This window comes from Streptomyces sp. 4N509B (genome assembly GCF_052245655.1).
In the GTDB taxonomy this organism is placed as follows: Bacteria; Actinomycetota; Actinomycetes; order Streptomycetales; family Streptomycetaceae; genus Streptomyces.
This window is the reverse complement of sequence record NZ_JBQQBZ010000003.1, coordinates 165,132-373,792: the sequence shown is the minus strand read 5'-3', so window position 1 is coordinate 373,792 and position 208,661 is coordinate 165,132. Positions and strand designations below refer to the sequence as shown.

The 208,661-nt window shown below is 74.4% G+C and carries 179 protein-coding genes, 2 tRNA genes and 3 pseudogenes (1 of these 184 only partly in view); 84 read left to right on the top strand and 100 right to left on the bottom strand.

Annotated elements, in window-relative coordinates:
• Window positions 1–146: 146 nt before the first annotated feature.
• The 3 genes from ACTWP5_RS06000 to ACTWP5_RS05990 form a co-directional block, all read right to left on the bottom strand.
• On the bottom strand, window positions 147–1,007 hold the full coding sequence (locus tag ACTWP5_RS06000) for a choice-of-anchor K domain-containing protein (protein ID WP_443219677.1): 861 nt from the start codon (window positions 1,005–1,007) through the stop codon (window positions 147–149).
• A gap of 221 nt (window positions 1,008–1,228) precedes the next feature.
• Window positions 1,229–1,438 carry a DUF397 domain-containing protein gene (locus ACTWP5_RS05995; protein ID WP_443219676.1) on the bottom strand — a complete coding sequence of 70 codons (210 nt, stop codon included), beginning with the start codon at window positions 1,436–1,438 and terminating at the stop codon, window positions 1,229–1,231.
• Window positions 1,422–2,225 carry a helix-turn-helix domain-containing protein gene (locus tag ACTWP5_RS05990; protein ID WP_443219675.1) on the bottom strand — a complete coding sequence of 268 codons (804 nt, stop codon included), beginning with the start codon at window positions 2,223–2,225 and terminating at the stop codon, window positions 1,422–1,424. Before ACTWP5_RS05990 ends, ACTWP5_RS05995 begins: the two co-directional genes overlap by 17 nt.
• 270 nt (window positions 2,226–2,495) lie before the next feature.
• Here ACTWP5_RS05990 and ACTWP5_RS05985 point away from each other — a divergent pair, with 270 nt between their 5' ends.
• From ACTWP5_RS05985 to ACTWP5_RS05965, 5 genes are all read left to right on the top strand, one after another.
• Entirely contained in the window at window positions 2,496–2,663 is a 168-nt protein-coding gene (locus ACTWP5_RS05985) for a hypothetical protein (protein WP_443219674.1), read from the top strand.
• Window positions 2,660–3,130: a DUF7848 domain-containing protein gene (locus ACTWP5_RS05980; protein ID WP_443219673.1), complete on the top strand. Its 471-nt coding sequence runs from the start codon at window positions 2,660–2,662 to the stop codon at window positions 3,128–3,130. Before ACTWP5_RS05985 ends, ACTWP5_RS05980 begins: the two co-directional genes overlap by 4 nt.
• Window positions 3,131–3,293: 163 nt before the next feature.
• Window positions 3,294–4,760 carry a rifampin monooxygenase gene (rox, locus tag ACTWP5_RS05975; protein ID WP_443219672.1) on the top strand — a complete coding sequence of 489 codons (1,467 nt, stop codon included), beginning with the start codon at window positions 3,294–3,296 and terminating at the stop codon, window positions 4,758–4,760.
• Between the two features lie 125 nt (window positions 4,761–4,885).
• Window positions 4,886–6,346: an ATP-binding protein gene (locus ACTWP5_RS05970; RefSeq protein ID WP_443219671.1), complete on the top strand. Its 1,461-nt coding sequence runs from the start codon at window positions 4,886–4,888 to the stop codon at window positions 6,344–6,346.
• 60 nt (window positions 6,347–6,406) lie between these two features.
• Entirely contained in the window at window positions 6,407–6,814 is a 408-nt protein-coding gene (locus ACTWP5_RS05965) for a VOC family protein (RefSeq protein ID WP_443219670.1), read from the top strand.
• A gap of 126 nt (window positions 6,815–6,940) precedes the next feature.
• Here ACTWP5_RS05965 and ACTWP5_RS05960 read toward each other — a convergent pair whose 3' ends face one another.
• Genes ACTWP5_RS05960 through ACTWP5_RS05945 form a run of 4 tightly spaced genes read right to left on the bottom strand, consistent with a single transcriptional unit; the run spans window position 6,941 to window position 11,849 of the window.
• Window positions 6,941–7,903, bottom strand: coding sequence for a carbohydrate ABC transporter permease (locus tag ACTWP5_RS05960; RefSeq protein ID WP_443219669.1), 963 nt, complete (start codon window positions 7,901–7,903; stop codon window positions 6,941–6,943).
• Window positions 7,900–8,811, bottom strand: coding sequence for a carbohydrate ABC transporter permease (locus ACTWP5_RS05955; protein ID WP_443219668.1), 912 nt, complete (start codon window positions 8,809–8,811; stop codon window positions 7,900–7,902). The genes ACTWP5_RS05960 and ACTWP5_RS05955 overlap by 4 nt, the downstream gene beginning before the upstream one ends.
• Entirely contained in the window at window positions 8,808–10,172 is a 1,365-nt protein-coding gene (locus tag ACTWP5_RS05950) for an extracellular solute-binding protein (protein ID WP_443219667.1), read from the bottom strand. Before ACTWP5_RS05950 ends, ACTWP5_RS05955 begins: the two co-directional genes overlap by 4 nt.
• A gap of 21 nt (window positions 10,173–10,193) precedes the next feature.
• Window positions 10,194–11,849 (bottom strand): SLC13 family permease, encoded by a 1,656-nt coding sequence (locus tag ACTWP5_RS05945; RefSeq protein WP_443219666.1) that lies wholly within the window; start codon window positions 11,847–11,849, stop codon window positions 10,194–10,196.
• A 265-nt stretch (window positions 11,850–12,114) separates the two neighbouring features.
• Here ACTWP5_RS05945 and ACTWP5_RS05940 point away from each other — a divergent pair, with 265 nt between their 5' ends.
• The gene (locus ACTWP5_RS05940; RefSeq protein WP_443219665.1) at window positions 12,115–13,176 is read left to right on the top strand and encodes a hypothetical protein; all 1,062 of its coding nucleotides are present in this window, start codon (window positions 12,115–12,117) and stop codon (window positions 13,174–13,176) included.
• Window positions 13,177–13,514: 338 nt separating this feature from the next.
• On the opposite strand, the gene ACTWP5_RS05935 is transcribed toward ACTWP5_RS05940, so the two are convergent.
• Window positions 13,515–13,781, bottom strand: coding sequence for a hypothetical protein (locus ACTWP5_RS05935; protein ID WP_443219664.1), 267 nt, complete (start codon window positions 13,779–13,781; stop codon window positions 13,515–13,517).
• Between the two features lie 101 nt (window positions 13,782–13,882).
• Here ACTWP5_RS05935 and ACTWP5_RS05930 point away from each other — a divergent pair, with 101 nt between their 5' ends.
• Complete coding sequence (locus ACTWP5_RS05930) at window positions 13,883–15,751, top strand: pyridoxal phosphate-dependent aminotransferase (RefSeq protein WP_443219663.1); 1,869 nt, start codon at window positions 13,883–13,885, stop codon at window positions 15,749–15,751.
• Here ACTWP5_RS05930 and ACTWP5_RS05925 read toward each other — a convergent pair.
• Window positions 15,732–16,793 (bottom strand): LacI family DNA-binding transcriptional regulator, encoded by a 1,062-nt coding sequence (locus tag ACTWP5_RS05925; RefSeq protein ID WP_443219662.1) that lies wholly within the window; start codon window positions 16,791–16,793, stop codon window positions 15,732–15,734. The two genes, ACTWP5_RS05930 and ACTWP5_RS05925, sit on opposite strands and share 20 nt — an antisense overlap.
• 233 nt (window positions 16,794–17,026) lie before the next feature.
• Here ACTWP5_RS05925 and ACTWP5_RS05920 point away from each other — a divergent pair, with 233 nt between their 5' ends.
• On the top strand, window positions 17,027–18,058 hold the full coding sequence (locus ACTWP5_RS05920) for a glycoside hydrolase family 16 protein (RefSeq protein ID WP_443219661.1): 1,032 nt from the start codon (window positions 17,027–17,029) through the stop codon (window positions 18,056–18,058).
• Between the two features lie 159 nt (window positions 18,059–18,217).
• On the opposite strand, the gene ACTWP5_RS05915 is transcribed toward ACTWP5_RS05920, so the two are convergent.
• Window positions 18,218–19,159, bottom strand: a complete 942-nt coding sequence (locus ACTWP5_RS05915) for an AEC family transporter (protein WP_443219660.1) — start codon at window positions 19,157–19,159, stop codon at window positions 18,218–18,220.
• Between the two features lie 167 nt (window positions 19,160–19,326).
• Between ACTWP5_RS05915 and ACTWP5_RS05910 the strand changes: the two genes are divergently transcribed.
• Together ACTWP5_RS05910 and ACTWP5_RS05905 are read left to right on the top strand one after the other, a co-directional pair.
• Entirely contained in the window at window positions 19,327–19,623 is a 297-nt protein-coding gene (locus ACTWP5_RS05910; protein ID WP_443219659.1) for a type II toxin-antitoxin system VapB family antitoxin, read from the top strand.
• A gap of 92 nt (window positions 19,624–19,715) precedes the next feature.
• Entirely contained in the window at window positions 19,716–20,438 is a 723-nt protein-coding gene (locus ACTWP5_RS05905; RefSeq protein WP_443219658.1) for a LytR C-terminal domain-containing protein, read from the top strand.
• Window positions 20,439–20,561: 123 nt separating this feature from the next.
• On the opposite strand, the gene upp is transcribed toward ACTWP5_RS05905, so the two are convergent.
• Window positions 20,562–21,194 carry a uracil phosphoribosyltransferase gene (upp, locus tag ACTWP5_RS05900; protein WP_443219657.1) on the bottom strand — a complete coding sequence of 211 codons (633 nt, stop codon included), beginning with the start codon at window positions 21,192–21,194 and terminating at the stop codon, window positions 20,562–20,564.
• 370 nt (window positions 21,195–21,564) lie between these two features.
• On the opposite strand from upp, the gene ACTWP5_RS05895 reads away from it, so the two are divergent.
• The 8 genes from ACTWP5_RS05895 to ACTWP5_RS05860 all read left to right on the top strand — a co-directional run bounded on the left by ACTWP5_RS05895 (window position 21,565) and on the right by ACTWP5_RS05860 (window position 26,457).
• On the top strand, window positions 21,565–22,089 hold the full coding sequence (locus tag ACTWP5_RS05895; protein WP_443219656.1) for a tRNA adenosine deaminase-associated protein: 525 nt from the start codon (window positions 21,565–21,567) through the stop codon (window positions 22,087–22,089).
• A 118-nt stretch (window positions 22,090–22,207) separates the two neighbouring features.
• Window positions 22,208–22,645, top strand: a complete 438-nt coding sequence (gene tadA, locus ACTWP5_RS05890; RefSeq protein ID WP_443219684.1) for a tRNA adenosine(34) deaminase TadA — start codon at window positions 22,208–22,210, stop codon at window positions 22,643–22,645.
• A 28-nt stretch (window positions 22,646–22,673) separates the two neighbouring features.
• Window positions 22,674–22,760 (top strand) — tRNA-Ser (locus ACTWP5_RS05885).
• 122 nt (window positions 22,761–22,882) lie between these two features.
• Window positions 22,883–23,554 (top strand): UTRA domain-containing protein, encoded by a 672-nt coding sequence (locus ACTWP5_RS05880; RefSeq protein ID WP_443219655.1) that lies wholly within the window; start codon window positions 22,883–22,885, stop codon window positions 23,552–23,554.
• A gap of 74 nt (window positions 23,555–23,628) precedes the next feature.
• Window positions 23,629–24,207, top strand: coding sequence for a DinB family protein (locus ACTWP5_RS05875; RefSeq protein WP_443219654.1), 579 nt, complete (start codon window positions 23,629–23,631; stop codon window positions 24,205–24,207).
• Entirely contained in the window at window positions 24,204–24,377 is a 174-nt protein-coding gene (locus ACTWP5_RS05870; RefSeq protein WP_443219653.1) for a hypothetical protein, read from the top strand. The genes ACTWP5_RS05875 and ACTWP5_RS05870 overlap by 4 nt, the downstream gene beginning before the upstream one ends.
• 199 nt (window positions 24,378–24,576) lie before the next feature.
• Window positions 24,577–25,356, top strand: a complete 780-nt coding sequence (locus tag ACTWP5_RS05865; RefSeq protein ID WP_443219652.1) for an RNA polymerase sigma factor SigF — start codon at window positions 24,577–24,579, stop codon at window positions 25,354–25,356.
• 219 nt (window positions 25,357–25,575) lie between these two features.
• A complete protein-coding gene (locus ACTWP5_RS05860) occupies window positions 25,576–26,457 on the top strand; it encodes an RNA polymerase sigma factor SigF (protein ID WP_443219651.1) in 882 nt (293 codons plus the stop codon).
• Window positions 26,458–26,588: 131 nt separating this feature from the next.
• Here ACTWP5_RS05860 and ACTWP5_RS05855 read toward each other — a convergent pair whose 3' ends face one another.
• The 4 genes from ACTWP5_RS05855 to ACTWP5_RS05840 are packed head-to-tail and all read right to left on the bottom strand — an operon-like array spanning window position 26,589 to window position 28,678.
• Window positions 26,589–26,816: a hypothetical protein gene (locus ACTWP5_RS05855; protein ID WP_443219650.1), complete on the bottom strand. Its 228-nt coding sequence runs from the start codon at window positions 26,814–26,816 to the stop codon at window positions 26,589–26,591.
• A 43-nt stretch (window positions 26,817–26,859) separates the two neighbouring features.
• Complete coding sequence (locus ACTWP5_RS05850; RefSeq protein ID WP_443219649.1) at window positions 26,860–27,645, bottom strand: anti-sigma factor family protein; 786 nt, start codon at window positions 27,643–27,645, stop codon at window positions 26,860–26,862.
• Window positions 27,642–28,157 carry a sigma-70 family RNA polymerase sigma factor gene (locus ACTWP5_RS05845; protein ID WP_443219648.1) on the bottom strand — a complete coding sequence of 172 codons (516 nt, stop codon included), beginning with the start codon at window positions 28,155–28,157 and terminating at the stop codon, window positions 27,642–27,644. Before ACTWP5_RS05845 ends, ACTWP5_RS05850 begins: the two co-directional genes overlap by 4 nt.
• On the bottom strand, window positions 28,154–28,678 hold the full coding sequence (locus tag ACTWP5_RS05840; protein WP_443219647.1) for a hypothetical protein: 525 nt from the start codon (window positions 28,676–28,678) through the stop codon (window positions 28,154–28,156). The genes ACTWP5_RS05845 and ACTWP5_RS05840 overlap by 4 nt, the downstream gene beginning before the upstream one ends.
• Before the next feature lie 150 nt (window positions 28,679–28,828).
• Here ACTWP5_RS05840 and ACTWP5_RS05835 point away from each other — a divergent pair, with 150 nt between their 5' ends.
• The 3 genes from ACTWP5_RS05835 (at window position 28,829) to ACTWP5_RS05825 (ending at window position 31,718) form a co-directional block, all read left to right on the top strand.
• Window positions 28,829–29,311 (top strand): ubiquinol-cytochrome c reductase iron-sulfur subunit, encoded by a 483-nt coding sequence (locus ACTWP5_RS05835; protein ID WP_443219646.1) that lies wholly within the window; start codon window positions 28,829–28,831, stop codon window positions 29,309–29,311.
• A gap of 119 nt (window positions 29,312–29,430) precedes the next feature.
• The gene (locus tag ACTWP5_RS05830) at window positions 29,431–30,126 is read left to right on the top strand and encodes a small secreted protein (RefSeq protein ID WP_443219645.1); all 696 of its coding nucleotides are present in this window, start codon (window positions 29,431–29,433) and stop codon (window positions 30,124–30,126) included.
• Window positions 30,123–31,718, top strand: a complete 1,596-nt coding sequence (locus tag ACTWP5_RS05825; protein ID WP_443219644.1) for a DUF7059 domain-containing protein — start codon at window positions 30,123–30,125, stop codon at window positions 31,716–31,718. Before ACTWP5_RS05830 ends, ACTWP5_RS05825 begins: the two co-directional genes overlap by 4 nt.
• 19 nt (window positions 31,719–31,737) lie before the next feature.
• Here ACTWP5_RS05825 and ACTWP5_RS05820 read toward each other — a convergent pair whose 3' ends face one another.
• The 3 genes from ACTWP5_RS05820 to ACTWP5_RS05810 all read right to left on the bottom strand — a co-directional run bounded on the left by ACTWP5_RS05820 (window position 31,738) and on the right by ACTWP5_RS05810 (window position 33,396).
• Complete coding sequence (locus ACTWP5_RS05820; RefSeq protein WP_443219643.1) at window positions 31,738–32,160, bottom strand: DUF2752 domain-containing protein; 423 nt, start codon at window positions 32,158–32,160, stop codon at window positions 31,738–31,740.
• A gap of 134 nt (window positions 32,161–32,294) precedes the next feature.
• A complete protein-coding gene (locus ACTWP5_RS05815) occupies window positions 32,295–32,714 on the bottom strand; it encodes a TM2 domain-containing protein (protein ID WP_443219642.1) in 420 nt (139 codons plus the stop codon).
• 214 nt (window positions 32,715–32,928) lie between these two features.
• Entirely contained in the window at window positions 32,929–33,396 is a 468-nt protein-coding gene (locus tag ACTWP5_RS05810; RefSeq protein ID WP_443219641.1) for a TM2 domain-containing protein, read from the bottom strand.
• Window positions 33,397–33,680: 284 nt separating this feature from the next.
• On the opposite strand from ACTWP5_RS05810, the gene topA reads away from it, so the two are divergent.
• From topA to ACTWP5_RS05775, 7 genes are all read left to right on the top strand, one after another.
• Window positions 33,681–36,650 carry a type I DNA topoisomerase gene (gene topA / locus ACTWP5_RS05805; protein WP_443219640.1) on the top strand — a complete coding sequence of 990 codons (2,970 nt, stop codon included), beginning with the start codon at window positions 33,681–33,683 and terminating at the stop codon, window positions 36,648–36,650.
• Between the two features lie 194 nt (window positions 36,651–36,844).
• Window positions 36,845–39,787 (top strand): dTMP kinase, encoded by a 2,943-nt coding sequence (gene tmk, locus ACTWP5_RS05800; RefSeq protein ID WP_443219639.1) that lies wholly within the window; start codon window positions 36,845–36,847, stop codon window positions 39,785–39,787.
• Between the two features lie 341 nt (window positions 39,788–40,128).
• Complete coding sequence (locus ACTWP5_RS05795; protein WP_443219638.1) at window positions 40,129–41,346, top strand: DNA polymerase III subunit delta'; 1,218 nt, start codon at window positions 40,129–40,131, stop codon at window positions 41,344–41,346.
• Between the two features lie 218 nt (window positions 41,347–41,564).
• Window positions 41,565–43,232, top strand: a complete 1,668-nt coding sequence (locus tag ACTWP5_RS05790) for an alpha/beta hydrolase (RefSeq protein ID WP_443219637.1) — start codon at window positions 41,565–41,567, stop codon at window positions 43,230–43,232.
• Window positions 43,233–43,308: 76 nt separating this feature from the next.
• Window positions 43,309–44,214, top strand: coding sequence for an alpha/beta fold hydrolase (locus ACTWP5_RS05785; protein WP_443219636.1), 906 nt, complete (start codon window positions 43,309–43,311; stop codon window positions 44,212–44,214).
• Between the two features lie 6 nt (window positions 44,215–44,220).
• A tRNA-Thr gene (locus ACTWP5_RS05780) sits at window positions 44,221–44,294 on the top strand.
• Window positions 44,295–44,659: 365 nt separating this feature from the next.
• Window positions 44,660–45,532, top strand: coding sequence for a sulfotransferase family protein (locus ACTWP5_RS05775; protein WP_443219635.1), 873 nt, complete (start codon window positions 44,660–44,662; stop codon window positions 45,530–45,532).
• Window positions 45,533–45,619: 87 nt separating this feature from the next.
• Here the strand turns inward: ACTWP5_RS05775 and ACTWP5_RS05770 are convergent, their stop codons facing one another.
• Window positions 45,620–46,207 carry a maltokinase N-terminal cap-like domain-containing protein gene (locus ACTWP5_RS05770; RefSeq protein WP_443219634.1) on the bottom strand — a complete coding sequence of 196 codons (588 nt, stop codon included), beginning with the start codon at window positions 46,205–46,207 and terminating at the stop codon, window positions 45,620–45,622.
• Between the two features lie 90 nt (window positions 46,208–46,297).
• Window positions 46,298–47,260 carry an SMP-30/gluconolactonase/LRE family protein gene (locus ACTWP5_RS05765; protein ID WP_443219633.1) on the bottom strand — a complete coding sequence of 321 codons (963 nt, stop codon included), beginning with the start codon at window positions 47,258–47,260 and terminating at the stop codon, window positions 46,298–46,300.
• Window positions 47,261–47,367: 107 nt separating this feature from the next.
• On the opposite strand from ACTWP5_RS05765, the gene ACTWP5_RS05760 reads away from it, so the two are divergent.
• The gene (locus ACTWP5_RS05760) at window positions 47,368–47,820 is read left to right on the top strand and encodes an Lrp/AsnC family transcriptional regulator (protein WP_443219632.1); all 453 of its coding nucleotides are present in this window, start codon (window positions 47,368–47,370) and stop codon (window positions 47,818–47,820) included.
• Between the two features lie 29 nt (window positions 47,821–47,849).
• Here ACTWP5_RS05760 and ACTWP5_RS05755 read toward each other — a convergent pair whose 3' ends face one another.
• Genes ACTWP5_RS05755 through ACTWP5_RS05735 form a run of 5 tightly spaced genes read right to left on the bottom strand, consistent with a single transcriptional unit; the run spans window position 47,850 to window position 57,223 of the window.
• Window positions 47,850–50,516 carry an MATE family efflux transporter gene (locus ACTWP5_RS05755; RefSeq protein ID WP_443219631.1) on the bottom strand — a complete coding sequence of 889 codons (2,667 nt, stop codon included), beginning with the start codon at window positions 50,514–50,516 and terminating at the stop codon, window positions 47,850–47,852.
• A gap of 1 nt (window position 50,517) precedes the next feature.
• Window positions 50,518–54,252 carry an SDR family NAD(P)-dependent oxidoreductase gene (locus tag ACTWP5_RS05750; RefSeq protein WP_443219630.1) on the bottom strand — a complete coding sequence of 1,245 codons (3,735 nt, stop codon included), beginning with the start codon at window positions 54,250–54,252 and terminating at the stop codon, window positions 50,518–50,520.
• Window positions 54,249–55,103 carry an ACP S-malonyltransferase gene (locus tag ACTWP5_RS05745; RefSeq protein ID WP_443219629.1) on the bottom strand — a complete coding sequence of 285 codons (855 nt, stop codon included), beginning with the start codon at window positions 55,101–55,103 and terminating at the stop codon, window positions 54,249–54,251. Before ACTWP5_RS05745 ends, ACTWP5_RS05750 begins: the two co-directional genes overlap by 4 nt.
• A gap of 15 nt (window positions 55,104–55,118) precedes the next feature.
• Window positions 55,119–56,174, bottom strand: coding sequence for a hypothetical protein (locus tag ACTWP5_RS05740; protein WP_443219628.1), 1,056 nt, complete (start codon window positions 56,172–56,174; stop codon window positions 55,119–55,121).
• A 20-nt stretch (window positions 56,175–56,194) separates the two neighbouring features.
• Window positions 56,195–57,223 carry a hypothetical protein gene (locus ACTWP5_RS05735; RefSeq protein WP_443219627.1) on the bottom strand — a complete coding sequence of 343 codons (1,029 nt, stop codon included), beginning with the start codon at window positions 57,221–57,223 and terminating at the stop codon, window positions 56,195–56,197.
• Between the two features lie 541 nt (window positions 57,224–57,764).
• Here ACTWP5_RS05735 and ACTWP5_RS05730 point away from each other — a divergent pair.
• Window positions 57,765–58,958 (top strand): glycoside hydrolase family 43 protein, encoded by a 1,194-nt coding sequence (locus ACTWP5_RS05730; protein ID WP_443219626.1) that lies wholly within the window; start codon window positions 57,765–57,767, stop codon window positions 58,956–58,958.
• 144 nt (window positions 58,959–59,102) lie between these two features.
• On the opposite strand, the gene ACTWP5_RS05725 is transcribed toward ACTWP5_RS05730, so the two are convergent.
• Entirely contained in the window at window positions 59,103–59,840 is a 738-nt protein-coding gene (locus ACTWP5_RS05725) for a VOC family protein (protein WP_443219625.1), read from the bottom strand.
• Between the two features lie 812 nt (window positions 59,841–60,652).
• On the opposite strand from ACTWP5_RS05725, the gene ACTWP5_RS05720 reads away from it, so the two are divergent.
• Window positions 60,653–61,258, top strand: coding sequence for a LuxR C-terminal-related transcriptional regulator (locus ACTWP5_RS05720; protein ID WP_443219624.1), 606 nt, complete (start codon window positions 60,653–60,655; stop codon window positions 61,256–61,258).
• Between the two features lie 219 nt (window positions 61,259–61,477).
• Here the strand turns inward: ACTWP5_RS05720 and ACTWP5_RS05715 are convergent.
• From ACTWP5_RS05715 to ACTWP5_RS05640, 16 genes and pseudogenes are all read right to left on the bottom strand, one after another.
• Window positions 61,478–63,127: pseudogene (locus ACTWP5_RS05715) on the bottom strand (ATP-binding cassette domain-containing protein); the annotation flags it as partial.
• Window positions 63,124–64,926 carry an ABC transporter ATP-binding protein gene (locus tag ACTWP5_RS05710; RefSeq protein ID WP_443219623.1) on the bottom strand — a complete coding sequence of 601 codons (1,803 nt, stop codon included), beginning with the start codon at window positions 64,924–64,926 and terminating at the stop codon, window positions 63,124–63,126. The pseudogene ACTWP5_RS05715 and the gene ACTWP5_RS05710, both read right to left, overlap by 4 nt.
• Window positions 64,927–65,028: 102 nt before the next feature.
• Window positions 65,029–65,157 (bottom strand): SapB/AmfS family lanthipeptide, encoded by a 129-nt coding sequence (locus ACTWP5_RS05705; protein ID WP_443219622.1) that lies wholly within the window; start codon window positions 65,155–65,157, stop codon window positions 65,029–65,031.
• 27 nt (window positions 65,158–65,184) lie between these two features.
• Window positions 65,185–67,983 (bottom strand): class III lanthionine synthetase LanKC, encoded by a 2,799-nt coding sequence (lanKC, locus tag ACTWP5_RS05700; protein ID WP_443219621.1) that lies wholly within the window; start codon window positions 67,981–67,983, stop codon window positions 65,185–65,187.
• 151 nt (window positions 67,984–68,134) lie between these two features.
• The gene (locus ACTWP5_RS05695) at window positions 68,135–68,725 is read right to left on the bottom strand and encodes a hemerythrin domain-containing protein (protein ID WP_443219620.1); all 591 of its coding nucleotides are present in this window, start codon (window positions 68,723–68,725) and stop codon (window positions 68,135–68,137) included.
• Between the two features lie 89 nt (window positions 68,726–68,814).
• Complete coding sequence (locus ACTWP5_RS05690) at window positions 68,815–70,017, bottom strand: hypothetical protein (protein WP_443219619.1); 1,203 nt, start codon at window positions 70,015–70,017, stop codon at window positions 68,815–68,817.
• Between the two features lie 299 nt (window positions 70,018–70,316).
• On the bottom strand, window positions 70,317–70,694 hold the full coding sequence (locus tag ACTWP5_RS05685; RefSeq protein ID WP_443219618.1) for a hypothetical protein: 378 nt from the start codon (window positions 70,692–70,694) through the stop codon (window positions 70,317–70,319).
• Window positions 70,691–71,293 (bottom strand): hypothetical protein, encoded by a 603-nt coding sequence (locus ACTWP5_RS05680; protein WP_443219617.1) that lies wholly within the window; start codon window positions 71,291–71,293, stop codon window positions 70,691–70,693. The genes ACTWP5_RS05685 and ACTWP5_RS05680 overlap by 4 nt, the downstream gene beginning before the upstream one ends.
• A gap of 120 nt (window positions 71,294–71,413) precedes the next feature.
• The gene (locus ACTWP5_RS05675) at window positions 71,414–73,306 is read right to left on the bottom strand and encodes a sulfatase-like hydrolase/transferase (protein WP_443219616.1); all 1,893 of its coding nucleotides are present in this window, start codon (window positions 73,304–73,306) and stop codon (window positions 71,414–71,416) included.
• A 61-nt stretch (window positions 73,307–73,367) separates the two neighbouring features.
• Entirely contained in the window at window positions 73,368–75,449 is a 2,082-nt protein-coding gene (locus tag ACTWP5_RS05670) for a sulfatase (RefSeq protein WP_443219615.1), read from the bottom strand.
• A 186-nt stretch (window positions 75,450–75,635) separates the two neighbouring features.
• Entirely contained in the window at window positions 75,636–77,441 is a 1,806-nt protein-coding gene (locus ACTWP5_RS05665; protein ID WP_443219614.1) for a sulfatase, read from the bottom strand.
• Window positions 77,442–77,537: 96 nt separating this feature from the next.
• Window positions 77,538–78,548 carry a formylglycine-generating enzyme family protein gene (locus ACTWP5_RS05660; RefSeq protein WP_443219613.1) on the bottom strand — a complete coding sequence of 337 codons (1,011 nt, stop codon included), beginning with the start codon at window positions 78,546–78,548 and terminating at the stop codon, window positions 77,538–77,540.
• Window positions 78,549–79,236: 688 nt separating this feature from the next.
• Complete coding sequence (locus tag ACTWP5_RS05655; protein ID WP_443219612.1) at window positions 79,237–79,683, bottom strand: SSI family serine proteinase inhibitor; 447 nt, start codon at window positions 79,681–79,683, stop codon at window positions 79,237–79,239.
• Between the two features lie 108 nt (window positions 79,684–79,791).
• Window positions 79,792–80,232, bottom strand: coding sequence for an SSI family serine proteinase inhibitor (locus tag ACTWP5_RS05650; RefSeq protein ID WP_443219611.1), 441 nt, complete (start codon window positions 80,230–80,232; stop codon window positions 79,792–79,794).
• A gap of 397 nt (window positions 80,233–80,629) precedes the next feature.
• Window positions 80,630–80,758, bottom strand: a complete 129-nt coding sequence (locus ACTWP5_RS05645) for a hypothetical protein (protein ID WP_443219610.1) — start codon at window positions 80,756–80,758, stop codon at window positions 80,630–80,632.
• Complete coding sequence (locus ACTWP5_RS05640; protein ID WP_443219609.1) at window positions 80,755–81,501, bottom strand: phosphotransferase family protein; 747 nt, start codon at window positions 81,499–81,501, stop codon at window positions 80,755–80,757. Before ACTWP5_RS05640 ends, ACTWP5_RS05645 begins: the two co-directional genes overlap by 4 nt.
• A gap of 227 nt (window positions 81,502–81,728) precedes the next feature.
• Between ACTWP5_RS05640 and ACTWP5_RS05635 the strand changes: the two genes are divergently transcribed.
• Window positions 81,729–83,273, top strand: coding sequence for a DUF6882 domain-containing protein (locus ACTWP5_RS05635; protein ID WP_443219608.1), 1,545 nt, complete (start codon window positions 81,729–81,731; stop codon window positions 83,271–83,273).
• A gap of 567 nt (window positions 83,274–83,840) precedes the next feature.
• On the opposite strand, the gene ACTWP5_RS05630 is transcribed toward ACTWP5_RS05635, so the two are convergent.
• Complete coding sequence (locus tag ACTWP5_RS05630; protein ID WP_443219607.1) at window positions 83,841–84,452, bottom strand: hypothetical protein; 612 nt, start codon at window positions 84,450–84,452, stop codon at window positions 83,841–83,843.
• A 511-nt stretch (window positions 84,453–84,963) separates the two neighbouring features.
• Between ACTWP5_RS05630 and ACTWP5_RS05625 the strand changes: the two genes are divergently transcribed.
• The 4 genes from ACTWP5_RS05625 (at window position 84,964) to ACTWP5_RS05610 (ending at window position 87,754) form a co-directional block, all read left to right on the top strand.
• The gene (locus tag ACTWP5_RS05625) at window positions 84,964–86,205 is read left to right on the top strand and encodes a helix-turn-helix domain-containing protein (RefSeq protein WP_443219606.1); all 1,242 of its coding nucleotides are present in this window, start codon (window positions 84,964–84,966) and stop codon (window positions 86,203–86,205) included.
• A 251-nt stretch (window positions 86,206–86,456) separates the two neighbouring features.
• On the top strand, window positions 86,457–86,750 hold the full coding sequence (locus tag ACTWP5_RS05620; RefSeq protein WP_443219605.1) for a hypothetical protein: 294 nt from the start codon (window positions 86,457–86,459) through the stop codon (window positions 86,748–86,750).
• Window positions 86,747–87,010: a hypothetical protein gene (locus ACTWP5_RS05615; RefSeq protein WP_443219604.1), complete on the top strand. Its 264-nt coding sequence runs from the start codon at window positions 86,747–86,749 to the stop codon at window positions 87,008–87,010. Before ACTWP5_RS05620 ends, ACTWP5_RS05615 begins: the two co-directional genes overlap by 4 nt.
• A 348-nt stretch (window positions 87,011–87,358) precedes the next feature.
• On the top strand, window positions 87,359–87,754 hold the full coding sequence (locus ACTWP5_RS05610; protein WP_443219603.1) for a hypothetical protein: 396 nt from the start codon (window positions 87,359–87,361) through the stop codon (window positions 87,752–87,754).
• Window positions 87,755–87,794: 40 nt separating this feature from the next.
• Here ACTWP5_RS05610 and ACTWP5_RS05605 read toward each other — a convergent pair whose 3' ends face one another.
• The 3 genes from ACTWP5_RS05605 to ACTWP5_RS05595 all read right to left on the bottom strand — a co-directional run bounded on the left by ACTWP5_RS05605 (window position 87,795) and on the right by ACTWP5_RS05595 (window position 89,479).
• Complete coding sequence (locus tag ACTWP5_RS05605; protein ID WP_443219602.1) at window positions 87,795–88,217, bottom strand: hypothetical protein; 423 nt, start codon at window positions 88,215–88,217, stop codon at window positions 87,795–87,797.
• 285 nt (window positions 88,218–88,502) lie between these two features.
• The gene (locus ACTWP5_RS05600; protein ID WP_443219601.1) at window positions 88,503–89,006 is read right to left on the bottom strand and encodes a potassium channel family protein; all 504 of its coding nucleotides are present in this window, start codon (window positions 89,004–89,006) and stop codon (window positions 88,503–88,505) included.
• A 71-nt stretch (window positions 89,007–89,077) separates the two neighbouring features.
• Entirely contained in the window at window positions 89,078–89,479 is a 402-nt protein-coding gene (locus ACTWP5_RS05595) for a DUF7144 family membrane protein (protein ID WP_443219600.1), read from the bottom strand.
• A gap of 252 nt (window positions 89,480–89,731) precedes the next feature.
• Between ACTWP5_RS05595 and ACTWP5_RS05590 the strand changes: the two genes are divergently transcribed.
• On the top strand, window positions 89,732–90,970 hold the full coding sequence (locus tag ACTWP5_RS05590; RefSeq protein ID WP_443219599.1) for a cation:proton antiporter: 1,239 nt from the start codon (window positions 89,732–89,734) through the stop codon (window positions 90,968–90,970).
• 59 nt (window positions 90,971–91,029) lie between these two features.
• On the opposite strand, the gene ACTWP5_RS05585 is transcribed toward ACTWP5_RS05590, so the two are convergent.
• The 5 genes from ACTWP5_RS05585 to ACTWP5_RS05565 all read right to left on the bottom strand — a co-directional run bounded on the left by ACTWP5_RS05585 (window position 91,030) and on the right by ACTWP5_RS05565 (window position 97,044).
• On the bottom strand, window positions 91,030–92,055 hold the full coding sequence (locus tag ACTWP5_RS05585) for an LLM class flavin-dependent oxidoreductase (protein ID WP_443219598.1): 1,026 nt from the start codon (window positions 92,053–92,055) through the stop codon (window positions 91,030–91,032).
• Between the two features lie 75 nt (window positions 92,056–92,130).
• Complete coding sequence (locus ACTWP5_RS05580) at window positions 92,131–93,435, bottom strand: MFS transporter (RefSeq protein WP_443219597.1); 1,305 nt, start codon at window positions 93,433–93,435, stop codon at window positions 92,131–92,133.
• Window positions 93,432–96,275, bottom strand: coding sequence for a class III lanthionine synthetase LanKC (gene lanKC / locus ACTWP5_RS05575; RefSeq protein ID WP_443219596.1), 2,844 nt, complete (start codon window positions 96,273–96,275; stop codon window positions 93,432–93,434). The genes ACTWP5_RS05580 and lanKC (ACTWP5_RS05575) overlap by 4 nt, the downstream gene beginning before the upstream one ends.
• A 148-nt stretch (window positions 96,276–96,423) precedes the next feature.
• Window positions 96,424–96,618, bottom strand: coding sequence for a hypothetical protein (locus ACTWP5_RS05570; protein WP_443219595.1), 195 nt, complete (start codon window positions 96,616–96,618; stop codon window positions 96,424–96,426).
• Between the two features lie 204 nt (window positions 96,619–96,822).
• The gene (locus ACTWP5_RS05565) at window positions 96,823–97,044 is read right to left on the bottom strand and encodes a hypothetical protein (RefSeq protein WP_443219594.1); all 222 of its coding nucleotides are present in this window, start codon (window positions 97,042–97,044) and stop codon (window positions 96,823–96,825) included.
• Between the two features lie 305 nt (window positions 97,045–97,349).
• Here ACTWP5_RS05565 and ACTWP5_RS05560 point away from each other — a divergent pair, with 305 nt between their 5' ends.
• The 6 genes from ACTWP5_RS05560 (at window position 97,350) to ACTWP5_RS05535 (ending at window position 104,511) form a co-directional block, all read left to right on the top strand.
• Window positions 97,350–98,588, top strand: coding sequence for a radical SAM protein (locus ACTWP5_RS05560; RefSeq protein WP_443219593.1), 1,239 nt, complete (start codon window positions 97,350–97,352; stop codon window positions 98,586–98,588).
• Window positions 98,585–99,322 (top strand): iron-containing redox enzyme family protein, encoded by a 738-nt coding sequence (locus ACTWP5_RS05555; RefSeq protein ID WP_443219592.1) that lies wholly within the window; start codon window positions 98,585–98,587, stop codon window positions 99,320–99,322. Before ACTWP5_RS05560 ends, ACTWP5_RS05555 begins: the two co-directional genes overlap by 4 nt.
• A gap of 1 nt (window position 99,323) precedes the next feature.
• On the top strand, window positions 99,324–99,560 hold the full coding sequence (locus tag ACTWP5_RS05550; RefSeq protein ID WP_443219591.1) for an aroma-sacti cluster domain-containing protein: 237 nt from the start codon (window positions 99,324–99,326) through the stop codon (window positions 99,558–99,560).
• 115 nt (window positions 99,561–99,675) lie between these two features.
• The gene (locus ACTWP5_RS05545; protein WP_443219590.1) at window positions 99,676–103,008 is read left to right on the top strand and encodes an adenylate/guanylate cyclase domain-containing protein; all 3,333 of its coding nucleotides are present in this window, start codon (window positions 99,676–99,678) and stop codon (window positions 103,006–103,008) included.
• Window positions 103,005–103,925, top strand: coding sequence for a S8 family peptidase (locus tag ACTWP5_RS05540; protein ID WP_443219589.1), 921 nt, complete (start codon window positions 103,005–103,007; stop codon window positions 103,923–103,925). Before ACTWP5_RS05545 ends, ACTWP5_RS05540 begins: the two co-directional genes overlap by 4 nt.
• Window positions 103,926–103,941: 16 nt before the next feature.
• Window positions 103,942–104,511, top strand: a complete 570-nt coding sequence (locus ACTWP5_RS05535; protein ID WP_443219588.1) for a GAF domain-containing protein — start codon at window positions 103,942–103,944, stop codon at window positions 104,509–104,511.
• Here ACTWP5_RS05535 and ACTWP5_RS05530 read toward each other — a convergent pair.
• Window positions 104,498–106,552, bottom strand: a complete 2,055-nt coding sequence (locus tag ACTWP5_RS05530; protein ID WP_443219587.1) for a BTAD domain-containing putative transcriptional regulator — start codon at window positions 106,550–106,552, stop codon at window positions 104,498–104,500. The two genes, ACTWP5_RS05535 and ACTWP5_RS05530, sit on opposite strands and share 14 nt — an antisense overlap.
• A gap of 146 nt (window positions 106,553–106,698) precedes the next feature.
• Between ACTWP5_RS05530 and ACTWP5_RS05525 the strand changes: the two genes are divergently transcribed.
• Window positions 106,699–109,884 carry a type 2 lanthipeptide synthetase LanM family protein gene (locus tag ACTWP5_RS05525; protein ID WP_443219586.1) on the top strand — a complete coding sequence of 1,062 codons (3,186 nt, stop codon included), beginning with the start codon at window positions 106,699–106,701 and terminating at the stop codon, window positions 109,882–109,884.
• Between the two features lie 305 nt (window positions 109,885–110,189).
• On the opposite strand, the gene ACTWP5_RS05520 is transcribed toward ACTWP5_RS05525, so the two are convergent.
• Window positions 110,190–113,375 (bottom strand): helix-turn-helix transcriptional regulator, encoded by a 3,186-nt coding sequence (locus tag ACTWP5_RS05520; protein ID WP_443219585.1) that lies wholly within the window; start codon window positions 113,373–113,375, stop codon window positions 110,190–110,192.
• A gap of 315 nt (window positions 113,376–113,690) precedes the next feature.
• Between ACTWP5_RS05520 and ACTWP5_RS05515 the strand changes: the two genes are divergently transcribed.
• Window positions 113,691–116,270 carry an FG-GAP-like repeat-containing protein gene (locus tag ACTWP5_RS05515; protein WP_443219584.1) on the top strand — a complete coding sequence of 860 codons (2,580 nt, stop codon included), beginning with the start codon at window positions 113,691–113,693 and terminating at the stop codon, window positions 116,268–116,270.
• Between the two features lie 142 nt (window positions 116,271–116,412).
• Window positions 116,413–116,769, top strand: coding sequence for a hypothetical protein (locus tag ACTWP5_RS05510; protein ID WP_443219583.1), 357 nt, complete (start codon window positions 116,413–116,415; stop codon window positions 116,767–116,769).
• A gap of 107 nt (window positions 116,770–116,876) precedes the next feature.
• On the opposite strand, the gene ACTWP5_RS05505 is transcribed toward ACTWP5_RS05510, so the two are convergent.
• Window positions 116,877–117,548 carry an enoyl-CoA hydratase-related protein gene (locus ACTWP5_RS05505; RefSeq protein ID WP_443219582.1) on the bottom strand — a complete coding sequence of 224 codons (672 nt, stop codon included), beginning with the start codon at window positions 117,546–117,548 and terminating at the stop codon, window positions 116,877–116,879.
• 98 nt (window positions 117,549–117,646) lie between these two features.
• Window positions 117,647–118,915, bottom strand: coding sequence for an MFS transporter (locus tag ACTWP5_RS05500; RefSeq protein ID WP_443219581.1), 1,269 nt, complete (start codon window positions 118,913–118,915; stop codon window positions 117,647–117,649).
• Between the two features lie 224 nt (window positions 118,916–119,139).
• On the opposite strand from ACTWP5_RS05500, the gene ACTWP5_RS05495 reads away from it, so the two are divergent.
• Entirely contained in the window at window positions 119,140–120,789 is a 1,650-nt protein-coding gene (locus ACTWP5_RS05495) for an MFS transporter (RefSeq protein WP_443219580.1), read from the top strand.
• Window positions 120,790–120,815: 26 nt separating this feature from the next.
• Here the strand turns inward: ACTWP5_RS05495 and ACTWP5_RS05490 are convergent, their stop codons facing one another.
• Complete coding sequence (locus ACTWP5_RS05490) at window positions 120,816–121,343, bottom strand: ATP-binding protein (RefSeq protein WP_443219579.1); 528 nt, start codon at window positions 121,341–121,343, stop codon at window positions 120,816–120,818.
• Between the two features lie 177 nt (window positions 121,344–121,520).
• On the opposite strand from ACTWP5_RS05490, the gene ACTWP5_RS05485 reads away from it, so the two are divergent.
• Both ACTWP5_RS05485 and ACTWP5_RS05480 read left to right on the top strand, forming a co-directional pair.
• A complete protein-coding gene (locus ACTWP5_RS05485) occupies window positions 121,521–122,372 on the top strand; it encodes a helix-turn-helix domain-containing protein (protein ID WP_443219578.1) in 852 nt (283 codons plus the stop codon).
• A gap of 30 nt (window positions 122,373–122,402) precedes the next feature.
• The gene (locus ACTWP5_RS05480) at window positions 122,403–122,585 is read left to right on the top strand and encodes a DUF397 domain-containing protein (RefSeq protein WP_443219577.1); all 183 of its coding nucleotides are present in this window, start codon (window positions 122,403–122,405) and stop codon (window positions 122,583–122,585) included.
• A gap of 67 nt (window positions 122,586–122,652) precedes the next feature.
• Here ACTWP5_RS05480 and ACTWP5_RS05475 read toward each other — a convergent pair whose 3' ends face one another.
• From ACTWP5_RS05475 to ACTWP5_RS05460, 4 genes are all read right to left on the bottom strand, one after another.
• Entirely contained in the window at window positions 122,653–124,983 is a 2,331-nt protein-coding gene (locus ACTWP5_RS05475; protein WP_443219576.1) for a beta-L-arabinofuranosidase domain-containing protein, read from the bottom strand.
• A gap of 396 nt (window positions 124,984–125,379) precedes the next feature.
• A complete protein-coding gene (locus ACTWP5_RS05470) occupies window positions 125,380–125,958 on the bottom strand; it encodes a hypothetical protein (protein WP_443219575.1) in 579 nt (192 codons plus the stop codon).
• A gap of 100 nt (window positions 125,959–126,058) precedes the next feature.
• On the bottom strand, window positions 126,059–126,661 hold the full coding sequence (locus ACTWP5_RS05465; protein ID WP_443219574.1) for a DinB family protein: 603 nt from the start codon (window positions 126,659–126,661) through the stop codon (window positions 126,059–126,061).
• A gap of 186 nt (window positions 126,662–126,847) precedes the next feature.
• Complete coding sequence (locus tag ACTWP5_RS05460; protein ID WP_443219573.1) at window positions 126,848–127,840, bottom strand: NAD(P)H-dependent flavin oxidoreductase; 993 nt, start codon at window positions 127,838–127,840, stop codon at window positions 126,848–126,850.
• On the opposite strand from ACTWP5_RS05460, the pseudogene ACTWP5_RS05455 reads away from it, so the two are divergent.
• Window positions 127,796–128,136 (top strand): annotated as a pseudogene (locus ACTWP5_RS05455) (gas vesicle protein K); the annotation flags it as partial. The gene ACTWP5_RS05460 and the pseudogene ACTWP5_RS05455 sit on opposite strands and share 45 nt — an antisense overlap.
• A 365-nt stretch (window positions 128,137–128,501) precedes the next feature.
• Here the strand turns inward: ACTWP5_RS05455 and ACTWP5_RS05450 are convergent.
• Both ACTWP5_RS05450 and ACTWP5_RS05445 read right to left on the bottom strand, forming a co-directional pair.
• Window positions 128,502–130,037, bottom strand: a complete 1,536-nt coding sequence (locus tag ACTWP5_RS05450) for a hypothetical protein (RefSeq protein WP_443219572.1) — start codon at window positions 130,035–130,037, stop codon at window positions 128,502–128,504.
• A gap of 58 nt (window positions 130,038–130,095) precedes the next feature.
• Window positions 130,096–132,060: a hypothetical protein gene (locus ACTWP5_RS05445; RefSeq protein WP_443219571.1), complete on the bottom strand. Its 1,965-nt coding sequence runs from the start codon at window positions 132,058–132,060 to the stop codon at window positions 130,096–130,098.
• 218 nt (window positions 132,061–132,278) lie between these two features.
• On the opposite strand from ACTWP5_RS05445, the gene ACTWP5_RS05440 reads away from it, so the two are divergent.
• The 3 genes from ACTWP5_RS05440 to ACTWP5_RS05430 are packed head-to-tail and all read left to right on the top strand — an operon-like array spanning window position 132,279 to window position 137,956.
• The gene (locus ACTWP5_RS05440; RefSeq protein WP_443219570.1) at window positions 132,279–133,541 is read left to right on the top strand and encodes an exonuclease SbcCD subunit D; all 1,263 of its coding nucleotides are present in this window, start codon (window positions 132,279–132,281) and stop codon (window positions 133,539–133,541) included.
• A 4-nt stretch (window positions 133,542–133,545) separates the two neighbouring features.
• Entirely contained in the window at window positions 133,546–137,097 is a 3,552-nt protein-coding gene (locus tag ACTWP5_RS05435) for an AAA family ATPase (RefSeq protein WP_443219569.1), read from the top strand.
• A gap of 34 nt (window positions 137,098–137,131) precedes the next feature.
• Window positions 137,132–137,956 carry an SDR family oxidoreductase gene (locus ACTWP5_RS05430; protein ID WP_443219568.1) on the top strand — a complete coding sequence of 275 codons (825 nt, stop codon included), beginning with the start codon at window positions 137,132–137,134 and terminating at the stop codon, window positions 137,954–137,956.
• A 5-nt stretch (window positions 137,957–137,961) separates the two neighbouring features.
• Here ACTWP5_RS05430 and ACTWP5_RS05425 read toward each other — a convergent pair whose 3' ends face one another.
• The 5 genes from ACTWP5_RS05425 to ACTWP5_RS05405 are packed head-to-tail and all read right to left on the bottom strand — an operon-like array spanning window position 137,962 to window position 142,522.
• Window positions 137,962–138,639, bottom strand: a complete 678-nt coding sequence (locus tag ACTWP5_RS05425; RefSeq protein ID WP_443219567.1) for a zinc finger protein — start codon at window positions 138,637–138,639, stop codon at window positions 137,962–137,964.
• A 4-nt stretch (window positions 138,640–138,643) separates the two neighbouring features.
• Window positions 138,644–139,096: a hypothetical protein gene (locus tag ACTWP5_RS05420; protein WP_443219566.1), complete on the bottom strand. Its 453-nt coding sequence runs from the start codon at window positions 139,094–139,096 to the stop codon at window positions 138,644–138,646.
• Entirely contained in the window at window positions 139,093–139,803 is a 711-nt protein-coding gene (locus ACTWP5_RS05415) for a vWA domain-containing protein (protein ID WP_443219565.1), read from the bottom strand. The genes ACTWP5_RS05420 and ACTWP5_RS05415 overlap by 4 nt, the downstream gene beginning before the upstream one ends.
• Before the next feature lie 59 nt (window positions 139,804–139,862).
• A complete protein-coding gene (locus ACTWP5_RS05410; RefSeq protein WP_443219564.1) occupies window positions 139,863–141,164 on the bottom strand; it encodes a protein kinase domain-containing protein in 1,302 nt (433 codons plus the stop codon).
• Window positions 141,161–142,522 carry a serine/threonine protein phosphatase gene (locus ACTWP5_RS05405; RefSeq protein ID WP_443219563.1) on the bottom strand — a complete coding sequence of 454 codons (1,362 nt, stop codon included), beginning with the start codon at window positions 142,520–142,522 and terminating at the stop codon, window positions 141,161–141,163. Before ACTWP5_RS05405 ends, ACTWP5_RS05410 begins: the two co-directional genes overlap by 4 nt.
• A gap of 199 nt (window positions 142,523–142,721) precedes the next feature.
• On the opposite strand from ACTWP5_RS05405, the gene ACTWP5_RS05400 reads away from it, so the two are divergent.
• Window positions 142,722–143,993 carry an aminotransferase class I/II-fold pyridoxal phosphate-dependent enzyme gene (locus ACTWP5_RS05400; protein ID WP_443219562.1) on the top strand — a complete coding sequence of 424 codons (1,272 nt, stop codon included), beginning with the start codon at window positions 142,722–142,724 and terminating at the stop codon, window positions 143,991–143,993.
• A gap of 10 nt (window positions 143,994–144,003) precedes the next feature.
• Window positions 144,004–144,789 carry a zinc finger protein gene (locus tag ACTWP5_RS05395; RefSeq protein WP_443219561.1) on the top strand — a complete coding sequence of 262 codons (786 nt, stop codon included), beginning with the start codon at window positions 144,004–144,006 and terminating at the stop codon, window positions 144,787–144,789.
• Between the two features lie 34 nt (window positions 144,790–144,823).
• On the opposite strand, the gene ACTWP5_RS05390 is transcribed toward ACTWP5_RS05395, so the two are convergent.
• Window positions 144,824–145,780 carry an endonuclease/exonuclease/phosphatase family protein gene (locus tag ACTWP5_RS05390; RefSeq protein WP_443219560.1) on the bottom strand — a complete coding sequence of 319 codons (957 nt, stop codon included), beginning with the start codon at window positions 145,778–145,780 and terminating at the stop codon, window positions 144,824–144,826.
• 288 nt (window positions 145,781–146,068) lie between these two features.
• Here ACTWP5_RS05390 and ACTWP5_RS05385 point away from each other — a divergent pair, with 288 nt between their 5' ends.
• Window positions 146,069–147,049, top strand: a complete 981-nt coding sequence (locus ACTWP5_RS05385) for a chitinase (RefSeq protein ID WP_443219683.1) — start codon at window positions 146,069–146,071, stop codon at window positions 147,047–147,049.
• Window positions 147,050–147,092: 43 nt separating this feature from the next.
• Here ACTWP5_RS05385 and ACTWP5_RS05380 read toward each other — a convergent pair whose 3' ends face one another.
• The 7 genes from ACTWP5_RS05380 to ACTWP5_RS05350 all read right to left on the bottom strand — a co-directional run bounded on the left by ACTWP5_RS05380 (window position 147,093) and on the right by ACTWP5_RS05350 (window position 155,539).
• Window positions 147,093–147,905, bottom strand: a complete 813-nt coding sequence (locus tag ACTWP5_RS05380) for a creatininase family protein (protein WP_443219559.1) — start codon at window positions 147,903–147,905, stop codon at window positions 147,093–147,095.
• Window positions 147,906–147,922: 17 nt separating this feature from the next.
• On the bottom strand, window positions 147,923–149,437 hold the full coding sequence (locus ACTWP5_RS05375) for an FAD-binding oxidoreductase (protein WP_443219558.1): 1,515 nt from the start codon (window positions 149,435–149,437) through the stop codon (window positions 147,923–147,925).
• A 204-nt stretch (window positions 149,438–149,641) separates the two neighbouring features.
• On the bottom strand, window positions 149,642–150,826 hold the full coding sequence (locus ACTWP5_RS05370) for a hypothetical protein (protein ID WP_443219557.1): 1,185 nt from the start codon (window positions 150,824–150,826) through the stop codon (window positions 149,642–149,644).
• Between the two features lie 167 nt (window positions 150,827–150,993).
• A complete protein-coding gene (locus ACTWP5_RS05365; RefSeq protein ID WP_443219556.1) occupies window positions 150,994–151,812 on the bottom strand; it encodes an ABC transporter permease in 819 nt (272 codons plus the stop codon).
• A 179-nt stretch (window positions 151,813–151,991) separates the two neighbouring features.
• Window positions 151,992–153,056, bottom strand: a complete 1,065-nt coding sequence (locus tag ACTWP5_RS05360) for an ATP-binding cassette domain-containing protein (protein WP_443219555.1) — start codon at window positions 153,054–153,056, stop codon at window positions 151,992–151,994.
• Between the two features lie 190 nt (window positions 153,057–153,246).
• Window positions 153,247–154,479, bottom strand: coding sequence for an amidohydrolase family protein (locus ACTWP5_RS05355; protein ID WP_443219554.1), 1,233 nt, complete (start codon window positions 154,477–154,479; stop codon window positions 153,247–153,249).
• Window positions 154,466–155,539 carry an MBL fold metallo-hydrolase gene (locus tag ACTWP5_RS05350; protein ID WP_443219553.1) on the bottom strand — a complete coding sequence of 358 codons (1,074 nt, stop codon included), beginning with the start codon at window positions 155,537–155,539 and terminating at the stop codon, window positions 154,466–154,468. Before ACTWP5_RS05350 ends, ACTWP5_RS05355 begins: the two co-directional genes overlap by 14 nt.
• A gap of 326 nt (window positions 155,540–155,865) precedes the next feature.
• Here ACTWP5_RS05350 and ACTWP5_RS05345 point away from each other — a divergent pair, with 326 nt between their 5' ends.
• Together ACTWP5_RS05345 and ACTWP5_RS05340 are read left to right on the top strand one after the other, a co-directional pair.
• Entirely contained in the window at window positions 155,866–156,519 is a 654-nt protein-coding gene (locus ACTWP5_RS05345; RefSeq protein ID WP_443219552.1) for a helix-turn-helix domain-containing protein, read from the top strand.
• A 79-nt stretch (window positions 156,520–156,598) separates the two neighbouring features.
• Window positions 156,599–157,417, top strand: a complete 819-nt coding sequence (locus tag ACTWP5_RS05340) for an alpha/beta fold hydrolase (RefSeq protein WP_443219551.1) — start codon at window positions 156,599–156,601, stop codon at window positions 157,415–157,417.
• Between the two features lie 62 nt (window positions 157,418–157,479).
• On the opposite strand, the gene ACTWP5_RS05335 is transcribed toward ACTWP5_RS05340, so the two are convergent.
• On the bottom strand, window positions 157,480–158,490 hold the full coding sequence (locus ACTWP5_RS05335; protein WP_443219550.1) for a GlxA family transcriptional regulator: 1,011 nt from the start codon (window positions 158,488–158,490) through the stop codon (window positions 157,480–157,482).
• A 71-nt stretch (window positions 158,491–158,561) separates the two neighbouring features.
• On the opposite strand from ACTWP5_RS05335, the gene ACTWP5_RS05330 reads away from it, so the two are divergent.
• Window positions 158,562–159,365 carry a DJ-1/PfpI family protein gene (locus ACTWP5_RS05330; protein ID WP_443219549.1) on the top strand — a complete coding sequence of 268 codons (804 nt, stop codon included), beginning with the start codon at window positions 158,562–158,564 and terminating at the stop codon, window positions 159,363–159,365.
• Window positions 159,366–159,533: 168 nt separating this feature from the next.
• Complete coding sequence (locus ACTWP5_RS05325) at window positions 159,534–160,139, top strand: dihydrofolate reductase family protein (RefSeq protein ID WP_443219548.1); 606 nt, start codon at window positions 159,534–159,536, stop codon at window positions 160,137–160,139.
• A 104-nt stretch (window positions 160,140–160,243) separates the two neighbouring features.
• Here the strand turns inward: ACTWP5_RS05325 and ACTWP5_RS05320 are convergent, their stop codons facing one another.
• Window positions 160,244–160,972 carry a phosphotransferase gene (locus ACTWP5_RS05320; RefSeq protein WP_443219547.1) on the bottom strand — a complete coding sequence of 243 codons (729 nt, stop codon included), beginning with the start codon at window positions 160,970–160,972 and terminating at the stop codon, window positions 160,244–160,246.
• 577 nt (window positions 160,973–161,549) lie between these two features.
• Between ACTWP5_RS05320 and ACTWP5_RS05315 the strand changes: the two genes are divergently transcribed.
• A complete protein-coding gene (locus ACTWP5_RS05315; RefSeq protein ID WP_443219546.1) occupies window positions 161,550–162,023 on the top strand; it encodes a carboxymuconolactone decarboxylase family protein in 474 nt (157 codons plus the stop codon).
• A 73-nt stretch (window positions 162,024–162,096) separates the two neighbouring features.
• Here the strand turns inward: ACTWP5_RS05315 and ACTWP5_RS05310 are convergent, their stop codons facing one another.
• From ACTWP5_RS05310 to ACTWP5_RS05295, 4 genes are all read right to left on the bottom strand, one after another.
• Window positions 162,097–163,452 carry a cytochrome P450 family protein gene (locus ACTWP5_RS05310; RefSeq protein WP_443219545.1) on the bottom strand — a complete coding sequence of 452 codons (1,356 nt, stop codon included), beginning with the start codon at window positions 163,450–163,452 and terminating at the stop codon, window positions 162,097–162,099.
• 236 nt (window positions 163,453–163,688) lie between these two features.
• A complete protein-coding gene (locus ACTWP5_RS05305; RefSeq protein ID WP_443219544.1) occupies window positions 163,689–164,066 on the bottom strand; it encodes a nuclear transport factor 2 family protein in 378 nt (125 codons plus the stop codon).
• 109 nt (window positions 164,067–164,175) lie between these two features.
• A complete protein-coding gene (locus ACTWP5_RS05300) occupies window positions 164,176–165,354 on the bottom strand; it encodes a hypothetical protein (RefSeq protein ID WP_443219682.1) in 1,179 nt (392 codons plus the stop codon).
• 165 nt (window positions 165,355–165,519) lie between these two features.
• Window positions 165,520–166,539: a helix-turn-helix transcriptional regulator gene (locus tag ACTWP5_RS05295; RefSeq protein ID WP_443219543.1), complete on the bottom strand. Its 1,020-nt coding sequence runs from the start codon at window positions 166,537–166,539 to the stop codon at window positions 165,520–165,522.
• A 62-nt stretch (window positions 166,540–166,601) separates the two neighbouring features.
• On the opposite strand from ACTWP5_RS05295, the gene ACTWP5_RS05290 reads away from it, so the two are divergent.
• From ACTWP5_RS05290 to ACTWP5_RS05275, 4 genes are all read left to right on the top strand, one after another.
• Complete coding sequence (locus tag ACTWP5_RS05290; protein ID WP_443219542.1) at window positions 166,602–168,215, top strand: MFS transporter; 1,614 nt, start codon at window positions 166,602–166,604, stop codon at window positions 168,213–168,215.
• A gap of 74 nt (window positions 168,216–168,289) precedes the next feature.
• Window positions 168,290–168,832, top strand: coding sequence for a GNAT family N-acetyltransferase (locus ACTWP5_RS05285; protein WP_443219541.1), 543 nt, complete (start codon window positions 168,290–168,292; stop codon window positions 168,830–168,832).
• A gap of 131 nt (window positions 168,833–168,963) precedes the next feature.
• Entirely contained in the window at window positions 168,964–169,572 is a 609-nt protein-coding gene (locus ACTWP5_RS05280) for a GNAT family N-acetyltransferase (protein WP_443219540.1), read from the top strand.
• 58 nt (window positions 169,573–169,630) lie between these two features.
• Window positions 169,631–170,728 carry a phosphotransferase gene (locus tag ACTWP5_RS05275; protein WP_443219539.1) on the top strand — a complete coding sequence of 366 codons (1,098 nt, stop codon included), beginning with the start codon at window positions 169,631–169,633 and terminating at the stop codon, window positions 170,726–170,728.
• A 396-nt stretch (window positions 170,729–171,124) separates the two neighbouring features.
• Here ACTWP5_RS05275 and ACTWP5_RS05270 read toward each other — a convergent pair whose 3' ends face one another.
• From ACTWP5_RS05270 to ACTWP5_RS05255, 4 genes are all read right to left on the bottom strand, one after another.
• Entirely contained in the window at window positions 171,125–171,388 is a 264-nt protein-coding gene (locus ACTWP5_RS05270; protein WP_443219538.1) for a hypothetical protein, read from the bottom strand.
• Between the two features lie 41 nt (window positions 171,389–171,429).
• Window positions 171,430–171,642 (bottom strand): hypothetical protein, encoded by a 213-nt coding sequence (locus ACTWP5_RS05265; RefSeq protein WP_443219537.1) that lies wholly within the window; start codon window positions 171,640–171,642, stop codon window positions 171,430–171,432.
• Window positions 171,639–171,983, bottom strand: a complete 345-nt coding sequence (locus ACTWP5_RS05260) for a hypothetical protein (protein ID WP_443219536.1) — start codon at window positions 171,981–171,983, stop codon at window positions 171,639–171,641. The genes ACTWP5_RS05265 and ACTWP5_RS05260 overlap by 4 nt, the downstream gene beginning before the upstream one ends.
• 192 nt (window positions 171,984–172,175) lie before the next feature.
• Complete coding sequence (locus ACTWP5_RS05255; protein WP_443219535.1) at window positions 172,176–173,354, bottom strand: helix-turn-helix domain-containing protein; 1,179 nt, start codon at window positions 173,352–173,354, stop codon at window positions 172,176–172,178.
• A gap of 89 nt (window positions 173,355–173,443) precedes the next feature.
• On the opposite strand from ACTWP5_RS05255, the gene ACTWP5_RS05250 reads away from it, so the two are divergent.
• The 3 genes from ACTWP5_RS05250 (at window position 173,444) to ACTWP5_RS05240 (ending at window position 177,515) form a co-directional block, all read left to right on the top strand.
• The gene (locus ACTWP5_RS05250; protein WP_443219534.1) at window positions 173,444–173,965 is read left to right on the top strand and encodes a flavoprotein; all 522 of its coding nucleotides are present in this window, start codon (window positions 173,444–173,446) and stop codon (window positions 173,963–173,965) included.
• A gap of 388 nt (window positions 173,966–174,353) precedes the next feature.
• Window positions 174,354–175,106, top strand: a complete 753-nt coding sequence (locus ACTWP5_RS05245) for a glucose 1-dehydrogenase (protein WP_443219533.1) — start codon at window positions 174,354–174,356, stop codon at window positions 175,104–175,106.
• A 75-nt stretch (window positions 175,107–175,181) separates the two neighbouring features.
• Window positions 175,182–177,515, top strand: a complete 2,334-nt coding sequence (locus tag ACTWP5_RS05240; RefSeq protein ID WP_443219532.1) for an outer membrane protein assembly factor BamB family protein — start codon at window positions 175,182–175,184, stop codon at window positions 177,513–177,515.
• Between the two features lie 68 nt (window positions 177,516–177,583).
• On the opposite strand, the gene ACTWP5_RS05235 is transcribed toward ACTWP5_RS05240, so the two are convergent.
• Window positions 177,584–178,108 carry an Lrp/AsnC family transcriptional regulator gene (locus ACTWP5_RS05235; protein WP_443219531.1) on the bottom strand — a complete coding sequence of 175 codons (525 nt, stop codon included), beginning with the start codon at window positions 178,106–178,108 and terminating at the stop codon, window positions 177,584–177,586.
• Window positions 178,109–178,187: 79 nt separating this feature from the next.
• Between ACTWP5_RS05235 and ACTWP5_RS05230 the strand changes: the two genes are divergently transcribed.
• Window positions 178,188–178,970, top strand: coding sequence for a class I SAM-dependent methyltransferase (locus ACTWP5_RS05230; protein ID WP_443219530.1), 783 nt, complete (start codon window positions 178,188–178,190; stop codon window positions 178,968–178,970).
• A gap of 22 nt (window positions 178,971–178,992) precedes the next feature.
• Here ACTWP5_RS05230 and ACTWP5_RS05225 read toward each other — a convergent pair whose 3' ends face one another.
• Window positions 178,993–182,262, bottom strand: a complete 3,270-nt coding sequence (locus tag ACTWP5_RS05225) for a protein kinase domain-containing protein (RefSeq protein ID WP_443219529.1) — start codon at window positions 182,260–182,262, stop codon at window positions 178,993–178,995.
• A gap of 440 nt (window positions 182,263–182,702) precedes the next feature.
• Here ACTWP5_RS05225 and ACTWP5_RS05220 point away from each other — a divergent pair, with 440 nt between their 5' ends.
• The 4 genes from ACTWP5_RS05220 to ACTWP5_RS05205 all read left to right on the top strand — a co-directional run bounded on the left by ACTWP5_RS05220 (window position 182,703) and on the right by ACTWP5_RS05205 (window position 186,408).
• Window positions 182,703–183,509 (top strand): VOC family protein, encoded by an 807-nt coding sequence (locus ACTWP5_RS05220; RefSeq protein WP_443219528.1) that lies wholly within the window; start codon window positions 182,703–182,705, stop codon window positions 183,507–183,509.
• 142 nt (window positions 183,510–183,651) lie between these two features.
• Entirely contained in the window at window positions 183,652–184,995 is a 1,344-nt protein-coding gene (locus ACTWP5_RS05215; protein ID WP_443219527.1) for an MFS transporter, read from the top strand.
• 11 nt (window positions 184,996–185,006) lie between these two features.
• Complete coding sequence (locus ACTWP5_RS05210; protein ID WP_443219526.1) at window positions 185,007–185,867, top strand: fumarylacetoacetate hydrolase family protein; 861 nt, start codon at window positions 185,007–185,009, stop codon at window positions 185,865–185,867.
• Window positions 185,868–186,009: 142 nt separating this feature from the next.
• Window positions 186,010–186,408 (top strand): hypothetical protein, encoded by a 399-nt coding sequence (locus ACTWP5_RS05205; protein WP_443219525.1) that lies wholly within the window; start codon window positions 186,010–186,012, stop codon window positions 186,406–186,408.
• Window positions 186,409–186,427: 19 nt separating this feature from the next.
• On the opposite strand, the gene ACTWP5_RS05200 is transcribed toward ACTWP5_RS05205, so the two are convergent.
• Window positions 186,428–187,309, bottom strand: a complete 882-nt coding sequence (locus tag ACTWP5_RS05200; protein WP_443219524.1) for a phosphatidylinositol-specific phospholipase C/glycerophosphodiester phosphodiesterase family protein — start codon at window positions 187,307–187,309, stop codon at window positions 186,428–186,430.
• Window positions 187,310–187,374: 65 nt separating this feature from the next.
• On the opposite strand from ACTWP5_RS05200, the gene ACTWP5_RS05195 reads away from it, so the two are divergent.
• Together ACTWP5_RS05195 and ACTWP5_RS05190 are read left to right on the top strand one after the other, a co-directional pair.
• Complete coding sequence (locus ACTWP5_RS05195) at window positions 187,375–188,184, top strand: histone deacetylase (protein WP_443219523.1); 810 nt, start codon at window positions 187,375–187,377, stop codon at window positions 188,182–188,184.
• Between the two features lie 132 nt (window positions 188,185–188,316).
• Window positions 188,317–188,904 carry a dihydrofolate reductase family protein gene (locus tag ACTWP5_RS05190; protein WP_443219522.1) on the top strand — a complete coding sequence of 196 codons (588 nt, stop codon included), beginning with the start codon at window positions 188,317–188,319 and terminating at the stop codon, window positions 188,902–188,904.
• 96 nt (window positions 188,905–189,000) lie between these two features.
• Here the strand turns inward: ACTWP5_RS05190 and ACTWP5_RS05185 are convergent, their stop codons facing one another.
• Window positions 189,001–190,146, bottom strand: a complete 1,146-nt coding sequence (locus ACTWP5_RS05185) for a MarP family serine protease (protein ID WP_443219521.1) — start codon at window positions 190,144–190,146, stop codon at window positions 189,001–189,003.
• 142 nt (window positions 190,147–190,288) lie between these two features.
• Complete coding sequence (locus ACTWP5_RS05180; RefSeq protein ID WP_443219520.1) at window positions 190,289–190,708, bottom strand: DoxX family protein; 420 nt, start codon at window positions 190,706–190,708, stop codon at window positions 190,289–190,291.
• A gap of 243 nt (window positions 190,709–190,951) precedes the next feature.
• Between ACTWP5_RS05180 and ACTWP5_RS05175 the strand changes: the two genes are divergently transcribed.
• Window positions 190,952–191,920, top strand: coding sequence for a SigB/SigF/SigG family RNA polymerase sigma factor (locus ACTWP5_RS05175; RefSeq protein ID WP_443219519.1), 969 nt, complete (start codon window positions 190,952–190,954; stop codon window positions 191,918–191,920).
• A gap of 142 nt (window positions 191,921–192,062) precedes the next feature.
• On the opposite strand, the gene ACTWP5_RS05170 is transcribed toward ACTWP5_RS05175, so the two are convergent.
• From ACTWP5_RS05170 to ACTWP5_RS05150, 5 genes and pseudogenes are all read right to left on the bottom strand, one after another.
• Complete coding sequence (locus tag ACTWP5_RS05170; protein WP_443219518.1) at window positions 192,063–193,154, bottom strand: alpha/beta hydrolase; 1,092 nt, start codon at window positions 193,152–193,154, stop codon at window positions 192,063–192,065.
• Window positions 193,155–193,172: 18 nt separating this feature from the next.
• The gene (locus ACTWP5_RS05165) at window positions 193,173–193,943 is read right to left on the bottom strand and encodes an ABC transporter permease (RefSeq protein ID WP_443219517.1); all 771 of its coding nucleotides are present in this window, start codon (window positions 193,941–193,943) and stop codon (window positions 193,173–193,175) included.
• 41 nt (window positions 193,944–193,984) lie between these two features.
• Window positions 193,985–195,025: an ATP-binding cassette domain-containing protein gene (locus ACTWP5_RS05160; RefSeq protein ID WP_443219516.1), complete on the bottom strand. Its 1,041-nt coding sequence runs from the start codon at window positions 195,023–195,025 to the stop codon at window positions 193,985–193,987.
• A gap of 252 nt (window positions 195,026–195,277) precedes the next feature.
• Window positions 195,278–195,592: pseudogene (locus tag ACTWP5_RS05155) on the bottom strand (STAS domain-containing protein); the annotation flags it as partial.
• 320 nt (window positions 195,593–195,912) lie between these two features.
• Window positions 195,913–196,905 carry an LLM class F420-dependent oxidoreductase gene (locus ACTWP5_RS05150; protein ID WP_443219515.1) on the bottom strand — a complete coding sequence of 331 codons (993 nt, stop codon included), beginning with the start codon at window positions 196,903–196,905 and terminating at the stop codon, window positions 195,913–195,915.
• Window positions 196,906–197,147: 242 nt separating this feature from the next.
• On the opposite strand from ACTWP5_RS05150, the gene ACTWP5_RS05145 reads away from it, so the two are divergent.
• Together ACTWP5_RS05145 and ACTWP5_RS05140 are read left to right on the top strand one after the other, a co-directional pair.
• Window positions 197,148–197,471 carry a hypothetical protein gene (locus ACTWP5_RS05145; RefSeq protein ID WP_443219514.1) on the top strand — a complete coding sequence of 108 codons (324 nt, stop codon included), beginning with the start codon at window positions 197,148–197,150 and terminating at the stop codon, window positions 197,469–197,471.
• On the top strand, window positions 197,468–197,881 hold the full coding sequence (locus ACTWP5_RS05140) for a hypothetical protein (RefSeq protein ID WP_443219513.1): 414 nt from the start codon (window positions 197,468–197,470) through the stop codon (window positions 197,879–197,881). The genes ACTWP5_RS05145 and ACTWP5_RS05140 overlap by 4 nt, the downstream gene beginning before the upstream one ends.
• Before the next feature lie 75 nt (window positions 197,882–197,956).
• On the opposite strand, the gene ACTWP5_RS05135 is transcribed toward ACTWP5_RS05140, so the two are convergent.
• The 4 genes from ACTWP5_RS05135 to ACTWP5_RS05120 all read right to left on the bottom strand — a co-directional run bounded on the left by ACTWP5_RS05135 (window position 197,957) and on the right by ACTWP5_RS05120 (window position 201,462).
• Window positions 197,957–198,661, bottom strand: coding sequence for a response regulator transcription factor (locus tag ACTWP5_RS05135; RefSeq protein WP_443219512.1), 705 nt, complete (start codon window positions 198,659–198,661; stop codon window positions 197,957–197,959).
• A gap of 172 nt (window positions 198,662–198,833) precedes the next feature.
• Complete coding sequence (locus ACTWP5_RS05130; RefSeq protein WP_443219511.1) at window positions 198,834–199,382, bottom strand: hypothetical protein; 549 nt, start codon at window positions 199,380–199,382, stop codon at window positions 198,834–198,836.
• 209 nt (window positions 199,383–199,591) lie between these two features.
• On the bottom strand, window positions 199,592–200,857 hold the full coding sequence (locus ACTWP5_RS05125; RefSeq protein WP_443219510.1) for a sensor histidine kinase: 1,266 nt from the start codon (window positions 200,855–200,857) through the stop codon (window positions 199,592–199,594).
• 146 nt (window positions 200,858–201,003) lie between these two features.
• Window positions 201,004–201,462: a pyridoxamine 5'-phosphate oxidase family protein gene (locus ACTWP5_RS05120; protein WP_443219509.1), complete on the bottom strand. Its 459-nt coding sequence runs from the start codon at window positions 201,460–201,462 to the stop codon at window positions 201,004–201,006.
• A 590-nt stretch (window positions 201,463–202,052) separates the two neighbouring features.
• Here ACTWP5_RS05120 and ACTWP5_RS05115 point away from each other — a divergent pair.
• The 5 genes from ACTWP5_RS05115 to ACTWP5_RS05095 all read left to right on the top strand — a co-directional run bounded on the left by ACTWP5_RS05115 (window position 202,053) and on the right by ACTWP5_RS05095 (window position 207,187).
• Entirely contained in the window at window positions 202,053–202,682 is a 630-nt protein-coding gene (locus ACTWP5_RS05115; protein ID WP_443219508.1) for a DUF4956 domain-containing protein, read from the top strand.
• The gene (locus ACTWP5_RS05110) at window positions 202,679–203,545 is read left to right on the top strand and encodes a polyphosphate polymerase domain-containing protein (protein ID WP_443219507.1); all 867 of its coding nucleotides are present in this window, start codon (window positions 202,679–202,681) and stop codon (window positions 203,543–203,545) included. Before ACTWP5_RS05115 ends, ACTWP5_RS05110 begins: the two co-directional genes overlap by 4 nt.
• A 327-nt stretch (window positions 203,546–203,872) precedes the next feature.
• The gene (locus ACTWP5_RS05105; protein WP_443219506.1) at window positions 203,873–205,594 is read left to right on the top strand and encodes a CotH kinase family protein; all 1,722 of its coding nucleotides are present in this window, start codon (window positions 203,873–203,875) and stop codon (window positions 205,592–205,594) included.
• Window positions 205,595–205,850: 256 nt separating this feature from the next.
• Window positions 205,851–206,078 (top strand): hypothetical protein, encoded by a 228-nt coding sequence (locus ACTWP5_RS05100; RefSeq protein ID WP_443219505.1) that lies wholly within the window; start codon window positions 205,851–205,853, stop codon window positions 206,076–206,078.
• 113 nt (window positions 206,079–206,191) lie between these two features.
• Window positions 206,192–207,187 carry an aldo/keto reductase gene (locus ACTWP5_RS05095; protein ID WP_443219504.1) on the top strand — a complete coding sequence of 332 codons (996 nt, stop codon included), beginning with the start codon at window positions 206,192–206,194 and terminating at the stop codon, window positions 207,185–207,187.
• Window positions 207,188–207,238: 51 nt separating this feature from the next.
• Here the strand turns inward: ACTWP5_RS05095 and ACTWP5_RS05090 are convergent, their stop codons facing one another.
• On the bottom strand, window positions 207,239–208,183 hold the full coding sequence (locus tag ACTWP5_RS05090) for a helix-turn-helix domain-containing protein (protein WP_443219503.1): 945 nt from the start codon (window positions 208,181–208,183) through the stop codon (window positions 207,239–207,241).
• A gap of 188 nt (window positions 208,184–208,371) precedes the next feature.
• On the opposite strand from ACTWP5_RS05090, the gene ACTWP5_RS05085 reads away from it, so the two are divergent.
• A protein-coding gene (locus tag ACTWP5_RS05085; protein WP_443219502.1) for a saccharopine dehydrogenase family protein crosses the window boundary here: on the top strand, window positions 208,372–208,661 show its 5' portion. 787 nt of this gene lie beyond the right edge of the window; 290 of the gene's 1,077 nt are visible here — the first part of the coding sequence; the start codon lies at window positions 208,372–208,374; its stop codon lies off the right edge, out of view.

Genomic DNA, 208,661 nt, shown 5'->3' with positions numbered 1-208,661 from the left:
CGGAACGGAAGATAAGCAGGTGGTCCATGGGAAGGAAGCGGCGCTGGCCCCACCGCGTTGAGTGCCTGATCAGGCGGTCATGGGCGTCGCTCGCCGGCGGCACGGCGGAGCCGTGGTCGGCGTCGGTCGGACGGGGACGCGTGCGGTCAGGGGGTGGGCACCTTCTTCTCGCCGTAGGGGAAGTCGGAGACGGTCTCGCCGTTCGTGTTCTGGAGCAGGGCGGTGTCACCCTTGTTGTTCCAGATCGGCCGGTTGACGCCGTAGGAGAAGCCGCCGGACTCGGGGTGCGTCTCGTTGGTGTACACCCGGATCCGCTGCCCCGGCTGGAGCACGGTGCCGGCGGGGAAGTGGAAGTCCTGCCCGGAGTCGTCGGCGCCGAGGTACCAGCCGGAGATGTCGGCGGGCTCGCTGCCGCGGTTCATGATCTCGACGTACTCGTCGGCCTGTTTCGGCGCCGTGCCCCTGAAGTGCACGTGGGTGATGACGACGTCCGGCTCGCCGGCACGCGCGAACAGCGCGACGACGTCGGCGCTGTTCGCGCTGCCCTCCTGGCTGACGAACCGCCGGACGATCTGCCCGTTCTGCTTGAAGCCGCTGATGACGACCTGGTACTTCTCCCCGTCGACGGTGACCTCCTCCGGCGAGACGAACGTCGGCAGGTCCACCAGGTCCTCGGGCGCGGGCCCGTCGTTCGGCGTCTCGTTGTGGTGGAAACGGAAGCTGAAGTCGCTCGTGGTGCCGTCCTCGAACGTGACGTTCACGGCGAGGTCGACGTCGAACTCGCGCTGGGGCAGGGCCGGGATCGGGAAGTTCTCGTGGGTGAAGGTGCCGAGCGTGAACTCGGTTCCGTCGAGCTTCACCTCGACGGAACCGCCCCGGAAGACATAGCCGCTCTTCGAACCGTCCGCCGCGTTGCCCCATCGGACGTGGTCCGTGGCGAGTCCGGTGAAGGTCGAGGTGTCCGCGGTGGTCGACGGCCATGATCCGGACGTGGTCGCTGTGCTCATGCGCGGTGGCTCCCATGTGTCGGAGGTAGCTGCCACGGGGCTACCCGGGAGATTTCGTGACCATCCGGCCGAGGGCTTGGGGTCATCCGTTCGGGGCGCGTTCCGGGGATCTCCGTTTCCGAAGGTCCGATGGTGCCTGTCGCCGATGCCGTACGTACGAGCCCTGCTGCCAGGACTCAAAGAGGCGGACTCCTTACCGATCGGCTCCGGCCGTGCCGTCGTCAGGCGCCCGTGATCGTCCTGAGAAACGCGGTCCAGGCGGGGGTGGCGAAGGTGAGGGCCGGGCCGTGGGGGTCCTTGGAGTCGCGGACGGGGACGGCGCCGGTCGTCGTGGCGACGGCGGGCGCCCATTCGACGCAGCCGCCGCCGTTGTTGTTGCTGTAGCTGGACTTGACCCACGCCATGCTGGAGGGGTCAGGAATGGTCCTCATCGGGGAGTGCCTCCATGACGCGATTGAGGAACGCCGCCGTCTCGCGGGGCGAGAGCGCGTGCGCACTCAGTAGATCGTATGCGCGCTGGCGGGCACTGACCCGTTCCCGGTCTTCCATCAGGGTGCCGGAGTCGATGCTCTCCTCGTAGGAGACCACCGTCCCGTCAGCGACGGTCATCAGCGTCAACGTGCCTCCTGACAGGGCGTGTTCCCCGTGTGCGAACGGGATGAGCTGGACGACGCCGTTGGGGCGCTCAACCTGATCGATGAGGAAGGCGAGTTGCGCACGCATCGTGGCGTTCCCACCCACCGGGCGTCGGATCGCCGCCTCGTCGAGGATCGCTGAGTAGTAGAGCGGGTTCGGCCCGAGCAGCCGTTGCTGTCGGTTCAGTCGGGCATCGACCAGCCGTTGGACCTCGCTCTCGCTCCGCTGGGGGTCGCCGACGCGGAAGCAGGCCCGGGCATAGTCCTCGGTCTGGAGCAGGCCGGGGACGATCATCCCGGCGTACTCCACGATGGTGTGGGCGCGGGCTTCCCACTCCATGCGGTGGCGGTACTGGTTGGGGTGGATCTCCAGCCTGAGTAGCTCGTAGAGCTCGGTGAACCAGCCGCCGGTCTGGAAGACGCGGTCGGCGATCTCGCTGAAGCCCTCCTGGGGGAGGGTCTCGGCGAGTTCGAGGCGGGAGAGGGTGCTCTTGCTGACGTGGAGCTTCGTGGCCGCCGCGTCCAGGGGCCACTCCTCGCGGTTGCGGAAGAAGCGCAGGCGGGAGCCGTAGAAGTGCCTCACGGAGGCATAGGGGTCCAGCTGTCGTGATTCGAAGGTCACTTTCACCCCATTTGTCTGTCTCAAGATGACGATGGGACAGTGATGGCCTGTCAGCTCGCCGCATCGCTGAGCGACGGTCGCCATACTCAAGGTAGTTCACCCCTGTCCCATCAGGGGCGAACTTCTCGTGATTCATGGGGACTTCTGGCGACTCGCGACAGCAGGAACCCCCGCGGCCGACGCAACCGGCCCGGGGGCGTGGTCGCCAACCACTCGAACGGAGCTGACGACATGGCTCACAGTAACCCGGCCCTGGCCGACGACGAAGAGCCGCAGGTCGAGGCGGCCGATGCCGCGCCTGGGCCCGACCTCACGGCCACCGACGATCTGCTGGAGCGCGCCCGGCGGCTCGACGACGAGGTGCGGCGGCACCTGGCGGCGAAGGGGGTGACGTTGTGACCAGCGGAAACGTCGTGCTGCGCGGGGCGGAGTTCGCGTTGTGCGCCGAGCGTCGGCTCGACGCGCCCGCTGCCACCTACGTCGCCACGTGCCTGCTGTGCCGGGCCGCGTCGGGGGTCGGCGAGTACGACCGGAAGCCGGCCGCCGTCTGGTCGATCGAGCACACACGGCGGAACGGGCTGGCGCACAGCCAGTTCGAGCTCACCACGCGGCGCCACTGGCGTGTCGACCCGGTGGCCGGGCCGGCGCCGCCGGTCCGGGCGGAGATCCCCGTCCGAGCCCACGTTCCGGAACCCACGGCGCGGCGACACCGACGTGCCCGGCCCGCGGTGGCGTCCGCGTCGGCGTCGTGGCCGGTCGCCGTCACCGCCGTCGCCGTCGCGCTCCTTCTCGGCTGTGCCTGGTTGCTCCTGGGGCCGCACGACGTCACCGGCACGGGCGCCGGCGCTCTCTGGCCGCGTCCCTGACGTCACGGCGGGGCGGAAACAGGGCGCCAAAAGACAAAGGCAAGGAGCTCGACAACTCCTTGCCACTCTCAACGTATAGCGCACGGGGGGCCTTGCGGCAAGGCCCCCCTCGTGCCGCACAATCGCCGCCCGAAGCCAGGACCTGCGGAAATGGGGGGCTGTGATGATCGACGTGATCGTGGTCGGCGGTGGGCCGACCGGAATGATGCTGGCGGGCGAGCTGCGGCTGCACGGCGTGCGCGTGGTCGTGCTGGAGAAGGAGACGGAGCCGACGCCGTTCGTCCGCGCGATGGGCCTGCACGTGCGGAGCATCGAGGTGATGGACCAGCGCGGGCTGCTGGAGCGCTTCCTCCCGCTGGGCCAGCGGTACCCGGTCGGCGGGTTCTTCGCCGGCATCGCGAAGCCCTCGCCCGAGCTGGACAGCGCGCACGCCTACGTCCTCGGCATGCCGCAGCCCGTCATCGACCGGCTGCTGGCCGAGCGCGCCGCCGAAGTCGGCGCCGACGTCCGGCGCGGCTGCGAGCTGGTCGGGCTGAGCCAGGACGAGGACGGCGTGACCGCCGAGCTGGCCGGCGACGGGGGGCGGCTGCGTGCGCGCTACCTCGTCGGCTGCGACGGTGGCCGCAGCACGGTGCGCAGGCTGCTGCGCGTCGGCTTCCCCGGCGAGCCCTCCCGGGTCGAGACGCTGCTCGGCGAGATGAGGCTGACCGTGTCGCCGGAGGAGCTGACCGCCGTGGTGACCGAGGTCCGCAGGACCCAGCTGCGGTTCGGCGCCATGCCCCTGGGCGACGGGTTCTACCGCGTCGGCGTGCCCGCCGAGGGCGTCACCGAGGACCGGACGGCGCCGCCGCCGACGATCGAGGAGTTCAGGCGCCAGCTGCGGGCGGTGGCCGACACCGACTTCGGCGCGCACGCGCCACGGTGGCTCTCCCGCTTCGGCGACGCGACCCGGCAGGCCGAGCGCTACCGGGTCGGCCGGGTGCTGCTGGCCGGCGACGCGGCGCACATCCACGCGCCGGTGGGCGGGCAGGGCCTCAACCTCGGCGTCCAGGACGCGTTCAACCTCGGCTGGAAGCTGGCCGCCGAGGTCGCCGGCTGGGCCCCGGAGGGACTGTTGGACAGCTACCACGCCGAGCGGCACCCCGTGGCCGCCGACGTGCTCGTCAACACCCGCGCGCAGATGCAGCTGATGTCCACCGAGCCGGGGCCCCGGGCGGTGCGCCGGCTGCTGTCGGAGCTGATGGACTTCGAGGAGGTGAACCGGCACCTGACGGAGAAGATCACCGCGACCGGAATCCGCTACGACGTCGGCGGGGGCGACGAGGGCGGCCACGAGCTGCTCGGCCGGCGGATGCGGGACGTCCGCCTGAAGGGGGGACGCCGCCTGTACGAGCTGACGCGGGACGGTCGCGGCCTGCTGCTCGACCAGACGGGACGGCTCTCGGTGGCGGGCTGGGAGGACCGGGTCGACCACGTCGTGGACGTCGTCGACGACGAGGAGGTCGGCGACCGGCTGAACGCGCCCGCGCTGCTGCTGCGGCCGGACGGCCACGTGGCGTGGGTCGGCGACGACCAGTCCGCACTGCTCGACCGCCTGCCCCGCTGGTTCGGCGCCGCCCACGCGTCCTAGCCGTGGTGTGCCGGGGCGTCGGCGTCGCAGCCACGCGGGCCAGAGACTATCCTCGTGGATAGTATCGCTAGCGATAGTATTGTCAGCGATACTATCGGGCGCACAGCTATCGGAGGGTGTGGGCGATGCATCGCTTCGTTGGACGGCAGCGTGAGCTGCGCGTTCTCCGCGAGACGCTCGACGAGGTCCGTTCCGCCACGGGGCCGCGCGGCAGGCCGGGGCAGTGCCTCCTCATCCGAGGGCGGCGACGGGTGGGGAAGTCGAGCCTCGTGGAGGAGTTCCTCCAGCGGATCGACGCGCCCAGCGTCTTCTTCACGGCCGCGGGGCAGCCGGCTGAGCGGGAGCTGGCGGAGTTCGCCGACGCCGTGGAGGGCTCGACGCTGCCCGAGGAGGCGCGGGAGCTGTTCACCCAGGAGGCCCCGACGCAGTGGAACGCCGCCTTCCGGCTGCTGGCGGAGGCCCTTCCCGACGACACGCCCAGCGTGGTCGTGATCGACGAGGTGCCGTACCTCATGCGCCGAGTCGACGCGTTCGAGGGGATGCTGCAACGCGCCTGGGACCGGCAGCTCAGCCGCAAGCCGGTCCTGCTGCTGCTCATCGGCTCCGACCTGTCGATGATGGAGGCGCTCAACAGCTACGAGCGCCCCTTCCACCAGCGCGGACGGGAGATGGTCGTCGGTCCGCTCAACCCCGCCGACCTCGCGGAGATGCTCGACCTCCCGCCGGCAGCCGCGTTCGACGCCGCGCTCGTCACCGGCGGGCTGCCGCTGCTGTGCCGGGAGTGGCGGCCGGGTGAGGGGCTGTGGGACTACCTCGGGCGGTCCCTCGACAATCCCGTCTCCGCCCTTCTCGTCTCGGCGGAGCGCTCGCTCGCGGCGGAGTTTCCGCGCCAGGCGTTGGGCAGGGAGGTGCTGGCCGCCATCGGCGCGGGCGAGCGCACGTTCACGAACATCGCGCGCGCCGCGGGCGGGATCTCCCACACCACCCTCACCAGGGCGACCGAGCTGTTGACCGCCAAGGGAGTCGTCGCGGGCGAACTGCCTGTCTCGACACGTCCCTCCAAGGAACGCCGATACCGCGTCACCGACCCGTACCTTCGCTTCTGGCTGGCGTTCCTCCGGCCGCGCATGGCGGAGATCGAACGCATGCGGGGCGACCTGACGCTGGCACGGATCCGGGAGGGCTGGGCGAGCTGGCGCGGGCGGGCCGTGGAGTCGTTGGTCCGCGCATCGCTCGCGCGCCTGCTGCCGGACCCGGACGGCGAGCTGCCGGCGGCGCCGGTCGTCGGCGGGTACTGGACCCGTGGGAACGCCGTCGAGATCGACATCGTGGGCGCCGACCGGCAGCCCGTCGCGAAGCGGCTGCTCTTCCTCGGGTCGATCAAGTGGCTGGAGAACGCGGCCTTCGACGCCCACGACCTGGCCGCGTTGCACAAGCACCGGGCGGCGGTCACGGACGAGCCCGTGCCGCTCGTCGCCGTCTCGCGCGGAGGCGTGAGCAGCGAGGTCGGCGGCCTCGGGGGCCTGGCGGCGGCGTACGGCCCCGGGGAACTGCTGGCGGCCTGGCGGGGCACGCCAGCGCTCTGACCGTGACGGTTCGCCGGGTGGGGATGGTGCGCCCGTGCGGCTTGCAGGCAGGATCGCCTGATGACTCATCTCGGACTGGTGACCGTGGTCGTGCGTGACTACGACAAGGCCATCGCCTTCTACCGGGACGTCGTCGGGTTCGAGCTCCTGGAAGACACCCGGATCGACGAGGACAAGCGGTGGGTGGTGGTCGCTCCGCCGGGCGCGCGGGAGACGGCTGTACTCCTGGCCAGGGCCGTGACCGACGGGCAGGAGGCTCGTGTCGGAGACCAGACCGGCGGCCGGGTCGGTTGGTTCCTGAACACCGACACGTTCGAAAGCGACTACGAGCGGATGCGGGCGGCCGGGGTCGTGTTCGAAGAAGCTCCCCGGCAGGAGCCCTACGGCACGGTTGCCGTCTTCCGAGACCTGTACGGGAACCGCTGGGACCTGATCCAGCCGCGCCGGCCCGGTGGCACCGGGCGGTAGACGGGTCTGGGGCGTCGGCGATGCCGCTCGCGGCGACCTGCCACCCCAGCGGATGCCCGTCCGGCTGCGGATGCGGGCACGATCCTTGCGCTCGACGGCCATGACGGACCGTGAGTGCGGGGCTTCTCACCCCTTCACCGCGCCCTCCGTCAGGCCCGACAGGACCGTGCGGCGGAAGATCAGGACCAGGAGGGCGATGGGGACGGTCGCGGCCATCGCGGCGGCGAAGATCGTGCCGTAGGGGACCTGGTACCGGTCGCCGAAGACGGCGATGCCGACGGGGATGGTGCGCAGGTCGTTCTCGCTGTTGAGGGTGAGTGCCATCAGGAACTCCGTCCAGCAGGCCGTGAACGTGAAGACGCCGGCGGTGAAGAGGGCCGGGCCGGCCTGCGGGAGGACCACGGAGAAGAGGGTGCGGTTGGCGCTGGCGCCGTCGATCGTCGCGGACTCCTCCAGCTCGGTCGGGAGGTCCAGCAGCGAGTTGCGCAGCAGCCAGATCGCGAACGGCAGGTGGAACGCGACGTACGGGATGATCAGGCCGGGGTAGGAGTTGAGCAGGCCGAGCTGCCGTTCGACGAGGTAGAGCGGGGTGACGACGGCGATCATCGGGAAGACGGAGATCACCAGCAGGCCGACCATGACCGGCGTCCGGCCGCGCAGCGGCAGGCGGGCGAGGGCGTAGCCGGCGAAGAGCGCGAGGCCCAGCACGACGGCGGTGGCGCTGACGCAGACGATGACGCTGTTCAGCAGGTAGCGGCCCATGTCGGCGGTGACGAGGGCCGCGTGGTAGGTGTCGAGGGTGGGGTCCTCAGGCAGGAGGGTCGGGGGTGAGGCGCCGGCCTCGACGGGCGTCTTGAACGACGTGAGCGCCATCCACAGCAGCGGCGCCGCCGTGACGGCGACGACGGCGAGGCCGCCGAGGGTGACGGGGTTGGCGTAGCGGCGGACGCCCGTCCTGCGGCGGACGCCCGTTCCGTGGCGGACGCCCGTTCCGTGGCGGGCACCCGTGCGGTGGTGGGCACCCGTTTCGTGGCGGGCACCCCTTCGCCGGCGGACGCCGGCCGCGCCGCGGCTCCCCGGCCGGTTCACAGCGTGCCGCCTCCCTGTTCGACCTGGGAGCGGAAGAGACGCAGGAAGAGCAGGCAGGCGGCCAGGACCAGCAGCCCCGTGGAGGTGGCGACGGCCGCGCCCATGCCCCAGTCGAGGTCCTGGAAGAGGGACTTGTACCCGAGGATCGCCAGCGACTGCGTCGCCGTTCCCGGGCCGCCCTGCGTGAGGACGAACGGCAGGTCGAAGATGCCGAACGCCTGGAGGATGCGGAAGAGGACGGCGACGGCGATCACGGGCCGCAGCGCGGGCAGCACGACGTTGAGGAAGGTGGTCCACGCCCCCGCGCCGTCGACCGCGGCGGCCTCGTAGCGGTCGCGCGGGATGCGGACGAGGCCGGCGAGGACGATGACGGCGACGAACGGCGTCGTCTTCCAGACGTCGGCGACGGCCATGGCGGTGATCGCGGGCGCGGGGGTGCCGAGGATGACGGGCGGCTCGGCCTGCACCAGGTCGAGCAGCCACGTCACGGCGCCGTAGGAGGCGTTGTAGAGGTAGCCCCACAGCTGGGCGGAGACGACGGTGATCATCGACCAGGGGATGAGGAGCAGCGCCAGCAGCCAGCCGCGGCCGATCTCCAGGTGGTCCAGCAGGACGGCGACGGCGATGCCGAGGGCCAGTTCGACGGCGACGGTGGCGACGGTGTACCCGACGGTGAAGAGCAGGGCGTCCGGCCAGGCGGGGGACGTCAGCATGGTGGTGTAGTTGCTGATCGTCCAGTGCTCGATCTCCATGCCGCCGTAGGTGAGCCGGACCTCGGCGAAACCCATGGCGACGGAGTACGCGACGGGGAAGAGCGTGACGGCGGCGACGACGACCAGGGCGGGCGCGGTGTAGTACCAGCCGGTGCGGGCGCGGCGCTGCCGCAGACTCCGGGGCGCGCGCGTCACAGGTACGTCCCTTCCAGCGCGTCCGCCATGTCCGCGCGGGCGGCGGTCAGGGCCGCGCCCGCCGTCCGGCCGCCGTTGAGCACCGGGTTCACGTTCGTGTACACGGCCTTGCTGACCTGCGGGTACCGGGGCGTCTGGGTGGGGCGGGCGACGAGCGTCACGCGGTCGGCGAGGGCGAGCGTCGGGGTGTCGCTGCGGCGCGCCTCCGCGCTGGCCGTGGCGGAGGCGAGGGCCGGCAGGTAGGCCGAGCGGCGCATCATCAGGGTCTGCGCCTCCTCCTCGGCGCAGAAGCGGGCGAGGGCGACGGCGGCGCCGAGGTGTGCCGAGTGCGGGTTGACGATGTTGCACCAGCCGCCGAGGCAGCCGTGGCCGCGCCGGGGCAGGCCGGCGAAGCCGGGGCGGGGCGCGACGCCGACGCGTCCGCGCACGGGGGAGTCGGGGGCGTTCACCACGTCCCACACGTAGGCCCAGTTCCGCAGGAACGCGGCCTCGCCGGCGGTGAACGCGTCGGTGGTGTCCTGCTCGCGGAAGGTGGCCGTGGCCGAGGGCACGACGCCCCGGGCCACGGCCTCGTCGAGGAAGGCCAGGGCGCGGCGCCCCGGCTCGCCGCCGAGGGTGACGCGGCGGCCGGCGGGGTCGAGGAGGGTGCCGCCCGCGTCGGCGACGAACTCCGCGACGTTGCAGGTCAGGCCCTCGTACACGGCGCCCTGGAGGGCGAGGCCGACCTCGGCGTCGCCCGCGTCCACGATCCGCTCGGCGGCGTCGGCGAGCTCCTCCCAGGTGGTGGGGGCGGGCAGGCCGTGCCGGTCGAGGAGGTCGGTGCGGTAGTAGAGGTACGGCTGGTCGGCGTAGAAGGGGAAGGCGTGCGGCTCGCCCTCGTAGGACAGGGCGCGCACGAGGGCGGCGGGGTAGCGCTGCCAGAACGCGGGCGGGGCGAGGGTGCCCAGCGGCAGTGTGAGGGCGTTGTACGCGAACTGCGCCGGCCAGATCACGTCGCCCATGTACAGGTCGGGGGTGGCGGCGCCGCTGGCGACGACGGTGGAGATGGTCGAGCGGGTGATGTCGGTGTTGGCGGGGGCCTCGACCAACTCGACCGCGATGTGGGGGTGGCGGGCGCGGAAGGCGTCGACGAGGAGCGGGCGCAGGTCGCCGCCGTCGTTGGTGGCCAGGCGGAAGGACCACCAGCGCAGCCGCGTCGGCCGCGTCGGGACCCTGGCGGCGGCGTCGAGGTCGGGCGCACCGCCGCCCGGCCCCGCGCAGCCGCTCACGCAGCCGCCCGCGAACGCCGCGAACGCCGCGACGGCCGGCGCCGTGGTGGCGCCGGCCGTCGCGGTGAGCAGCCGCCTGCGGGTCAGCGGCACGGGACCTCCTGAGACGTGGGATCAGCCGAAACCAACCACGTCGATCATGACCGGGAGGAAGAGAATGATCAGGATTGCGCCGACGATGTCGAAAGTGATGCCCGAACGGATCATGCGTGTGATGGAGACCAGCCCCGATCCGTAGGCGATCGCGTTCTGCGGCGTGGAGACCGGCAGCATGAAGCCGAACGACGCCGCGAAGGTCGCCGCCAGCGCCGCCTGGAACGGATCGACGCCCGCCGCCATCGCGATGGGCAGGATGATCGGCACCACCACCGAGGCGGACGCCGTGTTGCTCGTGGTCTCGGAGACGAGGATGGCCAGCACGGCGGCGAACGCCGTGATGGCGAGGGCGTCGGTGAGGCCGAGCCAGTCCGAGGCGGACTCGCCGATCGTCTCGGCCAGGCCCGTGGAGGCCAGCAGCGAACCGAAGACGATGCCGGTGCCGAACAGCACGATCGTGCCCCAGTCGATGCGGGCGGCGTCGCTCCAGTTGAGGGTGGCCTGCCGGCGGCGCCAGTCCACCGGGAGGACGAACAGCAGCGCGGCGCCCAGCACCGCGACGATGCCCTCGTCGAGCCGGTTCGAGACCGTCTCGTAGACCGAGGAGTCGGTGCCGGCGAAGAGCGCGACGATGCCCGGCGTGACCCACAGCGTCACGGTGATGCCGAAGGCGAGGAGCGTGTTCTTCTCCGCCCGCGACATCCGGCCGAGCTCCGCCCGCTGGCCGTGGACGTACGCCTCCACGCCCTCCAGCTTCCTGATCTCCGGCCGGTTGACCAGCAGCAGGATCGCGGCGAGGGCGACGAACATCAGGGCGCAGATCGGCAGCGCCATCGCCGTCCAGTCGAGGAAGGAGATCTTCTCGCCGGTCTGCTCCTCGATGTGCTCGCGGCCGATGAGGTTCGGCGGCGAGCCGATCGGGGTCAGCAGGCCGCCGACGCTCGCGCCGTAGGCCAGCATCAGGATCAGCGCCGCGCCGAGCCGCAGCCGCAGCGGGTCGAAGTCGGCGGCGACGACGCCGCGGTCCTGCATCAGCTTGGCCATCACCGAGAGCATGCCGAGCGCCGTCGGCAGCAGCATCGCGACGGTGGCGGTGTTCGAGACGACCGCGGACAGCAGGCAGGTGATGACGCCGAAGGCGACGATCACGCGGGTGGTGGAGCGGCCCACGCCCGGCAGGGAGAGGATGCGGAACGCGAAGCGGCGGGCCAGCCCGCTCTGGAGCATCGACTGGGCGAGGATGAACGCCCCGATGAAGGTGAAGAGCGTGCTCGACCCGAAGGGCGCCAACGCCTCGTCGGCCGGCACCACGTCGAGGACCACGATGGCGCCGACGCCGATGAGGCCGCCGACGGGGATCGGCACGGGCTCGGTGACCCACAGCACGATCACGCCGAGGAGCACGGCGGCCAGCTGCTGCTCCTGGACGGGCATGTCGAGGGGGAGGAAGAGGAACACGACGGTGACCAGCGGTGCGAGCCACAGGCCGGTGGTCTGGCGTGCCTTCTCGAAGCGCTCCTCGGCGGGGGTGAGGCGCTGCTCGCCGAGGCTGCGGTAGGTGGAGTGGCCCAGCAGGGCCTTGTCCACGTCGGTGCGGGGTGGAGCGGTGGTCTCGGTGGTCTCGGATCTCTTCTGCTGTGACCGGTCGGTCTGATCCGGCTGGTCTGACGTCATCGGCAGCCCCCTGGCCTGAAACGGGAACGAAGCGGAAGCGGATGTGGGGAGAGGAGCGGGCTCGGGAACGGGAACGGGAACGGGCTCGGGCTCGGGAAACGGGCTCGAGAACGGTGTATGAAACACCTGTTCGTGGTGGTGCGTGTTTCACATCTGCCCCAGGAGTGCGCCTTCGATGCGCCCGGGCACGGCCCGGGAACGGCAGGGCAGCCCACGGCGTCTCAGCCCTCGACGAGGACGTCGTGGGGCAGGGGGGATGAACACGATGACCACATCGGTGAGTTACGTCGACCGATCATGGAACCCGCTGGTCAGCACCATCGAGCTGACCGGCGAAGGGCTGAGGGTCGGCACGCGGCGCATGCCGCTCACGGAGCTCAACCTGCCGGCGATGGCGGACGCCTACCTGCGCGGCTGCTGGCTGGGCGGGGGCGGCGGCGAACGGCCGCTGACCGCGATACCCGAGGACAGGGGCCGCGTCCCCGTCATCCGCCTGACCGGTTCCTCCCTGCCGGTGGTGACGCGGCGCGCCGCCGCGTTCGCGCGGGCGCTGGGGGAGCTGTCGGTGCGGCTGTCCGGTGGGCCGGACGCGGTGAGGGCGGCGGCGGAGCAGGCGCGGCGCGAAGGCGTTCCGCTGTGGATCCTCCGCCGTCGCGCGCGGGGGCCGGCCGGGCTGGTCGACGTCGCGGTGGACCGGCGGCTGGTGCGCGCCGACGTGTGGGGCCCCGACGCCCCCGCCGTGCGGCTGCGCGGTCCGCACGGCCTGGTGCCGGGGCCGCAGGCCTACCGCCAGCTGTGGGTGAGGGTCGGCGAGGAGCAGGCCGGCCTCGACGTCGTGGCGGCGAGGTGGCGGCGGCGCGAGGTGGTGCTGCGGACGTCGTTGGGGACCTGGCGGCTGGCCCGCGAGGACCGCCGCCGCTCCGCGCTGCTGCGCGACGGCCGGCCGGTCGCGACGGTCAAGGCCCCCTCGCCCGCCGCTCGGCGGCGCGCGACGGTGGTGCTGCCGCTGGCGGAGGTACGGCTGACCAGCGGCGACCCGCTCGACGCCGTGATGGCGCACTTCTTCGGCGTCTGCTTCGGCCTGGGCGACGGCACGGGCTCGGTCCGCTTCGGCACCCGCCGCCGGCTGCCGGATCCCGAGCTTCCGGAGGTCTGGGAGCAGCCGTGGTTCAGCGGGCTCGGACCCGGCCGCGACGACTCGGGGCCGGGGGCCGGTGGGGACGGCTGGGGCTCGGGCGGGGACGGTGGCGGAGACGGCGGTGGCGGCGGAGACGGAGGAGGCGGCGGAGACGGGGGCGGTGGGGGCGGTGGCGGCGGAGGCGAGTGAGCCACGACCAGGCGGCGACCGCCCAGCCGACGTAGGGGAGGGCCCTGGCGGCGCGCCGCACGGCGGCCCGTCCCGCGGCCCGCCCGGCGAGCCGTCCCGTGGCCCGTCCCGCGCGTCGGGCGGTCCTCGTGCCGGGGACCCTCACGCCGACCAGCGCCGTTTCGCTCCGAGCGCGCGCCTCGCCCCTCCGGACGCGCCTCCTGCTCCCGCACGTGCGTCCCGCGCCGTCCTGAGCGCACCTCGCTCCCCTCGGGTGCTCCCGGTGCTTCCGGTGCTTCCGGTGTTCACGGCGCTCCGGTCCCCTTCCCGGTCCCCGTCCCCGTTCCGGTCCCGGGGGCTCACTCCGACCACAGCCCGCGGGCCAGCAGGAGCTCGCGGGCCAGCCGGGCGCCGCGCGCGGCACGGTCGTCGGCCGGGTCCTGGAGAGGACCGCGTTCCAGCCCGTCGATCAGGGCGTGCACCGCCTGGGTCAGGGAGTCCACCTGGGCCTCAAGCTGCATGACCCGGTCCTCGGCGGAGTGCCATCGCCCCTCCTGCCGCTCCAGGTACTCCTGCTGTGCCGCCTGTGCCTGCTCGCGTGCCTGCTCGCGTGCCTGGTCCGTCATGGCCGGGAACCTTCCGACGTTCACCCGTTTGGTCGGATATGACCAGCGTGTCACCCTGGCTCGATCGAGGCAACGGCTCGCGGCGCTGCGATGATCGATGTGTGGAGCACGTGACCCCAGCCCGCCCGCCCGTGCGCCCACGCGTGCCGGGGCTGTCAGCGACACTCGCCGTCAACGAGGCGCTGCGCGCCCGCCGCGCCGCGGGCCTGCCCGTGCTGAACCTCGGCTTCGGCGAGGCCGGCCTGCCCGTGCCCGACGGCCTCGCCACGGTGCTGGCGCGCGCCGCCCGCCTGAACGGCTACGCGCCGGTCGCGGGCACGCCCGAGGCGCGCGAGGCGGCGGCCGGCTGGTTCGCCCGGCGCGGCCTGCCGACCCACCCGGAACAACTCGTTCTCGCGCCCGGCAGCAAACCGTTGCTCTACGCGTTGCTCGCCGCCCTGCCCGGCGACGTCGTGCTGCCGCGCCCCGCGTGGGTCAGCTACGCGGCACAGGCCGCCCTCGCGGGCCGACGCGTCATCTCCGTGCCCGTGCCCGCCGAGGCCGGCGGCGTCCCCGACCCCGACCTCCTCCAGCCCGCACTCGCGAACGCGCGCGCCGCGGGCGCCGAGCCGGGCGTGCTGGTCCTCACCGTTCCGGACAACCCGACGGGCACGGTCGCGAGCGCCGACCACGTCCGTCGGGTGTGCGACATCGCGGAACGGCATGGGCTGGCCCTGATCGCCGACGAGATCTACGCGGAACTCGTCCACGACCACCTCCCCGACCAGCCCCATCCCGCCCTGCCACGCGCCGTCACGCACCTGCCGGACCGGACCGTGATCACCACGGGGCTCAGCAAGTCCCTCGCGCTCGGCGGCTGGCGCGTCGGCTTCGCGCGCCTGCCGCGCGGACCGTGGGGGCGGCGCCTGACGGACGGGCTCCTCGGGGTGGCGAGCGAGCTCTGGTCGGCGCTGGCCACGCCCCTCCAGGCGGTGGCCGCGCACGTGCTGGCGGACCCGCCGGAGATCGTCGACCACGTCGCGGCGGGACGCGCCCTGCACGCGGCCGTCGCGCGCGCCGTCCACGCCGAGTTCCTGGCCGTCGACGCCCGCTGCCGCCCGCCGCGGGCGGGCTTCTACCTCTATCCCGAGCTGCCCTGGGACGGCGCGGGAGCCGACGCGAGCGCCGACGCGGGCGGCGGCGCCGCGCTCGCCGCCGCGCTGCTGGAACGCCACGGGGTGGGCGTGCTGCCGGGGGAGGCGTTCGGCGACGATCCCGCCACGCCGCGCGTCCGCGTCGCGACCGGCCTGCTCTACGGCGAGACCGACGAGCAGCGGTGGCAGGCGCTGCGCGCTGCCGACCCACTCGCGCTCCCCTGGATCGCCGACGCCCTCGCCCACCTGCGCCGAGCACTCCGCGCCGTCACGTCGACCACGCCGGAAACGTCGGCCGTCACGGCCGTCTCGGCAACGTCGGAGACATCGACCACGTCGTTCACCCCGGCGTTGACCCCGCCCGCCGTGTCCGGGACGCCCGCGTCGCTCGCCGCGCCCGGATCGCCGGCCGCGCCTGAGGCTCCTGCGTCGCCTGGGCCGCCCGGGACACCGGCCTCGCCCGGGACGCCCACTTCGCCCGGCTCGCCCGCCGCGTCCACCGCATCCGGAGTGCCGGCCTCGCCCGCCGCGCCCGGGGCGCCCGCGTCGTCCACCACGTCCGGAGTGCCGGCCTCGCCCCTCGCGTCCGGGGCGCCCGCGTCGCTCGTCGCACCTGGGACGCCTGCGTCGTCCGTCGCGTCTGGGGCGCTCGGGTCGCCCACCGCGTCCGCCGTGCCCGAGCCGCCCGAGCCGCCCGAGGTGCGGGCGGCGAGGGCGGAAGGCGAGGGAGGCGAGAAGGGCGAGAGAAACGAGGCAGGCGAGGCAGACGAGGGAGGGGAGGGAGGGGAGCCGCGTCCGTCGGGGGCGCCGCCTCCCGTCACGCCGACTGGCGTATGACCAGCTGCGCCGGCGTCACGACGGGCGCCAGCCGGTGCTCCGCGCCCGGCGACCCGGATGGACGCGTGCCGCCGCGCCCGAGCCGCCTCAGCAGCAGCCCCGCCATCAGCTCCCCCATCCGCCGCACGTCCTGGCGCACCGTGGTCAGCGGCGGGTCGGCCCAGCCGGCCGGCTCCAGGTCGTCGTACCCCACGACCGCCACGTCCTCCGGCACGCGACGGCCGGCGGCGCGCAGCGCCCGCAGCGCGCCGGTGGCCATCAGGTCGTTGCCGGTGAAGACCGCGTCGAGGTCGGGGCGGCGCGCCAGCAGGTCCGCCATGGCGTGTTGACCGCTGTCGGGCGTGAAGTCCCCGTGGGCGAGCAGCGAGCCGTCGGCCCGCCTCGGGCCGAGCGCGTCCCGGTAGCCGGCGAGCCGGTCCTGGGCCGCGGTCTGGTCGAGCGGGCCGGTGATCGTGGCGATGGTCCTGCGGCCCTGTCCCAGCAGGTACGTGACGGCCTGTCGGGCGCCGTCGCGGTTGTCGGTGTCGACGTAGAGCAGCTCCGGGTCGTCGCTCGCGCCGGGCCAGCCGGGTCGGCCGCCGTAGACCGTCGGGAGGCCGGAGGCGCGGGCGATCGTCGGGAGCGGGTCCTTGTCGTGCAGCGAGAACATCAGCGCGCCGTCGACGTGCCGGGCGGTGAGGTAGCGGGCGATGCGTTCGTAGTCCGAGGGGCGTTCGACGAGGAGCAGCAGCAGTTGGACGTCGCGGCTGGAGAGTTCGCGGCTGATGCCGCGCAGCTGCTGCGAGAAGAACGGGTCGGCGAACACCCTCGTCTCGGGCTCGGCGATGACCACGGCCACCGCGCCCGTGCGGCGGGTGACCAGGCTCCTGGCCGCCTTGTTGGGTACGTAGCCGAGGGCCGCGACCGAGCGTTGGACCCGTTCCCTGAGCTCGGCCCGGACGCCCGGGGTGCCGTTGACGACGCGGGAGACCGTGGCGCGGGAGACGCCGGCGTGCGCCGCGACGGCCTCCAGGGTGGGGGCGGTGAGGGGGGATCCTTGCACGTTCAAATCCTCTTGTCTCACGGGCTCTTGACGGTACCGTCCGGGATCGGCATCGTGCAGGGGCAAGACCTGAGAGCGCTCTCAGGCCGCTGTGCGAGCTTCGCTGAGAGCGCTCTCACGCTACACCCCCCACAGGTGTGCACGGTCGAGCGTCACATCCCCCACACGTCGAGCACCGCTCCCCCACACATCGAAAGGTGCGACACACGATGAACCTCATGATCAATGATGTCATGAGCACGAAAAGGCGGCCAGGGCGTCCCGACCGGCGGCGTCGCCGCGGGCGCGCCGGACTGGCCGCCGTCCTCGCGGCGTTCGCCGCGGTGACCACCTGGGCCACCATGGCGCCGCAGACGGCCGGAGCCGCCGACGCCGCAGCCGCCGACGCCGCAGCCTCGGCGAGCGGCGCCGCCGAGGTCCGGCAGGAGACCCGAGACGCGAAGGAGCCCGCCGTGCTCGCCGAGATCTGGCGCGATGACTTCGACGGCGCCGCCGGCTCGTCGCCCTCCAGCGAGAACTGGATCATCGACACCGGCACCGGCTACCCCGGCGGCCCCGCCAACTGGGGCACGGGCGAGATCCAGACGTACACCGCCGACCCCGCCAACCTGCAACTCGACGGCGAGGGCCACCTGCGCATCACGGCTCTGAAGAACGGCGACACCTGGACCTCGGCGCGGATCGAGACCCAGCGCACCGACTTCGCCGCACCCGCCGGCGGCCTGATGCGCATCGAGGCCGGCCTGCGGCTGCCCGACATCACCGGGGACGCCGCGCTCGGCTACTGGCCGGCGTTCTGGACCCTCGGCGACGCGTACCGGGGCAACTACTGGAACTGGCCCGGCATCGGCGAGATCGACATCATGGAGAACGTCAACGGCGTCGACCAGACGTGGAACGTCCTCCACTGCGGCGTCAACCACGGCGGTCCGTGCAACGAGACCAACGGCCTCGGCGCCAGCACGCCGTGCACCGACTGCCGCGCCGGCTTCCACACCTACGCGGTGGAGCTGGACCGCACCGGTTCGACGGAGTACCTGCGCTGGTACCGCGACGGGCAGCTGACGCACACGATCAGCTCGGCCGGCGCGGGCATGGACGCCCAGACCTGGTCCAACGCCATGCACCACGGGCACTTCATCCTGCTGAACCTCGCCATGGGCGGGGCGTTCCCGAACGGCGTCGCCGGCCAGTCCACGCCGACCGCGGCCACCCAGCCGGGCGCCTCGCTGCTCGTGGACTACGTCTCGGTCGCCGTCTCCTGACCCGACCGGCCTCACGCACCACCGCACCACCGCACGACCGCCCCTCCGCTCCACCCCCTGCCCCGCCGCACCGGCCCGAGCCGGCGCGGCGGGGCGCTCCGCGCGCCCTCGCCCGCCCCTTCACCTCGCCTGCCTCGCGCCCGCCCGCTCGCCGCTGTCTCAGCCCAGCAGGAGCGTGACCACGGTCAGCGCCGGGACCGTCATCACGGTGGAGATCAGGATCGACTCGCGGGCCAGGCGCGTGGCGATGTCGTAGTGGGCCGCGTAGGTGTAGAGGTTCTGGGCGGCCGGCAGCGTCGCGACCGCCACGACCTGGAACTGGGTGGTCGGGTCGAGCCGGAAGATCCCCGCGCTCACCGCCCAGGCCACCACCGGATGGACGACGGACTTCAGCGTCACCGACAGCAGCACCGGCCACCGGTCGTCCCCGCGCAGCGGGCGGCTGGCGCCGTGGAGCGACACGCCGAAGGCGATCAGCACGCCCGGCACCGCCATCGCCCCGAGCTGGCCGGCGGGCTGCATCACCGCCTCGGGGAGCGTCACGCCGCTCGCCGCGACCGCGACGCCGGCGAGCGTCCCGATCACGATGGGGTTGCGCACCGGCGCCGTCACCGTCCGCCAGACCCGGGCGCCCCACGACGCCGGGGCCTTCCCGGAACCCGGCTCGCTCCCGTCCAGCAGGACCAGCGCCAGCGGGCTGAGCAGCAGCTGCTGGAAGAGGAGGAGCGGCGCGACGAGGGTGGTGTCGTCGAGGACGTGGACGGCGACGGGGATGCCGAGGTTGGCGGCGTTGACGTAGGAGGCGCAGAGCGCGCCGATCGTGGTGCGGCCCAGGCCCCAACGGCGCACCGCGCCCACCACGGCGAAGACGGCGGCGACGGCGACGGTCGCGACGCCCGTGGCCAGGAGCGCGGGGGAGAAGATCGTCGCCAGGTCGGCGTCCGCGAGGGTGGTGAACAGCAGCGCCGGGGTCGCGACGTGGAAGGTGAGCCGGACCAGCACCTGCCGGCCGTCCTCACCCAGCGTGCCGCGCCAGCCCAGCAGGTACCCGACGCCGATGATGCTCGCGATGACCGCGAAACCGGTGATCAGACCGTCCACGACGTCCTGGCCTGGTGGTCGGCCCGCCCTTCACCGAACACCGGATCCCTCATCGCGCGCATGCCCGAAATACTCCGTCGCGCGCCCGCGCCGGGTCAAAACGTTCCCGCGTGCCGGTTGCCTCGACGAGGCTGCGGACCGACCTTCCTGACCGGTAGGCTCTCCGTGTGATCTTCAAGCGCATCGGCAACGGACGACCGTACCCCGACCACGGCCGGGACAACACCCGGCAGTGGGCGGACGTCGCGCCGCGCCCCGTGCGTCTTGACCAGCTGATCACCACCAAGGGCCAGCTCGACCTGGAGACCCTGCTCGCCGAGGACTCCACCTTCTACGGGGACCTCTTCGCGCACGTCGTGAAGTGGCGCGGGGACCTGTACCTGGAGGACGGGCTGCACCGGGCGGTGCGGGCGGCGCTCCAGCAGCGTCAGGTGCTGCACGCCCGGGTGCTTGAGCTGGAGTGATCCTCGGCGTGTCGTTGCCCCGTTCAGGGCGAGCACGATCCTTCGGCTGATCATGTGTAGGCACTGGCCATGGGGCTGACTACGCTGCGTCCATGAGCATGCTGACTCCGCCGGGTATGCGAGGCCGGAAGTACCGCGTCACCGGGAACCGCTATCCCCGGATGCGTTCCCGCACGCGCCGCCGCAGGAAGGTGCTCGTGACGATCGCGGCCGTCGCCCTCGTCGGCGTGTTGGGGTACGGAACGACGGAGCTCGTCGGCATCTTCACGGCGGAGGACGAGGGCGGTGGCAGCGCCTCCGGCGCCGGGGCCGGCGCATCCCAGCAGAACGGGCCCGGCTGCCCACCGACCGACGGGCGCGGCGGCGAGGACGCGGGGCCGACGCTGCCGGCCGTGCTCCCCGAGCCCGAGGCCATCACGGTCAACGTCTACAACGCCACCACCCGCACCGGCCTCGCGCAGGACACCGCCGACCTCCTCGCCGAGCGCGGCTTCGTCGTCGGCGAGGTGGCCAACGCGCCCGCCCGGCTCGACGGCAGGGTCAAGCAGTCGGCGCTGCTGCTCGGCACGGCGGGCGCGCGGAGCTCGGGCGCGCTCGCCGTCGTGGGCAGCCAGCTGGAGGGGGCGGAGACCGGGGACCCGAAGGCGGCGGGCGGGGCGCGGGAGGTGGACCTCGTGATCGGCAGGGGCTTCACCGAGCTGCTGACGCCCCGCGCGGCGGAGCGCCAGCTGGCGGCCCTGGTCAACGCCGACGCCTCGCCGGAGCCGAGCCCGGGGGCCGGGCCACGTCCGTCCGGCAGCCCGGAGAGCTGCTGACACGGCACGGTGGACGACGCGCCGGACGCCACGGTGGACGACGCGCCGAGCGCCACGGTGGCCGGCACCCGGCCGGCCCGCCCGGCACGTCGTTCGTCGCGCCGTCCAGCCGGCCGTGCGCCGTCAGGCCTGGCCGTACATCCGGTCCCCGGCGTCACCCAGGCCGGGGACGATGAAGCCCTGCTCGTTGAGCCGCTCGTCCAGCGCCCCGGTCACCACCGTCACCGGGGCCCCCGACAGCTCGGCCTCCATGCGCTCCACGCCCTCGGGCGCCGCCAGCAGGCAGATGGCCGTCACGTCCTCCGCGCCTCTCGCTATCAGCTCCCGGATCGCGGCCACGAGCGTCCCGCCCGTGGCCAGCATCGGGTCGAGCACATAGACCTGGCGCCCGGTCAGGCGCTCCGGCATGCGGTTGGCGTACGTGGACGCCTCCAGGGTGGACTCGTCGCGGATCATGCCGAGAAAGCCCACCTCGGCGGTGGGGAGGAGGCGCACCATGCCGTCGAGCATCCCGAGCCCGGCCCGTATGATCGGCACGACCATCGGACGCGGGTGGGAGAGCCGAACACCCGTGGTGGCCGCCACCGGCGTCGTGATGTCGACGAGCTCCGTGCGGACGTCGCGGGTCGCCTCGTAGGCCAGGAGGGTGACCAGCTCGTCGGCGAGCCGCCGGAACGTCGGGGAGTCGGTGCGCGCGTCGCGCAGCGTGGTCAGCTTGTGCGCCACCAGCGGGTGGTCAACGACATGGGTCCGCATGGACTGCACAGTAGCGAACGGCACGGACAGGCGGCCTGGGCCGGGAGCCGTCGGGAGTCGTCCGGCGCCGTCCAAAGGGCGTCCGGAGGCTGTCCGGGGCCGTCCGGCGCCGGCCGGGACGAGTGACGAGGGTATCGAGGTGGACAGCGCGGGGACCGGTGTGGAGAGTTGTCCCTGCAAGGACGAGTGAGACATGGACGCATGCTGTGGGATGTGACGGACGTGCAGGCATCCGTGCCGAGCCCAGGGGTCGGGCAGCCGGGAAGAGTACGCGGGGACATCCCGTTGGCGAAGTGTCGAGTTACCCGACAGCACACCCCTTTTCTGCCACGATGCAGGTGGCACGCCGAACCGAGTGGGGAGAGACACGGTGTACTTCACCGCACTGCTCGCGCGGACCGATGACGGTTGGGAAGCGAGCGACACAGAGCTCGATGACGTGGAGAGTCTCGACGAGCTGGCCGAGTTGGCCCGCGAGAGCTCTCCCGATGACGAGACCGTTCTCGTCTGCATCGAGCAGGAGGGATCCTGGTTCGGCATCGTCCGGGTGGACGGCGAGGACGACCCCAGGGTGTTCGTCTCCGACGCCGCACGGGCGATGCGCAGCGCCTACGGCGAGATCCTGCTGACCGACGAGTTGCTGGGCCGCGAGCCGGAGGACCCGAGCGTCCTGGACCAGCTGGTCGACCTCGACGGCACCGAGGACGGCCTGGAGGACGAGGAGGACGACGAGCCGCTGGGCTCGGAGGTTCCGCGTGGGCCGCTGGGCGACGTGGGCCTCCTGGCCGACCTGGGCATCGACGCCGGCACCGTGCTGAAGCTCACGCCGGACGACGCGCTGAGCTCGATCGCCGACGCCCTGGGGTGCTCGGAGGTGCTGGAGGCGGTCAGGTGAGGCCGGGACCGCACCGGGGACGTCGGGTGCGTCGGGCGTGACGGGACCGTCGGGCGCGACGGGGGCCTCGGGCGTGACGGGCTCGGGGGACCCGCTGCGTGACCCGTGGCGGCCCGCGATGCGCCGGGCGCTGGAGGAGGCGGGCGCGGCCCGGGCGACGGGAGACGTGCCGGTCGGCGCCGTGCTCCTGGGCCCCGGCGGCCCCGACGGCGAGGTCCTCGGCCACGGACGCAACGAGCGCGAGGCCACCGGCGACCCGACGGCGCACGCCGAGGTGCTCGCGCTGCGCTCCGCCGCCACCCGCCTGGGAAGGTGGCGGCTGGCCGGCTGCACCCTCGTCGTCACGCTGGAGCCGTGCACGATGTGTGCGGGCGCGAGCGTGCTGGCCCGCGTCGACAGGGTCGTCTACGGCGCGGTGGACGAGAAGGCGGGCGCGGCCGGCTCGCTCTGGGACGTCGTGCGTGACCGTCGCCTCAACCACCGTCCCGAGGTGGTCGGTGGGGTGCTGGCGGAGGAGTGCGGCCGGCTGTTGACGGACTTCTTCCGGGCACGATGACCTCTGGTCGGCTGATAGGCTTCCTCTCGGTAGCGTGTCCGAGCGGCCTAAGGAGCTCGCCTCGAAAGCGAGTGTGGGGGCAACTCCACCGAGGGTTCAAATCCCTCCGCTACCGCTCAGAAGCAGTACGTGTGAGGGGCGGACCCGGTGGCGGGTCCGCCCCTCACACGTGTTCCGCCGCGTCGTGGCCGTGTCGTGCGGGCGGGAGGCGGCACGGGCGGGTGAGGATGTGCCGGCATGAAGAACGATGATCGGACGGACGCCGCGAGCCCGGACCCCGGCGGCTCCCCGCGCCGGATGCGGCGGAGCAACGAGCGGCACCAGTGGGAGAAGGACCGGGCGCGGCGGCCGTTGCGCGAGCGGCTGCGGACGGGGGCGAAGGAGCGGGACAACCGGCTGGATCCCAGCGACCTCGACTTCACCATCGGCTACCGCACCACCGAGGCCGACGAGGAGCTGGCCGCCGACTTCGGAGTGCCGCCCGGGACCCCGCTGCTCCAGCGGCGTTACGAGACCCGCCAACGGCACGAGCGGGCCGCGTTCGAGATCTCCCACTCGTGGCTCGTCCGTGACCACATCGCCGCCAACCCGGCGCTGCTCGACGAGACGAACGAGCCCTGGCCCGGCGGCACGCCGCACCAGCTGTGGACGGTCGGGATCGAGGTGGCGCGGATCGTCGAGCGGGTCACCCGGGTGCGCCCGCCGAGTCCCGAGGAGGCGCGGGTGCTCGGGATGGCGCCGGACGCGGCCGTGATCGTGCTGCGCAAGACGTGCGAGGACGCCGCCGGCCGGGTGGTGGAGGTGGCGGAGGTGGTGCTGCCGGGGGACAGGACGGAGCTCGTCTTCGTCACCCCGCTCGCCCCGTGGGACGCGGAGGACGCGGAGGACGCGGAGCGGTCCTCCGGCTGAGCCGGGAGGGCCGGGCGGACCGGAGCGGGCGAAGACCGGTACGACTGTCGGTGCGGCGGTCTAGGGTGGCGTCCATGAGCGATGTGGAGATCGTGTGGCGGGACGAGCTGCTGGAGCAGCTCGACGCGCACTGGCACAGGCAGCTCCGCCCACGCCTCGACGGCCTGACCGACGAGGAGTATCTGTGGGAGCCCGTGCCTGGCTGCTGGAGCGTGCGCCCCGACGGCACGGGCGGCTTCACGCGGGACGACATCCGCGAGGGGGAGCCCGAGCCGGAGCCGCAGCCGGTCACCACGATCGCCTGGCGGATGGGCCACCTCGTCACCGACATCCTGGGCGGGCGGGCCGCCCGGCACTTCGAGGGCCGGGCGCCGACACCCTGGGACGCCTTCCCGTACGCCGGGACGGCGAAGGGCGCGCTGGCCCAGCTCGACGAGGCGTACGAGCGGTGGGTGGCGGGGGTGCGGGGCCTGGGGGCGGCGGAGCTCGCCCGGCGGTGTGGCCCGTCCGAGCCGTACTTCGCGGACGCCCCGCTCGCCGCTCTCGTCCTCCACATCCATCGCGAGGTCATCCACCACGGCGCCGAGATATCCCTGCTGCGGGACCTGTACCCGTGGCGTCGCGTGGCGGGCCCCGAGGGGGAGGGGACGTGACCAACGTGGCGTACGCCCGGCGGGCCGCGCTCTACGTGCTGGCCGTCCTCCTGATCTACGCGGTCATCTCGTTCCCCGACCGGTCCACCGAGTTCGTCGGGCTCGGCTTCCGGGCGGTGTCGCTGGCGGCGGAGGGGCTGGGGGACCTGCTCGCCGACGCGGTCAGCTGAGGCGTTCGGCGGGACGGGTCCGAGGCGGGGCCCGAGGCGGGCGGCGGGGGCGGGCGGCCGACGCGTCGGGGGAGTGATCCCGCGAGTGATCGGGTGAGGTGTCGCCTCGGCGTCGGATGAAGCTTGCGCCTAACAGACAAGTCTTGTGATGCTATGACGGCTTTTGCACCAGTTTGGGCGCGAAAGGGGTGACGGGCAGGTGGCGGCGGAAGAGGGACGGGGCGTCGGGGCGCGTGCGCTCACCCAGGCGCTCTTCGAGCGGCTGGGGGCGCTGGAGCCGGGCACCGCCGAGCACGCCCGGGTCCGTGACGCGCTCGTCGAGGCGAACCTCCCCCTCGTGCGGTACGTCGCCCGAAGATTTCGCAGTCGCAACGAACCGATGGAGGACGTGGTCCAGGTCGGCACGATCGGTCTGATCCACGCCATCGACCGCTTCGACCCCGGGCGCGGCGTGCAGTTCCCCACCTTCGCCATGCCCACCATCGTCGGCGAGATCCGACGGTACTTCAGGGACAACGTGCGCAGCGTCCACGTCCCCCGGCGGCTCCACGAGCGCTGGGCGCAGGTGCGGGCCGCCAGCGAGGAGCTGACAGCGGCTCTGGGGCGGCAGCCCACCCTCGCGGAGATCGCCGAGCGCCTGCGGATCCCGGAGGAGGACGTCGCGGCCAGCGTCGAGGCCGGCAGGGCGTACCGGGTCTCCTCCCTCGACGCCGCCGCCGAACGCGAGGACGCGCCGGGCCTCGGCGAGCGGCTGGGGTACGAGGACCCGGGCCTGGTGGGCGTGGAGCACCGCGCCCTGGTGCGCCACCTCCTGGTGCAACTGCCCGAGCGGGAGCGGCGCATCCTGCTGCTGCGCTTCTACAGGAACCTGACGCAGTCGCAGATCAGCGCCGAGTTGGGGGTCTCGCAGATGCACGTCTCCCGGCTGCTCGCCCGCAGCGTCACCCGTCTGCGCTCCGGAAATTCGAGCGAAACCTAAGTCGAACGTGGGAACCATCTCCGGGAACTCCCACACCAACCGTGCCGTTTTATCGACAAGAAGCTACATCGTGTTGACGACCTGTGACATTCTGCCAGAACCGCGTTTGCCGCGGCGGCAGCTCCGGTATCCACGAGAGGGCGCCTCCTCTCGTGGGGGCTCACACGAGTCCACCCAGGGCGCGCCGTCGCGACCCGTCCACGACCTCAAGGGGGTGGCATGTCCGTAGAACTGGGCAGCTCCAAGGTGCTCACCGAACCCGGCACGCCGCACGTACCCGAGCAGCACACACCCGCGCTGCTCCCCGATGCTCCCGCTGCTCCCGCGGAGACCGACAACCTCGACACCCGCACGCTCTCCCGTTCCCTCTTCCAGCGGCTGGCCGCCCTCGACCCGGACAGCCCGGAGCGGGGGTACGTCAGGGACACCCTGATCGAGCTGAACCTTCCGCTCGTGCGGTACGCGGCGGCCAGGTTCCGCAGCCGGAACGAGCCCATGGAGGACATCGTCCAGGTCGGCACGATCGGCCTCATCAAGGCCATCGATCGTTTCGACTGCGAACGAGGCGTTGAGTTCCCGACGTTCGCCATGCCGACCGTGGTCGGCGAGATCAAGCGCTTCTTCCGCGACACCTCGTGGTCGGTGCGCGTGCCGCGTCGCCTCCAGGAGCTGCGGCTGGCCCTCACCAAGGCGAGCGACGAGCTCTCCCAGCGGCTCGACCGTTCCCCCACGGTGGCCGAGCTCGCGACGGCCCTCGGCGTCTCGGAGGAGGAGGTCGTCGACGGTCTCGCGGTGGGAAACGCCTACACGGCCAGCTCCCTCGACTCCCCCTCACCGGAGGAGGACGGCGGCGAGGGCTCCCTGGCCGACCGCCTCGGGTACGAGGACACCGCGCTGGAGGGCGTGGAGTACCGGGAGTCGCTCAAGCCCCTGCTGGCGCGGCTGCCCGCCCGCGAGCGGCGCATCATCATGCTCAGGTTCTTCGGAAACATGACCCAGTCCCAGATCGGCGAGGAGGTCGGCATCTCCCAGATGCACGTCTCCCGCCTGCTCACCCGCACCCTCGCGCAGCTGCGCGACGGTCTCACGGCAGAGGAGTGACGCGGCCCCCTCGGCCAGCCGGTCCAGTCGACCTCACCGACGGGTTGCGCCCGTCAGAGCAGGCTGGCACTGGCCGAGGGGCGTGGAAGAACCCCGGGTGAGTCCGTACGCGGCGGGCCGGCGGCGAGGCGTCAGCCAAGCGCCAGCACGGCCACGGCGGCCAGCCCGGCGACCACCAGGACGGCGGCCAGGGTCAGGGCGATCCTCTTTCCCGAGCCGGAGTTCGTCCGAGGCGCTCCCGAGGGCGGGGCGCCCTCTCCGCCATGGACGAACGCCTGGAACATCTGCGTGCTGCCCGCGGGGTCCGGCTCCTGCGGCTGGTGCGGCTGCTGCTGTGGGTGGGGGTGGTTGTACGCCATGCCGCTCGACCCTAGCGGACCGGTCCGGTCGGTGGGGCAGGGGTCAGCGCCGCTCCGTGAGATCCACCCGAAGCACCGCGTAGCCGCTGGTGGAACGCACCTCCAGCGTCCCGATGTCGTCGCGCCGCAGCGCCGTGCCCAGACTCATCGACACGGTGACGTCCGGCACCGCGACCCAGCGCGACAGCTCCCGTTCCCTCCCGTCCGGCGTGATCGCCACCAGCACGTACTCGTTGGACCGCTCCCAGCCGTAGCGGCAGTCCATGTCGACCCGCGTGCCCCAGTCGGTGTCCGCCAGCGCCACGTTGGCCTCCACGGGGTAGTCCACCAGCGGGGTCATCGCGATCGCGGCCGGCCGCTGACCGCCGCCGCCGTCACCGCTGCCGTCACCGCCTCCACCGTCGCCGCCGGGCAGCACGAGCACCGCCAGCAGCGCCGCGCACGCCGCGAGCGCCAGCCCCAGGGCCGCCGGCAGCAGTCGGCGACGCCACGCGGAGCGGCGCCGTTCCGCCGCCACCCGCCGCAGCAGGGCGGGCAGCATCCCCTCGGGCGTCTCCCCGGGCCGCCGCACGGCCGGCTCCGCCCGGCCCGCCAGGACCGCGTCCCGGTCCGTGTGCTCCCCGTCCGCGCTGGTCGCCCACTCCGTGAGCCCCGGCACGGTCGCCCCCGCCTGCCCCAGCAGGCCCGGCAACCCGGCCAGCTCCCGCACCGAGCGCGCGCACTCCGCGCACTCCGCCAGGTGGGCCTCGTACGCCGCCCGTTCCCGTGGCGAGAGCGCGCCCAGCACGTACGCCGCGTCGTGTCTCGCGAACGCGTCCGGCTCGTTCATCGCGTGACGCCCTTCTCTTCCAGCACCAGGCGCAACGAACGGAGTGCGTAGTGCGTGCGGGACTTGACGGTGCCCTCGGCCACCCCGAGCCGGGCGGCGGCCTCGGCGACCGAGAGCCCGTGGAAGTAACAGAGGGTGAGGACCTCACGGTGGCGCGGGGAGAGTTCGGCGAGCGCGTCCGCCACCAGCCAGCCCTGGACCGCGCGTTCGATCTCGTCGGGCGCGACCAGTTCGGGCGGCTGGTCCGTGGTGATCTCCGAACGCGCCGCCGCGGAGCGCCAGCCGTCGATGACGATGCGGCGGGCGACCGTGAAGAGCCAGGAGCGGGCCGAGCGCGTGGACTGGTCGAGCACGCCCGGGTGGCGCCAGGCGCGCAGGAGCGTCTCCTGGGCGACGTCCTCGGCGCGCGCCCGGTCCCCACCCGTGAGGCGCAGGGCGAACGACCACAGCGCGGCGGCGTGCTCGTCGTGCAGCGCCCGCATCAGCTGGTCCTCCGCCGGGCCATCGCTCATGCCGCCTGTCCCTGCCCCTGTCCCCGCTCCTGCCGCTGTTCCTGCCCCTGTCCCCGCTCCTGATGCTGCCACCGGCGCCGTTCCCGTGCCTGGCGCGCGTCCGGCCGCCCCTCGCGGTGCCGCTGCGGCCGTGCCTCCCGCCATCGGAGGAGGAGCAGCACAGCTCCGAGGACGACGCAGCCGGCCTCGGTCACCACGCCCCAGACCTCCTCCTCCGTCCTGAACTGCTCCCTGATGCCGAAGAACCCGACCGTCAGCGAGAGGAGGTACCCGCCGAGGGTCGCGGCGCCGAAGCCGACGGCGGCCGCCTCGGGCAGCCAGTGGGAGTGCCAGCCGAGCACGGCGAGCGCGATGACGGGCCCGGCCACGTAGTTGACGACGAAGAGCGGGCCGACCACGTCGTCGAAGCGGGCCCAGTCCCGCCAGACGACCCAGTGCACCCAGGCCGAGCCCAGCAGGCCCAGCACCACCAGTAAGCGCAACGTCCAGCGGAACGTCCAGTGCGACGTCAGTCCGGTCATGCCCTCCACACGACGGCGGCGGGCGGGTGGTTCAAATTGAAATGAGCCACCCGGATGAACTCGGGCAGCGGCTGTCTCGTTGGGACAGTCATGACAGCCACTCCACGTAGGACGACAGCACGCCGGACCACCTCCCCCACCCGGCGGACCGTGCTCGCCACCACCGCGGGCGCGGCCGGCGCCCTCGCGCTGACCGCGTGCGGCAGCGAGGAGGACGACGGCGGCACCGAGGGCTCGGGCGAAACGGGCGGTGCCGGTGACGAGACCAGCGAGTCACCGGGCGGCGACGGTGCCGACGGCGGCAACGGCGGAGACGGCGGCGGAGACGGCGGGGCGGCCGGCGCGATCGCCGGCCTCGACGAGGTGCCCGTCGGCGAGGCGGCCGGCCCGTTCGAGACACCCGACGGCGAACAGGCGATGCTCTTCCGCCCCGACGAGACCACCGTCGCCTGCTTCAGCGCGATCTGCACCCACCAGGGCTGCCCGGTCCAGCCCGACGGTGAGCGGTTCCACTGCCCCTGCCACCAGTCGGTCTTCGACGCGGCCACCGGCGAGGTCCTCGACGGCCCCGCGCCGGTGCCGTTGCCAGCCATTCCCGCGCGGATCGAGGGAGACCAGATCGTCGCTGGTTGAGCCGTCGTCCTCACGGTCGAACACTCGAATATTCGGCCGACAGGCGCCCGGATCACTCGGACGACGGAGGGCCGGCCGTGTAAGTTCCCGCCGTAGCGGTACGAAAGGACGGGACACGGGTGAAGACGAAGCTCTCGGTGGCGTCGGTGGGTTGCGGGGTGCTGCTCGCGCTCACGGCGTGCGGCGGCGGGGACGACGGCGGCGAGGAGCGGGAGGCGTGGGCCCGTGAGATCTGTGCCCAGCTCCAGCCCCAGGTCGAACGGATCCAGTCGGCCAGCGCGGCGATCACAGAGGTGAGCGAGGGCGACGCGCCGCCCAGGGAGATCAAGGAGACCGACTCCACGGCCTTCCAGGAGATCTCCGAGGCGTACGGTGCCCTCGCCACCGTGGTCCAGCGCGCCGGCGACCCGCCGGTGGAGAACGGCCCCGCGCTGCGGCGGGACGCCGTCGAGGAGCTGAACGGCATCTCGGACTCCTACGCCGAGCTGAAGGACACCATGGACGGCCTGGAGACCTCCGACCGGGCCGCGTTCGCCGAGGGGCTCAGCGGCATCGCCGAGCAGCTCGGCGACCTCAGCGAGAGCGGCAACGACGCGCTCACCGCGCTGGAGGAGGGCGAGCTGGGCGAGGCCATGGCCGAGCAGCGCGGCTGCCAGTCGCCGCCCGCCCAGCCCGGGGGAGGCGACAGCGGGAACGGGGGCGACGACGGGGGCGACGGCGGCGATTCCGGCCCTGACCCCGAGGCCGAACCGTCCGGGAACGGCGGCGGCGACGGTGACAGCGGCGGCGACGGTAACGGGGACGGGCAGGAGTGACCCTCACCGCACCGCCGACCCCGGGCCCCGGCACCGCGCGCCTGCGCGAGACCCTGGCGTCCGCCGACTTCACCGCCGACGGCCTGCTGGAGCTCCTCGGCGCGCCCGCGTACGCCGCACTCGCCCGAGGCGAGGCCGTCCCCGCCCTGCGGGCCACCCGTGAGGCGGCGGCGGACGGCGGCGCGTTGCCCGTGCTCGTGCGCCTCTTCCTGCTTCAACGCGCCGTGCGGCTCGACGTGGCGCGCAAGGTGCTGCCGCAGGAGGCCTTCGACGACGGCTGGCTCGTGCCGCACCGCGACGGGAACGGCGACGACACGGTCCGCGCCCGCGTGGACATCCGCCCGTACGCGGGCGAGGGCGGCCAGGACTGGTGGATCGTCTCCGACCCCGGCCGCGCCCTCCCGAGCAGCACCGGCCCCACCGACGCCTCGACCGACGCCCCGACCGAGGCGACGGACGCGACGGACGCGAGGGACGTCGTGCTCGGCGTGGGCGGCGCCTCCACGACCCTGGCCCAGCTCACCGTCCGCCACCCCGTCGGCCGCGCCCTCGACCTCGGCACAGGCTCCGGCATCCAGGCCCTCCACGCGGCCCAGCACGCCGGCCACGTCACCGCCACCGACGTCAACCCCCGCGCCCTGCGCATGGCAGCCCTCACCCTCGCCCTCTCCGGCGCGCCCCCGGCGGAGCTGCGCCAGGGCTCGCTCTACGAGCCGCTGCGCGACGCGGAGCCGTTCGACCTGATCGTGGCCAACCCGCCCTTCGTGATCTCGCCCAGCACCACGCCCGAGGCGCAGCGCCTCACCTACCGCGACGCGGGCCTCGGCGGCGACGCGTTCTGCCGCGCCCTCGTCGCCGGCGCCGCCGACCACCTCGCCGACGGCGGCTACTGCCACCTGCTGGCCAACTGGGAGGAGCCCGAGGGCGAGGACTGGCGCGAACGGCTGGCGTCCTGGGTGCCGCCCGGCTGCGACGCGTGGATCATCCGCCGCGAGGAGCAGGACGTCACGGAGTACACGGAGCTGTGGCTGCGTGACGCGGGTGTACCACGCCTCGGACGTCAGGCGTACGAGAAGCGCTACGACGAATGGCTCGCGGACTTCGCCACCCGGCGCGTCCGCGCCGTGGGCCTGGGCTGGATCACGCTGCGGCGCACGGGTGGCTCGGGCGGCACGGGCACGGCGTCCGTCACCGTCGAGGACTGGCCCCACGCCGTCGAGCAGCCCCTGGGAGACACGATCCGCGACCACTTCGCCCGGCAGCTCGTCCTGCGGGGACGCGCCGGCACCGACGAGGGGCTGCTCGCGAGCCGCCTCGTGGTGGCCGACGGGGTGGTGCAGGAACAGCTCGGGGAGCCGGGCGCGGAGGACCCGGAGCACCTGGTGCTGCGGCAGCGGCACGGCCTGATGCGGGCCCGCGCCGTCGACACCGCGAGCGCCGGGCTGGTGGGCGCCTGCGACGGCACGCTGCCGGCGGGGGCGATCGTCGACGCCATCGCCGATCTCCTCGGCCAGGAGGCCGACGCGCTGCGGCAACGGCTCGCCCCCGAGATCCGCTCCCTCGTCGAGCAGGGCTTCCTCGTCCCCGCCTGAGGGCAGTGCGGGAGCGCCGCTACCCCACGGCGTTGCGCAGCAGCACCCACGCCACCGCGACGGCGAGGATCGCGGCGACCGCCGGCCGGCGGAAACGCGGCCGGTACCGTCGCCCGCGCAGCCCCTCGGAGAGCCAGCGCCCGCCCAGCCATGCGGCCAGCGGCACGCCGAGCAGCAGCAGGACGGCGTTGTCGTGGAAGGCGGCGACGAGGTCGCCGTGCATCGCGTCGTACGTCATGCGCGTGCCGCCGCAGGCCGGGCAGAGCAGCCCCGTGGCCCAGTGGAACGGGCAGGGCGGCAGCAGCTGCCCGTCCTCGTGCGGGTTGGTCCGCCACAGGTACGCGGCGCCCGCGAGGCCGGCGCCGAGGGTGGCGAGCGGCGCCACCGAGGGGTGTGCCAGCCAGGCCGTGCGGGACCGCCCGGGTGTTCCGGCGACCGTCATGCGCCGCCACCTCCGTTCGCCGTCACGCCCGAATCCGTCACGCCCGGGTCAGCGGCGTCCGCGTCCGTCGGGTCCGTTTCCGTCGGGTCCGCGTCCGTCGTGCCCGGGTCCGTCCTGCCTGCGCCCATTGTGGCTCAGCCTCGCAGCGGGCGGCCGTGCGGATCGGTGCTGTCGGTCGCGAGCAGGATGATGCCGTCGATGAGCGCCCAGACGCCGCAGCCGCCGCAGGTCAGCAGCTGGGCGACGGCGATGCCGGTGTGGCCCGTGTAGAAGCGGCCGACGCCGAAGTAGCCGACGGTGAGCTGGAGGAGTCCGGCCGCGATCTTGGACTTGTCCGAGTACGGGCGCCCGTAGGGGTCGTAGCCGTGGGGCGCGGGGTACGGACCGTGGCCCGGATACCCGCCGTAGCCGTAGCCGTAGCCGTAGCCGTAGTCGTGGCCATGGCTGTACCCGTAGCCGTAGCCATGGCCGTAGCCCCCGGGCGGTGGCGGCGGGGGTCCGTAGGACCCGGGCGGCCCGTCCTGGAAGGGAGAGGAGTTGCTGGGATCCGCCATGGTCCCCCCGTGAGCGGAGTGCGGTGCCGGGATCGGCTGGAATCAGCCGAGATCGGTAAGAATCGGCCAAGGTGGCGCGCGACCGCCCGAGGCGGGAGGCGCTCGGCCGACGGCCGAGAGCACGCGACGGACGCGGCCCGGGGTGGTGCGGCCCGCCGTCAGGCCGCTTCGTGCCAGCCTGCCGGCGTACCGGTCACCCCGGGACCCGCGTGCGTCAGCTGCGCAGCGGGAGACCCTGCGCGTCGGTGCGGTCGTCCTTGACCAGGAAGAGAATGCCGTCGATGAGCGCCCAGATGCCCAGGCCACCGCAGGTCAGCAGCTGGGCGATGGCCATGCCCGTGTGACCGGTGTAGAACCGGCCGGCGCCCAGGCCACCCACCAGGAGCTGCAACACACCGGCGATGATCTTCGACTTGCGGGAGTACGGGCGTCCGTCCGGCGCGTAGCCGTAGGGCGCGTTCGGGTCGCCGCCGTACATCGGGCCGCCGGGAACGGGCGCGCCGGGGTAGGGCTGGCTCTGCTGCGGGTATCCGCCCGGGGCGCCGGGCGGGGCACCCGGGGCTCCGGCGGGCGGGCCAGGGTAGCCGTATCCGGGCTGGCCGGCGGCGGGCGGCGGACCGTAGGGGCCGGGCGCGCCCGGCTGTCCCTGCGGCGGCTGCTGGTACGGGTTGGAATCTGACATCTTCCCCCCTTGTTTTGATGAGCGGTGGGTTGTGACTGCTTCTGGTGTTCGTCGGACGGAGCGATGAACGCCGTCGTCGCGACATCCTGCCAGAGCTTCGGTCGGCGAGAGCATGGGCTTCGGGTTACGGTTCCCTCGGTCCCCGTGAGCATTCCCGTTTGACACGGAGCCGGGAGGAGCCGTCACACTCCGCACCAGGGACCGGTGCGCGAGGGCTCCGACCCACCATCGCTCCAGCAGACCGCAGGACGATCGGACCACCGGAGAGAGAAGAGCGAGAAGAAGTGTCGCCGACCAGCGAGACCGCGCACGGCGGACGCCGACTCGTGATCGTCGAGTCGCCCGCCAAGGCGAAGACGATCAAGAGCTACCTCGGCCCCGGCTACGTGGTCGAGGCCAGCGTCGGTCACATCCGCGACCTCCCCAACGGCGCGGCCGAGGTCCCGGCGAAGTACAAGGGCCAGCCCTGGGCACGTCTCGGCGTCAACGTCGACGAGGGCTTCCAGCCGCTGTACGTCGTCAACAGCGACAAGAAGGATCAGGTCAGGAAGCTGAAGGAGCTGCTGGCCGACTCCGACGAGCTCTATCTCGCCACGGACGAGGACCGCGAGGGCGAGGCCATCGCCTGGCACCTCAAGGAGGTGCTCAAGCCCAAGGTCCCCGTCCGCCGCATGGTCTTCCACGAGATCACCCGCGAGGCCATCCGCGAGGCGGTCAACAACCCCCGCGAGCTGAACCAGCTCCTCGTCGACGCCCAGGAGACCCGCCGCATCCTCGACCGGCTCTACGGCTACGAGGTCTCCCCCGTGCTGTGGAAGAAGGTCATGCCGCGGCTGTCCGCCGGCCGCGTGCAGTCCGTCGCGACGCGGCTGGTCGTGGAGCGGGAGCGGGAGCGCATCGCGTTCCGCTCCGCCGAGTACTGGGACCTGACCGCCACCTTCGCCACCCTGCCCGAGGGCCCCGACAGCGGCGCGTTCGACGCCCGCCTGGCCTCGGTCGACGGGCGGCGCGTCGCGCAGGGTCGCGACTTCGGGCCCGACGGGCAGCTGAGGAACCCCGGCCAGGTCGAGCACCTCGGCGAGGAGGCGGCCCGCGCCCTGGCCGCCGCCCTGACGGACACCGCGTTCGCCGTCCGCTCGGTCGAGTCCAAGCCGTACCGCCGCTCCCCGTACGCGCCCTTCCGCACCACGACGCTCCAGCAGGAGGCGTCGCGCAAGCTCGGCATGGGCGCCAAGGTCACCATGCAGGTGGCGCAGCGGCTGTACGAGAACGGCTTCATCACCTACATGAGGACCGACTCCACCACCCTGTCGAACACCGCCGTCGCCGCCGCCCGCGCCCAGGTCACCCAGCTCTACGGCGCCGACTACCTGCCCGACCAGCCCCGCACCTACGCGAGCAGGGTGAAGAACGCGCAGGAGGCGCACGAGGCGATCCGCCCCTCCGGCGACCGCTTCCGCACCCCGGCCGAGACCGGCCTCACCGGCGAGCAGTTCCGCCTGTACGAGCTGATCTGGAAGCGGACCGTCGCCTCCCAGATGAAGGACGCGGTCGGCCAGTCCGTCGCCGTGCGGGTCGGGGGTGTGAGCTCCGACGGGCGCGACTGCGAGTTCAGCGCCACCGGCAAGGTCATCACGTTCCACGGCTTCCTCAAGGCGTACGTGGAGAGCGTCGACGAGCCGGGCGCCGAGCTCGACGACCGGGAGCGGCGGCTGCCGCCGGTCTCCGAGGGCGACCCGCTCGCCTCGCGCGACCTCGCCGCCGACGGGCACGCCACCAAGCCACCCGCCCGGTACACCGAGGCCACGCTCGTCAAGGAGCTGGAGGAGCGGGAGATCGGCCGGCCGTCGACGTACGCGACGATCATCGGCACGATCCTCGACCGCGGCTACGTCTTCAAGAAGGGCACCGCGCTCGTCCCCTCCTTCCTCTCCTTCGCCGTCATCAACCTGCTGGAACAGCACTTCGGGCGGCTGGTGGACTACGACTTCACCGCGCGGATGGAGGACGACCTCGACCGCATCGCCACCGGGGACGCGCAGGCCGTGCCGTGGCTGCGCCGCTTCTACTTCGGCGACGGCGAGGACGAGGACGGCGACCACCTCGCGGGCCTGAAGGACCTGGTCACCGACCTGGGCGCCATCGACGCCCGCGAGATCTCGTCGTTCCCGGTCGGCGAGGGCATCGTGCTGCGCGTGGGCCGGTACGGGCCCTACGTGGAGGGGCCGGCCGAGCCGTCCGGCGAGGCGGGCGAGAGCAAGCGGGCCGGAGCGGCCGGGAAGACCGGCGAGGCGGGCGAGACCGGGAAGGCCGGGGAGGCGGGCGAGACCGGCGCGGCGGGCGAGAGCAAGCGGGCCGACGTGCCGGGTGACCTGCCGCCGGACGAGCTCACGGTCGAGCTGGCCAGGGAGCTGCTGGCCAAGCCCACCGGCGACATCGCGCTGGGCACCGACCCCGACACCGGTCACACGATCGTCGCCCGCGACGGGCGGTACGGCCCCTACGTCACCGAGGTGCTGCCGGAGCCGGAGGCGGAGGCGGGCGGCGGCGCGAGGAAGCGGACGAAGTCCGCCGCGCCGAAGCCGCGCACGGCGTCCCTGCTGCGCTCGATGTCGCTGGACACCGTCACCCTCGAGGACGCGCTGCGGCTGCTGTCGCTGCCGCGCGTCGTCGGCACCGACCCCGCCTCGGGCGAGGAGATCACCGCGCAGAACGGGCGGTACGGCCCGTACCTGAAGAAGGGCACCGACTCGCGCTCGCTGGAGAGCGAGGAACAGCTCTTCACCGTCACGCTGGAGCAGGCGCTGGCGCTCTACGCCCAGCCGAAGACGCGGGGCAGGGCGGCGGCCAAGCCGCCGTTGAAGGAGCTGGGCGAGGACCCGACCAGCGGCAGGCCCGTCGTCGTCAAGGACGGCCGCTTCGGCCCGTACGTCACGGACGGCGAGGTCAACGCGACGCTGCGGCGTGACGACGACCCGGAGACGATCACCTCCGAGCGGGCCTTCGAGCTGCTGGCCGAGAAGCGCGCCAAGGGCCCGGCGAAGAAGACGGCCAAGAAGGCGGCGAAGAAGGCGCCGGCCAAGAAGACCGCGGCCAAGAAGACCACGGCGAAGACGGCGGCCAAGAAGTCCACGACCAAGACCACGGCCAAGAAGTCCGCCACGAAGACGGCCACCAAGACCGCCACGAAGAAGTCGACCTCCTCGAAGAGCGCCTCGAACGGCCCGGCGAAGAAGACGACGTCCAGGAAGTAGGCGCAGGTCGGCGGGGCGGTGGCGCGGGCCGGCGGCCTTCGTACCCCGACGAACGCCCGGCGGCGGAGCGGACCGTCCGTTCGCTCCGGTGACCACCTCGGCCGGGCGGCACACGGGCCCGCGTCGGCGTGTCCACGCCGACGGCACCTCGGGTGGGTCGCCGCGCTGTCGGACGCGAACGTTACGCTGGCCCCGTGACGCGAACAGAGCAACCCAAGGTCGTTGACCCCGCGGGCGGCGCCACCGACGAGGCCCTCGCCGCGGACTCCCGCGTGCGCGCCCGCCGGGCGCTTCTCCAGGTCCCCGAGCTGCGGCGGCTCTGGGAGGCCCAGTTCACCAGCGGCGTCGGGGACATCCTCGCCAGCCTGGTGCTGATCCTCCTCGCCGTGCAGGCGGCACTCCACGTCCAGCCCGACGGCGACCAGCTCTTCGGCGGCGAGTACCGGGGCGTGGCCCTGGCCGTCACGGTCGCCATAGCCGTCAGGCTGCTGGCCACGCTGCTCGCCGGCGCCGTGCTGCTCGGCCCGATCACCGGACTGCTCGCGCCCTCCGGGCCGTTGGACCGCCGCTGGACGATGATCGGCGCCGACGCGGTGCGCGCGGCGCTCATGATCGTCGCCCCGCTGTGGATCGACTGGGTCCCCGAAAGCGCGTACGTATACCTGCTGCTCACCATGGCGCTCACGGGCGTCGCGGACCGGGTGTGGGTCGCCGCGCGGGACAGCGTCGCGCCCGCGCTGCTGCCCCCGCCGCCGCCCGAGGGCGCCGCGGTCCGGCCGCTGCCCGACCACCACGAGGCACTGCGCCGCCTGTGGCAGCGCGGCGCCTTCCTGGTGGTGCCCGCCGCCGCGGCCGCGCTCGTCGGCGCCACGCTGGTGAGCAACCTGCTGGCCACGGGCCTGGACTGGTTCGGCGAGCACCGCGCCGCGTTCGCCTCGTACGTCGCCGCCGGCTGCTTCGCCGCCGCCATCTCCGTGCTGTACGCCGTCAAGCTGCCGTCCACGGAGTCCCGCCGCCCCGTGTCGCCGCTGGAGGGCCTGCGCCGCCCCGCCGCCGGCACCGCGCCCGAGAAGGGCCGCACCGGCGCCATCTCCGCGCTGGTGCTGGGCTGCGTGGCGGTGGCCGCCGGGATCGCCGCCGCGGCGGCCGTCGCCGTGCTGCACGCGGGCGACCTCGGCGGCGGGCCGGTCACGTTCGGGCTGCTGCTGCTGGGCCTGACCGGCGGCGTGGCCCTCGGCGTCCGGCTGGCGCCACGCGTGCTGCCCGCGCTGTCGCGGCGGCGGCTGTTCGCGTTGGCCATCGCGCTGACGGGCCTGGGGATCTTCGGCGTCGGCCTCGTCTCCGACGCGGCCACCGTGCAGCTGACCGCGCTGGCCACGGGCGTCGTCGCCGGCGTCGCCTCGCACACCGGGCACGTGCTGCTGGACCAGGAGACCGAGGAGTTCCGCAGGCCCCGGCTCACCCAGCACCTGCACGCCCTCGTGCGGGTCGCCGTCGCCCTCGCGGTCGTCGTGGCACCGCTGGCCGCCGCGTTGATCGGCCCGCACCGCGTCGAGCGCGGGGACTTCACGATCCATCACGGCGGTGCCGGCTTCACCCTCATGATCACCGGAGCGCTGCTGCTGCCCGTCGCCGCGTACGTCCTCGGCCGCACCGACGACCGCCGCGGCGTGCCGCTGCGGCAGGACCTCACGGAGGCGGTGCGCGCCGACGAGCCCGCCCTCGCGCCGAGCGCGTCGGGCTTCTTCATCGTCGTCGAGGGCGGCGACGGCGCCGGCAAGACCACGCAGGTCGAGGCGTTGGCCGAGTGGATCCGCGGCAAGGGCCACGAGGTGGTCGTCACCCGCGAGCCCGGCGCCACGCCCATCGGCCAGCGGCTGCGCGCCATACTCCTGGACGTGGCCAACGGCGGCCTCGACCACCACGCCGAGGCGCTGCTCTACGCGGCCGACCGCGCCGAGCACGTCCACTCCGTCATCCGGCCCGCCCTGGAGCGCGGCGCCGTCGTCATCTCCGACCGGTACACCGACTCCTCCGTGGCGTACCAGGGCGCCGGCCGCGAGCTGTCGGCCGTCGAGGTGGCGCGCATCTCGCGGTGGGCCACGGGCGGCCTCGTACCGCACCTGACCGTGCTGCTCGACGTCTCGCCCGAGACGGCGCGGGAGCGCTTCACGGAGGCGCCGGACCGGCTGGAGTCGGAGCCGAGCGAGTTCCACCAGCGGGTGCGCGCCGGCTTCCTGGCGCTGGCCGCCGCCGACCCCTCCCGTTACCTCGTGATCGACGCCGGCCAGGACACCGAGTCCGTCACCACCGCCGCCCGGCACCGCCTGGACCAGATGCTGCCGCTCTCCGAGGCCGAACTGGCCGCCAGGGAGGAGGCGCGGAAGCGGGCCGAGGAGGAGGCCAGGCGCCGCGCCGAGGAGGAGCGTAAGCGCCGCGAGGAGGAGGAGCGCCTCGAACGCGAGCGCCAGGCCGAGCTGGCGCGGCTGCGCGCGGAGGAAGAGGAGCGCAGGCGCGCCGAGGAGGAGGAGCGCCGCCGCGTCGAGGAGGCCCGCCGCGCCGAGGAGGCACGGCTGCGCGCGGAGGACGCGAGGCGCCGCGCCGAGGCGGAGCGGCAGCGTCGCGAGGCCGAGGAGCGCAGGCGGCGCGAGGAGCAGATCGCGGCCGACCGGCGGCGCCGGGAGGAGGCGCGGCTGCGCGAGGAGGCCGAGGAGCGGCGGCGCGAGAAGCAGCGGCTGGCCGAGGAGGCGCTGCTGCGGGCCGAACAGGCGCGGGTCGCGGACATCCCCGACCACACCGAGACGGTGCAGCTGCCCAAGGTCGGACCGGAGGACGGGCCCGCGGGCGGGCCGGCCGCCGACGAGACCACGGAGCTGCCGCTGGCGCGGCCGGCGCAGGGCTCGGACGAGGTGGGGGAGACCAGGCCACTGCCGCGCATCGAGGACGACCGGGGCGACGTCGGCGGGGGAGACTCCGGCAGCCGGCGGCGGCGCGACTGGGCCGAGGAGACGCCGCTGGACGACGTGCCGACCCTCGCCGACGAGCTGCTGGGCCCGCGGGACGACGACGGGTACGCCGAGGGCGACGACGGCGGCGAGGGCCGCCGGGGGCGCGGGGGACGCGGCGGACGCCGTTGAGTGGCCACCGTTGAGCGCGGGCCGTTGCCGGGTGTCGTCGAGCGGGACGCCCGACGGGGGCCGTTGAGCCGGGACCGCACCGACCAGGTCGGTGCGGTCCTTCCGTTCCACGCCGTCCCGTGTCGCGCCCCGCCGCTCCGTGCGCTGCCATCCCGCTCCCGCTCCCGCTCCCGCTGCCGTCCCGTTCCCGCTCCTGTGCCCGTGCTCGTCCGGCCCTCCGCGCCGTTGTCAGTGCCGTGCCCCACAATGGGCACGGCTGCCCGGTCGCGGCAGCCGGGCAACGCGAAGGCGCCGGGCGCCGGCCGGCGCCGCGCGGCGGCACGAAGGAGCGAGGAGCACCGATGGCGGTCTGGGACGACCTCGTGGGCCAGGAGCGGGTGGTGGCGCAGCTGACCGCCGCCGCGCGGGACGCCGACACGTTCGTCACCGCCGCCACACGGCCGGAGTCCGGTGGCTCCGCCGCCACCGCGTTGTCCGGCTCCGCCATGACCCACGCCTGGCTGTTCACGGGGCCGCCCGGCTCCGGCCGCTCCACGGCGGCGCGGGCGTTCGCCGCCGCGCTCCAGTGCGTCAGCCCGGACCGCGCGTTGGGCGGCGAGCCCGGCTGCGGCTTCTGCGACGGGTGCCACACCGCGCTCGTCGGCACCCACGCCGACGTCGAGGTCGTCCGCACCGAGCTGCTCACCATCGGCGTCAAGGAGACCCGCGAGCTCGTGCGCGGAGCCCAGCTCTCGCCCGCAGGCGGGCGGTGGCAGGCCATCGTCATGGAGGACGCCGACCGCCTCACCGAGGGCGCGGGGAACGTGCTGCTGAAGGCCATCGAGGAGCCCGCCCCCCGCACCGTGTGGCTGCTGTGCGCGCCCTCCGTGGAGGACGTCCTGCCCACGATCCGCTCCCGCTGCCGCCACCTGACGCTGCGCACCCCGCCCGTCGCCGCCGTGGCGGACGTGCTGATGCGGCGGGACGGCATCGAGCCCGAGGTGGCGCACGCCGCCGCCCGCGCCACCCAGGGCCACATAGGACGCGCCCGGCGGCTGGCCACCGACGAGCGGGCGCGGGCGCGCCGCGCCACCGTGCTGCGCCTGCCCGAGCGGCTCGGCGACATCGGCGGCTGCCTGCGCGCCGCGCAGGAGCTGGTCGACGCCGCCGCCGAGGACGCCAAGCAGCTCGCCGAGGAGCTCGACGCCAAGGAGACCGAGGAGCTGCGCGCCGCCCTCGGCGCGGCCGAGGGCAAGCGGCTGCCGCGCGGCACGGCCGGCGCCATGCGGGACCTGGAGGACCGGCAGAAGCGCCGCGCCACCCGCACCCAGCGGGACACGCTCGACCTGGCCCTCACCGACCTCACCGCCTTCTACCGCGACGTGCTGGCACGCCAGTTCGGCTCGGGCCTCGCCACGTCCGGTGGCGAGAGCGAGGCGGCGGTGGAGCGGATCGCGCACTCCTCCCGGCCCGAGCAGACGCTGCGGCGCATCGAGGCCGTCCTCGCCTGCCGCCAGGCGCTCGACCGGAACGTGGCGCCCCTGCTGGCCGTCGAGGCCATGACGATGGCCCTCCGCTGACGCACGCGCCGCCCGATCCCACCCCGCCCTCCCCATCCCCCTCCTCCTCGCCCCCTCCTCCTCGCCCGTCTCCCCGAACTCTCCACGGAACGCTGGGTGAGGCTCTGCGGTGCAGCCCCCACCGAGCCGTTAGGCTCCGTTTGACCTCATATCCAGCCCCGACCCCGACACCACCCCCCGACACCATCCCCCACGACGCGACGACGGGACCGAAGACCATGCGCATCGCCCGCCCCGCCGGAACCGCCTCCCCGGCGGCCCCCACCGCGCGCCGGCGCCTGACCGTCGCCGCCGTCGCGGCGGCCCTCCTCGTGGCCGCTTCCGGCTGTTCCTCCTCCGACGACGACCGCCCCACCGACCGGGCCACCTCGGACGAGGCGTCCGCCCCCGACGGCGAGCAGGACGGCGACCGCGCCGTCCCCGACGCCCCGATCCTCGACCCCCTCCCCGAGGAGATCCCCGCCAACCTCCAGTCGTACTACGACCAGGAGCTGAGCTGGGAGAGCTGCCAGGGCGCGGGCGGCCGGGCCGGCTTCGAGTGCGCGATGCTCACCGTCCCCCTGGACTACGCCCACCCCGACCCGGCCACCGACATCCAGGTCGCCGTCACCCGCCAGGCCGCCAACGACCCCGGCACCCGCATCGGCGCCCTGCTGATGAACCCGGGCGGTCCCGGCTCCTCGGCCGTCGAGTTCGCCCAGACCCAGTCGACGTACATCTTCCCGGCCGAGGTCAGGGCCCGGTACGACATGGTCGGCTTCGATCCCCGCGGCACCGGCGGCACCGAGCCCGTCGAGTGCCTGCCCGGCGAGCGGATGGACGACCACACCGCCACCGACCGCACCCCGGACGACGCCGCCGAGATCGACGCGCTCATCGCGACGATGGAGGACTTCGGCGAGGGCTGCCAGGAGCGCACCGGCGAGCTGCTGGAACACCTCTCCACCATCGAGACCGCCCGCGACATGGACGTGCTCCGCTCCGCCCTCGGCGACGAGCAGCTGCACTACGTGGGCTTCTCCTACGGCACCAAGCTCGGCGCCACCTACGCGGGGCTCTTCCCCCACCGCGTCGGCCGGCTCGTCCTCGACGCCGCCGTCGACCCGCGGCTGCCCACCCTCGACACCGACCGCGAGCAGGCCGGCGGCTTCGAGACCGCGTTCCGCTCCTTCGCGTCGGACTGCGCCGAGCTGGACGACTGCCCGCTGGGCACGGGCGACGCCGACGCCGCCTCACAGCGGCTGCTGGACTTCTTCGCCGACATCGACGCCAACCCGCTGCCGACCGACGACCCCGAGCGGCCCCTGACCGAGTCCCTGGCCACGACGGGCGTCGCCCTCGCGATGTACGCCCCGTCGCTGTGGCCCGTGCTGCGCGACGCCCTGACCGCCGCGTTCGACGAGGGCGACGGCGCGCCCCTGCTGGACCTGGCCGACTCGTACTACGAGCGCGAGGGCGACGGCAGCTACGACACCAGCTCCTTCGCGTTCCACGCCATCGGCTGCCTCGACAGCCCGGCCGGCTCCCAGAACCCGGACGAGGTGCGCGAGCTGCTCGCCTCGTACGAGGAGGCGTCCCCGACGTTCGGCGCGGACTTCGCCTGGGCGACGCTCCAGTGCGGCCTGTGGCCCGTGGAGCCCAGCGGCCACCCGGTCTCCATCCCGGCCGCCGGCGCGGCGGACATCCTCGTCCTCGGCACCACCCGCGACCCGGCCACCCCCTACGCCTGGGCTGAGGGCCTCGCCGAGCAGCTGGAGTCCGGCATCCTCATCTCGTACGACGGAGACGGCCACGGCGCCTACGCCGTCGGCAGCGACTGCGTGGACGAGGCGGTCAACGCCTACCTCCTGGACGACGTCAGCCCGGAGAACGGCACGACCTGCTGACGCGGGGGGTCGGTCCGTCGCTCTGCTGAGAGCCGATCGACCCCCGACGCCCCGTCCCGCCCCGTACCGTCGTGGCATGGCGAGGGTGCGGTGCGACGGCGTCGAGTTCGGCTACGACGAGGCGGGCAGCGGCCCCGTGGTGGTCCTCCTCCACGGGGCGATGACCGACCGCCACGTGTGGGACCACCAGTTCGCGGCCCTCGCCGAGGACCACCGGGTGATCCGGTACGACGCGCGCGGCACCGGGGAGTCCGGGTCCGGCGCGGGGGAGTTCGCCCACCACGAGGACCTGCTGGCCCTGCTCGACGCGCTGGACGTGGCGTCCGCCACCCTCGTCGGCACCTCCATGGGCGGCGCCCGCGCCCTCGACGCGACCCTGGCCGCGCCCGACCGCGTCACCGCCCTGGCCCTGATCTCCTCGGGCCTCTCCGGCCACAGCTGGCCGGCGGAGATGGCGGCGCAGGCCAGGGAACGGGTCCACAGCGCCGTGGACCCGGCCCGGCTGGCGCGGTACCGCGAGGGGACGGCGCTGCCGGAGCTGGCGGCCTTCCTTCCCCACGACGCCGAGGCGTTCGCGGCGGCCCACGTGCGCTGGATGGTCCCCGACACCGCCGCCCCAGGGGTCGTCGAGCGGCTCACGGCGATGATGCGCGAGGTGATGACGCGGGCGTGGAACGGCACGGGTCCGCCCGCCGAGGAGCGCACGGCGGCGACCTCGCTCGCCGACCTGTCCCGCATCCGGGTGCCGACCCTGGTGGTCAACGGCCTGGCCGACCTGCCATGGATCCAGCAGCTCTCGACCCAGCTGGCCACCACCATCCCCGGCGCCCACCACGTCGACCTCCCCCAGACCGGCCACCTCGCACCCACGGAACGCCCGGCCGAGGTCACGGCCCTGCTGCGCGAGCTGCTGGTGAGCACCCGCCCGGCGGGCGGGGCAGAGCCCATCACGAAGCCATGTAGACTGGGCGCGGCCCTTTGAGGCCCCGCCGCCTTAGCTCAGTCGGCCAGAGCGACGCACTCGTAATGCGTAGGTCAAGGGTTCGATTCCCTTAGGCGGCTCCGCCAGAAGCCCAGGTCATGTGGACCGTGACCTGGGCTTGTTCTTGTCCGTTGGCCCTGCCTGGGCGGGGAGTCTGGTGCCGGGTCACTGACAGGCCTGCGTGCGGGCTCGCACGGTGGTTCTTGTCAGTGGTCTCGCCGCGCAGCTTCTCAGGAACGCGTTCACGACGTGCTCGAAGCCGTCGATCACCGTCTCGTCCAGGGCGGATGTGGCACCGCGGACTCGTGGAGTCGACCGTTGGCGGTGCTCTGTTGGGGGGTGGGTCGGACGTCGCGGTGGCTCTCGATGCCGGGTTGCGTCGTGCCCTCGGCCGGTCGGGTGACACTTGGTGGCGGTGGGGCTCGGTGCGTGGCACGGTGCTGACATGCAAGGACTGGCCTACCGCATCGGCGCCGCCCTCGAACGTCGCACGGGGCTGCGCGTGTCCCGCGCGCCCAGGGAGGGCTCGGCGGGCACCACGGGTAAGGCCGCCGCGGCGCGGCCTCCGGTGGATCCGGCGGCTGACCGGCTGTTGGTCGCCCCGGTGTTCGTGCTCTCCGCGCCCCGCTCGGGGTCCACGCTGATGCGGGTGGTGCTCGACAGCCACTCGCAGCTCCACGCCCCCATCGAGACCCACGTCCGGCGCCTGGCCGTGCGCTTCACCACCCGCCTCAGCCGTACCGCCATGGACGCGCTGGGCCACGGCGTCGCCGACGTGGAGCACATCCTGTGGGACCGGATGCTCCACCGCGAGCTGTTGCGCAGCGGCAAGCGCACGGTCGTGGAGAAGACGCCGAGCAACGTCTTCGTCGCCGAACGGCTCGCCCTCGCCTGGCCCGACGCCCGCTTCGTCTTCCTGCTGCGTCACCCAGCCGCCATCGCCCGGTCCTGGCACGAGGCCGACCCCGCCCGCCGCCCGATGAACCGGGCTGTGCCGCACACCCTCCGGTACGTCCGGGCCCTGGAGCGCGCCCGCCGCGCCCTCCCCGGGCTCACCGTCCGCTACGAGGACCTGACCGCCGACCCCGAGGCCACGGTCCGCCGCGTCTGCGACTTCCTCGACGTGCCGTGGGAGCCCGGCATGATCTCCTACGGCCGGCACGACCACGGCAACGGCACCTTCACCAAGGGCATGGGCGACTGGCGCGACAAGATCCGCTCCGGCACCGTCCAGCCCGGCCGGCCGCTGCCCCGCCCCGACGAGGTGCCCCGCGCGCTGCGCGAGATGTGCGCCCGCTGGGAGTACCTGCGCGCGTGACGCCGACCGAACGGCTCGGTCGGAAACCCCGTCAGGGACGGGCGGGTCGGGGCGGGCACGGTGCTGGAGGACCGTTCGCGCGGCCTTCTAGCGTGGGGCGACGGCCGAGGCGACCGCGAGGACGGCGCGGGCGGTCGTTCCGTCCGGCCAGGTCCACCCGGCGACGAGGTGCGCGGGCGGGTTCTGTGCGGGCTCCGCCGGTCGCAGGACGCGGTTGAGGTGGACGTCGAGGCCGTCGACGGGGGCGGTGCCGTGCACGGTGACGGTCGGGTCAGGGGTGTCACTCAGGCTCTGGTGCTGCGGCGTCGCCTCGCCGCGCAGGAGCGCGCGCAGCCGCGCCGTCACCACCGGATCGTGAGCGCCGTCGTAGATCCAGCGGGTGCCGAGCACCCCGTGCTCGGAGGTGCCGATCAGCGCCTCCTCGGGGACGCCCTCCAACGCCTCACCTCGGTAGCCCAACGGGACCAGGTACGCCACCGGTTCCGGCGTGGTGGCGTCCACCACGACCATGATCTCGATGCCGACCTCGCCCTCCGGATCGTCCAGACGGAACCCGCCGGCCCTCACCAGTTCGGGCGTGGCCGTGCTGCCCAGGTACCAGGTCTGCTTCGGCAGCCACGCGGTGAGCAACTCCAGCTTGGTGGGCGTCATGGTGGTGCGGTGGATGGTGGCCATGCGAACTCCTCGGGGTGCTGGTGTCCGTCCGTCCTCGAACGGTAGGTGATCGACCGGGAGGGGGAACGCCTGGGCGACGTGTGGTCGGGGTCAACGAGGTGCCGTGTCCCGCCAGGGCCTGGGGCCCGGGCCGGTCGGGTGTGTGCCCGTGACGCTCGTGACCACCGAGTAGAGGCTGGTCTCGGCGGTGATGAAGAGGCGGTTGCGCTTGGTGCCGCCCCAGGAGATGTTGGAGACCGCCTCGGGGACGTCGAGCCGCCCGATGAGGGTGCCGTCGGGGGCGTAGCAGTGCACGCCGTCGGTCATCGCCGCCGCCCAGAGTCGGCCGGCGTCGTCGAAGCGGAGGTTGTCGAAGCGGGCGTCCTCGCGGGCCGTGGCGTCGGCGAAGATCTCGCCGTCCGACAGCGTGCCGTCCTCGCGGACGTCGAAGACCCGGATGAAGCCCGCCCGGGTGTCGGAGACGAACAGGCGTCGCTCGTCGGCGGAGAAGACCAGGCCGTTCGGGGCGCCGAAGCAGTCGGCGACCAGCCGGACCTCGCCGGTGGCGGGGTCGACGCGGTAGACGTTGTTGGAGCCGATCTCGCTGTCCCCGCGAAAGCCCTCGTAGTCGCTGGTGATGCCGAAGTCCGGGTCGGAGAACCAGATCGAGCCGTCGGACTTCACCGCCGCGTCGTTCGGGCTGTTCAGGCGCTTGCCCTGCCAGCGGTCGGCCAGCACCGTGACCGTGCCGTCGTGTTCGGTCCTGGTGACCCGGCGGTTGCCCTGCTCGCAGGTGACGAGTCGGCCCTGGCGGTCGAGGGTGTTGCCGTTGGTGTGCCCGGCTGAGCGGCGGAAGGTGCTGACGGCGCCGGTCTCCTCGTCCCAGCGCAGCATGCGGTCGTTGGGGATGTCGCTCCAGACCACCTGCCGCCAGGCGGGGACGTAGACGGGGCCCTCGGCCCAGCGGCAGCCGGTGTACAGGACCTCCAGGCCGTCGTCGCCGTACATGCACCGCCCGGTGCGGAACCGGTCGTCGAACATCTCGTACAGCGCGGGCCGCCGCTCGCTGGTCATGGGGGTTCTCCTCCTGGTCGGGCAGCGATGGCCGAAGGTGGTTCGGTGTTTCGGGAAGAGTGGAGGATGACATATGGTGATGGCAAGACTTGGCCGAACGGAGAGTCGTGGATCACATTGATCGCGCCCTGGTGGCGCAGCTCCAGCAGGACGCCACCCAGTCCTACGCGGCGTTGGGCCGGGGCGTGGGACTGTCCGCCGGCGCGGCGCACGAGCGCGTGCGGAAGCTACGGGAACGGGGCGTCATCCGGCGCACCACCGCCGAGGTGGACCCGGTGGCGGTGGGCGCCGGCGTGCTGGCCTACGTGATGGTCGACTCGACCTCCTGGATGGGGGATTCGGCGGAGAGTTTCGCGGCGCTCCCCGAGGTCATGGAGGCGCACATCATCGCCGGCAGCGCGTCGGTGCTGGTGAAGGTCAGGACCGCCACCACCGAGCAGCTCCAGGACGTGCTGCGTCGGATCTACGCGATCGACGGGGTCAGCGGGACGCAGGCCACGGTGGTCCTGGAGACCTTCTTCGAGCGCCCGGTCTCCCCCCGGACCGCTGACGGGACGTGACCGCCGTTCCCGGCCCGCCGCCGTGAGGGCTACGCGCCCGCCGCCCGGAGGGCGGCCCAGCGGACGCGGGTGGCCGCGTGTTCGGGGAGGTGGCGGTTGGTGTGGAGGCGGGTGGCGGCGGTGGTGAGGGCCTTGCCGAGGGAGGGGTCGGTGAGGAGGTCCGCGCAGTGGCGGGCCAGGGCGGCGGCGGTGTCGGCGACGGCCAGGTGGTCGCCGGCGACGACGTCGAGGCCCTCGGCGCCGATCGTGGTGCTGACCACCGGGACGCCGTGCGCGAAGGCTTCGAGGATCTTGATGCGGGTGCCGCTGCCCACCCGCAGCGGGACGACGACCAGGTCGGCGGCCCGCAGGTGGGGCGTCATGTCCTCGACCGCGCCGGCGACCTCGACGTGGGGGCCCGCCAGGGCGGCGACCTCGGGGGTCGACGCGCCCGCCAGCACGACGCGTGCGTCGGGGACGCGCTCGTGGATCAGCGGCAGGATCTCGCGCGTCAGCCAGGCGGCGGCGTCCGCGTTGGGCGGCCAGTCGAAGGAGCCCTGGAAGAGGATCGTCGAGCCCGACGGGTGAGGCGGGTGAGGCGGGTGGGAGGGGGGAGCGGGGTAGGTGTTGGGGACCACGACGGTGTGGGCCGCGTTCAGGCGGGTCATGTCGTCGGCGCAGGCGACGACGGCCACGTCCACCTCGCGTGCCAGCCGCTGGTGGACGCGTTCCCACCAGGCGATCGAGCGGCGCGCCTGCGTCCGCTGCCACGGCGTCAGCGGGACGCCCCACACGCCCCGGCCGAGCCGTGCCCAGCGGCGGATCAGCACGTCCTCGAAGTCGTCCACGTCGACGACGGTGCGCCCGGTGAACCGGCCGCGCAGTGGCAGCCAGGCGCGTTCCCGGTTGAACCACACCAGCGTGTAGCGGGTGTCGGTGGACCAGGCGGGCAGGGCGGCGGCGCGGGTGAGGGCGCGGCGCTGGTGGGCGGCGTGGGCGGCGGACGGGCCGCGGGCGGCGATCTCCAGGAAGGCGCGGGCGCCGGAGTAGGCCGGCATGGTGACGGTGCCGGTGCGGGCGAAGTGGGCGGTCTCCTCGGGCGGGGGCGGCGCGGCGTCCGGGGGCGCGAGGAAGAGGGCGTCCACGGGGCCGAGTTCGGCGAGGGCGTGGGTGACCACGTCCATGCGCCGCACCGCGCCGTTGGCGGGTCGGCGGGGCAGGATGTCGCTGACGAAGAGGGAGCGGATCATCGGTCGGCCCTGCCCTCCGGTGTCGGATGGGGTGTCGTGGCGGACGGTGTGGCGGGTGGGGTGGTGGGGGGGGGTCATCGAGGGGGCGTCTCGTTTCGTACGTGCCGGTGCCGGCGCCGGTGCCGGTGCCGCCGGCGGGGGTGGCGCGGGTGGGGTGGTGAGGGCGCGGCGGGTGGCGAGGAGGGTGTAGGCCAGGCCCACGGCCCAGCCGACGACCGCCGCCCACATGACGCCGTCGACGCCCCACGCCTGGCCCAGCGCGTACGACAACGGCAGCCGGACCACGCCCAGCGACACCACCGTGCAGGCCAACGGCACGACGGTGCGGGCGATGCCGTTGAACCAGCCGTGCAGCACGACCATCAGGGTGTAGCAGAGGAAGAACGGCGCCGTGATGAGGATGTAGCGCTCCGTGATCAGGCGCGTGGCGGGGCTGTCGGAGAAGAGGGCGGCGATGGGCCCGCGCCCGGTGAGGAGGAGAAGGGTGACGGCCGCGGTGAGCGCGACGGTGAGCCACGCGGTGTGGCGGACGCCCACCCGGACGCGCACCGCGTGCCCGGCGCCGGTGTTCTGCGCGGTGAAGACCATCAGCGCGCCGGAGAGGGTGAGGAAGAGGACGCTGGTCAGCAGCTCCAGCCGGGCGACGACGGTCAGCGCGGCGAGGGCCGACTCCCCGAACGGCGTGATGATCCAGACCAGGACCAGGACGCCCACGCCGACGAGGAGGTACTGCGCGGCCATCGGGGTCCCGATCCGCAGGCCCCGCCGCACCTCGGCCCGCACCGTGGCGGCCGTGACCCGGTCCGGGCCGGGCGGGCGGCGGCGTTGCTCGCGCACCAGGCGGGCGAGGCCGAGCGCCGCCGCGAGGGCGTTGGCGGCCAGCACGGCGAGCGCCGCGCCCGCGATCCCGAGCCGCCAGGGCCCGACGAACAGCCAGGCGAACGCCGCGTTCAGCACGCTCGCGACGATCATCAGGCCGGTGGCGGCGCGGGCGTCGCCGCGGCCGGTCAGGACGGCGCACACGGCGCCGAGCGCGTAGACCGCGACCATGCCCGCGCCGAGCGTCACCATGAACGTGCGGGCCTGGGCGGCGACCTCGCCCGTCACGCCCGCGAGCGTCAGCAGCGGGCCGGTGGCCAGGACGGCGGCCACGGCGCAGACCGCCGACCACCCGGCGGTGCACACCGCGAGCGCCGCCAGCGTGCTCGGGTCGTCGCGCCGCCCGGCGCCGGCGAGGTGCCCGAGCCGCACCGAGAACGCGGCGGAGACGCCGGTGAACAGCGACGTCAGGATCGTGTACAGCGGCTGCGCCGCGCCCATCGCGGCCAGCCCGGTGACGCCCACGTAGCGGCCGACGACCGCGCTGTCGACCAGCAGGTACCCCTGCTGGAGGAGGTTGGCCAGGGAGAGCGGGGCCGCGATCCCGACGACGCCGGTCAGGACCGGGCCCCGCGTCAGGTCCGGCACGTCACTCTCCGGGCTCTCCGGGCTCTCCGGGCTCTCCGGGCTCTCCGGGCGAGGTGAGCAGCTCGTCGAGCCAGGAGTCGTCGTCCGGGAGGTCGGTGTCGTCCGCGTCGTACTTGGTGTCGATGAGCCGCGCGACGGCGACGACGGTGCGCTCGCTCATCAGGTCGACGGTGTCGAACGGGCGGCCCAGGCAGGCGGTGATGTTGTTGCCGATGGTCAGCGCCATGATCGAGTCGCCGCCCATGTCACGGAAGTCGGCGTGCACGTCGATCGCGGGATAGCCGAGGGCGTGCGCCAGGCAGCGGCCCACCATCCGTTCGCTGTCGGTGTACTTGTCGTCCTCGCGTCCGGTGAGGCGCACCTCGGTGTTCTCCACGGCCTCGCGGACGCGGGCGACCTTCTGCTGTATCCGCTGTTCGAGCGCCACCATCCCGAGATCGATCTTGTCCGTGATGTCCTGGGAGAGGGTGACGTGGTACGTCCGCAGGACGCTCATCAACTCGCTCCCGTAGTTGACCTCACCGGCGAAGAACCCCGCCCGGTCGCCCCGGAGGGCCGCGTCGACGAGGTCGAGCCCGGCGCGGGTGCGCAGCGACCGGAACGCCAGGTCCTCGTTGGCGCCGGCGGCGACCGCCATGCCGACCTCCCGCCAGGCGACCCAGTCGACGCTGACCACGCGGTGCTCGGGGGTGTTCAGCGTGCGTGCCAGGTGGTCGAGGTAGAAGTTCGCGGCGGCGTAGTCGGCCTGTCCGAGGGCCGGGAAGACCGCCGCGACCGAGGACATGTGCAGCACGAAGTCGGGCCTGTCGTCCCGGGTCAGGTGGTGGAGGAGGAACGCGCCGCGCAGCTTCGGCCGCAGCACGGACGCGAAGCCGGCCTCGTCCCGGTACGCGATGAGGTTGTCGCCGGGCACGCCGGCGGCGTGCACGATGCCGTCCAGTCGGCCGTGGGCGGCGCGGATCGTGTCCACCACGGCGGCCAACGCGGCCTCGTCGGCGACGTCGGCGACGACCGGGTGCACCTCCGGGCCGAGCGCGGCGATCTCGCGGACCGCGGTGACGCGCGCGAACGCGGGATGCCGTGGGTCGGCGGCGACGGCCTCCCACTCGGCGCGCGGCGGCAGGCCGGTGCGGCCGAGCAGGTACAGGTGGCTGTCGGGGGCGCGTTCGGCGAAGTGCCGGGCCGTCTCCAGGCCGATGCCGCCGAGGCCGCCGGTGATCAGGTAGGCGCCGCCGGGTCGCAGGTAGGTCGCGCGGACCGCCGGGATTTCCGGCAGTTCGGCGAAGGACTCGCGGTACTTCTCGCCGCCGCGCAGCGCGTACACGCCGGCCTGCGTGGCGAGGATCTCCGCGCCCAGCAGCGTCGCCGGCACCGCGTCGTCGACGTCGATGGCCCGCACGGTGACGTACGGGTACTCCCGGGCGATCGCCTTGGCCAGCCCGGCGAGCGCCGCGTGTTCCGGGACGATCCCGGGCTCCCCGGGGACGACCGCGAGCGCCCGTCGGGTCAGCACCACGAGGTCGATCCGCGCGCCCGCGAGCATCAGCGCCTTCGCCAGGCGGAAGAGGCCGGTCAGGTGCGTCTCGACGCGGTGGTCGAGCGTCGCCGGGTCGGCCGCCGCCGTGTCGTCGAAGGCGAGCGCGTACACGAGGTGGGTGTACGCGCCGTCGACGAGTTCCTCGGCGAGCCCGTCCAGGTCGGCGGTGGCGCTGGTGGCGTCCGGGGTGAGCAGCACCGCGTCCCGCGGCAGGGCGGCGGCCACGGTGTCGGCGGCGGCCGGGCTCACCACCGCCATCACGCGGCCCGCCGGGCCGCCGGGCGTCGCGAGCGGCGCCGGGGCGAAGGACACCTCGTGGGTCACCGGGTGGTCGACGCGCGGCGTGGCCAGCGCGAACCGCTCGCGCCAGGTGTCGGGGAAGTCGATCCAGGCGCGGGTCTCGTCGAACTCGTACGGCGGCAGGTGCACGGTGCGGGGCCGCTGCCCCTCGCGCTCGTCGTACTGCGCGCGCAGGTCCAGCTCCCGGCCGCCGGCCCAGGCGCGGGCGGCGTCGGCCTGGGCGGCGTCCGGCACCTGGCCGGCCTCCGTGGCCGCCAGCGCCGCCCGCAGCGCGGGCAGATCGGCGATCGCGTAGGCGAGCCGGTGGGCGTGTCCGGCGCGGGAGACGTTCGAGGTCCAGCAGACGTCGCGGATGTCGCCGTCGATCCGCCCGTCGTCGATCGCCTCGCGGTAGCGGGTGACGAGCCGGGCGAGCGACGCGGGGGTCCGCGCGCTGAGGGTGAACAGGTACGGCGGCCGGTCCTCCCTGGCGGTCGCCGCCGGCGACGGGGTCGGGGCCGGGGCCGTCGGCGCCGGGGTGGGGACGAACTCCTCCAGCACGACGTGCGCGTTGGTGCCGCCGAGGCCGAAGGCGCTGACCCCGGCGCGGCGGGGGCCGTCCTCCGCCGTCCACGGGCGCGCCTCCAGCGGCACGTACACCGGTCCCTCGGCCAGGTCGATCGCGTTGTTCGGCCGGGTGTAGTTCGCCAGCGGCGGGATCACGCGGTGCCGCAGCGCGAGCGCGGCCTTGATGACGCCCATCACGCCCGAGCCCTCGAAGAGGTGGCCGATGTTCGCCTTCACCGAGCCCACCGCGCAGAACCCCCGGTCGTCGGTGCCGTCGGCGAACGCCCGCCGCAGCCCCTCGTACTCGATCGGGTCGCCGACGCGGGTGGCGGTCCCGTGCACCTCCAGGTAGCCGATCGAGCGGGGCTCGACGCCGGCCTCCCGCCACGCGGCCCGCAGCAGCTCGGCCTGGGCGCGGGCGTCGGGCGCGGTCATCATCTCGGAGCGGCCGTCGTGGTTGGCCGCGCTGCCCTTGATCACCGCGTAGACCTGGTCGCCGTCGGCCAGCGCCCGGTCCAGCCGCTTGAGGACGACCGCCCCCGAGCCCTCGCCGAAGCCGGTGCCGTCGGCGCTCTCGTCGAAGGTGCGGGTCTCGCCGTCGGAGGACTCGATGCCGATCCGGGTGTGGGGGTGGCGCATGGGCGCGAGCGTGATCCGGGTGCCGGCCACGACGGCCATCTCGCAGTCGCCGAGCAGCAGCCCCGCCCTGGCCTGGTGGAGCGCCAGGAGGGAGGCGGAGCAGGCGCTGTCGACCACCATGCTGGGGCCGCGCAGGTCGAACACGTACGACAGCCGGTTGGCCAGCATCGTGACGATGTTGCCGGTGATGCCCAGCTGGCCCAGCGCCGGGTCGATGCGGCAGAAGTACTCCATGTACGACCAGCCGGGGTTGGCCGCGTAGCCGACGTACACGCCGGTGCGGCTGCCGGCCAGCCGGTCGCCGGTGTAGCCGGCGTCCTCCAGCGCGCGGTACGCCGTGCGCAGGATCAGCCGCTGGTGCGGGTCGGTGGCGGCGGCCTGTTTCGGGGTCATGCCGAAGAACTCGTGGTCGAACAGGTCGATCCGGTCCAGGAAGCTGCCGTCGTGGAAGGCGATGTCGTCCTCGGTGTCGGGTACCAGCGCCGTCTCCCAGTGGTAGCGCAGGTACTCCTCCAGCTCGCGGCGCCGCCGGGCGGGGAACGGCCGGGTGAGGCTGCGGCCGGTGCGGACGATGTCCCAGAAGGCGTGCTGGTTCGGCGCGTCCGGCACCTCGACCGACAGTCCGACGACGGCGACGTCCGTGGTCGAGGCCGAGCCTGAGGGCGGGGTCGAGCGCGAGGGCGGGGTCGACTGCGAGGTCGTGGGCGTGCTCATACGCGTTCCTCCGTGGGCTGTGCCGTGATCCGGGCGATGAAGGCGGTGAGGGTGGTGCCGTTGACCTCGTCGAAGTGGTCGACGCCGGCCGCGCGGAGCGCCCGGACCGTGCGCACCCACTCCACCGGGTGGGAGATCTGCCGGCTCAGCAGCTCGACGGCCTGCTCGGGGACGAACGGGGCGCCGGTGACGCTGGACATCACGGGCGTGTGCCCGGCGCGGAAGGTGTACTCGCGCAGGACCCTCGCGAACGCCCGGCCGGCCGAGGCCATGAGGGGCGTGTGGAACGGGCCGCTGACGGGCACCGGCAGCACCCGGGCGCCCGGACCGCGCAGCGCCCTGACCGCGAGCCCCAGCTGGCGCCGTTCGCCGGCCACCGTCACCTGCCGGTCGCTGTTGCGGTTGGCGACGTGGACCAGGCTGAGGCCGGCGCCGCGCAGCGTCGCCTCGACCCGCGAGGAGTCGAGCCCGACGACGGCCACCATCGCGCCGTCGGTGACCTCGGCCATCAGCTCGGCGCGGCGACGGACCAGCGCCAGGCCGTCCATCAGGTCGACGACGCCGGCGGCCACCAGCGCGTTGAACTCGCCCAGGCTGTGCCCGGCGACGTAGTCGGGCCGCCGGCCGTCGCGCTCGCGGCGCAGCCAGGACAGCGCGTTGACGAGGAAGACGGCGGGCTGCGCGTAGCGGGTGTCGGAGAGCCGGTCGTCGGGGTCGTCGCGGCACAGCCGTTCCACGGGGTAGCCGAGCACCTCGGACGCGGCGGCGGTCTCGCGCGGGTACCGCGCGAACAGTTCTTCTCCCATGCCCTTGCGCTGTACGCCCTGGCCCGGGAAGACCAGACAGTGCATCGTGGACGCTCCTTGTCAGGCGGTTGCTGCGGCGGTTGGTTCGGGGACGCTGTGGTAGCGCAGGCCGTCGTGGCTGCCGCGCAGGCTCTGCCGGGTGAACATCCGGGCGGAGGGTCCGGGACCGAAGTCGACGACGTGGTCGGGCCGGCAGTCCTCGATCGCGGCGCGGACCGTGCCGGGCCAGTCCAGCGGCCGGCTCACCGAGTGGGTGAGGACCTCGGCCAGCAGGTCGTGGCGGTGCTGGAGGTTGGTCGGCGCGTCGGCGACGTACACCGGGATGGCCAGCAGTTCGCCGGTGAGCGGGAACGTCATGAAGAGCGACCGGTCCGCCAGCGCGGCGCGCACCGCCGGCTCCATCAGGGGGGTGTGGAACGGGGCGGTGCTGCGCAGGTACGCCCACCGCACCCCGGGCTCGGTCAGCCGCCGCGCGTGGCTCGCCCGGAACGCGGCGAGGTCGGCCGGGTCGCCGGCCAGCACGTGGGAGCGGGCGGAGTTCGCGAGCGCCAGGTGGACGGGGGAGCCCGTCACGAGCTCACGCAGCTCCTCGGCCGGCACGCCCTGCACGGCCGCCATCGGCGTGGCCGCGCCCATCCGGGGCGGTGCCCCCTGGTGGCAGCGGATCAGGGTCAGGGCGGTCATCGCGATCAGGTCGTGGCAGAACGCGGTGTACTCGCGGCGGCTGATCATGCGCAGCCCCGCGACCATCGCGCCGGCCAGGCCCATGCTGTGGCCGATGGCGGCCACCGGGGCGGGCCGGTCGTGGTGCGTGGCGCCGATCGCGGGTTGCAGGAGACACAGGTGGTAGATGTGGGCGCACAGGCCGTCCACGACGGAGTGCGCCAGGGTGGCGGCGTCGGGCGTGTCGCCGCGCAGCCAGGCGGTCAACGGGATGCCGCCGGGCAGCTCCCGGCGGTAGGCGTCCGCGCCGACGTGGTCGAGGACGCGCGCCACCGCCTCGGTCGCGGCGGCGAAGTACCGCGCGTTCTCCGGGCGGGCGTAGAGCGCTCGGAGTGCGGCGAGTGGCGGGCCCTGCATGCCGGCAAGGCCGCTGAAGAGGAATAACTGTCGCACGTGTCCCTCGCGGTGTGCGGCTACCGGCTACTGACCGTGGCCGGGAGCAGGATCTGCGGAAGGTCGGCCGCCTCGTCGACGAGGAGCCGTGCCGCCTGCTGTTCGCGTGTCCGTAGGTGCGCCAGGCCGCGGCGGAGCCGGTCCGCCGGCAGCGCGGGCAGCCCTTCCTGGAAGGCGCTGACCCGGTCCGACAGCGCGGTGGCGAGCTGCGCGATCCGGGCGTACGCGGCGCGGAGCCGCTCGCTGTGGGCGGTGTGCGCCAGGAACCGGCAGAACAGGGTGCGGGAGCCGGCCAGCAGGGCCAGGCTGTTGACGCCGGGCGCGCGGTAGGTGGCGGCGACCGTCGCGCGTTCCGTGACGAGGTTGTCGCCGACGGCGTCGTAGAGCTCGAAGTCGTCGCGGAAGGTGGCGAGGAACGCGCGGTACGCGGCCTCGAAGCCGTCCCGGTCGGGGTCGGCGACCTTCCGGACGGTGGCGCAGCCGGTGAACCAGCGGTCGGGTTCCCGGGCGTATCCCTCGCGGAGCACGTCCCATCCGACGGTCTCCGTGAAGAACTCGTGGTCGTCGGCGATGTTGTCGACGAGCAGGACGTCGGTGTCGCTCGTGCCGCAGACCAGGTAGGAGTGCAGGAACGCGTACTCCTCGGGGACCGTTCCGACCCGGTCCATGAACTCCACCCAGTAGGGGAAGTGGTGCCGGGGCGCGTAGAAGAACACCGGCTGCCCCGCGGCGATGAACCCGGCCAGGCCGGACTCGAAGCGGGCCAGGTCGACGGTCCCGGCCTCGAACACCTCGAAGCCGAGCAGGCGCAGGTCCGCGCCGGTCCCGTACGGGGTGTCGAACGCCCAACGGTCCCGCCCGAGCAGGTAGCAGTGGCGGTAGATCGCCGAGGTGGAGCCCAGCGCCCCGTACATCAGCAGGTCGGTCCAGGGTGTCTGGCCGCCGACGTACGCCAGGAGCTGGCCCGTCCGGCAGTGCAGGTGGTTGTTCGGATCCTGCGTGCGGATCCGGTCCACGCCGGGGAGCGTGATCATCCGGTCGCCGGGCACCGGCGGGGACCTCCGTTCGGCGACGCCTGGGCGGCGGTGGGCGCGTCCGGCCGTGCGTTCGATAAGGGCGCCGGGGGGCGTGTGTCTGTTCGCATGGGGCCACACGATGTCAGCAGTGTCCGCATCTGGTCAAGAAATCGATAAATTTTCATAATTGGCCCTGTATGACCGAAATCTTTCGAGGTGACGGGGCGCTCCGCTTCACGAATGGGCCGTGAGTGCGCCGACGGGGCGCGCGTGACGACGCCCACGAGTCCGGCTACGGCGGAGGAGAGGAAACGGTTCACTGGGCCCGTCGACGCGGGCTCGCCCGATCGGGTCGCCCGACCGGGTCGGGCGGCGGTCGCGCGACGGTCGTGCGCTCCTCGGCGGTCGGGTGCGCGGCGCGCTCGGGTCGCCGACCGTCGCCTTCGCGTCAACGTGACGCGCCTCGGTCTCGCTCGCGGGTCGGGGTCGTGACAAAGCGGCGGGGCTGTCGTAGCGTCCCAACGTACGTAATTCCGAAGCACGTTCGATATATCGGGCACGCAGAGGAGCCGCTGTGACCCCCACACCCACCCCCACACCCCCACGGAGGCGGCGCCGACACCGTCGTCTCCTCGCCGTCCTGCTGGCCGCCGCGGTCGGCGGCACGGCGCTCCTGCTCGGGCCGGGCGGCCAGGCCGCCACCGCGGGCACCGACGCGGGCCGCGACGGTGGCGCCACCGCCCAGGCCGCCGCGGACGCCGCGGACACTCCGGGCGCCCCCACCGCCCCCGGTGCTCCCGCCGACGGACCGTCCCCCACCGCCGCGTTCACCAACCCGGTCGTGCCGGGCCCCAACGCCGCCGATCCGTCGATCGTCCACCACGAGGGCGCGTACTACCACATCGCCACCACCTGGGCCTCGCACTGGGAGATCCGTACCGCCCCCACCCTGGGCGGACTGGCCTCCGCCGACCCCGTGACGGTCTACGAGGAGTCAGCCCCCGAGCGCTGCTGCAACTTCTGGGCCCCGGAGCTGCACCTCCTCGACGGGCCGAACGGCCAGCGCTGGTACCTCACCTACAGCGCGGGCGTCGCCCAGGACATCGACCACCAGAACGTCCACGTGCTGGAGAGCGCGGGCACCGACCCCATGGGCCCGTACACCTACAAGGGCCAGGTCGACCCGTACGGCGACGACCGGTGGATGATCGACAGCACCTACCTCACCACCGACAACGGTGAGCTGTACATGCTGTACTCCTTCTGGGAGGGCACGCAGAACATCTACGTCGCCCCGATGGAGAACCCCTGGACCCCGGCCTCGCCGGGCGTGCGGATCGCGACCCCCACCCACGACTGGGAGATGTCGGGCGCCGGCGTCAACGAGGGCCCCGCCGTCCTCCAGCACGACGGCCGCACCTTCGTCACCTTCTCCGCCTCGCACTGCGACACCCCCGACTACAAGCTGGGGCTGCTGGAGCTGACCGGCGACCCGATGGACCCGGGCGCCTGGCGCAAGTTCCCCGAGCCGGTCTTCGAGCGCAACGACGCGGCCGGCGTCTACGGCCCCGGCCACAACCAGTTCTTCACCTCCCCCGACGGCACCGAGACCTGGGTCGTCTACCACGCCAACCCCTCGGCCTCCGACGGCTGCGGCGCCTCCCGCACGACCCGGGCGCAGCCCATCACGTGGAACGAGGACGGCACGCCCGAGTTCGGCGTGCCGGTGGCTCCGGGCGAGGAACTGGCCGGCCCCTCGGGCGAGTAGCGACGCGGACGCGCCTGCGAACGGTCCCCGGTGTGCTGGACGGCGCGCCGGGGACCTCGCGGCCGGACCTCGGCCCCGGGGCCGGGACCCCGGGGCCGGGACCCCGGGGCCTCCCGCGTCGCGACGGGAGCCCCGGTGCTCCGGTCAGCGAGGGGTGAGGAGGCAGAACTCGTTGCCCTCCGGGTCGGCCAGGACCGTCCAGTGGATCGCGGACCGGTCGAAGTCGGGGTCGGTGGCGCCCAGGGCGCGCAGTCGGGCCGCCTCCGCGGCCATGTCGTCACCGGGGTAGGGGCGGACGTCGAGGTGGACGCGGTTCCACACGCTCTTGGTGTCCGGGGTGCGGACGAACTCCAGGTAGGGGCCGACGCCTTGGGCGGAGCGCAGGGACGCGTGCCCGTCGGTGACCTCGTGCACCGTCCAGTCCATCGCCTCGCCCCAGAAGCGGGCCATCTCCCGCGGGTCGGCGCAGTCGACCACGACCGCGGCGATCGGTCCGGTGTCCCGGTAGATCGGGCGGGGCTCCAGGACGCAGAACTCGTTGCCCTCCGGGTCGGCCAGGACCGTCCAGGGGACCTCGCCCTGCCCCACGTCGGCGGGTGTCGCGCCGAGAGCCTTCAGACGCGCGACCAGCTCCGTCTGATGGGCGGTCGAGGTGGTGGCCAGGTCGACGTGCACGCGGTTCTTGACCGTCTTGGGCTCGGGGCGGGCGATGATGTCGATGCAGACGGCCACGGGGTCGGGGTAGGAGAAACCCACGGGTTCGAGGTTGGTCACGCCGGGTGCCTCGCTGTCGACACCCCAGCCGAGTGCCTCGGCCCAGAACCGGCCGAGCGCGGAGTCGTCCCGGGCCTTCATGTTGATCTGCACGAGTCGTGTCGCCATGCCGCCGATCCTAGGAGCTGCCTCCGGCCCGGGCCCGCTACGGAGGCCGCGGCGTCCACCGCGCCCGCGTCCGCGTCCGCACCCGCGCCCGACGGGCGGTGTGACCCGTACGACACCGGGTGCTGGAGGGAGACCGGCGCACGGGTGGGTGAGGGGTTGTTCTGAGGGGGCACGGGCGCCCGCTCTGCCGCCGCCGTGCCCCGATGCGCCCTGACCCGTCCCACGGCTCGGCGGCCCCGGACAGGGGCGCCACCGCGCTGCCCGTGCCGCCCCCGCCGGGGCGGTCGTGATGCTCTGGCCAGGGCTTATGCACCGGTGTCGCGCGCGTGAGGGTTCGGGAGACGAGGTGGCGCATCAGTGATCATCGCGGCCTGGAGCCCACACAGGCATATGACGCTCGGTGGATTGGGCGCATACAGAGTGGAGTTCGGGGGCACACAGCGAACGCGATGACGCGGCCCGACGCGGTGCGTCGGCCGCGAGCGACGACATGGGACGAGGAGACGATGGCCGGACGCGACGAGGAGCACGGTGGCGGCCGTCCGGCCGCCCTCCCCGCCCTCCCCCTCGCTCCGCGCGTGACGCGTCGGCCACGGCGTCGGGCGTCGCGCCGGCACGCGGCGCGGGCGCCGGCCCGGGAGCCGCCCCGTGCCACGGTCCGACGCGGTGTGGGGCGGACGCGCCATCTCCCTGACGCGTGCCCCGTGATGCCGCGACCGCGTCCTCGTGCTGTCCGCGCCGCACGGTGCGCGCGACGCTGTGGGGTTCGGGGGCCGCCCCAAGTGCCTGTGAGTTCCGAGAGAGGAACCCCCGTGATCCGGATACTGCTCGTACACGACGCCTGCCTGCTGCGTTCGGCCCTGGCGTCCCTGGTCGGCGGGGCCGAGGACATCGACGTGACGACGGCGTCGTGGGAGGAGGCCGAGAAGCACGCGCGCCGCCGCCAGGCGGACGTCTGGATCGCCGACACGGACGGCTGCGGCGCCGTGCCGCTGCCGCTGGCGGCCCAGCTGGTCTGCCAGGAGGCCTCGGCCCGCGCGGAACTGCTCGTGCTGGCCGAGCGGGGCAGGCCCGGGCTCTTACGCGAGGCCTACGACGCCAGGGCCCTGGGCTACGTCTCCAAGGACGCTCCGCCCGAGCGGCTGCTGACCGCGATACGACGCGTGGCCGGCGGCGAGCGCTTCGTGGACGACGCCCTCGCCTACGACTTCCTCCAGGCGGCCGAGATGCCGCTCACGCGGAGGGAGCTGAGCGTGCTGTCACTCGCGGCCGACGGAGCGCCGGTCGCCGAGATCGCCGAACGGCTCCGGCTCGCCCGGGGCACGGTCCGCAACTACCTGGCCGCCATCACCCGCAAGACGGGCGCCCGCAACCGCGTGGACGCCATCCGCATCTCCCGCGGCGCCGGCTGGGTGTGACCAGCCGCGCAGCAGCTCGCGGTAGAGCGGAGAGCGGGCCAGCACCTCCCGGGGGCGGCCGTGGACCGTCCCCGCGCCGTCCAGCACCAGCACCAGCCCGGCGCGCTGCGCCGAGCTCACCCGGTGCGCGACGACCAGCAGCGTCGTGCCGGGGCGCCGGGCGAAGGCCACCTCCGCCCGGCGCTCCGCCGCCGGGTCGAGGTGACAGGTCGCCTCGTCCAGCAGCACGACCGGCGCGGGCGCCAGGTAGGCCCGGGTGAGGGCGAGCAGCTGGCGTTCCCCGGCGGACAGCGTGGCCGGGTCGAGTGGGGCGTCGGGGCCGCCGAGGCGTTCCAGCAGCGCCTCGGCGCCGACGGCCGCGGCGGCCTGCCGCAGCGCGTCCTCGGACACCGGCCCGGGACACAGGTAGCGGAGGTTGTCCGCGACGCTGCCGGCGAAGACGTACGCCTCCTGCGGGATCAGCGTGCGCAGCCCGGACAGCTCGCGCGCGGACCGGCCGGCGACCGGCTCGCCGCACAGCCACAGCTGCCCGGCGGCGGGCGTGAGGAGCCCGGCGGCCAGGCCGGCGAGGGTCGACTTGCCGGCCCCGCTGGGCCCCACCACGGCGCAGTGGCCGCCGGCCGGGACGGTGAGGCTCAGCCGGCGCAGCACCGGGTCGGCCCGGTCGCCGTAGGCGAAGGTGACCTCGTGGAACGCGATCCCGCCGACGCCTCCCGGACCGCCCGGACCGCCCGGCCCTCCGGGCCCCGCCGGCCCTGGCACGGCGGGACGACGCGGGGCGGGGTCGGGGCCGGGTGACGGGGCGTCCGGAACGGGCGCGGGCACGGGCGCGGGCACGGGCGTCGGCGTCGGCGCGGGGTCCTGACGGAGGCGGTCAATCACGACCACGAGCCGGGCGCCCGCGCCGCCGAAGCCGTCGACCAGGCTCCGCATCGCCGGCAGCAGCGCCTGCGTGAGGTAGGTCAGGGCGCCGACCAGCCCGCCCGCGCTGAGCCCGCCGTCCAGCAGCCACGGCGCGAGGAACAGCAGCAGCACCACCGGCAGGTGGCCGCCGATCGCGACCGCCGCCGTCCTCGTCACGGCCCACCGGGCCAGCGCGCGGGCGGCGCGCGCCTCGGTGTCGATCCGTTCGGCGAGCGTGGCCGCGACGCGTTCCTCCGCGCCGCAGGCGACGACGTCCCGCAGGCCCGACACGCTCTCGCCGAGCCTGGCGGCCAGCTCCTCGTCGGCCACCAGCACCGCCCGCTGCCGCGCCGCCAGCGGGCGCAGCGACCAGGCGAAGACGGCCAGGCCCAGCAGCAGCGGCGGCAGCACGAGCAGCAGCAGGCCGGGGGCGAGCCACAGCAGGCCGACGAGCGCGCCCGTGGCGGAGACGGCAAAGGTCTGCGCCACGAGCACCAGGCCGGCGAAGCTGTCGCGGGCGATCTCGACCTGGTGCGTCAGCCTCGACACCACGGCGGTGCCGTCGGGCACGGCCCGCGAGGCGCCGCCCTCGACCGCGCGGCGGAGCCCGCGACCGACGACGTCCCGCACCAGGACGTCCCGCAGCGGCTCGACCAGCCCGCCCACCGCGCGGTGGACGCCCCGGGCGGCCAGCGCCCCGGCGAGAACGCCGCACGCGGCGACCGCCAGCCAGGTGAGGCCCGCCGCCGTGCGGCCGGCCAGGAAGCCGTCGTCGAGGGAACGGGCGATGCCGTAGCCCAGGAGGAACGTCTGGCCGGCCGCCAGGACGGACCAGCCGGCCACGGCGGCCACCGCGCGGCGGTGTCGTCGCAGGAAGCGCAGGCCCGAGGCGACCGGCCCGCCGCCGGGCCGGGTGCCGCCACCCGCTGCCGGACGGCGTGTCAGGCGGCGTGTCAGGTGTCTCATCGGGCGTCTCCCTCGGTGGCCGCCGTGGCGCCGTGGCCCTCCGGGCCGTCGTCCGGGCCGTCGTCCGGGCCGCCGCCCGCGTCGTCCGTGGCCCCCTCCGCCCCTTCCTTCCCCTCCGCCCCTTCCGCCCCTTCCGCCCAGGCCGCGCGGTAGTCCGCCCGCCGCCACAGCTCGCGGTGCGTCCCGACGGCCCGGATCCGGCCCTCGTCGAGCCAGGCCACGAGGTCGGCGCGGGCCGCCGTCGCGGGCCGGTGCGCGACGACCAGCCGGGTGCGCGCCCGGCCCTCCGCCAGCAGCGCCCGCCCGACCCGCAGCTCGGTGACGGTGTCCAGGCTGGAGGTGGCGTCGTCGAGGACCAGCAGCCGCCCACCGTGGGCGAACGCCCGTGCCAGTCCGACGCGTTGCAGCTCGCCGCCGGAGAGCGGGGCGGCGTCGCAGCGGGTGTCGTAGCCGTCGGGCAGCGTGCGGATGAAGCCGTCGGCGCTGGCGGCACGGGCCGCCGCCGCCACCCGGTCCGGCGTCGGCCGGCGGGCGCCGAGGGCGATGGCCTCGCCGAGGGTGCCGCCCAGCAGCGCCGGCCGCTCGAACGCGTAGCCCACCTCGCGGCGCAGCGTGGCCCGGTCCAACTCGGTGAGCGGCACCCCGTCCAGCCGTATCTCGCCGGCGTCCGGGTCGGCGAGCCGGCCGGCGAGCGCCGCCAGCACGGACTTGCCCGCGCCCGAGCGGCCCACCACCGCGAGCGTGCCGCCGCCGGGCACCACGAGGTCGACGTCGCGCAGCACCGCCCGGTCGCCGCGCCGGGCGGTCACGCCGCGGAACTCCAGCCGCCCCCGGCCGTCCGCCGGCAGCGCGCGGGCGCCGTGGCGCACCGGCGGCAGGGCCAGCACCTCGTCCAGCCGGCGGGTGGCGACGCGGCCCCGCACCAGCCGGTTGAGGGAGCCGACGAACGCGCCGACCTGGCCGGCGAGCACCGCGTACCGGGCGGCGGCCAGCAGGCCACCCACGGTCAGCTCCCCGGCGCCCAGCAGCAGCCCGCCCGTGGCGACGACCGCCAGCTGCGCCAGCGGCAGCAGGGTCGCCGCCTGCGCCGTGGCCCGCGCGTGGATCCGCCACATCCGGCGCCCCTGCTCGCCCAACGCGCCCAGCGGGGCCGTCACCCGGGCCCGCTCCTCGGCCTCGGTGCCGGCGGCGGCGATCGTCCGGGCGCCGGTCACGGCCTCCACCAGACGGCTCGCGATGTCGGCCTGGAGACGCTGGTACGCGGCGACGCTGCCGGCCGTGGAACGGGTGAACGCGCGCAGCAGGACGGCCATCAGCGGCAGCGCCGCCAGGAAGACCAGCCCCAGCCTGGGGTCGATGAGCAGCAGCGCGACGGCGCCACCGAGCGGCACCAGCACGGTGCCCGCGGTGTCGGCCAGGGCGGTGGGCACCGTGCCCGCCTGGGCGGCGACGCCGGTGCCCCGGGTCACCAGGTCGCCGGGCGGGAAGACGCCGGCGCGCGCGGGGCCGACGGCCAGCACGCGCGCCACCAGGCGGGTCCGCAGCCGGGCCGTCGTGTGGGCGTCGGTGCCGCCGCGCACCACGGCCTCGACGGCGGCGAGGACGACCTCGGCGCCGATCAGGCCGCAGCACACGAGGCTCCACGCGGTGGCGGACCGCGCCTCGCGCTCCCCCGACAGCAGCAGGTCGACGGTGGTGCCCAGGGCGGCGGGCAGCAGCAGCGCGGCGAGGGCCTGGGCGGTGGTGAGCAGGGTGAGGACGGCGATCCGTCCCCTCGGGTACCGGTGCCGGTGTGTCATGCGCGGGTCTCCCGACGGTGTCACGGGGACGGGGAACGGCCCCCGGGCGGGATATGCCCGGGGGCCGTTCGACCTACCACGGTCCAGCCGTGGAGCCGGGGATCAGAGACAGATCAGCGTGCTGTGCGAGCTGTGCTTGTCGCAGAGCAGCAGGCTGGCGCTGCTCGTGTCGCCGCCGCCTCCGCCGGTGGTCTCCGTCGTCTCCAGGGCCTGCAGGTCCAGCAGGGTCATGGTCGTCTCCTTCCTGATCGCGGGAACTCACGGAGTCGCCGCCTCCGGCGTCATGGCCGGACGCGGGTTCTTGCCGCGGCCCTCGGGCGAGGGCCGGTCCTTGGGCCGCCTCGACGGCGGCGGGGGAGGGGCGAGGAACGGCAGCTGCGCGGGCCGGTCGCCGTCGCCGTCGCCGGCGCGGTGCCGGGCGGCGCCCAGGGCCAGCAGGCAGCCGGCCGTTCCGGTGGCGAGGTCCATCGACAGCCGCATCATCTGGTCGCCCGGGAACGCGAGGCCGCCGCCGAACGCCATGGCGTACCAGTCCATCGCCTCGACCTGGGCGGCGAGCTCGGCGGGCGTGGCCCCGGGGGTCGTGGTGCGGGCCAGGTGCCACACCATGCCGGCCCGCCCCTGGAACAGGCCGGGCTGAGCGTAGTACCGCAGGCGGGCGGCCGGGAGGATCCGGGCGCGGGCCCGCGCGAACGACGCGTTGGCCGGGTCGTGGGCCAGGTAGTCGTCGAGCACGGCGGCGATGCCGACGCTGCCCTCGCCGAGGTAGGGCATCGTGCGGGACACCTCGTCGACCAGCAGGCTGCCCTCGCGGTTGACGACGCAGTGGTCGAGGTCGCGCCGCAGCGCCTCGTCGGCCAGCCGGAGCAGCCGCCGCTCGCCGGTGCGTTCGAACCGCCGCAGGAACAGCAGGGCCGCCCCGGCGGCGCCGTAGAGCAGCCCGGCGCAGCGGCGTCCGGCTGGGGTGGGCGGTCCGGCGAGCCGCTTCGCGACGAGCTCCGTGGCGTGCGCGGCCTGCGCGTCGAGGGTGGACTCGCCGGTGGCGGCGGCCAGCTCGTCGAGCGCGAGGCCCACGCCGGCCAGGCCGCCGAACAGGTGGGCGGGCAGGCGCTCCCAGCGCTCGCGCAGCACCTGGGCGGTCACGTCGAGCGCCGCCTGGGGGTGGCCGAGGCGGTGCAGCGCGAGGGCGGCGCCGAGCAGGCCGTCGTACAGCCCGAGCGGGGCGCCCTCGGCGGGCGCCGTCGCGTGGCGCAGCAGCCACCGTTCGCCCTCCGGGTACCGGGCGGCGCCGGTCTCCGCCAGGGCCCACAGCACCCCGGCGGCGCCGTGGGCCAGGCCGAGGCCGCCGCCCGTGGCGAACTGGGCGATGTCGCCGGGGAAGAGGCGGTCCTCGCGGTCGGGGGTGGCCGAGGCCAGGATGGCGCGGACCATGGCGTCGCGGGCGCGCGGCCAGTCGCCGCACGACACCCGGCCGCCGGGGGCCGCGGTCGTGCTCGGGGCCGGGGCCGTGGCCGCCGTCGTCGAAGCCGGGGCCGGGGCCGTCGCGGTGGGCGTGTCGCCGCCCTCGATCTCGGCGACCGCCTCGTCGAGGAACGCGGCCGGCAGCTCGGGGAACTCCGCGCGCGCCACCCGGGCCAGGTGGGCCGCCTTGCTCCGGTCGATCGCCAGCAGCGTGGTCATCGGGATGAACAGCGCGAGCCGCAGGCAGGCCAGGGCGTACCGGTCGATGCCGAAGCCGGTCCGGTCCGGCGGCGCGACGAACCCGGGGTGGGCGACGATCTGCCGCACGGACGCCGCGTCGACGCCGTCGTTCCCCTCGCCCTCCCCTCCGCCCTCCCCCTCGCCGCCGACGTGCACGGCGGCCTCGAAGTCCAGCAGCGCCACGGAGCGCTCGTCCGGCGCGACCATGATGTTGAACATGTGCAGGTCGTTGAAGACCAGGCCGCGCCCGTGGAGCCTGGCCACCGCCTCCTCGACGGCCGCGTGGACGGCCAGCGCCCACCGGGTGTAGTCGGCGACCGCGGCCGGGTCGGGCGCGGTCGACAGCAGCGGGTGCCGTTCGGCGAAGAACGCGTTGAGGGTGCGGCCGGGCAGTCGGCTCATCACGAGGAAGCGGTGGTCGCCCAGGGTGAACCAGTCGTGCACCGCCGGGGCGACGTCCAGCCCGGCCAGCCGGTCGAGCGCGGCCTTCTCCCGCTCCAGCCGCGTGACCGCGTCGGCGCCGTCCGCCGCCAGGCCGGCGTGCGGCCTGGCCTCCTTCAGCACCACCCGCTCGCCGGTGCGCACGTCCGTGCCGCCGTAGACGCCGCCGCCGTTGGAGAAGTGGAGGGCCTCCTCGATGCGGTAGGGCAGCTCGCCGACCGTGGTGCCGTTGCGGGCCGCCAGGTGGGGCGCCAGGAAGTCCGGCAGCGTCACCCATTCCGGGTGGCTGAACACGGGGTCCCTGCGGTCGGGCACCAGCCGCCCGCTCGGGTCCTCGACGGCGGAGACCAGGGTGCCGGAGCCGTCGTCGCAGTGGCGGGGGACGAACGCGCCCCACCGGACGAACAGCGGCCCGTCGTGCCAGCGCAGGTCGGTGAGGATGTACGGCCCCGGCTCGCCCGCCAGCAGCGCGCCCAACTCGGTGAGGACGGTGTGTAACTCCCGCTCGTCCGCCGGGTAGAGGGTGGCGAACTTCCCGCTGTTTTCCCGGCGGGCGTACTTGGAGTTCCGCAGGTAGAGCAGGTGGGGGCCGGGCACGAACTTGAAGGGCAGGCCGCGGGGAACGCAGTAGTCCCACACCACGCCGGCGATCCGCTCGGCGTTGTCCAGGCAGGCCGACACGTGGATCTTCCAGCCCTGCGGCGGCATCCGGCCGTCCACCGGCTGGAGGTGCAGCCAGTCCCCGTTCCGCGCGCCGCGCCAGCCCGGCGGCACGGTCCGCCCGGCCGCGTACGGCCCGAGGCCATCGTCGGCCACGGCCACGGTCACGGCCGCCGCCGGCCGCCGGTCCAGCCGGTCGGGGGCGTCGTAGAAGTACGGGTCTGCGAGGCAGAAGACCTCGTGTCTCTTGTCCATCGCCACGAGGCTGTCACGTGGGGTGAGCGCCGCGACAGTCACCGCTGTCACCGACCCGCCGTGCGAAGCGCACGGTCCCGACCGGGCGTTTCTCCCGTCCGGGGGAGGCGGCGGCGGCCGGACGTGGGGGTTCGGCCGCCGCTGGCGTGGCTCAGTCCTTCCGGCCGTGCAGGACGCGCTGCACGGCGTCCCGGGTGCGGTCGACGACGGCGGCGACCGGGCCGACCGCGATGTTGGCGGCGGCGGACTCGACCCCGGGGTGGGGGCGGGTCGGGGCGGTGGCCTCGGCGGTCCTGACGGCCCTGGCCATGGTGGCGAGCCGGTCGGGCTCGGCGTAGCGGCGCAGCGCTGCGAACTCGTAGCGCTCCTCGGCCCGCGCGTGCTCCGTCACCTCGCGCCGCAGCAGCTTCAGGGCCGGCAGGAACGCCGTGTCGTCCGGGTCCATGTCGTCGAGCTCGACGAGCCGCTCCTTGGCGGAGCGCTCCTCGCGCAGCCGCTCGGCGACGACCTCCTCGGCCCCGTCGAAGAGCCGCCGCACCGCGGGGTGCACGACCTCCTCCTCGGCCGTCTCGTGGATGGCGAGCAGCCGGACCAGCTCGCGGAAGCGTTCCCGTCGCTCCTCGCCGGCGGCGGCGCGTTCCACGGCGTCGAAGAGGTTGCGGATGTCGCCGTGCTGGCGCATCAGCAGCGCCACGACGTCGTCCTGGTCGCCGCCGAAGTCGCTGCGTGCGTCCTGTGTCATGGTGTCCTTCCCGGAGCGGGCGGGCGGGTTGCGGGCGGGCGGGTTGCGGGGACGGGCATGGGCATGGGCATGGGCATGGGCATGGGCGGTCAGTCGCGGGAGCGCAGTGAGGCCACCGGGTGCTCGCCCTCGGTCTCCAGCCGGTACTCGCGGCCGAACATCTCCTGGTGCCGCTCCATCACCTGCTCGTTGGGCGGGGTCGCCTGCCCGTTGAGCCGGGCCTGCATGGCCTCGAAGCGCTCGTGGGCCTCGCGCACGTACCCGGCGCCCAGCGTGGTCAGGTCGATCTGGGTGTCCAGCAGCTCGCGCACGTACGCCTTGTTGGGCTCGAACTTCAGCGGCTGCGGCAGCCGCTCGGGCAGCACCTCGGTGGGGTCGCGGTCCTCGTGGCGGCGCATCAGCTCGCAGGCCAGGCGCAGCTGCTCCAGCTCCATGTTGAGGTGCAGCTCCCAGATGGCCCTCACCCTGGCGTCGGTCTCCTGCTCCATGAAGGAGTAGTAGAGGTAGCACTCGTTGTACTCGTGGTTGACCAGCTGCTCCCACCACGTCTCGCCCGGGTCGACCAGGGACTCGTAGTGGGTGACGTGCTCCTCCTCGATGAGCCCGATCTCCTGGTACAGCTGGCGGGCGATCGGCTCCATGTACTGCGGGCCGACGTTGTTGTAGAAGTTCATCGTCTGCTGCTCGGCGGACATGATCGTCAGGGCGTGCATCTTCGACAGCGGGTCGGTCCTGCCGCGGTCGTAGGGGTCGCGCACGTTGTCGGCGGGGTCGCGGTGGTGGTAGCGGGTGGGGCGGCCCGGCATGACCTCGGTGAGGCCGTCGACGATCTCCTCCGCCTTGCGGTGCTCGATCATCTCGTAGAGGTTGGCGTACCGGTACAGGTGGTCGAAGTCCTCCAGGACGCCGAACTCGTAGGCCTGCTTCAGGTACGGGTCGGGCTCCATGCGGGCCACCCAGGCCGTCAGGTCCACGGCCACCTGCTCGTAGGCGATCGTCGTCTCCAGCACCGACGCCACGCCCGGCAGCAGCCAGTTGACGGCCTTCTGCTGCTGGGACTCGACCGCGCGCATCCGCGCCAGCTGTCGCTTCACGTCCATGTCCGGGCAGTGCCTGGCCATGTGGTGACTGAACCAGATCGACTCCATCTCGATGCCGTTCATGGTGATGATCCGGCAGCGGGTGTACGGGTCGGCGCGGTCGGGGTCGATGGGGTCCACGGCGAGCTCGCGCCAGTCGCGGATCTGGGCGTCCAGGGCGATGCCGCGCTCCTGAAGGGGGTCGAACGTCATGGGTGTCCCTCGTCCGGTGGCGTGTCGGGGCGGCGGCGGTCCCACGGGTCACGGGGACCGTCGCGCACCCTTCCTATCCACCGATCCGGACGCGGGCTCGGCAGGCACAGCCGGCGTTCCCCCGGATGGCCCGTCGCGGGGCGCGCGGTGCCCGGCCCCGCCCCCTCGGCGTGGGTGGGATGTGGGTGAGGGGGCGGGGCCGGGTGTTCCAGCGCGCCGACCGGCCCGACCGGCCCGGTCGGCCGGGGAGGGAGGGCGGGCACGGGCGTGCGCGCACCTCGACGGGCGCGGGCCGGTCGTCAGAGCCGGAGCAGCCGCTCCGTGGTCTCGCGGTACTGGCGCAGGAGGAGGCGGAGCTCCTCCGTCTCCCCGGTCGGGGGGCCCTCGCCGTCCCAGCCCGAGCGCAGGGCGCGCCCGCGCTCGGCGATGGCCGCGGCGAGCTGCTCGGTGACCTCGTTGAAGGCGCGGTCGGCCAGCAGCATCGCCTGCCGCGGGCTGTCGACGAACGTCTGGACGGCCTGGTCGAGCCTCCTGGCGCCGAGCTCCCGCTCGGCCGGCGGAAGCAGCCCGTCCGCGCCCGTCTCGGCGGCGGCGTCCGCGCCCGTCACCGCGTCCGTCTCCGCCCCCGTCACCGGGCGCGTCTCGGGGTGGTCCGGCACTCCGGTCTCGTGCCTCACGACGTGCCGCCCCCCTTCGCGAAACGACGGCTGGACGCCCACGGGACGTGGGCCCGCCCGCCCGTGGACGCGGTCGGCCGATCGGCCGTCAGCGCCTCGAACAGGCCCCGCGCCTCGATCATCGACTGCCGCAGCTCCTCGGTGTCGGGCCGCTCGGTCACCGCCGCGTGGAGGCGGCGGTAGCTGTGCACCTGGTCCCCGTGGTGCACCGAGATCGCGGCCACCCGTTCCTCGAACGGTCCGGCCGGGTAGCCCCGCTCCTGCGCCACACGCGCCAGCAGGGCCTCGGTCTCGGCCGTCGCCTCCTGCGGGGAGTCGACGAACCGCCGGTGGATCTCGGCCCACCGCGTCTCGTACAGCTCGCGGTCCCCGGGGGACAACGGGCGCTCCCTCAGCGAGCCGTGTCGCCTCACACGCTCCCTCAGCTCCCGCTCGGCCGCCTTCGTGTCGCCTTCCTGCTGGGCCACGGCACGGTGGTACTCGGAGCCGAAGCGCCGCCTCAGCCGTTCACCGCCCCTCGCGGCGCCCCAGCCCGGGGCGAAGAGGAGAGCGGCGGCGATGACGACGACGGCCACGGCGATGATCAGGACCGTCTCCATGACTGACCTCCTGTCTGCGGGTTGGCGGGTCGCTCGGCTTGTCGCGTCGCGTCCTCGCTGTCAACCTCCGCCGGTACGTCCCTGTACCGACGCACCGGCGAGTGCCCACAGACGCGCGGTTCACGCCACCGCCGCCTCGACCCCGGGCTCGACGCCGGCCTCAACCCCCGTCTCCGCGGGCGTCGTGGCGGTGGCGAGTGCCGCCCTGGCCTCGTAGCGGACGAGCCCGCCCTGGTGGCGGGCCGACCCCCGGGCGCGCAGCACGGCCGTCGTCGTCGCCTCCGCCGCGTCGGCGGGAGGAGTCACCTGCCAACGCGTCACCAGCGCCGCGCCCGGCGCGAGCCGGCGTCGCCGGTCGGGGCCGGCGAGCCGCACCCGCCAGCCCTCGGGGGCGGTGAGTCCGAGGCGCGGTTCAGCCCAGGTCCGGGCCGAGGCGTTGGTGAACGTGGCGGTGACGGTGAACGGCTCGCCCGGGCGGGCGAGGTCGGGCGCCGCGACGCGGACGCCGAAGCCCTCGCGCTCGTGGGTCTCCACCCAGGAGGCGCGCAGCAACGCGGTCAGCTCGGCCACCACCTCCGGGTGCTCGGCGTGGACGTCCGTGGTCTCCCCGGGGTCGGTCGCCAGGTCGTAGAGCTCGAACTCCCAGCTCTCGTCCGGCGCCGAGCGGTCCCTGGCGGGGGCGAAGCGCACGGCCTTCCAGTCCTCCCGCCGCACGGCCTCGGCGAGCCGGCCGAGGCGGCCCTGGTCGACGGCATTGGCGCGGGAGGTCGTGTGGCCGTCGAGGCGCTGCCAGTAGAGGTGGCCGTGCTCGGGGGCCGCGCCGGGTCGCGGGGAGAGGAGGGCCGCCGCCGACAGGCCGTCGATGTCGCGCGGCGCGGGGGCGCCCGCCAGCTCCGCCACGGTGGGGAGCACGTCGACGAGCGGGGTGACGCGGTCGGTGACGGCGGGCCGGACGGTGCCGGGCCACCAGGCGATGAGCGGGACGCGGACGCCGCCCTCGTAGAGGTTGCGCTTGTAGCCCCGGAAGGGGCCGCCCGCCTCGAAGAGATCCGGGTCGACGCCGCCCTCCTCGTGGGGGCCGTTGTCGCTGCTGACCAGCAGCAGGGTGTCCTGTTCGACGCCGTGCCGGCCCAGGGCGTCGACGAGGGAGCCGACGAGCGTGTCGAGGCGGGTCACCTGGGCCGCGTGCTTCCGGTTCGCCTCGGACCAGGGCCGGTCGGCGTACTCGCCGGTCTCGGGGATGTCGCTCGGCGCGTGCGGCACGTTCGGGGTCACCAGCAGCAGGAACGGCTCGTCGGCGTGCTCGGCTATGAACGCGGTGGCGCGCTCCTCGATCAGGTCGACGGCGTAGGTGCCCTTCCGGCCGTCGGCGTTCTCCGGCAGCGCGACCCGCTCGCCGTTGTGCCACAGGTACGCGGGGAAGTACTCGTGGGCGTGGCGGTGGGTGACGTAGCCGAAGAACTCCTCGAAGCCGCGCCAGTTGGGGTGGCTCGGCTGGTCGGCCCGCTGCGGGCCGAAGCCCCACTTACCGAAGCAGGCCGTCCGGTAGCCACGGGCGCGCAGCACCTCCGCGAAGGTCGTCTCGTCGTCGCCGAGGGCGACACCGCGCGGGTCGCCGTTCTGCCGCACGCGGGCGTGGCCGCTGTGCAGTCCCGTCAGCAGCGAGGCGCGGGAGGGCGCGCAGACCGGTCCGGCGGAGTACGCCTGGGTGAAGCGCAGCCCCTCGGCCGCCAGCCGGTCCAGCGTGGGGGTGTGGATCAGCTGTTGGCCGTAGGACCCCAGCTGCCCGTAGCCGAGGTCGTCGGCGAGGACCAGGACGATGTTCGGGAGGCGCCCGCCCGCGGCGGCGTCGGGGCCGGCCGTGGCCGGGACGACGCTCGGGCGCGACGCGGCCGGGTAGGCGGCCGTCGGGTGGGGCGCCAGGCTGGTGCCGGCGACCGACTGCGCGGGGAGCGCCGGCAGGGCGGCGAGCCCGAAGGTGGCCGCTGCGAGGAAGTGACGGCGGCTTGCCATGGGGGACTCCTTGGAGGGTGTGAGGTGGACGCCCCGGGGTCTCCGGGACGCGGACGGCGCCTCAGGCCCGGTGTGCGGTGAGGCCGTCGAGGGTGAGGGTGCCGTTGTCGAGGCGGACGCTCGTGGCCCAGCGGTAGCGGGCGCGGACCGTCGGGTCGCTCAGGTCGAGCGCGCCCCTGGTGTCGGTGGTGAACAGGAACTCCCAGCCGCCGCCCCCGCCCTGGTCGGCGTAGGCGGTGGCCCTGCTGCCTCGGAGCACGAAGGCGTAGCGGGCTTTGGGGCCGGTGAGGTCGACGGTGCCGTCGAGGTTGTGGAGCGGCTCGGCGCCCGCCGTGACCAGCTGGCCGTTCACCCGCAGGTCCCAGCCGACGCGGCGCAGCCCGTTGTGGTAGCGGAGGAGGAGGTAGTTGTCCGCGTCCTGCGCGACGCCGACGAACGCGGTGTCCTGGGTGCCGGCCCCGGCGAAGGTGCCCGGGGTGAGCACGGCCACGGCCTCGTCGGAGCGGGGCGTGACGTCGGAGCGGAACACCAGGTGGGTCAGCTGCCGCGCGCTCACGGCGAGCCGCCCGTCGGCGACGGCGACCTCCCCCACGTGCTCGGTCACGGGCAGCACCTCCCAGCGCGTCAGGTCGCCGTCGAAGGTCTCCTCCAGCTCGGCGACGGGATACGCGCGGCGGCCGGGCGGCGGGGGGAGGAGGTCGAGCTCCGCGAGGTGCGCTTCGAGCCGGGCGCGCAACGCGCGGGCGCGGCCGGGCTCACGGGCGGAGAGGTCGGTGGTCTCCGCCGGGTCGCGGTCGAGGTCGTACAGCTCGGCGCGGCCGTCGCGGAAGTGGCGCACCAGCTTGTGCCGCCCGGCGCGCACGGCCGCGTGCGGGCGGGTGCCGCCGATGAAGTGCGGATAGACCCAGTACAGCTCCTCGCGTCGAAGCGGCCCGGAGCCCGTCAGCAGCGGTGCGATGCTGACGCCGTCGAAGCGGTGGCGGCCGGGACGGGCGTCGGGACGTCCGCCCGCCAGCTCGAGGGCGGTGGGCAGGATGTCGATGGTGCTGACCGGGGTGTCCACCTCCCGGCCGGCGCGGGCGCGGCCCGGCCAGTGCGCGACCAGCGGGACGCGGATGCCGCCCTCGTAGAGCTCGCCCTTGCCGCCGCGCAGCGGCTGGTTGGCGTCGCGGTACGGGCCGCCGTTGTCGGAGGTCACCAGGAGCAACGTGTCGCGGGCGATGCCGAGTGCGGCGAGGGTGTCGGCGATGCGGCCCACCTGCGCGTCGACGCTCTCCAGCATGGCGGCCAGCACCGGGCGGTTGGGCGCGGTGTCGGCGCCGGGCTTCGCCCGGTACTTCGCGACGAGCTCGGGTTTGGCGTCGAGGGCGGTGTGGACGGCGTAGTTGGAGACGTGCAGGAAGAACGGCCCGTCGCGGTGGCGGGTGAGGAAGTCGACGGCCTCGGCCGCCAGGCGGTCGGTGAGGTACTCGCCGGGCTCGCGGGCCGGGAGGTCCGGCATGAAGAAGTACGGGTGGAAGTAGTCGCCGTCGGCGATGTACTTCTGCTCGGAGGCGATCACCTCGTCGAAGCCGTGGGCGAACGGGTTGCCGGGGCGTTCGGCGTAGGGCCCGCTGTAGGTCTCGGTGAGGTGCCACTTGCCGATCAGGCCCGTGGTGTAGCCGTGGGGGCGGAGCACGTCGGGCACGGTGGGGATGTCGGGGGAGAGGAACGTGTCGCTGGCCGCGTTCTCGCCCCGCAGGAAGTCGGTGATGCCGCCGCGGGCCGGGTAGCGGCCGGTCACGAGCGCGGCGCGGGTCGGGGAGCACAGGGGCGCGGCGGCGTAGGCGCTGGTGAAGCGGACGCCCTCGCGGGCCAGGCGGTCCAGGTGCGGGGTCTCGTTGAAGGTGTTGCCGTAGGCGCCGAGTTCGTCCCAGCCGAGGTCGTCGATGGAGACGACGACGACGTTCGTGGGCCGCTGGCGGGGGCCGCCGCTCGGGCGGTCGCCGTCGCGGTCGGCTGCGGAGGCGGGCGAGGAGACGGGGGACGAGGCGACGGCCGGCGGGGCCAGGGCGGCTCCCGCGACGGCCGTGCCGGCCGCCGTGCCGGCGGCGGCGCCGAGGAATCCGCGGCGGGTGGATCTCGCCGGGGCTGGTCTGGTCATGGTGGTTCCTTCGGGAGGGGGAGTGTCGGCTCGCCTGGATGGGTGGGTGGGGCCCGGCCGCCCCCACGGCGGGGAGGCGCGGCGGGGGCGGCGGGGGCGTGTCGCCCGGCCGGGACGGGGCCTGGTGGGGTCCGGTCGGGTCCGGTCGGGCCTGGTCGGGCCTGGTCGGGCCTGGTCGGGTCCGCGTCAGGGGTGGCGCGGTGCCTGGAGGACGAGGGGGACCTCCTCGCCCGGCTGGATGACGAGGGTGTCGCCGTGGTGGCGGGTGGCCCGGTCGTTGGCGTAGGCGGTGCCGGAGACGGTGATCTCGACGGGCGCCCGTCCCTCGCGGAGGGTGGCGAGGGGCGCGTTCAGCTCGTCGAGCCAGCGGATCAGGTCGCGTCCCAACTCCCGCACCAGCTCGGGCCGCTCCTCGGCGAGGTCGTCCGTCTCGCCGACGTCCTCCCGCAGGTCGTACAGCTCCCAGGAGCCGTCCTCATAGGAGTAGCTGAGCTTCCAGCGGCCGGAGCGGATCACCGACTGCGGGCGCTGGTCGCGGTGCTCGTCGACGAGGTAGCCCGGCAGGTGCCAGTAGAGGGCGTCGCGGCGGACCCTGGCGTCGGGGTCGGCGAACAGGCCGCTGAGGTCGACCCCGTCGAGCGGCTGGCGCCCCGGGACGCGGGCCCCGGCCAGCGAGGCGATGGTGGCGTGGTGGTCGGTCGCGTAGACCGGGGTGTGGTTGACGCGGTCGCCGTCGACCAGCTCGGGGTTGCCGCTCCAGGCGATGAGCGGGACGCGGATGCCGCCCTCGCGCAGCTCGCCCTTCTGCCCGCGCAGCGGCCCGTTGTCGGTGAACCGCTCCACGCCGCCGTTGTCCGAGGTGAAGACGACGATGGTGTTGTCGGCGAGGGGGTGGCCGGGGTTGTCCGGGTCGGGGGTGGTCTCCAGGTGGTGGACGACGCGGGCCACGCTCTGGTCCAGGCCCTCGGTCAACGCGCCGTACGACGCGTGCGAGGACGTCGCGCCCGGTGTCTTCGCCTGGTACTTGGCGAGCAGGTCGGCGCGGGCCTGCCGGTCGCCGATGGGGGTGTGCACGGCGTAGGGGCTCAGGAAGGCGAAGAACGGGTCGTCGCCGTCCTCGTTGTTGCGGTCGATGAAGTCGATCGTGGCGTCGGCGAGGGCGTCGGAGACGTGCTTGTCCGTGCCGACCAGCGCGTCGAGGGCGGCCGGGTCGACGCCCTGGCTGTAGGGCCTGATGTTCTCGTCGACGTACTCCTTGGTGTAGTCGGCGGCGTACTGGTCCAGTTCGGGCCCGATCTGGGAGGCGAACTGCTGGTCGCTCGCGTGGTAGGCGCCGGGGGCGCCGGCGCTGGTGCCGCCGAGGTTCTCGTCGAAGCCGTGGAGGGCGGTGACGTCCTCGCCCGTCCTGGTCACGTGGAACTTGCCGATGTAGCCGGTGGTGTAGCCGACGTCCTGGAGGCGTTCGCCGACGGTGACGGCCTCGGGGTCGAGGGAGTTGGAGCCGTCCTCGCGACCCTGGGCGGGTCCGTACAGCAGGGTGTCGTCGCCGCCGCGGTTGAGGTCGCCGACGAGGTAGACGTTGTTCTGGGGGCGTGGCGCGTAGAGCCCGGTGAGCAGGGCGTTGCGGGTCGGGGTGCAGTTGACCGAGGCGTAGGCGTTGTCGAAGGCCACGCCCTCCCGCGCGATCCGTTCCAGCGTCGGGGTCTCGTAGAAGTCGCTGGGGTTGCCGTCGTTGGTCCGTCCGGTGCTGAGGTTCGACCAGCCGAAGTCGTCGGCGAAGACGTAGACGATGTTGGGCCGTTGCTCGCGGTGTCCGGCGGCCTCGGCGGCGCCGGCGGGCCCGGCCTCGGTGCCCTGAGGGCTGGCCTGGGCCGGGACGCTGAGCGTGCTGAGCGTGAGGATCGCGGGCAGGGCGAGCAGCCCGAGCTGCCCCGATCTCCTCCTCGTCGTTCTCGTGGTCCTCGCGCTCTGCTGGGACTTCGTCCTCTTCATCAGGGGGGTTCCTTCCTCCGGTGAGGGTGGGGAGCGGGCGCGTCGCGGGTGAGGGGCGACGCGGGATGCGGGACGAGGGGGCCGGGGCCGGGGGCGTCAGCCGGCGTCGTTGGCGCAGCGGAAGCCGATGTTCGCCGCCGCCGACTCGGCGGTGTTGCCGGAGCGGGCGGCGACCCGGTAGCGGTAGCAGTAGGAGTCGTGGCACAGGAACGAGCCGCCGCGCATGACGCGGCGGGCCGTGGGGCTCGGGTCGTGCAGCGGGCCGCGCGGATCGTGCACGGGGGCCTGGCCGGCGCGTGCGGCGTAGGTGTCGGCCGCGAAGGTGTCGGCGCACCACTCCCAGACGTTGCCGACCGTGTTCCACAGGCCGTGGCCGTTGGGCCGGAACGACTTCACGGGCGCGGTCGTCTCGTGCCCGTCCTCCGCCGTGTTGCGGGTGGGGAAGGTGCCCTGCCAGATGTTGCAGTTCCACCGGCCGCGCGGCGTCAGCTCGTCGCCCCACGGGAAACGTCTCCCGTCGAGCCCGCCGCGCGCCGCGTACTCCCACTCGGCCTCGGTGGGCAGCCGCTTGCCGGCCCACGCGCAGTACGCCTGCGCGTCGTTCCAGGTCACGTGGACCACCGGGTGGTTCTGGAGCGCGGCGATGGAGGAGAGCGGTCCGGCCGGGTGACGCCAGGACGCGCCGCGCACCACCAGCCACCAGGGCGTTCCCGTGGCGCGGCCGAGCACGTCGGACGGCTCGGCCCGCACGGAGAGGTGGAACACCGCCGAGACGCCGAGCTGTTCGGCCTCCGTCACGTACCCGCTGTCCTTGACGAAGGCGGCGAAGGCGGCGTTGGTGACCGTGGTCGTGTCGATCAGGAACGGGTCGAGGCTCACCGGGTGGACGGGGCCCTCGCCGTCGGCCACGTAGCCCTCGCCGAAGCCGTCGCCCATGGCGAACGTGCCGCCGGGCAGCCGCACCTGCCCCCGGGTCACGCGCGCCGTCGCGGCGGGTCGGAACGGCGCGGGCGGACCGGTGGGAACGGTGCTGATCAGCGGGCCACCGCCCGTGGTGGACGCGTGGCAGGAGCTGTGGCCTTCGGCGGAGGGGGCGCAGCACGACATCGGGGGACTCCATGCTTCGGGCGGTCGGGTCACGGCGGCACGGCGGCACGGCGGACGGAGCCTCGTCCGCCCGCGAGGGAACGGGACGTTCCGGGCATGGCGGGGCAGGGCGAGGCCGTCGTCGGCGTGGCGGGGGAGTGCGCCCGGGGCAGGCGGCGACCGAACGATGCTCGGTGCGCGTCAGCGCGGCACGGGCGGGGCGGCGCCGGTCAGGCGCGGGTCACGGGTGGCAGCCCGGGTGAGCGCCCGCGAGTGCGGGGCGGCGGCTGCGCGAAGAGGAGGGAGGCTCAGTGACAGATCTCGTCGAAGTGGTCGCCACGGCGGCTGGGCCAGAACGGGTCCAGCACCACCGTGCGAACTGAGCGGTGGCTCTTCATGCCTGAAATTCGAACACGTCACTGAACGGCGGTTCAACGGGGTGTCCGGCTGCTGAGATCCGGGTCTCGTGGTGAGAGCGCCGTCGAACGCGGCGCGCTCGGCGCGGACATCCCTCGTGACCTGCGGGGATCGCTGTCTGACGTCGCGGCGGGCACGGACGCGCGTGTCAGGGAAACGTAATCGTGGGAAACAAACGGCCGCGGCGGGCGGTGCGTGTATCCCTCACCTTTGTCGGGTGCGGGGTGGTGTCGAGCCGGCCGCGCCGACCGTCCCCCGGGGGTCGGGACCCCGGGGGACGGCCCGGGAGGCGTCAGAAGCCGAAGACGCCGCCGGTGGCGTTCGCGGCGCACATGCGGTTGGTGTAGGTGTCGGTGAAGTGGACCTCGCGGCCCTGCCAGGTGCCGGTGGCGGTGATCGTCACCGGATCCCACTCCGAGGTGCAGAAGGCCGGCCGGTCGAGGTCCTCGAAGCGCCCGTCGACCGCCGTCAGCTCCTCACAGGCGAGTAAGGGGTCGGGGTGGTCGCCCCCGGCGGGGCCGCACTCCAGCAGGACGGTGGTGCGGGGATTCCCGATGTCCGGGGTGTCGGGAAGGATCGTGAGCGTCAGGTGGGACTCCGCCGCGACGGCGGCCGAGGCCGTGGCGGAGGTGGCGGGCAGGGCGAGTGCCGCGACGGCGGCGGCGAGCGCGACGCCCGCGCGCGCCAGGGATCTCCGCGACGTGGACATGGACGATGACGTGGACGTGGACTGGGACATGGAGGTGTCCTTCGGGATGCGGGCGACTCACGGGAGCCGCGTACGAAAGGCACCCCGCGTTCCCCGCGCGCGCACGGCGCGTCGGGCTCGCGGCGGCGCCGGGGCGCGTCAGAACGCGAAGACGTCGTTGGTTTCGAGGGCGGCGCACATGCGGTTGGTGATGACCTCGCCGTAGTCGACGACGCGGCCCTGCCACGTGCCCGTGGCGGTGATCGTCACCGGCTCCCACACGTCCGGGCAGCCTCCGGTGCCGGGGCGGATGTCCTCGAAGACGCCGTCGGCCTCGGCCAGGATCTCGCACGCGTACGCCGGGTCGGGGTGGTTTCCGCCGGCGGGGCCGCAGTCGAGGGCGACGATGGAGCGCGGATTGTCGGGCGTCGGGTTCTCGGGGACGATCGACAGCGTCAGCTCGGACTCCGCCGCGACGGTGGCGGCCGACGCGGTGGCCGAGGGGGCGGGCGCGGCCCCGGCCGAGGCGGCGGACAGGGCCAGCGCGGCGACGGCGGCGGCGATCACGGCACCGGCGCGCGACGACGATCTCTGGGACATGACGGTGTTCCCTCCTGGTAGAGGCGGCTCACGGAAGGCGCGTGCGAGACGCGTGGCACCTCCGGCAGCCGTCCCTGGCTCACCCCGTCGCCGGTCGGGCCCGCGTCTCCTCCCGTCTCTTCCCTCGCCCCACCGGAGTTGACCTGACGCGCACCCGCGCCTGACGGTCTTCGGCCACCCGGGTTCGCCCGGGTTCGCCCGGGATCCGCCCCGGTTGACGGCGGCACGGCCGGCGTTTGCGCACGCCGGGGCGGACCGCCACGGGGCCGGGCGGGAGCGGGGCGCGGCGCCGCGCGGGGGAGTTATGGCGCAAACGCGGGGCGTGCGGCGGTGGGGCGTGGGCAGGGCGCACGGGGACGGTCCTCGGGGCGGTCCCCGGGCCGTCCTCGGGGGGCGTTCACAGGTGGACCGACAGCACGGCGGCCGACGCGGCGGCCGGCGCGGGCATCGCCGCGTGCACGCGGGTGCCGGGACGCTCCCCGTCGCGGTGACCGCACTCGTGGCCGTCGGGCTCGCGCAGCCTCACATCCGGGCTCTCAGCACGTCGACCTCACAGCCCGGCGCGAACGCGTCGAAGCCGTGCGCGACCAGCCAGCGAACCCCCAGCAGGCTTCGCACCGACCACCACGCGCGGATCACGTCGAGGTCGACGTCGGTGCCGTAACCGGCGAGGACGTCGCCCAGGTGTTCCTCGTGTCCGAGCGTGAGGGTGGCGAGGTCGAACAGGGCGTCTCCCTGGCTCGCTTCGGACCAGTCGATGATGCCGGTGACCTCGTCGCCGTCGACGAAGACGTGATCGATCTGTAGGTCCCCGTGCGCGAACACCGGAGTCCACGGCCGGATCGCGGCCTCGGCGACGTGGCGGTTGCGGGTGACGAGGTCGGCGGGCAGGACGCCGTTCGCCACCAGCAGCTCGCACTCGTTGTCGAGTTCCGCCGCCAACTCGTCGGGATCCCGTCGGCGCCGGCCGGGCCAGGGCGGCAACGGCGCCTCGTGCACCTTCCGGATGGCGGCACCCGCCGCGGCCCACGCCGCCGGGGACGCGGTCGACGGCTCGCCGAGGCGGCCGAGCGCCTTCCCCGGGAGTGCGGCGATCGCGAGCACGGGCGGCTTGCGCCACAGGACCTCCGGGGTCGGGACCGGCGCCAGGGCCATCGCCTCGACCTCGACGTCGAGGCGCGCCTGATCGCTGTCCACCTTCAGGAACACGTCGCCGACGCGCAGCGTCGCGCGCTCGGAGTGGGCGACGACGACGGTGACCTCATCCATGGGCGACCAGTATCCCGGGGAGGATCGCCGACGTCGCCGGGTTTGTCGCACGCGGCAGACGGCGGCGGGGGCGTGGACGGGTGACGGTTGTCCTCCCGCGCGGCGGTGGAACTGCGGGACGGCGTAACGGCGTGGGTGACCGTGACCGTGACCATGACCGCGAACGCGACCGGGAACGTCACGGCGAACCTGACACGCCACCACACCCCAAGGGACCACCACCAGCCATGAATCCCCACGTCGTTGACGGCTCCTTCAGTGACGGCCTGCTGACGCTGGCCCGCCCGCGCCTGGCCGGGGCGGCCGAGCAGCTCGAACTCTTCGGCACGCTGCTGCCGCCGGGCGCCGCCACCCGCTTCGACCCCGAGGCCGGCACGCTGTCGCGTCTGGGAGTCACCGTCAGGGCGCAGGTGCTGGGGTCGTTCGCGCGGAACGGGCTGTGGCTCTGGTCCTGGGGCAACGAGCACATCGCCGAGCTGCCCGGCACCCGCCGCTCGCGGGAGCTGCGCGAGCTGGGCCGACGCGAGGGCGTGCCCGAACTGGCCGAGCCGCTGCTGGACCTCAAGCCCTTCGCAGACCCCAGGGCGGCGGCGTACCGCCTGTCGCTCGTCGCCCTCGGACTGCTGGACGGGCGCGGCGTCGCGCTCGTCCCGTTCCAGGGCTCCGGTCCGGTGATCGTGCTGGTCGACGACCCGGGCGTGCCGGTGGCCGCGCCCCGCGCCGACCGGCTGACGCGGGCGCTGCGGGCCGGCGCGGCGGCGCTGCCGGGGCCGGCGCTGCCCGTGGTGCGGGGCTGGTTCGCCCGGCACGGCGTCGAGCCCGAGGAGGGTGACGCCGGGGCGGTGACGGGTGTCCTGGCCTGCGGCGACCGGGTCGCGGTGACGCTGACGGCCGACGGGAACGAGGTCGCGTCCGTCCGTGTCACCGGCGCCGACGGCGGGGCGCCGGCCTCGGGCGCGGACGCCGCGCCCGAGCAGCAGCTCGTGGGCCTCCCGACGCCCTCCGCGCCGCCCCACCGCTTCTTCCCCAGGGAGCTGGCACCGACGGTGGCCCGCGAGATCGCCGTCTCGATCCGTGGCACGCGGGCCATGGTGGAGTACGCCGCGAAGGAGCTGGCGTTCGAGGGCATGGCGCCGGAGTGGGACGAGGCGGCCGGCCAGATCCGTTTCCCCGGCGGCGGCCTGGCCGCCCGCCGTCTCGGCTCCTACGACCTCCGCGAGGGCTGGTTCGCCTGGGCGCCGGGCACCGACGACCTCCGCGCCCGGTTCCGCGAGGCGGCCGAGGCGGACGTCCCCCACGGGGCGAGCGGGGCGCGGGCGGGGTCGGGTCTGCCGGACCTGCCGGAGCTGGCGGCGGACCGGCTGGACCTCACGGCGTACCACGCGCCGGGCGAGTCGGTCGCGGTCGCGCTGGCGCGCACGGCGGCCAGCGTGGCGGGCCACGCCTTCACCTCGCTGGGCAACGAGTTCTTCGTCGTCACCGACGAGCGGCTTCCCGCACCGCAGACCGGCCCGCAGGACGCGGCCGACGAGATCGAGGCGGGCGCGAGCTGGCTCGGCAACGTCGTCACCGGCCGCCGCCGCCCGGCGTTGATGCGCCTGCTCGCCACCACCTACTTCGAGCGTTTCGGCATCCCGGTGTGGCACTACGGCCAGCCGGACTTCCTCAGCGGCGTGATGGGCCTGAACGAGACGCGCGTGTACTTCGGCGAGGACGGCTCGGTGACCGGAACCAGCACGGGCATGCTGATGCAGCCCCCACCGGGCGTGTGAGCGCGAGCCGTCACGGCCGGGCCGTCGGCCTGAGGGGCCTCGTACGGCAGCCGTGAGACCCCGTCGCCACCACCCCGCCAGGCCGCTCACGACCACCCCCACCAACGCGGTCATCGTGGGCTCTGCTCACCACGCGAGTGCTGCCCCGCAGCGTCGAACAGGACCGGCTCGCCGGGCTCGGCGCCAGTGCCCGCCACCGTCGGCGTCGGCTCGACCCCTCCCGGCAGCAGCCCCTGTGACGGATCGACCAGCGCTCGCGGGCCCCTTCCAACAGCACCCCCGGCTCGGCCTCGGTACGGGCCGAGCCGGGGGTGCTTCCCGATCCGCTGACGGCCCCGGCCGGCGTACTCGGCGATCCGCACCGCCGTCGCGGCCGACGCCGTGCGGACCCGCCGGATGAACGCCGTCCCGGCACCCTGAGCCAACACCGCGCGGTGCGCGAGAACGCACCAACCCGAACACGCTTCCCCAGGCCACAGCCCTCCAACCTGGCGAAACCCGACCGCGTGACCTCAGGCCAGGAGGCCGCCGGGTCGCCCCCGAGGGCACAGCGGCTCGCGGTCGGGCTCAGCCCTCCGGGAAGTACGGCGCGACAGCCTCGGCGATCGCCCGAGCGGTGTCACACATGCCCTCAACGCCGGCGGACTCGACCGTCCCCAGTTCCACGCTGATCGAGTCGTCGCCTCGGCTGAACGCCACCAGGCAGCCAATCCCGGGCGCCTCAAGGACACTGGCAGCACGACCGCCGATGGTGGTTCCGTCACCACCGACCTCGGTGTCGGCCGAGAACTTCACCGAGGTGGTGATGTCCTCGTTGTCGGCGCGGTCGATCATGCACTGGACGAGCGAGGGGTCGTCGAAGGGTTTCAGTTCGTCGACCGGGACCGGGAGTTCGGCGACGGGGATCGCCCCGCAGACCTGCTCGGGAGTGACGTCGTTCTGATCAGCCGGGACCACCGTGGCCCCCGTCAACTCACTGGCGTCGCCGGAACCGTCCCCGGCGCCACCGGTCTGGTCCTCGGTCCCGTCCTCGGCCCCTGCCGACGGGCTCGACCCGTCGCCGTCCGAGCCATCCTCGGACGCACCAGCCTGGCCCTCGGTCCCAGCCGACGGGTTCGACCCGTCCTCGCCGCCCGTGTCGTCACCACATGCGGACAAGGTGCAGAGCGCGGCCAGCACGGCGGCCGCGATCGTGATCCTTCGTTTCATGCCGCGACTATGGCAGCCCGACGGCCCTGCCTCGCGCTCACCCCCCGGCGGGTACGTGAGCGTTGCGGGAACACGCAGCACCGGCCAGGGAGACCTCGGTTGCGCCTGCCGCCGTCGCCAGAACCGAACGAGACCCCTGCCGGAGCGTCACCGTGGCCGGTGATTCCCACTCGCATCGTTTCCTCCCTCGATCACAAGTAGACGCCGTGCAGCCGTTCGCCGAAATCTCGCACGGCTTTTGCTGGTCCCCGGGGCGAGTCGGACGGGCCTGTCGATGTACTGCACAGGGGGCGCCGCGCAGGCCAGCAGGTAGAGAACACGAGCCACAGGGGCAGTCCACCACACACGACCGCCCCCCGGTATGAGCCGGCGGCGGGACCGCGCGGGGCGGCGAGCGGACCAGTACAGCACAACGGCCCCCGCAGGTGTACCACGGAGGCCGAGCGCTGTACCCCGGCGCTACCGGGGAGTTACCGTCCAGGTGTCACCCGAGGACGGCGACAACCGGAGCACCACTATGCCATCACCCCTTGTACCAGCCATAGAGGGAATCGGTTCGCGCATCGAGGAGATCAGGCTCCTCCGTGGCTACTCGTTAAGAGAACTCGGCGCGCGGGCTCACGTCTCAGCGGCTCAGATCTCCCGCATCGAGAAGGGCAAGCGCTACGCTTCCCCGTCGATCGTCGCCGCCATCGCCCGCGCCCTCAGCGTCAATGTCTCAGTGCTGCACGGGCAGCCCTACGTGCACATGCTTCAGCAGGACCAACTCGACGCGCTGTTGTCTCCCATCGCCAGCGCGCTGGACGACTGGAACATCGCCCCCGACGAGGACGACCCGCCACCTCGGCCGCTGTCGGTTCTGGAAGCGGAAGTCCGCGCGCTCGACGAAAAGCGCGAGGCCGGCGAGCAGTTCGAGCTCGCCGAGGCGCTCCCCGCGCTGATCAGCGAGGTCAACTATTCGACGCTCCTGCACGACCGGCCCGGCCGAGGACGGGAGCGCGCCTACTGGCTCCAGGCCGAACTCGGCCGCACTACCTACGTGGTGACCCGCCGCCTGGGGTTCATCGACCTCGCTCGGCATGCTCTCGGCCGCATGTCCGCCGCAGCACCGCATTCGGGGGACCCCCGACAGGTCGCGATCGAGCGGTGGGACCGGGCCCGCCTCCTGGGTGATGGCGCCCGACATGACAAGGGATACCGGCTGGTCAGGCAGGCATTGCGCGATCTGGACGACGACGGCGCCACCGGGACCCGCGCCGTGCGCGGGGCGTTGTATCTGGAGGCGTCGGTCCTGGCTCGCCGCGCCGGAGCAGCTGGTGAGGTGTCCGACCTGCTCGGGGCTGCTGGGGAGTTGGCTGAGCAGACTGGCGAGTTGGATGACTACGGACTCGTCTTCGGTCCGGCAAACGTGGCCATCCACGCGATGTCAGTGGCGGCCGATCAGGAGAAGCACAGCGAGGCGGTGCGGGTAGCCGAGGCGCTGCGGCTCCCGGATGACTACCCGAAGGCTCGGGCGGCGTCGTACTGGGCATCGAGGGCTCGGGCGGAGGCGTGGACGGCGAAGCATGATCGGGCGCTGCACTCGCTGGTGAAGGCGCGCGAGGTGGCTCCGCAGCAAACGCGGTACCACCCTGGGGTGCACGAGACCGTGGGCACGCTGCTGCGTGCTCGGCGGTCACCGTCGGACGAGTTGCGGGGGTACGCAGCGTGGTGCGGGGTGTAGTGCGTCCGTAACGCATTGTCAATAGGCGTGGCGTTACCAGCGTGGTAACACCACGCCTGTTTCACGCGGGCACTCTGTGACTGTCAGCACTCGGCGCGTCACCGGAGCCGATCATGGTCGAGCACCCCGCACCTCCTACCCCCGCCCCGTCCCTGCCCGTATGGCTGCCGCCGTCCGATGTCGGTGCGCGGCGTGTCGCGTGCGGTCTGTGGTGGGACGCCGTCAGAGTCCCGCAGGACATCGGTGCCGTCGTGCTGGGGGCGTTGGCGGGGCGGTCGGGGCCGGTGGTCGGTGACCGGTGTGACGGTGTCTTCAGTTGGCTGGTCGCGCCGGGTGCGGCTGATGGCTGGCGCGACACCCTGCCGGTGGAGGTGTACGGCGTCGCGTGCCGCCTGCTGGTGCCGTCGCTGGGTGCGTGCCCCACGCGGTGGGTGGAGTGGCTGGTCCGGCCCGAGCCGGGGTGGGACTGCCTGACCGACCCGGGCCTGTTGCACGCGGCGCTCACCGCCGCCGTCGACCAGGCACGTCCGGGGGCGGCGCGGTGATCGGCGACGGGGGTAAGGAGGTGCTGCGGGACGTGGCGCACCCGTGGATCGGGCGGCGCGTTGTGCACGCCCGCACCGGGCGCGCGGGGAAGCTGGGCGCCGTCATGCAGCACGTGCACTACGACATCCTCGGCCGGGAGCGGGTCGTGTGGTCCGAGGCGCACGTCCGGCCCCTGGACGGGTCGGGACGGGAGTGGCAGGCCGACCTCGACAACCTGCGTGCTGCCGACGGAGAGGCCGGCCGAAGACCGCCGTCGTAGAAGGATCCCGGCCGCCCCCCTGGCGGGGTGGCCGGGCAATGTCCCCCGACCGGACCAGCCCCGAGCGGCCAAGCGGTGCACCGCCGCTCCCGCCCCGGTCCGCCCCTTCACTGGGGTGCCGCAACGCGGTGAGGGACACCCCCGCCCACCCCGGGACAGCTGATTCACACCCACAACCCCCGGGGCGGGCGGACCACCAAGCCCCCCGCCCGGCCGAACGCCTCCCCGGCCGCGCGGGGACGCCGCCCGCCCCGCCTGATCCCCCGTTACGGCCGGGCGGGCGGCACCACCGGTTGTGTTTCGCGCGGCCGGGGCCCTTCTCCCGGCGTCGACCAGGAAAGAAGACCTGTGAGCAAACTCAAGGACCACGAACGGGCGGACATCATCCGCCGATACGCCGCCGGCGAGTCGCTGCGCGGCATCAGCCGGGACTTCGGCAGTCAGTACCTCGTGCGCAAGGTGCTGGTGAACGCCGGCATCGCGATACGCCCGGCGCCAGAGGGAAAGCGCCTGGGGAGCTGGCGACGGCGGGAGGTCGCCGCGATCCTGGAGAAGCACCACGACGACATCATCGAGACCTATCTGGGCGGCTCGTCCCTCATGAAGACGGGCGACCGCTTCGGGCTCAACCACGCGACCGTCGAGCGCTTCCTACGCGACCAGGGCGTTCCGATCCGGACGTTCGAACAGGCCCACAGCCTGCGGGTGCGCAGCCGCGTTCAGAAGGCCGACCAGGGCGCCTGACCTCCGTGGCCGCCGCCCTGGTTCGGCGCGGTCGACACCGCTACGGCGATCGGGGCGGTTCGCCGGCACCGCCCTCCGAGCAGTGCCGGACTTCGTTCCAGTCGATCGAGTCGATGCCCCACTCGCCGATCCACCCGCTGACTCTCTTGCCGCTCGGGGTGGTCACGTGGCTGGCGTCGACAATGCGCTTCTCGCCGTTAGGGGCCCAGATCCAGCAGTGCGCGATAAAGGTGGCCCATTCCGCGCAGACCCCGACGATCTCCTGGAGATCCGCGGTCCTCCAGACCGCGGGGCGGGACCAGTCGCACTGCGCCGCGCCGTACAGCGGGGCGGCCTGCGTCTGACGTGGAGCGGGAGCGTCCGGCTCCCCGGACGCGCGGTCGGCGGCGGCGGAGGGGAGCGCGGTCGCAGCCAGTACGGCCATGGTCGCCACGCCGACTCCCAGTGAGGCAATGACCTTCACGGGGTGACTCCTTGAGTGAGTGTGTCTCGTGTGATGGCTCGGTTGGTGAACTGCTTTTGTCTTCTGTCGGGAAATGCGGGGGCCCTTGATTGCGCGAAGAATGGGCTGCCCCCTTGGTGTGGCCGGGGAGATCCCGCACCTATGTCATGGACATTTCCCCTCCGTCGCTCGGAGGACCCGAGTCACTACAGAAGGTCACTCGATCGGAGGAGCGCAGGCGACTTCCGCACCCGTGAGCCCTCTCAGCTCCGCGACCAGGGCGTTCCGAGGCGTCCGGAAGGCCGATCAGGGCGCCTGACCCTCGTGGTCGTCGTCCCGCTGCGGGCGGCGTGCGGCGGCGAGGGCGCGCAGGTGGTGGGAGAACACCGTCGCGGCCGTGGTCAGGAAGATCAGGTTGTACGCGATCTGGAGGGTGGCGACCACGCGGGCCGCCTGGCCGGTGGGGACGATGTCGCCGTAGCCCACGGTCGCGAGGGTGACCACCGTGAAGTACAGGGCGTCCAGGCGGGTGTCGAGGCCCGACAGCTGGCCGGGGTGTCGGGAGAGGGCGAGGTAGGCGGTGGCGAACACGAACACCGTCAGGATGATCAACGCGGCGATCGCCACCCCGGGCCGCGAGCCCTCCCGCCGCACCTGCGCGTCCGCGATGCTGCGCAGCAGCATCACCGTCACCACCACCAGCGCCGCCGCGAACAGCAGCCACCCGGCGGCGGCCCGCCCGGGGCCGAAGGTGTCGGCCGGCGTCAGCACGTAGAAGAACATCACCGCCCCGGCCGTCACCGAGGTCACCACCCAGCCGTGCACGCGCGGACGGCCGGGGCCGGCCGGCGGCCGGCGCCGGGGCTCCCGCGCGCCGCGGCTCACGCCTCCGCGTCGCCCGGCGGGGCGATCAGCGCGTACAGCACCAGCAGGCCGATGCCGATCACCACCAGCGACCACAGCGGGAACGCCGCGAGGAACGCGATCTGCCCGATGACGGCGATCGCCGTGAGGACCACGCCGGCCGCCCGCGCCGCCGCGTTGCCGCGCAGCACGCCGAGGCCGACGAGGATCTGGACGACGCCGAGGATCAGCCACAGCCAGCCCCACGCGGTGAAGTCCCACACCAGCAGGCCGTCGGAGCTGACCTGGTAGTACTCGTCCTTCCCCAGGGCGGTGAGGCCGTTGATGACGTGGATGACGCCCAGGGTCAGGATCAGCACGCCCGCGAAGGCCAGCCAGCCCGACGACCTCCGAGCCGGGGCGGTGACGGTTCCAGCCATGTCAGGTCACTCCCTCGAAACCCGTGAGCACTCCTCCGGACGCGGCGCGTCCGGCACGATCCAGCACACCGCCGTGCGGGGTGGGCCGCCCGTCGGCAGGGCCGTTCGGGTGACACGGGCGGCGCGAGGCCGTGCGGCGCGCGGGAGTCCGGCTCGGCAGTACGGCGCGCGGGAGTGCGGCGCGTCTGCTCCCATCGGTGACGTGGCAGTCGGCGGTCAGGGCATCAGCGGTCAGAGCGGGGGCCAGGGGCGATGAGCGAGGCCGGGACGCTCGTCCTCATCACGGTGGCCGCCGTGGCCGCCCCGCTGCTGGCCCACGCCGCCAGCCGGTGGCTGACGCTCCCGCTGGTGGTCGTCGAGATCTCCCTCGGCATCCTCCTCGGCCCCGACGTCCTGGGCCTCGCCCAGACCGGGGAGGCGATCGACGCGCTGTCCGAGCTCGGCCTGTCCATGCTGATCTTCCTGGCCGGATACGAGATCGACTTCGCCCGCGTGCCCGGAGCCACGCTGCGCCGCGCGCTGGGCGCCTGGGCCGTGGCCCTCGCCGCCGCCCTCGCGCTCGCCGTGCCGCTCGCCGACGGCGACCCCGACGCCGCCGCGTACCTCGGGGTGGCGCTGACCAGCACCGCGCTCGGCACGGTGCTGCCCGTGCTCCGCGACTCCGGCGCGCTGTCCGGCCGCTTCGGCACCGCCGTGCTCACCTACGGCGCGGTGGGTGAGTTCGGCCCGATCATCGCCGTCGCGCTGCTGCTGTCGGGGCGGAGCCCCGGCCGTTCGGCGCTCGTCCTGACGGCGTTCGCCGTGCTGACCGCCGCCGCCGTGTTCTGGGCGACGCGCCCGCGTCCGCCGTGGTTCACCCGGCTGGCCACCCGCACCCTGCACACCAGCGCCCAGTTCGCGGTGCGGGTCGTCGTCTCGCTGCTGGCGGCGATGCTCGCGCTGGCCTCCGTGTTCAGCCTCGACCTGCTGCTGGGTGCCTTCGCCGCCGGCGTCCTCGCCCGGCTGGTCCTCGGGGTCCTGCCGGAGGGCCAGCGGGAGATGGTGATGGGGCGGGTCGAGGGCGTGGGCTTCGGGTTCCTGATCCCGCTGTTCTTCGTCACCACCGGCATCGAGTTCGACCTGCGCTCCCTGCTCGACGGGGGAGGGGCCCTGCTCCTGCTCCCGGTCTTCCTCGCGCTGTTCCTGCTCGTCCGTGGCCTGCCCGTCGCGCTGTTCGCACCCGACGGCTTCTCCCGCGCCGCGCGTGGCGCGCTGGCGCTGTACTGCGCCACCGCGCTGCCGCTGGTCGTCGCCGTCACCACCATGGGCACCGACAGCGGGGCGCTCGACACCTCGCACGCCGCCGCGCTGGTCGGCGCCGGCATGGTGTCGGTCCTCGTCCTTCCGCTGCTCGCCGGACGCCTCCACCACGAGCCCGGCGCCTCCGGCCGGCCGGAGCCCGGGGGCCGTGGGCCCACGGGTCCGGAGGCGGCGGAGAGCGAGTCGTGGTGACGTGCGGTGGCGGGTGAGGCGTTCGGGGCGAGGCGTGGCGGAGAGGCCCAGCGCGCGGCTCAGCGCGCGCCGGTGGGGACCGGGGTCCGGGTGGCCAGCAGGTGCAGGGTGCGGGCGCGTTCCCGGCCCGTGAGGTCGAAGGGGACGACCATCATCTCGTCCGCGCCCCAGGAGGCGGCGAGGTCCTCGACGGCGGCGGCGACGGTCGCGGGCGAGCCGTGGACGAGGCGGGCCTCCTCGATGTTCTGTTCGGCCAGGTACCGCTCGCGGGCCTCGGTCAGCGGCGGCTGGCTCGTGGGGTGCGTCTCCCGGACGCGGGCGACGCTGGTCTCGAACGCCCGCCGCTCGGCCTCGGCGTCGGTCTCCGCGCACAGCACGCTGACGGAGGCGATCACGTAGGGGCGCTCGGGCCCGTGGCGTCCCGGGGTGAACTCCGCCCGGTAGCGGGCGACGGCCGCCGGCCGGGCCTTGGCGCCGAGGTGGCCGCCGAAGACGAACGGCCAGCCACGGCTCGCCGCGAGGCGCCCGCCGTTCTCGGAGCTGCCCAGCACGAAGATGCGCGGCGGCTCGGGCGGCAGCGGCGAGAGCTTCAGGGGGGCGAACGCGTGCCCCTCGGGCCAGTCGTCGTGGAGGAAGCCGGCCAGTTCGTCGACCAGCTCGGGGAACTCCGCGCGCGAGCGCGGGGTGCGGCGCAACGCCAGGTCCAGCAGCGTCGGGTCGTCGTTGCCGCCGGTGGCCCGGCCGACGCCGAGGTCGATCCGGCCCTCGTGGAGGGCCTGGAGGACGCCGAACTGCTCCGCGACCACGAGCGGCGCGTGGTTGGGCAGCATGACGCCGCCCGAGCCGATCCGGATGCGGTGGGTCACGGCCGCGAGGTGCGCCATCAGGACGGTGGGGGCGCTGCCGGCGCAGCGGGCGGAGTTGTGGTGCTCGGCCACCCAGAAACGCCGGTAGCCGGCCTGGTCGGCGGCGCGGGCGGCGTGGACGACGTCGAGAAGGGTCTCCCGCGCGGTGCCGCCGGGAGGGACGATCGCCACGTCGAGGACGGAGAGGGGGATCACGGTGAACTCAACCTCCAACGGCACGAAGGGAACAGGCGGGACGGGAAGAAGGGACGGGAAGAAGGGGCGGGGACGACGGGAGGAACGGCGGGGACGGGTCTACGGCGTGGGGGAGTCGGGGGCGGGGGGCTTCGGCGCGTTGGGCAGGAGGAGGGCGAGGACCGCGAGCACCGCGAAGCAGCAGGCGAACAGGGCCGCCACGCCCGACATCGGCAGCGTCGCCAGCAGCAGCCCGGCCGCCAGCGGCCCGAGCGGCTGGAGGATCTCGGTGACGAACCCGATCGCGGCCGTCGTCCTGCCGAAGATCTCCCGGGGCACCAGCGTCACCAGGACGACGCCGAGCGCCGCGCCGATCACCGGCGTCAGCAGGCAGATCGCGGCGAAGGAGGCGGCGAACGCCACGCCGCTGCCGCTCCACCACGCGACGGCCAGCAGCACCCCGGCGACCGCGGGTCCGGCCGCGACCAGCACCTGGATGCGCAGCCGGCGTTGCAGGAACGGCGCGACCAACGACCCCACCAGCCCGGTGACGGCGGCGGCGCTCATCGCGGCGCCCACCGCGCCGCTCCCGCCCTCGCCCTGGCCGAGGCCGAGGATCAGGGCGTAGACCAGGGCCTGGAAGAGGAGGTTCAGGCCGGTGGAGAGCACGGCGAGGGTCCGCAGGAAACGGTTGCCCGCCACGTAGCGCAGGCCGGCCGTGAGGCGGCGCAGGAACCGCTCCTCGGCTTCGTCGGCTGTCGGGGGCGCCGCCGTCAGCGGGGTGGCGCGGCTGGCGCGGGCGGTCGGCGACAGCAGGTAGACGCAGACGGCGGAGGCCGCGAACGTGGCCGCGTCGACCGCGAGCGGCAGGCCGAGCGAGACCGCGACCAGCAGCCCGGCCGCCGCCGGGGCGGCGATCTCCGCCGCGTAGCCGCGCGCCTGGTTGAGGGAGACGGCGGTGGGCAGCTGCTCGCGCGGCACCACCAGCCGCACGACGGCGCTCTGGCTCGGCTTGAACAGCTCGGCGCCCAGCTGGGCCACCACCACGGCCGCCACCGCCACCGCCAGCGGCAGCCGCCCGGCGAACGTCCACACGGCGACGACGGCGAACACCGCGAAGCGCGCCAGGTCGGCCGCCAGCATCAGCGCGCGGTGGTTGTACCGGTCGGCGAGGTAGCCGGCCGGCATCCGCGCCACCATGGCGGTGACGAGGATGACGGTGCCGACGGTGCCGGCGACGGAGGTCGAGTAGCCGCCGGCGAGCAGCACCAGCGGCAGCACGACGAACGTCATCGACGAGCCGAAGTCGGAGAGGGCCTGCCCGATCCACAGGAGCCGGAAGTCGCGGTTCGCGCGCAGCGGCGGGGACGACGGTGGTGCGGCGGCCGAGGCCGTGGGCTCCGCACCGGCCTCGGCCGTCGTCATCGCGCCCCGGCCCTCTCCGGGCGGGCCGGCGCGTCGTCCGCCACGGTGTCCGTGCTGTCCGTGCTGTCCGTGCTGTCCGTGGCGGGGAGGAGGTCGTCGAGGAGGAAGTTCGGGTTGCTGCGACCGCCCGGCCTGGCGTGCCGCAGCCGGTCGAGGAAGAGCGCCACCCCGGCCGAGCCCGTCGCCAGGTCGCAGCTCTCCCGCACGGCCTGCTCGCCGGGGAAGACGATCCCCTCGGGCCGCTCGACCGCCGTGCACAGCACGGCCGCCGCCATCCGCTCCGCCTCCGCCAGCAGCTCCGCCTCGCCCAGGAACTCGTAGGCGTCCAGCAGCGCGTGCCCGAGCCCGCTCGTGCCGTGGAAGAGCTGCGGCAGCACCGTGTACTTGCGGCGCACGTCGGGCAGCAGCTCCGCGACGCGCTCGCGCAGCACGGGATCGCCCGTGACGTGGTGGTAGCGCAGCAGGGCGGTGAGGACGCCGGCGGTGCCGTAGTCGAGGTAGTGCCGCACGACCGCCACCGGCTCGTCGTCCGCCACGGCCGCCGCCGGGAAGGAGTGGACCCCGCTGGGCTGGAACACGGCCTGCGCGAGGTCGAAGTCGAGCGCCTCGCGCCCCAGGGCGAGGGTGCCGGCGTCGCCCGTCGCCGCGTGCAGCGCCAGCAGGAACAGCGCCACGCCCGAGGCGCCCGCCGCGTACCCGACGAGGGTGCGGCCCTCCGCCGAGGGCCAGGACGCCTGGCCACGGCCTTCGGGGCGGTGCGCGGTCGCGGCCAGGTGGTCGCCGACGGCGCGGGCCCGGTCAAGGAACTCCGGCAGCCCCGTGTCCCGCCACAGCCGCAGGCAGGCCATGCCGTAGCCGGCCGCGCCCGCCACGACGCCGGGCTCCGCGTACAGCTGGGGGTGGTCGGCGGCGTCCCGCAGCGTCCGCACCGCGAGCTCCCGGTGGCCGAGCTCCGCCTGCGCCCAGGCGACGCCCGCGCTGCCGTGGTAGAGGCCGGGGGGCAACGTGTCCGGCGAGGTGGACTGCCGCAGCGCCCAGCCGAGAAGGTCCTCGGGGACGCCGCCGCGCAGCCGGTGCAGCGCGTACAGGGTGCCGTAGGCGCCGTGCGCGAGGGTCAACGGGCTGGTCTCGAAGACCTGGAGGTCGGCGGGGAAGAGACGGTCGTCGCGGGTGAGGTCGGCGGTGCCGGTCCAGTACGAGACGACGCCGTCGAGGACCGCGTCGACGCGCTTGTGCAGGGCGGCTCGGGCGTCGGCGTCGGTCGCGGCGGGCAGCGCGAGCGGCGGGGGACGACGCCAGTGGGTCGTCAGCGGCAGCTCCTCGATGCGGCGGCGCACCTCGGCCGGGTCGGGCGCGGCGGCGTCCTCGTCGTACAGGTCCGAGACCAGGGACACGAGGCCGGCCGGCACGTCGAGGTCGGCGGCGGCCTCGGCGAGGACGCGGCGCGGGATCGTCGGGTCGAGGATGTCCGGCTGGTGGCACAGGACGATGCTGCCGAGGATCAGGCCGCCGAGCGCGTAGTAGTCGGTGGCGCGGTCGCCCCGGCGGGCGCGGACCGCCCGCCGCGTCGTCATGCCCGGGGTGAACAGGCCGGCGCCGCGCGCCGGTCCCTCGGGGGCGTCCTCGTGGAACGCCGACTCCATGTCGATGACGCGGATGCGGTCGTCGGGCGTGACCATGATGTTGGTGGGCGAGAGGTCGCCCAGCACGATGCCGCGCTCGTGGCAGACGGCGATGGCGTCGGCGACCTGGAGCCACAGGCCGCGGAAGCGGTCGTAGTAGTCCGTCAGCTTCTCGGGGGTCAGCTCCAGCGTGTAGACGGGGTTGTGGGCGGTGTTCAGGTTGCCCAGGTAGGTGCCGGGCACGAACTCCTCGGCGACGAAGGTGTGCTCCCACTCGCGGAAGAGCGCGACGGGGCGGACGAACAGGCCGGTGTCGGCGAGCTCGGTGAGGATGTCGTACTCGTGCCGCAGCACGTCGACGGCGTCGAGGCCCGCCGGGCCGACCTGGACGCCGGGCCTGGCCTCGCGGAGCACGACGTCGGCGCCCGTCTCGTTGTCGACGGCGCGGTAGAGGCCGCCGCGGTTGCTGAACTGCATGGCGCTGGTGACGGTGAAGCGGCCCTGGGCGAGGCTGATGCCGGGGCCGTCGGCGTCGCCGTCGGTGGTGCTGGTGGTGCTGGTGGTGCCGCTCGTGGCGTCCGGGGGGAACGGGTCGGTGACCCAGTCCGGGGTGTGGAAGTAGGGGTGACGCACGTCGACCACCGGCTCGCCGTCCGGCGTGTGGATCAGCAACTCGCGGTTGCCCGCCGGCAGGACGCGGGAGATCGTGGTGAACCCGCCGTAGCGGTAGTACACGACCCCCGACCCCGGGTACCGGCGGTCGGAGAGGACGTGCGGGCCCTCGAAGCCGTCGAGCGCGCGGGTCAGGGCGTCGCCGACGGCGCGGAACTCCGCCTCGTCGGCCGGGTAGACGGTGATGAACTTGCCGCTCGCGCCGCGCGGGAACAGCTTGCCGTTGGTCTCGCGCATCGCGGCCGGGTCCATCAGGAACTTGAAGTGGACGCGCGCGTCCCGCAGCACGGGCAGCGCGGCGCGCAGCGTGGCCGTGGTCGTGGCGGACGTGGCCGAGACGTGCAGCTTCCAGCCCTGGGCGACGGGGGGCACGCGGGGCGGCTCGGAGATCAGCCAGTAGCCGCGGCGGGAGAGCCGCCACGCGCCCGGGATCACCGACCGGTAGACGAGCAGGTGCTCCTGGCTCGGCGGGCGGCGCTCGTAGTTCTCGAACCAGCGCGGGTGGTGCGCCATGTACGCCTGAACGGTTGCCCACTCCACCTGCATCGCCCAACGTCCCTTCTGCTGACCTGACCTGACCTGACCTGTCGTTGTGCCGTGCCGTGTCGGGAGCGGGGTGGAGCGGCCGCCGCCGTCCCACCCCGTCCCTGACGGTTACCGACGTGTGGTGCTGGTTGTCCCTGCGCGTCCCGGCCTAGACGGGGTCGAAGAGGCAGCTGGTGACGCCGCAGGAGCCGCTGCTCTGGGCGCCGAAGCCGGTCTCGGCCTGCTTCTCGGGGGAGAGTCGCTGGAGTTCGAGGACGGCGCCGGCCAGCGCGTGCGCGACGACCTCGGACACGTCGGTGCCCTCGCCCTGTTCCGGTCTGGGCTGCTGGTTGGTGTCTGTCATGGAGGTGTGCCTCTCTGTCTCTGTCGTGGGTCCGTGCCGTGCCGCGGCGTGTCGGTGGCGACGTCGTCCGGTCGTGAGGACATGAGGAGGTGAGGAGGTGACCGGACGCACCCGGGTCGGAGCGGGGTCGCCACCCCGACCCGGGCGGATACGTGCTTCCGCTTCCGATCAGACGGGTTCAGACCCGATGGGCGTGCTCGACGATCACACCGGGTCGAAGAGGCAGCTGGCCGCGCCGCAGGAGCCGCTGCTGTTGGCGCCCAGGCCGGTCTCGGCCTGCTTCTCGGGCGCGAGGCGCTGGAGTTCGAGGATGGCGCCGGCCATCGCGTGCGCGGCGACCTCGGCGGCCTTGGCCGCCTCGACCACCTTCGCGGCCCTGGCCGCCTCGCCCTCCTCCTGGGTGGGCTGCTCGGTCGTCTCTGCCATGGACGTTCCCTCTCTGTCGTGGGTGGTGTCATGGACGGCACGGCCGCCGGCGTGCGGCGTCCGTGTTGGCGAGGACCGTAGGCAGGGCGGGTGCAGGACCGGTTGCCGAACGGTGAAAGGCCAGGCCAACGGGGCGGCCGGCGCGACGTGCCGCCTCGCGGCGAGGGGCGAGAGGGCCGCGCCGGGCCTCGTCCGGGCCCGCCGAGCTGGGCTCATACCGTTCGGCAACCGGACGGCAGGCGGCGGCCCGCAGGCTTGCCGTTGCCCCGTGCGTACGACCGCGGACCGAGCGAGAGGAGGCCGGCGTGCGGCTCGCCGAGCTGATGTCGCTGCGCCAGACCGTCGGCGCGGGCCTCCTGGTCACCCTCACCGAGCGGTGCCCGCTGAGCTGCGCCCACTGTTCGGCGTCGGCGACGCCCACCGGGCGGGACCTCGACGACGAGGCCCTGCTGCGCTTCCTGCGGACGTTCACGCCTCGGCTCCGCCCCGAGGTGCTGCTGCTGACCGGCGGGGAACCGCTCACCAGGCCACGGCTCGTGGTCGAGGCGGCCCGCGCGGCGCGCGAGGCCGGCACCCGCACCGCCGTGCTGTCCGGCGGTTTCTTCGCCCGGGGCGGTGGCGGCGGGCTGCCGCCCGCCGTGCGGCGCGTCGCCCACGCCGTCGACCACTTCTCGCTCAGCCTCGACGCCCACCACGAGCGGGAGGTCCCGCGCCGCGACGTGCTGGCGGCGCTCGCGGCGTTGCTGCGGACGGGCGTGGCGACCAGCCTCCACGTGCTCGCCGACGGTCCGGACGACCCGTACCCGGACGAGGTGGCGGCGGAGGTCACCGCCCGGTTCGGCACCCGCGTGCCGATGCTCGTCGGCGAGGTGCGGGCGATCGGCCGGGGCGCCTCGCTGCGTCCCGGCGCGCGGCCGGCCGCGCCCGCGCCGCCGCCGGGGTCGGCGGTCGCGCCGTGCGCGATGGCGGCCTGGCCGGTGGTGACGGCCGACGGCACGGTCACCGCCTGCTGCGAGCAGACCGTCGTCGACGGCCGCGTCGACGGTGCCGGGGGCGGCAGCGTCGGCGGCGGGCGCCCGGCGCACCTGCGGGTCGGCGCCGTCGCCACGGACAGCTGGCCCGCCGTGCTCGACCGCACCGCCCGCGACCCACTGCTGCGCATGATCCGGACCGTGGGCCCCGTGCACCTCGCCGCCCGCGCGGGCGCGGACCCCGCCGCCACGCCCGCCGCCGCCCCCGTCGCTACGCCCGAGGGCGGCTACTGCGCGAGCTGTCACCGTCTCGGCGCACTGCCGGAGGCCGGCCGATGGGCGCGGCGGGCCGGCGCGGGACCGTGCGGCGAACTCCTCCAGTCGGCCGCCGTCCGGGTCCTGGCCGCCGGCGGCCCCGCCGCCCTCGTGGCCCGCCACGGCAGCCGCCGCCACGCCCACCTCGTCACGCTCGGCTCCGCCGACGCGGTCGGCACCGGGGGCGCCGGGGGCGCCGGGGGCGCCGGGGACGCCGAGGGCGGCGACGGGCCGGTGGCCGGGGAGGCGGCGCCATGACGTCCCCGCCCGGCGCGGGCCGGGAGCTGCGCGCCCTGCTCTCCCTCGTCTCCCCCGCGGTGCGTCACGGCGCGGCGGCGCTGTGGCGACCCGAGGGCCTGACGGAGCGGTACCTGCGCTACCTCACCACCATGCACGCCGTGATCCGCGCCTCCGTGCCGCTGATGGAGCTGGCCGCCGCGCGCTGCCGGGAGGCGGCGACGTCGGACGGGCCCGGCGCGGGGGACCCGGGCCTGCGGGCCCTCGCCCGCTTCCTGCCCGAGCACATCGAGCGGGAGCGGCACCACGACGACTGGCTGCTGCGGGACATGGCCGCCGCCGGCCTCGACCCGGCGCGCGAACGCGCCCGGCCGCCGGCGCCGGTCGTGGCCCGCCTCGTCGGCGCCCAGTACTACTGGGTCAGCCACCACCACCCCGTCAGCCTCCTCGGCTACATCGCGGTCCTGGAACTCCACGCGCCCGCCGTGGAACTGGCCGGGACGCTGGCCGAGCGGACCGGCCTGCCCCCGGCGGCGTTCGCCACCCTCCGGCTCCACGCGGAGGAGGACGACGGTCACAGCGCCGAGGTCCTCACGGCGCTCGACGAGGCCGCCACCAGCGACGACGCGCGCGGCGCGGCGCGGCTCAGCGCGTTGCACACCGTGGCGGCGCTCCTCGACGTCTTCGACGAGCTCAACGCCCACCCGCGAGCGGCGAGAACAGGACAGGAACAGGACAGGAAGGAGCGGCACTGACATGACGGCTGCACCCGACGACCGGGACCAGGACGAGGGCCGCGACGCCGAACGCGTCCTGCGGGAGCTGGCGGCGGCCGGCTTCCCGGTCCACACCCTCACCGACGAGCAACGCGCCGTGTTCGCGGCGCTCGCGCCAGAGGAACTCGCCCTGGTGCTGGACATCAAGGCCCGGCTGGACGCGGTCGAACCCGAGGTCACGGCCCACGCGGCCGTGGCCGGCGCGGCCCTGTTCTGAGGCCGTCGAGGCGAGGCCGCGAGACGCCGGGCCCCGCGCCGGCCGAGCCGCCGGTGAGGGCGCGCCGCGCGAGCCAGGACAGGTCAGGAGACGCGAGGAGAGACGGAGAAGTCCCGTGCCGGAACAACGCAAGGTGATCACCGCGCTCTTCTGCGACCTGGTCGGCTCCACCGAACTGTCGGGGGTGCTGGAGCCCGAGACGCTGCGCGCGGTGGTGCTGCGCTACTTCGACGCGATGCGCGCCAGCATCCAGGCGCGCGGCGGGACCGTGGAGAAGTTCATCGGTGACGCGGTGGTGGCCGTCTTCGGCGTGCCACGGGTGCGGGAGGACGACGCGGTGCGGGCGGCCGGCGCCGCGCTCGACATGATCGAGGCGCTGGAAGGGCTCAACGCCGAGCTGGAACGGGAGGTCGGCAGCACCCTCGCGGTGCGGATCGGGGTGAACAGCGGAGAGGTCGTCACCGAGGGCGAGGCCACGGACGGCACGTTCGTATCGGGCGAGGTGGTGAACGTCGCCGCCCGCCTGGAACAGGCCGCGCCGGCCGGGCAGATCCTCGTGGGTCCCGCGACGCGGCTGCTGCTGGGCTCGGCCGCCCGCGTCGAGCCGGTGGGCCCGTTGACCCTCAAGGGGAAACGCGACCCGGTGCGGGCGTTCCGCCTCGTCGGGCTGGCGCCGAGGGGGACCGTGCCCGACGCGCGGCCCGCCCCACCCCGGACCGGGCCGGGGAACGGGCCGGGGGGCCGGTCGGCGGACGGCCGCCGGGAGGCCCCGCTCGTGGGCCGTGACGACGAACTCGGGTGGCTGCTCGCCGCGTGGGAGGCGGTGGGCGCCTCCGGCACGAGCCGCGCGCTCCGCCTCACGGGAGAGGCCGGCGTCGGCAAGACCCGGCTGCTGCGCGAGTGGCTGGCGCACCTCGCGGCGAGCGGCGCGGCCGTGGGCGTCGCCCGGTGCTTCGGCGACGAGGACGAGGCGAGCCTCGCCCCGCTCGCCGACGCCCTCGCGAGCCTGCTGCGACGCGCCACGGCTCCCACGCCCGCACCTACGCCCCTCGCCGACGACGCGGCGCGCGGGGACGACGGGTGGGAGGAGTGGCACGCCGCGCACGAGGTGCTGCGCTCCGGGCTGCTCGCCGACGGGACGCCGAGCCCCTCCGTCGAGGCGACGTGGGCCGCCGTGACCACGGTGCTGGCCGGGCTGGCGGGCGGCGGGCCGGTGGCGTTGGTCCTCGACGACGTGCAACGGGCGAGGCCGGCGCTCCTCGACGGCCTGGCCGCGCTCCGCGCGTCGCTCGCCGACCGGCCGGTGCTGCTGCTCTGCTCGGGCCGCCCGCCCGAGGGCGGCGCCGGCCCGGCCGGCGCCCCCGGCGGCCCCGGCGGCCCCGCCGCCGACGACGCCCTCGTCCTGCGCCCGCTCTCGCGGGAGGCGGCCCGCCGACTGGCCGAGCACCTGCCCGACCGGCCGCCGCGAGAGGTCAGGGAGGCGGCCGTGCGGCGCGCCGAGGGCAACCCGCTCCACCTCGAACAGCTCCTCGCCTGGGCGGCCGACGGCGCCGACCCCGCCAACCCCGACGACCTCCCCGTGACCGTCACGGCCGTGCTCGCCGCCCGCATCGACGCGCTGGGGGAGGCCGAACGGGCGGTCCTCGACGCGGCGTCGGTCGTCGGCCGCCGGTTCACCGCCGCCGACGTCCGGGGCCTGCTGGCCGGCACGCCCCACGAGCACGCCGTCGACGACGCGCTGCGCGGCCTGACCCGGCGCGGCCTCGTCGAGCCCAGGCCGGTGACGGACCCTGCCGTGACGCGCCCCACCGCCCCGCCCGCCGCCCACCCTCCCCGCCACCGCCACCTTCCCCACCACCAGTTCCGCACCGGACTGCTGCGGGACGTCGCCTACCAGGGCCTGAGCAAGCGGCGCCGCGCCGCCTGGCACGAACAGCTCGCCACCCGGCCCGACGCGGGCCACGGCCTGGCCGCCCACCACACCGAGCAGGCCTACCTCCACCTCCGGGACCTCGGCCAGCGCGGCCAGCGCGCCGAGGAGCTGCGCTCCCGCGCCGCACGGGCGCTCGCCGACGCCGGCCGCCACGCCCTGGCCCGCGCCGACCTGTCCTGGTCGGCGGACCTGCACGCCCGCGCCCTCCACCACTCCGGCCACGGCGACCCGTGGTGGACGAGGGCCGCGCAGGGCCTCGGCGAGACCTGGCTCGCCCTCGGCCGAGCCGAGGAGGGCGGCGCCCTGCTCCGCCAGGTCCTCGACGTGTCGGCCGCCGCCGGTGACCGCCTCGCCCACGCCCACGCCAGGCTCCAACTCGCCGCGCTCGACCCCGAGGGCGGCCACGGCACGGCGGCCGAGGCCGCCCGCGCCGGCCTGCCCGTCTTCCGGGTGGCCGGTGACCGCCTCGGGCAGGCCAGGGCCTGCGTGCGGCTCGGACAGGAACTGCAACTCGCCGGCCGGCACCGCGTCGCCGGGCACCTGCTGGTCGCCGCGCTCGACCACGCGGTCGCCGCCGGGGCCGCGCCGGAACGGGCCATCGCGCTCGGCGCGCTCGGCGTCTCGCTGTGGCACGGGCCGACACCGGCGGTCGAGGCCGTGGCGCGGTGCCGCTCCCTGCTGGCCGCGCACGGCCGGGACACCGCCGTCGCGACCGTCACGCTCACCTATCCGCTCGCGAACCTGCTCGCCCTCCAGGGCCGTTTCGACGAGGCGCGCGCCTGCCTGGCGACGGCCGACCGGCTCGCCGCCGGGCTCGGCTACGCGGAGGCGGCGGGGTTCGCCCCGCTGTTCGCGGCCGGTGTGGAGACGCTCGCCGGGCGGCCGGAGCGGGCGGAGCCGTTGCTGCGCCAGGCCGTGGAACGGTGCCGCGCCGCCCGCGCCCCGGCCCTGCTGGCCACCGCCTCCCGCGACCTGGCACGGCTCCACCTCACGCGCGGCACGTCACCCGAGCCCGGCCTCCTCCCCGACCTCGCCCGCGCCGACGCCGACGCCAGGGCCGACGCCAGGGCCGACGTCTCCTCCGACCATGTCTCCGCCGCCGTCGTGCTGGGCCCGGCCGACGCGGCCGACGACCACGGGGTGCGGGCCCTCGCCGCCTCCGCCGCCGGGGCGCGCGCCGTCGCCCTCGCGTTGGCACGCCAGGCCGTGCGGGAGGCGGACGGCACGGACTCGCCGATCAGCCGGGCCACGGCCCGGCTCGACCTCGCCCGGGTGCAGCTCGCGGCCGGGCTCGCCGCCGCGGCGCGGAGCGCGGCGACGGACGCGGCCCGCGTGTTCGGGGCGAAGGGGCACACCGTGGGCCGTGCCACCGCCCGCCAGGTGGCGGCCCAGGCGTCGGAGCGCGCGTCGGAGCGCGCGTCGGAACGGGCGGCGGACCACCCGACGCGGCGCACGAGGAGGCCCCGCCCGAGACCCGCGCCCACCTCCGCCGCGACGGACGGGGGCGCCAGGTGACCACCCACCAGCCCTCGGCCCCACCCGCCGCCGCCACCCCGCCGCCTCCGGCACCGCGACGACCCGGCACGTTGAGCTGGGGGCTGCGCGAACGGCGGCCCGACGAGATCACCGTGCCCGCCACCGGCCTCCAACGCGTCACCCCCGAGTGGGCCTGGGGCGGCTCGACGGGCCGGGGCGTGCGGGTGTGCGTCGTGGACAGCGGCGTGGAGCGCGACCACCCCATGGTCGGGCCCGTCGCCTCCTCCCACCTGGTCGTCGACGGCGACGACGGCCGGCCGAGGGTCGTCGAGACCGACACCGGCGACCTGTGCGGCCACGGCACGGCCTGCGCCGGCATCGTCCGGGAGGTGGCGCCCGACTGCGAGGTCCACAGCGTCCGCGTCCTCGGCGAGAACTTCTCCGGCAGCGGCGCGTTCCTGCTCGCCGGCCTGCGCTGGGCCGTCGAGCAGGGCTTCGAGGTGATCAACCTCAGCCTCTCCACCACCCACGGCCGCTTCGTGCGGGAACTCCACGAACTCGCCGACGAGGCGTACTTCCGCGGCCTGGTCCTCGTCGCCTCCGCCCACAACATGCCCGTGGAGAGCTTCCCGTGGCGGTTCTGCTCGGTGGTGTCGGTCGGCAGCCACCAGGAGGACGATCCCGAGCTGCACCTGTACAACCCCGAGCCGCCGGTGGAGTTCTTCGCCAAGGGGCAGGACGTGCGGGTCGCCTGGGCGGGCCGCTGCGTCACCCGCACCACGGGCAACAGCTTCGCCACCCCCCGGATCGCGGGGCGGTGCGCGCAGGTCCTCGCCAAGCACCCGGGGCTGACGCCCTTCCAGCTCAAGACCGTCCTCTACCTCTCGGCGGCCAACGTCCACGCCCCGGAGGAGCACCCGTCCCCCACGCCCCCCGTGTCCCGCCGCGAGAAATGAGGCCACCGTGTCGACCGTGCCCGACGCACCCGTCGCGTCCGACGACGTCCGCGCCCTGCTCCAGTCCGTGGTCGCGGTGGCGCGGGCCATCTTCGGCGCCGCCGCCAGCTCCGTGTTCCTGCTCGACGAGGCGCGCCGGGAGCTCGTCTTCCAGGCCGTCGCGGGCGAGGGAGAGGACTTCCTCGTCGGCACCCGCTTTCCCGCCGACCGTGGCATCGCCGGCTGGGTCGCGTCCTCGGGACAGGCGATGATCGCGGACGAGCTGTCGAACATCCCGACGTTCGCCCGCGACCTCGCGGAGTCCACCCGCTACGTGCCCAGCGCCCTGATGGCGGCGCCCCTGCTGTCGGAGGGGCGGGTCCTCGGCGTGCTGGAGGTGCTGGACCCGGTGCCGCAGTCGCGGTCCGACCTGGCCGACCTGGACCTGCTGTCCCTCTTCGCCCACCAGGCCGCGCTCGCGCTGCGCGTCGCGCGGACCGACGCGGGCGACACGGGCGGCACGCGGTCGGGGGAGGAGCGGGCCGAGGAGGTGGAGGAACGGCTGGTCGGGGCGATGCGCGACTTCCTGCGGGTCAGGTCACGGTGAACGCGCGGTGGCCGGCGTCCCGCCGCTCGCGGCCCCGCGCGACGGCCTCGCCGGCCCCGCCCGTCGGCTCGTGGGTGGACCCGTGCGCGGGAGAGAGCGCGGCCACGCCCCCGCGAACCCGCGGGGAGCCGTCCGACGCCCCGCCCGCGGACGCCGACTCGCGCGCGAACTCGCGGGCGAAGGCGGACATCCCGTACGTGGCCAGGTGCGCGCTGACCTCCCCGGCCGGCGGCGTCAGCAGGCTGCACTCCAGCAGTTCCTCCGCGTCGGCCGCCACCTGCTCGTAGCGCAGCGGCGGCGTCGCGGCGGCCAGCCGTCGGTAGGCGGCGCGCTGCGCGGCGGGCAGGTCGCGCCAGAACGCCTCGTAGCGCTCGCGCAGCACGAGTTCGCCGGCCGCCATCTCGTCGAGCAGCGAGGGCGCGTCCCGCAGCCGGTCGGCGTACTCGGCCGGCCGCAGGTGCCGCAGCGCGTCGAGCTTCGCGCCGGCGATCCGGAGCGCCAACGGCAGGCCGTCGCAGTGCCGCACGATGCGGGCCACGGCCGGCGGGTCGGCCAGCAGCCGGCCGAGGCCGATGACGCGGCCCAGCAGTTCCGTGCCCTCCTCCTCGCCGAGCGGCGGCAGCTGCACGCGCGCGACGCCCGTGAGGCCGCTGAGCCGGTAGCGGCTGGTCACCAGGGCGGAGCTGCGGCCACAGCCCGGCAGCAGGGCCTCGGCGACGGACGCCGACACGGCGTCGTCGAGGACCAGCAGCAGCCGCCGCCCCGCGACCCAGGACCGCCACCGGGCCAGCGAGCGGGCGACGTTGCGCTCGGCGGGCAGGCCGACGGCGTCGAGCAGGCCGCGCAGCACGGTGCCGAGCGGGCGGTTGCCGAGCTCGGCCAGGAGCAGCCCGTCGGGGTGGGCGTCAGCGAGCAGGTGGGCGACGTGCACGGCGAAGGCCGTCTTCCCGACGCCGACGGCGCCGGAGACCACCAGCACGCCGCCGCGCGCGGCCCGGTCGGTGGGGCCGGCGGCCGGGGTGCCGCCCGCGCCCAGGTGGCTGAGGGCGTGGTGGACCTCGGCCGTCCGGCCGACGAAGTCGGGCAGGTCGCGCGGCAGTTGGTTGCCGGCGCCTCCGCCGTTCCCGCCCGCGCTCCCGCCCTGGCCCGCGCCCGCCCTCCCACTCGCGCTCTCAGCCCCGGTCTCGGTCCCGCTCCCGGTCCCGTGCCCATCCGGGTGGCTCCCGCCGAGGCGGGCTCCGGGACCGCCACGACCGCCGTCGCCGTCGCCGTCGCCGCGTCGCTCCTCCCGCGGCTCGCCCCCCGGGTGGAGCAGGCCCCGCCACAGCGAGGTCAGCACGGGCCCCGGCGCCACGCCGAGTTCCCGCGCCAGGGCGAGCCTGACCGTCTCGAAGTGCGCCATCGCCTCCCCGTTCCCGCCACCCGCGACCAGCGACCGCATCCACGCCGCCGCCAGCCGTTCCCGCAGCGGGTGCGCCACGGCGTGGTCCTGGAGCCGGTCACGGACGAGGCGGTGGCCGCCGCGCGCCTGCTCCAGCTCCGCCCACTCCTCCAGCGCGCCGAGGAAGACCTCCTCCAGCCGGTCCACGGCCTCGGTCAGGCACGGCAGCCGCCCGAACTCGGCCAACGGCCGACCCCGCCACAGCGCAACGGCCTCGTCCAGGAGCGCGCGAGCCGCGTCCGCCCGGCCCTCGCGCGCCAGCCGCCGCCCCTCGCGCACCAGCTCCTCGAACCTGACGAGGTCGCACTCCCGGGCCCCGAGCCGCAGCCGGTAGCCGCCCTGGGTGTGGACGAGGCGCTCGCCGAGCACCCGCCGCAGGCGGCAGACGTGGACCTGGAGGTTCTTGCGGGCGGTGCGTGGGGGACGGCCCGCCCACACCGCGTCGATCAGGCCGTCGGTCGGGAAGACGCCGTTGGCCCGGCTCAGCAGCAGCGCGAGCACCAGCCGCGGCTTCGGGCCGCCGAGGTCCACCGGCTCCCGGCCACCGCACCGCACCGACAGCTCGCCGAAGGTGGTGATTGCAGTGACCACAGGTCTCATGGAAGGACCGTCCCACCTACGCGCGTCGCGCACATGGGGGCCGGGCCCCCGCATTTCCTTGACAGGTCCCCGGCGGGGCGCGGGCGGAGAAATCCGGGGGGTTTCTACCCATGACCCCGGGTGGCGGCTGCTGGAAGAGTCGTCACATGTACCCAGTCACGGCCGTTCCGTCGTCCTCCACGCCGCCGTTCGGCACGCCGCCGTCCGGTGCGCCGGTGGCCGCGCCGTCGGCCGGCGCTCCCGAACGGTGGTGGCTGCCCGCCCTGTCGGACCACGAGGCCGACGAGGAGGTGCACGACGGGGCCGCCGCCGGGTGGGACGCGGTGGGTGCGGGGGAGACGCCGCCATGGGTGCGGTTCGTGGAGCGGGCGCTGGACCGGGCGCCCGCCCAGCGGCAAGCGCCGGGTGAGCCGGTGCGGTCGGTGCCGGGCAGTGGGCCCGCCGGCCGGCTGCTGCATCCGCTGTGGCCGCTGCTGACCGTCGCGGATGAACGTTTCTTCGCCGCCCTCCCCGCCGAACGCGAACGCGAGGGCCAACGCGAGGGCGAGGGCACGGAGGCGGAGGCGGACGCGGACGCGGACGCCAGGGCCGTGTGGGCGGGCGCGCGGGCCTGGCTCGCCGCCGAGCTGACCGCCCTCGCGGGCCGCACGCTCGTCGCCTGGCTGGGGACGGCCCGCCGCGCCGGGAGGCTGCGCGGCGCGGACCCCCACGAGCGGTTCGACGACGCCATGCGCTCCCTCGCCGCCCGCCCCGCCCTCCGCGCCCTGCTGCACCACCACCCCGTCCTCGCCCGCCTGCTGGCGCGGCGCTGCCTCGACGTGGTGGCCGCCGCCGTCGAACTCCGCCGCCGGCTGCGCGCCGACCGGCCCGCGCTCGCCGCCACGCTGTGCGACGGGACCGACCCCGGCCCGCTGGCCCGCGCCCGCTTCGGCCTCGGCGACCCGCACGGCGGGGCCAGGACCGTCGCGCTGCTGGAGTTCCGCGACGGGCGGCGGTTGGTGTACAAGCCGAGGCCGCTCGGCCTCCACGCCCGCTGGAACGAGCTGCTGGGCTGGTTCGCGGGCCACGAGCCGGAGCTCGCGCCGCGCGCCGTGCGCCTCCTGCCGCGCGGGGACCACGGCTGGGCGGAGTACGTGACGCCCGCGCCGTGCGCCTCGGCCGCCGAGGTCGAGGCGTTCTACGCCCGCACCGGCGCCCAACTCGCCCTGCTGTACGCGGTGGACGCCGTCGACATCCACGCCGAGAACGTCGTCGCGGCCGGCGACCAGCCCGTCGTCGTGGACGTGGAGACGCTCTTCCACCCGTTCCTCGAGGCCGACACCGACGGCGGCCCCGACCCGGCCGCGGCGGCGCTCGCCGCCTCCGCGCACCGCACGTTCGTGCTGCCGCAGGTGCTGCTCGGCGAGCACGGTGTCGTGGACTGCTCGGCCGTCGGGGGCCGCGCGGGGCAGCTCTCGCCGGACGAGCTGCCCGCCTGGGAGCGGCCCGGCACCGACCAGATGCGGCTGCGACGGCGCCGCCTGCCGTGGCCTGGCGGAAGCAACCAGCCCACCCTGCTCGACGACGGCGCCGCCCCCGTCGACCCGCTCGACCACGTGCCGGCCCTGCGGCGCGGCTTCCGCGCCGCCTACCGCGTCCTGGCCGCCCACGCCGAGGAACTCGCCGCGTCCGAAGGCCCGTTGAGCCGTTTCGCCGACGAGCGGGTGCGCCTGGTCGTGCGGCCGAGCCACGACTACGCGCGGCTGCTGGCCGAGGCCACCCGACCCGAGGCGCTGCGCGACCTCGCGGCCCGGCGCGAGGCGTTCGCCGAGCTGCTTCAGGACACCGGCCGCGCCGCCCTCGAGGCCCTGGCCCCGCACGAGCTGGGCGACCTCCTCCACGGCGACCTTCCCCTCTTCACCACCACCCCCGCCTCGCGGGCGGTGCGCACCTCCCGTGGCCGGCTCGTCGACGGGCTGCTGCCGCGCGCGGGGCTCGCGGCGGTCCGCGCCAAGCTCCGCCGCATGGGCGCGTCGGACCTGCGCCACCAGGACTGGCTGCTGCGCGCCTGCCTCGCCACCCTCCGGCCCCTCCCGGACCACCACGCGCCCGCACCCCCCGTGCCTGTCCTCACCCCCGCGCCCGCCGTCAACGCCGCGCCCGCCGTCAACGCCGCGCCCGCCGTGCCCGGTGTCGGGGCGTGCCCCGACCCGCTCGCCCTCGCCGCCGCCGTGGGGGACGAACTACTCACCCTCGCCCACCGCGACCGCGTCGACGACCACGACCGCGTCAACTGGCTGGGCCTCCACGTGCTCGCCGAGAGCCACTGGTACGTCCACGCGCAGAGCGCGGCCCTCGCCGACGGCTACCCGGGGACGGCCCTCTTCCTCGCCGAACTCGGCCACGCCACCGGCCAGGCCCGCTACCTGGAGGCGGCGGCCCACGCCGTCGTCCACCCCCTGCCGGGCACGGTGCGCCTGCTCGCCTCCCACCCGGTGCTCGCCACGGCGGTCGGCCCCGGCGGCTTCCACGGCCTGGGCGGCATCGCCTACGCCGCCGCCCGCCTCGCTGGCCTGCTCGACAGCCCCGAACTCGCCGCCGCGGTGCCCGAGGCGCTGACCGCGCTCGCCGAGGCCGCCGCCGCCAGCGAACAGGTCGACGTCGCCGACGGACTCGCGGGCGCGCTGCTCGCCGCCGACGCCGTGCACGCCGAGACGGGACTCCCCGAGGCGGCCACGCTGCGCCGCGCGCTCGCCGAGCGCCTCTCCCGGACCGCGCCGCCGCCCGAGCCCGGCTTCCTGTGGGGGCGGGCCGGCGTCGCGCTCGCGCTCGACCGCGCCGGTGCCGTCGCCCCGGCGGCGTCGCTGCCCGACGGCCCCGGCCCCGGCCCCAGCCCCGAGCCGAGCGCGCTGGGCTGGTGCTCCGGCCTCGCCGGCACGGCCCTCGCCGGCCCGGAACGCGACCGCGACCGCGACCTGCGCCACCTCGACCGCCACCTCCACCACCCGGACCGGCCCGGCCGGCCCGCCGCGCCCGACCACTCGTTGTGCCACGGCGAACTCGGCGCCCTCGAACCCCTGGTTCAGGCGCACGCGACCGCGAGCCCGCCCCCGCACCCGGCCGTCACCCGGCTGCTGCGGCACGTCGAACGACACGGCCCCCGGTGCGGCACACCCGACGCGGTGCCCACGCCCGGCCTGCTGACCGGCCTCGCCGGCGTGGGCCACGGGCTGCTGCGGCTGGCCCTCGGCCCCCGAATCCCCTCGGTGCTCCAGCTGCGCCCGACAGCGGACGGAGCGCCGACGAGGCCCGCCGGGTCCAAGGGCCCGGCGCCAGAGGAAGAAGGAGCGTGAACAGCGTGGAAAGCGACAGGCTGAACAACGACGAGCCGGTGACCGGACCGTCCGGGTCGTGCCGACCCTCCGCGTCATCCGGCTCACCGAAACCCCTGGACGCGTCCGACGACGACGAACGGCCCGATCCGTCGCAGGCGTCGTCATCGTCGCCGACGGCCGTGTGGCGGGCGAGAACGCGGATGGCGATCCTCACCGGCATGACCGTGGGGGCCGCCGTCATCGCCGGCCTCGAACCGGGAACGACCAGCGTCAGCATCACCATGGGCTGACCGGCGCGCCCCACACCACCGCGCGTCGTCGTCTCACGGGCCGCCCGCCTCCGCGGGCGGCCCGCCCGCCCCCGCGCCCAGGAAGTCGGCGGCGAAGTCACACAGCTTCGCCCGCTCTCCGATGCCTGTCTTCCGCATCAGGCTCGCCACGTGCTTCTCGACGGTGCGGGCCGACAGGTGCAGGCGCGCGGCGAGCGCCTTGTTGCCGAGGCGTTCGACGAGCAGCCGGAAGACGTCGTACTCGCGCGCCGTGACGCCCATGGCCCGCAGCGCCTCGGGGATGCGGTCGGTGCCCGCGCGGCGCTGCCGCACCACGACGCCGAGGCCCCGCAGCCGGGACCGGCACGCGCCCGCCACCGCGACGACCCCGGCCCGGTGGAAGTACTCCTCGGCCTCCGACAGCCAGCGCCGCGGCTCGCCCCACCCGTCGGCGAGCGCCGCGTCCGCGACCAGCCGCAGCCCCAGGTGCCGGGCCGTCGGGAACGGCTCGGCGCTCGCCACCGCCGCCGCCACCGCGGCCTCCGCCTCGGCCCGGCGGCCCCGCCTGCCGGCGACCACGGCGCGCGCCAGGTCGACGAACTGCCGGTTCCAGCGCAGCCGGCCGGCCTGCCCCACCCCGGTCCGCTCCCACGCCGCGCCCCCGCCCCCGCTCCCGTCGGCCTCGGCGTCGGCGTCGGCGTCGTGGTCGTGGTCGTGGTCGTCGAGCACGTCGAGCAGCACCATCAGGCCGTGCGAGCCGGTCAGGTGGAAGAAGTTCTCCTCGTCGGCCCGCACCATCGCCGCCAGCGAGGCGGCCACCTCCCTGGCCTGTTCCCGCTCCTCCTCCAGCAGCGCGCAGAACAGCTCCCCGAGCCCCCGCATGAGCGGCGCCACCATGGACCGCTCCCCGCCACAGGCACGGAACTCGGCCAGCACCGCCCGCAGCTCGCCCCGCCGCGCCTGGTGGGCGGCGACGACGCCCCGCACCATCAGCAGGTACCGCGTCACCGGATACAGCTTCAGCCGCCGCGTCTCGTCGAGCGAGCCGTCCACCAGCGCCGTCGCCGCCGCGAAGTCCGAGCGCATCGCGGCGTCGAGCGCGAGGAAGGACCCCACGTGGTGGGCCAGGCTGACGCAGCCGGTGCGCAGCGCCTCGTGCCGCGCGTAGGTGAACGACTCGGTGGCCGCCTCGGCGAGCCACTCGTTGCCGCCCAGGCCGATGAGGCCGTGGATGCGCCAGGTCACCAGCTCGTGCTCGGAGGCGAGGCGCAGCGTCTGGCGGAAGCAGCGGTCGGACTCGGCGAGGGAACGGCCCCGGGTGGCGAAGCCCACCGCGTACCAGGACTGGCAGGCCAACGCCGGGTCGTCGCGCTGCCCCGCGCCGTCGATCGCGCGGCGCGCCAGCCGCTCGCTGAGCGCCGTGCGCCCCCGGGTGGTGCCCGAGACGGTCAGGAACGCCTCGACCGCGTCGATGCCGGCGGTGTCGCGCGCGGCGGCGCCCGCCGGCAGCAGCGCCCTGGCCTCGGCGACCTGCGCCAGACCCTCCTCGTACCGGCCCGCGACCTCGGCCGCCCACGCCAGCCGGACGTGCAGCGCGACCCGGCCCGCGATCTCCGTCGTCCCGCCACCGCCACCGCCACCGCCGCCGAGGTCGGCCCTGCGCAGCCGGTCGGCGACCTCGGCCGCCCGGTCGAAGCCGCCGCTGTCGGCGAGGGCCAGCAGCAGCGTCTCCAGCAGCTCCCGGTGCACGCGGCCCCGCACGGGGCCGTAGGGGGAGTCGCCGTCGCCGAGCATGCGCTGCGCCTCGTCGAGCACGGTGATCGCCGTGCCGGGGCCGCTGCCCGCCAGCGCCCTGCGCGCGACCTCCAGATAGTGCTCGGCGGCGGCCTGTTGCTCGCCGGCGTGCCGTCGCAGCCGGGCCGCGAGCAGGCACCAGCTGCCGGGCAGCCCCGGGTACAGCTCGGCCACCGCGTCGGCGGCCCGCGCCGACAGGGCGGCGCGGTCGGCCGGGCTCAGCAGCTCCAGCAGCGCCTCCTCGGCCAGCGGGTGCGCGAACGCGTACCAGTCGGGGCCGTGCTCCTCGTCGGGCTGGAGCAGCCCCTCGGCGACGGCGGCGCGCACGCACTCCGTCAGCGCCGCGTCGTCCACGCCCCGGCCCCGGCCTCGGCCGCCGCTGGCACCGTCGGGGCCGACGACGCCGTCGCGGTCGTCGCGGTCGTCGAACCGCAGGCAGTGCCGCAGCACCGACAGCGGGAAGGACCGCCCGAGGACCGCCGCGACGGCCAGCGCCCGCGCGCCCCGGCGCCCGAGCCGCGCCGCCCGCTCCTCGACGACCCTCACGAGCGTGACCGGCACCCCCGGCCGCTTGGTGCCGCGCAGCTCCCAGCCGCCGTCCGCAGCCCGCGCGAGCCGGCCGGCCGCGAGCATCCCGCGGATCAGCTCCTCGGCGACGAACGGGATGCCGCCGCTGTCGCCGTAGAGCTCGGCCGAGACGGCACGGGGCAACGCGGCGGGCGGGCAGCCCAGGCTGGAGGCGGCCAGCTCGTGGACGTCCGCCTCGTTCAGCCGCTCCAGCGGGAGGAGGGCGCCCTCGCGCCGCTGGGCGACGGCGTTGGCCAGCTCGAACGCGGCGGACGGCGTGGAGCGGACGGTCGCGACCACGACGACGGGCTGGGCGGCGACGTTGGCCGCGAGGTACTCCACGACGGCGAGCGTCTCGGGGTCCGCGTCGTGCAGGTCGTCGACGAACAGCAGGCAGCCGTGGAGGCAGCCGTGCCGACGGCCCCGCGCGGCGGCCAGCCGCAGCACGGCCTCGGCGAGCACGATCGGCGACTGGTCGCAGTCCGCGCCCGTCGACCACTCCGGCACCAGGCGCCCCAGCACCGGCAGGTACGGGCCCAGCACCTCGGCGGGGGGCGCCTCGCCGGCCCGGGTCAGCGTCAGCAGCGCCTCGGCCAGCGGCCGGTAGGGCACGGCGGGCCCGGTGGTGGCGCACCGGCCCCTGAGCACGGCCATGTCCAGGCTCCGTGCCGTGTCCAGGGCCTGCGCGGCCAGCCGGGTCTTGCCGATCCCCGGCTCCCCGGTCACGAAGACGGCCGTCCCCCGCCCCTCGCGCGCCTCCCGCAGCGCCGCCGTCAGGACGCCTAACTCGCTCTCCCGCCCCACGAGCTCGGCCGTCCGCACCCGCAGCACGCCGCCGAACCCCGGCTCCTCGCCGTATCCCCTCACCGGTCCCCTCACCGCCGCCTCCCGTGCGCGGCCCTCTCCCCGTTCCCGTCCCTGCGCCTGTCCCTGCCCCTGTCGCCGCATCCGCGCTCCCCTCGCCCCGGCAGCCCCGTCCGTCCCCCACTCTGTTCTTCCCCCCTGCCCCTCCAGTCTCCCCCTCCTCCGGGCCGCCCGTCTGGAGGCGTGGGCCAGGGGGCGGGGGTGTCCGATGGGAGTGTCCGGTGGGGGGAGGGACGTGACCGCTGTTCGTTCGTGTCCGAGCCCGGTGGTAGCGTGCGGGCTTTGCGTGGCGCCAGTGTGGTCATGTCGTGGGAATGAAGGAGAAAGCGTGTGAGATCGCGTCGTCTGCGTCCCCGGAGACGGGTGCGGGTGGTGGCCGCCGGGATCGGGGCCGTGGTGCTCGCGGCCGGTGGGGTGGTGGCCGTGGCCGTGGCCTCGCCTGACGGGGGGTCGGCGCCGGGGCAGGGGTCCGAGCGGGCCGCGGTGGCGCGGGACCCGGAGGTGCGGTCGGTTCGGCTGACGGAGCTGGGGCGGGGCACGCGGGGCGTGGAGCGGCGGGGGACGGAGCTGTTCAGCAGCCTCGGCATCTCGTGGCCGCGCGCCGCCGCGCCGCTGGACGGGCGCGCGGAGGTGCGGACCCGCAGCGTCGAGACGGGCGAGTGGTCGGCGTGGCAGCCGCTGGAGACGGACCTTGAGGCGCCGGAGACCGCGGAGGGCGCGGAGGCCGGGGCGCGGGGCGGGACGGCGCCGCGGTGGGTCGGGCTGTCGGACGGTGTCGAGGCGCGCGTGGTCGCCGAGGACGGCACGGTGTCGGGGTTGCCGGACGGGCTGCGGCTGGACCTGGTGGACCCGGGGACGGATCCGGCCGGGACGGCCGAACTCCTGGAGTCGACCGAGGAGACCGAGGCGACCGAGGCGACCGAGTCGGCCGAGGCGCCGGGTCCGGCGCCGGAGTCGACGGTGCGGCAGCCGACGATCGTCCCGCGCGCCGGCTGGGGCGCCGACGAGTCGCTCGTCGCCGACCCGCCGCAGTACCTGGACCGGCTCGACGCGGTCTTCGTGCACCACACCGCCGAGACCAACGCCTACAGCTGCGCCGACTCCCCGGCCGTCATCCGGTCGATCATGGCGTACCACGTGGAGTCCCTGGGCTGGAACGACATCGGCTACAACCTCCTCGTCGACAAGTGCGGCACGATCTACGAGGGCCGCGCCGGCGGCGTCGACCAGCCCGTGATGGGCGCCCACACCTACGGCTTCAACGGCTACTCCACCGGCGTCGCCGTCCTCGGCAACTTCGCCGAGCCCGACGGCGTGCCCACCTCCCGCATCACCGACGCCGTCGCCCGCGTCGCGGGCTGGAAGCTCGGCCAGTACGGCGTCGACCCGACCGGCCAGGTCACGTTGACGGCCGCCGGCGACACCGGCGTGTGGAACGAGGGCGACCGGGCCACCCTCCGCACCGTCTCCGGCCACCGCGACGGCTACGCCACCGAGTGCCCCGGCGACGCGCTCTACGACCGGCTCGGCGAGATCCGCCGCTTCGCGGCCAGCCCCGCCGCCTCCGCCGCGCCCGCGACGAGCGACGTCGACGGCGACGGCCTCACCGACCTGGTGACCGCCACCCCGGCGCAGGCCGTCGGCGGCAACGCGAACTCCGGCGCCGTCCACGTGCTGGCCGGCGGCGTGGACGGCCCTGTCGCCGACAGCCGCGTCACGCTGACCCAGTCCAGCCCGGGCGTCGCCAGCCTCGCGCAGGCCGGGGACCGTTGGGGCGAGGCCACCGCCTACGGCGACGTGAACGGCGACGGTCACGCCGACCTGGTCGTCGGCGCCCCGGGCGAGAACCTGCCCGGCTTCGCCGACGCCGGCGCCGTGACCGTCGTGTACGGCCCGGACCTCGACAGCAGCGCCTGGCTGAAGCCGCCGACCGAGCAGCGCGCGGCCGGCGCCCGCTTCGGCTCCGCCGTCGCCGTCGCCGACGTCACCAGCGACGGCACGGCCGACGTCTTCACCGTCTCCCGCAAGGGTCCCTCCCGCTGGTGGGTCTTCGACGTGGCCAACGGCACCTCCTACGGCGGCACGCTCAGGACCGGCGCCAGCGTCGGCGGCGCCATCGCGTTCCCCGACGCCACCAGCGCCGACTTCGACCGCGACGGCCACGCCGACGTGGCCCTGACGATGAGGAACACCGACGGCGTCGCGCGCGTGGCCACGTTCCACGGCTCGGACTCGGGCCTGTCCTACGGGAAGCTGCTCGCGTCGCGCGGCGGCCGCTCGGTGGCCTCCGGCGACACCGACGCCGACGGCTACCCCGACCTCGTCCTCGGGCAGCCCTGGCGCTCGGAGTCGGGCGGGAACGCGGCCGGCCAGGTGACCGTGGTGCACGGCTCGGCCAGCGGCCTGACCGGCACCGGCCTCGTCGTCGTCCACCAGGGCACCAGCGGCGTCCCCGGAGCCAACGAGTCCGGCGACGCCATGGGCATGTCCGTCTCCGTCGGCGACCACGACCTCGACGGCGACGCGGACGTGCTGGTCGGCGTCCCCCGCGAGGACCTGACCCGCGCCGACGTCACGCGCTCCAACGCGGGCACGACGCTGCTGCTCAACGGCTCCCGCTCCGGCCTCACCGGCTCCGGCGCGCGCTCCCTCCACCAGGACACCTCCGGGGTGCCGGACTCCTCGGAGAGCGGCGACGCGTTCGGCACGTCGGTGCAGCTGGCCGACCTGTCGGGCTGGGGCCGCGCGGACCTCGCGATCGGAGCGCCGGGCGAGAGCGACGGCAACGGCATGGTCTTCCAGATCGACTCGGGCAGCGCGGGCCTGGGCCTGGCCGGAACGGTTCGCTACGGCCGAGGCACGTTCGGCACCCCGACGGGCGCCGGGATCGGCTGGTCACTCACGCCGTGACGTTCATGTGCTGATGTTGACGGTTTGATCCTCCGTTCAGGTGAACGCGGGCGGGATCACGGAGTCCCCGGTCGCGGCGCGGTGAAGTATCCAGCCGCGCCGCGACGGAGCGGCGTTCCTCCAGAAGGGATCAAACGACGTCATGCGAATGCGACACCTGGTGAGCGCGGCGGCCGCGGCCGCCGCGCTGGCGGTCGCCGTGCCGACCGGCGCGGCCCACGGCACCACCGGCGAGCTCCGGTACCACACCATGGGCGGCAACACCGGCACCGTGGACCTGCCCGAGCCCTACACCTGCTACCTGCTGGCCGACCCGGAGGAGCCGGTGATGGGCGGCTTCAACAACACGGTCTTCGACGCGGTGGTGTACTCGAACGTGAACTGCACCTCGCCGCGGGAGGTCATCCCGCCCACCTCGGGCTTCGAGTCGGGGCCGGTGTACAGCGTGAAGTTCTACCCGCCGGCGGATCACCAGCACCCGCGGCCGCCCAGGCCGTGAGCCTCGGCTCGGTGGCCCGTCGGGTGACCGGGTGAGGCGAAACGCGTGAGGCCCAGGACCGGCACCCCGGTCCTGGGCCTCGCCGCGTGTGGCGGTGGGAGTCGGTCCTAGCCGAGGGGGTTGGTGGTGTCGCGCAGGACGCTGAGGACCGGCGCGTACATGCGGGCCTTGATCGTCCCGAGCGTGTCGCCCGCCTTCCCCGCCAGCGCGGCGGCGGTCTCGACGGCGGTGGAGCGGACGGCGTCCTCGGCCACCGCCTGGTCGACGATGCCGGCGGCCAGCGCCGCCTCGCCGCCGTAGCGGCGGCCGGTGACCATGGCCTCGTGCGCGACCCGGGGTGCGAGCCGGGACTGGATCAGCGCGGACATGCCAGGAGTGAAGGGGATGTTGATGTCCACCTCGGGCAGGCACCAGAAGCCACGGTCGGCGCGCATCACGCGGACGTCGTGGGCGAGGGTGACCATGGCCCCGGCGGCGAAGGCGTGGCCCTGCACGGCGGCCACGGTCGGGAGGGGGAGGGCCAGCAGGCGCGCGAAGAGGGCGTGGACGGAGGAGGCGTAGCTCTCGAACTCCGCCCCGTGGGCGAGCAGCCACTCCAGGTCCAGGCCGTTGGAGTAGAACTTCCCCGTGGCGGCCGTCACCAGGGCGCGCGGCCCCTCCGCCTTCTCCACCTCGTCGAGCGCGTCGTTGACGGAGGCGAGCCAGTCGGGGTGGAAACGGTTCTCGCCGTCGCCGAGGTCGAGCACGAAGACGGCGTCCTGACGGTCCAGCGTGGGCATGCGGGTGGCTCCTCCCACTAGCGACTACTGGCGAGTAACGTACCAGTGTCGGAGGCCGCCCGGTGCGGTCAGGTGCGGTCAGGCGTGGTCAGGCGTGGTCAGGCGCGGTCGGGGGCCTCGTCCCTGGCGCCCGGCTTCCGGGAGGCGACCTCGCGGGAGCGGCGGCCGTCGAGGATGCCCGAGGTCAGGAGGATGGTCACGCCGGCCAGCGGCACGACGAGCAGGCCCAGGCGGATGGAGGACGCGTCCGCGATCACGCCGACGACGGGCGGGGAGAGCAGGAAGCCGACCCGCATCAGGAACGCGATGATCGTGATGCCCGCGCCCGGCCACAGCCCCGGGATCTCGTCGGCGGCGTGGAACGCGGCCGGTATCAGCGTGGCGATGCCGAAGCCCGCCAGCCCGAAGCCGAGCACGGTCGTCGGCACCGTCGGCCACAGCAGGGCGGTGCCCATGCCGACGAGGACCAGCGTCCCGCCCAGCCGCGCCGTCGTGCGGTCGCCCAGCCGCTGCACGACCCGGTCGCCCAGCAGCCGGCCCACGGTCTGCGTGCCCTGGAGCGCCACGAACGCGAGGCCGCCGACGAAGGCGCCCGCCGCCAGTTCGTCCTGGAGGTAGACCGCTCCCCAGGAGGCGCCCGAGTCCTCGACGACGGCCGCCGCGCCCGCCAGCAGCCCGAGGACAGCCAGCAGCCGCACCACCGCCCAGCGCGCCCCCGGCCGCGCGAAGCCCGAGCGGTGCTCGCCGCCGCCCTCGGACGCGGACGCGGACGTGGACGTCTCCCCTTCGGTCTTCTCCCGTTCGGTGTCCTCCGGCCCCGGCAGCAGGAACCGGAACGACACCAGGGCCGCGACCACGGTCACCGCGCCCGTCGCCGCCAGGTGCGCCGGCAGCGGCATCCCGACCTGGGCCGCGCCGGCGCCGGTGACGCCCCCGAGGACCGCGCCGACGCTCCACAGCCCGTGGAAGGCGTTGAGGATGGAACGCCCGTAGCGCCGCTGGACGCGCAGGCCGTGGGCGTTCATCGCGACGTCGGTGACGGAGTCCAGGCCGCCCGCCACGAACAGGGCGGCGCACAGCAGCGCGAAGCCGGGCGCGGCGCCGATGAAGAGGCTGTTCGCGCCCAGCAGGGCCAGCGACGCGACCGCCGTCCACGCCGAGCCGAACCGTTTGATCAGCGGGCTCGCCAGCAGCCCGAGCGTCAGCGCGCCGACGGGCATCGCGGCGATGGCCGCGCCCAGGGCCGTGTTGGACAGGTCCAGCTCGGCCTTGATGTCCGGGTATCGCGGGACGACGTTGGCGAAGACGAAGCCGTTGAAGAAGAAGATCGCCGCCACGGCCGCGCGTGCCCGCTTCGCGATGGTCATACGGATGGGCCCCAGCCTAAGGTCGATCACGATCGGACATCAGTGCTCAGTCATCGTACAAAGTCCGACAAGCAGCGCCGAATGGTGCGCCGGGCGGGCTCCGCGAGGGCACCGGGCCCCGGCGCCGGGCGCGAGGTCCGGGCAGTGTTGAGTGGCGCCCGACCCGGGCGCGCGAGGATCCCTTCCGCGCCTCCAGGAGACACCAACGTGAGGGGAGCCGTGCGATGACGGTCGTGGAGACCACCGAACGAGCCGGGGCACGCGAGTGGATCGGCCTGGCGGTGCTGGCGCTGCCGACGCTGCTGTTGGCGTTGGACGTGAGCGTGCTGCACCTCGCCGCGCCCCACCTGAGCGCGGACCTGGAGGCCAGCAGCAGCGAACTGCTGTGGATCCTCGACATCTACGGCCTCATGATCGCCGGCTTCCTCGTGACGATGGGCACCCTCGGCGACCGCATCGGCCGTCGCCGGCTGCTCATGCTGGGCGCGACGGCCTTCGGCGCGGCGTCGGTGGCGGCGGCCTACGCCAGCTCGCCGCTGATGCTGGTCCTGATGCGGGGGCTGCTCGGCGTCGCCGGGGCGACCCTGATGCCCAGCACCCTGGCGTTGATCAGGAACATGTTCAACGACGCCAGGCAGCGGTCGATGGCGGTCGGCGTGTGGATCATGTGCTTCTCCATCGGCGCGGCCGTGGGGCCGGTGCTCGGCGGGCTGATGCTGGAGACCTTCTGGTGGGGCTCGGTCTTCCTGCTCAACGTGCCGGTGATGGTCCTGCTGCTGGTCGCCGCCCCGCTGCTGCTTCCCGAGTTCCGCGACGACAGCCCGGGGCGGCTGGACCCGATCAGCGTCGGGCAGTCCCTGTCCGCGATGATCCTGATGGTCTACGGGCTCAAGGAGCTGGCGAAGGACGGCCCGGAGGTGCTGCCCGTGGCCTCGATGGCCGTCGGCGCGCTGCTGGGCCTGTTGTTCCTGCGGCGGCAGGGATCGCTGGCCACGCCGCTGATCGACGTCAGGCTCTTCCGCAACAACGCGTTCGCCACCTCGCTGACGCTGCTGCTGGTCGCCGCCTTCACCTCCGGCGGCGTCATGTACTTCTTCATCCAGAGCCTCCAGCTGGTGCAGGAGATGTCGACGCTCCGGGCCGGGCTGTGGATGCTGCCGATGACGTTGAGCATGATCGTCGGCGCGATGCTGGCGACGACGCTGGCCCGGCGGATACCGCCGGGCCGGGTGGTGGCCGCCGGCTTCGTGGTGGCGGCCGTGGGCTACCTGCTGATGTCGGTCGACGCCGGCTCGCTGACGTGGTCGGTGACGGGCGTGCTGATCGGCACGCTCGGGCTGTCGCCCGCGATGGTGCTCGGCACGGACCTGGTGTTGGGCTCGGCGCCGCCGGAGAAGGCGGGGGCGGCGTCCTCGCTCTCCGAGACCTCCACCGAGCTGGGCCTCGGGCTCGGCATCGCGGTGCTGGGCAGCGTCGGGGCCACGGTCTACCGCACGGAGATCTCCGGCGAGAGCCCCGAGGGCCTGCCGGGGGAGGCCGTGGAGATCGCCGAGGACAGCCTGCCGGGGGCGGTGGCGGTCGCCGAGGAGCTGCCCGCCGCCACGGCGGACGCGCTGCTCGACGTGGCGCGGGACGCCTTCAACGCGGCGACGAGCGTCGCGACGCTCGCCAGCGCGGTGCTGATGGCCGCCGTCGCGTGGCTGTCGTTGCGCGGCCTGCGCGGGGTGGCCCCGATCGGCGCCGAGACGCCGGAGACGCCCCCACCATCGGCGTCGAGTGCCGACGCAGGGGGCGGTGAGGAGGGCTCGCGGGGCTCGCTTGGCGGCGACCTGACGGATCCCACGGACGAGGCGGTGACGACGGGCACGCACTAACCGGTCCGGGCTGCCGGGCAGCGGGGTTACGCCGCCGCCGGGCGGTGCGGGGCGGACGCGTCGGACGGGCGGCGCGGCTGGGGCGGTTGGGGCGAGCCTGGGGGATGCAGCAGTTCGAACCACATCGTCTTGCCGCCGGGCCCGAGGTCGCCGCCGCCGAGCCGGCAGCCGCTCCACCGGTCGGCGAGGGTGGCGACCAGCAGCAGCCCGCGTCCGTCCTCGACGTCCGGCGCCGGCACGGGGCGCGGCCCGCCGCAGGGTTTGGGCAGCTCGGGCCCGGGGTCCCAGACGCTGACGCGGAGCACGGGGTGCCGCCAGTCCAGCCGCACGGCGGCCGGCCCCATGGTGTGCACGACGGAGTTCGTGGCCAGTTCGCAGGCCAGCAGTTCCGCACGGTCGGCGAGTTGACCGAGCCCGTGGGCGGCGAGCACGGCCCGCAGCGTGAGACGCGCGACGCCCGGCGCGCGCGGATCGCAGGGGAAGCGCAGCTCGTACTGCCAGGAGCCGTCGAAGGGGATGGGGGCGGGGTGGGGACGGTGGTGGGACGTTGACACGTGGCACCTCCCGGGTGCGGTACGTGGCGATGGGCTGAGTGCTGCGAGGTGCGTACGAAGCCTAGAGATTAGATACAACGCGTGCTACCGAACTCACTCGAACGTGTTATATCGTGCTGTGCGTTGGACCAAGTGTGGTGGGTGCGGACACACTGTGCGCCAACAAGGAGAGGGAGCATGGCACCAAGGCAGACTCCGACAGTCCGGCAGCGCAGGTTCGGCACTGAACTCCGGCGGCTTCGCGACGCCGCGGGGATGTCAGCGCCGAAGGCAGCCGAACTCCTGGGCTCGGACCGGACGATGATCTCGAACATCGAGAGCGGCCGCTTCGGCATCAGCGAGGAGCGTCTGCGCAGGCTGGCGAGCATCTATGGGTGTGACGACTCCGTTCTGATCGACGCTCTGGCGACCATGACGGGTGGCCGGAAGGGCGGTTGGTGGGAGGAGTACCGAGGCAAGATTCCGCCCGACTTCCTCGATGTGTCCGAGGTGGAGCATCACGCGATGCGTCTGCGGACGGTCCAGACCGCACTCCTGCCGGGGCTGTTCCAGACCGAGGACAGTGCGAGGGCTCAGTTCGATCTGGTGGTGCCCCGGCTTCCACGACTCGAGGTCGAACTACGAGTGGCCCACCGTATGGCGCGTCAGGCTGTGGTCACGGGAGATGATCCGATCCCGTTCGTGGGCGTGATCCACGAGGCCGCGCTCAGGATGCAGGTCGGGGGACGGGGCGTCGCTCGCGAGCAGCTCCGCCACCTGCTGACCGAAGGTGAGCGGGACAACGTCACGTTGCTTGTGGTGCCCTTCGCCGCCGGAGGCTTTCCGCTGATCGGTGACTCGGTGATGTACGCCGAAGCGACGATCCCGAACCTCGACACCGTCCACATGGACTCGCCGACGGGCGCCGTCTTCATCGATGCGCCCACGCAACTTTCGAACTTCCGAAAGACGTTGGACATGGTCGAGGCCGTGGCGTTGACTGCGAGTAAGTCGAAGGACCTCATCCTGACAGTCCTCAAAGAGTTGTGAGGGGCTACGCCGTTGTCCAGTGAGCAGTGGGTGAAGTCTTCCTTCTCCGGAACCGGAGGCAACAACTGCGTCGAGGTCAGGGCCCTCGACGGCGGCGCCATAGCCATACGGGAGGGCGAGGCTCCCGGGTCCGTCCTCACCGCCGACCGCGCGCGGTTCACGGCGCTTCTCGCGGCGGTGAGGACGGGACGGCTCGTCCGCCTGACGGGCTGACGCGTGCCGCCTGCTCAGGGCCTCGTCCGCCTGTGACCAGGGGGAACAGCGAACCGCAACGGCGGTACTAGCCGTTGGGCACGACGCGCCACCGGTTGTCGGCCGTGCCGTTGTCCGACTCCTGCACCGCGAACGCGCCCACGGCGGTGGAGTTGTCCTGGATGCCGAGCAGCTTGCCGCTGTTCTCGTTGCGGATCTTGAACGTCCCGTCTCCCTGGTCGAGCAGCGTCCACCGGTGGTCGGCGGTGCCGTTGTCCGACCACTGGAGGACGGGCGCGTTGTCCGCTGTGGACATGTCCTGCACGCCGAGCACCTTGCCGCTGTGCGCGTTGCGGAGCCGGACGGCGCCGCCGTCGGGGATCGTCTCCCAGTTGTGGTCGGCGGTGCCCGAGTCGTGCCACTGGAGGGCTCGGCCGCCGTCGGCCGTGGACATGTCCTGGATGCCCAGCACGAGCCCGCTGCCGACGTTGACGAGGCGGACGGTGGCGGCGGCGGCTCCCGTGTTCCAGTAGACGGTGTAGTTGTGGCCGTGCGCGTCGTGGAACGGGCCCAGGCGGACGGTGGAGCCGTTGGCGGTGGCGGTGAAGGCGAGCGAACTGTCGCTGGTCCGGGTGATCGAGGCCGGGTCCAGCGACGGCAGGGAGCCGAGCGAGGCGTTGCCGTAGTCGCCGGACAGCACGACGGGACCGTAGGTGATCGCGACGACGTTCGGGTTGTCGTTGGCCGCCCGCAGGGCGACCCGCATGGGCAGGCGGACGGTGACGGTGTCGCCGGAGGTCCAGGAGCGGGTCAGGGTGGCGTAGCTGCCGGGCGTGGTGGTGATGTTCTGCGCGGTGCCGTTGACGCTGATCGTGGCCCCGCTGGTCCAGCCGGGAATGCGGACGCGCAGCGACCAGGTGCCCTCGACCGAGCCGGTGACCCGCAGGGTCGTGGTGTCGCTGACGGGATAGCTCGTGGTCTGCGTGACGGTGATCCCGCGCTGCGACCAGGTGAGCTCTGAGGGCACGAACAGGTTCACCGTCAGCGTGGTGTCGTCGTGGAAGTAGACGGAGTCCATCAGCCTGGTGTGCATCTCCAGGCCCGTGCCCTGGCAGCACCAGAAGCTGTTGTAGTCCGTGCTCCAGGTGCCGCCGCCCCAGGCCGGGCCCACGCCCCGGCGACCGCCCGGGTTGAGCGGGGTGAAGTACGTGATGTGGCCGTGGTCGCTGGCCGGGTCCTGCTGGCCGATCATCTGGTTCAGCCACGCCTGCTCGTAGTAGTCGAACAGCGCGGCCCGGTCCGGGGTCAGCGTGAACAGCTCACGGGTGAGGGTGAGCATGTTGTACGTGTTGCAGCTCTCGCACGTGTCCTGGTTCAGGTAGCCGGCGATGGCGTTCGGGGGCCGGAAGTGCTCGGCCTGGCTGTTGCCGCCGATGGCGTAGGTGTGCGCGGTGACGCAGATGTTCCAGGCGTTGGTGGCGATGTCCCGGTAGCGGGTGGTGCCGGTGGCCTTGTACTCCCGGGCGGCGCCGATCCACTTGGGCACCTGGGTGTTGGCGTGCAGCCCGTTGAGCCGGTCCTCGCCCGCCGCCAGCGGGTCGAACACCGCCGCGTGGTCGAAGCGTTGGGCGACGGTGAGCCACCGCGCGTCGCCGGTCTGCTGGTAGAGGTCGGCCATCACGGTGTTCATGCCGCCGAACTCGGTGCCGAGCATGGCCTGCATCTGCTGGCCGCTCAGCCGGCCGGTGCGCCAGTCGACCCATCCCGCCAGGTTCAGCAGCACGTCGCGGGCCTGCGTGCTGCCCAGGTGCCGCCACACGTCGAGCAGGCCGACGAGGGTCTTGTGGATCGTGTAGTACGGCACGTTGCCGTTGGTCAGGGTCCGCTGTTCGAGCGCGGTGAAGTCGGACTCCGGATAGCCCGACAGATAGCCGGCGTTGAAGCCGGCGGCGCCGTTGTTGGCCTGGCAGTCGGCCAGCCCCGCCACCATCGCGAGGGCCTTGTCCCGGCAGGTGGTGTCTCCCGTCACGGCGTGGACCTGCGCCCACGCGGTGAGGAAGTGGCCCTGCATGTGGGTGCGGAAGGGGAACGTCGGCGCGTCCCAGCCGCCGTTGGACGCGGCGCCGTTGGTGGACAGCCGGTGGTTGGCGCGGAAGTTGTACAGCAGGCGGTCGACGTCGACGAACCGCAGGTAGGCCCGCGTCCGGTTCTCGTTGTCCAGCCAGCGGCTCGCGGTCAGCCGGACCTGGCCCAGCTCGAAGGGGTGCGCGGACACCCCGATGTCCGGCCGGGCCGGGGGGATCGCCGCTCGGGCGGCGGGGGCCGCGAGGGCGGGTCCGGCGACGGAGGTGACGGAGGCGGCGACGGCGGCGGCGCCGCCCGCCTGGAGGAGACGGCGCCGGCTGACGGAGGAGGACATGGCGGCTCTTTCCGTTGATCAGGGAAAGCGCCTGCGCCCGGCAGGCGCTCGCGGTTCGGAACGGGGTGACGCGGAGCGCTGTTCGCTCGTGGCCGGCGGGAGGGCCTGGTGGGGGTGGGGTGTTCGTGTCCGGTGTGCGTTCGTCATTTCGAACGCTGTTCCTGAAATCGAACGAATGATAGGAGCGGGTCGAGGGGGTGTCAATGAGCCCGAGGGCGGGGGCGAGGGCGAGGGTGAGGGTGAGGCGGATGGGCGGGGAAGCGGTCGGCACAGCCCTCGGGGGCGGGGTCGGGTCCCGTTGATCGGTCGGCGGGGGAGACCCTGACCAGCCGTCAGGCCGCTGGGCTCGAAACCACCGCCGGACACCGCGAGAAGGTGGAAGCCTCCACCGGAGTGTCAGGAAGGCTCTGCCTGGGACAGAAAGCTCCTGAAGAGATAGATCACCTGGTCCAGGAACGTGAATCCGGTTTTCGTGTATGTTTCGGTGTGTTCGTTGGGGCAGCTCGTCACCAGCTCGTTCGGGGGAGTTGGAAGGTCGGTGGTGGATATGTTCCACGCCACCATCACGAACACGGCGCAGAGTAATCCGACGCGTGCCCAGCGGGGGAGCCTGGGCCGCCTGACCGGTAGGACCATGACGAAGGTCGTGGCAATCAGGAGAGTTCCTGATTGCACCTTTCCCGCGCCCAGCAGCACGACGCCGCACAGGCCGGTGAGGGCGATTCCTGTCCGTGTCGCTGTCTTCCTGAGGTTGTCCATCAGGGGTTTCTCCTCGTTCTCCGTCAGGCCGTTCGGCGGGATCGGCTGGGCAGCTGGGATGCTTTCGGCGGCGATGCCGTCGAACAGGTTGAAAAACTGGATCCCGTGCCGGTGCCGGTGCCGGTTTCGGCAAACGTAGGGTGGGGCGGCGCCACGGCGCGTCGGCCACGGCACCGATATCCGACCGTCCTCGCGGAGGACGCGGCGGTGGATCATCCTCGGTGCGTACGCCCGCGGTACAACCCGACCGTCCGATGCTTCAGCGGTGCCGCCATGCGCAGCCGCCACGAGCGGCGTCACGCCGCACGACACCACGTCACGTCAGGAACGGCCGCCAATCCGTGACGGCCGCGGCCGACCTGGCGGCCTGCTCGATCCTCGCGCGGTGGGCCGCACGGGCTTCCTCGTCGATCCGCGTCTCGTGTTCGGCCCGCAACCCGGTCCGGCCGTCGAGGCCCTCGCGCAGGATGTCGGCGTGCCCGGCATGCCGGACGGACTCGCTGAGGACATGGACCATGACGGCGAACAGGTTCGTGTTGGGGCGAGGCTCCGGCCACCACGGCACGTGGCCGGGGGCGTCGAGGGGAAGCTCGTTGATCGTCGCGTCCGAGTGTTCCCACGTGCGCCGGTAGAAGGCGATGACCTGATCGCGGGTCTCGTCCTCGGTCGCCCACAGATCGCTGCCGTCGTGGTCCTGCCACCGGCACAGCGGCTCAGGGGAAGGGCGGTCGAAGACCTCGCCGAAGTACCTGGCCTCGACGGTGGCCACGTGTTTGACCAGGCCGAGGAGGTTGGTCCCGGTCGCTGTCAGAGGTCGGCGGGCGTCGTACTCGGACAGGCCGTCGAGCTTCCAGAGCAGCGCCTCGCGGTCCCGCCGCAGTCTCCTGTGAAGGTTGTCTTTCGCAAATTCATCGATCATGCGGCATGAGCCTGCCATGGGCTGCTCGTGGCCTCAAGATCCGTATGTGGTCAGCGACGACCGGCGGAGCCGAGGCCCGGCCATGGCCGCCGCCCCGCGCTGTCCTGTCCTGTTCCACCCTGCCCTGCCCTGCCACAAGAAGCTCGCGCGACGTGCCACGCGAGACGCCCCCCCGCTACCGCCGGGTCACTCGTCCCCTCGCGTCTCGGCGGGGACGTCGGGACGCCCCGCCCGCCCGAGAGCGGCCTCGGCCTGGGCCGCCAGCGTCTCGACGAGCTCGGCGGCCGGCGGCAGGTCGGTGATGAGGTCGACCGCCTCGCTGGCCCAGACGGGCAGCGGGGGCACGTCGCCCCGCGCCACGTCCTCCCGGTAGGCCCGTTGGGCCTCGGCGTCCTCGGCGAGTTCCGCCTCCCGGCCCCGCCACGCGTCGAGGTAGCGGTGGCCGAGCGTCCGGGCGGTGTAGCGCTCCGGCCAGGGGGAGCCACGGGCGATGTCCAGGACGCGGCTGCGCTCGGTGTCCTCGCCGCGCCCCTCGACGATCGCGGCGGCGATCGACGGGTGCACCAGCGCCTCGGCCGTGGCCTGGAAACGGGTGCCGACGAGCGCCCCCGCCGCGCCCAGCGCCAGGGCCGCCGCCAGGCCACGCCCGTCGGCGATGCCGCCGGCCGCCAGCACCGGCACGGGGGCCGCGAGATCCACCACCACCGGCACGAACGACAGGGTCGACCGCCCGTTCCTGGCGCCGTGGCCGCCGCTCTCCGAGCCCTGCGCCACGATGACGTCGGCGCCGAGGGCCACCGCCCGCCTGGCCTCCTCCAGGTCCGTGACCTGGAGGATCAGCGCCGCGCCCGCCCGGCGGACGCGTTCGGCGAACGGGCTCGGGTCCCCGAAGGACAGCATCACCGCGCGCGGGCCGTGCTCCAGCACCCGCTCGACGACGCCCACGTCGACCGACCAGGTCAACAGGCCGACGCCCCAGGGCTCCGTGGTGCCGCGCGCCACCAGGGGCAGTTCACGAGCCAGCCACTCCGCGTCGCCGTGGGCGGCGCCCAGCAGGCCGAGCCCTCCGCCGCGCGAGACGGCCGCCGCCAGCTCGCCGCCGGCCGAACCGCCCATCGGGGCCAGCGCGATCGGATGCCGCACGCCGAACAACGTCGTGAACGCGGTGGACAACGCCATGGCCCCCATCATGGCCCCCGCCCGTCCGGGGTCCTCCACCGCGTCGACGTGGACGCCGACAGGGTCGGGCGGGACCTGGCCGCGCTCGTGCTGACCGTCGTCGAACGGCCGCGGCGGCTCATGGACGCCAGACGCCGTGGCGCGTCGGCGCGGGAGAGGTGGACGAGGACCAGGTGGAGCGGATCGGCACGACGTTGATGCGGCTCGACGCCTGCATGACCGAGGGGTGCGAACGCTCCGGCCCGGGCCGGGGGGACCTCAACCTCGACCCGGGCCCTCTCGGCTCCCTCCCGCCCCCCGACCGACGCCGACACCGTTCCCGTCCCGATGCGCTACTGCGGCCCCGTCCCGGGGCACCGGGCCCCGGCGGCCGAACGTTCGGGGACGACACCCCGTCCAACACCTCGACGTGCGCGCTCGCGTCTGGGTGCACGGGTGCGTGCCGGCGCGACCGAGCGGCCGTACATGGCGCCGGCCTTGGCCGGGTCGTCGCGAAGCCCGCACGGGTGCCCTTGCTGGAAGGAGCACCAGGTCTCGTCGACGCGCCCGGCGGCGTGCGGCGGCGTGGCGCGGGTCGCGGCGGTGCCCGCACCGAGGGCTTCGAGGTTCGCCGCCACCGGGCCGGGCGGCCAGGCGGGGGGAGGTCGTACGCGTCCCGCTGTCACGGGGCCGGCGTCATGTAGAGGTCCGGGGGCGTCTCTCCCGGCGGCGCCTCCTGGATCGCGATGGGCTTGCCCCCCGGATCGCCGTTGCGTTCCGTGGTGAAGTGCAGCGTGCCTCCGGCCGTCTGCACCGCGTTGCCCAGGTGGAGCAGGAAGAGCGCGTCCCGCACCCGGGCGCCGGTCATCGGGGAGTCCGAGTCCTGGGCGTGGGTGACCCGGACGGCCTGGGTCGCGACGGCCATCGCGTCGTGGTTGGCCGCGGCGTAGCCGTCCGCCAGAGCCGCGGGCACGTCGGGCACGTAGGAGAGCCGCGCGTCGTACTCCCGATAGAAGTCGGCGAAGCCGGCAGGCGCGTCGGGTGTCTCGCCGGCCTCCCGGGGCCACGACGGGTCCATCGCCGACGCCTGGACGATGGTGAGTCGGCTGTCCACGAGGCGCTCGTGCTCACCGGGACGGATCAACGGCCCCGTGTCCGCGAAGAGCACCGACAGGTGGCCGTCCCGGCAGGCCCGGCTGTGGAGGGCGTCGATGAAGTTGCCGAGGTCGCCGATGCGGCCGGCGAAGAGCACCATGTCCGCCTCCACCTCACAGATGTTCCGCACGGCCGGATCGAACAGCGCCGCCGAGGAGTCCCGTTCCAGGGTCTCGCCCTGGAACGGCTGAGCGGGATTTGTTCCCAGCTCCGTGGCGAACTGCTCCTCGAACGCCTCGGTCAGCGTGCGCACATGGAGGTCCGGCGCCTTCTGGTCGTAGACGAGGATCGCCTCGTCCAGTCCCTCGCGGTCGGTCGCGTAACGGTGCAGGGCCGTGACGAAGTCGGTGTTGCTCGGCGTGACGCGCACCAGACCCTCGACCGTCTCGGAGTTCAGGCCGTCGGCGCTGGCGGAGGCACCGATGATCGGGATGTCGTGTCGGGCCAGCTCCCGCGCGGCGGCCCGGCTGTCCTCGGTGCTGATGGACAGGCCGGCCACCGCGACCAGCGGCGCCGGGTCGTCGGCCATCTCCACCAGCTGGTCCACCGCCGGCCGCCACCCCTGGTGGCGCCCGCCGACGTTCGCCAGGTGGAGCTGGATCTGTGGCTCGGGGTCCCCGAGCTGACGGGTGTGGTTGGCGCGCCACTGCGCGATGTAGGCGCCTTCCAGCGCGTGCAGCACCTGGTCCGGTCCGAGCGGGCTCGTCTCGTCCGGCGAGAGCGTGGACATCAGCCCGACCTTCGCGTAGGTGTCCGCCTCGGCCGCGACGCGGTCGTTCTCGGCCTTGATGAGCTCCTGGACCCGCTCGAACTCGTCCGCCAGTTCGTGATCGTCGTCCCTGGGCAGGAAGGCGGGGGAGCCGTCGGTGACTCCCAGACACTCGCCGGCCTCGTTGGTGAGGTGGGAGCCGCCACGGCAGTCGAGACGGTCGGGCAGTTCGATCACGGCGTAGGCCACCAGGCTGCCCACGACGACGGCCCCCACGAGCCACACGGCCCGCAGCCAGTGACGGGGAGGATTCGAGAAGCCGTCGTCGGGCGCGGCGGAACGTAACCGGGTCATCTGTCCCCTTCTCTCGTCCTTGTGCTCCTTCTTCCCCGCGTCCCTCGGCGGTCGGAGGTCACAGGGACCACCACTGGGCCTGCTGGCCGTACTCGGCGCTGGCCGTCTCGAAGGCCACCAGGCCGTCCGGTGACCTCGGAGCGAGCTCGCTCAACGTCCCGGCGATCTGCTTGTACAAGAAGCCCCGGGAGATGCCACACAGCGGGTCACTGACGATCCGCAGCGCGGTGACGAGGTGACCGACCCGCGCCTCCGTGCTGGTGGCGGCGGTGTCGAAGGCGCGGCGCACCAGGTCGTGGTAGAGGTCGTAGGGCTCGGGTGGCGGTTCCTCGGCGACGGCCAACGGAGCCTGGGTGGTGGAGCGCAGCAGCGTCAGCCAGGTCTCGCCCGACGTGTCGGGCAGCAGCCGGGCCAGCTCGTCGGCGACCGCTGCCACGTCGTTCATCGCCAGCCGGTGATACAGCTCGCCGGCGGCGTCGCCCGTGTCCTGGCAGCGGCGGCGTAACCGGAGGTGAACCGCGTCCCAGCCGGTGGGGTGGTCGGCGGGCCGCGCGGCGAGCCGGCGCAGCAGCAGGCGGCGGAGCACAGTGGCACCGGCCCTGCCGCCGTCGGGCGACCACGGCGTGGTGCGGCGCACGCTCTCCCCCCACGAGGGCGCCACGACGTCGGTCTGATGGCTCAGCCACAGCCCGCCGACCTCGTCGCGGGGAGCCGCGCAGGTGGCCAGGGCGTCGACCTCGGGATCGTCGGCCGGCAGCAGGCGGCGCAGCAGCCACTGCCCCGCGCTGTCCGACGGCGTGGGGGAGGTGGCGGAGGGCTCGGCCCCGTGGCGGACGAGCTCGTCGTCGGACGGCATGGGCGCGGCGAGCAACTGGCCGACGCTGGTGGCGGGACGGGACATCCGCGAGGCGGTCGAGGCCAGCACACCGACCGCCTCCGGGTGACCGGCCGTGAACTCGTGGACCACCCGGACCAGCCGGCGATCCACCCTGGCGCCGGCGGAGGCCTGGCTCACGAGCTGGTCGATGTCGGACCACGTGAGGTTCGGCAGTGGGTAGCGCAGCCACTCGGGGGCCTCGTCAGGCGTCTGCCCGGCGAGGTCCTCCAGCCTTCCCACCCGGCTCTCGGCGAGCTCCGGGAGGGTCTCCCGGCACGTGGTCACGATCGTCAACGGCTCGGTGCCGTCGCGCGAGCGGGACGGCGGGCGGGCGTCGAGCAGGCGGCGCAGGAACGCCCGGCCGGCGGGCACGTCGACGTTGTCCAGGAGCAGCAGGGGGGTGTTCAGCCTCCTGACGCGGCGGGGACAGTCCCGCAGGTCGGCCAGGAACGCCTCGCTGAGCAGCCGCGCCACCCGGTCCCGCGCCGCCGCGTCGCCGTGCCCGTCGCCGTACGCCGCCTCCCTGGCCAAGCGCGCGTCGGTGCTCAGGTCGACCAGCGTGTCCACAGCCTGCCCGACCAACCCCCGGTCGCGGTGGCCGAACCAGCGCTGGGAGCGGCTGGGGAAGGTGAAGCCCATCAGTGCGGCCACCACGTTGAGCGGCAGCCGCAGCAGGTTGAAAGGGAAGGGAAGCTGAATCTCCACCGCGCCCTCGCCGGGCGCCTCCGCGAAGTGTTCCATGAAGCGGCGGGGCCAGTTCCCGCTGCGTCGCTGCCGCAGGAGCTGGGTGACCGTGGCGCGGGCCTGGTCGAAGGTCATGTTGCGGAGATCCTGCTCCATCATCAGCAGGGCGATGAGCAACCGGGGGAAGCGGAGCCTGCGGTACCGGGGCAGGTACCGGTGGAGCTGGCCCGCCAGCGCCGGCAGGAGCTGAGCGGTGTCGTCGTGGGGCGTGGCGGCGAAGTCGAGACGCGCACAGGGGACGTGCTGGTCGGCGTGGGCCGCGAGGGTGTCCAGCAACAGGGACTTTCCGGTGCCGTGTCCCCCCTCGATCACGACGACCGGACGGTGGTGGCCGGGCTTCAACGGATAGTCCGGCCGGATCAGGGCGCGAACCGCGCGGATGGCTGCCTGTCTCTCGAACACCGGTTGATGTGCCCTCGGCATGGCTCCCCTTCCGCGCCCGAGGCAGTCGGTACCACTGATTGACGCGACATGGCTCACCTTATCGACGGCGACGCGGGAGGGGCCCCGTCTCGTTGTCAGGGGCGTGCCGGGGCGCCCGCTCCCTGTCAGTGGTGGCTGGCAGACTGGGCCGCTGTCGTGAGCGGGGAACACCGGGGAGCCAGGAGAGGAGCGTGGGGGTGAGGCTGTTGCACACCTCGGACTGGCATCTGGGGCGGAGTCTGCACCGGGTGAGCCTGCTCGGGGCGCAGGCGGCGTTCCTCGACTTCCTGGTGGCCACCGCCCGGGAGGAGCGGGTGGACGCGGTGCTCGTCGCGGGGGACGTGTACGACCGGGCGGTGCCGCCGTTGGCCGCGATACGGCTCTACGACGACGTGGTGCACCGGCTGGCCGCGCTCGACGTGCCCGTGGTGCTGATCTCGGGGAACCACGACTCGCCGCTGCGGCTCGGCGTCGGGGCCGGGCTCGTCGAGCGGGCCGGGATTCACCTGCGGACCGATCCGGGGGCGTGCGCGCGGCCCGTCCTGCTGCCGGGGCTGGCCGTGTACGGCGTGCCGTACCTGGAGCCGGCGCTGGTGCGCGACGAGTTGGGCGTCGGGTCGGGCGGCGGATCGGGCGGCGCGGCGGGTGGCGCGGCGGGCGGCGGGCACGCCGCCGTGCTGGGCGCCGCGATGGCGCGGGTGCGGGCCGACCTGGCCACCCGTCCGGCGGGCACGCGGTCGGTCGTGCTGGCGCACGCGTTCGTCACGGGTGGGCAGGGCAGCGACAGCGAGCGGGACATCAGCGTCGGCGGCGTGGCGTCCGTGCCGGCGTCGGTCTTCGACGGCGTGGACTACGTCGCCCTCGGGCACCTGCACGGCTGTCAGACCCTCGGCGAGGAGTCGAGGCTCAGGTACTCGGGCTCTCCGCTGGCGTACTCGTTCTCCGAGGCCGGGCAGGAGAAGTCGATGTGGCTGGTGGAGCTCGACGACGGGGGCGCGGTGCGGGCGGAGCGGGTGCCGTGCCCCGTGCCCCGGCCGTTGGCGCGGATCCGGGGACGGCTGGCGGAGCTGCTGGAGGATCCGGCGCTGGAGCGGCACGAGGACGCGTGGGTGGAGGCCACCGTCACGGACGTGGTGCGGCCCGAGGAGCCGATGGCGCGGCTGGCCAGGCGTTTCCCGCACGTCCTGAGCCTCGTCTTCGACCCCGAGCGGCCGGCCGACGCCCCCGCCCACGCCAGCTACGGCCAGCGGGTCGCGGGCCGGGACGACCGGCAGGTCGCGGAGGACTTCGTGGCGCACGTGCGGGGCGGCGCCGGCCCCGACGCCCAGGAGCGGGAGTGGCTGCGCGACGCGTTGGAGGCGGCGCGGGTGGGGGAGGCACGGGCGGAGGGCGACCGTCCGAGCGGCGCCCGCGCGAGCGAGGCCCGCGCGAGGGACGTGGGCGTGGGGGAGGAGCGCTGACGGGATGCGGCTGCACCAGCTGACCATCACGGCCTTCGGGCCCTTCGCCACCACCCAGCGCGTGGACTTCGACGCGCTGGCCGCCGCCGGCCTGTTCCTCTTCCACGGGCCGACGGGATCGGGCAAGACGTCGATCCTCGACGCCGTCTGCTTCGCGCTCTACGGCTCCGTGCCCGGCGCCCGCCAGTCCACCGGCACCGTGTCGCTCCGCAGCGACCACGCCGCGCCCGGCACCCCCACCGAGGTGGTGCTGGAGCTGACGGTGGGAGGGCGTCGGCTGGAGGTCACCCGCCGCCCCGAGCAGGAGCGGCCGAAGAAGCGCGGCGGCGGCATGACGCGCGACCGGGCGGTGACGCTGCTGCGGGAGTGGGACGCCGAGGCCGGGCTGTGGCGGGGACTGAGCCGTTCTCACCAGGAGGTGGGGGAGGAGCTGGGCCGGCTGCTGGGCATGAGCCGTGAGCAGTTCTGTCAGGTGGTGCTGCTGCCGCAGGGCGAGTTCGCCGAGTTCCTGCGGGCCGGCGCGGAGAAGCGGGCCAAGCTGCTGGGGCGCCTGTTCGACACGGGCCGCTTCGCCGCCGCCGAGGCGCACCTGTCCGAGCTGCGCGCCCGCGCCGGGGCGCGGGTGCGGGACGGCGACGAGCGGCTTCTCGCGGTCGCCCACCGCGTCCAGCAGGCGGCGGGGCGCTCGGCCTCGCCGGGCGGTGACGCACGGAGCGAGGCGGGTGAGTGGGGCCAGGCCGACGAGCCGCTGGGTCAGGCCGGGGACCCGGAGCTGGCCGACGGGGTGTTGCGGCTCGCGGCGTGGGCGCGGTGCGAGGCCCGCGAACGGCTCGACGTCGCCGCGCTCGCGCTGGGCGTCGCGGAGGAGGGGCACGCCGCCGCGCAGGCCACGGTGGCCGAGGCGCGCGAGCGGGCCCGGCTGGCGCGGCGACGGGCCGAGGCCGCCGCCCGCGCCGAGGCGTTGGACGCCGCGCGGCCCGAGCGGGACGCGGTCCGCGGCCGGCTGGAGCGGGCCCGCGCCGCCGACGCGGTGGCGCCCGCCCTCGCGTTGCGGGAGGGCGCCGAGGCCGAGCACCGCGAGGCGGTGGAGGCGGAGCGGCGCGCCCGCGCCCGGCTGCCCGCCGCGCAGGCCGACGCCCCCGCCGCCCACCTCGCCGAACGGGAGCGGGCGACGCGCGAGAGCCTCGGCGCGCTGGCCGGGGCGCGGCAGGCGGAGGACCGCGCCCGCCGGCTCGCCGAGGAGCTGGCGCGGCTCGCCGAGCAGATCGGGGCCGGCGAGGAGTTGCTGCGCGGCACGGAGGAGGAGGTCGCGGCCTGGCCGGCGACGCGGGAGCGGCTGGAACGCCGCGTCGACCGGGCGCGTCAGGCCGCCGCCCGCGTCGAGCGGGCGGCCGAGAGCCTCGCGCACGCCCGGCGTCGGCTCGCCGCCGCCCGCCGCCGCGACGAGCTGGCCGAGGCGGCGGGTGAGGCGGAACGGCGGCTGCTGGCCGCCCGAGAGCGGGCCGCCGGGGCGTACGAGCACTGGCTGGAGCTGAAGGAGCGTCGGCTGCGCGGCATCGCCGCCGAGCTCGCCGCCGCCCTGCGGCCGGGGGAGCCCTGCGCCGTCTGTGGCTCCGCCGAGCACCCGAGCCCGGCGCGCGCCACCGCCGACCACGTGGGACGGGAGGCGGAGGAGGCGGCGCTCGCCGCGCACCGGGCGGCCGAGGAGCGTCGGGAGGAGGCCGACCGGGCGCTGACCGAGGCCCGCGCGGCCCACGCCGCTGCCCGCGCCGAGGCGCGGGGCGGGGCGGAGGGCGGGGCGGAGGGCGTGGCGGGCGGCGGGGTGCGGGACACGGACTCGGACACGGGCCGGGGGGCGGTGCCGGGCGCGGGCCGGAACGCCGACGCGGACCAGGTCCCGGTCCCGGTCCCGGACCAGGTCCGGGCCTCGGGACCAGGACCGGACCCTTACCCGGGCGGGGGCCCCACCGTGGCTCCGCACGGGAGCGTGGACGCGGGTGGGGACGCGGACGGGGAAGCGCGCCCGGACGCGGTCCCGGCTCCGGGCGCCGAGCCGGGTGCGTTTCCCGGCTGGCGTGGCGACGTTGGCCCGGACCCGGTGAGCTCGATGGGCGTGGGCGTGGGCGTGGGCGTGGACGGGAAGCGGGACGGGGGCCCGGTCGCGGAGGGGGACCCGGACGCGGCCCGGGGCCGGGTTCCGGCCCCGCGCGGGGAGCCGGACCCGGATCCCGACGTGGCGCGGCTCGTGGCCGTGGTCGAGGAGTTGGCCGCCGCGCACGCGGCGGCCGAGGCGGAGGCGGCCGGCGAGTCCGCCGCCCGCCGCGCCCTGGCGGACGCCGAACGCGACCACGCCGCGCTGCTCTCCCGCCGCCAGGCGGCGGAACGCGACGCCGCCGCCCTCGCCTCCCGCCGCGAGACGTTGGCCGCCGAGCACCAGGCGCTCCAGGCCGAGGTGGCCGCTGCCCGAGGCGGCGCCCCCAGCGTCGCGGCCCGCGCCGAGGAGCTGGCCCGCCGCGCCGACGACCTGACGGCCGCGTCGAGCGCCGTCCGGCTCGCCGAGGAGACCGCAGACCGCCTCAAGCAGGCCGACGGGGCTCTGGCCGACGCCGCCTTCCGCGCCGGCTTCGACACGCCACGGGCCGCCGCCGATGCCGTGCTCGGCGCCGCCGAACAGGAGGCCGCGCGCCGCCGGCTCGACGCCTGGCAGGCCGAGGAGGCGGCCGTCGCGGCCCTGTGGGAGGAGGCCGGGGCAACGACCGCCACCGCCAGCGCAGCCGCCGCCACCGAGGCGGCCGAGGCCGCCGAGGCCGTCGAGACGGCGTCGGCCGCGTTGGCGGCGGCGACGGCCCGGCTGCGGACGGCGTCGGCCGTCGAGGCCGCCGCGCGTGACCGCGTCGCCGCCCTCGACGCGCTCTCCTCCCAGGCCGCCGCCGAGGCCACGGCGCTCGCCCCGCTCCGCGCCGAGTACCAGCGGCTGCACGGCCTGGCCACGCTGGCCACCGGCACCTCCCCCCGGAACGCGTACAAGATGCGGCTGGAGACGTACGTGCTCGCCGCCCGCCTGGAGCAGGTGGCCGCTGCCGCCACCGCCCGCCTGCACCGCATGTCCGCCGGCCGGTACTCGCTGGTCCACTCCGACGCCAGGGCCTCGCAGGGCGCCCGCTCCGGCCTCGGCCTGCGCGTCGTCGACGCCTGGACGGGCCGGGCCCGCGAGACCGCCAGCCTCTCGGGCGGCGAGTCGTTCTGCGTCTCGCTCGCCCTGGCGCTGGGCCTCGCCGACGTCGTCGCCCAGGAGGCCGGCGGGGCACGGCTGGACACCCTCTTCGTCGACGAGGGCTTCGGCAGCCTCGACGAGGACTCCCTCGACGAGGTGCTGGACGTGCTGGACTCGCTGCGGGAGCAGGACCGCAGCGTCGCGATCGTCAGCCACGTCCCCGACCTGCGCGCCCGCGTCCTCGCCCAGCTGGAGGTGGTGAAGACCCGCCACGGTTCCACCGTCCGCCACCACACGCGGGCGGGCGCGGACCCGGGCCCGGGAACCCCGAAAACGGGGTGACGGGGCGCCGGGGCGCGGGGCACGCTTGGTGCCCATGTTCCGTCGCGATCCCCTGCCGCTGCGCGGCCGCTCCGCCCTGGTCACCGGCGCCAGCCGCCACATCGGCATCGGCTACGCCACCGCCCGCCGCCTCGCCGCGTACGGCGCCAGCGTCTACCTGCACCACCACACCCCGCACGACGCCCAGAAACCCTGGGGGGCCGACCCGGACGGGCCGCAGGCCCTCGTCGACGGGCTCGCCGAGTACCTCGACGAGGGGGCCGTCGCCGCCCACGGGCCCGGCGACCTCACCGAGCCGGGCGCGCCCGCCCGCCTGGTCGCGGACGCGGCCGAGGCGCTGGGCGGTCGGCCGCTCGACATCCTCGTCGCCAACCACGCCCTCAGCGGGGAGGACGGCACGCTCGACGAGATCGACGGGGACATGCTCGACGCCCACTGGGCCGTCAACACCCGCTCCACCGTCCTGCTCGTCCAGTCCTTCGCCCGGCAGTACCCCGGCGACGCCCAGGAGGGCGGCGGACGGGTCGTGATGATGACGTCCGGGCAGGACGTGCGGGGCGGCATGCCGGGGGAGGTCGCCTACGCGCTCGCGAAGGGCGCCCTGGCCTCGATCACCCGCACGCTCGCGACGAGCCTCGCGCCGCGCGGCATCACCGTCAACGCCGTCAACCCCGGCCCGGTCGACACCGGATACGCCACCGGCGAGGCGCACGCCATCGTCGCCGGCCTCTTCCCCGGCGGCCGGTGGGCCGTGCCGGACGAGGCCGCGCGCCTCGTCGCGTGGCTGACGACGGACGAGGCGGCGTGGGTCACCGGCGAGGTCATCAACTCCGAGGGCGGCTTCGCCCGGGGGCTGTGACGCCGTCAGCCGCCCGCCGACGGTGACGGAGACGGTGACAGCGACGGTGACGGTGACGACGACGGGCTGGAGGGGGTGGGCGAGGACTGGCCCTCCGACGGCTCGGGGGCCGGGTCCGACTCCGGCTCCTGGTCCGGACGCTGGTCGGACGACGAGGGCGAGGACGAGGGCGGGGACGTCGAGCTGCCGTCGGGCACCCACGGGGGGCTGTCGCTGTCCGGGCCGGTGAGTGACGTCAGGTTCGCGATCAGCAGGAGGAGCCCGACGACGACGGCCGTGGCGACGAGCAGCAGGAAGCCGCAGCCGAGGACCGTCCGCCCGCCGGAGGCCGTGGCCGGCCCCGGGGTCGTCGCCCGGGGCGCGGGCACGGCGGCCCCGGCGTCGGCCGGGAGGATCGTGACCGTGGCGACGGGGACCCGGGCGGCGCACCACGCGCAGACCGACTCGTGGGCCGGGTTCCGCGCGCCGCAGGCGGGACACCGCCACTGCGGCGTGCCCCACGCGGCGGTCGCGGCGTCGGTGGCGGGCGGCTGCCCGCCCGCCGTCTCGGGGGCGGGGGCGGGGGCGGGGGCGACGACGGTGGGGTCCGGGTGGCGGGCCTCCTCGCAGACGGCGCAGGCCGGGGCCGCTGCCTCGTTGTAGGTGTCGCAGGCCGGGCACTGCCACGTCGGACCGGTCGTCACCTGACTACCCGCCCGTTGCCCCGTGCCCGCCGGCCGCCAGACGGGCCGTCACGACGTCGAACAGCTCCCGCGTCTCGGCGGAGACGGGGGAGCTGAGCCAGTCGTCGCCGTCGAGGAGGGCGATCCCGGGGTGGGCCGACGTCAGCCGGGCCAGAAGGTCCTCGACGTCGGCGAGCCGTTCGGCGGGCACGGTGACGCGGGCGGTGACCTCCGCCTCGCCGGCCGCCCCGGCGTCGCCGGCGTCCCCGTGCTCGCCCTTGCCTTCGCCCTTGCCCCCGCCCTCGTCCTCATCCTCGCCGCGACGGAAGTGGAACGCGAGCCGCACGCCGCCGCCCGCCACCGCCTGGCGGGTCACCGAGACGCACGAGGACTGGGGGAGCCGGAGCCCGGCCCCGTCCTGCTCGCCCTCGCCCCAGGGGAAGACGAGGTCGCCGTCGGCGAGGCGGACCGGGATCACAGGCTGTTCGCGATCGTCTCGATGATCTCGTCCATCTCGAACTCCTCCAGCCCCTCGCCCGCTCGCGACGGGAAGTGGAGCGTGAGGTCCCACTCCTCCCCGATCGCCTCCTGCCAGGGCTCCTCGTCGGGGGCGAAGAGGACGAGCCGCTTCGCGGACTGCTCCATGACGGCCGTCTGGCTGCGGGCGTAACCCCACTGCTCGAAGAGCTCGTCCATGGTGTGGGGGACGTCCTTCGGGTAGGTCTGCGCGGTGACGCCGACCGTGCCCAGCGGGTGCGCGGGCGCGTCGGTGAACACGACGATCACGTGCCGGCGGCGGTCGAGTCCCTTCTCCCAGGGCGAGTTGATCGCCAGCGCCAGCGCTTCGAGCGCCGACTCGGGGACGTCGCCGCCGCCCTGGGCGACCAGGCCCTGCACGAAGCGCTCGAACTCCGGCGCCTGCTCGGGCAGGTGCAGGAAGCCGGTCTGCTCGATCGCGTCCGACGGGTCGTCGCCGAAGTCGCGGAAGGCGATGACCCGCAGCCGCAGCTGGCTGATGGCCTTCCCCTTCCGCTCCATGACCTCGGTGAGCCGCTGGTGGAAGTGGAGCGCGCTCTCCTTCACGGCGCCGAGGACGGGGTTCATGCTGCCCGTGGCGTCGACGCAGAGCACGATGTCGACCGCGTACCTGAGGTTCCCCTGATACCTCTCGACAGCCCCACTCATGGTTCTCTCCTCCCGTGGACGAACATCGGTGGTCGGTGGTTGGTGGTCGGCGGTGATGGTCAACGGTCGCCGGCGCGCGGGCGGTCCGCCCCGCCGAAGCGGACCCGCGACGTGCGGGGCGGCTCCGGCGTCGGCGGGCTCGGCGGGCTCGGTGGACTCGGTGACGTGGCCGGCGTGGGCGGCGTCGCGCCCCGCCGTGCCGCTCCGGCGCCGCCCGCGCCGCTGAAACGGACGCGGCTGCGACGCCGCTCGACGCCCGGCTCGTCGGCCGGCTCGGCCTCCCCGTCCGGTCCCGCGGACGGCTCGTCGGCCGGCTCCCCGGACCGGTCCCCGGCACCCGGGGACGCCTCCGCCGTGCCCCCGTCGTCGGAGCGTTCCGAAGGAACGGGAGCGGGAACGGGAACGGGAGCGGGTGTGGGAGCGGGTGTGGGAGCGGGCTGGGGCGTGTCGTGGAGGGTGCACAACTCCTCGGTGACGGCCGCCAGGACCGCGTCCACCGTCGGACGCCGTTCCGGCTCGCGGGCCGTCATCGCCGCGATCAGGGCCTGGGCCGGGGTGCCGAGGTACGCGTACACGGCCAGGGGCTCGCCCGCGTTGACCGCGTCCGCCGGCGAGCCGTAGCGCGCGTCGTGTCCCGGGAGGGAGCCCGTCAGGTACAGGTGGGTCATCAGCCCGAGCGCGAAGACGTCCACCGCCGTCGTCAGGTCACGCCCGGAGACCGTCTCGTCCCCCTGCACGTACCGCCGCCACTCCGGCGCCCCGTACACCGAGTCGCCCGCGATCTCGGTCCGCCCGGGAGGGTGGCCGGCGACGTAGGAGTCGTCGAAGTCGATGAGCTTGGCGCTGTGGAAGCGTTGGCCGGGCCGCTTCTGCACGAGCACGTTGGCCGGCTTCAGGTCGCCGTGCACGACGTCGATGTCGTGCAGCAGCCGCAGGCTCGTCATCAGCGTCCGCAGCAGCACCGCCCTGGACTTCGGGTCGAGGGACTGCGGCTCGGCCAGGCTCGCGGTGTCGATCCGCTCGGTCACCTTGTAGTAGGTGCTGCCCTCGCAGAAGAAGTCCGTGGCGAGGACCAGGTTCCCCGCGCCGGTGGCGTCGGGGCGTAACCGGGCCATGATCGCGCGGTGCCGCTCCTCGAACTCGTGGCACAGCGCCATGCGGATGTCGTGGCTGCGGCGGGCGGCGGCGCTGCCGGAGCCGGCGCGGGCGGAGCCGGCGCGGGGGCGCTTCGGTTCGAGGAAGCGCTTGAGGAAGAACTCCCGGCCCTCGCGGGTGGCGAAGGCCCACACGCACTTCCCGCCGTCGGCGTTGGTCGGCTCGGAGACGACCAGGTACCCGCCGATCACGTCACCCCGTCTCATCGTCCACCCTCCGGTCGCTCCGTGGTCGGCTCGGCCATGAACCGCTCGTAGTCGGTGCGGTAGGTCCGCCACGTCTCGTCCTGCCAGCGCCGCCAGTCGGCGGCGTCCCCGTCCGGTGGGGCCGGCGGGCCGTCCCCGTAGGCGCGCGTGAGCCGCTCGTGCCGCTCGGCGAACGCCGCGCGCAGAGCCACGAACCCGCGCTCGGGGCGACCGCCGTCACCAGTGTCGTCGCCGTCGCCGTCGCCGCCAGCGTCGCGGTCAGAACCGCGTTCACCGACGCCGCCGGCGTCGTCGCCGTGCTCGTCGAAGCCCAGCGCCACCAGGGAGAGAGATGCGTCGTCGGCCGTCTCCGGTTGCACGGCGTCCCGCAGCCGCCCGGCCCAGTCGCCGAGGCCGGTGGCCTCGGCGAGGGTCCGCAGCAGCAGCCACTCGAACCGCGCGGGCGTGGTCACGTACCCGAAGAAGCCGTCGGTGGCGGCGAGCAGCACGCACGGCGGACGCAGCGCGGCGCCGGGCGGCGTGGCGTGGACGGTGAACGGGCGGTCCGCGCAGACCACGTTCGTCATCGGCGGGTCCTGGCGCAGCTGCTCCAACGCGTCCTCCTCGACGGTGTCGTCCCGGGTGAGCGCGTGGAGGCCGCTGCCCGGCAGCAGCGCGTACGCCCGCGAGTCGCCGGCCCACAGGGCCTGCCAGCGGACGCGGTCCTCGCCCGGCCGGAAGCGGTACCGGAGGGCGGCCACGGTGGTGGGGAGGCGGCGCCGCATCGTGCCGGTCAGGCGGCTCCTGGAGGTGGGGGCGGGGACGGCGCCCAGCATCCGCCGCAGCGCGTACGCGAGCCCTTCGCCGTCGCCCGACTCGCCGCCCCCCGCGTGCGGGGCGGTCGCCCGGCCGTCGGCTGAGCGTCCGGCGACCGATCGGCCGTCAGCCGACGTACCGTCAGCGGATCCGCCGTCGGCCGACCAGCCGTCGGGTGCCGTGACGGCCCGCTGGAACCAGCACTCGGCGGCCAGCCGCGCGACGCGCGCGCCGGCCCACGCCCCTGTGCGCCCCTGCCAGGCCGGAGCCGCCCCCGACCCGCCCGAGCCGTCGAAGACGGCGAGCAGTCCGTGGCCACTGACGCGGTGGTACACGGCCAGCGGCTCGGCGTCCTCACCCCGGCCGGCGCGCCGCTCGGTCCACACCGTGAGCGCCGCGACGCCCGCCCCGCCGCCGGCCCACGTCGCGTGACCGGCCGTCCCCGCGCCCGCCTCGGCGGCCGTCCCACCCCCGCTGGCAGCGGGTTCCCGCCTCTCGGAGCCCCCGGCGTCGCCGGTGTCCCCGGCGTCCTCGCCGGAGCGCTCCCACGCCTCCACGACCACGTCGGGCCCCTCCTCCCACTCGCTTCGCCGTCCCCCACAGCCCTCAACGCGCCGTGTCCGTCAGGCGTTTCGCGTTTCCGTCTGGTGTTGCGGACGTCGGATTCCCTACCCTCACCCTCACCGTCTTCCAACGGTGCGCACCGCCGTGAGGACGCAGCCGCATCCCCGAAACGGTCCCACCCAACGCGTGAAGGAACCGATGTCCGACATCTTCTCGAAGTGCCGCGAGTGGCCGGGAGCCCGGCAGGCGCGTGCGGTGCGCGACACCGGAACGTACCCGTACTACCGCGTCGTGAGCGAGAACTCCGGCGGCGGTGAGGTCGTGGTCGAGGGCCGCAGGATGGTGATGGCCGCCTCCAACGACTACCTCGGGCTGGCGGCCGACCCCCGGGTGCGGCAGGCCGCCACCGAGGCGACCGCCCGGCTGGGCACCTCCTGCTCCAGCTCCCGCCTCCTCAACGGCACCCTCGCCCTCCACGAACGCCTGGAGGCCGAACTCGCGGCCTTCCTCGGCCGCGACGCGGCGCTCGTGACGACGACCGGCTTCCAGGCCAACCTCGTGCTCTCCTGCCTGCTCGGCCGCGACGACGTCGTCCTCCTCGACCAGCACTGCCACGCCTCCCTCATCGACGCGGCGCGGCTCGGCGACGCCCGCTTCACGCGCTTCCGCCACAACGACCTCGACCACCTCGCGCGACTGCTGGAGCGCGGCGACCCCGGCACGGGGCGGCTCATCGTCACCGAGGGGCTGTTCTCGATGACGGGCGACCTGGCGGCGCTGCCGGAGCTCGCCGAGCTGGCCGCCAGGTCGGGCGCCAGGCTGGTGGTGGACGGCGCCCACGACACGGGCCTGCTGGGTGCCAACGGGCGCGGCGCGGCCGAGCACCTCGCCGCCGAGGCCGGCGTCGACCTGGTGACCGGCACCCTGTCGAAGTGCTTCGGCTCCCTCGGCGGCTTCCTCGCCGGGTCGGAGGACGTCGTCGACTTCATGCGCCACCACGGCCGCGCCCTCATATACTCCGCCGCCGCCCCGCCCGGCGCCCTGGCCGCCGCGCTGGCCGCGCTCGACATCGTGCGGCGGGAGCCCGAGCACCGCGAGCGGGCGCGGGCCCTCGCGGCCCGCCTCCACGGCGGGCTGCGGTCCCTCGGCTACGACACCGGCGCGGGCGACTGGTCGGTGGTGCCCGTCTTCGTCGGACAGGACGCGGCCTGCCTGCGCCTGTGGAACGCGCTGTTCGACGCGGGCGTCTTCGCCCACGCGATACTGCCGCCCGCCGTGCCGCCGGGGCGCGCGCTGGTCCGCCTCTCCCTGACCGCCGCCAACACCGACGAGCACGTCGAGCGCATCCTCGACGTCTTCGCCGCCTGCGCCCGGTGCGCCCCGGAGATGCCGACGGTGTCGGGAGCCCCGGGCGTGCCGGCCGACACGGCCGACCTCCCGATGTCCGACGCCGCGTCGTCGACGGCGTGACCACCGCGCGGTGACGGCGGCGACGTGGCGGTGCGGCGCCTGCGACACGTACAACGACGCCGACGCCGAGCGGTGCATGACCTGCGACACCCCGCGCGAGGCGCCGCTGCCCGCGGACGGCTGGCGCTGCCCGCGCTGCGACGCCGCGAACGACACGCGGCAGCTCGTCTGCGGCGCCTGCGACGCGGTCGTGCCCCTCGACGAGCTGCGACGGCTGCTGCGGACCGGCGTCCTCCGCGAGGACGAGGAGCCCCCGACCCGCCGCGCCACGCCCCGTCCCCCACGCGCCGCGCCGCCGTCCCCGGCGCCGGGGCCGCCGGTCGACAGGCCGGGAACGCCCCTGGCGCTGCGCCTCGTCGGAGTCGCCATCTTCCTGTTCCTCGCCTACGCCGCGGTGCTCCTGGCGTGGGCCGGCCTCGACGGCGTGCTGACGGGTGGCGGCGGTGACGGCGGTGACGGCGGCGACGGCCCAGGCGCCGCCGCCACGGCCAGCGCCGCCCCGTGCCCGGTGGAGGTGCAACGCCACATCGGCCGCGAGGCGACGCTGGAGGCGGCGTACCGGGGGACGGGCGGCATGCGGATCACCCTCTGCCGGGCGGTCGCCACGGACGTGCTCACCTACGTCGAGTGGTCCGTGGACGACCCGGACGCGCTCTTCGTGGGCGAGGCCCACGAGACCGCCGGCGGCTACGAGGTCCCCAACTCCCTGGAGCGCTACGAGATCGACGGCGAGGAGTGGCGCCTGGTCAGGGACGGCGAGGTCGTGGAACGGGTCCGGCTGACCCCCGAGGGCTGACCACCGGCGCGCTGGGCGGGGCCAAGGACACGGCCTAGCGGGGCATCAGCAGCTCCGCGACGACCGGCAGGTGGTCGGACGCCTCCGGGTCGAGGGTGACGACCTCCGCCGCGAGGGGCCGCAGGTCGCGGGAGGCGAGGACGTAGTCGATGCGGGAGGTCGGGTCGACCGAGCCGTAGGTGAAGCCGTCGCCGTCGCCGACGCGGGGCCACGGGTCGGGCAGCGCGTCCGTCAGGGTGCGGATCTCCGGCGCCCCGGGGCGGGCGTTGAGGTCGCCGACGAGGACGGTCCGACGGGGGTCGCCGCCCAGCAGTTCGACGATCCGCGCGGCCTGCTGCTCCCGCTCGACGTTGTCGTTGTGCTGGAGGTGGGTGACGGCGGCGGTGAGGCGGGTGCCGCGGACGGCGAGCGTGGCCTGGAGCAGGCCGCGCTGCTCGTGGCCGGGGAAGAGCGGCAGGTGGGTGTTGCGCCAGGACAGGACCGGCCAGCGGGAGAGGATCGCGGTGCCGTACTGGCGGCGCGGCGCGCCGGGCTCGGCCGGGTCGAGGTCGAGGTTGGCGCCGTAGACGTGGTGCATCCGCAGCCGCCGGCCCAGCCACGCCGGCTGGTCGACGAGGCCGCTCCGCTCCGACCAGTGCCGGTCGACCTCCTGGAGGCCGACGACGTCGACGCGCAGGGCCGCGATGACGCGGGCCACGCGCTCCAGGTCGAGGACGTCGGCGGGGCTGGCGCCGTGGTGGATGTTGAACGTGGCGACGCGCAGGCGCCGCGCGGCGTGGCGCGAGGGGGCGGAGGGGGCGGAGGGGGCGGTGTCGACGCCGGCCGCCGCCGCGGGTGAGGCGGCGGCGAGGCCGAGGCCCGCGCCGAGGCCGGCGGCGAGGCCGGCGAGGACCCCGCGGCGGCTGGGCCGGGCGCGAAATCCGTCGTGAAGTCCGTCGCTCTGTCTGTCGCTCTGTCTGTCGTTCGGTGTGTCGTTCGGTGTGTCGTTCACGGCCGCCAGCGTCAGCGCCGTCGGCGAACCCCGGCGTACGCGCGCGTGAACCGCCGACGTCCTCCCGGCGTCGGCTGCGGCGGGTGCCGCCCCGCGCGCCGTTGACAAGTGGCTGGCGCGGCGTCAGATTCTGTCCCACACCGTGCCACCGTTCCCCTCCACCCCCCACACCCTGTATCCGGAGGCGAAGTGGACCACCCCTCATCCCGCCAGGCCCGCGTCCGCACGCGTGCGCGCGGACTCCTCCCGCGTTTCTCCCGCTCCCGGCCTCGGCCCCGCTCGCGGTGGCTGGCCGCCGCCCTCACGGCCGCGCTCGTGGCCGGTGGCCTCACGGCCGCCACCGGCACCGCCACCGCCACCGCCACCGCCGACCCCGCCCCCCGGGCCGTGCCCCGGCACGCGCTGACCGGGTACTGGCACAACTTCGACAACGGATCCGTCCTCCTGAAGCTGCGGGACGTCTCCGACGCGTACGACATCATCGCCGTCGCGTTCGCCGAGTCGACCGCGACGCCGGGACAGATCGACTTCAGCCTCGACCGCTCGCTCGGGTACGCCTCCGAGCAGGAGTTCAGGGACGACATCGCGGCCAAGCAGGCCGAGGGCGTCTCCGTGGTCCTCTCCGTCGGCGGCGCCAACGGCACGGTCACCGTGAACGACCCGGCCTCGGCGCAGGCGTTCGCCGACAGCGCGCTGGCGCTGATGGCCGAGTACGGCTTCGACGGCATCGACATCGACCTCGAACACGGCATCAACGCCACGTACCTGACGCAGGCGATGGAGCAGATCCACGCGGCCGTCGGCGACGACCTCGTCTACACGATGGCACCGCAGACCCTCGACATGCAGCACACCGGCACCGAGTACTTCCAGCTCGCGCTCAACACCAGGGACTTCCTGACGGTCGTCAACACGCAGTACTACAACAGCGGCTCGATGCTCGGCTGCGACGGCCAGGTCTACTCCGCCGGCAGCGTCGACTTCCTCACCGCGCTCGCCTGCGTCCAGCTCACAGGCGGCCTCGCGCCCTCGCAGGTCGGCCTCGGCGCTCCCGCCTCGCCCAGCGCGGCGAGCTCGGGGTACGTGGAGCCGGCCGTCGTGGTGGCCGCCCTCGACTGCCTGACGCGGGGCACCGACTGCGGCCGGTTCGTGCCCGACCGCACCTATCCGGACCTGCGTGGCGCCATGACCTGGTCGGTGAACTGGGACGCGGCCGACGGCCACACCTGGTCCGGGCTGGTGGGCCCGCACGTGGACGCCCTCCCGTAGCGGCGTCGGACGGGGGCGGGCGCGGTCGCAGCGGGCGACGCCGTCACCCCCGCCCGGTCGGCCGCTCGTGGGTGTCGAAGCGGAAGCGTGCGCACTCCCGCAGGGCGGCGGCCGTGCGGGCGGCGGCGTCGGCCACGAGGACGCGGCCGAGGTCGGCCGTCGCGCCGGTCGGGTCGCCGACCACGCCCGTCGGGGAGAGGTCGTCGCTGGTCCAGCCGAACGCCACGGGCCTGCCGAAGCCGACGTGCTCGTACGCCGCGAGGTGCTCGGGGACGTGGCGGCGGGCGAGCGACATGTCGACCAGCTCGGGGTGGAGGTGGAGCATCGCGGAGGTCTCGGTCAGGCCGGCGTGGATGCCCGTGCCGAGCTCGCCCGAGTCCTTCGGCGCGGGGAGGGAGACGGGGAGCAGGAACGTGAGCAGCCCGTGGTGGACGCGCAGCTCGCGCAGGGCGACGCCGAGGAGGGCGGTGTTGCCGCCGTGGGCGTTGAGGAGGGCCAGGCGGCGGATGCCGCTGGCGGCCAGCGACCGGCCGAGGTCGTCGAGGACGGCGAGCAGCGTCGTCGCGCTCAGCCAGAGCGTTCCCGGCGACCAGGCGTGCTCGTTCGACTTGGTGTAGGTCAGGGGCGGCAGCAGCGTGACGTCGCAGGCCCCGGCCCCGGCCCCGGCCCCGGCGTCGACGGCCGTCGCCAGGCGGGCGGCGCGCTCGGCGACGGCGACCGCGATCAGGTGGTCCGTGGCGACCGGCAGGTGCGGGCCGTGCTGCTCCAGCGAGCCGACGGGCAGCAGCGCCACCGTGTCCGGCGGCAGGGCCGCGACGGCCGGGGCCGACAGCTCGGCGAAGCGGGTGAGCGGCATGGCGGCGGAGCCTCCGTTCACCGGGGGAGGAGCTTGCCCGGGTTGAGCAGGCCGAGGGGGTCGGTGGTGCGGGCGGTGGCGCGGACGAGGTCGACGCGGCGGTCCACGTACCAGTTGTGGACGTCGTGGACGCGCACGCCGAGGGCTTCGAGGGACTCGATGCCGTCGTAGACGGTGGCCTCGTCCTCGTAGCGGGCCATGAGCATGCCGACGGGGCCGCTGCGCATGCCCTCCAGGTGGAGCACGGTGTCGGGGTAGACGGCCTTCACGGCCGCCGGGTCGCCCAGCAGCACCTCGCCGCCGATCTCCAGGTGGAAGTAGCCCTCCCTGGCCTTCATCAGGTGGTAGGTGGGGTGGTTGAAGGAGAGCGAGGAGACCAGTCCCGGGCCCTGGGGGGCGGGGCGGGTCGCGAGGACCCGGCCGCCGTGGCGTTCGACGACGGCGCGGGCCTCGGGCAGCGCCGCCTCCTCGACGATGGCGCGGACGCTGATCGAGGTGGGGTCGAGCGCCGGGTCGGGGGCGAAGGTCTCGACGAGGGCCGGCTCGTCGAGGGAGACCAGGCGGGGCGCGGGGTCGAGTGCGACGAGCCCGGTCAGCGCGGCGGTCGCCGCGCGCCACCCGGCGGCGCCACGGGTGTCGTCGACGGCGTCGGCCGGGAAGGCGGCGAAGAACCCCGTCCACGCGCGGGCCGCCTGGAGGCTGACGGTGGCCGTGGCGATGATCCCGGTCGTGCCGTAGGCGTGGATGTACGGCAACGCGTCCGCGCCGCGCACCGTGAACGGCGTGGCCTCGGCGGTGCAGGGCACCACCGTCAGCTCCCGCACGAAGCCGTCGGCGGTGGTGCCGTGGACCAGCGAGCCGGTGCCTCCCGAGCCGCCGGAGACGAAGCCGCCGATGCTGGTGCCGAAGGTGGAGGGGTACATCCACAGCTCCTGGCCCAGGGTGAGGGCGTGCGCCTCCAGCTCCGACAGCCGCGCGCCCGCCTCCGCCCTGATCCAGCCGTCGCCCGCGTCGAGGATCCGCGCGCAGCGGCCCAGGTCGAGGACGGCGCCGCCGGCCAGCGGTATGGCCTGGCCGTAGTTGCCCGTGCCCTTGCCACGCGGGGTGAGGGGAATCCGGTGGCGGTGGGCGAGGGCCACCACGTCGGCGATCCGTTCGTGCGAGGCGGGGCGGAGCACCACCTCGGCGCGTCCGGCGGGGAGCCGGGCGGCCCGTTCGGTGAGGATGGGCGACATGTGCGCCCAGTCGCGCGACGCCCGCGTCAGCGCCGCGTCGTCGCGGACCACGGCCCCGGCGCCGAGGAGTTCCGTCGCCTCGGCGCAGAACTCCTCGATGCCGGGGGTGGTGGGGCGCCCTCCGCTCCCGTTGCCCCGCCCGTTCCCGGCGCCGCCGTGCGCGTCGCCGTCGTCGCCACCGTCGGCCCCGTCGGCCCCGGCGGGGGGTCGGGGGCGCAGCCGCTCGTCGGGGACGAGCTCGGTGAGCCGGCGGATCTCGCTGGCGGACAGGGTCGCGGGTCTGGGGTTAACGGTCATGGAGGATCACCGGTTCTCGCTTCCGCGTCTCGTCGGATCTCGTCGAATCTCGTCGTGTCGCGTCTCGTCGATCTGTTGTGTCGGACTCTTCTGTCGGTCTCGCCGTGTCGGCCGCGTCGGGTCGACCGCGTCGTGTCGACCACGTCGGGTCGGCCCCGTCGGGTCGTCGGGTCGGCCGCGCCGTGCCGCGCCTCGCGCCCGCCGTCAGCGGAGGGAGACGGACGTGTCGATGAAGTCGTTGGTGGCGAGGTCCTCGGCCGACAGGTCCTCGGGCAGTTGGGCGCCGGAGGCGGTGACGATCGGGGTGAACTTCTCGCGCGTCGCGTCCACCCGCTCCATGTCGAAGCTGCCCACCGAGCCGTCGGCGCCGTTGGTGAGGAGTTCGAGCTCCACCATCTGCTCGGCGCCGAACAGGCCGGTCTCCTCGCTGTACACCCAGCCCGCGTCGTACTCGGTCACGATCTCGGCGATGAGCTCGACCGTGGGCGCCGGGTCCTCGGCGAAGTCCACCGTGGACTGCTGCATCAGCGGCACCAGCTTGGTCAGGCAGGGTTCGAGGGTGTCGAGCTCCGCCGAGCGGACCGACAGGGCCTGCGGGTAGACGCTGTATCCGACGTCGGCCAGGAGCTGGTACTCGACGGGGCGTCCCCAGGCGCTGACCTCGTTCTCGTAGACGTACGGCTCGGTGGTGGCGTACCCCTGCTGCGCGATGCTCGGGTCGGCGACGAAGCGGGAGGGCGAGCCGTCGTAGCTCGCGTCGAGCTGCTCCTCGCGCACGAGCCCGTCGGCGACGAGCATGGGAGCGTACGAGCTGCCCTCGACGTAGACGACCTTCGCGTCGGACTCGCCGATGTCGTGGATGGTCTGCCAGTCGGGGTGGGTCTCCGGGTCCCACATCAGCATCTGCGGGCTCTTGTCCATTAACGCCATCACGGCGGTGACGGGCCGGTCGTTGGCGGCGTTCATCGCGCCGTCGGTGGAGACCATGCCGAGGGTGATCTCCTGCTCCAGGTACATCTGGGAGGGGATGTTCTGGTAGCTGATCGCGGCGCCGCCCGCACGCACCTCGATCTCGACGCCCGTGTTCACGTTGTCGACGACCAGCGGTCCGGTGATCGTCTTGTTGCCGGTGTTGACGGTGTACCCGGGGCCGACGAGGTTGTAGATCGGCCCGTGTTCGGCCTCCGGCATCCAGTCGGTCTGGACGACGATGGTCTCGGGGCACACGTCGCTCAGGTCCTGCTCGGCGGTGGGGTCGGCGAGCGACTCCGCGTCGAGGGTGTCCGACTCGCCGTCGTCGCCGCAGGCGGTGGCCGTGAGGGCGACGAGGAGCGCCGAGGCGAGCAACGTGGTGGGGGCGCGCCTGGCGCGCCGGGTGCTGAGGGGCATGCAGTGTCCAAAACGGTGGGGGCGGGTGACCCGGCGATCGGCGGCCTGACGCCACCACGGTGCGCTACGACGGGCCACGCGTGGGCAGTGTGCACGGTATGTATCGTTACGTACCGTGATCGTGCGAGGTCGTGCAGACGTGCGATACCTGATGAGGCGTCGACACTCTAACGGGCCGACCCAGAGCCGTGCCACGAGCCCACCGCCAGGCGGTTGACGAGGGAGAACAGCGCGAAGACCACCACGCCGAAGAGGGAGGCGAGGATGATCGACGCGTAGAGGTCCTCCGACTGGAGCCGCTGCCGGTAGGTGTCCAGCAGCGTGCCGATGCCCGGGTCCCCCTGACGGAAGAACATGTCGCCGACGATGGCGCCGATCACCGACAGGCCGGCGGAGGTCCGCAGCCCGGTGAAGATCGACGGCAGCGCGGCCGGCAGCTCCAGCTTCCGCAGCCGCTCCCACCGGCTGGCCCGGTGGAGGGTGAACAGGTCGTGGTGGGAGGCGTCGACGGACTGGATGCCGAACAGCGTGTTGGCGATCATCGGGAACAGCGCGATGATCACGCAGACGATGGTGCGGCTGGAGTAGCCGAAGCCGAACCACATGCCGATCAGCGGCACGATGGCGAGGATCGGCACGGTCTGGAGGATCACCGCGTACGGGTAGAGGGAGCGCTCCAGCCAGCGGGCCCTGCTCATCAACACGGCGGCGAGGACGCCGAGGGCCACCGCGATCACCAGGCCGGTGAGCGCGACGCGGGCGGTCAGCGCGAGCGCCTCCAGCTTCGGCTCCAGCTGCTCCCAGTCGAGGAGGGCGACGTCCACCACCTCGTGGGGCGGCGGCACCAGGAACTGCCGGTCGGGCTCCAGCATCACGTAGCTGACGAGGTACCAGATACCGACCACGACGGCCGCCGAGACGAGCGGCGGGCCGACGGAGACGAGCACCCTGTACGCCAGGGAGCGCGGGCGCTCGGGAGGCGGCACGGCCGTCCCGGCGGACGCCTCGCCGCCGGGGTCCGCGAAGCCGCCGCCCGACGGCGGGGAGGCGGACGGCGAGGCGGCGGACCCGGCGGACCCCGGGGACGAGCCGGACGAGGACCGGGACGAGGACCCGGACGACGACCTGGACCTGGACGACGACCTGGACTTGCGCGTGAGCGTGCTCACTGGGGCGAACCTCCCTGCACGGCTGGCTCTCCCGCCCCGTCGCGCAACGCGGCCGAGACCTCGCCGGCGATCCGGGCGAAGGCCGGGTCGTAGCGGAGCTCCGGCGGGCGGGGGTGGGGGAAGGGGACGTCGAAGGCGGCGACGACGCGGCCGGGCCGTGCGGTCATGACGACGACGCGGCTGGCGAGGAAGGTCGCCTCGATGACGGAGTGGGTGATGAACAGCCCGGCGAAGCGCTGTTCGGACAGGATGCGTTGGAGCTCCTCCTGGAGCCGCATCCGCGTGATCTCGTCGAGCGCGCCGAACGGCTCGTCGAAGAGGAAGACGTCGGGACGGGTCATCAGCGCGCGGGCGAGGGAGACGCGCATCCGCATGCCGCCGGAGAGCTCGCGCGGCAACTGCCGCTCCGCGCCCTCCAGCCCGACGAGGCGCAGCGCCTCGCGGGCGCGGGCGCGGCGCTCGGCCCGGCCGACGCCGGTGAGCTCGGCGGGGAGTTCGACGTTGGCCAGCACGCGGCGCCAGGGGAGCAGCGTCGGGTCCTGGAAGACGTAGCCGAGGGATGTGCCGCCCACGTGGACGGTGCCGGCGGTGGGGGTGTCCAGGCGGGAGGCCAGGCGCAGCAGCGTGGACTTGCCGCAGCCGGAGGGGCCGACGACGGCGACGAACTCGCCGGGGGCGACGGACAGGTGGACGTCGGCGAGGGCGGTCGTGCCGTTGGGGAACCGCTTGTGGACGCCCTCGAAGCGCAGCGCGGCCTCAGGGGCGGCGGCACGGCCGGCGCCAGGGTCGGGCCCCTGGCCGGGCACGGGGGCGGCCCCGGGTTCGGGGCGGGGCGCCGCCGTCCCACCGCCGAGGCGCAGCGTCGCCTCGGCGTCGTAGCGCGACGCCGCCTGCCCGGGGGTCTGCCCGGCCTGTCCGGGGGTCTGCCCGGTGGCCTGGCCGGGGACCTCGTCGTGCGTGTCCTCGACGACGGTGCCGCTGGTGCCGGGCGCCGGAACAGGCGCCGGGTCGGGCGAGGGGCCGGGAGCCCGGTCGGGCTCGGTGTCGGATCCGGTCGTCATGTCCGCACCCTCCTCTCACTTGTGTCTCTCGGTACAACCGCCCCACGGACGGCGAATGTTGACAGCATGAACATCATCTCTCCCGTCCGCGCCGCCCGCTCCCCCTTTCCACCCCTTGCCACGCCCCTCCACGCCCACGCACACTTCCCGCCGGCTTCTTCACGTCACGGCTTCACGTCACGGCCTCAGGTCACAGCAGCTCGCGGTGGACGCGCGTTCTGCTGACGACCCGCCCGGCGCGGAAGGTCACGCGGTCGGCGCAGGCGCTCGACAGCGCCTCGCCCAACGACCCGGCGCGCACCGCCAGCAGGTCCGCCACGGCGCCCTGCCACGGCCCCGCCGCCGGCAGGCCGAGCACGGCGCGGGCCGCGTTGGTGACGGCGTGCAGCGCCTCGTCCGGCGTCAGGTGCGCCGCCGCCACCAGCAGCGCGGCCGTCTCCAGCCCGTCGAGCCGGCCCACCGGGTTGAACGGGTCGCGCACGTTGTCCCCGCCGGCCGCGACGGTCACCCCCGCGTCGAGCAGGGCGCGGACCGCCGTCAGCCCGCGGGGCGTCGAAACGGGGTGGTCGCGGCCCTGGAGGCCGAGGTTGGTCAGCGGCAGCGCGACGACGCCGACGTCCGCGGCGGCCACCTCCTTCGCCAGCCGGGCGGCCTCCGCCGCCGGCAGGACGCCGAGGCTGACGCAGTGACTCGCCGTCACGCGCGGCGGGCGGTCGTCGGGGCGCGCCGCCAGCCGGGCGGCCAGCAGCCGCAGGTCGCCGGAGCGCGGGTCGAGGTTCTCGTCGGCGTGCAGGTCGACCGGCACGCCGAACTCCCCGGCCAGCCGCAGCGCCTGGTCGACGGCGGCCACCGGGTCGGGCGCCAGGTGGGGGCAGCCGCCGAGGACGTCGGCGCCCAGCCACAGCGCCTCGCGCAGCAGCGCGTCGGGCGCGTCGCCGTGCAACACGGCGACCTGCACGGCGATCCGCGCCCGCACCGCGTCGTCGTCACGCAGCCGCAGCAGCGCGCGCAGGCCGCGCAGCGGATCCTCGCCCGGCAGCACGTCCACGTGGGTGCGGACGGCGGTGACCCCGTTCATCACCAACTCGTCCAGCGCGCGACGGGCGCGACGGGCGATCTCCTCCTCCGTCACGCGCTCGGCGTACGCGCGCCAGGCGGTGATCGCGGCCGGCAGGTCGCCGGGCGGGGCGCCGACCAGTTCCCAGCTGAGGGCCTTGTCGAGGTGGGCGTGGGGCTCGGCGGGAGCCGGCAGCAGCAGGAAGCCGCTCAGGTCCATGCCGACGGTCTCGTTGGGGCCGTCGTTGCCGCCGGGGCCCGGGGGCAGCTCGCCGGGGAGCCCGACCTCGCGGACCAGGCCGTGACGCTCGCAGAGCAGCAGGTCCCGCACCGTGCCGTCGGGCAGCCGGGCGTTACGCAGCAGCATCCGGGGTCTCCCGTCCTCTCTCCGCGCCGTGCGGGGCCTCCGCGCCGTGCGGGGCTTCCGCGCCGTGCGGGGCCTCCGTGCCGCGTGGGGCTTCCACGCCGTGCGGGGCCTCCGCGCCGCGTGGGGCGGACGCGTCGCCGTCCCGGCCGCGCGGCTCCTCCGCCGGCTGCCAGAAGCCGTCCGCGACGCCCTCGGTGAGCACGGCGAAGCCGTCGAAGTCGTGACGCCGGCACTCGACGCCGAAGGCGTCCGAGCCCCTGACCGCCCGCGTCCTCCCGTCCCGCACGGCCGCCAGGGCCGCCGCCACGTCGGCGACGAACCCGGGTCCCGCGCGGTGGCGCAGGTTGTGCCCGAGCAGGGCGTGGGTCACGGGCAGTTCGGCGAGGCGGGCGGTGGAGTCGGCGAACGCGGCCACGTCCGAGCCCGGCAGGTGCGCGGCGAACACGCCGCTGACCAGGGTGTCCCCGGCCAGGAGTAACCCCGTCTCCGCCTCCCACAGGCAGATGCCGTCGGGCGAGTGCCCGGGGGTGTGCAGCACGGTCAGCCGTCGTCCGCCGAGGTCGAGCACCTCGCCCTCGCGCAACGGGCGGGTGGTCGGCACGGCCTCGATCCGCCAGTCGGAGAGGTCGGGCACCGGCCGCACCGCGACGCGGGAGCCCGTGAGGAAGAAGCCGTGGTGGGTGTCGAGCGCGTGCAGGCCCTCGTAGCGGCGGCGCACCGTGCGGGCGACCTCGGCGTACCGCTCCAGCCAGGCGCGGGGCGCGGGCTCGGCGTGTGCCTGGGCGCCGGCCGGGTGGGCGGCGAAGTCCTTGGCGAGGCCGCGCAGCGAGGCGTTGCCGCCGCGGTGGAGGTGGCCGTGGTGGGAGTTGACCACGAGGAGGGGGAGGGGGGTCAGGGCCCTGACCTCGTCGCCGATGGGCGCGATGCCCGTGCCCGTGTCGAAGAGGAGGGCGAGGTCCTCGCCGAGGAGGAGGTAACTGTTGACGTGCCCCGGCTCGGCGAGGAGGAACGCGCCGGGCCCCGCCTCGCGCACCGCGAACCAGCCGCTCCCGCCCGTCACACCGGCTCCGGCCCTGCGGGCTGGGCCCCTGCGGGCTGGGCCCCTGTGGGTCGGGCCCCTGTGGGTCGAGCCTGGGCGGTCCGGGCCCGCGCGGGTTCGGGTCGTGCGGCGACGGGCCGCGGACACGCGTCGAGGGGATCGACGTCGGTGGCCGTGGCACGTGCGGACCGGAACGCGCTGGGCGGTGCGGCCGACAGCATCGGAGACTCCCAAGGCCGGGTACGATGTTGATCGTATCAACATCGAGTCTACGGCGGGTGCATGTCTCCCACGTTTCACGGGAGTTACGCGGCCGGCCGTCTGACCAGTGAGCCTAGGATCGCCCCATGTCGGCCCCACGTGACCAGAGGAGTGAGCCGGACGGCGCCCAGCGCGCCGAACTCGGCGCCGCTATCCGGCGGTTGCGCAAGGACAAGGGTATGACCCTGGTCCAGCTCGCCCAACGCGCGGACCTCTCCCACCCCTTCCTGAGCCAGCTGGAACGCGGCCTGACCCACCCGAGCATGCGGTCGTTGCACCGTATCGCCCTCGCGCTCGACACGACACAGCAGCGGCTGCTCGCCACCTCCGTCCCCCTGCCCGCCGACACCGGCCGCGGTCCCGGCTGCCCCGGCGTCCGCGTCGTGCGCGCGGGCGACGGCGAGGCGGTGCCCAACGGGGTCGGCACCGCCCGCGTCCTCGGCACCGCGCACCTGCGCGTCCACCCCGTCGAGTTCCGCGGCCTGCGCACCGCGTACGGCGACTACTACGACCACCCGGGGGACGAGTTCCTGTACATCCTCAAGGGGGAGGTCGAGGTCGAGATCGTCACCGAGGGCGGCGGGCCCGAGCGGCACGAGCTCGCGCCGGGCGACAGCATCAGCTACCTGGGCGGCACCCCCCACCGCTGGCGCGCCCTGGCCAACGGGCCCAGCGACGACGTCCGCCTCCTCGCGGTCCAGCCCACGCCCCCCGGCGACCCGCCCTGCAACAACGACTGACCGCCTGACCGCCCGCCTCCCTCACACCGACCTCGCCCTCGCCCTCGCCCTCGCCCTCACCGGAACCGGGACCGCCCCCTTGCCGTCGCCGCCGCCACCCGAGTCCTTCGTCCACCTCCGTGGCCGCCGCTTCGCCTACCTCGACCTCGGCCCGCCCGACGCGCCCGTGCTGTTCGCCCTCCACGGCCACTTCGGGCGCGGCCGGATCTTCGCGCCGCTCGCCTCGGCCCTGTCCGACCGCTACCGCGTCGTCGCGCTGGACCAGCGAGCCCACGGCCTGTCCGACAACGGCGCCGAGCCCGGCGGCCTGACACCCGAGGCGTACGTCGAGGACGCCGCCGCGTTCCTCCGCGCCCTCGACCTCGCCCCGGCGGCCGTCCTCGGGCACTCCATGGGCGGCGCCGTCGCCTACCACCTCGCCGCGCGCCACCCCGACCTCGTCTCCGCCCTCCTCGTCGCCGACATGACCGTGCGCAACGAGGAGCCCGAGACCCACCCCGTGCTGGACATCACCGGATGGCCGCGTCGCGCCGCCTCGCGCGACGCGCTGCGCGCCGCGATCGAGGCCCACGGCATCCCGGACGCCGGCTACTTCCTCGACAGCGCGGTCGCGTTCGCCGACGGCTGGGGCCTGCTCTTCGACGCCGACGACATGATGGCCTCCCAGCGCGCGCTGACCGGCGACCTCTCCGCCGCGTGGACGGCGTCGCGGCAACCGGCGCTCCTGCTGCGCGGCGCCGACAGCTTCATCCTCACGCCGGCCACGGCGGGCTGGATGGCCACGGCCCGCCCCCACACCACCCTCGTCGAACTCCCGGGCTGCGGCCACTGGCTCTACGCCGACGACCCGCCCGCCTTCGCCGCGGCCGTCGGCGCCTTCCTCGACGCGCTTCCCTGAACGGCCCGGCCCTGCCTGGACCCTTTCTGGTGGTTCTTCCTGACGCTCTTCCTCGCCGGGCGTCAGCGACGCGTCGCCTGGCTGCCCTGGCTCCCTTGGCTGCCCTGGCTGCCCTGGCTCCCCTGACGGAACGTCCGCCGGTACGCGGACGGGCTCGCCCCCACGCGTCGCCGGAAGTGGGTGCGCAGCGAGACCGCCGAGCCGAAGCCCGTCACGCGGGCGATCTCCTCCACCGGCAGGTCGGTGGTCTCCAACAGCTCCCTGACCCGTTCCACCCGCGCCCACAGCAGCCACCGCAGCGGCGTCGTGCCCGTCTTCTCGCGGAAGCGACGGTGGAGGTGACGCGGACTCAGTCCGGCCTCGCGGGCGATGTGGGCGAGCGTGAGCGGGCGGTGCAGGTTGCGGTGGAGCCAGTCGAGCGTGGCGCGTAACGGGTCGTGGTCCGTGGCGGGGTGCCGCACGTACTGCGCCATGCCGCCCTCCCGCCGCACCGGCACCACGAGCGCCCGCGCCGCGCGGGCGGCCACCGCCGCGCCGTGGTCCAGGCTGACGAGGTGCAGGCAGAGGTCGATCCCCGCCGTCAGGCCCGCCGAGGTCAGGACCTGGCCGTTGTCCACGAAGAGGACGCCCGCGTCCACCTCGACCGTCGGGTACGCCGCCGCCAGGCGCTCCGCCTCCAGCCAGTGCGTCGTCGCGCGACCGCCGTCGAGCAGCCCCGCCTCGGCCAGCAGGAACGCGCCCGTGCAGATCGAGGCGATCCGGACGCCCCGGTCGCGGGCCGCGCGCAGCAGGGCGAGCACCCTCCGCGCGGCGGGCTCGCGGAGCGCGGAGTCCCGGCCGACGCCGGGTACGACGATCGTGTCCGCCGCCAGGGCCGCGTCGAGGGGGTGGGTGGGCACGAGGTCGAAGCAGTGGACGCCGGCGGCCATCGACCGCACGGGCGCGTCGCCGCAGACCCACACCTCGTAGGGCGGCGCGCCGTCGGGGAGGCGGGTGACGGCGAACGCCTGGCAGGCCGCCGCGACGTCGAAGCCGACCGCCCCCGGCGGTGCGAGAACGGCCACGGTCCGCATGGCAGGAACCTATCGAAGCGCGTCACGGGCGCGTCTGTCGGCTCGGGGGCCCTCGTTGCCACCCTCGACCCATGGGACACGACACGTTCGACCGCAGAACGCTCCTGCGCGGGGCGACCCTCGCCGGCGCCGCCGGAGTCGCCACCGCCACCACCGGACTCGCCGCCACGTCGGCGTCGGCCTCGACCGCCTCGACCACGGCCTCGGCCACCGCCTCGACGGCTTCGTCGGCTTCGTCGGCCGCGACCGCGTCGCGGCACACCGGACCCCTCCGCATCCACGTCGTCCTCTTCGACGGCGTCGAGGAGATGGACTTCGCCGCCCCCTACTACGTCCTCGGTCTGGCGGCCGGCCACAGCCCCGACGGCGGCGAGATCCACTACGTCACCGCCGACGGCTCCCGCTCCGTCACCGCCTCGCAGGGGACGCGGGTCCGGGTCGGCCACCGCTGGGCGCCCGAGGAGGCCGACGTGCTCGTCGTGCCGGGCGGCGGCTTCACCGACGGCGACGGACCGGGCGTCGGCGCGGAGATCCGCCGGGGCGTGCTGCCCCGCGCCCTGGCCGAGGCGCCGCGCCCGGGGCTGACCATCGCCTCCGTCTGCACCGGCTCCGTCCTGCTGGGCGCGGCCGGGCTGCTCAGGGGCCGGCCCTGCACCACCCACCACGGCGCGTGGGACAGCCTGGAGGAGTACGGCGGCGTCCCCACGCGCGCCCGCGTCGTCGACGACGGCGACCTCGTCACCGCCGGTGGCATCACCTCCGGCCTCGAACTCTCCCTCTGGCTCGCCCGCCGCGCCCTCGGCCCCGACGTCGCGCTGCACCTGGAGTCCATGCTGGAGTACGAGGCCCGCGGCACGGTCTGGACGGCGACGTGACCGGGGCCGACGCGAGCACCGCCCGCGTCGCGACGCGGTGACGGCGGCTCGTCGGACGAGACGATCGGCCGCCGCGTCACGGGTTTTCCCGTCACCTCACGGCGCGGCCGATGAGTTTGGGGCTCCCGGCCGGTCATAGCTCGTGACACCCCAGGAAAGGACACCGTCATGTCGGAGCTTCTCGTCGACTTCATCACCTCGCTCGACGGCTACGCGTCGGGGGAGGGATGGCCCGGGTTCTGGGGCCTGGAGGGCCCGGAGTACCTCGCGTGGCTCGGCGAGCAGCCCGAGGTCACCTACCTGATGGGAGCGAACACCTACCGCCTGATGTCGGGCTTCGCCGCCGGGGAGGTCCCGGCTGGCCAGGACGAGTTCAGGCCCGAGGAGGAGGCGTCCGTCGACGAGCTCACGCAGGCGTCCAAGGTGGTGTTCTCCTCCTCGCTCCAGGAGCCGCTGACGTGGGCCAACTCCACGCTCGTCCGCGACGACGCCGTCGAGGCGGTCCGCGCCATGAAGTCGAGTGGCTCGGGGCTCCTCAGCACGATCGGCAGCCTGAGCCTCGCCCGGTCCCTGCTGCGAGCCGGGCTCGTCGACCGCTTCCGGGTCGTGATGTTCCCGGTGATCACCGGGGCCACGGGCGCGGAACGCATCTACGACGGCTATCCGGACGTCGCTCTCGAGATGGTCGAGCACCGGACCTTCGACGGCCGCATCCAGCTGGTCGAGTACAAGCCCCGCGTGCTCGAGCACCCGCCGCTCGGCGCTCCCGCGTGACGTCGCCCCCGTCCGTCGGTCCGGACCGCCGCCAGGCCGGCGGGCGCGGCGCGGGCTGAGAGAGACACAGGCTGATGCGCGACGTTCGCGCGCCTCGGCATGGGTCACAGGTGGGTGGCGGCGAGGGTGTGGGCCTCGGTGGTCCAGGTGGCGAGGTGGCGGAGGACGGCGGCCCGTTCGGCGTACAGGTGGTGGGGGTCGGGGGTCTGGCCGTCGTAGATGACGTGCCGCTCGCGGGCGGCGCGGGCCACCATGCCCGGGACCAGCCAGGACCACTTCACCGCCGTGATCACCATGCCGAGCCGGAGCAGGCCGGGATCCACGCGGCGGCCGGCGGGGCCGGAGTCGCGGACGCCGCTGACGTAGCCCTCGAAGGCGGCGGCGTCCAGTGCCGGGATCTCGGCGGCCGGACGGATCAGGTCGAGCGCGGTGTCGGAGACGAGGTTGCCGACGTCGCCGCCGAGCGGGCCGTGGCCGGCGAGGGCCCAGTCGATCACGGTGAGCGGGCCCGGCCCGTCGTGGAAGAGGTTGTTCGGCCAGAGGTCGTGGTGGCAGAGGGTCTGCGGCAGCGCGTCGGCCCAGCGCAGGAACAGCTCCCGTTCGGCGTGGGCGCGCCGGGCGTAGTCGCGGATCGTGTCGTCGAAGTGCTCGGCGACCAGCGGCTGACGCCACGCCTCGTCGTCCTCCAGCAGCGACCAGTCGACGTCGCGGTCCCAGTCGGCGAGGTACGCGCGCAGGAATCCCCGGCTCCACGGCGGCGCGGCGTCCGTTCCCACGGCGCCCGGGTCGGGTCGGAGGCAGCCGCCCTGGGCGAGGCCGAAGCGGCGCGCCACCTCGCCGTAGTCGACTCGCGCGGGTGGTCGCGGCCGACGGTGGCGTCCTCCAGCCAGAGGTCGACGCGAGGGCCGTCGTCCTCCTGGCGTTCGACGGACGCGTACAGCTCAGGCAGCCGGATTCCGCTCGCCGAGTAGGGCGTGGGCAGGCCGCTGGCGTAGATCTCCGGCTCCCGTCGCCAGTACCAGACCGAGTCGGGGTCGGTGCCCCTGCCCGGCCGCAGGACCTTCAGCACGGCGCGACGCCCGTTGGCCGCGGTGACGCGCCAGACGCCCTCGGTCACCCCCGTCCGCGAGCCGTGGGCCAGCGGCGCGGCTTCGCGCACGGGGGCCCCGAGCGCCTCGGCGGCGCCGGCCGCGTGGTCGAAGGTGTCGGACTCACGTGTCACGCGGCGATGTCCTCCAGCACGGGGTCAGCCTACGGCCGGTCACTTCGGGGGCGTGACGAGGAGCGACGCAGGTCACATTCCCGTCCTGTCACATTCGGTCGGCGCGATCGGTCAGTGCTACGAAAGCACGGGGCCGAGGGAGGCAGTGAGCTTCGGCCCCGTCCACGACGCACCTACGGGAGCTCACGATGGACGCTCGTCTGAACCTCTTCGCCAACGAGACCGCCATGAAGGCCTTCAGGAACTTCAACGCCGCGGCCGCCACGGTGGCGAGCACCGGGCTGCCGCTCGCCACGCAGGAGCTGGTGAAGATCCGCGCCAGCCAGATCAACGGCTGCGGCTTCTGCCTGGACATGCACACCAAGGAGGCGGCGCACGCCGGGGAGAGCGCGCTCCGGCTGAACCTCGTGGCGGCCTGGCGGGAGGCCACCGTCTTCACCGACGCCGAGCGCGCCGCGCTGGAGGTCACGGAGCAGGGCACCCGCCTCGCCGACGCCGGCGAGGGCGTCACGGACGAGGCGTGGGCCAACGCCGCGAAGCACTTCGACGAGGGGCAGCTGACCGGTCTGGTCATCCTCATCGCCCTCATCAACGCCTACAACCGCGTGAACGTCATCGTCCGGCAGCCGGCCGGGGACTACCAGCCCGGCCAGTTCGGCTGATCGTCGGCGGCGGCCGGTTCCCGGCTCGGCGGCGGCCGGTTCCGCCGGCCCACGTGGGTTCGACGTGGGGGGCTCACGTGGTCCGGCGGCGGCTCGCGCCGAGCAGGACGGGCAGCTCCAGCAGGTCGTGGCCGATGAAGGAGGGCTGCGGGGGCAGCGCCGAGGCGTCGACCGCCAGGGCGAGGTCGGGGAAGCGGTCGAAGAGCGCGGGCAGGGCCACCTGGGCCTCCAGGCGGGCGAGCGGCGCTCCGACGCAGTAGTGCAGACCGTGGCCGAACGCCATGTGCGCCTTGTCCTCGCGGTCGATGTCGAAGGTCTCCGGGTCCCGGTGCACGGCCGGGTCGCGGCCGTGCGCGCCGAATCCGGCGATGACGGCGTCCCCCGCGCGGATCGTCACACCCTCGCCGAGGTCGATGTCGGCCGTGGCGAAGCGCATCGGGATGTGGACGATGGGCGGGTGCAGGCGTAACGCCTCCTCGATCGCGTCGTCCCAGCGGCGCGGGTCGGCGAGGACGGCGGCGAGCTGCTCGCGGTGGCTGAGGAGTTCGACGACGGTGTGGGCGATGAGGGCCGTGGCGGTCTGGCTGCCGGCGCCGACCATCAGGATCAGGGTGGAGATCATCTCGTGCTCGGTGAGCTCGATCTCCTCCTCGGCCGCCAGCAGCAGGCTCGTCATGTCCTCGGCGGGCCGCTCGTCCCGCTGCGGGTCCCGCTGCTCGCCCTGCCGCCCGCCTCGCTGCTCGCCCTCCCGCTCCGCGCGTTTGGTCGCGATCAGGGTGCGCATGGCCTGGATCAGCCCCTGGTTGACGTCGCTCGACTCCTCCCTGGTCACGTCGGTGGTCAGCACGCGGTCCATGTGGCCGAGCATGGCGGCGCGCTGCTCCGGCGGCACGCCGACGAGGCCGCAGATCACCTGCGTGGGTATGCCGTAGGCGAAGCCGGCGCGCAGGTCGGTGGGGGCCCCGGGGTCGCGCGCCGCCAGGGCGTCGAGCAGGCCGGCGACGACGGACTCGACCGTCGGACGCAGCGCCTCGACGCGGCGCGGGGTGAAGGCCCTGCCCACGACCTTCTTCAGCCGCTGGTGGTCGGGGCCGTCGGCGGTGAACATCGACTCGACGTCGACCCACGGGTAGAGCCACTGGACGGCTCCTGGCCGGTATCCCGGCCAGGAGGTGCGGGGGTTCTTGGAGACGTCGGGATGGGTGAGCAGCCGACGGATCACGTCGCCCCGGGTCACGGACCAGGCGACGACGTTCTCCGGCAGCCGGACCCGGACAGCGGGTGCCGCCGCCCTGAGCTCGCCGGCCTGCTCGTGGAGACGCGGGGCGCCCGTGCTGTCGAGGACCACGGGCTCGGGTAACGGCGACGGTGACGGTGAGGCGGACGGCGACGGTAACGGCGAGGGTGACGCGGACGGCGTGCGGGACATGGCGTGCCTCCCTTGTGGGTGGGTGTGCGGCTACGGCCGGCCGTGGCGCTGAAGGGCGGTCACCACCATGCGGCGGCCCGCCCCCACCCGGAAGGGCCTCCGCTCGGGATCGTGGGGGGAGAGGCGGAGGGCACGCGTGGGGCGAAGCATCGGGGGCGCATACCGCACGCGTTCAGGGGCTCGCGTGGGTGAGGGGTGCGCCCCCGATCGCTCGCTCCGAGGAGGGTCCCTGTCGCTCACATCAGCTCGACGTACGGCGACCGCCACGCGGGGGCGGGGTCGGATCCCACCTCCGTCCAGTACTCCCGGCCCGTCGTGATGAGCCCGTCCCTCACGGTCCAGAACGACGCGACGCGGTGGAGCCCCGCCGATGCGTGCGGCACCTCCACCTCGGAGACCACCGTCACCCCGTCCGCCACGACCCGCAGCACGATGATCGACCAGCCCTCCGGGTACTCGGCGTTGATCCTGACGAAGTTCTCGCGGCCGACGATGCGCTCGCCGCTGGCGGGCCACTCCACCACCAGATCCTCGGCGAGGAGGGCGCCGACCCCCGCCCAGTCCCGATCCTGCATCCGGTCCCACATCTGCCGCACGACCTGCGAAGATTCCATGCCGCCATCCTGACAGGCACCACTGACAGGCAGCGGGGCGTCGGCCGCGCGGTGCGGTGCGCCCGCCGTGCGTGACACGTCCCCCGTGCCGCGCCGGCGGGCGCGTCGCTCACCCCTCGACGGCGCCGTCGCCGGCCGTCGTGTCGTCCATGACGCGCTCGAACGGCGTGGGCGCCTCGCCCGTCCAGCGGTAGAGGTACACCTCCCCCTCCTGCGTGCCGTCGCCCACCGGGCCGCCCTCGGCCACGTAGTAGTAGCCGTCGCCGAGCGCGTCGATGCCGTAGTTGCCGTGGAACTCCCAGCCGTGGGTACCGGTGGCCGGGTCGTGCAGGCCGGCGGGGAGCAGGCTCAGCAGCCGGCCACGCTCCGGCTCCGGCTGGCCGGTGATCTCGCCGCGCTCCGGGCGGGCCGAGCCGTCGACCAGGAAGAAGGAGTAGTTCGGGTACGTCTCCTTCTTCCCCTCGTACACGGCCATGATCCAGTTGCCGGTGTGCGGGTCGTACTGGAGGTTCTGCACGCCGTAGGTGGTGTTGCCGGTGCGGACGAAGTACTTGCCGTCGGTGTGGCGCGGGCCGCTGCGGTGGGGCTGGCTCTGCGTCAGCGGCCGCTCGTAGCGCTCCCAGCGGCGCACGTCGTACTCCAGGATCACCTGGTGGTCGTTGTCGGTCCGCTCGGTGTTGGAGTAGACGCCGTAGGCGACCATCAGCCGCTGCGGGCCGCCGCTGCGGCCGAAGCCCGGGCCGAACGAGACGCCGTCGATGCCGCTGCACCCGTACCGGTGGTCCGGGGTGTTGGCGGTGTCGCCGTCGAAGACACCGTCGCCGTTCATGTCGGCGGTGAAGTCCTCGACGACCTCGGCGAGGTGGACGGTGGTCATCACGCCGTCGGTCTCGGCGTTCATGCCGATCCTGTCGATCTTCGCGACGTCGAAGACGGCTATGTAGAACGCCTCCTCCGCCTTGTACTCCAGCGAGCCGTAGACGCGGCCGTCGTGCGGGCTGAGGTCGATGTCGCCGAGGTGCCCGGTCAGGCCCTCGACGGTGCCGAGCACGGTGCCGTCGAGGTCCGTCTTGACGAGCATCTGGGTGAACGACCAGTAGACGTGGCCGTTCTCGGCGTCGACGGTGACGCCCTGTACATGGCTGGTTGGCCACGCTCCGCCGTGGATGTGGGTCGGCAGCTCGACGCCGCCGACCCGGGGGAGTGAGGCCGGCTCGGAGGCGGGGGTGGAGGCGGTGGAGGGGGCTGGAGCTGCGGCGAGGGCGGCGAGCGCGAGGCCGACGACCATCGCGTAACGCGTCGTGCGCACGGCAGAGTTCCTTTCGACGGGGTCTTCGGGGGGTCAGCGAGGCTGGAGGACCGTCGTAAATAAGCCAAGCGCAGGTTACGTGTAAGTTAACGATATGTCAGGGGGTCACGAGCGGTGGTCGAACCGTTGGGGCCCGCCCGCCGCTCAGCTCCCCGCACGGTGGGAGCCGGACGCCCGGGAGTCGGACGCGCCACGGGCGCCTGACGCGCGGCGGTAGCGTTCGGCCAGGGCGTCGAGGGCGGCGGTCAGCTCGGGGAAGGCGGCCTGGTCGACGGTGAAGTCCACGGCGAGCGTGCCGATCCACACCGCCAGGTTCTCGGGGCTGTCCGCGCCCGAGGTCAGCACGCAGCTGTCCGCGTCGATCGGCTCGACCGTGCCGAAGGTCGCGGGCAGTCGTTCGGCCACGAACTCGGCGGAGGCGTGCACCGTGACCCGCGCCTGGTACCGCCAGAACACGGAGCTGACGCCCCGCGCCACGTAGGCGGCGACGTCCTCGTCAGGCAGCGGGCGGGGCGTGAAACGCGGTCCGGTCGGAGTCCTGACCTCGCCGACGCGGTCCACGCGGAAGGTGCGCCAGTCCTCGCGCGCGGTGTCCCAGGCCAGGAGGTACCAGCGCCGGCCCGAGTTGACCAGCCGGTACGGCTCCACGTCGCGCAACGCGGCCTCGGCGGCGCGCGTCACGTAGTCGAAGCGCAGCCGCTCGTGGTCGCGGGCCGCCGCGACGATCGTCGTCAGCAGCTCGGGGGCGACCCGCGGCGCGTCCCGCCCGGCCGGGACGGCGACGGTGTACGTGGACAGCGCGCTGACCCGGCGGCGCAGCCGGGGCGGCAGCACCTGCTCCAACTTGGACAGGACGCGCAGCGCCGACTCCTCGATGCCGGTGACGGAGCCGCCGGCCGCGGTGCGCATCCCGACGGCGACCGCCACCGCCTCCTCGTCGTCGAGCAGCAGCGGCGGGAGGGAGGAGCCGGCGCCGAGCCGGTACCCGCCGACGGCGCCGCGGGTGGCGTGCACGGGGTAGCCGAGGCGCCGCAGGCGGGCCACGTCGTTGCGGACGGTGCGGGCGGTGACGCCGAGGCGGTCCGCGAGCTCGCCTCCGGTCCACTCGCGGGGCGTCTGGAGGAGGGAGAGGAGGCGGAGGAGGCGGGCCGATGTTTCCAACATGAGATCCAGTGTCTCCGGAATGAGGAAAGAAACGTTCCTGATGGCAGGAGAGCGTGGGGCGCATGGATGAGAACACGCGCATCGCCACCCCCCGAGGCCCCGTCGCCTCCGACGTCGTCGCCTCGGGTGCCGCCCCGTCGGGTGCCGCCCCGTCGGGTGCCACCCCGTCGGGTGCCACCCCGTCGGGTGCCGCCGCTCCCGGAGTCGTCGGGCGGCGCTGGCTCGGACTGTTCGTCGTGCTCGCGGCGATGATCATGAACCTGCTCGACTCGACCGTCACCACCGTCGCGGGCCCTTCGATCCAGGAGGACCTCGGCGGCACGGAGTCGAGCCTCCAGTGGATCGCCGCCTCCTACACCCTCGCCCTCGCGGTCGGCCTGCTCCCCGGCGGCCGGCTCGGCGACAAGTTCGGCCGCCGCCGGATGCTGCTGCTGGGCGTCGCCGGCTTCCTCGCAGCCTCCGTCGCCTGCGCGCTCGCCTGGTCGCCCGGCGTCCTGATCGGCGCCCGCGTCGTCCAGGGACTCTTCGGCGCGCTGATGATCCCGCAGGCGTTCGGCCTGATCCGCGACCTGTTCCCGCCGCGCGAGATCGGCAAGGCGTTCGGCGCGCTCGGCCCCGTGATCGGCCTGTCGACGATCGCCGGCCCCGTGGTGGCCGGCCTGCTGGTCGACGCGGACGTCCTCGGCACCGGCTGGCGGATGGTCTTCGCGATCAACCTGCCGCTCGCCGCGTTCGTCCTGCTCGTCGGCCGGGCGGTGCTGCCGACGGCCGCCACGCGGCGGGCGATGCGGCTCGACGGGCTGGGCGCGCTGCTCGCGGGCGCCGGCATGTTCCTGCTGGTGTACCCGCTGGTGCAGGGGCGCGAGCTGGGCTGGCCGGCGTGGCTGCTGGCCGTGGCGGCGGGCTCGGTCGTCACGCTGACCCTCTTCGTCGTCCACCAGCTGCGGCGCCGCGCGGCCGGGGAGACGCCGCTGGTGGAGCTGAGTGTCTTCACCCGCCGCTCGTACACCTCGGGTGTCGGCTTCGTCGTCGTGTTCTTCGGCTCGATCGTCGGCTTCTCCCTCACCACGGGGCTGCTCTTCCAGATGGGGCTGGGCCACGGGCCGCTGCGCGCGAGCCTGATGATGGCGCCGTGGGCGGTGGGCGCGTTCCTCGGCTCGGGCTTCGGCGCGACGATGATGGGGCGGCTCGGGCGGCGGATCCTGCACCTGGGGCTCGCGCTGATGGCGGTCGGGCTGGCGTGGGTCTGGCAGGTGCTCCGCGGCGCGGAGGGCCTCGGCGGCTGGGACCTGGTGTTGCCGCTGCTGGTCTACGGTTTCGGCATGGGCATGATCTTCGTGCCGCTCTTCGACATCGTCATGGGCGAGATCCGCGACCACGAGGTCGGGTCGGCCTCCGGGCTGCTGGAGTCGTTCCAGCAGTTGGGCGCGAGCCTGGGCGTGGCCGTGCTGGGCACGGTCTTCTTCACCACGGCCGGCGACGGGGCGGTGGTCGGGGACTTCCTCACGGCGAGTGAGCGGGTCACGCTCGTGACGCTCGCCCTGACGGTGGCGGCGTTCGGCCTCGGCTTCCTGCTGCCGCGCCGGGCCCGCGAGACGGCGCCGCCGTCCGGGGCGGAGGAGACGGCCGGGCTGTCCGGCGCGACCGAGCGGGACGAGCAGCCGGCACTCGTCTGAAGGGCCGCCCCGCCAACCGGCCGTCGACACGAAATGGCTTTGCGTTGGCGAGCCCGGTCGGATAGGAAGCCCGCATGCTCAGCGGCAGCAAGGTCGGGCTCAGGGCCCGGCACGAGGACGACATCCCGATCCTGCGGACCGAGCTCTACGACGACGTGGTCAACGCCTCGCGGTCCGAGAGCCGGCCGTGGCAGCCGATCACGCCCGGCTCGAAGGACCCGCGGCTGGTGGTGGACGACACGCAGCAGGGCCGCGTCCAGTTCTCCGTGGTGGAACTGGACGGCGGCACGCTGATCGGCACGGCCGTCCTGTGGGGCATCGACGACCACAACCGGACCGCGCACATCGGCCTCGGGCTCCTCCCGTCCTGCCGCGGCAAGGGCTACGGCACCGACGTGGTCGCGGTGCTGTGCCACTACGGCTTCGTCGTGCGCGGCCTCCAGCGGCTCCAGATCGAGACGCTGGCGGACAACACCGCGATGCTGCGCTCCGCCGAGCGCAACGGCTTCGTTCGCGAAGGCACACTGCGCTCCTCGGTCTGGGTGATGGGCGAGTTCCTGGACGAGGCGCTGCTGGGGCTCCTCGCCCACGAGTGGAAGCGGAAGAAGACGGCGTAGGGGCCGGCCGCCCCAGCCCTGCCCCGTCCCGGCCTCGCCCCGTCCCGGCCCCGTCCCGGCCCCGTCCCGGCCCCGCCCGGCCGGGGCGGGGCGGGGCGGGGGCGTACGCCCCGCGTGCGACGATGGGCGGCATGAGCGACAGCGGGCACGGTTTCACGATCCGTCCGGCGGAACCGGAGGACATGACCACGGTCGCCGAGATCTACGCCCACTACGTCACCCGCACCGTGGCCACCTTCGAGGAGACGCCCCCCACCGCCGCCGAGTGGCGGAGCAAGCTGGCGGACCTCTCGGCCCGGCGGCTGCCGTTCCTCGTGGCCGAGACCACGACGACCCCCCGCGAGCTCGCCGGGTACGCCTACGTGGGGCCGTGGCGCCCCAAGCCCGCGTACCGCCACACCGTCGAGGACTCCATCTACGTCTCCCCCGACCACACCGGCCGTGGCCTCGGCCGCGCCCTGCTCGACCCGCTGCTGCGCGCCACCGCCGAGGCCGGGGCGCGGCGGGTGATCGCCGTCATCGCCGAGCCGAGCGACGGCTCCTCCGTCGCGCTCCACCGCCGTTTCGGCTTCACGGAGGTCGGGCGGCTGAAGGGCGTCGGCCACAAGCACGGGCGGTGGCTCGACACCCTGCTGATGCAACGCGACCTCGCCGAGGACACCGAGCCGGGAAACCCGCGTGACGCGGCAGGCGCGGCAGGCGCGGCAGGCGGGGCAAGCACGGCAGCGGTGACGGCCTGAGGGTCCGCGCGCCGGCCCGGCCGTGCCGGCGGCTCCGGCGCGTCGTTACGGTGAGACCGTGAAGGACCGACCCGCGGACATCGACGACGCCGCGCTGGTGGAGGCGTTGCGCGGCGGCTGGGGCCTGACCGTGCCCGAGGGCGGGCTGCGCTACGCGCCCGTCGGCTTCGGCGACCACCACTGGCAGGCCGTCGACGCGGCGGGGACGCGGTGGTTCGTCACCGTCGCCGCGCGCCGCGACGGGCTGCTCCGGGCGCTGGGGGTCGCGGCCTGGCTGGCGGACGAGGCGGGGCTGGACTTCGTCGTCGCCCCGGTGCCCACGCGGGACGGCGCCCCGTTGAGGCCGCTGGGCGAGCGGCACAGCGTCGCCCTCTATCCGTTCGTCGAGGGGGAGCCGGGCGAGTTCGGCGACGTCGTGACGGCGCCGCGCCGCGCCGAGTTGGTCGCCCTCCTCGCCGAACTCCACCACACGACACGCCGCCTGCCGGGCGGCGGCCCGGGCGGGCGCGCGCCGGGCCCGCTCGTGCCGGTGCTGGACCCGCCGGTGCTGGACCCGGCCGTGCTGGCCGGACGGCCCGCGCTGACGGCGGCGCTGGCCGCGCTCGACCGGCCGTGGTCGGGCGGCCCGTACGCGGAACCGGCGCGCGCACTCCTGGCCCGCCACGGGACGGCGGCGCTGCACGGCGCCCTCGCCCGGTTCGACGCCCTGGCGGCGCGGGTGGCCGCCGAGGGCGGCGCGCCGGTGCTCACCCACGGCGAGCCACACCCGGGCAACGTGCTGCGCGTCCCCGGCCGCCGCCCGCTGCTGATCGACTGGGACACCGTCGCCCTCGCCCCGCCGGAACGCGACCTGTGGCTGCTCGCCCCCGAGGGCGGCGACGCCGAACGCGCGGTGCGGCAGGCGTACGAGGCGGCGACCGGTCGTGCCGTGTACGGCCCCGCCCTCGACCTCCACCGCCTGCGCTGGGACCTCGTCGACATCGCCGAGTTCCTCGACGTCCTCCGCTCCCCGCACCGCGCGTCCGCCGACACCGAGCTCGCGTTCACGGGCCTCGCCGCCGCCCTCGGCCGGGTCGTCGCGGGAGCTGCCGGGGCGCGCGAGACCACCCGAACTCAGCTTCCGCGCCGCAGTTCTGGGGAACGAGGCGGGCACTAACTCCCCCGGGGAGCGGACGGATTCGACGGTCCTGACACCGTTTCACGTGGAACATCGCAAGGATCCGGGCGTTCCGCCGACGGGCGTCCTGCCCGGGACCCCGGGGTGGTGCCGCCCGCCCCGGCCGTACGGGGGATGGGCAGGGCGGGCGGCGTCCCCGCGCGGCTGGCCGGGAGGCGTTCGGCCGGGCGGGGGTTTGTGGTGCCCACCCCGGGATGTGGGTGTGAATCAGCTGTCCCGGGGTGGGCGGGGGGTCCCTCACCGCGGTGCGGCACCCCAGCGAAGGGGCGGACCGGGGCGGGAGCGGCACGGGGGCGCCTCTTCCTTGGCCGCTCGGGGCTGGTCCGGTCGGGGGACATTGCCCGGCCACCCCGCCAGGGGGCGGCCGGGATTCTTCTACGACGGCGGTCTTCGGCCGGCCTCTTCCTCTCCGGCCGGGTTCGACCGCTGCTGCTGGTGCTCGTCGGCGGGTGTGAGGTCGTCGAGGTTGAAGCGCCACTCCCAGCCGGAGCCGTCGAGGCGTCGGACGTGCGCCTCTGTCCACAGCAGCTTCTCGCGGCCCAGGACGTCGTAGTGCAGGTGCTGCATGACCAGCCCCAGCCGGCCCGTCCGCCCACTTGCCGGATGGACGACCCGCCGCCCGACCCACGGATGCGCCACGTCCCGCAACACCTCCTTCCCCCCGCCGCCGAGATCCCCGATCACCGAACCGCCCTCACCGTCGGCCGGTAGGTGACCTCACCACGCCACCCGGCCGGCTGCTCGTCGGCCGGCACGATCCCGAACGCGTTCACGCACCCGCCACAGGCGTGGCGGGACCAGCCAGGCCCGGAGTTCGTCTCGACGAACCCGACCACGACCAGCTCCCCGAGCACCGCCTGGCACCAGCCGCAGAACGGCACCATCCCGGTCACCGCCCCGACTCCGGCCGTGGCCCGCAGAGGGCGGCGACGGCCGCCGTGAGGGCGTCGTGCAACATCTCGGGGTCGGTCAGGCCGTCCCATCCCGGCTCCGGCTGGATCAGCCATTCGACCCACCGCGCGTGGCCCGTATCGAGCGGCGGCATCCCCACGTAACAGGCGACGCCGTACACGGACACCGACCGCAGGCACCAGCCGTCCGCCGAGCCCACCGGCACGAGCCAGAACAGCACACCGTCACGCCGGTCATCGATCACCGGCCCCGACCGGCCCGCCAACGACCGTAAGGCGAGCGTGCCGACCCGATGGCAGACGCGCACAGCGTCGAAGTGCACGCCACACGGGGTGGCCCGCACACCGACGCCAGCCGGCGGCAGCCAGTCGGGCAGCGGCAGCGTTACGGGCTGAATGGCAGGCGGTGCGGGGTGCTCAGGCATCGGTCGGCCCTCACGGTCATGGAGATCCGGTGACGACAACGATGACCCTGATGCCCCTGCGGAACTGTCACGCCTTGGTGACAGCGGGTGCTACAAGCCGACCCACGTAGCCATGCGTGACAGAGCATCTGGAGAGCGGCGACGCAGGTACAGCAGACCTTTGACCGTCTCGCGTGCGCGGGGATGGAATCGGGTCTGTTGCGGAGCCAGCTTGCGGGCTGTCAGCAGGGACGTGAGGGCCGCGTCCGTTCGGCCCGTCTCCATCTCCGCCCGAGCCTTGTCCACGAGGTGCCCAGCCCTGCGCGATGCCGCCCAACCCTGCGGGGGCCGTACCGTCTTGGCCACCTCGTAGGCGTCTTCGAACTGCCGCAGTTCGAGCCTGGCGAAGACGGTGTGCGTCGCCACGTTCGTCGGGCCGAAGCTCAGCCAGTGCACGCTCCCGACCTCGCCGGTCTCGCCTGCGATCTGCCATGCCTGCGTGAGGTGCTGGTCCACCCCGTGCGCGTCATCGGCACGCGCGGAGATCACTGCGGCGCCGAGATGTAGCTGTCCCGCCACGGCTCGCGCTTCAACGCTCGTCGTGTCCGCGACCAGGCGATGCCCCTCGGCCACCATGGCCAGGCCGATGTGGTGCTGCGCGTCCCGGTCGCGATACGACAGGGCACGCTTGTAGTGGCGGATCGCCCCCAGCACGGGGTCCCCGGCCCGGTTGGCTGCCCAGCCCATGCGGTCAAGGGCCAGGAGTGCGAGGTGGCTGTGTCCCAGCTTTGTCGCCACGTCATGGGCCGACCTGCAGGTGGAGGCGAGAGCCTTCCACCGCTCGCCTGTCGGCCGCTCCCGGCACGTCACGATGAGTTCAGCGATCAGGCTGGGCAGGGCTGCACCGGCCTGCGCGAGGCGCCCGGCGCGCACGTCCCGACACACGTTGTCGGCTGCCTCGCTCAACTCGTGAGCTGTGCTCGTCGGCCGAAAGTCAACCGGGAGGTCGTAGGTGTCCAGGGCCTCACGAATGGGCCGGACAAGCGCCGCGACACGGTCGGGCCGCAGAGTGGTCACGGAGGATCCCGTCAGAGCTGTGATGGGGACGCCGAGCGCGCGCGAGACGGCTGCAACCAGCTGAGGCGTGGCTCGCTTGTGCCCCGCTTCGACATGCCGGAGCAGGCTGTAGCTGTAGGGGAGCAGCTGGGCCAGACCATGCTGCGTCAGCCCTCGGCGCTTTCGGTGCGACGCGATCCGCGCACCGATGTGCTCATCGTCAAGGTCGGGCATACCGGTCTCCGTTCCGAGCGGACATCCGGAACGTACCGCGTCCCGTCCCCGACCCAAACCGGGGCGGTGGTGTGTGGTGGACTGTCCCTGTGGCTCGTGTTCTCTACCTGCTGGCGTGCGCGGCGCCCCCGGTGCAGCACATCGACAGGCCCATCCGCCTCGCCCAGGAGCGAGGGTGGGATGTGTGTCTGGGGATGACGCCGACGGCAGCGGAATGGACCGAGCAGCGGCTCCCGGAGCTGGCCAGGCTGACGGGTCATCCCGTGCGAGTCGCCCACCGCACGCCCGGCAAGGGCCTCGACTGGCCGCCAGCGGACGTGACCATCGTGGCGCCGGCAACCTTGAACACGATCAACGCCGCCGCTCTCGGGCTCACTCCGACCTGGGTGACAGCCTTCGTCTGCGAAGCGGTGGGGAAGCGCTGGCCCGTGGTGCTCCTACCGTGCGTCAACTCCGCGTTCGCCACGCATCCGCAGTTCGGGCGGTCGGTGGATGTGTTGCGCGCCGCCGGGGTGCGCGTGCTCCTTGGGCCAGGAGGATTCGAGCCCAACCCGCCAGGACAGGGCAAGCCGGAGGAGTTCCCCTGGCACCTCGCGATCGACACGGCCTGAGGACGTGCCGACGGCCCCGACGCCGAGGACTTCCTGTCCACGGCCGGGATGCCACGGCGCATATCCCAGAAGGTATGGGACGGCCAGCGAGCGCGCGGCTACGGCCGGCACGGCCGACGTGGTGGCCTACGCGGAGCGCACCGGAGTTTCGGTGCGGGTCCTGTGGTCCGAGGGAGCCACGCACGACTGAGCGGCCCCAACCACAGGGGGAGGGGACGCGGCAGGGGTGCGTGGGGTACCGCACCGTACCGGCGCACGACTGGCCGATCCACTGCCGCCAACCACCACTCCCGTCCCTGCATGCTGGTTTTCCTGGAGCAGCGGAGCACCCTCGCAGCCGCGTCCACCGGCCCCGGCACCACCACCATGAGTACTACAGTCCCAGGCCATGGAGCAGCGAGTCACCGTCGTCACGGGCGGCAGTCGGGGTATCGGGGCGGCGATCGCCGAGCGGCTCGGACGCGAGGGCCACCGGGTCGCCGTCGGCTACGCGCGGGACGAGACGGCGGCGGAGGCCGTCGCGACGGACGTCAGGACGGCCGGCGGCGAGGCCGTCACCGTGCGGGTCGACGTCAGCGTCGAGTCCGAGGTGGAGCGGCTGTTCGACGTCGCGCGCGAGCGGCTCGGCCCCGTGACGGGCCTGGTGAACAACGCCGGGATCACGGGGCCGCTGGGCCGCTTCGACGAGACCGCGCCCGAGGTGATGCGCCGCGTCGTGGACGTCAACGTGACGGGCGTGCTGCTGTGCGCCCGCCGCGCGGTGCGGGAGATGTCCACCCGCCACGGCGGCGGTGGCGGCGCGATCGTGAACATCTCCTCGGGCGCCGCCACCCTCGGCAGCCCCGGCGAGTTCGTGCACTACGCGGCGAGCAAGGCGGCCGTGGACGCGGTGACCGTCGGGCTGTCGAAGGAACTCGGCGCCGAGGGCGTCCGCGTCAACTCCGTCCAGCCCGGCTCGGTCACCACGGAGATGCACGCCACCATGGGTGACCCGGACCGCGCCTGGCGGCTGGCCAGAAGCAGCATCCCGATGGGCCGACCGGGCGCGCCCGAGGAGATCGCGAGCGCCGTAGCCTGGCTGCTGTCCGACGAGGCGTCCTACGTCACCGGGGCGGTGCTGCGCGTCGCCGGCGGACGCTAGTCCTCGGCCTCTCCGCGAGTTCCTGGTCCTTCCACGAGTTCTTGGTCCTTCCACCGACGGCACGGGGGCGCAGACATGGGCACCACGGGTCCACTGCTCGACGGGGATCCCGTTCGGATCGGGCGATACCGGCTCGTCGGCCGCCTCGGCGCCGGGGGCATGGGCCGCGTCTACCTGGCGCGTTCGCCGGGCGGGCGCGCCGTCGCCGTGAAGGTGGTGCACGCGGAGCACGCCGAGGAGCCGGAGTTCCGTCGCCGTTTCGCCCGCGAGGTCGCCGCGGCCCGCCGCGTCAGCGGGGCGTTCACGGCGAGCGTCATCGACGCCGACCCCGAGGGCTCCGACGGCTCCCCGCCGTGGCTCGCGACGGTCTACGTGCCGGGCCCCTCGCTCGCCGAGGCCGTCGCCGCGCACGGGCCGTGGCCGGCGCAGTCGGTGCTCGCCCTCGGCGCGGGACTCGTCGAGGGCCTGGACTCGATCCACGCCGCCGGGCTGGTCCACCGGGACCTCAAGCCGTCCAACGTGCTGCTGGCACCGGACGGCCCACGCGTGATCGACTTCGGGATCTCGGTGGAGACCGGCGCCAGCGCGTTGACCCGCACGGGCGCCGTGGTCGGCACGCCCGGGTACATGTCGCCCGAGCAGCTGACGGGCGGCACGGTGGGCCCGGCGAGCGACGTGTTCTCGCTGGCGTCGGTGCTCGTCTTCGCCGCCACCGGCACGGGGCCGTTCGGCACCGGGCACGGGCACGCGCTGAGCTTCCGCGTGGTGTACGAGTCGCCGGAGCTGGCGGGGCTGCCGCCCGAGCTGCGGGCGGTCGTGGAGCCGTGCCTGACGAAGGATCCGGAGCGGCGGCCCTCGGTCGCGTCGCTGCTGGAGCAGCTGGGCGAGGCCGCGCACCCGGGCGAGGCCGCGCCGCTCGGCGCGGGGAGCGCCTGGCTGCCCGAGCCGGTGGCCAGGGCGGTCGACGCTCCGACGGCGAACGCGAGCCGGGGGGTGCCGGAAGGGGCGCCGGGCGGGGCGACCGCGGGCGCCGTTCCCGACGGCGCCGCGTGGGAGGAGACGCGCCGGGACACGCCGCACGACGTTCCCACCGCAACGGCCACCGCCATGGCCACCGCCACCGCCCCCCGGCCCTCCGACGACCCGCCCTCCGACGCCCCCACGCCCACCGCGACCCGCGCCCGGCGCGCCGGCGTCCCCCGGCGACGCGCCCTGACCGGCCTGCTGACGCTGGCCGGCGGCGCCGCCACGGCCGGACTCGCCGGCTGGTACCTCGTCGGCCGCGACGGCGACGAGAACGGCGGCGGCACGCGGGACTCCTCCGGCTCCCGGTCGGAACCGGGCACGAAGCTGTGGGAGTTCACCGCCGCCGAGCCCATCAGCCGGGAACTCGTCGCCGGCCCCGGCGCCGTCTACGCCGCCGCGGAGAACGGCTTCCTCCACGCGATCGCGACGGGCACGGACACAGGCGCGGGCACGGGCACGGACACCGCCGAGGAGCTGTGGCGCTTCGACTCCGAGGGCGAGATCAGCTTCGCGATATCGGGCGCGGCGCAACGAGGCGTCAGCGGCGGTGCGTACGCCAACGACCTGGTGTACGTCGGCGGCGTGTCCCTCCACGCGGTGGCGGCCGCCACCGGCTCCGAGGTGTGGCGGTACCCCACCGACAACGACTCCATCTCGTGGTTCGCGGCCACGCCCGCGGCCGGCGACGGCGCCCTGTACGCCGTCGACCAGGAGACCGGCCTGCTCCACGCGCTCGAAGCCGTCTCGGGAGAGAGGCGGTGGATCTTCCACACCAACGGCACCGTCGACCACGGCCCGGCCGTCGCGGGCGGCACCGTCTGCGTCGGCACCTCCGGTCTGCTGTACGGGGTCGACGTGTACACCGGAGGGGAGAAGTGGCGCTACGAGGTGGACGGCGGCGTCTCGGGCGTGCCGGAGGCCGTCGACCGCACCGTCTACGTGCCTGGCGGTGAGGGGCTGTACGCGCTCGACGCCGTCACGGGCGCGGAGCGCTGGCGCGCCGCCCCGCTCGACGGCGGCTCCCCCTTCCGTTCCCCCCTCGTCGCGGGGGACGCGGTGTTCTGCACCCACGGCGACGGCCGGCTCTACGCGATCGACGCCACGACCGGCGACCGGCGGTGGCAGATCGACCTCGGCACGGACGACGCCCTGCCCGGGGAGGACGTCTCCACGAACCTGGCGGCGGTGGGCGACGCCGTCTGCGTCGCCGTGAGGGGCCGGGTGCTCGCGGTGGACGTGGCGACGGGCGGCGAGCTGTGGTCCTCGGCGGAGCTGTTCCCGGCCGGGCCCGGAAGCTCCCTCGTGGCCCCCCTTCGGCCGGAGTCGGGCGGCGCCGTCGTGTTCGTCGCCGCCGGGCAGACCGTCCACGCGATCCGGGCGTGAGCACGGCCCCCTCCCACGGACCTCCCCGCGGCCCCCGCCGCCCCCCACCGCGACTCGTCCGCCGCCGCTCAGCCCTCGCCGCCGCCGTTGAGTCCACCGTTGAGTCCGCCGTTGGCCCCGCCGCCGGCGGCGCCGTCCCCACCGAGTGGCGCCATCACGTGCGTGCTGTGCTGCCGGTAGATCATCGAGCTGCGGAAGGTCACGACCTCGCGGCGGGTGCTGATCCGGTCCATCAGGAAGTCGTGCAGCCGCTCGATGTTCGGCGCGGCCACGTGCGCCACGACGTCGTCGTCGCCCGAGACGACGAACACGGAGACGACCTCCGGCTGCCGCGACAGGTACGCCTCGAAGCCGCTGATCACCTCCCGGCTCAGCGGGCGCAGCCGCACGAAGACGAGCGCCTGGAGCGAACGGCCGACGGCGCGCGGCTCCACCGCCGCGTGGTAGCCGGTGATCACGCCGCGCGAACGGAGGCCGCGGACCCGTTCGAGACAGGTGGAGGGGGCGATGCCGACGAGGCGGGCCAGCTCGCGGTTGGTGAGCCGTGCATCACGCTGGAGATGCCCGAGGATCGCCGAATCAATGTCGTCCATGGTCGCCATTCTCCCGCCTCGACCGAACATCGTTCGGAGGTATCACCGAGAGGCCGTACCAGGAGCTACGTTAACGGGCATGACGAGCCCCGTGACCTCCGCCGTCGACCACTACGACCGACTGCTGGCGGAGCACTACACGTGGATGCTCGGCGGTGACCTGGCCGCCCTCGCGGAGCGGCAGCGCGCCTTCCTCGCCGACCTCGGCCTGGAGCCGGGCGGCGCCGGCACGCTCGCCGTCGACCTGGGGTGCGGCCCCGGCCACTCCAGCCTCGCCCTGGCCAGCCTCGGCTTCGACCCGGTCCTCGCCGTCGACCTCAGCCAACCGCTCCTCGACGAGCTGGCCGCCTGCGCCGACCCGGCCGTCGTCCGGCCCGTGCGGACGGACCTGCGCACCGCGTTGCGCGAACTGCTCCGGCCTGGCACGGCCGGCACGGTCGTCTGTCTCGGTGACACGCTGACGCACCTGCCGACCAGGGCCGACGTGGCGGCGCTGCTGCGGGACGTCGCCGAGGCGCTCGCGCTCGGCGGCACGGCCGTGCTCTCCTACCGCGACCTGACCGTCCCCCTCACGGGCACCGACCGCTTCCTCCCGGTCCGCGCCACCGAGGACCGGATCATGACGTGCTTCCTCGAATACCCGGGGGACTACGACGACTACACCGTCGTCGTCCACGACCTCGTCCACACCCGGCGCGGCCCCGGCGAGGACTGGACGCTGCGCGCCGGCAGCTACCGCAAGCTGCGCCTGGCCCACGGCTGGGTCCTCGACCAGTGCCGGACCGCCGGGCTGCGGGTCACCGGTGACCACACCGGGCCCGGCGCCGGCATGCGCACCGTCGTCCTCGAACGCGCGGCCTGAGGGCGCGGGCCCGAGCCCGGGGCTACGCCTCCTCCAACGCGTCGGGCTCGGCGTCGGGATCGGCGTCGGGATCGGGTTCGGGTTCGGGTTCGGACCCGGGGGCCCGCCGCTCCGGCCCGCGCCGCGCGTCCTGCGGCTCCTCCTCGTCCCCGTCCGGCTGGTCCCCGTCCGGCTGGTCCGCGTCCGGCTGGTCCGCGTCCGGCTGGTCCGCGTCCGGCTCGTCGACCTCGGGCTCGCCCCGCGCCGCGCGGCGCGGGTAGGCGAAGACGATCGTGGTCGTGGTCCCCTGCCGGGTGAGGAGGCCGAACGCCTCCTGCCCCTCGGGGGTCGCGTCGAGGGCGTTCTGGAAGGCCGCGGGCGTCGCGTAGCGGCTGTCGGGGTCGCGCGCGGTGACGCGGCGGATGACCGCCTGGAGTTCGGGGGAGACGCCCGGCCCGCCGACGCCGGCCCGCGCGAGGGGGCCGCTGACGACGTCGCCCTCCAGCCGCCGCATCTGGAGTTCCGCGAGGGGAAGGCTCCCGCCGGGCAGCTCGCCGGTGAGGCAGTGGACCATCAGCAGCCCGAGGGCGTACAGGTCGCCGCGGACGTCGGCGCGACCGCCCGCGAGCCGTTCGGGCGCCATGTACGCGGGCGTGCCCACCAGCTCGCCCGGGTCCTGCGACTGGTCGTGTGACTGGTCGTGCGGGCGGTCGGTCGAACGGTCGGCCGAGGCGTCGTGTGGGCCGTCCAGCGGTCCGTCGGGCGACGGCGGGCCGGAGTGCGCCGCCGCGCCGCGGACCGGGGTCTCCCCGGTGACGCGGAGCGCCAGCCCGAGGTTGGCGATGACCGCGCCACGGACCGGGTGGAGCACGATGTTGCTGGGTTTGATGTCGATCCTGACCAGCCCGATGCCGGCGAGGTACTTCAGCGCCTCGCTGACCTGCCGGGCGACGAGCACGGTCCGCCCGGCGGTGAGGGACCCGGCCTCCTCCAGGGCGGCGTCGAGGGACGGGCCCTCGACCAGCTCCTGGATGATGGCCGGCTCCGACGACGCGGAGCCGGGCCCCGGGTTGAGGATCGCGTCGAGCGTGCGCACGACGTTGGGGTGGTGCACCTGGAGGGAGAGCTGTGCCTCGCGGCGGAACCAGTCCAGCGCCTGCGCGTCGACCCGCCGGCCGACGTGCATCATCTTCACGGCGATCGGCTGGCCGGTCAGCAGGTCGCGGCCCTGGTACACGGCCGCCATGCCGCCCTGGCCGACCAGCCGCCACAGCGCGTAGCGGTTGGCCAGGATCGCCAACGGCGGGTCGGGCTCGGCGGCCGGGTCCGACCCGGGCCCGGAGGCCGCGACGGGCACGGGCGGCTCTGACGGCCCCGACGGCCCCGACGGAACGGGCGACCCCGGCACGGGCGCTCCCGGCACGAGCGGCAGCGGCGGGACGGCGAGCGCCAGGACGGACGTGTAGGGGTACGACACGTCAGGGGTCCGGGTGGACGGGCCGGACACCCCCGCCCCCGCGGGCCGGCGCGGCCCGGGGATCGTGGCCGACGGATCGGGCAGGGTGCCCGGGTCACCGCCGTGTACGTCGCGCTGTCCGGTGCCCGCCCCGGCGCCCGTGCCCGCCCCCGTGCCCCCGCCCGCCGTCGTGTCGGGGACGCCGGTCCCGGTCCCGGCCCCGACCCCGGCCCCGACCCCGACCGGCGGGCGCGCGACCCCGGCGCGCCGGAGGCGCAGCCGCACCAGGTGGCGGCGGTACTCGTCGGTCAGCCGGTACAGGGGCAGCTCGCTCTCCTGGGAGGAGCCGCCGTAGAGCGTGGCGTTGGCCACTCCGCGCTCGCTCGCGACCTCCAGCACCTTCGCCTCCGCCAGGTGCCGCAGCACGACGTCGACGCCCGGGGCGCCCACTCCGAAGGCGCGCTCCACGTGCTGGGCCACGTCCGTGACGGCGAACGGCCTGCCCTCGCTGCGTAACGCCCACTCGACGATGTGGTGCCCGCTCATCCGCCAGCGGTCGGTGTCGATCGGGGTCGGCGCCAGCCGGGCCGGGTCGCCCGCCTCGACCGCGTCCTGCGTGATGGCCTCCATGTGCGCGAAGAAGTCGACGCGCTCCCACTCCGTCCCGTCGATCCGCAGGCAGGGCACCTCGGGACCCGTGGCCGCCGGCTCCCAGCAGACCATGGCGTTGAACTCCTGGAGCAGCCGCCGCGGTATGCCCTTGGCCCGGAAGCGCAGGTAGCGGGTGAGCAGGTTCAACTTGACGCTGTCCAGCCGCGCCTCGGGGGTGTCCTGGGCCGCCGCCTCGCCCACCTGCCGGGCGAGCGCGTCGACCAGCCGCTGGGGCGCGTCCCACAGGCAGGGCACGTAGGCGTGCCAGCTGAAGACGCTCTCGTAGACGCCGGTGCCGCGCTCGGTCTGGTCGAGGGCCTGGTCGTGGAGGTCGGTGCCGGCGACGAGGACGAAGTGGGCGCCGCGCGTGGTCAGCACCCCCTTGAGTCTGCGGAGGAGGCCCTCCAACTCCTCGATGGCGGCGGATCGGCCGTCGGTCAGTTTGTCGATCTCGTCCAGCACGATGACCGGATGGACCCGCAGCCGGCCGCCCGCCCTCCGGTCCCGGCGCCGCCCGCGCCCGCGCCCGCGCCGCCGGGCCCGGCCGGTGGCCCCGGGCGGGCTCGCCCCGGCGGCGGCCGGGCCTGGCTCCTCGTCGGGTGTGCCGTTGAGCAGCTGGATGATCCGCACGAGGTCGTGCTCGACGTCGGTCTCCGAGTAGGCGAGGAACGCGGCCTCCGTCGCGCGGGCCTTCGACCTGAGGCCGGTGACGCCGAGGGGGAGCACGGCGAGCGGGCCCTGCTGGGCGCCGAGGCCGATGGTGCGGGTCCGCTCGCTGGTCTCGGACTGGGTCTGGGTGAAGGAGAGCGAGGTGCGGATGTACGCGGTCTCCAGCGACTCCCGCACGTCCGGCGGCAGGCGTGGCAGCAGCTGCTGGTCGTGGAGGGTCTCGAAGACGCGCCGGACGATGACGAAGAGGAGCTGGTCGGCCGTCATGGAGCGCGCCATGTTGATGTGGGCCACGAGCAGCACGCCGCCCTCGCCGTCCCAGGCGCGTGCCGTCCGGGCCAGCGCGCGGTGGACGAGGGTGGACTTGCCGACGCCCTGGAAGCCCGTCACCAGGAAGGTGCCGCCCCGGGAGTGGAGGAGGCGCTCGCTCAGGGCCTGGGTCAGGTCCTCGTGGCCCAGCACGGGGATGACGCTCTCGTCGTGCGGGAGCGGCTCGTGGACGTACCGGAAGCGTCCTGGCAGTGGTAGGCGCAGCATGGTCCTCCCCGTTCCCCCGTGGAGCTGCTCTCGCCGCTGCCGGTCCGCTCGTGACCGGTCGGCTCCTTCCACTGTCGCCGAGGCCGCCGCTCGGCGGTAGGGCGCTGGGGGCGCGTTCCCGGTCGGGAGGCGGCCCGGCGTGCGCGCGGCGATACTGATCGCGTGCGGCTTCGTGGGCTTTCCTCCGTGTCTGCCTGCGTCCGTCCGTCTCCATCCGACCGCGTCCGCCCCCGTACGTCCCGTCCGTCCCGTCCGTCTCCGCGCTGGTCCGTGCGGGTCCTCTCGGGGTGCGGTGGGGCGTGGTGCGAGCGCGTGCCCGCGACGCCGAAGAATTGACCGTATGTTCGAATTCCCGGCCTGCGACGCGGCGTCGACACCGCTAGCGTGACGCGTGATTCGTACGCCTGTACGAATCACCGCTCATGAGACAGGGAGGTCACATGACTGAGATCCCCGACGGCGCACCCTGCTGGGTGGACGCCATGGTTCCCGACCTGGAGGCGGGGCAGCGCTTCTACGGCGAACTGCTGGGCTGGACCTACGAGGACCCGCTCCCCGAGTTCGGCCACTACACCCAGGCGCTCTCCGACGGCCGGCGCGTCGCCGCGCTCTATCCACCGGTGCCGGGGATGCCCGAGGGGCCCGCCGCCTGGATGCTCTACTTCCGCTCGTCCGACGTCACGGCCACCGCCGCGCGGGTGCGGGAGAACGGCGGCCAGGTGCTCGTGGAGCCCATGGAGGTGGCGGACTCCGGCAGCATGATGCTGGCGACGGACCCGGGCGGGGTCACGTTCGGCGTCTGGCAGCCGAACCAGCACGAGGGCTTCGCCAAGCAGATGGAACCCGGTGCCTACTGCTGGTCGGAGATCTGCGTGAAGGCCGAGGACGTCGACGCCGTGGACGCGTTCTACTCGGCGGTCTTCCCGACCGTCAGCGCCAAGCGCATGGGCGACGGCACCCAGATGGACTACAAGGTCTGGAAGGTCGGCGACCTCATGGTCACCGGCAGGTACGTGCTCGGCCCCGACATGCCGGGGATCACCCAGCCGCAGCTCTTCGTCTACTTCGCGGTGAACGACTGCGACGACGCGGCGGCCACGGTGTCGAAGCTGGGCGGACAGGTGATCACCGAGCCGATGGACAGCCCGTACGGCAGGATGGCGGTCGTCGCCGACCAGCAGGGCGCGTCGTTCGCGCTGATCGACCCGGCCAGGACGGTGGGCGAGCCCGACCCGGTCGAGGACTGACCCGGTCGAGGACCGACCCGGTCAAGGGACTGACCCGGTCGAGGACCGAGCCCCACCGGGCCGGCGGGGGCGCCACAGCCGGATCCTCGCGCCGGCGCGAAAAGCGCGTGCCGGGCGCGGGTCGCGTCGGTAGCCTGCCCCGGTGGCTGGACTGGGCAGGGACTTCAACAGGCTGTGGGGAGCGGCGGCGGTCAACAACCTCGGCGACGGCATCGTGGCCGCCGCCGCGCCCCTCCTGGTCGCCTCGGTGACCTCCGACCCGCTGCTCGTGGGCTTCGCCGCCTTCGCGCAGCAGCTGCCGTGGCTGCTCTTCTCACTGGTCAGCGGCGTCTACGTGGACCGCCTCGACCGGCGGCGGCTCATCGTCGTGGTCAACGTCATCCGCGCCACGGTCGTCGGCGGCCTCACGCTCGTCGTGGCGCTCTGGCACGAGGACGCGGTGCCGCTGCTGCCGGCCGTCTACGTGGCCGGCTTCCTGCTCGGCACCTGCGAGACCCTGGCCGACAACGCCTCCTCCTCCCTCGTGCCCACGGTCGTCGCCTCCGAGGACCTGCCGCGCGCCAACGCCCGCATGATGGGCGCGTTCTTCGTGATCAACCGTTTCGTCGCGCCGCCGCTCGGGGCGGCGTTCTTCGTCGTCGCGGCGGCGCTGCCGTTCGGGGTCAACGCGGTGACGTTCGTGCTCGCGGGCGTGCTGATAGCCGGCCTGCGGCGCGCCGGCGGCACCGGCCCGGACCACGCCGCACGGCCCGCGACGCCCGGCGAAGCGGCGGCGGGGGCGCCCGGCGACGCCCCGCCCGCCGCCCGCCCCTCGCTGCGCGCCGACATCGCCGAGGGCGTGCGGTGGCTGTGGAGCCACCCCGCGATCCGGATGATCTCCGTCTCGCTGCTCCTGATGAACATCACGCTCTTCTCCGGCCTGTCGATCCTCGTGCTCTACGGTCAGGAGCGCCTCGGCCTCGGCGAGATGGGCTACGGCCTCTTCCTCACCAGCTTCGCGATCGGCGGCCTGGCGGGCGCGCTGTGGGCGCCGCGCCTCCAGGCCCGGTTCAGCCCGTCGCTGCTGCTGCGCGTGGGCCTGGTCATCGAGACGCTGACCCACGTCGGGCTCGCCCTGGCCAGCACGGTGTGGGCGGCGGGAGCGGTCATCGTCGTCTTCGGCATCCACGGCTCGGTGTGGATGGGGGTCGAGAAGACGCTGCGGCAGCGGGCCGTGCCCGACCGGCTGCGGGGGCGGGTGGAGGGCGTCTTCTTCATGTTCGTGATGGGGGGCGCGGCGCTCGGCTCGTTCCTCGGCGGGCCGGTCGCCCGCTGGCTCGGGGTCACGGGGCCGTTCTGGCTGTCGGCGGTGGTGATGGTGGCGCTGACCGTGGTGGCCTGGCGGCCGTTCGGCCGGGTCGTCGACGCCAAGGCGCCGGGGACTGCCAGGGTGGTGGCGGGCGGGGGCACACTGGAGGAGCCCCAGGACCACACACGTTCGAACTAGGAGCGACACCCATGCGTCTGATGCGCGTCGGCGAGCCGGGTCGTGAGCGCCCCGTGCTGGCCGCCCCCGACGGCGGCCGCCACTACGACCTGCGGCCGGTCACGTCCGACATCGACGGCCCGTTCCTGGCCTCGCTGGCCACGCTGACCACCAGGTCGCGGCTGCTGGACCCGGCCCGGCTGCCCGAGACGAGCATCGAGGGCGAACGGATCGGGGCGCCCGTCGCACGTCCCTCCGCCGTGCTGTGCATCGGACAGAACTACGCCGCCCACGCCGCCGAGTCGGGAGCCGAGCCGCCGAAGCAGCCCATCCTCTTCTACAAGTCGCCCAACACGATCGTCGGCCCGCGCGACGACGTGCTGATCCCGCGCGGCTCCACGAGGACCGACTGGGAGGTGGAGCTGGCCGTCGTCATCGGCCGCCGCGCCCGGTACACCGCCTCCCCGGCCGAGGCCCTCACCCACGTCGCCGGATACACCGTCAGCAACGACGTCTCCGAGCGCGCCTTCCAGCTGGAGGAGTCCGGCGGCCAGTGGTCGAAGGGCAAGAGCTGCGAGACCTTCAACCCCCTGGGTCCCGTGCTGGTGACCGCCGACGAGGTCCCGGACCCGCAGGCGCTGCGGCTGCGTTCCTGGGTCAACGGCGAGCCGCGCCAGGACTCCGTCACCGCCGACATGATCTTCGGCGTGGCCGAGCTGGTGCACGACCTCTCGCAGTACCTGGTGCTCGAACCCGGTGACGTGATCAACACCGGCACCCCCGAGGGCGTCGCGCTCTCGGGGCGCTTCCCGTACCTGGCGGCGGGCGACGTCGTCGAGGTGGAGATCGAGGGACTGGGGCGCCAGCGCTCGACGTTGCGCCCCGCGCCATAGGGGCGTGTCCGCCCCGTGGTGGGGCCGCCTCACCCGATCTCACACGATCGGGTGAGGCGCAAGTATGTCGTGTCCGAATTGGTGGTGAATCGGCGGATGCTCGGCGCCAGTTGATGTCACAGTGCCCCGTTAGTCTGGATGCGTGATCGAGCCCAGTGCGTCCACCGCACCCCACGACTCGCCGCCGTACGACTCACCGCCGCCCGACACGTTCCACGACTCCCAGGCCGGCTCCCGGCCCGCACCGCTGACCGCCCCACGCCCCGCCGCACCGCCCGACCCACGGGCGTACGCGGTGCCCGCGCAGCGCGCCGACCCGCTGTCCGTCTCCTCGCCGCACGTCATCCCCGTCCGGTACGACGGCGGTCCCCGCCACGGCACGACCGTCGACCTCGTCATCACGGGGGAGGCCGTGCTGCCGCTGATCATCGCGGCCCGCGACGCCGACCGCGACCTCGGCCTGTACGAGCTGCGGTCCACCGAGGGCGGCGGCACGCGGTACGCCTGGATCGACGACCTCCCCCGAAGGACGTGCAGGTAGGAGCCGGAGGCGGGCGGCGTCAGGAGTCCTCGGCGCGGAGGAACGCCTCGAGGCCCGCCAGGTCGTCGGTGTTGACGTGGTCCACGCCGGCCGCGAGGAGCTCCCGCCAGACCGCCTCCCGCGCCGGGCCCGGCACGTCGGGCGTGGCCCAGAAGCGGACCCGCTGGCCGCGCGCGTGGGCCGTCGTCACGATCCGGTGGAGCAGCTCCCGCTCGGAGGCGGGGAACGGGCCGACGCCGGCCCAGCGGAAGGAGCTGGTCCAGTTGCTGCTGATGAGGGGGATGAAGGAGGCGGGCGCCGGCTCGGCGGCGGCCAGGTCGTCGAGGCGGCCGTCGTAGAAGGCGTACCGCAGGTGCTCGGCCTCCATCGGGACGCGGGCGGAGCGCTCGCCGGATATCACGGCGGTGACGGCCCGGGTGCGGACGGGGCCGCCGGCCACCGCGGAGCTGAGGACGCGCCGGTAGCGGCGCAGCTGGCGGGAGAGCTCCTGGTAGGTCGCCTCGCCGGTGTTCTTGATGTCGATCAGCAGCTGCACCGACAGCTCGTGGCCCGGGTAGACGGAGCCGTGGCCGCGCCGGACCAGCCGCTCCAGGGGGTCGAGGTAGAGCGAGCGGAGGGTTCTGGAGGGGTCGAGGTCCACCGCGTCGTGGGCGACGAGCAGTTCGCCGTCGACCAGCCAGATGTCCGCCTCCACGCTGGTGAAGCCGTGCGAGAGCGCGTCGAGGAGCGGGCGCTCGTGCTCGTAGTCGTTGTGGGCGTGGGCGCGGGCCAGTGGCCGGACCCGCCCGCCGCCGTGGGGGCCGCCGGTGGCGGCCTGGGCGAGGGCGTCGGGGGCCAGCGCCACGGTGGCGGCGAGGGAGCCGAGAGCGGCAACGGCGTGGCGGCGGCTGAGAGTTACCACGGGTCCTCCTGGGGATGCTGCGGGTGTCGTGGGCCGCAGGCGAGTATCTCCTTAAGGACGACCAGATGGTAGAAATGTCGCGGGAGTTCCCCGACCGGTCATCAAGGATTCGCTGTCCGAAGCGCGTGTGGTACGCCGCCTACGGCTCGAACATGCACCCGCCGCGCCTCACCCGGTACCTTCGCGGCGGCAGGCCGCCCGGCGGGCGTCTGGCCCACCCCGGCTGCCGCGACCCCCGCCCGCCCGAGCGCGTGGTGCCGCTCGTCCTGCCGGGGCTCCTCTTCTTCGCCACCGAGTCGGCGGTGTGGGGTGGCGGCAGGGCGTTCTTCGACCCCCACCCGGCGGGCCTGGAGACGCCCGTCTCCGCCTATCTCCTGACGGGAGGTCAGTTCTCTGACGTCGCCGCGCAGGAGATGGGCCGCCCGCCGGACCGCGATCTCGATCTGAGCGGCGCGCTGCGCACCGGTCGCGCGCGGCTGGGCCCCGGCCGGTACGAGACGCTGGTCTGCCCGGGGTCGCTGGCCGGGCATCCGGTGGTGACGTTCACCGCCCCGCGCGGCTGGGACAGCGGCCACCTGCCGCTCAACGCGCCGGCCGCCGGGTACCTGCGGCATCTGGGGGCGGGGCTGATGACAACGCACGGCTGGTCGGCGGAGCGGGCGGCGCGGTATCTCGCGACGCGGCCGGGGGCGCGGGGGGTGTGGACGCCGGAGGCGGTCAGGGAGGTGCTGGAGGGCGTGACGGAGGAGGAGTCGGGCGGCGGCGGTGGTGGTGGCGGCCCGGAGCGGCTGGCCGGGCGTCCGGTGGTGGGGCAGCGGGCGGTGGGGCAGCGGGCGGTGGGTCGACGTCCGGCCTGGCCGGGTGACCCGCGCTGAGGAGCGGGCCGGCGCGCCCCGGCCGGCGCGCCCGCACCGATGACTTTCCCTTCCCTGCCCGGTCTTTACGGGTGAGGTGGTGAGGCGGAGCGTGGGCGGTCGTCCCGGGCTCCCGACCGGAGGAGACACATCGTGGGCAAGGTCGTCGCGGATATCAGCATGTCGCTCGACGGGTTCGTGACCGCCGCGGGGCGGACCCCGGACGAGCCGTTGGGGAAGGGCGGTGAGCGGCTGCACGCGTGGGCGTTCGACGGTGACGAGCTCGACCGCGAGCTCATGGCCGGGTGGGGCGCCGGCGCCGGCGCGGTGGTGGCCGGCCGGCGCACCTACGACGACTCGATCCGCTGGTGGAAGGCCGACGGCCCGACCGGGCCGGCCCGGCTGCCGGTGTTCGTCGTCACCCACCGCGCGCCCGAGGAGGTGCCAGAGGACGGCGTGTACACGTTCGTGACCGGGGGCGTCGAGGCGGCGGTGCGGGAGGCGAGGGCCGCGGCCGGGGACAGGGACGTGTCCGTGATGGGCGGCGCGGACTGCATACGGCAGTGTGTCCGGGCGGGGCTGGTGGACGAGATCTCGGTCCACCTGGTGCCCGTGCTGTTCGGGGGCGGACTGCGGCTGTTCGAGGGCTTGGGGGAGGAGCACGTCCGGCTGGAGACCGTCGCGTCGGTGCGGACCACCTCGGCGGTGCACCTGCGGTGGCGCGTGCTGCGGGACGGGTGAACGCGGGACGGGCGACCGTCCGGGACAAGGCTGCTCCGGACGACCGGCGTCTTCCGGCCCGCGGCCGGCGCGCGTCGGCCCCCGTCGCGCCGCGGCTCAGAGCACCGCGCGGATCTGGTCGGCCGTGAGGACGTACCCGGTGTCGGAGTCGGTGACCGAGCGGGCGAAGACCATGCCGTAGACCTGCCCGTCGGTGGTCAGCAGCGGGCCGCCGGAGTTCCCCGGGCGGACCAGGGAGCGGACCGTGTAGATCTCGCGGGTGACGACGGACTCGCCGTGGATGTCCTGGCCCCGCGCCTCCGACCGTCCGGCGACGGTGGCCGCCTGGAGGTCGAGGCCACCGTCCTCCGGGTATCCCGCGACGACGGCCGGGTCGCCCCGCTCGGCCTCGGCCTCGCCGTCCGTCAGCGTCAGGGCGGGCGCGTCGAGCCCCGGCACGTGGAGCACGGCCACGTCCGTGTCCGTGTCGAGGAGGACCACCTCGGCCACGAGCTGCTCGCCGGCCCCTCCCACCTGCACGGAGATGGCGCTGGCGCCGTCCACGACGTGCGCGTTCGTGAGGATGAGGTCCTCCTCGTCGTCCAGCACGAAGCCGCTGCCCGCCTGGCCCGTCATGCCCGAGGTGGCCGCCACCTTCACGGTGCTCCGCTGGGCCGCCGCCACCGCCGCCGGCGTGACGTTGTCCCCCGAGGGGGCGGGCACCTCGGCGGCGGGGATGTTCTCGAACGGGTTGTACACCTGGGGGAAGCCGGCCTCGTTGAGCGCGTCGGAGGCCCGGCTGAACCACGTGGGCGCCTGGGCCGGCATGCGGTCCTGCACGCCGCCGAGCACGGCCGATCCCTGGATGGCGCGGTTGAGCCCGGGGGAGGGCGTGGGCGCGAGGCTGCTGGCGGCGATCCAGGCGACCAGCAGCACCGCGACGGTGTTCAGCAGGGCGCCGCCCACGCCGTCGAGCCAGCGGACCGGGGTGAGGGTGATGGCCTGGCGCAGGTGCTCGGCCAGCGGCCAGGTCAGCGCCTGTCCCGCCGCGGCCGGCAGCAGCACGACCAGGAGCGCGACGAAGGTGGACCCCAGCGTCTCGGGCTCCATCGGGTCCACGACGAAGGGCAGCAGCCACACGCCGAGGGCCGCGCCGCCGACGAAGCCCGCCAGCGAGATGACGCCCGCGACGAGGCCGCGCTGGTACCCCGTCACGGCGAACAGGGCCACCGCGACCAGCAGTGCCACGTCCAGCACGTTCACCGGCGTCTCCCCGCCACCACGTCGATCGTCCTCTTCGTCATGAATCGAACGGTCGGGCCCCTCCGGGGGTTCCGCCGCCGGTCCCGAGCCGGCCGAGCCGGACCCAGCCAGTCCCTTCCGGCCCGAGCCTGCCCGCGCCGGCTCAGTCGATGCTGAAAAGCGATCCCGTCAGGGTCAGGCCGAGGTCGGTGTCGACGTGGGCGAAGAAGGCCATCAGCATCAGCGCGGCGCCGGCGAGTGCGATGTCCTTCAGGAACTGGATCATCTCGTTCTGCCGGGCCTCGCCGTCGGGAGCCGCCCAGAAGTCGTGCATGAGCACGGCCGTCGGCACGAGGAAGAGCACCAGCAGCAACGCGCCGAGGTCCGGCCACACGCCGAGCAGGATCATCAGCGCGCCCACGCCCTGGACCACGCCCGAGGCGAGCACGGCGGCCTTCGGCGAGGGCACCTTCTTGGAGGCGGCGTATCCCGCCATGGCCTGCGTGTGGGTGAGGTGCCCGACGGCCGAGTTGAGGAAGAGGGCGGCGAAGAGGACGCGCCCTATCAGTACCAGGACATCCATGGGGCCTCCAGCCTCCGAGGGACGGTACTGCTGTCAGGTTCCCACCGCTGTCCGCCGGCCGCACCCTCGCTCGCACGACTTCCTCGCATGGCCGTCACACGCCTCGCGCCTCGCTGCCACGGTCTGTGCGTGCTGTCGCACTCTGCTGCAAATCGGCTGATACTACTGGAGGACGGGTATAAGGAACGACTGGGCACCGAACGTAGTCGACAACAGTCTCCGAAACGCCTTGGGAGGGTTGCCATGACCGTGCCGGTTCGTACCACGACCAGGCAGGACAACAGGCAGGACACCAGGCAGGACGCCCGACGGAAGTCCCGGTCGGACCGCCCCCGGGACAGCCGTGACGGCATGCGTCGCGCCGCTACGCGACGTGACGGCCGCCGCGACACCCGCCGCGACACCGGCCGTGACACCCGCCGCGACGCCCGGCGTACCCGCCGGCAGCGGCACCCCCACGACGACGCCCCCGACACCGCGCCCCAGTTCCGCCGCATCGCCGAGTTGCCCCCGTGCCCGGAGCGCGAACAGCTCTACGACGACGTGATCAGCGCCTGGATGCCGATGGCCGGCCGTCTGGCCCGCACCTTCCGCGACCGTGGCGAGTCGCTGGACGACCTCGAACAGGTCGCGGCGCTCGGCCTGGTCAAGGCGGTGCACCGCTACGACCCCCGGCGCGGCAGCGCCTTCGAGAGCTTCGCCGTCCCCACGATCGTCGGCGAGGTCAAGCGGCACTTCCGCGACCACCTGTGGGGCGTCCACGTGCCGCGCCGCACCCAGGAGCTCCGCAACCGGGTGCGCGCCGCCCGCCGCGAGCTCGACTGCCGCGTCGACGACCACGGCCCCAGCGTCGCCGAGATCGCCGAGCGCAGCGGGCTGACGCAGGAGGAGGTCACGATCGGCCTCGAGGCGCTGGAGAGCTACAGCCCGCTCTCCCTCGACGCCGAGCTGCCGGGCGTCGGCGAGGGGTACACCCTCAGCGACACCCTGGGCATGCCCGATCCGGGCTACGACGTGGTCGTGGACCGCGAGGCCGTGAGGGACCGGCTGCGCGACCTGCCGGAGCGGGAGCAGCGCATCCTCTACCTCCGCTTCTTCGAGGAGAAGACGCAGAGCAGGATCGCCGAGGAGCTCGGCATCTCGCAGATGCACGTCTCCCGCCTGCTGAACCGTATCTGCACGCGCATCCACGACGAGGTCGAGAACGGCTGAACGTCGGGGGCACCCGGGCCCGAACGTCAGGGCTCGACGCCCCCGGAGGAGTCGCGCGCCCTGGCCCCTCGGGGCGTGCCCGCGAAGCGGCGCCGCGTCCGGCGCGAGTCCCGCGGGCACGCCCCAGGGGCGGCCGGCGGGCTCACAGGGCGGCCAGCAGGGGCGGCACGGCCACGCGCAGCTCGCGCCACAGGTAGTCGCCGGCGTGGGTCCCCGGGTAGAAGCGGGCCGTGACGGGCGTGCCGAGAGCGATCAGCCGGTTGGCCAGCGCCCGCGACTCCATGCCGCAGATGGCCTCGGTCAACGAGAGCACGTCGTCGGGCAGCCGCTCGACCCACTCCTCCGTCCCCGGGATGAAGGGGTCGGGCTCCGTGTCGGGCGGGTCCAGCACCCCGAGGGTGCCGTCGCCGCAGGAGAGGTGCACCGGGATGTCCTTCAGGTGCCCTGCCAGGTAGTACGGGTCGTGCGCCGTCCAGACCTCGCGCTGCGCGACCGGGTCTCCCCAGACGCGCAGGCCGTCGATCCCGGCGAACGCGGCTCCCGCCAGCCACACGTCCGCGTGCGCCAGGGGGTGGACGCCCGCGCTGAACGCCGCGACCCCGCGGAAGATCCCGGGATGGCGGCCGGCGTAGGCCAGGGCGCCGAAGCCGCCCTGGGAGTCGCCGATCGCCACCCGCCGCCGGTCCGCGCCGTACTCCCGCTCCAGCAGCGGCATCACCTCGCGGACGTGGAACGTCTCCACCCGTGGCGGGCCGCCCTCGCCGCCGTTCCACCAGTCGGTGTAGAAGCCGAAGAGCGGCATGCCGGGGATCGCGACGAGCACCTCGCGCAGCTCCTCGACCTGCTCGGCGCCGTGCTGGAACAGCCAACGCCACGGGTCGCCGTCGCCACCCGGCAGGAGGTAGACCACGGGCCAGCGCCGCCCGGAGCCGCGCCGCCGCCAGCCGTCCGGCACGAGCAGCACCACGGACTCGGTGGCGGCCAGCGCGGGTGAGTCGACGGTCAGCTCCAGGGTGCGCTCGTCGTGCCACGTCTCGCCGACGACCCGCGCGCCGCCCGTCGTCCCGCGGCGGGAGCCGCCACCCTCGGCGCGCGCGGTCCCCGTCGCCGCGGCGAGCGCCGCGCCCGTGCCACCCGCGACACCCGCGACACCCACGGCGACCGCGGCGACCCCCGTGAAGCCGCGTCGGCTCACATCAGGGTGAACCGGCGTGAAAGCGTCCTTCTCGTTCATCTCGTCAGCCTCCCTCCCTCAGACGTCGCGCCGCCGCAGCAACACACCCGCCGCGAGCAGCGCGACCGCCGTGTATCCGGTGACCAGCAGCAACGACGGCCACGCCGCCAGGCTGCCCACCGCGTCGGCCGTCGCGTCCGAGCTCTGCGTCAGCTTCTCCAGCGCCGCGGTCGGCGAGACGCCGGCCACCCAGCGCTCGGCGCCGCCGAGGAGCGGGCCCAGCATCGACGGCAGCACCAGCACGCCGACGACGGCGGTGACCGCCCCCGCCGCGTGCCGCACCATCGCGCCCACGGCCAGCCCGAGCAGCCCGGCCACGGAGAACGCGCCCGCGACGCCGAACAACGCCGGCAACGGGTCGCCCTGCGCGTGGTCGTCCCCGAGCATCGCGTCGCCCACCAGGTACGCCGCCGCGCAGGACGGCAGCGCCAGCACGTAGAGCACCGTCGCCACCAGCACGGCCTTCGCCGCGAGCACCACCTCCCGGCGCGGCACGGCGGCGAAGGTGGTGCGGATGCCGCCGCTGCCGTACTCGCCGCAGACGACGAGCGCGCCGACCACCGCGGCCAGCATCATCGCGGGGACGGCGATCGTGAGGCTGCCGCCCAGCACCGTGTCGTCGGGCTGGAGGCTCTCGGTGGCGGCGACGAACACCGCTCCGGGCACCGGGAGCAGCGCCATCACGACGGTGGTCCACACCGTGGAGCGCACGCTGCGGAACTTGATCCACTCGTACGCCAGCGCGCGCCCGAACCGCTCGCTCGCCGTCCTCGTCCCGGTCCCCGTCATGGCCCTCGTCATGGTCGTCGTCCCGGTCGTCGTCCTGGTACTCATCGCCCACCCGCCTGGTGTTCGCCCTGGTCAGCGGCGATCGCCGTGTAGACCTCCTCCAGCGACGCGAGGAGCGGCGTCAGCTCGTGCAGCGCGAGCCCGGCCGCGCGCGCCCGTTCGCCGACGGCCGCCGCGTCCAGCCCGGACACCAGCCAGCGCTCGCCGCCCCTCTCGCGCTCCCCGTCCCCCTCGCCCCGCGGGAGGTGGGGTTCGACGCGGGCGCCGGCCGCCTCCAGGGTCTCCCTGAGCCGGCCCGCCTCCGCCAGGGGGCCGCGCACCACCGTGCGCACCGCCGACCGCGAGGCGATGACCTCACGCACCGGGGCGTCCGCCAGCAGCCGGCCCCGCCCGATCACCACCAGGTGGTCGGCGGTCAGCTCCATCTCGCTCATCAGGTGGCTGGAGAGGAAGACCGTCCGCCCCTCGGCGGCCAGGCCGCGCAACAGCTGCCTGATCCACCGGATGCCGTCGGTGTCCAGGCCGTTGACCGGCTCGTCGAGGATCAGCACCTCGGGATCGCCCAGCAGCGCGGCCGCGACGCCGAGCCGCTGCGCCATGCCGAGCGAGAAGCCCCCGACGCGCCGCCGCGTCACGGCGGCGCCGTCGAGGCCCACCACCGCCAGCACCTCCTCCACCCGCCGGCGCGGGATGCCGTTGCTGGCGGCGAGGCCCGCGAGGTGGGCGTGGGCGGTCCTGCCCGGGTGGACGCCGCGCGCGTCGAGCAGCGAGCCGACGACGCGCAGCGGCTCGCGCAGCCGCGCGTACGGTCGGCCGCCGACGGTGACGCTGCCGGCGCTCGGCGCGTCGAGGCCGAGGACCATCCGCAGGGTCGTGGTCTTGCCGGCGCCGTTCGGCCCGAGGAACCCCGTCACGCGGCCCGGCATGACCGTGAAGGTCAGGCCGTCGACGGCCGTGGTGGACCCGAACCGCTTGGTCAGGCCCCGGGCCTCGATCCGCGCGGCGCCGCGCCCGCCGCCGCCGCCGTCTGTGCCGTCTGTGCCGTCTCTGCCGTCCCTGTGAACGACGTGTCCGCTGGTCATGCCCCCGACGCTAGGCAGCGGTGGGAAGGGCGACATCCGCCGGCGGGAGTCGGCTCCTGCTCCCGCCGGAGTACGCGCGGAGGACCCCGGGGGGTCCGTACGGCGGACGGGCACCCCGTCAGCCGTCGGCCGGCCGTCGGCCAAGCCGTCGGTCCGTTGGTCAGTCGGTCAGTCGGTCGGCCGCTACGTCAGCCCGTTGCTGCCGCACCAGCCCTCGACGTCGCCGATCTCCTTCTGCCACAGCTCGTCGTCGGCGATCGCCGCCGTGACCGTCGCGTGGATCGGGAACTGCTTCGTGAGGCCCGTGACCTGGAAGATCCGCAGGATCCGCTCCTGCTGGATCACCAGCGCCAGCGTGCCCTCGCGCGCTCTCACCCGCTTGAGCCCACCCACCAGCACGCCGAGGCCGGTCGAGTCCATGAAGTCGACCCCCCGCATGTCCGCGATGAGGTGGACCGTTCCCGCGTCGACGAGCTCGCTCATCCGCCGGCGCAACCGGGGCGCGGTGTAGGCGTCGAGCTCCCCCGCGACCCGCACGACAGCGCGGTCCCCGTCGTCGCCGGCCACGACGGACTCAAGCCGGATGTCCTCCACTGCCGTTCCCCTCTTCCTGTCCTCTACGCCCCCGCCGGCGTTATCAGTCAGCACTGACAGCGAATTGTGGGCCGCTAACACTACAGCGGCGCGACGGGTGTCGCGCTCGGTTCCACCGACCGCCCGTCAGAGGTTTCTGCTACCCCCGAGTCAGCTACCTACCGGTTTTCCACCTCGCGGAGAACGCGGGGTGCGCGGGCACGGTGCTGCTGGGCGTGGCGGGAAGGGCGGCGCCGGGCAGGCCACGGCGGGAAAAGGGGGCCGGGCACGGCGAGGGCTGGGCTGGCGGGGCGTCAGCTCCTGTTCGGCGCGAGGGCCTTGAGCGTGCGCTCCCCGTCCGGGTCGCCCATCGTCGCCGGCACGATCGCCACCTCGTCCAGGCCGGCCGCCGCGTAGTCCGCGAGCCGCGCCCGCACCGTCACCGCGTCGCCGAGCAGCCCCAGCACGCTCGCCGCCTCACGCGGCAGCGCGGCGAGCCGTTCCGCCATCGGCGCCCCGTCCCGCGCCAGCGCCACCGCCTCGCCGTAGCCCGCCTCCTCGAAGACCTCCGCGTATCCACGGACCGTCAGGTATCCGGCGACGCCGCGCAGCACGTGCTCGTACGACGCGTCGACGGGGTCGACCGCCGCCGGCAGCCAGGCCGCCAGCCGCGGCGGCTTCGCGCGGCCGGCCCGCGCGCTCGCCTCGTCCAGCCGCCGCCGCAGCTCACGCACCTGCGCCACGGACACCATGTCGAGCACCATCCGGTCGGCGTGCGCCGCGGCGATGCCGACGGCCCGCTCGCCGAAGGCCGCCACCGTCAGCGGCCCGCCGGGCGGCCCGAGCCGCCGCCTGAAGCCCTCGCCCCAGTCGTCCCACGCCTCGCTCATCAGCCGCCGCACGGCCTCGGCGGTCTCGCCCAGCACGCGCGTGACCCCCTCCCGCGAGCGGCCGTGGACCCCCTCGACCACGCGGACGCTGGACGCGCCGAGCGCCACCCCGACCGGCCGCCCGACGAGCGCCGCCGCGCCCGCGGCGCCCCGGGCGATCGTCGCCGCGTCCCGCACCGACACGGCCACCGGGCCCGCCGTCAACGCGACCCGCCCGGTCCGCAGCCCGACCGCCGTCGCCAGCACGAACGCGTCCCACGTCGGCCCCTCCCCGAGCCACACCTCCCCGTACCCGAAGCGGTCCGCCACCTCGGCGACCCGCACGGCCTCCAACGGCGGCCGGTCGTCCTCCCGTGAGGCCGCGACGACGCTCACGCCGATGCTGACGCCGTTCCCCAGATCCACGCTGGTGGTCATGCTCCTGTCCACGCCCATCTCGAACCTCCCTGCCATGCCCTTGGCGCCAGGGTAGGCGTCCGGCGGCTGGGCGGAACCGGTCAGAACCGGCAAGAAACGGGAACTCACCAGTAGCTTTTTGATCTCGTTCCCTCTCGTTTCCTCCGGTCCGGGCCCGTTCGGTCCTGCGGGATCTGACCCGGGTCCTCTCCCCGGCGCGCGGCTCCAGTCCTACTGGGAGGCCCGCTGGTAATATCCGGCCCATGGCTGACGAGAGACCACCCGAGTACGAGCGCATCAGCATCACCGTGCCGCGCGCGCTCGCGGAGGAGCTCAGGGACATGAAGCAGGCCCACTCCATCGAGTCGGTCTCCGCCTTCGCCTCCCGGGCCATGGCCGAGCAGATCGACCGCGAGCGCCGGCACCGCGAGAGCGGCGAGCGGCTGCGCGCCGAGTTCGGCCTCGACGAGGAGGAGGTCGAGCTCGCCCGCCAGTGGGCCGACGACGTCACCAACCGCCGCACCCGGCTCAGCCTGGAGGAGTACCTGGCGTCCCGCACCTCACGCGGGAAGCGCGACGCCGCGTGATGATGTCAGACGGCGTCTCGGGCGTCGTCCTCGACGCCAGCTTCCTGACCGACCTGGGCAGGAGCTACCGCATCGAGCACGAGGTGCTCGCGGACCGGTGGAGCCGTCAGGCCGTCAGCGTCAGCGTCCCGCAGACCGAACTCGTCCTCGTCGAGCGGGACAAGGCCGACCAGGCGCGCGCCGCGCTGGAGCTGCTGCTCTCCCGCTGCGGCCCCTCGGTGCTGATACGTCCGCTCGACATGGCCGCCGTCGCGGCCGTGGCCGCCACCATGCGCCGCCACGACCTCGACGACATCGCCACCGCCCACACCGCCTCCCTGGCCATGTCGGCGGACAGGACCGTGTACACGACGACCCCCGACCGGTACCTCCGGTTCGGCGACGCCATCGAGGTCTTCAGCCTCGGGTGAACGGGCCGCCGTCGGGCAGTCGGCCTCGGGCCGCCGTCAGGCCGCCGCCGCCGTCCGGCAGTCGCCCTCCGGGCGTCAGCGGTGTTCGCCGGGGCGGACCAGGCCCGTCTCGTAGGCGATGACGACGAGTTGGGCGCGGTCGCGGGCGTCGAGCTTGGCCATGGTGCGGCTGACGTGCGTCTTGGCGGTCAACGGGGACATCAGCAGGCGGGCACCGATCTCCTCGTTCGACAGGCCGGCGGCGACGAGGGCCAGCACCTCGCGCTCGCGGTCCGTCAGGGGCGCGAGGCGGGCGGCGCCGTCGGTGACGGGGGTGCGCAGGCGGGCGAACTCCTCGATGACGCGGCGGGTGACGGCCGGTGCCAGCAGGCTCTGGCCCGCCGCGACGGTGCGGATCGCGTCGCGGAGCTCGTCCGGGTCGACGTCCTTCAGCAGGAACCCGGCGGCGCCGACGCGCAGCGCCTCGAAGACGTACTCGTCCGCCTCGTAGGTCGTCAGGATCAGCACGCGGACCGCCGCCAGCGTCGGGTCGGCGGCGATGCGACGGGTGGCGTCCAGACCGTCCACGCGGGGCATGCGCACGTCCATCAGCACCACGTCGGGGCGGGTGGTGCGCACCGCCTCGATCGCCCGCGCGCCGTCGGCGGCCTCGGCGACGACGACCAGGTCGTCGGTCAGGTCGAGCAGGGCGCGGAAGCCGGCGCGGACGACGGTCTGGTCGTCGGCGAGGACGACTCTCACCCGTCCTGCGCCGGGCTCCTCGGGACGCTGCGCGGTCACGCGAGAAGCCTACGGGCTGTCACGCCGCGACGTTCGGGACCGGGGGTGCCGGGGGTGCCGTGGTGCCGGGGGAGCCGTGGTGCCCGGGGGAGCCGGGAGACGCCGCCGCCCGGCTCCGGGTCCGGCCTGGCCCCGGCACCCACGGTCCGACGCGTCGGGCGTCGGCCCCGCCTCAGTTGAGGATGGTGGCTTCGAGGGAGGCGAGGTCGACGGTCTGGCCGGTGAGGTCCTCGACCTTCGTCACCTCCTCGGTCTGCTGGTCCCACTCGATCGCCATGGTCTCGCCGTTGAGCCGCAGGGTGACGTTCGCGAATCCCGAGGGCTCGCAGGAGAACAGGACCGGCTCCCAGTCGAGGGAACCGGAGAGGCCGACGTCCTGCGTGCAGACCTCGCCCGTCGTGGAATTCCCGTAGAGGACGCCGTCGGGGGTGGTGTAGAGGGTGACGCCGTTGGCCTCCCAGTGGGCGTACCAGCCCGCCTCGCCGCCGCCACCGCCGCCGGCGGTGCCGCCCGAGTCGCCGCCGATGCCGCCGCCGGTGGTCTCCAGTTCGAGCTCCGGGTCGGGGAGTTCGGGGAGTTCACCCGATCCCTCGCTCCCGCCGCCCGAGACCAGGCCGCCGGCGCCGGGACCGCCGCCGCCCTCGTCGTCGCCGCATCCGGTGAGCAGCAGGGCCGCCGCGATCGCGGCGGCGGGAGCGATCAGATGCATTCGTGTGCGCACAGGTGTTTCCCCCGTCATTTGGTGCGATGATCGGTTGAGCGGACATCACGCTAGTGAATGCGTAGGGGAAATTCCACTCGCAAAGGGCTTCCGGGGCGCTGAGGAAAGCACTGGGAAAGTGCTGAGAAAGCGCCAGGAAAGTGAAGGCTGAACATCATCGAGTTCGAGGAGATTATGGGGCCGCTCCGTGTCCGTGCCCGTGCCCGTGGTCAGGGCGAGGACGCCGCGTCCGGCCCGCCCGTGGCGTCCGGGCGGTCGGGCTCGTCCCGCGGGTCCCGTGGAAGCTCGGCCACGGGGAGTTCGGCGCGGACCCGGAAGCCGCCGCCCGGCACGTGACCGTGGACGAGGGTGCCGCCGACGGCCGCGGCGCGTTCCCGCATGCCGAGGAGGCCGAATCCCGGGCTCGCGGCGGGAGCGTCGTTCGTCCCGTCGTCCACGACCTCGACCGTCAGCGGGCCGCCGCCGGCCGCCGCCCTCACCGTCACGGCGGCGTGCCGGGCGTGGGCGTGCCTGAGCACGTTGGTCAGCGCCTCCTGGACGATGCGGTACGCCGCCAGCTCCACCGCCGCGGGGAACGGCCGGTCCCCGGTCGCGGTGTCGAGCGTGACGCGCAGCCGGTCGCCCGCGCCGACCGTCCGCTCCACCAGCTCGGGAAGGTGGTCCAGCCGCGGCGTCGGACCGGTGCCGGTGCCGGTGCCCGTGCCCGTGCGCTTGCTCGGGCCGTCGCCGGTGGCGGCGTCGGGGCCCGGCTCGTCGCCCTCGCGCAGCACGGCGACGGTGGCCCGCAGCTCCCGCACCGCCTCGCGGCCGGAGGCGCGGACCTGCCGCAGCGCGGAGCGGGCCAGCTCGGGCCGCCGGTCCAACGCGTCGAGCGCGACGCCCGCCTGCACGGTCATGGCCGAGACGGTGTGCGCGACGACGTCGTGCAGCTCCCGCGCGATCCGCACCCGCTCCTCCCGCACCCGGCGCGCCGCCTCCAGCTCCGCCCGCGCCAGGTGGTGCTCGGTCAGCTCGCGCCGGCTGCGGACCACCTCGCCCAGCAGCAGCGGGATCAGCGGCCAGATCATGTCGGCGACCGGCGAGGGGATGGGCCGCCCCTCCTCCTGCCCCGAGACGACGGCGACCACGCCCGAGGCCAGGGCCGCCACCGCGCCCGTGACGGCGGACCGGCGCCGGCCCGCGCCGGGGCCGACGGCCACGCCGTAGAGCGCGAGCATCACCGGCAGGTTCAGCAGCTCACCGACGTGCCCGTACAGCGTCCAGGCCGCCGCGCCCGCGCCCGTGACGACGGCGGAGGTCAACGGGGCGGCGCGCCAGACCACCAGGGCGGCGAGCGACAGGACGTAGACCAGCCAGCTGAACCAGTCGTCCTCGCGGCTGCCGGAGACGTTCGACGCGAGGTCGGCGGCGGTCAGGCCGCCGACGGCCGCGACCAGCGCCGCGTCCCTGAGCTGGACTCTTCTCGGGGTGCTCACCCCGCCCACGGTAGGAGCGGGGCGGGGCGTCCGCGTACGACGTGGGGAGTAGCGGATGCCCGCGTCGCGCCCGCGTCGCGCCAGCCTCACTCCGCGTCGGCCCGCCTCGCCGGGCGTCGCGGCGGGCGGTCACCCGGGCGGCGGGGTCAGTCCACGAGCCACTCGCCGTCGCGCATCAGCTCCCGGCCCTTCAGCTCTTCGGCCTCCCGCCAGGCCAGCACCCGGCGCGGCACGATCCTGAAGTAGCGGTAGTGGGCGGTGAGGGTGCGGGGGTCGAAGCCGGTGTGCTCGGCGAAGGCGTCGCCGGTCTCCTGGGTGAGTTCGTCGACGTCCAACGCCGTCACGCCGCCCTCGACGAGGACCACGTCGCGGGTCTCGCCGATGCCGACGCGAACCCGCCCGGTGGCGACGAGGTTGCGGCCGGTGGGGGTGGTGACCGGCGTGGAGATCAGCAGCGCGGTGCCGTCCCACAGGAACGACAGCGGCACGAGGTGGGGCTCGCCGTCGGGCGAGGCCGTCGCCACCCAGGCGTCGACGTCGTGCGCGAGGCGGTGGAGCGTGTCCTCCTTGCGCTGCCGCGGGCTCCGGGGCTGTGGCGTGGTCATCTGACGGGTCCCCTCCGTGAGGTGCTCTGAGGTGGCGCGACGCGTCGTGCCGGTCAGTAGTGTCACTCGCGGTCGCCGGCGCGGCTGAGGCGGCCCCCGGCTCGCGGGCTCTCCCGGCGCCGGCGGGAGTTCGCCGCCCCTCCGTACCGGAAAGTTTCCGGTAGTTCATCCTGAGTGAAGCACGTCCGCGCCTCGCCCGGCTCTACCCGCGTCGGCCTCGCGGGGCTCTGAGCACGGGTAGGGTGACCTGACGCGGCGTCAGCAGCCCTCCTTGCTCTGTTAAATCTTCCGGAATTTTTCCGGAGGTGAGCTGAAGTGAACACTTCAAGCCATGCCGGGTGACCGCGTCGCCGGGCCCACCGCCACCCGCCCTGAGCTGCCCCGCGACCGTTCCGCGTCCCCGGCGCCGCCCCGCCGCCCGTCGAGCCTTCCGGTCCTGACCACGCACTTTTCCGAAGCACGATCGGCCGTGAAGTGACGTGGTGGCCACGCGGGAGCGCCCCATACGGTTCTCTCTCGTAATCCACGTCATCGACAGGCCATCGCTGATTCACCTCCCAGACACCCCACACTCACGGGAAGGACGCGATATGGCGCAGTTCGCCCTCTGGCTCAGCGACATCGTCGCGGTGTCGGTCCTGGTCTTCGCGCTGTACTTTCCCCGGCACCGTCGCCGGGACCTGGTCGTCGCCTATCTCGGCGTCAACATCGGAGTCCTCGCCGTCGCCAGCTCACTCAGCGCCGCCGGGGGAGCCGCCACCGGACTCGGCCTCGGGATGGCGCTCTTCGGCGTGCTGTCGATCATCCGGCTCCGCTCCACCGAGCTCGACCAGCACGAGGTCGCCTACTACTTCTCCGCGCTCGCCCTCGGCATCCTCGGTGCCTGGGAGACCGAACAGGAGTGGCGCTCCGCGACGCTGATGGCCGTCATCCTGGCCGTGCTGTACGTCGGCGACCACCCGCGCCTGCTGCGCCAGCACCGCCGCCAGGTGATCGTGCTCGACGTCGCGATACCCGACCACGCCACGCTCGTCGCCCACCTGGAGCACACCCTCGGCAGCCGGGTCCACAGCGTCTCCGTCCAGCGCCTCGACCTCGTCAACGACACCACCGTGGTCGACGTCCGGTACCGCTCCACACCCGGAGCCCGCCCCCGGCCCGCCGCCCCGCCCCGCGTGGAGGCGACGACGCCCCACACACCCGCGGCGGTGCAGCCGTGACCGCCGGCGGGGTCGTCGCCACGGCGTCACCGTCCCTCGGCCCCGTGCTCGCCGCGCTCGCCGGGCTGCCGTCGACCAGCCTGGAGGAGCTCGTCGCCCGCGCCTCCCTCCAGACGCGCGTCGACCGCAAGTACCTCCTCCCGGTGACCGAGGTCCGCGAGCTGCTGGCGCTGCTGCCCCCCACCACCCGCGTGCTGGAGATCGACGGCGTCCGCGGCTTCGCCTACCGCTCCCTGTACTTCGACACCCCCGACCTCCTCGCCTACCGCATGGCGGCCCACCGTCGCCCCCGCCGCTTCAAGGTCCGCACCCGGGTCTACGAGGAGTCGGACGAGTGCTGGCTGGAGGTCAAGGTCAGGGGCCGCCGTGGCGACACCGTCAAGCACCGGCTGCCCCACGCCCCCGACGACCACGGCACGCTCGCCCCGGGGCGTTCCTTCGTCGACGCCACGCTGGCCGAGAACCGCGTCGCCGCCGGGCACGACCTCACCTTCGTGCCGACGCTGACCACCCGGTACCGGCGCACCACGCTCCACCTTCCGGAGTCCGACAGCCGCGTCACCATCGACCTGGGGCTGACCTGGCACGACGGCGAGCGCGCGCTGTGCCTGCCCGAGACGGCGGTCGTCGAGACGAAGACGGGGGCGCGGGCCTGTCACGTCGACCGGCTGCTGTGGCGCGGGCGGTACCGGCCCTGCCGGATCTCGAAGTACACCACCGGGCTCGCCGCGCTGCGCCCGCAGCTGCCCGCCACGCCGTGGCGGCGCACCCTGCGGCGCGACATGCCGCCGAGCGTCCGCCGCGCCGTGCCCCTCGCCGAGGTCCGCCTCCCCGAGCTGACCGACGCGGTGACCGCCGGCTGAGGCGCGGGGACCGACGGGGCCCCGGGACGCGGGACACGGGACGCGGGACACGGGGCGCGGGACACGAGACGCGGGGACGTCGTGGCTCGGCCGCCCGGCCGCCCGGCCGCACCCCGCACCCGGTTCTCGGGGACCAGCTCTCGGCCCTCAACTCTCGGAACCCAGCACCACCTGGCACCACCCGGCACCACCCGAGGCCCCCGGCATGCCGCCGCCCGCTCGACGCGGCGGCGCCGGCGCCCGAGGCAGCCGCGGACGGGCGCGGACGGCCGCGGACGGGCCGGCCTTCCCGACATGACGACGTGACACGGAGTGAGGTGTAGCGCTGTGCGCACACGAAGGAAGCAGAAACGATGGGCGCGTCAACGATGGACGGCCGCGGTGGCCCTGCTCGCCGCGACGTCCCTCGTCATGGGCGGCGCGGCGGCCGGCGCCGCCGACGACCCGCCGGCCGACGACCGTGCCCCCGCGCCGGCCGGCGCCGCCGCCCCACGGCAGGCGGACCTGACGGGCGACATCACCTTCTCGGTGCCCAGCGGCACCTTCAGCGAGGCGGTGGACGTCGCCCTCTCCACCACCGTGGCGGACGCGACGATCCGTTACACCACCGACGGCACGCCCCCCACCGCCACCTCGACCGCCTACGACGGCGAGCCGTTGCGCCTCACCGCCACCACGCAGCTGCGCGCCCAGCCGTTCGTCGACGGCGCCGCCACCGGCGCGATGGGCACGGCCCTCTACGTCGCCTCCACCGCGGGCGTCGCCCAGGCCGCCCACGACCTGCCGCTGCTGGTGATGGACGCCTACGGCGCCGGCAAGCCGGGCCGGGAGTACGAGGACGTCGCCACCATGATCATGGAGCCGGGAGCGGACGGCACCGCCTCGGTCGCCGACGCCCCCGCCGTCGCCTCCCGGGCCGGCTTCCACCTGCGCGGCCAGTCCTCCTCCACCTTCGCCAAGGCCCCCTACCGCCTGGAGCTGTGGGACAACGAGGACGACGACGCCGACCACCCGGTCCTCGGCATGCCCGCCGACTCCGACTGGGTGCTGCGCGGCCCGTTCACCGACAAGAGCCTGATCCGCGAGGCGCTCGTCTACGACCTGGGCCGCGCCATGGGCCTCGCGGCTCCCCGCTACCGCTTCGTCGAGGTCTACCTCAACCTCGACGACCAGCCGATGGCGGCAGCCGACTACCAGGGCGTCTACATGATCGTCGAGACGATCAAGATCAACTCCGACCGGCTCGACCTCGCGGAGCTGGAGGAGGAGGACGTCACGCCGCCCGCCGTCACCGGCGGCTACGTCTTCGCGTCCGAGTGGCTGGCCTCCGAGGAGCCGACGCTGCCGTGCACCGGCCCGGCCGCCACCTGCTGGCAGGACCTGGAGGTCAAGGAGCCCGGCGACCTCCAGCCGGAGCAGCTGGAGTGGCTCACCGGACACGTCCAGGAGTTCCACGACGCCCTGCACGGCGAGACGCCCGCCGACCCCGACACCGGATACCCGGCCTACATCGACACCGGCTCCTTCGTCGACCAGGTCATCCTCAACGAGCTGTCGCGCGGCATGGACTCCTACATCCGCAGCACGTACTTCCACAAGGACCGCGAGGGCCCCATCGTCGCGGGCCCGCTGTGGGACTTCGACCTCACCTTCGGCGTCGGCGGGTACTTCGAGAACCAGGAGACCGCCGGCTGGCAGTTCGAGCAGACCCGGTACCCGGTCGGCAACGACTGGTACCTGCGGCTGATGAACATCCCGGCCTTCTCCGAGCAGGTCGACGCCCGCTGGGAGGAACTGCGCCAGGGCCTGCTGTCCGACGCCGCGCTCCGGACCCGCGTCGCCGAGCTTGCCGCGCCGCTGGCGGACGCCGCCGAGCGGAACTTCGAGAAGTGGCCGAACCTCTCCTCGTCCATGGTCGGGGCCTTCGTGACCCCCACCTCGGAGACCTGGCAGGAGCAGGTGGACATCCTCGAGGAGTGGCTCACCGAGCGCATCACCTGGCTCGACGGCTCCGGCTGGCGGCCCGACGCCGACGACCAGGCGCTCTGAGCCTGTCCACCACACCGCCCGGCCCCGCCCCCACCCGGGGGTGGGGCCGGGCGCTCGCCGTGTCGCCCACGGCGGTCCGCGTGTCGCCCACGGCGGTCCGTCTCCCAACGGTCCGTCTCCCGACGGGCCGCCCGCCACGGGGACACCGCCGGATCGGCGTCGAACGCCTCGCGGGTGCTCGGCGTGAAGGTCACGTTCGCGTGCGTGGCCTGGCCTCCCGAGGTAGATATTCGAACACGTGATCTAATTCATCGCTATGGAGGACACGGACGCTTTCCCCGACGACCTGATCCGCGCGCAGCGCGAGTGGCACGCGACGTACCGGGCGCTCGCCGCGCCGGGGCGGCACGGCACGACCGTGCTGCGACGACGCCTGCTGCGCCTGTCGACCCGGATCTGGTGGCACCCGTACTGGCGCACCGCGCCCGGCGCCGCCGCGTCCCGGGTCGCGCTCCGCCGCCAGGCGGCCCCGCCCGTCGGCTGAACGACCGGGGGACGTGACGGCTTGCCCTGGAGCGCGCTCCAGCTGCCATGCTCCGCCTCGGCATTCGGAACGAGCCCCGGTCCCGGAACCGCCTGACGGGAGAGGACAGCCCCATGACCACGCCCACGCCCCAGCCCGCGTCGACGCCCATGTCCACGCCCACGACCGCTCTCGCCCTCGGCACGATGCACTTCGGCACCCGCCTCGACGCGCAGTCCGCGTTCGACATCCTCGACCGCTTCGTCGACGCGGGTGGCACGCTGATCGACACCGCCGACTGCTACGCCTTCTGGGCCGAGCCGGACGGCCACGGCGGGCACAGCGAGGAGATCATCGGCCGGTGGCTCGCGAGCCGTCCCGGCATGCGCGAGCGGATCGTCCTGTCCACCAAGGTCGGCGCCGAGCCGGACGGTCCGGGGGAGTGGCCCGCGAACCGGCAGGGCCTGTCCGCGCCCGCGATCAAGGCCGCCGTCCAGGGCAGCCTCCGGCGCCTTCGCACGGACCGGATCGACCTGTACTGGACCCACATGGAGGACCGGAGCGTCGGCCTGGAGGAGACGGCCGGCGCCCTCGCCGAACTCGTCGCGGCCGGCACCGTCGCCCGCCTCGGCGCCTCCAACCACCCCCTGTGGCGGGTGGAACGCGCCCGCCGCCTCGCCGCCGCCCAGGGCTGGGCCGACTACACGGCCCTCCAGCTGCGCCACTCCTACCTCGCCCCCCGCCCCGGCGCCCCCGTCCCCGACCAGGGCCACCGCTTCGGCTGGGTCACCGACGAGACCCTCGACTACGTGCAGTCGGAGCCGGGGATGAGCCTGTGGGCGTACACGGCGCTGCTCAACGGCGCCTACACCCGCCCGGAGCGCGCCGCCGCGCTGGCGGACGCGTTCCGGCACGTCGGCAACGAACGGCGCCTGGCGGCCCTCGCGCGCGTGGCCGACGACCTCGGCGTCACGCCGAACCAGGTCGTCCTCGCCTGGCTCGTCGGCGGCGAGCCGCCGATCACCCCCATCGTCGGCGTCAGCGGCCCCGCCCAGCTCGACGAGGCGTTCGCCGGCGTGCGCCTGGCGCTGTCGGTCGAGCACCGCCGGCTCCTGGACGAGGCCGCCTGACCGCCGTGACCGGTGACCGGGCCGGCCGGTGACCGGGCCACCGGTCACCGGTCACCGAACCCGTGAGCGGAAGGTGCGACGGTAGGTGTCCGGGGGCACGCCGACGGTGCGGTTGAAGTGGCGGCGCAGCGTGGTGGCCGTACCCATGCCGGTGGCCGCCGCGATGGTGTCGACGCTGTCGTCGGTGGTCTCCAGCAGCTCCTGGGCGTGGCGGATCCGCTGGGTCAGCAGCCACTGCAACGGGGTGGTGCCGGTCACCGTCCTGAAGTGGCGACCGAGGTGACGTGAGCTCATCCGCGCCTGCCGGGCCAGGTCCTCCACGGTCAGCGGACGGTCGAGCCGTTCGATCACCCAGGGGAGGAGCTCGGCGAGCGGGTGGTTGTCCGGGGCGGGCACCGGCGCGGTGACGAACTGGGCCTGGCCGCCGTCCCGGTGCGGCGGCACGACGAGGCGGCGCGCGACGACGTTGGCGATCGACGAGCCACGGTCCAGGCGGACGAGGTGCAGGCACAGGTCCATGGCGGCGGCCTTGCCGGCGGAGGTGAGCACGCTGCCGTCGTCGACGTAGAGCACGTCGGGGTCCACCTCCACCCGGGGGTGGCGGGCCGCCAGGGCCTCGGTGTGTGCCCAGTGCGTGGTCGCGCGCCTCCCGTCCAGCAGGCCAGCGGCGGCCAGCACGAACGCGCCCGTGCACAGGGAGGCCACGCGCGCGCCGGCCTCGTGGGCCGCGCGCACCGCGTCGACCAGCTCGGCGGGCGGCTCCGCCTCGACGTCGGCCCAGCCGGGGACGATCACCGTGTCGGCGCGCGCGAGCTGGTCGAGGCCGTGGTCGGGCTCCAGCAGGAACCGGCCGGCCCGCACGGGGCCGGGGCCGCAGACGACGAGGTCGTACCAGGGGCCGGCCACGGCGTCCGGGGCCGAGCCGAAGACCTCGTACGCCAGGGACAGCTCGAAGTGCAGCATGCCGTTCGTGACGGCCAGTGCGACGGTTCTCACGTCAGGGTCAGCGTGCGCGTTCGCGTCAGGGTCCACGTCCGGAATTGTATGGGTCGTGTCGTTCCGGACACTCGTGCGGGGTGCCCGTCCTCGACAGGATGGCCACGACGGACCGCGAAGGACCCGTCGAACCAGGCGAGTGCGAGAGCGCGAGAGCGCGAGAGCGCGTGAGTGCGAGGGAGAGACCCATGGGATCGGGAGCACGGGCCAGGGTGGCGGTGTTCGGCGCGTACGGGCACACCGGGCGCTTCGTCGTGGCCGAGCTGCTGGAGCGCGGGTTCGCCCCCGTCCTCAGCGGGCGTGACGCCGACCGGCTGAAGGAGCTGGCGGCGGAGACGGCCTCCGCGTCGGAACCGGACACCCGCGCCGCCTCGGTCGACGACCCCGCCTCCCTCGACCGCGCCCTGGCCGGCACGGCGGCCGTGATCAACTGCGCCGGGCCCTTCGCCACGACGGCCGCCCCCGTCATCGAGGCGGC

Bases quoted from the DNA above. Each gene is read 5' to 3' on its own strand.
- ACTWP5_RS06000 (WP_443219677.1), bottom strand. From the start codon at position 1,007: ATGAGCACAGCGACCACGTCCGGATCATGGCCGTCGACCACCGCGGAC.
- ACTWP5_RS05995 (WP_443219676.1), bottom strand. From the start codon at position 1,438: ATGAGGACCATTCCTGACCCCTCCAGCATGGCGTGGGTCAAGTCCAGC.
- ACTWP5_RS05985 (WP_443219674.1), top strand. From the start codon at position 2,496: ATGGCTCACAGTAACCCGGCCCTGGCCGACGACGAAGAGCCGCAGGTC.
- rox (WP_443219672.1), top strand. From the start codon at position 3,294: ATGATCGACGTGATCGTGGTCGGCGGTGGGCCGACCGGAATGATGCTG.
- ACTWP5_RS05970 (WP_443219671.1), top strand. From the start codon at position 4,886: ATGCATCGCTTCGTTGGACGGCAGCGTGAGCTGCGCGTTCTCCGCGAG.
- ACTWP5_RS05965 (WP_443219670.1), top strand. From the start codon at position 6,407: ATGACTCATCTCGGACTGGTGACCGTGGTCGTGCGTGACTACGACAAG.
- ACTWP5_RS05945 (WP_443219666.1), bottom strand. From the start codon at position 11,849: ATGACGTCAGACCAGCCGGATCAGACCGACCGGTCACAGCAGAAGAGA.
- ACTWP5_RS05940 (WP_443219665.1), top strand. From the start codon at position 12,115: ATGACCACATCGGTGAGTTACGTCGACCGATCATGGAACCCGCTGGTC.
- ACTWP5_RS05935 (WP_443219664.1), bottom strand. From the start codon at position 13,781: ATGACGGACCAGGCACGCGAGCAGGCACGCGAGCAGGCACAGGCGGCA.
- ACTWP5_RS05920 (WP_443219661.1), top strand. From the start codon at position 17,027: ATGAGCACGAAAAGGCGGCCAGGGCGTCCCGACCGGCGGCGTCGCCGC.
- ACTWP5_RS05905 (WP_443219658.1), top strand. From the start codon at position 19,716: ATGAGCATGCTGACTCCGCCGGGTATGCGAGGCCGGAAGTACCGCGTC.
- upp (WP_443219657.1), bottom strand. From the start codon at position 21,194: ATGCGGACCCATGTCGTTGACCACCCGCTGGTGGCGCACAAGCTGACC.
- tadA (WP_443219684.1), top strand. From the start codon at position 22,208: ATGCGCCGGGCGCTGGAGGAGGCGGGCGCGGCCCGGGCGACGGGAGAC.
- ACTWP5_RS05880 (WP_443219655.1), top strand. From the start codon at position 22,883: ATGAAGAACGATGATCGGACGGACGCCGCGAGCCCGGACCCCGGCGGC.
- ACTWP5_RS05875 (WP_443219654.1), top strand. From the start codon at position 23,629: ATGAGCGATGTGGAGATCGTGTGGCGGGACGAGCTGCTGGAGCAGCTC.
- ACTWP5_RS05860 (WP_443219651.1), top strand. From the start codon at position 25,576: ATGTCCGTAGAACTGGGCAGCTCCAAGGTGCTCACCGAACCCGGCACG.
- ACTWP5_RS05855 (WP_443219650.1), bottom strand. From the start codon at position 26,816: ATGGCGTACAACCACCCCCACCCACAGCAGCAGCCGCACCAGCCGCAG.
- ACTWP5_RS05850 (WP_443219649.1), bottom strand. From the start codon at position 27,645: ATGAACGAGCCGGACGCGTTCGCGAGACACGACGCGGCGTACGTGCTG.
- ACTWP5_RS05845 (WP_443219648.1), bottom strand. From the start codon at position 28,157: ATGAGCGATGGCCCGGCGGAGGACCAGCTGATGCGGGCGCTGCACGAC.
- ACTWP5_RS05840 (WP_443219647.1), bottom strand. From the start codon at position 28,678: ATGACCGGACTGACGTCGCACTGGACGTTCCGCTGGACGTTGCGCTTA.
- ACTWP5_RS05820 (WP_443219643.1), bottom strand. From the start codon at position 32,160: ATGACGGTCGCCGGAACACCCGGGCGGTCCCGCACGGCCTGGCTGGCA.
- ACTWP5_RS05815 (WP_443219642.1), bottom strand. From the start codon at position 32,714: ATGGCGGATCCCAGCAACTCCTCTCCCTTCCAGGACGGGCCGCCCGGG.
- ACTWP5_RS05810 (WP_443219641.1), bottom strand. From the start codon at position 33,396: ATGTCAGATTCCAACCCGTACCAGCAGCCGCCGCAGGGACAGCCGGGC.
- ACTWP5_RS05795 (WP_443219638.1), top strand. From the start codon at position 40,129: ATGGCGGTCTGGGACGACCTCGTGGGCCAGGAGCGGGTGGTGGCGCAG.
- ACTWP5_RS05790 (WP_443219637.1), top strand. From the start codon at position 41,565: ATGCGCATCGCCCGCCCCGCCGGAACCGCCTCCCCGGCGGCCCCCACC.
- ACTWP5_RS05785 (WP_443219636.1), top strand. From the start codon at position 43,309: ATGGCGAGGGTGCGGTGCGACGGCGTCGAGTTCGGCTACGACGAGGCG.
- ACTWP5_RS05775 (WP_443219635.1), top strand. From the start codon at position 44,660: ATGCAAGGACTGGCCTACCGCATCGGCGCCGCCCTCGAACGTCGCACG.
- ACTWP5_RS05770 (WP_443219634.1), bottom strand. From the start codon at position 46,207: ATGGCCACCATCCACCGCACCACCATGACGCCCACCAAGCTGGAGTTG.
- ACTWP5_RS05765 (WP_443219633.1), bottom strand. From the start codon at position 47,260: ATGACCAGCGAGCGGCGGCCCGCGCTGTACGAGATGTTCGACGACCGG.
- ACTWP5_RS05750 (WP_443219630.1), bottom strand. From the start codon at position 54,252: ATGAGCACGCCCACGACCTCGCAGTCGACCCCGCCCTCGCGCTCGACC.
- ACTWP5_RS05745 (WP_443219629.1), bottom strand. From the start codon at position 55,103: ATGCACTGTCTGGTCTTCCCGGGCCAGGGCGTACAGCGCAAGGGCATG.
- ACTWP5_RS05725 (WP_443219625.1), bottom strand. From the start codon at position 59,840: ATGGCGACACGACTCGTGCAGATCAACATGAAGGCCCGGGACGACTCC.
- ACTWP5_RS05710 (WP_443219623.1), bottom strand. From the start codon at position 64,926: ATGACACACCGGCACCGGTACCCGAGGGGACGGATCGCCGTCCTCACC.
- ACTWP5_RS05705 (WP_443219622.1), bottom strand. From the start codon at position 65,157: ATGACCCTGCTGGACCTGCAGGCCCTGGAGACGACGGAGACCACCGGC.
- lanKC (WP_443219621.1), bottom strand. From the start codon at position 67,983: ATGGACAAGAGACACGAGGTCTTCTGCCTCGCAGACCCGTACTTCTAC.
- ACTWP5_RS05695 (WP_443219620.1), bottom strand. From the start codon at position 68,725: ATGACACAGGACGCACGCAGCGACTTCGGCGGCGACCAGGACGACGTC.
- ACTWP5_RS05690 (WP_443219619.1), bottom strand. From the start codon at position 70,017: ATGACGTTCGACCCCCTTCAGGAGCGCGGCATCGCCCTGGACGCCCAG.
- ACTWP5_RS05680 (WP_443219617.1), bottom strand. From the start codon at position 71,293: ATGGAGACGGTCCTGATCATCGCCGTGGCCGTCGTCGTCATCGCCGCC.
- ACTWP5_RS05675 (WP_443219616.1), bottom strand. From the start codon at position 73,306: ATGGCAAGCCGCCGTCACTTCCTCGCAGCGGCCACCTTCGGGCTCGCC.
- ACTWP5_RS05670 (WP_443219615.1), bottom strand. From the start codon at position 75,449: ATGACCAGACCAGCCCCGGCGAGATCCACCCGCCGCGGATTCCTCGGC.
- ACTWP5_RS05665 (WP_443219614.1), bottom strand. From the start codon at position 77,441: ATGAAGAGGACGAAGTCCCAGCAGAGCGCGAGGACCACGAGAACGACG.
- ACTWP5_RS05660 (WP_443219613.1), bottom strand. From the start codon at position 78,548: ATGTCGTGCTGCGCCCCCTCCGCCGAAGGCCACAGCTCCTGCCACGCG.
- ACTWP5_RS05655 (WP_443219612.1), bottom strand. From the start codon at position 79,683: ATGTCCCAGTCCACGTCCACGTCATCGTCCATGTCCACGTCGCGGAGA.
- ACTWP5_RS05650 (WP_443219611.1), bottom strand. From the start codon at position 80,232: ATGTCCCAGAGATCGTCGTCGCGCGCCGGTGCCGTGATCGCCGCCGCC.
- ACTWP5_RS05640 (WP_443219609.1), bottom strand. From the start codon at position 81,501: ATGGATGAGGTCACCGTCGTCGTCGCCCACTCCGAGCGCGCGACGCTG.
- ACTWP5_RS05635 (WP_443219608.1), top strand. From the start codon at position 81,729: ATGAATCCCCACGTCGTTGACGGCTCCTTCAGTGACGGCCTGCTGACG.
- ACTWP5_RS05595 (WP_443219600.1), bottom strand. From the start codon at position 89,479: ATGGCTGGAACCGTCACCGCCCCGGCTCGGAGGTCGTCGGGCTGGCTG.
- ACTWP5_RS05590 (WP_443219599.1), top strand. From the start codon at position 89,732: ATGAGCGAGGCCGGGACGCTCGTCCTCATCACGGTGGCCGCCGTGGCC.
- ACTWP5_RS05580 (WP_443219597.1), bottom strand. From the start codon at position 93,435: ATGACGACGGCCGAGGCCGGTGCGGAGCCCACGGCCTCGGCCGCCGCA.
- lanKC (WP_443219596.1), bottom strand. From the start codon at position 96,275: ATGCAGGTGGAGTGGGCAACCGTTCAGGCGTACATGGCGCACCACCCG.
- ACTWP5_RS05570 (WP_443219595.1), bottom strand. From the start codon at position 96,618: ATGACAGACACCAACCAGCAGCCCAGACCGGAACAGGGCGAGGGCACC.
- ACTWP5_RS05565 (WP_443219594.1), bottom strand. From the start codon at position 97,044: ATGGCAGAGACGACCGAGCAGCCCACCCAGGAGGAGGGCGAGGCGGCC.
- ACTWP5_RS05555 (WP_443219592.1), top strand. From the start codon at position 98,585: ATGACGTCCCCGCCCGGCGCGGGCCGGGAGCTGCGCGCCCTGCTCTCC.
- ACTWP5_RS05550 (WP_443219591.1), top strand. From the start codon at position 99,324: ATGACGGCTGCACCCGACGACCGGGACCAGGACGAGGGCCGCGACGCC.
- ACTWP5_RS05530 (WP_443219587.1), bottom strand. From the start codon at position 106,552: ATGAGACCTGTGGTCACTGCAATCACCACCTTCGGCGAGCTGTCGGTG.
- ACTWP5_RS05525 (WP_443219586.1), top strand. From the start codon at position 106,699: ATGTACCCAGTCACGGCCGTTCCGTCGTCCTCCACGCCGCCGTTCGGC.
- ACTWP5_RS05510 (WP_443219583.1), top strand. From the start codon at position 116,413: ATGCGAATGCGACACCTGGTGAGCGCGGCGGCCGCGGCCGCCGCGCTG.
- ACTWP5_RS05505 (WP_443219582.1), bottom strand. From the start codon at position 117,548: ATGCCCACGCTGGACCGTCAGGACGCCGTCTTCGTGCTCGACCTCGGC.
- ACTWP5_RS05500 (WP_443219581.1), bottom strand. From the start codon at position 118,915: ATGACCATCGCGAAGCGGGCACGCGCGGCCGTGGCGGCGATCTTCTTC.
- ACTWP5_RS05495 (WP_443219580.1), top strand. From the start codon at position 119,140: ATGACGGTCGTGGAGACCACCGAACGAGCCGGGGCACGCGAGTGGATC.
- ACTWP5_RS05485 (WP_443219578.1), top strand. From the start codon at position 121,521: ATGGCACCAAGGCAGACTCCGACAGTCCGGCAGCGCAGGTTCGGCACT.
- ACTWP5_RS05475 (WP_443219576.1), bottom strand. From the start codon at position 124,983: ATGTCCTCCTCCGTCAGCCGGCGCCGTCTCCTCCAGGCGGGCGGCGCC.
- ACTWP5_RS05470 (WP_443219575.1), bottom strand. From the start codon at position 125,958: ATGATCCACCGCCGCGTCCTCCGCGAGGACGGTCGGATATCGGTGCCG.
- ACTWP5_RS05465 (WP_443219574.1), bottom strand. From the start codon at position 126,661: ATGATCGATGAATTTGCGAAAGACAACCTTCACAGGAGACTGCGGCGG.
- ACTWP5_RS05460 (WP_443219573.1), bottom strand. From the start codon at position 127,840: ATGGCGTTGTCCACCGCGTTCACGACGTTGTTCGGCGTGCGGCATCCG.
- ACTWP5_RS05450 (WP_443219572.1), bottom strand. From the start codon at position 130,037: ATGACCCGGTTACGTTCCGCCGCGCCCGACGACGGCTTCTCGAATCCT.
- ACTWP5_RS05435 (WP_443219569.1), top strand. From the start codon at position 133,546: ATGCGGCTGCACCAGCTGACCATCACGGCCTTCGGGCCCTTCGCCACC.
- ACTWP5_RS05430 (WP_443219568.1), top strand. From the start codon at position 137,132: ATGTTCCGTCGCGATCCCCTGCCGCTGCGCGGCCGCTCCGCCCTGGTC.
- ACTWP5_RS05415 (WP_443219565.1), bottom strand. From the start codon at position 139,803: ATGAGTGGGGCTGTCGAGAGGTATCAGGGGAACCTCAGGTACGCGGTC.
- ACTWP5_RS05410 (WP_443219564.1), bottom strand. From the start codon at position 141,164: ATGAGACGGGGTGACGTGATCGGCGGGTACCTGGTCGTCTCCGAGCCG.
- ACTWP5_RS05400 (WP_443219562.1), top strand. From the start codon at position 142,722: ATGTCCGACATCTTCTCGAAGTGCCGCGAGTGGCCGGGAGCCCGGCAG.
- ACTWP5_RS05380 (WP_443219559.1), bottom strand. From the start codon at position 147,905: ATGCCGCTCACCCGCTTCGCCGAGCTGTCGGCCCCGGCCGTCGCGGCC.
- ACTWP5_RS05375 (WP_443219558.1), bottom strand. From the start codon at position 149,437: ATGACCGTTAACCCCAGACCCGCGACCCTGTCCGCCAGCGAGATCCGC.
- ACTWP5_RS05370 (WP_443219557.1), bottom strand. From the start codon at position 150,826: ATGCCCCTCAGCACCCGGCGCGCCAGGCGCGCCCCCACCACGTTGCTC.
- ACTWP5_RS05360 (WP_443219555.1), bottom strand. From the start codon at position 153,056: ATGACGACCGGATCCGACACCGAGCCCGACCGGGCTCCCGGCCCCTCG.
- ACTWP5_RS05355 (WP_443219554.1), bottom strand. From the start codon at position 154,479: ATGCTGCTGCGTAACGCCCGGCTGCCCGACGGCACGGTGCGGGACCTG.
- ACTWP5_RS05345 (WP_443219552.1), top strand. From the start codon at position 155,866: ATGTCGGCCCCACGTGACCAGAGGAGTGAGCCGGACGGCGCCCAGCGC.
- ACTWP5_RS05335 (WP_443219550.1), bottom strand. From the start codon at position 158,490: ATGCGGACCGTGGCCGTTCTCGCACCGCCGGGGGCGGTCGGCTTCGAC.
- ACTWP5_RS05330 (WP_443219549.1), top strand. From the start codon at position 158,562: ATGGGACACGACACGTTCGACCGCAGAACGCTCCTGCGCGGGGCGACC.
- ACTWP5_RS05325 (WP_443219548.1), top strand. From the start codon at position 159,534: ATGTCGGAGCTTCTCGTCGACTTCATCACCTCGCTCGACGGCTACGCG.
- ACTWP5_RS05315 (WP_443219546.1), top strand. From the start codon at position 161,550: ATGGACGCTCGTCTGAACCTCTTCGCCAACGAGACCGCCATGAAGGCC.
- ACTWP5_RS05310 (WP_443219545.1), bottom strand. From the start codon at position 163,452: ATGTCCCGCACGCCGTCCGCGTCACCCTCGCCGTTACCGTCGCCGTCC.
- ACTWP5_RS05305 (WP_443219544.1), bottom strand. From the start codon at position 164,066: ATGGAATCTTCGCAGGTCGTGCGGCAGATGTGGGACCGGATGCAGGAT.
- ACTWP5_RS05300 (WP_443219682.1), bottom strand. From the start codon at position 165,354: ATGGTCGTCGGCCTCGCGCTCGCCGCCCTCGCCGCAGCTCCAGCCCCC.
- ACTWP5_RS05295 (WP_443219543.1), bottom strand. From the start codon at position 166,539: ATGTTGGAAACATCGGCCCGCCTCCTCCGCCTCCTCTCCCTCCTCCAG.
- ACTWP5_RS05290 (WP_443219542.1), top strand. From the start codon at position 166,602: ATGGATGAGAACACGCGCATCGCCACCCCCCGAGGCCCCGTCGCCTCC.
- ACTWP5_RS05285 (WP_443219541.1), top strand. From the start codon at position 168,290: ATGCTCAGCGGCAGCAAGGTCGGGCTCAGGGCCCGGCACGAGGACGAC.
- ACTWP5_RS05280 (WP_443219540.1), top strand. From the start codon at position 168,964: ATGAGCGACAGCGGGCACGGTTTCACGATCCGTCCGGCGGAACCGGAG.
- ACTWP5_RS05255 (WP_443219535.1), bottom strand. From the start codon at position 173,354: ATGCCCGACCTTGACGATGAGCACATCGGTGCGCGGATCGCGTCGCAC.
- ACTWP5_RS05245 (WP_443219533.1), top strand. From the start codon at position 174,354: ATGGAGCAGCGAGTCACCGTCGTCACGGGCGGCAGTCGGGGTATCGGG.
- ACTWP5_RS05240 (WP_443219532.1), top strand. From the start codon at position 175,182: ATGGGCACCACGGGTCCACTGCTCGACGGGGATCCCGTTCGGATCGGG.
- ACTWP5_RS05235 (WP_443219531.1), bottom strand. From the start codon at position 178,108: ATGGACGACATTGATTCGGCGATCCTCGGGCATCTCCAGCGTGATGCA.
- ACTWP5_RS05230 (WP_443219530.1), top strand. From the start codon at position 178,188: ATGACGAGCCCCGTGACCTCCGCCGTCGACCACTACGACCGACTGCTG.
- ACTWP5_RS05225 (WP_443219529.1), bottom strand. From the start codon at position 182,262: ATGCTGCGCCTACCACTGCCAGGACGCTTCCGGTACGTCCACGAGCCG.
- ACTWP5_RS05220 (WP_443219528.1), top strand. From the start codon at position 182,703: ATGACTGAGATCCCCGACGGCGCACCCTGCTGGGTGGACGCCATGGTT.
- ACTWP5_RS05210 (WP_443219526.1), top strand. From the start codon at position 185,007: ATGCGTCTGATGCGCGTCGGCGAGCCGGGTCGTGAGCGCCCCGTGCTG.
- ACTWP5_RS05195 (WP_443219523.1), top strand. From the start codon at position 187,375: ATGGTAGAAATGTCGCGGGAGTTCCCCGACCGGTCATCAAGGATTCGC.
- ACTWP5_RS05180 (WP_443219520.1), bottom strand. From the start codon at position 190,708: ATGGATGTCCTGGTACTGATAGGGCGCGTCCTCTTCGCCGCCCTCTTC.
- ACTWP5_RS05175 (WP_443219519.1), top strand. From the start codon at position 190,952: ATGACCGTGCCGGTTCGTACCACGACCAGGCAGGACAACAGGCAGGAC.
- ACTWP5_RS05170 (WP_443219518.1), bottom strand. From the start codon at position 193,154: ATGAACGAGAAGGACGCTTTCACGCCGGTTCACCCTGATGTGAGCCGA.
- ACTWP5_RS05165 (WP_443219517.1), bottom strand. From the start codon at position 193,943: ATGACGGGGACCGGGACGAGGACGGCGAGCGAGCGGTTCGGGCGCGCG.
- ACTWP5_RS05160 (WP_443219516.1), bottom strand. From the start codon at position 195,025: ATGACCAGCGGACACGTCGTTCACAGGGACGGCAGAGACGGCACAGAC.
- ACTWP5_RS05150 (WP_443219515.1), bottom strand. From the start codon at position 196,905: ATGACCACCAGCGTGGATCTGGGGAACGGCGTCAGCATCGGCGTGAGC.
- ACTWP5_RS05145 (WP_443219514.1), top strand. From the start codon at position 197,148: ATGGCTGACGAGAGACCACCCGAGTACGAGCGCATCAGCATCACCGTG.
- ACTWP5_RS05120 (WP_443219509.1), bottom strand. From the start codon at position 201,462: ATGACCACGCCACAGCCCCGGAGCCCGCGGCAGCGCAAGGAGGACACG.
- ACTWP5_RS05115 (WP_443219508.1), top strand. From the start codon at position 202,053: ATGGCGCAGTTCGCCCTCTGGCTCAGCGACATCGTCGCGGTGTCGGTC.
- ACTWP5_RS05100 (WP_443219505.1), top strand. From the start codon at position 205,851: ATGGAGGACACGGACGCTTTCCCCGACGACCTGATCCGCGCGCAGCGC.
- ACTWP5_RS05095 (WP_443219504.1), top strand. From the start codon at position 206,192: ATGACCACGCCCACGCCCCAGCCCGCGTCGACGCCCATGTCCACGCCC.